Here is a 230,686-nt window from a genome sequence, read left to right as displayed (position 1 = left end):
TGGCATGGATATCGTGCATGAGTTCGCCGATATCGGTGGGTGCTGGCCGGATGAAGTCCGTGGTGTTGGACTGCGCCAGGGTCACCAGGTCATTGACCAGTAGTGACATGCGTTGCAGCTCGTCGAGTCCGATATCGCGGGTCTGTGCGACGTCTTCTGGATCGTTGCTATCCATGAGTTCCAAATGGCCGCGGATAATGGTGATCGGGGTGCGCAGCTCATGCCCGACATCGTCGAGCAGCTGGCTTTGCTGCTCCAGCGCCAGTTGTAGCCGGTCCAGCATGTTGTTGATGGTCTCGGTGAGTTCGGCGAATTCGTCGTGACCGCGCACTTGGATGCGGGAATCGAGTTCTTCTTCTGAAATCCGTTGGGCGGTGGCCTGCAGGTCCCGAACGGGTTGGAGCATGCGCCCCACCAACAACCAGGCTGTAATGCCGCCGATCAGCAGGGCTCCGGCCCCGGCGCCAATGAAGATGGCCAACGACATGTGCACCTCACGAAGCTCGGCCTCTAGGTCGGCGGCTTCGATATAGATACCGGGTTCGGAGTCTTCGGCGAGGTGTACGGGGACCACGGCGGCACGGTAGGTGGAACGGTCGGTTTCCACCGTGGTGATGTAAGCCGATTCTGGTTCGACCGTTGCGGCCCAGTCAACGAAGTCGGCATCTTCTTCCAGGCGCAGCGAGACGTTTTCGGGGGCGCTCCAGATGATCTCGCCGTCCTGCATACCGATCACGCTCTGTGTTTCGGACAGCTGGTTGTACTGCATGGCCGTGTACATCAGGTCGGCCGCCCGGGTGAAATGTTCTTGGGTTTCAGGGTCGATACCGGTATCAGCTAGGACGCGGAAATCTTCGACGTCACGGGCCAGCGATTCGTCCATCTGGGTCTCGAGGCGCTGGCGCTCGATTACATAGTTCACAGCGCCGGCGATCAGTAGGGTCGCTCCGGTGAGGAGCAGTATGCCGATCAATAACCGGGCCCGGATCGATAACCTGGTGCCGGAGGCTCTGCCCCGTGCATTAGTCGTCGTCATCGTCGTCCCAGTCATCGTCGTCCCAGTCGTCATCATCCCAGTCGTCATCGTCGTCGTCCCAGTCATCGTCCTCCCAATCGTCGTCGTCATCGTCCCAGTCATCGTCATCCCAATCGTCGTCGTATTCGACATCGACCGGGGGAGCGGGGGCGACCGGATGACTCGGCGGGGCAGGCTCAGGTTCCGGCTCCGCAGTGGGTTCGGGCGTGGGCTCTGGCGAAGGGGTGGGTGTCTCGGAGGGCGTCGGCGATGGGGCCGGAGCAGGTTCGTGGGTGTTTTCTACGACCGGGCCGAGGTCGCGGTCGTCTGGACCGGCCACGACGTCTTGGACGAAGAGGCTCCCGGTGACGACTGCTGCAATGGCCGCCACCGTCCACGCGAGCCGGGACGAAATGATGCGAGACATGCGTCCATTATGACCCAGAGAAATGAGACGCAGATGAGAAGACGGGGTCTAGGAAGCGTTGGTGACCCACCGGTGTGCTTGCTGGGTCTCGGCGGTGTCGAAGACGCGCACATCGACGTTGGGCAGCAGCTTTTCGGCCACCTGGGCACCGCGTTCCAGCCACTGCTGCTCGGTGAGCACAGCGATCTTATCGAAATGATCCAGTGAGCCCAGGTTCTTGATGCCCAATTTGGTGTCTTCGTAGACCGCGCCGGCGGTAAAGCTGTCGAGGTGGGTCAGATCAGCCAACACGGAGACCCGTTCGTGGTGTTCCAGCGCCTCGTTGACCATATCGGTGACCTGTTGCCAATCATCGCGGTCTACGGTGCCGCTGACCTTGATGGTGATCAGGTTATCGTTGAGCTGCAGTGAGTCAATCATCGAGTCCTCCTGACGGAGATTGGGTGATAGATCGCTTCTGTCTGCACCCTAACAAATCCCGGCGTTCTGCCGAGCCGCTGTGCCACTGACAGGGATCGGCATAGCCCATAGACTCACACCATGAAGCATCTCGAATTTGGCAAAGACATCCCAGATCCCATGGAACCCTACCTTGCGGTCGATCGGTCTGGGCCCAGGCACGAATGCTGGGTCACCGGCCACATGGTTGCGGGCCTCGATGGCACCGCAGCAATCGATGGCAAAGTCGGGGCATTATCCACCGAAGTTGACCAAAAACTTTTCCGGCAAATGCGTCAGATTGCCGACGTCGTTCTCGTCGGCGCCGAAACGGTTCGCAAGGAAGGCTATGGCCTGGTGCGACTCTCCGATGAGGCCAAAGCCCAGCGCGAGGCCGAAGGAAAACCGCCAACGCCACCGGTCGCGGTGGTCACCGGTAGCCTGAATCTGAACTGGAATCTCAAACTGTTCAAAGCGGCACCCGAGCATGCGCCAACCATGATCATCACGAGTGCAGCTGCGGATCCCGACAAGCTTGCAGAAGCCAAAAAGCATGCGACCGTAGTCATTGCGGGTGAAGAACGTGTTGAACCTGCAGCGGCACTGCAGGCCCTGGCCGAACGCGGGCACGAGGTGGTGTTGTGTGAAGGTGGTCCAACCCTATTGGGCGAGTTCGTTGCCGCAGAACGCCTCGATGAACTGTGCTTATCGATTGCCCCGGTCATGGGCGGTGACAACCTCCCCGTTGGCATCATGCCCGACGGCGGGGGCGTCCATCATTTCGAGCTAAAATCCGTCAAAGGCGAGGAGCACACCCTCTTTCTGCGGTACGAAGTAGCGAAGGAGGGTTCCGGTCATGAGTAGTAAGGCATTTACCTCGTTGATGGGCTCGGTAAATTCTGCCGCAGTGGTGGTCACGACCGTTGCCGATGACATTCAGGCAGGCTGTTTGGTCGGTTACCACACACAGTCGAGTATTGCTCCGCAGCAGTACTGCTTCTGGCTGTCCAAAGCCAACCACACCTATCGAGCCGGGCTGTTGGCAACCCACTTCGCCGTGCACTTTTTGACCGCCGAAGACCTCCCGCTGGCCCAACATTTTGCGACCCGCTCGGGTGACGATACCGATAAATTCGCCGACCTGGACGTAGCAGCCGATGCGGAACACGGCGTGCCGTTGCTGCAGGATTGTCCCAACCGCATGGTGGTTGAGCGTCTGTCGATTGTCGACGATGGTGGAGATCACGTGTGTGTGACTGCGCGAGTGGTCGATGCCGAAAGTACCGGAAAATTCACGCCCCTGCGTATCGCCGATTTGGGCAAGATGGCACCGGCACACGGCAGCGACGAGCGGGCCGTCCACCCGTAAGCCACGTGCTCTTAGCCCGTTTGGCATGGACGAGTGCAACGTCCATGCAACATCTGTGTGATTAGGGTCATAATTACAAGCTTTTCACGTGCCGCAGCGGCTCATGAAGCTTGCAATTCATGACGACATAAGGAGGGTCGATCCCATGGTTATGAGAGCTGGAATCGTTAAGCAATTTGGCAAAACCATCGACATCGAAAACACCGATAAACCAAAGCCAGGTAAGCACCAGGCGTTGGTAAAACTCATCGCCACCGGTGTCTGCCACACCGATTTACACGCCTTGGAGGGCGATTGGCCGGTCAAGCCGTCGCCGCCGTTCATTCCCGGACACGAAGGTGTGGGCGAAGTCGTAGAGCTCGGAGAAGACGCCGTGAACTTTGAAATCGGCGATATCGCAGGCAATGCCTGGCTCTGGAGTGCTTGCGGCAATTGTGAGTACTGCCGGCGGGGTTGGGAAACCTTATGCCATGACCAGACCAACAGCGGATATTCGGTAGATGGCTCCTTTGGTGAGTACATGCTGATTGATACTCGCTATGCTCCAAAAATCCCGGAAGGGTCCGACATATATGAAGTGGGGCCGATCCTGTGCGCGGGAGTGACGGTATATAAAGGGCTCAAAGTATCGGAAGCGAAGCCGGGCGACTGGGTCGTGATCTCCGGTATCGGTGGCCTCGGGCACCTGGCGGTGCAATATGGGGTGGCGATGGGGCTGCGCGTGATCGCCGTCGATATTGCCGATGACAAGCTGGAACTAGCAAAGAAACATGGTGCCGAAATTATCATCAACGCCGCCGATGCGGACCCGGCGACAGCAGTTCAAGAACAGGTTGGCGGAGCTCACGCAGTATTGGTGACGGCTGTGCATGAGCAAGCTTTTGGGCAAGCAATCGGCATGTCACGTCGGGGCGGGACCATCGTCTTCAACGGTCTACCACCAGGAAAATTCGATGTTTCCGTGTTTGATGTCGTACTCAACGGCCTAACGGTGCGAGGCTCGATCGTTGGGACGAGACAAGACATGATCGAGGCATTGGAATTCCACGCGGCCGGCAAGGTTGAGCCCACCTACCACCGTCGTCCACTCGAAGATCTTAACGAAGTATTCGAAGAGATGCGAGGCGGAAAAATCGACGGACGAGTCGTTGTCGAATACTAACAAGATTGTTCAGACACGCTTCGTCAGGAGGTCGAGCACCTGACGAAACGTGGCAGAGGTCGTCCCCGAAACATCCACCCCGATCGCCTGTGCCTGCAGGCGCTGTTGATGCAGGGTGGCGTGACCAATCAGCAACGCCATGACGGCATCGGTGGTGGTGTCATTCGGGGAGACTTCGGCAAGCGCTCGGCGCATCGCCTCGCCGCCAGTACCCAGCGCGAGTGCGGAAGCGGCCAGTTCTGCGGCATCTCGGGTAGTGAGCAGTGTTTCGTAGAGCTGTTCGGCCCGGGCCGTGAGGTCGGTCCGCCAAGCACCGCTTGGTGGGCCGAAATCTACCGATGCCAACAGACGGTCAACCACGGCCCCCAGCAGCGATTGCTTATCTTTGACGTGCCAGTACAGTGCAGAAACCGCGACATCGAGCTCTTTGGCGACGCGACGCATCGACACATCGGCCAGGCCGTGGGTGTTCAACAACTGTAACCCCACGCGGCTGAGTTCATCACGGCTCATGGTAGACATCGCCACTCATCTTAGCGCTTGGCGTTCAGCGGCCGCTGGGCTATCCTGAACACTGTTCACTGAACAGTGTTCACCTGGACTCGAAAGGCGGCCCGATGACGGCCAGAGATTTAGCGCACATCGCAGTATTTGCGGCGTTGACCGCAGGCTTGGGCCTGTTAGGCTCTTTCACCGTGGCCGGCGTCGTGCCGATTACGTTGCAAACCCTCGGCGTCATGCTCGCCGGAGCCGTTCTTGGCCCGTGGCGTGGTTCGGCAGCCATGGCACTGCTCATTCTCGGCGTTGCCTTAGGCTTGCCCTTATTGGCCGGTGGTCGCGGGGGACTCGGCGTGTTCGTCACCCCCACGGCAGGTTATCTTGTGGCATGGCTCGTTGCGCCCCTCATCATCGGGTTGATTGTTGGCAAGCGTCCGGTGTGGTGGCGCGTAGCGCTGGGCTCCGTGGTCGGCGGAATTTTCGTGGTCTACCTTTTCGGGATACCGATACAAGCCTGGTTTACCCAGCTGACCATCGGTGAAACCATCCTGACCTCCCTGGTGTTTTTGCCCGGCGACATCCTTAAGGTCGTCGTCGCCACGCTGGTGACCATGGGACTCTATCGCGCCTATCCAAAAGCCTTCGACACCTCTGTCGGTACAACGAGACCCCGTGCAGCTCAAAATCATTGATCACCCCGATGCGGCCGAGGCGCTGACTGCGGCACTGGCCGTTCACAATGCCGGCGCTGTGCCGTTGATTGTCGACTGGCGAGCACCGATCGCTGATGACCTGCAGAACTGCAGACTTCCCGAGGCTACGGCGTGGGCGGCCCTGACCTCGGGCACCACGGGCGCCCCGAAGATCGTCGTGCGAACGGCTGCCAGTTGGCAGGTAGCCTTTCAACCTCTAAACGTCGAACTGGGCTTACGCGCAGGTGAGGGCCTCTGGATGCCGGTCCATCAGGTGTCATCGATGGCGCTATTCTCCGCGGCGTGGGCGCAGGATTCCGGATTCGAACTCGTCATTCCCACGCCTACCGAAGCGGGCCTCGCCCGTGCCACCGCGGCTCATGTGACCCCGGCCTGGTTGGAACGCTTGCTGACGATGCTCGAAGCTGGCCACTCTTCGACACTTGATACTGTTCTGGTTGGTGGGGATCACCTGCCACCAGAACTCCTGCACCGAGCAGAAGCCGTTGGTCTGCGCGTCGTCACCTATGCCGGTGCGGCAGAACTGAGTTTTGTCGCCTGGGACCGCGGTGACGGACTACAGCCATTCGAGGGTGTGGCCACGCGCATTGCAGATGGCCAGCTTTGGGTCTCGAGTCCACAGATCGCGCTGGACGTGCTCGGTGGGACGCTACGCCGCGACGTTATTGACGGCATCGAATGGGCGACCGTTGGAGACCGGGTGACAGAAGACCACGGGGTCCTGGAATTCTTGGGGCGGGGAGACGGCGCAATTCTTACCGCGGGAGCAACGGTTGTTCCAGCCGAGGTAGAGGCCGTATTACACAGCCATCCCGATGTCACCGGCAGTCTGGTCATGGGGCAACCCGATACTGTGCTTGGCCAACGGGTCGTCGCCTGGGTCGAAGGACCTGCCGATGTCGGGCAGTTACGTGATTGGGTGCGGTCACGGTTGCCAAAAGCGGCCCGGCCGGTGCAATGGCATGCCGTCGAACACCTGGCACGGACCGCGTCCGGTAAGATTCGGCGAGTACTCCCGGAGGAAGCATGAGACGAATCGTCGTAACCGGCGGTGCCCGCACCGCGATCACCGGCTGGCACCGTGCCCAGGAAGAACTGTCTGATGATCAGCTTGCTGCCACCGTCTTAGCAGCCATGCCAACCCGGCCCGACCTGGTGATGCTCGGTAATACCGTTGGCCCGGGAGGAAATATCGCCCGCATCGCGAACTTAGCGGCCGGCTGGCAAACAGCCGGAGCGGTGACCCTGGACGCCCAATGCGGCTCCTCCTTGGTAGCCATCGGACAAGCCGCCGCACATGCGCGCATGACCGGCCAAACCGTGGTGGCCGGCGGTACCGAATCGCCTTCAACCGCCTGGCCCGACGGCGAGCGAACCCAGGCTGCATTTACCCCGGCCGGCTTTCCAGATCCCGATATGACCGAAGCCGCAGACCAGTTGGCGGCAACTTATGGGATCACCCGCGAACAACAAGAAGCCTATGCCGTACAGAGCCACCAACGAGCGCTCGAACACCCTTCCCAGTATCTTGTAGGTGAGTACCGTGACGACGGCCCGCGTGACGCGCAGAAACTGGTGAACCGACTGGGCACCATCACGTCACATCCGGCCGCATCAGTCACTGGTCTTTCGGCTGCTCGCATTGCGGACGCGGCTGCGGCGGTGCAACTCGCTCCGGAACGCGACACCCCACACGAAGGCGTAGAAGTTCTCGACTACCGACTGGTCGGTGCCGACCCACAACTCCCAGGCTTCGGGGCCGCTCCCGCCATCGCGGCACTCCTTGCCGCACGCGCTCTCACGGTTGCAGATATCGAGGTCCTCGACATCGTGGAAGCTTATGCCGCCCAAGTGCTGGCGACCTGTCAGCATCTCGACCTGAACCCCGCATCCGTGAACCGGCACGGTGGGGCCCTGGCACACGGCCATCCGTGGGCAGCCTCCGGAGCCATCGCCTTCTTGACCACCCTCGAGCAACTGTCCAATATGCCAGCCGGCACGCTCGGTGTCACCGCGGCAGCGGTCGCCGGAGGCATGGGAACCGCGGTACTGGTGAGGAAACTATGATCACACTGGAAAACGTGACCGTAACCGTCAAACCCGATGCCGTACTGCTCGACGACATCTCTGCCACCCTGAGGGCTCCGACGACCGCGATCATCGGTGAAAACGGGTCCGGAAAGTCCACGCTCGCTAAGGTCCTAGCGGGACTGATCGACTACACCGGCTCCGCCACCATCCACGAGATCGAAATCGCCACCGGAGGCAAGAAACTTGCAGGCCGAGTCGGCATGATCATCGCTAATGCCGCAGCCCAGGTCATTATGCCCACCGTGGCAGAAGACATCGGACTCTCCCTGCGACACCTGCCCAAAGACCAGCGTGACGCCGCACTTGAACAGGTGCTGGAAGAACACGACCTCACCGAACTGGCTGACCGGCCAGCACTGTCTTTATCTTCCGGCCAACTCCAACGTCTGGCGCTCGCAGCCGTGGTGGCCACGAACCCCGATGTTCTCATCGCCGATGAGCCAACCACGATGCTTGACGCCCGGTATGCCAAACTCGTCTCCAATCAGTTATTTGCCTCAGCCGAACGACAACTTGTACTGATCACCCATGACCTCGACCTCGCGGCCCGCTGCGATGACATCATCTGGGTGCACGACGCGAAAATCGCCCACCGGGGACCGGATGCAATCCAGCACTATCTGGAGCACATCGGCTAATGCTGTCCCTCTACTATCCAACCGGGTCGTTCCTGCACCGCATGCCGACATGGCTCAAACTGGTGGTGTTGGGCGTGGGCTCAACGGCTTTGATCTGGCTACCCGATTCGTATTGGGCGCTCCTGATCATCCTCGCACCGCTGCTGGGATATGTCCTGGCGCGGCTGCCATGGCGTGTACTCGGCACCGATCTGTTTCGCCTGTCGTGGCTCATCGTGTTCCTGATGATCACACAGCTGATCTTCAACGAACCAGTCCAAGCCGCCACGGTGATCGCTCGACTGACCACGATCATTTTGGCAGCGCAATTATTCACCCGCGCCACCAAGATCCAACACCTCATCAACACGGTCGAACAGCTTGCGAAACCCCTGAAACCCCTGGGGGCTAACCCCTATAAAATTGCCCTGGCCGTTGCGTTGATGTTGTCGTCCATCGGACAAATTGTCGGATTCATTCGCCAAGTAAGAGACGCCCAACGAGCCCGCGGCGTGCGGCTTGCCGCATGGTCGTGGGTGGTTCCCGTCTTGGTCTTGTCGTTAAAGCATGCCGATGATGTCGCTGACGCACTGGTGGTCCGAGGGCTGGACTAAAAATCAACTTCGGCACGCAAGATACCGAATTATGGGGGATTGCGGGTGATCGCCAGTACACTTGACTCTTGAAACAACCGAATGGGGACACTCATGGTAAACGTAAAAATTTTGCCCGATAAAGCACACGCTTCCGAAGAAGTCGCACAAATGCTGTACGACTTGATCGTTGAAAAACCTGACGCCGTGATTGGCGTCGCGACCGGCTCTACACCTGAAGGTGCCTACGAGCGACTGGCGGAAAAGATCTCTGAACACCGCACTGATGTGTCCCAACTCCGGTTCTTCGCACTGGATGAGTACATCGGTTTGCCCTGGGAACACCCTGAGTCATATCACTCGGTCATTCATCGTTGCGTCACCGTGCCGCTGGGAGTTGATCCGGCACAAGTTCATGTCCCTGAAGCGCCGGACGATTCCACGGTCGGCCCGGTTGAGGAATACGACCAGAAAATCGCCGCAGCTGGCGGCATTGATCTCCAGTTGCTGGGTATCGGACGCAACGGTCACATCGGGTTCAACGAACCAGGCACACCGTTTAACGCCCCCACTCACGTTGGTGAACTTACCGAGTTGACGCGCGAAGACAACTCGCGATTCTTTGAAGGCGGCGTCGATGAAGTTCCACCGTTGGCCGTTACCCAGGGCATTGGCACGATCTTGAAAGCTCGCAAAATTGTGTTGATGGCATTCGGCGAAGCAAAAGTCGATGCGATCCATGATTCGCTTGAGATCCCACCGGCGGAAGAACGCCCCGGGTCCTCGTTGCAGCTGCATGACGACTGCACGTTCTACCTGGATGAAGCTGCTGCTGCCAAAGTAAACCACTCATAAAACTCATCACTGCATCTCGAAGGAAAAACATATGCGTTTAACAAAGCCGTGGTCCGTGACCACCCTGGCAGTTGTTGGTCTCTTTGCTTTGGCCGGTTGTGGTGGAGACAATGCTTCGGAAGCTAACCCGAGTTTTGAAGCAGTCGAGGAGTCTTCGTCGCCGATGTCGGCGGATCCGCAGCCTGAAACTGAAGCCCCGGAAACCGAGGCAGCAACCGAAGGTTTCGGAACCGAGGAGTCCGATACCAGCGGTGATGACTCGCTGCTGGCCACCTGCCAAGATTACGCGGCCTTTGATCGCGGATTAGTCGCAGACGTTGAAAACATCATGACCCTTGCGGCTGATCCCGAGGCTTCTGAAGAAGAAATGGCTGAAGCCCACGGGCAGATGGAAGACTTCCGCAGCGAGTTCGAAGGTATTATCGCTGAAGCCGAAAACCAAGAGTTCATAGACAACGCAGAGAAGACACTCGAGTCGCTCAAAATTTTTGAACAGATGACCGAACCGGGTGCTTCGATGTCTGAGAAAGACGCGTTGTCGTCTGACCCCGCCATGCAAGAAGGTGTGGCAGCAGAAGAACAACTTGTCCAGCTGTGTAACACCGAACTGGGCTTCTAACCTACCGCTATGCGTCTGCAGAAAAACCTCGCCCTGCTCGGTTTTGGAACCTCGGCTATATTTGGTCTGACCGGTTGTGGCAGTTCCCTGGCTGACAGCTGTGAAGACTTCCATGCCTTCGACCAAGAATATGTCGCTGAGATCGATCGTGCCATGTCCACGGCAACACGACCAGAAGCCAGTGAAGACGATAAAGCAGCAGCGCAAGAGCTGGTACAAGAAGCACGGTTGGATTTTGAAGAGATCGTTGCCGATGCGCAGGACGAAGAGTTCCTCGCCTCGGCGGACGAGATCCCGCCAACCTATGCCCTGTACGAGCAGTTTATTGAACCGGATATGACACAGGACGACCAGATGGAAATACTGCAATCCGGTGACATGCAGGACGGCCTGGAAGCACAAGCTGAGCTCACCAAACTCTGCGACGCTGAAATCAACTGACGATCTAGGTCGTGAAGAAGAACCGCACCAGGTGGAAGAACACCGGCGCGGAGAAACTCAACGAGTCCAGCCGATCCATGATGCCGCCGTGCCCGGCAATGGTTGCCCCAAAGTCTTTGACGCCGCGGTCGCGTTTGATCGACGACATCACCAGTCCGCCGAAGAAACCCATCAGGCACGACACCAAGGCGAGCAGGGCGGCCTGCCACCAGGTGAACGGCGTAATCCACCACAGTCCGGCGCCGATGGCTGTTGCCGTCAGCACCCCGCCGATCAAACCCTCCCAGGTTTTATTTGGCGACACCGAAGGTGCCACGGGATGTTTGCCCAGGGTTTTGCCCCACACATACTGGAAAACATCTGACAGTTGGACAACAACCACCAGGAAGAGCATGAGCAGGGCGCCTTCGGCACCACCACTACTCAGCGCAGAACCTTCAGCAGCTTCGCGACCGTTATGTATCATGACGGGTAACTGCATGATGGCCGGAATATAACTGATCGCATACACGCAGACCATCAGTGCCCACTGGATCATCGCGGCACGCTGCAGGAAGTTCTCCGTATCGCCGGCTAACGCATTGCGGATCGGCAAGAATAAGAACGCATACACGGGGATCAAGACAGCAAACGCGCCGTACCAGTGTTCCCACAGGAACCAATAGTTGATCACCGGGATGATATACACCAACCACACCAGGGTTTTGTGGTCTGAACGGTGCGTTGGCGCGATGGTGAGGAACTCACGCAGCGCTAAGAAGGATAACCCGAGGAACAGGACGATGACTGCAGTTTCGCCGATCAACAGGGTGACGGCCAGGCCAAGGGCCATGACCCACCAAGCGGCGATGCGTTGGTTGAGATTTTTGAGTGTGGAGTTGTCTTGGCCACGTTTCGCGAACCAAAGAATTGCGGCGACGATGGTCGCCAGGACCAGGATGCCACCGATGCCGATGAACAGCTTGAGCATCGTGGAATCAATGAGGCCGATCATGCGGTCTCTCCTTGCGCATCAGTTGCCAGCTCATCAGCGAGCACACCGCGTGCCCGGGACAGGAAATGCTCTTGCGACTCATCGTCGTCAACAAACAGTGGCTGGTGCACGATGACCTGCGAGAGGCGGGGGACCGGGATGGTTTCTCCCTTGGGTAGTATCCGGCTCAGGTTCTTTAGGGTCACCGGGACCACGGGCACCTCGGGTGCATGTTGGGCTAGTCGATACAGGCCGGCCTGGAAGGTTGCCACTTGATCACCGGGGCCACGGGTGCCTTCGGGGAAAATGATGAGCGAATCGCCGGCGTCCAGAATATCGGTCATGCCGGTGAGCTGACTGGTTTTCGGCGAGCTGCCCGAATCCGTCTGCCGCGTGGGACGAGCATCTGCCGGGGTATGGGCTCGATCTTTATAACGGTGGACCAGATGAGCGTTGAAGATCCCCTCTGCCACCGACTGCTTGAGGCCGGAACCCCAATAGTCGGCCGCGGCGATGGGCCGAACTTTCGGTTGTAGTTCGGCAGGCATGATGGCCCACAGGGTCACAAAATCCAGGTGGGATGAGTGGTTTGCAAAATAGATTGCCTGGGGCGGGAAGTCGGGCGCTTCGCCGTCGGTACCTTCGGCACGAACGCGGGCACCAGATGCCGTGGTGATCAAACCCGATAGTCCGCGTTTGAGCAGTTGCTTCACGTTCATGGTGTCTCACCCTTCTGTGCGTGCAGGGCCTGTGAGATACGGTTCAACCGCATGATCACGGTGATGATCGAGCCGATCAAAATGAGTGCCACGGCGATCGCCAGGAACAGGCCGCGAGCATCGAAGAGTGGCTCGAACAGCGAGGCAAGACTGGCCAGCACTAGTACCCACATCCGGGCGGGTTTGGCCATGGGTCCGGCAAAGAAATTGCCGACCCCGTTGGCGGCACCCAGCGTTCGCACATACGCAGTGAGGATCGCGGCCGCAGCGGCCGACCAACCCAGCACAACACCCCAGTCGACCGCGCCAGCTACCCAGATACCGGCGGTGGCATAACCGGCAGCAGCAACGAGCACCAGATCGGCGATGCGATCGGGTACCTCGTTGAAGAGGTCCCCGGTGGGGGTATGCAGACCTTTTTCGACCGCGAGCATGCCGTCGAGCATATTCAGCAGCAGTCGCAACGGAATGCACACGACCGTGACCACCAACCAGGCGGCCCGCACGCCGTCTGAGGTGACCAAAGCTGAGGCGATGAGCGCGGCTGCACCCAGCGCAGCAAATATCACTGAGCCAACCGAGACCTTATTGGGTGTGAGTTTGGCGGCGTACATGGCATCAGCAAGCTTGGCGGCCCAGCCGGTTGAACGCTGCGGGATAGCCCGTCGGTCGGTGCCCTGGGGGCTATTGGTTTCTGACATAGTTCCTCATTGGTGGTGCCACTTGAAGTCGTGATCTAGTGTAGGCGCTGCGCTAGGCTGAAACCTAGACATTCTCGACCACCATGATCCGGGAGATGGTGCCACATGTTGCCAAAACGCATAGATCACACAGTCGCTGCTGCGTGGGGAACAGCCGAAGCCACGGTGTTTTTTATTGTGCCGGATGTCTGGACCAGTTGGCGCGCCCTCCATAACCCGCGACGGGGCATGGCGACTACGGTCTCAGCGCTGGCAGGTGCCCTGGTCGGGGGAGCGACCACGTATAAAACAGCCCAGCAGATGTCACCGGAAGACACCGAACAGGTTCTGACCTCAATTCCGGGCATCTCGGCAGCGATGGTGGCCGACGTGGAGCGGCAGCTGGATGAGCAGGGTTGGTCGGCACTGGTGCTTGGTCCCACCCGCGGGGTCCCGTATAAGATTTATGCCCGCACCCTAGCCCACGGTAATGAATCCTTTGGCCGGTTTATGGCATTGTCAGTGCCGGCACGGATGGTCCGGTTTCTCGCAGTAACAGGAGGCGTTGCCGGACTCGGAAAACTAGCAGACCGCATGGGTGTGGGCAGCAAAGGCAAAGCAGCGCTCTTCTTGGGAGGGTGGGCCGGTTTCTACACCTGGTACTTCACCCTTGGTCCCGGACGCCGCAGCGCCTCCGATACAGTTTCGTCAGATGAACCAGGCACTCTAGGCTAGAACCTATGACAGAATTTGCTTTCCCCACCTGGTCCGGCCGCACCGATGGTCCTGGACCAGAACACGCCCGCTGGCACTGCCGAGTCAAACCCGTCGACAACACCGAACAGGGTTTCGCGCTGTTGGGTTTTGTCTCCGACGAAGGGGTCATCCGGAATCAGGGCCGTGCCGGTGCAGCCGAGGGGCCGGCCGCAATTCGCGGGGCACTGGGATCAATGGCCGTGCACCACGAGATCGCGCTGTTTGATGGTGGCGACGCCGTGGTGTCAGACGGCGACTTGGAAAGTGCGCAACAACGCTACGGGCAGGCTCTAAGCCAGCTGCTGCAACAGCAGAAATTGACCGTGGGACTCGGTGGCGGCCACGAAATCACCTGGGCCTCCTACCAGGGTGTTCGGGCGGCGTTTCCGAATGCGAAGCTTGGCATCATCAACTTGGATGCGCACTTCGACAACCGGCCAGACGAACAGGCCACCTCGGGCACCGGCTTCGCCCAGATCATGGCGGCGGAACAGCACGCAGGCCAGCAACCGGTCGTGTTAACGCTGGGGGTTGCTGAAGCCTCGAATACGCCTGATGTATTCAACCGGGCCCGTGACACGGGTATCGGTTGGGTCACTGATGACCGTTGGGTCACGTACCCCTGCGAGGCCGGCGGTGCGGTGGCGCAGTTGTTGGAACAGGTCGATGTTGTGTACCTGACCATTGATCTCGACGTACTGCCCGCGGCAACGGCTCCGGGCGTAAGTGCTCCGGCGTCTTATGGTGTGCCACTGCCGTTGGTTTCTGCGGTGATCGATCATGTGGCGGCTTCAGGCAAGCTGGTACACGCCGATATTGCCGAGCTGAATCCACATTTGGACCAGGAAAACAGAACTGCGATGGTGGCGGCCCGTTTCGTGGACCGTCTCACCACCGCCGAACGGGGTCAAAACTTTACTGCTGACCAGCCAGCGCAGTCGGCGTACTTAGCGCCCGAAGCGGGTCAGCCGCAGGGAATTGAGTACAACCAGTACCGATGAGGCAGCCATCGCGGCACCAGCGAACATCGGGTTGAGCAGTCCAAACGCTGCAATCGGAATACCTGCCGTGTTGTAGGCAAATGCCCAGAACAGGTTCGTCCGAATAATCCCCAGGGTTTTGCGTGACAGCTGCAGGGACTGCGACACCTGGGTCAGCGATGAACCCATCACCGTAATATCGGCGGCTTCACGCGCAACATCGGTGCCTGAAGCCATCGCAATTCCAAGATCAGCTTGCGCCAGAGCCGGGGCATCATTAACACCGTCACCGGCCATCGCCACGGTCTTGCTGGCGGCTTGCAGTTCTTTGACCTTCTCGACCTTGTCTTCTGGTCGAACACCGGCGAAGACATCATCCGGATTAATACCGACCTCGGCAGCAACCTGGCGGGCCACCGACTCGTTATCGCCCGTGAGCAACATGGGGGTAATGCCCATGTCTTTCAGGTCGGCAATAGCCTGCGCGGAAGTGTCCTTGATCTGATCTTGCAGTGCGACGATACCGGCCAGTTGACCCTCAATAGCTACCCAGACGGCGGTCGCTCCGGCAGCCTCAGCATCGGCGAGCGCCTGCTCGTTTTCTGGGGTGAGCGCACCGGTGTGCTCGACAATAAATGTTGACCGACCGGCGGCAACGCGCTGCTGGGCTCCGTCCATATCGACGGTGCCGATGACGCCACCACCCGCGGTGGACATGAATTCGGTGACTTCGGGAAGTTCGGTCAGTTCTGAGCCAGCCTCCACGATTGCGGTCGCGATGGGGTGTTCGGATCCCAGTTCTACGGCTGCGGCTGCGATGAGTACGTCGTGTGCTGATCGGTTGTCGAATGCAGTGACATCGGAGACGGCCATCTGGCCTTCGGTCACGGTGCCGGTTTTGTCGAGGACCACGGTGTCAACGCCGCGGGAATCTTCCAGTACCTGTGGGCCACTGATCAAAATACCCAGCTGGGAGGCGCGCCCGGTTCCGGCCAACAGGCCGATCGGAGTCGCCAACCCTAGTGCACATGGGCACGCAATAATCAACACGGTGACGGCTGCACGGAACGCCATGGCGGGATCCCCGAGGAGTAGCCAGGTCGCTAGCGTGATCAGCGCGATGACCAACACAATTGGCACAAAGACCGCTGAGATGCGGTCGGCCAGGCGTGCAATCGGGGCCTTTTCGGCTTGAGCACGGGAGACCAGTTGGCCCATCTGGGCCAACGTGGTGTCTGAGCCGGTGCGGGTGGTCCGCACAACGAGTCGGCCAGAAGTGTTGATGGTCGCACCGGTGACGGTGTCGTGCTTTGAAACCTCCATCGGCACGGATTCCCCGGTAATCAGCGAGGTATCAATGGCCGAGTGCCCGGAGACAACGAAACCATCGGCCGCGATCTTTTCACCGGGACGCACCACAAATTCGTCACCCACCACCAGCTGCGAAGCGTTTATGGTGACTTCTTGACCATCGCGCAGTACCGCCGCTTTATCTGCGGCCAGGTTCAAGAGTGAGCGTAGAGCTTCGCCGGCACGGTTCTTCGCGCGGGCTTCAAGGTAACGCCCCAGCAGTAAGAAGGTGGTCACCACACCTGCGGTTTCGTAGTACAGCGTGTGGTCGTGGCTGCCGGCAGCCAACGTCATGGTTGGGTCCAGCACCAATTCCACGGTCGAATACACCCAGGCAGCCGTCACACCGATCGACACCAGCGTATCCATGGTCGAAGCGCCGTGACGGGCTGCTTTGACGGCCCCGCGATGGAATGGCCATCCGCCCCAAAACGTAATCGGCAAGGACAATGCCATGGCTACCCAGCCCCAGTGGGGGAACTGGAAAACCGTGAACATCGAAATAAAGAACAACGGGATGGTCAGGATGGCCGACCAAATCAACCGCGGCTTGAGCTCGGCCACGCCAGGAGCGTCGTCGACCTTGGGCTCTTCAACCTCATCATCGGCGTCAGTGGTATCCGACTCGTCTGGCGCATCACCGTGCAGGGTAGCGTCGTAGCCGGCCTTCGATACGGCATCGATCAGGATTTGATCTTCGAGTCCGGCCGGTACTTTCAGATACGCCTGGTTCAATGGCAGGTTGACCGAAGCTTCTACGCCATCGAGTTTTTCGAGTTGGCGTTCTACTCGGCCCACGCAGGAAGCACAAGACATCCCGGAGATGTCCAGTTCCACATCGCGGGTATCGGTCGTTTCTGATGACATGACAGTCCTTTGAAAAGTTGCGGGGATTATTCGACGACGGTGTAGCCGGCTTCGGCCACGGTGTTGGAGAATTGCTGTGCTGAAGGGGTGGGATTGGAGGTCACGGTAGCCGTGGAGACGCCACCGTTGACCAGGTCAATATCGACGTTGGTGACACCGGGTAGCGATTCGAGTTCGGTGGTGACCGAGCCGACGCAGCCCTGGCATGTGAGACCTTCGAGTTTTAGGGTGGTTTGTGCCATGCGTATCATTCCTTCTTAGCGGAGGAGTCGGCCGATGGTGGTCGACACTTCTTCAACTTTTTCCGTGATCACGTCTTCGTCACCAGAGGCAACCGCCTCAAGGACGCAGTGATTCATGTGGTCGGTCACTAGGCCAAGACTCAAGGAGTGCATGGCTTTATTGACCGCCGAAATCTGGGTGAGCAGGTCGATGCAGTAGGTGTCTTCTTCGACCATGCGTTTGATGCCGCGCACCTGACCCTCGATGCGGGCGAGACGTTTCACGTAGTCCTCTTTGGTCGCGGAGTAGCCGTGCGGGCCGGGATGTTCTTGCATTGCGGTCATAGTTGCCACCTAGTTCTCATGGGTTCGACTACTCCCAGTTTTATACCCCTAGGGGGTATCTGTCAAACAAGAATTGCCCTCAACGAATATACCCGCCAGGGGTATGTGTTTTCTGGTCGTGTATCAGTGAGCTAGGGGAGGGGCGCGGTGTGGTCGTCTGGGGATGTTCCGTCTTCGACCGGGTCACGACGCAGGAAGAAAGCACCGATTGAGCCGGCGAGGGTAGCGAAAACCACCACCGAGAAAACCGCGAGGACGACATGCAGACTGCGCGCGAAGACCGTGTCTGCGCTGAATCCGGCCCCGGTGATGGTTGCCAAGGCCGCCTCGTAGAGGGCATCAAAATAGCTGGGGTACTCTGCGAAGAGATATAGCAGTTGACTCGCGGCCAGAATGACAATCGCGGTCACAGCCAACAGCCAAGCGATCCGGCTCGAGAGTAATTTCCCGGCGGACCGTGAGCCGCGCACTCCCGCTGAGAGTACGGTCCCAAATCGGGCGACGCGCCACACTCGCAGGGCCTGGAGGGCGCGGAAGAATCGCAAAAACGGTACCAGCAGGAAAATCACTTGCCACCAGTTTTTGCGCCAAAAGTGGGCCTGGAAACGTGCAATATAGGCGCGCAACAGGAATTCTGCGACGAAGATGCCCCAGAAGACCCAACCGACGACTGCGAGAACAGCTTGGCCGGTCGGGTCTGTGACAAGGAGCTGTGCAAGGACGACCAGCAGGAATATGATGCCCAGAACACCCATCGGGCGATCGAGGCGTTGCGCGACGGATTCGGCAGCGATGACTTGCTGCTGATTTTTCGTCACCAATCATCCCTCTCGCCGAAGCGCTGCGTCGAAAAGCCCACGGTAATTAACCTTCTGGTTGAGTGGGTTTCATTTCTTCGCGGGGTTCCGGGGTGTCTTTCGAGGAACCGGTGCCCTGCGCGGCGCGCTGTGGAATGCGCCCGCCGGCCAAGACCATTTCAACCTGACGGTCAGATAGCCGGTGACGCAGTTCCAATGGCTCGTTATCCAGCTGCGCGGTGACGGTATTGCCTTGCTCGAGCGCCTCCCACAGTCCGGAAAACTCCAGCACATCATCGCGTCCGATGCGGCCGTAGTCTTCGGGGTTCGTGAATTCCAATGGAAGCACGCCGAAGTTCGCGAGGTTCTGCCAGTGAATTCGGGCAAAGGATTTGGCAATCACGATGCGCAAGCCCAGGTGCCGCGGGGCAATGACCGCGTGTTCGCGCGATGAGCCCTGACCGTAGTTCTCGCCGCCGACGATCGCATGCCCGCCCGGGAAGTCTCCGGCTCGGGTCGCATAGGTGTCATCGACTTGGATGTAGGTGAACTCGGCGATCTTGGGGATATTACTGCGATACGGCAGCACACGAGAACCGGCCGGCATAATCTCGTCGGTCGAAATATCATCGCCGACTCGTAATAGCACGGGCAGATCGATGTCATCGGGGAGACTGTCGAATTCGGGTAGCGATTTGATGTTCGTCCCCTTGACGAGTTCCACTTCTTGGGCTTCGTCTTTCGGCAGTGGCGGTAGCAACATATCCGTGTTCACGGTATACGTTTCTGGTAGTTGAACCTTCGGATAGTCCATCTCCAGATCTCGAGGATCAGTGATCTTGCCGGTGAGTGCGGCGGCCGCTGCAGTTTCGGGTGAGCACAACCACACCGCATCTTCGTCGGTACCTGAGCGGCCCGGGAAGTTGCGCGGCATGGTGCGCAAACTATTACGCCCTACCGCTGGTGCCTGGCCCATACCGATACAACCCATGCAACCGGATTGGTGAATGCGTGCGCCGGAACCGATCAGCTCGAATGTCCACCCGCCTTTGGTCAGATCCATCAGAATCTCACGCGACGACGGGTTGATATCCAGCGATACTTGCTCGTGTGACTGCTGACCTTTGAGGATCTCTGCGACGACGGCGAAATCGCGTAGTCCAGGGTTTGCCGAAGATCCGACGACCACCTGGAAGACTTCTTCGCCGGCTGCTTCGCGCACTGGAACAACATTTCCTGGTGACGACGGCATGGCGATCAATGGTTCAAGTGTGGAGAGGTCGATGTGTTCTTCCACGTCATAGGTTGCGCCCTCATCTGCCAACAGTTCCGTGAAATCATCTGGGCGACCAACCGCGGTGAAGAACGCTTGTACCGCATCATCGGCCGGGAACACACTGGTGGTCGCACCGAGTTCGGCGCCCATATTGGCGATCACGTGTCGATCCATCGCCGTCAGGTGTTTAAGACCTTCACCGTGGTATTCAATGATGCGTCCGGCGCCGCCTTTGACTCCGTGACGGCGCAGCATCTCCAGAATGACATCTTTGGCCGAAACCCAATCGGGCAGTTCGCCGGTTAGTTCCACGCCCCAAATTTCGGGCATCTGCACGTACAGCGGATCACCGGCCATAGCCATCGCGATTTCCAGGCCCCCGACTCCGATCGCCAACATGCCGATCGCACCGGCAGCACACGTGTGCGAGTCCGAGCCGATCATCGTGGTTCCGGGTCGCCCGAAGCGAGCCTGGTGTACCGGGTGCGATACACCGTTCCCCGGTTTGGAAAACCAGAGCCCGTAGCGTTGGGCAGCAGATTGGAGAAAGTGGTGGTCTTCGGGGTTCTTCTCGTCGGTTTGCAGGAGGTTGTGGTCAACGTATTGGACCGAGAGGTCAGTCTTGACCCGATCTAAACCAAGCGCTTCCAATTCCAGCATCACCATGGTGCCGGTGGCATCCTGGGTGAGTGTCTGGTCGATCGACAGGCCGATCTCGTGGCCTGGTTCAGCGGTCCCGCTCACCAAATGGGAGTTTATGAGTTTTTGTGCAACGTTTTGTGCCATGATAAGTCTCACTCCTTATCGTACTTCCGCGGCTGCGGGTTCAGACCTAGTGCCTCTAGGCTAGTTGGCTTCGTAGGGGAGTTGCTAGGACCGGAACGAGGATAACTAGGTTAGGTTCGCAGGCTGGGGGATCGTCCCTTTGCTCCGAAGATCTTCTGATGCCACATATTCTGGGGCATCGGCGGGTTCGTGAAATTCGAGAAGCTGTGCGTCATAGTCCCCGTGGAGTTGGACTAATGCGTCTTTAACCTCTGACGGTGTGGCGTAGAAATATTCTCGTCGGAGATTGATGAGATTCACGCGAGCCGAAGCGAAATGGCGGTGTAAAGCGCGTTCAAGACCGACCGCATCTTTTGCGAAGATTGTAGTGTGACTGTCAAAGTAAAAGGGCACCGACGCGTCACCGAGTTCGCGAACACGTTCGGCTGGGTTGAGCCTTCGTGTCATACCGATCTTGATAATATCTGGGCCAAAGGCACCCCGGTTAGAAATCACATAGACATAGCCCGCCCGTGTATTCGCCATCGTTGATTCAACATCTGACAACTTATCTTCAGCTGCCTCAAGGTCTGCTGAGGCATTGGCGATGGCTTGTGCATCGTCTGAATCTTGGAGAGTTTTCAGCAGAGTTCGATAGTGTTCGACTTCTTTGACTTGTTTGGCCTTTGCCGCGGCTAGTTCTTTCTGGGCTCGACGTTCCTCTCGCTCTCGTGCTCTTTCTTCCCGTTCCAATTCCTTTGCGGCCCTTTTGGCTTCGAGATGTGCGTGGGTAATGCGAAGCTCTTCTTCGCGTAGCCAGACGTAGTTTGGATGGATTCTCAGATCCATCATTTTGCCCATGCGGGCGACAGCTTCAGAGGATTTATGTAGACGTTTAATCGCTGTCGATAAATGACCTGCGCGAACGGTCTTAACTGAGTTTTCTGCTTCAGCGTTGAAGGCGCGAAGGAGGAGTCTGCTCATATCGTTCACCATTTTTCGTCCTTTCGCCACTGAGTTGTCAACAGTCCAAGTGGTAGATGCGCTCGTCGCAGTCTTGTCCTTGACCATCCCTTTGATTCTTGTTTTTACCCGTTTCAGTTCGTCGCCATAGTGGACGGAATCAGCTGCGGGGTTCTCGAAATTGTAAAGCCCGTAATCATTGAGATTTACCATTTCTTCAAGATCCACGACGTTTTCCTTGAGTTCATCACGTTTCTGGCGCTCCGACGCGATGTCGTCGACAACAGCCTGTTTGCGAGCCTCAAAAGCAGCTAAATCGGCTTCTTTCTGCTCTGATAGCTCATTGATTGCTGTCTCTCGTTCTGCAATTTCGCCATCGAGTCGTTGGGCTTCTTCGTGACGTTGTAATAGGTTCATGTCGTCGATTTGTATGAATCTATTGCGCAGATCGTCATGTTCTTTCGCCACGTGATCGAAATTGATTTTCGACTCATGAAGGTCCGCTTGTAGTTGCCCAATACGGTTGTTGGCCTGGTGATATTGCCACGTGACTGCTTGAAGACGCTCACGGTCCGCTGCATGGTGCTTACGTAGGTTTACTACATATATGAAACCGGGAATCGTTAACGGGAGGGTTACTATCGCAATACTCATCGCGGCCAAGGCAATGAGAGTAACGATGAACATGGTTGTGCTAATGGAGGCTGGTTGTTTATGCGGCTGCTGTGGTGTTTGCATCTTCAATCTATTCTCGGTGTGAATCAGGGCCAGGAACGCTGATCTTGTAACAAGCTATATCCACTATTGCTTCAAATGTGAAGTACTGCGACTTTGTGACGGCTACGGACTTATGAAGACGTGAGAATCTTCTGGAAAATGGCACTTCTCGGCCTTGACGGAGACTGGAATTCGTGCAATGGGTGGTGCACAGTGACGGGGTGCACTAAAATTCGGCTCACGCAGTGCTGAACCTTAGAGGAGTGCGAGCATGGCGAAGTTAATTGTCTGGAACATTGTCTCTGTTGATGGCTACTTTCAGGGTGTAGAACCGTGGGACCTGCGGCTCCATGAATACATCTGGGGTCAAGACCTGCAGGATCTCAGCATGCAATTCGGCCGTGAACTCGGATTACTCGTGTTCGGTCGAGTCACCTACGAAGGCATGGCGGAACACTGGACAACTACCACGGACGAGGGCGAGATCGCCGAGTATATGAATGCCGCACCCAAGTTGGTGGCTTCCGAAACGCTCACGACGGCTCACTGGAACAATACCCAAGTCACAGACGATATTGTGGGCGAGCTGACACGTCGTAAGGCAGCCGACGACCGCCCGATCTATGTGTTTGGTAGTGCACGACTGGCGGATACGTTGCTGCAAGCAGATCTCGTGGATGAGCTCCTCATCGGCGTTGCACCGGTGCTGCTGGGAGAAGGAGAGCCCTTGTTCAAACCTGCCCCAGTGCCGCGGCCGTTGACGTTGCTCGAAACACGACCGACCGACACCGGCGGTGTACTGATGCGATACGCAGTACAACCTCCCCAAACTAATGGTTGACTGATCCACGGGGCAGGATGAGCAACTCACGCGGACCTTCCAGGCGTGCGAGTGATATCTTGACCTCAGTCAATTGAGCGTCTGTGCGTCGTATCATCCATGCGAAACCAGCAAAAAGCCCACCGCCGAGCGTGACCAGCAAACCGGCGGCGGAAAAGATAATCGCAAGCAGCTCTGCCGACATATACATAGCTCCATTCTGCCCCATCGGTCACCGTCTAATCCAGCAAACGCTCCACGAAATGGGCAGCCGCTAGTACACGATCGTCGGCGTGACGCGGTCCTATAATCTGCAATCCGACCGGTAACCCCTCGGTCGTTGTCCCGACTGGGATGCTGATGGCAGGCTGTTGGCTGAGGTTGAAGGGATAGCTGAATGTCGACCATTGCGGCCAGCGCTCCAGATCACTTCCGGGTGGCACATCATGGCCGGCTTCAAAGGCAGCAATACCCACGGCGGGTGTCAGCAGGAGATCGTAACGTTCGTGGAAGGCGCCCATGGTGATCCCAACCTGGGCTGCAACATCGCGTGCCTGCAGATATTCGACGGCGGTGTGCTGCATGCCCTTGTCCCATACCCGTGCCAGTCCGGGATCAACGGTGTCGCGGGCGCCAGGCATTTTCTCCAAGAGTGTTGCAGCCCCACTGGACCACAGGATCTCGAAGGCCTCGAGTGGATCCCAGAGCCCGGGATCTTCGACCGTGACGCTGAGCCTGGCGTCCCTGATCCGTGCGATGGCATCTTCAATGACCTGAGCGATCTCCGGATCCACGGACGCGAAGCCGAGATCGCGAGAGTAGGCGAGGCGCATACCAGTGACATCGCGGTCCAGTGCGCTGCGGAAGCTGGTGCGTGCGGGGGCCTGGGATGTGGGATCCCGGTAGTCCGGCACGCCAAGGATATCCATCAGCAGTGCAGCATCTTCAACCGTTCGGGTCATTGGACCGGCGTGGGCCAACGGTCCAAATGGACTGGCCGGGAACATCGGAACGCGGCCGTGGGTTGGTTTAAACCCGACGATGCCGCAGAACGCGGCCGGAATGCGAATGCTCCCACCACCGTCGGTACCAACGGCGCACGGGCCCATCCCGGCCGCTACAGCTGCCGACGCACCGCCGGATGAACCACCTGCGGTCAGGCGTGGATCGATGGGGTTTCGGGTTACACCGGTCAGCGGGCTATCGGTGACCGCCTTCCAAGCTAATTCTGGGGTGGTGGTTTTGCCGGCAAAGACCATCCCGTCGGCGCGCAACCGTGCGGCAACCGGGGAATCCTCGGTCCAGGGCTGGTCGGGATCCACTGCTCGTGAACCACGCAGTGTTGGCCATCCGTCGGTGAGAAAAATGTCTTTGATTGAAACCGGAACACCGTCGAGCAGTCCCTGTGGCTGGCCGGTGTGCCACCGGGATTCGGAAGCACGGGCTTGCTCAAGTGAGGTCTCGCGATCCAAGAAGCAGTACGCGCCAAGCGACTCGTCGATCGCTTCGATGCGGTCGAGTACCGCTGTTGTCACGTCGACGGGCGACAGCTCTCGGCGGGTATAGGCCTCGACTAACTGTGCGGCGGTCATGTTAGTGGGGTTCATAGCGGCTCCCGGGGCGTGGTGTACAGGTGCCCAACCTGTGGCCCAGCAGCATCCGGCTGACAGGGCTTGAAGACAACCTAGGATCGAAGCACGGTGATGTCAATGCATCTTCGTCGACTAGGGGACCAGCATGTGGGTGTTGGCCAGTGCGCGATGGTTCGTGTCGGCAAAGCTCAGTGCACTCCGGCGCGGCAGTACGGCCGATTCGCTCCACTCAGCGAGCATGAATGCGACCTTTGCCTGCATTTGGTCGCTGAGCATTTGGAATGAATCCTCCGGATCGGTTCCCACCAGCCCCCGCAACAGCCACCAGGTCCAGGCGGCCGCTCCGGCATTGGCGACGAAGTCGGGGATCACCGGCACGCCACGCACTGCCAGTAGCTCTTCGGCTTCGGGTGTGGTGGCAGAATTCGCCGCTTCCACGACGGCTCGGGCCTGAACCTGCGGCACCGCGTCAGCCATCACAGCGTAGGACAGCGCTGCGGGGATGAGAATATCTGTCGGCAGCGACAGTACTGCTTCACGGGGGAGCCGTTGCACGTGGTCCGGCACCCCTGCACGGTCAATTTCGCCGTAGGAGTCCCGCAGCGCCAACAGTGCTGGAACATCGAGCCCGTGCGGATCATACAGCGTCCCGGCCGCATCAGCGATGGCAACCACTTCTGCCCCGGCGTCGTGCAAGAACCACCCGGCGCCGCCGCCCATGGTGCCAATACCCTGGATCGCGACGGTGGTATCGGACAGGTTCCAGTCCAACGCCCGTGCTGTCCCGATGCACGCTTGGGCGACGCCGTATCCGCCGATCACATCGCGCAATGGCAGCCCGCCCGGAGCCTGGGTTGCCATCCCGTCGAGAACCCGCTGCAGGGTCTGGTCGGGATTGGGTGAGCGTTGAATGGCCGCGTGGTAGGACGTGCTGAGTCCAAGGGGCTGCAGCACGTCGTCGAGATCACTCTGGCTGATGCCCATATCCTCGGCCGTCACCCAGTGTTGGTCAAGCCACGGCAGCATGGCTATGTAGAAGCGCTGCAAGATCTGAAGGGCCTGGGGGTGATGCGGATCCAGATCCAGACCGGCTTTCGCACCGCCCACGGGTAAGCCAAAGGCTGCAGTCTTCAGGGTCATACGACGAGCCAAATCCGTCACCTCGGCCAGCGTGCAGCCAGGCCGCATGCGCGTGCCCCCGGTGGCGAGTCCGCCGACCAGACTGTGGATGACCAGAAAACCGCGAGTGCCCGTCACGGGATCCACCCACGGTTGCTCGTGTACCGGTGGCCCGTCGATCATCGCGGGCGTATCGGGGTGACGCATTCCAGGCGTCAATTGGGATGCGTCTTGCCTGGAAGAATGTGGAATTGTTGTCAAGGTTCTCACCTCCAGCGTTGGCCGAATAACCGGCCTGTTGAGCTGTCAAGCAGCCTGTAGCCCCAGTGTGAATCACGGTGCGCGCAAGCGTCTAGTTGCAGTTTCTGCACGATGACTTTCACGGTTTCTGAATGGTTGAAATGCACGCCCAGTAGAATGGGGCCATGGACCTGTCATTGCGTCGTTTGCGGATGCTGCGTGAGCTGCACCGGAGGGGTACTGTGACCGCAGTGGCAGCGGCCCTGCACTATAGTCCCTCCGGCATATCTCAACAGTTGGCCCAGTTGGAACGCGATGTCGGCGCGGTACTTGTTGAACGCATCGGACGTCGTATCCGGCTGACTGAGCTGGGCTTACTCCTTGCAGAACACGCGGAGGACATTCTGTCGGCGGTAGATCGTGCTTCGATGGCGCTCGAACAGGCACAGGACGGGGTGTCAGCGCGACTGACCGCTGGCGTGTGGGCTTCCGTGGCATCGGGACTGGTCACCCCGGCTTTGGGAGCGCTGGCCAAGGAGTATCCCGGCCTTCAGGTGCGCACCGTAGAGTTGGCTCCCGAATCGACGGCTGAAGCCGTGATGGACGGTTCCTTAGATTTCTCGTTCGTCATCGACTACATGAATTATCCACTGGCCTGGGACCCGGCGCTGATCCGCGAGGAGATCGCGGTGGAACGGCTGTATGCTGCGGTGCCTGCGGGCAGTATTCCGGGGCCGACCGTGGCGTTGTTGGACCTGAGCGAACAGCCCTGGATTCTGGCGGGTTCGCGCTCGCATTTGGGCAAAGCGGTTTTGCTCGCCTGCCGAGAACAGGGTTTCGATCCGCAGATCATGCACACGGTTGAAGAACAGCCGACGGCGTTGGCTATGGTCGCCGGTGGGCTGGGCGTCTCGCTGGTTTCCGACCTCGCCCTGGACTCGGTTCCCGAAGGCGTCAGTATTGTGTCGTTGGATCAGCCGGTCATGCGCACCGTTTCCATTGCCCGGCGCCGTGCGGCAGGCCCACGGTCTGCTCTGGACCTGGTGATTGACGCGGTCCGCACGGCAGCCGCAGGAAAAGGTATTGCCAGCGGGACTTAGACGGCTTGAATGTCCCGTGCGTCAACGATGACGCCGTCTTCATCGGCGTAGACCATGGCTCCGGGCACAAATTCGACGTTGTGCAGGGTCACCGAGACATCGCGGATCCCAATCTTCTGCTTGGCGGATTTACGCGGATTAGAACCTAGCGCTTTGACGCCCAGCGGGAGTTCTTCAATCTCATGACGATCGCGGACGGCTCCGTGGATAATGACCCCGGCCCAACCGTTCTCGGCAAAAGCCTTGGCCACGTTGCCACCCATCAGTGCGGTGTGCAGGCTACCGCCGCCGTCAACCACGAGCACCTGCCCGTTGCCCGGCTCCTCGGCGATGGCCTTGACCAGCCCATTATCGTGCAGGCACTTCACGGTGCGAATGCGGCCGTGGAATTGGCGATGCTGCCCTAAACTTTGCAGCTGCAGGTCCAGGGAGGCCACCTCGTCTTCGAAGTCATCGTAGATATCGGAGGTGTAGAAGATTTCACGGTTGGTCATGATGGTCTTTCTGGTTGGAAGTGCGTTTTGCTTCCTCGTGCTCACCTCGGCAACTCTAGCTTCTGAGCAGCAATCACGACTAGAGTCGTGGACCCGAGCGAAAGGAGTAGACATGGTTGCCGAATCCAAGAAACCAAACCTCGAAGTACCCGAAGAGGACCTTATCGACGAACAGACGGATGACGAGTCCCGTCCTACCCCGCTTGATACCCGTGAAACGTTGGTGAATGAAGCCGACTGGGCGGACCAACAGATCGATGCCTCGTTTGATGAGGACGACGAACCTGACGTTTAACCCCATGCAACGGCAACTCCAGAGAACCGGTCGGGGTCCCGCATCAACTCTTCGCCAGTAAAGTGTGCTGTTGTTGTGCACAGTAGGTACCAAATCGTGCAGCCCGGCGAAAATATCACGACGAAAGCTTGGAGTCGCTTGGTTGCGGCTGCCCCCGCTACGGCCAAATTCCTTGCGGAGGGAGCTCAGATGAGCAGCGTAGCTGCCGGCAGCCGCTTATCGTGTCCTACCCCCTGACTAGCATTGGGGGTATGGAATTACAGCATGTGGCAACAGGGAATCCGGCACAGGACGCGATGACCGTCCTGGCCGGTCTGCCGGATGCTGCTGATCAGGGACAGGCGGTTGATCGGCTCCAGCAGTTAGAACAGGCCAAGCGCATGCTGGCTGCAGCTCAGGCCGAGGCTACCCACACCTTTCTCGCGTTCCGCGAAGCCGAGGAGCGCGATCTACGGATCCCGCAGTCCCAGCATCTGCAAGGTCTTGAAGCCGAGGTGGGGTTGGCTCGTGGGGAGTCACCGTATGTGGGTGGGGCGTTGACGCTGCTGGCCCGGGCTCTGCACACAGTTTTACCGAATACCCGGGCTGCGTTGCGGTCTGGGCGGGTCAGTGAGTATCACGCCCGCCTGGTGGCCGAACACACCAATCATTTGCGTGACGCGCATCGACGGGAGATTGATGCCGCCATTGCCCGCCGCCTGGGCACAGCGTCGAGTTCCCAGCTGCGCAAGCTTATCGAGGGCCACGCCTACCGGTTGGACCGCCAGGCCGCGGAGGACCGGGCCAACCAGAATACGGCCCGGCGACGGGTATGCTTAGCTCCGGCCAGTGACAACCAGGTGTATGTTACCGCAGAACTGCCCACTCCAGAAGGCCTTGCCGTTATGGAATCGCTGGAAACCAGAGCTCGGCAGCGTCAAGCCGCCCACCGCGCCTTCAATCCGGATGGTGAGTCGTTGGGTCGGGAACAGGTCATGACGGATTTGTTCGTCGAACTGCTCACCGGACAAACCACCGCCCGCGGGGTCACCGCGGAGATCGTGGTGGTCATGCAGGACTCCACGGTGTTTGGGGATGATGATCTGCCGGCCTGGATCATGGGCCATGGGCCAATTCCCGCCGGCACCGCCAAAGATTGGCTGGCTGACCCAGAGGCCAGAAAGTTTTTACGCCGCATGTACACCCGCCCCACCGACGGCCAGTTAGTGGCCTTAGAGTCTTCCCGGCGGTGCTTCCCCGACGGATTAGCCAAGATGTTGCGACTGCGGGATGATACGTGTCGCACTCCGTGGTGTAACAGCTCGGTTCAGGACGCGGATCACCGCACCCCCTGGGCTGCTGGTGGCGCCACCAGTTGGCAGAACGCCACCGGACTGTGCAAACGGTGCAACCAGCGTAAAGAACACCGCGGCTGGACCTATTCTGGCAGCCCGGATGAGCTGACCGTGACTACCCCGACCGGACATGCTTACACGGTACCCACCAGACCACCGTTATCCGAGATCGCCTCCTGGAACAGCGACCCACCACCACTGAACACCACCATTGATATCGGTTTACCGGCTGCGAGCGTCATTTGGGCCGAGGCAGCATAACACTCGACCATGCTGCACGTTCAGGTGATAGTTGGGGTGTCAGAGCCAAGGAGCGCAAGATGGCCGCCGATCACTGGATCGGCGGCCATTCGATAGGAGAAGTGGTTTAGAAGAAGCCCTGCGGCTGTTCGGTGTAGGACACCAGCAGATTCTTGGTCTGCTGGTAGGCCTCGAGCAGCATCAGGTGTGTTTCACGACCAAACCCGGACATCTTGTACCCGCCGAAGGCGGCGTGGGCCGGGTAGGAGTGGTAGTTATTCACCCACACGCGGCCGGCCTGGATGTCGCGGCCCGCACGATAGGCGATATTGCCGTTGCGTGACCACACCCCGGCGCCGAGTCCGAACATGGTGTCATTGGCGATGGATAGCGCGTCGTCGTAATCCTTGAACGTCGTGGTGGCGACGACGGGCCCGAAGATCTCTTCCTGGAAGACCCGCATGTCATTGGTACCGCGCAGCACGGTGGGCTGGACGTAGTAGCCACCGGAGAGCTCACCGCCAAGATCCAAGGAATCGCCACCGATCAGCACTTCGGCGCCACCTTGTTTGCCGATATCCATGTACGACATGATCTTTTCGAACTGGTCGTTGGAGGCCTGGGCGCCCATCATGGTGTCGGTGTCCAGCGGGTTGCCTTGTTTAATCTGCTTGACCCGTTCGATCGCCAGGTCATAGAAGTCATCGGCCATGCTCTCTTGGATCAGTGCACGGGATGGGCACGTGCAGACTTCGCCCTGGTTGAGCGCAAAGAATGCGAAACCTTCCAGCGATTTCTGCAGGAAGCCGTCGTCGGCATCCATGACGTCACTGAAGAAGATGTTCGGGGATTTACCGCCCAGTTCGAGTGAGACCGGGATGATGTTTTCGGTGGCGTACTGCATGATCATGCGCCCTGTGGTGGTCTCACCGGTGAACGCGATCTTGCCAATCCGCGGGGAGCACGCCAGCGGTTTACCGGCTTCCAAACCAAAACCGTTGACGACGTTGAGCACACCGGGTGGAATGAGATCGCCGATCAGGTCCATGAGCAACATGATCGAGGCTGGCGTCTGTTCGGCTGGTTTCAGCACGATACAGTTACCACCGGCTAGCGCAGGAGCAATCTTCCAGGTTGCCATGAGGATCGGGAAGTTCCACGGGATGATCTGCCCGACCACGCCCAATGGTTCGTGATAGTGGTAGGCCACGGTGTCGTCATCGATCTGCGACAGGCTACCTTCCTGTGCACGGATGGCACCGGCGAAATAGCGCAGGTGGTCAATGGCCAGTGGAATGTCGGCGTTGAGGGTCTCGCGAACCGCTTTACCGTTATCCCAGGATTCGGCCACCGCAATTTTTTCGAGGTTTTCTTCCATGCGATCGGCCATGGCCAACAGCACGGCGCCACGTTCGGTCGCCGAGGACTTATTCCAGGTCTTGGCTGCGGTATGCGCAGCATCGAGAGCAGCGTCAATATCTTCGGCGGTACCGCGGCCCACTTCACAGAAGGCTTGGCCGGTAATTGGAGTGGGGTTTTCAAAGTACTGGCCCTTGGCCGGGGCCACCCATTTGCCACCAATATAGTGGTCATAGCGCGAACGGAAGTCAACGATGGCGCCTTCGGTATTGGGGTTTGCGTAGACGGTCATGGTGCAGCCTTTCCCTAAAACGTAGAACTTGAGGTGATGCGGATCACTCTAGGTTCGATGGGGTTGCACCAACGTTGCAACGTGGTGCGCCTAGTGCATGAGCCGTTGCAGGGTGGCGGTAGCGACTGCCCGACGCGGACTGTTTGGCGGCAGTATTTTCAGCGCTAGCATCCACGCTTCGACATCGTTGGCGGCCTGACTGCGCCCCAGGTATGTCCAGAGTTGTTCGGCGGTTGCATCGGCCAGCACCGCTTCCCGCAGGGTCATGGCCAACTGCTGTCGAATCTCTGCGATACCTGGCGCCTCGGAGTTCGGCAAGACATCTGCTGGCGCGCACTGCAGGGCGGCGGTGATATCACCTTGATGTAGTGCGTTCATGGCGGCTGTCGCATCGGTAGTTAGCGGAGTTTCAAGCCGGTAGGGCTGCGAGTGCAGCGCGATCGGGTAGTGACTGGTATCGCGCAGCTTGCGCAACCGGGAAATTTCAGCTCGCACCGTGGTGAGTCGCGCTCGCAGCTGGTCCGGGGCCAGTTCTCCGAAGAGTTCATAAGCAAGCTGAGTGGCGTTAAGGCCGGCGCGGTGCCAGTCCAATAGCGTGAGAATCTCGGCGTGCCGGTTCGACAGTCGGGTATTGCCCAGCCGCGCGGTGGATCCGCTGGCGACCGTGAGTGGTGGGGTGGTGTGCAGTGGCGGTGCCGCATCACCCGCTGAGGGGAAGATATGTGTGGCCCAGAATTGCTCGATGGCTTGGGCGGTATTGCGCAGCATCGCCAAAGCCAGGGGAGTCACGGCGGTATCTGAGCCAGTAATGTCGAGCATGCCTAAAATGCCACCCGACGGATGGTGTAGCGGAATGGCGCTGCAGTAAAAATCATGCACGTTCTGGCTGAAGTGCTCTGCGCCACCAACCTGGGCTGGTGCGCCGGTTGATAGTGCGGCACCCGGGGCGGAAGTGCCCATCGAGGCCTCGGACCAATCGGTGCCCGGGGCGAAGCCAATGTCTTCGGCGCGGGTTCGCGTAGTGCTGGCGCCATCTACCCACAGTAGGTGGCCTGCGGTATTTGAGATCGCGGTGATGAGTCCCACGTCGTGCGCCGGGGCCAGTAAGGTGCGGAGCATAGGTAGGACGGCGGCAATCGGGTGACTTTTGCGATGATCAGCCAGGGTATCGGAGGTAATGCTGGCCGGAGCGGTCACCCTCTGCGGGGTCGTGTGGAGTTCGAGACTTCGACGCCAGGATTCAGTCACAGTTGAGCGCACGCCCGTGGGATCTACGACGGCGTCTTGGAGTTTCTGGTGGGCTGCGGCAACCGCACGTTGGTAGCTGTCATCGGCGGGGTTCTGGCGTGGATACTGCCTAACAACCGTCATGACGGCAGCAGGGTGGAGCGCATGATGAAGCGCTTTCCTTCGGGGGTTTCTACCGAGAATCCGGCGCCGCGACCATCCACAACTTCCAGGGTGATGTGCGAGCCACGAATGTAGCTGAAGTGCGGTTTGCCCACCCAGAACCCAATCTCGGCTGTTGGGAGGGCGTCGGTTGCGGGCAGTTCAAAGGTCCCCAATAGGACGTCTTGTGCGCCGGTGCGGAAGTCTCCCGCCGGGTAGCACATGGGCATCGAGCCGTCACAGCAGCCACCTGAGAGGTGGAACATCAGATCTCCGTGGATGCCGCGCAGTTTTTGTAAGAGCTCGAGTGTTTCGTCGGTCATGGCTACCCGGGAGAAGTCTTCACCGGGAATTTCTGGACGTGAAGCAAGGATGGTAGTCATGACAGCAGCCTAACGTTAAACGTGATAAACGTCACTGGGGCTGATGGTCTGTCAGTGTGGATTTTCTTGCCATCCGCGATTGGGGGAGCAGGTGTTAGGTGCCTGCCGGCGTGAAGTCCGTGCTGGCGATGAATTCCGGCCGGCGCTTTGGTGCCGCGTATGGCTCGACTGCGGAGTTCTCTACCGAGTTGTAGACGAGGAATACATTCGAACGAGCAAATGGGGTGACATTGCTGTTCGAGGCGTGCATGCAGTTGGAGTCGAACATGATGGCATCGCCGGCCTTGCCTTCGAGTACATCAATTCCGTAGCTGTCTGCGAATTCGGTCAGCGTCTCTTCGCTTGGAGTGCCGGCGCCCTGCATGACCAGTGACTGCTGGTAGTTGTTCTCTGGTGTGACGCCAGGGACGGAAATGTACCGCTTGTGCGAGCCGGGCATGATCATGAGCGGACCGTTGAAGGAGAAGTTGTCGGTCAGCAGGATCGAAATGCTCAGAGCTCGCGGCCGTGGCATGCCGTCCTCCGCGTGCCAGCTCTCGAAATCCGAGTGCCAGGAGAATTCCTTGCCTGCAAAGCCGGGTTTGTAGTTGATTCGGCTCTGGTGGATATATACCTGGGTGCCAAGAATTTGTTCGGCGCGGCGCACGAGACGGGGATCGTTGGCGATCTTTTTGATGATCTCGTTGGTCCGATGCACCTCAAAGATTGAGCGCACTTCCTTGGATTTGGGTTCCACTACGGTGCGCTCATCGGCCTTGACCTCAGTATTGGTGGCCAGGCGTTCCAATTCAGCACGCAGCTCAGCAAGTTCATCCTGTGTGATGACCTGGTCGATGACCAAGTAGCCCTTGTCGTCGAATAGTTTGAGGAGCTCAGTGTCCATGGGGCCATCCTCAGCGCTGCCGTAGACGACGGGGTCCTTCCGGTCGAACACTTCGGTATGGTCTACGGTTCGCGTCGGATAAAGATCTTGGGTGGTAGCTTCTTGAATACTTGTCAACGTTTCTCCCTTCGTACACAAAACGTGTTGAGAACCTCTCGGGGTCCGTTGAAAAAGATCGCTGCTGGAGCAAAATCAGCCGGCGGCACCGAGTGTACCGAGCAACTTTTCTATCTGCAACCGTTCATTGTCGCCAATTCAGTGGCCGAGCATTCCGGCGCTATCGCGGCCAGAGAATTAAAATTGGCGCGTTCTCGTATGTTGAACTGGTGTGAGACAATGTGACAAATGGCTGATAAGTATACTCCTCGTGAACCCGGCACCCGACCAATGAAGCGTCAGACCGACCGTGCAGGTCGTCTGAAGCTGAATCCACCGCGCAAACAATTCTTGGATCCCGAGGTCGAGCAACTGACCGAGGAGCGCGCCCGGCTCGCTAATCACGGCGTTCGTCCCCGCATGGAGCGGCCCCAGGTTCGCCCGCGAACCGAAGGCTGGACCCAGCGCACCGATGCTGAGGGCCGCCCGAAACTCGAGTTCAAACAGCCACGCGTCACCCAGCCTGCCCAGCATCTGGCCGATATGACCATGTCGGAGCGCGAGGACAAGGTCAAAGAACTCGGTCTACCGGCTTTCCGTGCACGTCAGCTCTCCACCCACTACTTCAGCCACTACACCACGGATCCAGCCGATATGACGGATCTGCCCGCAGGCAAGCGCGACGAACTGGCCGAGACGTTCTTCCCGGATCTGCTGACGGAAGTTCGCCGCATCGAAACCGAAGACCGCCAGACCATCAAATTCTTGTGGAAACTCTTCGATGGCGTACTGGTCGAGTCCGTGCTGATGCGCTATCAAAACCGCATTACCCTGTGTGTTTCCTCCCAGGCCGGTTGCGGCATGAACTGCCCGTTCTGTGCCACCGGACAAGCGGGATTGACCCGTAACCTCTCGACTGCCGAAATTGTCGACCAAATTGTGGCAGCCAACCGGGTGATCGCCGACGGCCAACTCGGCAAACCAGAAGGCACCCGCGACATTGATCGCGTCTCCAACGTCGTGTTCATGGGCATGGGCGAACCACTGGCGAATTACCGCCGCGTCATGAACGCCATTCACCGCATGGTCGATGAGACCCCCGACGGCCTGGGCATGTCAGCTCGAAACATCACGGTCTCAACCGTTGGCCTTGTGCCGGCCATCAATAAACTTGCCGCTGAAGGCATTCCGGTGACCTTCGCGCTCTCCCTGCACGCACCGGATAACGAACTGCGCGACGAGATGATCCCCGTGAACTCCCGCTGGGATGCCGATGAAGCGCTGGACGCCGCCTACAACTATTTCGTTGAAACCGGTCGCCGCGTCTCCATCGAATACGCGCTGATCAAAGACATGAATGACCACCCATGGCGCGCAGATTTACTGGCCAAAAAGATCAAAGCTCGTGGCCGCGGTTGGGCACACATCAACCCCATCCCGCTGAACCCCACCCCGGGCTCGGTCTGGACGGCGTCTGAGCCCGACGTCACCCAGGAATTTATCGACCGACTCAACGACGCCGGCGTACCAACCACCCTGCGCGATACCCGAGGAAAAGAAATCGACGGCGCATGCGGGCAGCTGGCAGCCGAAGATGAGTAATGCATAAACACGCACCCGGCATCAAAGTCCTATGGGTTTTTACCCTCATTGTTGGACTCTTGCTTGCCGGGTCCGCAGCCGTCACCATCATCGCTGAAGACGGCGTTATCACCACTCAGCACTGGATGCTCATTGGCCTCGGCTCGGTCAAAATCATCGGTGCATGCATTGGTCTCTGGATGTTCCATCGCTCCGACTAGCACCGTATGCGCTCCGAAAACCAACAAAACTCTAGACATCAGGAGTAGTCATGTCTGAACAGGCACGCCTCAACGCGATGTATGCCGAATACGACTCTGCCAAGAAATCTCCGGTCGTCGCCTGGGTCCTCTGGATCTTTCTGGGCGGCGTCGGCGGGCACCGGTACTACCTGGGCAATATCGGCTACGCGATCGCCATGACACTGTTGGCCTGGGCGACCTTTGGTATCTGGTGGATTGTTGACGCTTTTTTCATCAATCGACGCATCCGAAACAAGAACCGCGAGATCTACCACGAGATCGCCCACCGGTACAACATCATGCTGGACTCCCAGCTTCGCTAAACGACTGCAGACAAAAAATACCCGGTACCGAGGGTTCATGAAATGTTCTTGGCGAAAAAATCCCGCTAGATTGAGATGTGCGCCTCAATGTCCGTCTCTTTGAAAGAGGTCATATGACCACGTCATTCCCCGGGAACCAACAGCCTGAATACCAGCTCACCGATGCGCTCGACATCGACTACTACGAAGTCTTTGCAGACATTGGTGACGCTGAACGCGCCATCTGGCAGCGCACCCGCGAATTCGGTGAAGCCCACGTCGACACAATGCGTCAGGCATGGAATGACCACCACTATCCAGTAGAAGTAGGCCACGCCATGGGCGAGGCCGGACTCATCAACGACGGCGTTGACCACCCAGATATTGAAAAGATTTCACCGCTAGCAGCCGGTCTGGTCAACATGGAACTGTCCCGCATCGACGGTTCGCTGGGCACCATCCTTGCCGTCCAGGGCGGTTTGGCACTGCGCTCCATCACCATGTTTGGTACCGAAGAGCAAAAAGCCAAGTATGCCAAAGCGATTGCCGACTTCGACTTCCCGGCAGCCTTCGCACTGACCGAACCAGATCACGGCTCCGACTCGACCGGCTTGTCCACGACCGCAACCCGTCAGGACGACGGCTCATTTGTCATCCGTGGTTCAAAACGCTGGATTGGTAATGGCGCAGCCGGCGGCGTCACCGTCACCTTTGCTCGCGTCATTGATGAAGGCGCAGCGGACCACGGCAAAGTACGCGGCTTCATCGTGCCACAGGACGCCGAAGGCTACACCGGCACACCGATCCGCCACAAAGGATCACTGCGCGCCATCGACCAGGCCGATATTTTCTATGATGACGTCACAGTCGGCGCCGAAGCACTCATCGAAGGCATCAAGTCCTTCCGTGAGGTCTCCCAGGTGCTCTACGCAACCCGCATCGGGGTTGCCTGGTCGGCACTCGGCCACGCGACCGCTGCATTCGAATCAGCCCTGGCGTACTCGACCCAGCGAAAACAATTCGGCAAATACCTGGCCGAACATCAGATGATTCAAGAACGCCTCACCCGGATGCTGTCTGACCTGGTGTCGATGCAGCTGTACATGCGCCGCATCGCTGAACTCGAGACAGCCGGCAAGCTGAAAGGCACCCAGGCGGCCCTGGCCAAGTACAACAACACCCGTACCGCCCGTCGGATCGCTTCGGAAGCTCGCGACATGCTCGGCGGCAACGGGATCCTGGTAGAAAACGGGGTCATCCAGCACCTCGCAGACATTGAGGGCATTCACACGTACGAAGGTACGGAGTCAGTCCAGGCGCTGCTCGTTGGTCGTGACCTCACCGGCCACGGAGCATTCGCCTAGTCAAAACTTTCACACAGCGCAAAGGCCACGGAATATTCTCCGTGGCCTTTGGCTTCCCAACGACGTATCGTCAGGCATCTACTTTCAGGTAAGCTTTCGCGGCGTCAGCCTCTGCCGGCTCGTGCTACATTGCGTACGATCCACATGATGATTGATATGACCGCAACAATTACGCCCAGCCAGATCAAGATCTCTCCGATGCCGGAGAATACACCTAGCAGGACCATTGCCAGTCCAACCAATATAAGAATGAGCCACATGTCATGCTCCTTTCAGTAGGGCGTTGGTTGTACGCCTAATTTCCAGCCTAGAACATTGAGAATTTATTGAACAAGGTGTGCCGCCTCCGAAGTGCGCATCTTTTTCTGACCTTTAGTACGCCAAAGCATGCTGGTTCTGTGCGTCGCAGGCTGTTCAACGAGCTATCTTCGCCTCGCTGTGTGGTATCTACTAGCGAGTTCCGTTGAGCTATTATTCGAGCTTCGAACAGCATTAGCGGGAGGAACGAAGGTCCCTCCCGCTAACAGGCTCGGCTAGGCCGGATTCATCAATTTAGCTTATTCAGCTATTGCGACCGCCTTTAGCCTTATCTTCTTTGGACTGTGCCTGGGCGCCTTTTTCACCGGCTTTTTCCGGATCTGCGCCTTCCTCGGCACCGAACTGGCCTGGGCTTTCTTCGCCACCTTTACGGGCCTGTTCTTCCGTGTCGTTACGGTTACCAAATTCCCCGGGATTGTTTTTATCTGCCATTTCAGCCTCCTATTGTGACCGAATGTGCGTGAAACACTGTGGAATGATCTGCTTCCACCGGCGGGAAGAGTTCTGCTTACCCGCCCTCATTTATAAGATATGGAAAGTAAGGAACGGACTCATGCTATGAGTTCCGTCCACCTTTCTCTCCGGCTTTCGAAGGGGCTGCGCCCTCTGAGGCGCCGAACTGGCCGGGGCTTTCTTCGCCACCTTTTTTACCAGCGCGTGATGGGTCGGCACCTTCTGATTTATCAAAACGTCCGGGGCTCTGGTCCCCGCCCCTACGTGCTTGTTCTTCCGTGTCGTTACGGTTCCCAAATTGTCCTGGGTTTTTGTTGTCAGCCATTTCAGTCTCCTTTCGAGTAGACCGAATGTGCCGAAGCACATCGAAGCGTTTTTGCCTCGGGTTACCCAGGCTAGACGCCTAAGAAACTGAAACTCAAGAGCTAGTAGGAAATGATTGCTCAAAAGCATGCCGCCACGGAAAGCTGAGCCCCACGAGTTCTTGGGCTCGCATACCCATGCCTTTCCTAGACAATTTCGCAGCAATTTTCCAGCTACAAAATGTTGTTCAACTGTTTTTTCGTCAGCATGTTCGAGACGACTCATAGCCGGCAGGGGCACGGGTCAGCAATCGAAGTGCGGTCCTTTTTGTTCCGACGTCACACTGTTAGCGTGAGGGGTATTCGGTCGCCCAGCGAAAGGAGTTGGCCACGATGCCAAAGACAAGTAAATCAGGCGATGCCAAGAAGTCAGAACTACCGGAGACTCTCCAAAAATCGAACGAGAAAGCACAGCGAACCTTCGCCAAGGCTTACGACTCTGCGATGGAAGAGTACAACGATGAGGAACGTGCACACCGCACTGCCTATGATGCGCTGAAACACACGCACGAAAAAGTAGGCGACCGCTGGGAACCGAAGTCCGGGGGCTCCGGGCCGTCAGACGATCAGAGCGCCGGTGGACAAGACACCAACCGTGAAACAGCGGGTGGTGTTGACGCCAACGCTACGAAAGAACACTTGTATGACCAGGCGCAAGAACTCGATATTTCGGGCCGGTCGAAAATGGATAAAGACGAATTAGTCGAAGCGCTCGAAAAAGAAAGCAAACGCCGGACTTCTAAAAACTCATAGTCGTCTCTGCGACCTCAGGCCTATACGAGCCATTATGGAGGCTGTTTTATGACACAACACGACCAGCTAACGTTTCAAAACCCGGTCGACCGCTACGAACAAATTTCCCCACCAAAACAAGACCAACCCGAACCAGGGTTTGACGAGGATATTGTTCCAAAAGCCGACCACGGTGAAGAGTCTTATCGCGGTACCGGCCGTCTCGAAGGGCGCAAAGCTCTGATTACCGGCGCTGACTCAGGTATCGGTGCGGCCGTCGCTATCGCGTTTGCTCGTGAAGGTGCCGATGTTGCACTGAACTATCTTCCCGTAGAGGAAGAAGACGCTCAGCACATTATTGAAGTGATCCGTGAAACCGGCCGCAAAGCGGTCGCGCTACCGGGCGATGTTCGAGATAAAGATTTCTGCGAGCGACTCGTTGAGGACGCCGCTCGTGAACTGGGTGGCCTTGATGCCCTGGTAAATAATGCGGGGAAACAAGAGATTGCAGAAGATCTCGAGGATCTCACCGATGAGCAGATGCGGTCCACATATGAAACCAACGTGTATGCGATGTTCCGCATTACTAGGGCAGCGCTGAAGCACATGCCCGCAGGGTCGACCATCGTCAATTCATCATCCATTCAGGCGTATAACCCGAATCCGATGTTGATTGATTATGCCTCGACAAAATCTGCGATGAATAACTTCAGCAAGGGGATGGGCCAACAACTAGCGCCGAAAGGTATCCGCGTTAACGCGGTAGCCCCCGGACCTATTTGGACTCCGATCCAACCGTCGGACGGCCAGCCAAAAGAGAAACTGCCGCACTTTGGTCAGAATACGCCGCTGGGTCGTGCAGGCCAGCCCGCTGAGTTGGCGCCAGCTTACGTTTTTCTGACTTCATCCGAATCCAGCTACGTTGTGGGCGAGACCCTACACGTCAACGGGGGTACACCAACCCCATAGCTGAGTCTGCGACTGCTGGAGGCTGTCCGACGTGCAGGTCGCAAAACAGTCTCCAGCAGCCAAACCATTCGTGGCCTGACGATGCGTCAGGCCACGAGTCGTTTAGAAGTATCCGTTGTCATTAATTGGCGGATAAATTAGCTTGGGAATATCTTGCACAACGTCCCAGTGTTCGACGATTTTGCCGTCGTCGTTGACGCGGAATACATCCATGATGTTCCGGCCCGATTCGCCTGGGACCCACGGGTTGTGTTGAATGTAAACGTCGCCGATGTATGACATCGCGGCCTCCACATCACGCTGGTTATAGGCCTCGTAGAAAGCCAGGACAATTTCTTTTGAGCGTTCAGTGGTGGTCGTCATTGAGATATTCTCCAATTTCTGTCGGTCGTGCGTGGATGGGCACCGGGGCTGTCTACGATAATTATTCTTTTGCATGGTCGGGGAGTGTCAGCAGCGCCTCATGCAGGGCTCGAACCTTGGACGTTTGTCGCCCTGGCGGAAGTGTCAGCATCAGTGAATTGCGTGGTAAATCATCCGAGAGTGGTCGACCGGTCAGTGGGTTACCTTCAGGCGAATATCTGGGACAGTGCATTAACAGCCCGTAGGCCAGGCCGCGCCCAATAATGTTCTGGGCAGTTTGCACGCTGCGTGTCCGCAACAAAATATTTGGCTCCAAGGACCGACTGTGGAACTCATTGAGGGTTCGTTCAAGCGCCGGGGCCTCATCGAGTAGTACCGCAGGATGCGGTGATAAGTCGCGAAGTGAAACCTGTTCTTGTGTGGCCAGAGCGTGGTCGAGCGGTAAGATCACTTGACGGCGCTGCTCTTGGATGAGCACCGGTTGGCTGTTGGGCAGCAGTTGCGCCTCGTAGATTACGCATGCCGCGAGCTGACCGTTTTGCATCCGCTCCTGGATTTCTTGGCCATTGCCCTCGTGTACTGTGAGCGCGACGTGCGGATGATGCTCTGCAAACCACTGGACCAGATGAGGTACAACGTGCATCGACAGCGTGCGGAAACAGCCGATGTCCATCTGCCCTGACAAGACGTTTCGGGCCTGTGAAGCGTGCTCGGTTAATTCTCTTGCGTGGTCAAGTATGACGCGAGCGTCGGCCAGAATGGCTCGACCCTCGGCGGTCAGCGAGACCCCTTTGGCCCGCCGCCGTATCGTCAGGGTCACGCCCAGACTTTTCTCTAGATCCGTTATCCCAAGACTGACAGCAGCCTGACTGACGTGGCTTCGCTCAGCGGCTTTCGTAATGGATTGAGTCTCGGCGACAGCGACAAAATACTGCAGTTGGCGCAAGGTCACATCATTCATAAGCACAGCTTAGATTGCAGATAACAAAATATCGATATTCAAAGATTGGTCTCTTGTGTAGCGTATGGATTCGACGGTGACGCAGGTCACGAAAGGAAGATATGGGTTACATATACACCGACGCCAGTTCAGCAACGGCACCATACGTTGTGACACTGGGAACGGCTGGGGGTCCGCGTTGGTGGACCGATAATCAAGGCAAGCCACGTCAAGGCATCGCAACGGCAGTGGTCGTCGAAGATGGCTGGTACCTGGTGGACTGCGGGTCCGGGGTAGGTCGCCAGATAAGATCGGCAGGTTTGTCGATGGCCGATCTCAAAGGGATCTTCATTACGCACATGCATTCCGACCACATCGTGGATCTTGCGTCGCTCATGCTTTTCGCACCGTTTGAAATCAAAGACGCACAAAAGTCTGCGATTCCGATCTTTGGCCCGGGTAGCCGTGGACGAATCACGCCGATGTCACCGCGTGCCGAAAGTGCACCTGAGCCGGTGAACCCAAGCGATCCAGGCGCCGGTATTGAATCCACCTTCGCCGGTCTGGTCTCAGCGTTCTCTGCTGACTTTAACGACCGCATGCGGGATTCGCTGACCCCCGGACCGTATGACCATTTCACACCACATGACATCGAGCTCCCTGAGTCCGTGAACTTTGATCCGGATGAAAATGTTGCTCCGGATATGGATCCACTCGTGGTGTTCCAAGATGAGAGTGTGCAAGTACGGGCCACCCTGGTGTCGCACCATCCAACGGCCCCGGCCTTTGGGTTCCGTTTCGATACGCCAACCGGTTCAGTAACCATTTCCGGGGATACTGCACCGTGCCAAAACCTCATCGCATTGGCCCAAGATACCGATCTCTTACTGCACGAGGTCATCAGCCTCGAAACCATGGCGGCTCTCTATACAGATGCGGCCATGTTGCAGGCCACCATGGATCATCATCGGCGTGCCCACACGACCGCCGAAGATGCAGGCCGTGTAGCCAGCCAAGCCAACGCCAAAGCTCTGGCGCTACACCACCTCGTGCCCAGTCACGCGCCGGCAGAAGTATGGCAAAAAGCTGGGGACGCGTTTGACGGGACCTTGCTGATCCCACAAGACCTCGACATAATTTCATTTGAACGGAGTGAACAAGATGACACAGTCGACCACAGCGTTGCATGAGCCCAACGGCGCAGGGGACAGCTCGTCGGCGGGAAAGTCGTATCACGCTTCGCCCAAAGATCTGCGTCGCATCCAGTTCTCCAGTTTCTTGGGGACCGCAATTGAATACTACGATTTCATTCTGTATGCGACAGCAGCCGCAATCGTTTTCAACCGAGTCTTCTTCGTAGGACTCGACGAGAGTGTTGCGTTGATCCTGTCGTTTTCAACGTTGGCAGCCGGCTACGTTGCTCGTCCACTGGGTGGACTCATCTTCGGACACCTCGGCGACAAGCTTGGTCGAAAGACCATTCTGGTCGTGACCGTGCTGATTATGGGGATCGCCTCCACGCTGATTGGTCTGTTGCCAACGGCGTACGCGATCGGTGCGTGGGCGCCAATCCTGTTGGTCACCCTGCGCGTGATTCAGGGTATTGCCGTCGGTGGTGAATGGGGCGGAGCGATGCTGCTCGCCTTCGAATCAGCCCCGAAGAAAAGTCGTGGTTTTGCCGCAGCATTTGCCTACATGGGCGCTCCTGCAGGAACCATCGTCGGAACGCTTGCCCTTTCCGCTTTCTCGCTCTTGCCCGAGGAACAATTCCTCAGCTGGGGCTGGCGCGTACCGTTCATTTTCTCAGCGGTACTGATGCTGCTCGGCATCTTTATCCGCATGAAAGTCTCCGAGTCTGAGGTATTCCAAGAGCTGGCGAAAAAGCCCGCGCCGAAAAAGGTGCCGGTCGCCGAACTCGTGATCAACCATCCAACGAAACTGCTGCGCGCAATCGGTGGCGGACTCTCCGGCCAAATGGCACAGGGACTCATGGGCGCTTGGGCCATCTCCTACGCCGTACAGCAGGCTGTCCTACAGCAGTCCGACGTGCTCAACATGAAAGCCCTCGGCGGTGTGTTCACCATTCTCTTCATCGTGATGGCCTCGCGGATGTCTGACCGACTGGGTCGCCGCCGCGTGCTCATCTGGGGAAATATCGTCGGAATCCTCCTGGCGTTCCCAGTGATGTGGCTGCTGGAAATGGGCTCAGCGATGGCCTTCATGGTTGCCATTATTCTGGGGCTCTCACTCGTACAGGGCTTCACCGCGGGACCATACGGTGCCTACGCCGGCGAACTGTTCCCAACACATGTTCGCTACTCTGGTGCATCGATTGGCTACCAACTGGCAGCCGTACTGGGTGCCGGCTTCACTCCGATGATGGCGACCGCTTTGGCAGCTGCCGGAGGCGGATCCCTCCACCTTGTTGCTATCTTGTGGATCAGCTTCACAGCGATCAGTCTGATCTCACTGGTGTTGTCGCAAGACGCTTCCAAACGCGAGATTCATGAGCTGAACTAGTCAGGCCAAACCTGGCTGAGCACGCCAGCGAGCGCGTGCGCCGAGAGCAGATGAGCATTGAGCTGGTCGTTCCGGTGCACGCGCTTGGTCGTTAATAATCCGAAGGCCATGCGGTACGCGGGTCAACGACCGGCATCGGTGCTGGTTTGAAGGACTTCAAGAGCAACAGAACGAGCAAGACGATACCGGCCACGATCCACGCGGTGGTCCCCGTGATCCCAACATGGGCGGTATCAAAGGTCGTGTCTTCAGAGAAGATCAGCGGTAGCCCACCGATGGCGTTGATGGTGGAATGCCCAAGAGCGGCTGGCCATACCGAACGCGTGCGAATGCTCAACCAGGCCAAGATGCCACCGAGGAGCGTGCAGAATACGACCATGAAGCACACGGCTTGCCAACCCGGTAGGTGCGGATAATTATGGCCCAAGAGAATCAGCGGTGTGTGCCAGAGTCCCCAGATCACCCCGGTGATAGCAATGGTCGGTACTGCGCCGAGTGGGAGGAGCTGGGGAGTGAGCCAGCCGCGCCATCCGATTTCCTCACCGAGGGCCGGCAAAAGATTCAGTACCCAGGCGGCGATAACCACGTTGATGATCTGACTCAGCAGCATCATTTCCACCGGAATGCCTCCGGCACCAGCTTCGTCAAAGATCTGTTGGAGTCCTGAAAAATTCTCAAGATCAGCACTATAGAGGCCAAGCGCCGAGGCGATCGGCAGGCTCAGCAGAATAATACCGAGGGGCATGACGAAGGCCAGTCCGAGGTACCCGAGAAATTTGCCAACGGGTCGGGGTCGACTGAATCCGAGTGCCGCAGCGCGCTGCCCTTTCGGCTGTGTTCTGCGCACAATACCCCATGAGACGAGCGCGGGGATGCCCATCATAAGCACAGCAATGGGCAGGTAAAGTGTCTGGAAAAGTTGCTCGTCATCGACGAAATACAGCGGTAGAGCGACCACCCAGGTCAGCGCGAAGGTGATGACGACAAACCAGATGACCTGGCGCCATGCAATTGTGGCGCGCGATGGCGGAGTCTGTGGAGCGTGGTCGACCGGTGATGAGGACATGCTGCTCAGTGTAGTTTGTCAGACCAGTTGGGCGACGATAATTCCGGCGCCGATCAGGATGGCCAACCATGCAGTGAAATTGGAGCCGGCTGACGCCATCGTTTCGCGGGTTTTTGATAATAAGAGGTCAGTCTGCTCAGGATATTTAGTGCGCGCCCACGTGAGGATGACCGCGGGGAGCACCATGATTACGTTGTACAGCACCAGCCAGAAGATGTCCAAAGGCAGGCCGGGCCCATTGGCCGCGATGAGGCTAATACCCACGAGATAGGGCCACATGGTGACAGCCTCAACCACAATGGCCGACAGGGCCAGCGTTGCCACCGAGGTATTCGATCCCAGGGCACGGTCGCGCAGCCGGGTCATCGCTGACGGTCCGGGCTGAGCTTCGCGTCGACTCCGCAACAGGCCGATGATGCCCATGAGGATGACGACGGCGCCGAGCCCTATCGCAATTCGACTGGCAAGCGGACCTTGTAAGGTTGCCAGGTATGTATTAATGAGTTGGTTCGCCAAGACGAGTACTAGGAAGCCGAGCAGAAAATATGTGCCAGCAGTGACCGTCAGATAGGTCACGAGCCGACGGGGCTCAAAAATTCCGGGACGGGCTAATAGCCATAATGGGATCAGCAGTGTCGAAAGTGTGGAAGCATCAAGAAATGCGAGGCCGACCAGTGCTGCAATGATTACGAAGCTCATGGCACCTTTCCACAGTGATCGGCAGAATAACTATAGTTGATGGTAGTATCGCACCGATTGATTTTTCCAAGGATTTGATACAACAATGTCAGGTTTAAGCCACGACATAGCTGCTATGGTGGCGAATCACGCTGCAGGCGATGAAGACGGATTTTATGCGGTCGCACTCGACGTCGCACACCGCGAGCTTACAGAAGGTCGGCGCAACGCTGCATCGGAAATTCGCGAGGCGATCGAACATGCTCGAGGCGAGGCTGTCGAGCTCCAGACAGTCGAAGACGACGACCTCGGAGTCGATATCGATTCCGACCTTGCTGAGTTCATTCAGGTCTCACGCCCTGACGCAAAATTTGACGAGCTGACGATCTCCTTCGAGCTCATTGAACGGGTTCGTCACGTGCTCGATGAACACGAGAACGCCGCACTGTTACGTGACTTCGGTTTCACCCCCGCTCACCGTCTCTTGATGGAGGGACCGGCCGGGACCGGTAAGACTGCTACTGCCGAGGTGATTGCCGCAGAGATGGGGCTCCCGCTGGTGACGGTCTACCTGGACAATATGCTCAATGTGTATTCGGCCGAAGAAGATGTTCCGTCGATGCGCGAGGTATTCGACCGTCTTGCCCGTCGTCGTGCCGTCTACCTCTTCGACGTCTTCGATACCGTTGGCGACGACACCTCATCGGGTTTGATCCGCCGGGTTTTCAAAGCCTTCCTGCTGTTTGTTGAGGTGCTCGGTAAAGGGTCATTGGCTATTGCTGCAACCAACCGCCGCGGTGTGCTCGACCGTTCAATGTTCCGGCACTTCGATACCGTGCTGAACTTCTCGCTGCCAACACAGTCGGAAGCGATGCGCATCATCCGCAGTGAACTCGGCGATCGTGCGCCAGCTCCGGTGATGAATGAAGTCGATATTTACGAGCAGTACTTCGGGGGACTTTCGCAGGCTGAGCTCACCATCGCGGCGCGTTCTGCGGCCAAGGCCGCCGTGATGCGTAACGAAGCGATTGTCACTCAGGACGACATCATCTACGCGCTGACGAACCGCGGAGCATTCCTCCTCGACGACGAATAATTCGGTGTTGGACTACTCGATAATGCGCTCGAGCAACGGCTTGGTGCGATAGGACAAGAACTCACGCAGCACGACCGAGGTTGAGGTCCGCACGATGCCAGGAATATCCAGGATGAGTCGGTTGACCCGATAGAGGTCATCCGTTGAGCGTGCCGTGACGGTCAGGCGCAGATCAGCGTCACCGGTCGTCGCGAAAATTTGCAATACCTCGGGAATTTCGGCCAATGCTTTCATCGTCTCTCGGTCATAGCCCTGCCGAATCGACGCATTCATGAACGCTTCGACGTCGTAGCCCATCGTGCGGGGCGAGACGCGACGTTGAAACGATTCCAACGTGCCCTGGCCCAGCTTTTGCAGCCGCGCCTGGACGGTATTGCGAGAAACCGAAAGCCGCTGTGCCAGCGCAACGGTGGTCGCATCGGGTTGTTCGATGAGTTCGAGCAACAGTTTGGCATCCAGGCCATCCAGTTCGCGCTTCTGATCCGAGGTTGACATTATGCACCTTCTAAAAATGTGAATGAAGCATTATGTTCAAATAATTTTTCAGTGGTTGAACTTTATGCTGTCTTACGTGAGTCTGTTCACAGTATAACTCGTCGGAAGGAAAAACATGGTGCAGTCGCCGGTTCAGCACAAAACTGTGGCAGATGTGCTCGCAAGCGTGATCACGCAGCGGGTTGATAGAGTCTTCGGTTTGATAGGCAACGGCAACGTTGACCTCATCTCCACGCTGACGGCTGCACGTTTCCCGTTCACGACCGTGCGGCACGAGGTCGCGGCCGTCACGGCGGCTGATGCCTATTATCGTGCATCCGGCAAACTGGCTGTGGCGACCGCAACCTACGGCGCTGGTTTTACCAACATGGCAACCGGTCTGGCCGAGGCACAGCTGGCTCGCATTCCCATGGTCGTGATCGTCGGTGATGCGCCAACTACTGGGCGTCGGCCATTCGACATCGACCAGCAAACGGTCACCGCCGGGTTGAACATCCCGATGCTGACGATCGCTGAAGACAATGCCGCCGAGATCACCAACCGAGCATTTGAGATGGCGACCGATGGGCAAGAACCTGTCGTCGTGATGGTTCCGCATGATCTCACCGCAGCCACGGTCACGACTGAACCAGCCGCTCAACCGTATGAACCCATCGAACGGCCAACCGTGGAGGATGCACAAATCGAAGCGGTTGCCAGCGCACTCGTGGCAGCAGAGCGCCCCCTGGTCTTGACTGGCGGGGGAGTCGTTCGCACACAAACCGGTCCGATGGCACGAGCCATTGGTGACGCCGTTGGTGCTGTCTTTATGCACTCGTTGACCGCATCGAACGTCACTGAATCTGAGCATACGCTCGGGACCGCAGGCGGCTTCACTCCCGAATACAAGCTGCCAGCCGTTCGCGCAGCAGACATGGTGCTGATCCTGGGGGCCACCAGCAACAACTTCCAAACCCGCAAGGGCCAGCTCTTTGGCACCGATAACATCCACCGGATCGATCTGAATGATCGTTGGAACCTGTCCCTGCCACAGGCCAACACGGTCTTTGGGGACCTCACCGACGTCCTGCCGCGGCTATTAGCTGCGGTCGAAGCGCTCGACCCGAAGCAGTCGATATACCGCGAGCAATTGGCCGGCCTGATCGCAGAAGACACGATTGCCCAGGAGCCTGTTTATGGCACCGACGGGCGGCTCAACCCGCGTCATGTCGCAGCTCAGCTGGATACGGTCCTGCCGGAAAACCGCCAGATCGTAGTGGACGGCGGGCACTTCATGTCCTGGATCGCCGAACGCGTCAACATGCCTGATCCAGCCGCGTTTATCGGGGTCGGTACCGCGTTCCAGTCGATCGGTTTGGGCTTCGGTTCAGCCGTAGGAGCAGCGGTTGGTAGCCCGGATAAGTTCACGGTCTGCGTTTCAGGCGACGGCGGCGGACAAATGGCCCTGGCCGACCTCGCCACCTTCATCGAGACCACCGAGCACGGGGCCGTCGTCATTATCAACGACGCCGCCTACGGAGCCGAGATCCACCAGTACGCGGTCCTTGGGGCTGACCCGACCGCCATGTATCTACCGCAACTGGACTTTGCTGCCATCGGCGAGGCCATGGGAGCCGCAGGCATCACGGTGAACACCATGGAGGACCTCGAAGACTTCAGTCAGTGGATCGCCGGTGGCACCGGGGTCGCGATGGTCAATATCAACGTGTCTACCGAATTCGCCCACTCAGCGTTGAGCCCGGGTGCTACCGGCTAAGCCGGTTTCCAAAACCTTGCCTGTGAAGGCACTTCCCACTCACACCAAAAAAACTCCGGGACGTCCACTGGGCGTCCCGGAGTTTTTTGTGGTTCTCGAGCTGTCTTAGGAGTCGAGGTGTTCCCGAGCCAGATCTGATGACAGACCGGTATAGGTCTGTGGTGTCAGATCCTTGAGACGCTGTGCGGCGGCATCGGAGAGACCGAGTTCGCTGACGAACTCGCGCATGCGCTGGGCATCGACCCGGTTGCCGCGCGTCAGGTCCTTGAGGCGCTCATACGGGTTATCCATGCCTTCGGTACCGGCGATGGATTCAGCACGCATCACGGTCTGAATGGCTTCACCGAGGACTTCCCAGTTGGTATCCAAATCGGCGGCCAGGGCGTCTTCGGCAACATCGAGCTGACCCATGCCGCGGGTGACGTTGTTCATGGCCAGAACTGAGTGGCCAAAGGCCACACCAATATTGCGCTGCGATGTGGAGTCGGTCAGGTCGCGCTGCCAGCGTGACTCGATGAGCGTTGCACCCAGTGAGTTCAACAGGGCGTTTGAGAGCTCCAAGTTGGCTTCGGCGTTTTCGAAGCGGATCGGGTTGACCTTATGGGGCATCGTCGAGGACCCGGTGGCACCTTCAACCGGGATCTGGGCGAAGTAGCCGATGGAAATGTAGCTCCATACGTCGACACAGAAGCCGTGCAGAATTTGGTTGAAGCGCGCGACGTCGTCATAGAGTTCTGACATCCAGTCGTGGTTTTCAATCTGCGTAGTCAACGGGTTAAACGTCAGGCCCAGGCCTTCGACAAAGTCTTGGGCGATGACCGGCCAGTTGGCGTGGGGCACGGCTGCCACGTGGGCCGCGTAGGTACCGGTGGCACCGTTGATTTTGCCCAGGTACTGCTGGTTGGCGATGCGGTGCAGCTGGCGGTTCAGGCGATGTACGAAGACGGCGAGTTCTTTGCCCAACGTGGTCGGGGTGGCCGGCTGGCCGTGGGTGCGGGACAGCATTGGGGTCTCGACGGCGGTGTTGGCGGTCTTGGCGATGGCGTCGACCATTTTCTGTGCGGCGGGCAGCCAGACGTCGGTGATCGCATCGCGCACCCCCAGCGCATAGGACAGGTTATTGATGTCCTCGGATGTGCATGCGAAGTGCACCAGGGAGCCGAGGTGGCCCAGGCCCAGGGCGTCGAGGCGGTTGGCGATGAAGTACTCCACGGCTTTGACGTCGTGGACGGTGACGGCTTCGGTTTCGGCCAGTTCCGAGATCGAGGCTTCATCAAATTCGGTGACGATGGCGCGCAGCCCGTCGCGCTGTGCGTCAGTCAGGCGCTGCAGACCGGGCACGACCTGGCCGTCTGCTAGATGAATGAACCACTCCACTTCAACGTGGACGCGGTTGCGGTTGAGTGCCGCCTCGGAGAGGTGGTCCACCAAATCCGCAACGTACCCGCGGTAGCGACCATCGAGGGGTCCTAGAGGAATGTCAGTATCGGCCAATCGAACACGCAAATTTTCAGTCATAGTCTCATTCTGCCACCGGAAACACTTTCGACAGAATAATGTCACAGCCGTGACGGGCTGGGGCTTGAGTATCCACAGTGCTGAGCGTTCGGTTCGGTTCTCCACAAAGCCTGCTGCTCGACAGAAGCGCGACGGCAGGTGATTCTACTGTTTGTCCCAATGTGGACGTGAGCAGAACAGGAGAATGCGATGACGTCGGTGGTTATCCCCAGTCCGGCTGAGATCGGTGCCGGTATCAGCCTGGTGTCGGGTGGTGCATGCGATATGGCTTCAAATGCGGTGCAGCAATTTGTGTCGAGCCCATCGATGGCTGAAACCGGTCTCAATATGTTGGCCTCGCAAATCGAAGTTTTGGAACAGCTGGTTGCAAAACTGCGCGAGGTCAGTGCCGGTATCGAGCAGGTGCATGACACGTTGGCCGCCACCACACAGCTGGAATGGCATTCACCGGCCGGTCAGGTGTTTCGCGAAGCCGTGGGCCAGCGACAAGAACACGCACTGACGCTGCGGGAAACCTCCAGCCAGACCGCCACGTTGGCCAGCCAGGGGATCGATGAACTGCGCGTGATGATTGCCAGTCTGCAAACCCTGCTGGCCGCGGCGCGGAGCACGTTGGGCATGGCCGCGGGGACTACGGTCGCCAGGATGTGTGCATGAGTGCCAAGGTGACCGGCGGCCCGACGCACTGGCGGGCGAATCTGGATGAGTTAGCGCTGGGTGTGGGCCAGCTGCAAGATGCGACGGAACACTCGATGCGGTTGGCCGGCGAAGCGACGGTGGCCGGTGGGCTGCTGGCAGGGATTACGATCATGACGCCCCAGGGTCCGTTGATCGGGGCCAATACGGCGGCCATCTCGGCGGGGTTGCTGGCGATGCGGGCCGAGGTCGAAGCACTGCGAACCGGTGTCGACTTTGCGGTGAATTCTTATCTGGAAGCAGAGCAACAGATCACCAGGGTCGTGGATGCGGCCTTTACCCCGTTGGCTTTGGCAATGAGCATTGTGGGAGTCACCACCGACGTCAACATCCCTAATGACGTGTACGAGATCGCGATTCGTGGGACAACTGGTGCAGCGTGGGCGCCGGTGGAGTCGGCGTTTACCTCGCTGAACGGGGTGCTGCCCGGGTCGAAATATGTGGCCGGCAATACGATCGGCTGGATGGCTGGGTTTGACGACAACCTCTGGGACGTTCCGCCGACACAACGCACCATTGGAACCTTGGCCCACGCCCTGGGCTATTTGGGACTGTCCCAGATGGCGCCCTATGACACCACCAATATCACGCAGCATCCCGGTGCGGATGGGTGGCAAAGACGAGATGCGATCAGTCGTGACGGGTCGTTGAAGTCGATGAGTCTGCTGCAGGACTATGCCTACGACCACGACACCGTGACGGTCGCGAAGCTCGAACAGCCAGATGGCAGTGATGCCTATGCCGTGATCTATCCGGGCACCACACCTGTGGGTGATGACAGTGAAGGACTGCTCGGCGCGCTCGGAGAGCACACCGCCTTTGGGGTCCCGGGTTTCGTGGAATCAGCAGCTGCCGACTCACCGTATGTCGAAGCCACGACGCTGAAGATCCTGGAGCAAGCGGGTGTACCAGCCGGGGCGACCGTCATCCCGATGGGCTACAGCCAAGGCGGTGCCCACGCCATGAATGTGGGACTCGGACAACAGATGAAGGCCAAGTACAACGTCTCGGATGTCCTGACCGTTGCGGCCTACACGGGGCATCGCCGCAGCGATGACCTGGAGACCAACCTTGTGCATGTGGAACACGAACACGATAAAGTCTCGGCGTTAACCGGGGCAAGCAATGAGGGGCGGCTGAACCGCACGACCATTGAAGTGCAGGGTTATCCGGATGAAGAAATTGAGGCCGGGATTTTTGGTGCCGAACACAATCTCGGGCTGATCGACGGGCAGTTGTCGAAGGCCTTGGATGATCCTGCGGTGCAACATGCCACCGAGATTCCGTTGGGCAAGATTGAACAAAAAATGGGCGGGCCCGTGGCGGTCCAGCAATTTCATCTGGATCGTCAACAGGCTCCGCCCACTCGACATCCGACTGATCCGGCTCAAACAGGTGAGCCTGGCCGGTCGGGGCCGCAGCAGATCATCGGGGTCAGACCGCTGGATCAGTGGTTGACCGCAACGATGCCGCGGCGCTAAAGACGTTAATGTGTTGGTGCCACGGTGGAGATCAACCGGTTCACGATCGTTGAGACCACCGCGATGATCAGGGCCGCCAGGATGGTGGTCCAGAAGAAACTATCGATGATGACGTGGACGGGCAAGAACGAGGTGGCCCAGACGGTCAGTGACAGCATCGCAGCGTTGATGATGAGGGTGAACAGCCCCAGTGTCAAACAGGTGATCGGTAGCGATAGGAAGCTGACGATTGGTCGTACGACACCGTTGATGAGGCCAAAAACCACGGAGACGATAAGCAGGGCGACAATGGATTCGCCGGTATCTGGTGTCCCGGTATCCGAGGTCAGCTCCATGCCGGGCAGGATCCAGAGGGCAACCCAGAAGGATGCCGCGGTCACGATGGTTCGAAGGATAAAACTCATGGCACAATCTTGCCACGAAAAACCGGCGGCACCCAAAAGGGTACCGCCGGTTTTCAGTCAGTTCAGAACTAGTTCTGTGGAGTGAAGACTCCGTCGAAGAATTCTGCAATCGCATCGGTGGCGTCCAGTGGCTGGACGGTTGAGATGTAACCGTCAGGACGAACCACAACGACGGCACCTTCCGATGAGATCTCGAAGGTTTTGTAGATGTTGTCATCGGTGAGCACACCGAACACGTTGTTCAGGTCGGTGAGCTGCAGCGGGCCAACAGTTGGGCGGAAGATGGCTGGAGTTTCGAGCAACTCAATGTCTTCCTTTGGCTGCTGGTAGATGAGCTTGGCATCAAAGACACTGTTGAGGTCTTCGCCTTCACGAGTGTATTTGATCACCGGTGAGTTGGCGTTGGTGCCGAGCCATTCACCAAAGGCGTTGGCCTTGTTCGCAGCGTCTGTCGGTGCTTTGTCGTCACCGAAGACGTAGATGCGCCAGCGACCGTCAGCCTCGTGGAGGTGGCCTAGATGCAACGGGTTGGTATCCGAAACGCGGGAGACCTTGGCCGACTTGAAACGCTTGCCGATTTCGTAGCCCTTGGCCAGATCCTGGTGGGTGGTCTCTGTGGTCAGCGACGATGGCTTGTATTCGGTCATGAAGCCAGCTGGGAATTCGAAGGTCTTCTGGTAGAACTCAGCGACATAGTTCTTTGATGGCAGGTCTTCTGGCTTGGCAGCCATCAGTGAGGACCATTTCTTATCGAAGTCGATGAGGTTCTGGGCGACTTCCTGGCGTTCACCCGAGTAGGTGTGCAACAGGGAAGGATCGGAGTAACCGGAGACGACCTGGCCGATCTTCCAACCGAGGTTGAAACCGTCCTGGATCGAAACGTTCATACCCTGGCCTGCTTTGGCCGAGTGGGTGTGGCAGGCATCGCCAGTGACGAAGATGCGTGGGTTCTTTTCGTCTTCCTGGCCATCGTCGACGTCGTCGAATTTGTCAGTCACCCGGTGACCAACTTCGTAGACGGACCACCAGGCAACGTCTTTGACCTCAACGGTGTAGGGCGCCAGGATGTTGTTGGCGCGACGGATGATTTCTTCCAGTGGAGTCTTGCGAACCTGGCCGCCATCGTTCGGGTCAACGTTGCCGAGGTCCACGTAGAAGCGCACCAGGTAGCCACCTTCACGAGGAATGAGCAGGATGGAGCCACCGTCGTTGGACTGGATGGCGCATTTGGTGCGGATATCTGGGAAGTCTGTTTCAACCAGGACGTCCATAACACCCCAGGCGTGGTCGGACTTGTCGCCGATGGGGGTGCGGCCGATGGACTTGCGAACAGGGGAGTGTGCACCTTCGGAGCCGACGAGGTATTTGGTGCGAACCGTACGGGTTTCGCCTTCCTGCGGACCAGCGGTGACCTTCAGGGTGACCTCGATGGGGTATTCGTGGTCGTTGTCGACGGTCTGGGAGACGAATTCGTACCCGTAGTCTGGCGTCAAGCGTGACGGTGAACGCTCAGCGAATTCAGCAAAGTAGTCCAGAACGCGAGCCTGGTTCACAATGAGGTGTTTGAACTCGGAGATGCCGGTTGGGTCATCCAGGGTGCGTGAGGTGCGCACAATGTTCTCTGGGTTTTCCTCATCCGGGTTCCAGAAGTTCATTTCGGTCAGCCAGTAGGCTTCGTTGGTGATTTCGTCAGCGAAACCGAAATAGTCGAAAGTCTCGACCGAGCGAGCCTGAATACCATCGGCCTGACCGAGCACCAGACGACCTTCGCGACGCTCAACGAGGCGAGTGTGCACATCCGGGTAGGACGACAGGGTGGCGGCCGTGGTCATGCCGGCCGGGCCGGAACCAACGATCATAACGTCCATGGTGTCTGGAAGTTCATCCGGGCGATCCAAACCGATGCCCGCTGCGGGTTTAACGCGCGGTTGGGTGGAGACATATCCGTGATGGTGAAATTGCATGACTTAACTCCTGTACGGCTCGCAACGTTCGAAAAACCTGAAGTTGCTCTATATTCGAACATAGTGTTCAATTAGTGAACTGTTAGGTGTGAGCCTACACACCGTAAGACGAGTATGCCAAATCGGATTGCTGAGGAGACACGATGTCTGATAGTGCAGGTGGCAGTCTGTCATTGACGTTATCGCGTGGAATTGAACTGTTGGAGCGAGTGTGTGCGGCGGATGCCGCACCGTCCATCGGACAGGTGGCTCAGCAGCTCGGAATACACCGTTCCGCTGCATATCGGCTCCTACGAACGTTGGAGGCGCATTATCTAGTGCGTCGGGACGAGGCCGGGAAAATTCACCCGGCAGCTGGCTTAACCAACTTAGCGCGGGGAGTGGAAAATTCGCTGCAAACCGTGGGCCTGCCGATCATGACGAAGATCGCCGATGACCTGGGGATGTCATGCTTTATTGCCGTTGCCCAGGGAGCTGATTGTTTTACCCTGGTGACCGTTGAGGCCACGACATCGCACGCACTCACACAACACCCGGGCACCCGTCATCACCTCGACCGGGGTGCTCCGGGCATCGCCCTCCTGTCCGGCCTGACGCCCCAGCAGCGAGCCGATATTGAAGACTTGGAATTGTCGAACAAAGCGCAGGCTGATCTGCACCGGGCGCTGCGCGATGGGTATGCCTCATCGTTTGACGAAGTGATCCCCGGCGTCGGTTCGGTTGCCGTACCGCTGATGGCCGCCGGCCAGCTGCCCGCAACACTTGCGGTGGTCTACCCGCGGCAACAGCTCGACGAGGCCCATATCGCAGCCACCCTGCATCGCGGTGTAGAAGCCATCGTCACCCGGTTGGGCAGAGCGTAACGTTCGGCAAGGATCCAGCGGGCCAAGCGCGATCGCTAGACTGGTCGTCATGGATTCTTCTGCTGTGTACCCACGTTCCGTGCTCAATAAACTGCCCGAGTATCAATCAGGCAAGCCACCCGCAGCGATCGCTGGCCTCACCCCGTATAAGCTCGCGTCCAATGAGAACCCGTATGCGCCGATCAAAGCCGCTACGGATGCCATTGTCGCAGCCGCTACTTCGGAGCGTGTGCAGCGGTACCCAGAAACCACATATACCAAACTGCGCACGCTGATTGGCGAGACCTACGATGTGCCGATTGAAGATGTCGTGGTGGGGGCAGGGTCGCTGGGTGTGTTCACCGCTCTAGTGCAAACCTATGCGGGTACCGGTGAAGACGGTGTCTTAGATGAGGTTATTATTCCTTGGCGTTCGTTTGAGGCCTATCCCATTGTGATTCGTTCCGCTGGTGCCCACGATGTGCGGGTGCCGGTTCGGGATAACGGTGAGCACGATCTTGAAGCCATGCTGGAAGCTATTACTGATCGCACACGAATGATTGTGCTGTGCACACCGAATAACCCCACTGGCCCCGTGCTGACAGAGCAGGCCGTGCGGGAATTTGTTGAGCGGGTGCCAGAGCATATTCTGGTGGTGATCGATGGTGCCTACATTGAATTTGTGCGGCAAGACGGTGTGGAGAACTACTTACAGTTCTACCGAGATTTTCCCAATGTCGCGGTGTTGCGGACGTTTTCAAAAGCTCACGGGTTAGCCAATCTCCGGGTGGGTTACGCGGTGGCGCCTGAACAAATTTGTGCACCGGTGCGCATCGTCATGTCGGCGTTTCCAACGTCAACTGTCGGTGTGGAGGCAGCGTATGCTTCGTTGGCCAATATGGACGAAGTCCTGGCCAATACCGAAAAAGTGGTCACTGAACGACGCCGCGTGTGGGAAGCCCTGGATGCACTGGGATATAACCCGCCGGCGACCGAAGCGAATTTTGTGTGGCTACCACTAGGTGAAAAAGCCCAGGCCTTCGCAGATGCTTGCGAGGCCCGGGCGTTATCGGTGCGCGCGTTTGCACCGGAGGGTGTTCGCGTCTCCATCGGCGAAGTCGAAGCCAATGATCGCTTGATCCAGGTGGCTACGGACTTCGCCGAGTAGTTGCGAGCGCTGAGTTACAGTGCGAACGGTTTCATGTCGACCTCTGCGCCGGAGACGACACCGGGGCGGCCTTCGACCATCGACACCACAACTTCGGCGGTGACCGGTCCCAGTGAGAGGCCGTGCATGTTGTGGCCGGTTGCCACAATGACGTTCGGGTGCTGCTTCATTGGGGAAATGATCGGCAGGCCGTTCGGGGTCATCGGGCGTGGGCCGGTCCATTCGTCAAAGCGTGGCTTATCGCCGATGCCCTTGATGAATGCCGAGGCCTGGGACGCCAAGTGCTGCACGCGCTGGGATGAGAATTCTTGAATCTCAGACGAGAAGTCCATCAGACCCACAACGCGTAGCTCGCCGGACATCGGGACACCGATGGTCTTGCGATCAATCGAGGCCAGCAGGTAGCCGGGCAGACGATCAGGTTTCACATGGTAGGAATAGCCGGTGCCCGAGGTAACAAACGCTGAGCGAGTGCCGGAAAGTCCGTCGATCGATGGTGTGGTCCAGGCGCCGGTGGCCACGATGGCTTTGTCGAAGCCGCGAGTGATTTCGCCCTCAACGCCGCGCATTCTGGCAGTGTTGTTATTCAGGCCCACCAGCTCGGTGTGCTCTAAAATCTCGACATCGAGTTCGAGAAGCTTCTCATGCAGCTCGTCGACGAACAGACGTGGGTCAATGTAGCGCTCGGTGTTGGCGACGTAGCCTGCCCGGACATGTTCATCCAGGACGGGTTCGAAGTCGTGGAGGTCGCCGTCGAGCATGATTTGCCCCGGACGTTCGATGCCGAAGACGTCAGCGCGGGCCACCTGGTTGTCGCGGAATTTCTGCAGCGCATCAACGGAAGTGTGGCTGTTGAGGAACCCGTAGCCGCCACCGTCGAGCGAAATGCCATCCTCGTGGTAGGAGTCGAAGGCAGCAAATGCGCCGCGGACCAGCTGGTCAAGGTTGCGGGTGTTTTCGCGAACTTTCGACGGCATCGTGTTGTAAATAAAGCCGGCGCCAAACGCTGACAGCAGCGGCATGGCAACCGGTGCGATGTTGAGGTAGTGGCGACGGGTCGTCACGCCTTTGAAGATTTCGGTCAGCTGCTCTGGTTCGGGCATGGGGGTGGCTTGAATTCGCGTGATCTCACCGGCATTTCCGCGTGCTGCGCCCGAGCCGACCTCATCTTTTTCGACCAGGGTGACGCGGTGACCAGCACGGGCCAGAGAATATGCGGTGCAGAGGCCAATCAGCCCGGCACCGGCAACGAGAACATTTTGTGAAGCAGTCATTCTGTCTTCCTTTCGCCTAAACCAGCTGTATGGTCCGAGTCTACAAACTTGCGTGCGGCAATGGCGAAAAACCGGCGCTGCCAGCGAAACGCCCGTTCAAAACACGTTCTTGCCGTGAGTTCAATCACACTTCGCGCTAGGAGCGAGTGGGCTCATATCTTGGAAAAATTCCATAAATTTGGCGAGTCGAAATTAACTCATCAAGGGTGCATCGGCGCTATTGCCGAAGAGTGCTCAGTTTCGCAGCAATCTGCCGCAGATACACAGCTGCACAGCGGACATTCGACGTGTACAGCAAGCTGTTCACATGTGCAGTGCAAGCGTGTAGAATACCTGTGATTCGCCTCACTTTCACCCGCCACCATTGGGTAAGATGAGGGGAAATCACAGAAAATTCGTTGCTGTTCATAACCCGAAGACAACGATCATCTCTGACCAGGAGAGTTGCATATGTCTACCATCTCGTCACCCACCGGGCATCAGCTGCCCGAAGAAGCCATCGGCGTCTTATCGACCGATGGATTTATTGATCCCACCGAAAGCGCCAAGGCGTTTGTTGATGACGCTACGGCCATTGATCACGAACGCGTGGCCGAGATGTACCGCCTCATGGCTAACACTCGCCGTATCGATCAAGAAGGTGTGAACCTCCAGCGCCAAGGTCAACTCGTCCTCTGGACACCATCGGTAGGCCAAGAAGCAGCTCAGGCCGGGGCCGTCACCGCACTGGAAGACCGCGACTGGATCTTCCCGACCTACCGTGAGCACGTCATGGCCCGCGGACGTGGCATCCCCGACGAAAACGTCTTCGACTTCTTCCGCGGTGCCGTCCACGCTGGGTGGATGCCCAACGATTACAACATGCAGCCCTACACCGTAGTGCTTGCCGCCCAGGTTCCCCACGCCGTCGGATACGGCTGGGGCATTGCTCAACAACAGCGCGGGTGGACCGACGCTCGCCGGGCAAAAGAAGGCCGCGTTGCCATAGCCTGCTTCGGTGACGGCGCCTCGACCGAAGGCGACATCCATGAAGCCATGGTCTTTGCCGCCTCGTTCGATACCCCGGTCGTGTTCTTTATTCAGAACAACTACTGGGCCATCTCCACACCCTTCGAAGTCCAGTCCAAGGTGCCACTGTTCAAGCGCGCCCAAGGGTATGGTTTTGACGGCTTTGCGGTCGATGGCAACGATCCGATCGCAACTGCTGCGGTCATGGATCGGGCGGTCGATCACGCACGTCGCGGTGGGGGACCAGTGTTGGTTGAAGCACACACCTATCGCATGGGTGCCCACACCACCGCGGATGATCCCACCAAATACCGCACCAGCGAAGAAGAAGCCCAGTACGCCCAGGCCGATCCGATGGTGCGCACCGAACAGTATCTGCGCCGTCGTTTCGACTACACCGATGCATTCTTTGACGAAGTCACTGGCGAAGGCGAGCAGCTGGCCGCCAATCTGCGCGAGAAAATCGTCGATGCACCCGACACCATCTCACTGCGCGAAAAATTCGACCTTGTCTACGCCGAAGAACACTCCCTGGTCGAAGCTCAGGCCGCGGCATTTGACCGTTGGATGGAAGCCGAGGACGCCTGATGACCACCGTATTTGATGAGGTCACGACCGGGACCAAGAAACTCACCATCGGTCAGGCCGTCAATCGAGCACTGCACGATGCCCTGGCTACCGATGAGCGGGTGCTACTGCAAGGTGAAGACATCGGCGCCCTGGGTGGCGTCTACCGTGTCACCGAAGGCCTGGCCGCACGGTTCGGCTCCGACCGGGTGGTCGATGCACCACTGGGTGAAGCCGGGATCGTCGGTACCTCTATCGGGCTGGCGCAAGCAGGATTCGTGCCCGTTGCCGAAATTCAGTTCGACGGTTTCGTCTACCCGGCGTTTGACCAGATCGTCTCCCAGCTGGCCAAAATGCACTCCCGTTTTCAGGGGTCTCAGCAATTCCCGGTGACCATCCGCCTGCCCTACGGTGGCGGGATCGGCTCGGTCGAGCACCACTCCGAATCACCGGAGGCCTATTTTGCACACACCGCCGGGTTGAAAGTGGTCACCTATTCAAACGCCCACGACGCCTACTGGGTGACCCGTGCGGCAATCGCCTCGGCCGACCCCGTGTTGCTGTTGGAGCCGAAGAAGCACTACTTCGTACGTGGCGAAGTGGATTTCGATGCCCCAACCGAGAATCCGTTTGCCACCGTTGAAGCACGCCCCGGAACCGACGGCACGCTGCTGGCTTGGGGCCCGCAGGTGTCAACGGCACTGGCGGCAGCAGAAGCCGGTGTTGAAGACGGCTACGATCTCCAAGTGCTCGATATCCGTGGCCTCTCGCCGTTGGATATGACCACGATCGCCAATGCGGTGAAAGCGACCGGTCGTGCTGTGATCGTGCACGAATCCTCAACGTTTGCCGGTTTTGGTGCAGAAATCTCCGCCGGGCTCATGGAACAGGCTTTCCTTAGCCTGGAGGCGCCGGTGCAGCGGGTGGGCGGCTACCACATGCCGTATCCACCATCGCGGTTAGAACAGGATTACCTCCCCTCGGTGGATCGGATCCTGGACGCCGTTGATGAGACATTCACCTATTAGGCCGCCGCGCAAGGAGACTATATGAAGATCTTTACCCTGCCCGATGTGGGCGAAGGGCTGACCGAAGCTGACGTGGCCAACTGGATGGTCAAAGCCGGCGATACCGTGGCCGTCAACCAGGTCATTGCTGAAATTGAAACCGCCAAATCGCTGGTCGAAATTCCCAGCCCCTGGGCCGGTGTCGTCCAAGAGCTCTACGCTGAAGTGGGCGACACCGTCAACGTTGGCGATAATTTCATTGCCATCAACGTCACTGCGACCGGCGACGACGAAGAAGCACCACAAGCGCCACTGGTTGGCACCGGACCCAAGGCTGATACACCGGGACGACGACGCCGCAGAGGCCGACCCAAGGCTGCAGCCGAGGTCGAGACACCGGTTGAACGAGAACCGGAGCCAGAACCTGAACCTGTTGCCGAGCCGGTTAAGAGCGATTTGTTTGCCAAAGTGCTGGCCAAACCACCGGTTCGCAAACTAGCCAAAGACCACGGCCTGGATCTGACCACCATTACCCCGACGGGGCAGCACGGTGAAGTCACACGATCCGACGTCAACGCCGTACTGAAAGCGGACACGCCGGCAACCACCTCGGCCGCACCGGTTGCAGCAGGGGAGTCGGAGACCATCAAGGTCAGCGGTGTTCGCAAGGCCACGGCCAAAGCGGTCACCGAATCGTATACCTCGGCCCCGCATATTTCAGTGTTTCGGCAGGTGGATGCCACCCGCACCATGGAATACCTCGAAACACTGAAGAAGCATCCGCGCTTCGAAAACGTGCGAGTCTCGCCGTTGCTGGTGCTCGCGATGGCGGTCTCCCAGGCGGCGCTGAACACCCCACAGGCCAATGCCACCTGGCACGAAGACACCTATTCACTGCACCACTATGTGAATCTCGGCCTGGCAGCCGCGACCAAACGCGGGTTGATTGTGCCGAATATCAAGAACGCACACGAGATGAATCAGCTTCAGATGGCCCAAGCCATCCAAGAGCTGACCTCCCGGGCGCGTGACGGCAAGACCCAGCCGGCAGAGCTGACCGGGGGCACCATTACGATCACCAACATCGGTGTGCTTGGACTCGACGCTGGTACACCGATCTTGAATCCGGGCGAATCCGGAATCATTGCCTTCGGTGCGATCCGTCAGCAACCGTGGGTCGTCAACGGACAGTTGGAACCACGCTGGATTACCACCCTGGGTGGCTCATTCGACCATCGAATCGTAGATGGTGTGGAAGCGGGTGCCTTCTTAGCCGATGTGGCAGCTATCCTGGAGGAACCAGCCTTATTGATCAGCTAACAGTGGAGTGATTCAACGTGGCCAACCCGCACATTGCAGTGATCCGTTTGACCGAATCCGGGTCCTTTGATCCAGACGTCCGGGACACCCTCATCGTCGGCCCCGGCATGGGAACTTCCGTCAACGGGCTCTTCACCGAAATGGCCCAGCACCTGACCCACCGGTTCCAGGTCATCGGCATCGATCTGCCGGGCCACGGACAATCACCCGCACATCATGAAGACGTGACCATCCCGGAACTCGCCGGGGCCGTGGCACAGCTGGTCAAAAACCTGCGCCAGACCGGCACCATTCGTGGTGAATCCAAGGTCTATTTCGCTGGCCTGTCAGTATCGGGCCAGGTCGCACTCGAACTCGCGCTAGAACACGCCGAACTCTTCGACGGTATCGCCGTGATGGCGTCAGCTGCGAAAATCGGGACGGCCGAAGCCTGGAATGAACGCTCCGAGATGGTGCTATTTTCTGGAACCGAAGTCATGGTCGACATGTCCGCCCAACTGTGGGTTTCAGACAGCTTCCACGACGTCAGCAAACTCGATATCCAAAAACAGGCACTGGCTAACGCTGATGACCAGTCCTATGCTGCCCTGTGCCAGGCGCTGGCTATCTACAATGCCACCGATCGGTTGGGCGAAATCTCGCTACCGCTCTTTACGATTGCGGGCGATAAGGATCAGATGTGCACCGTCGCCGATGCCCAACAAATTTCGGCAACCGTGCAAAATGGTGCAACCGCCGTCATCAAAGAGGCAGCACACCTGTTGCCGCTGGAAGCACCACAACAGTTGGCCGAGCTACTCGACAGCCACCTGGCCTAAAGTTCGCTTAACACAACAATCGGGTGGAGGCGACGTGCCCCCACCCGATTGTATTGTGCGGATGAGTTATGAGACGCGGTCAGTCGCATCGGTCTGACCGGCCCTGCGTGCACAATTTGCGCAGCAGTAAATTTGGTCGGCGTCTTCGACACCGTGGCCAATAATTCTGGTGCCACAGTGCGCGCATTGCGGGGCCATCCCGGCAATCGCGCATTCAAAACTGTCGAACACCCCGGTCTGATCTTGATGGGTAATCTTGAAAACTTTGTCGTATTCGTTGCCGCATGTATCACATGTTGCCATGACGACACCTCCAGTGAGGGGTTGCTAGTTCGAAATCAGTTCGACGAGGTCACCGACCTTGTCATCGGAAATATGGCGGGCGATATCGGCTTGTGCAATCATTCCGACGAGGTCATGGCCGTCGATAACGGGTAGACGACGGACCTTGTGTTCCTTCATGGTCGCAATTGCTTCGTCAATGGAATCATCGGCGCCAATGGTGACGGGTTTTTCGTTACCGAATGTACCGGCATTGACTGCTTCAGGGTTGCCGCCTTCAGCAATGACCAGGACTACAATATCGCGGTCGGTTAACATGCCTTTGAGTCGGTTATCTTCACCGCAAATGGGCAGTCCACCAACGTCGAGATCGCGCATCATTTGCGCGGCTTGTTTCAAGGAATCGTTCTCACGAATGCATTGGGCACTCGGAGTCATAATGTCACGGGCGGTCAGCATAGTTTCCTCCTCAAAAATTTGGGGAACTCTGACACCCCTCTAGCCTTGCAACGCAGTGATTATGAGTCAACAGTAGACGGACATCTTAAAACGAGAATCGGCGAATGCGAGAGACACATATCACAAGGAGCGCTTCTTGAGCATACAACGTTGCCAGACCGTTGTTTTTCACGGCAGCGATCTTCTATCGTCAGGGGACAGAAGTGAAGCATTCCGTTAGGTTTTTACGAAAGGGAGCGTATGCAACGCAACAACTTAGTGCACAGCATGGTGCGGTCCATAGTGCTGTGCGGCGTTGTGTTTGGCCTAGTCGGTTGTGGGAACCACTACCCGGCCGACCCCGAAGGAACACTAGATAGAGTCACCGGCGGTACGATTCGTGCCGGCATCTCACATGAACCACCGTGGACCGATATCACCACCGGTGGCAATACCGAAGAAGATCCAGGTGGCATCGAAGTAGAACTCATTGAAGACTATGCCGATAGCATCGGCGCCGAAGTTGAATGGCAGGCCGGCGGCGAAGAAGAACTCATCGGCCTGCTGGGCGAACGAGAACTCGACCTGGTCGTGGGCGGTCTGACAGACCAATCACCGTGGTCCTCAGACGTGGCCATGTCAGCGCCGTATGCCGAATCCAGCGGCATCGCCGGGAGCACAGACAAGAACGTGGTCGCCATCCAGATGGGTGAAAACGCATTTATGACCAGCGTCGAAGAGTTCCTGTTGAACGAAAATGTTGACCAACAACTGCCAGAGGAGATGCGCCCATGAATTCCCTTCCAGAACATAAAACGCAGTACTTTGGTCTCCACGATCTCCCGCAAGAGCAGCAGGACGCTTTCGCCAAAGCAAAACGGTTAGAGCGGATCAGTATTCTGGTCCGTGTCTTTACCGTGCCAATCATTTTCGCGCTGGCCGGCAGCTCGCAGGCGATGAAAGCCTCCTGGATCGAAGACTCCCTGGGCTTCATCGCACCGATTGCTTTCCTCATCGCAGCGCGACTCGTTTACCGTCAACCAACCCCGAGACACCCCTACGGCTATCACCGTGCGTTTGGTGTCGGCCACCTCGTGGCAGCGGTCGCCCTGCTGACCTTCGGTGGGTACTTGCTGGTGGACTCCGCCATGGGACTGCTGACCGGTGAACATCCGCCGATCGGCATGATGGAACTCTTCGGCATCTCATTCTGGTCCGGCTGGCTCATGGCCGCCGCGTCGATCATCGTGGTCATCCCGCTGGTGATCCTGGGACGTATGAAGATCAAGCTAGCACCCCTATTGCACAACAAAATGTTACAGGCTGATGCCGCCATGGATAAGGCCGACTGGATGACGGGTATCGCTACCGGTGTGGGTATTCTCCTCGTCGGTGCAGGGATCTGGTGGGCTGACGTTGCCGCAGCCATCATCATTTCCTTCGACATTCTGCGCGACGGGTTCAACAACCTGCGGTCCAGTCTCTCGGACCTCATTGATACACGTATCACCACGACCGATTCCATTGAACCACACGAGTTGCTTGCCGAGGTGCGTGAACGGACCGAAGCCCTCGACTGGGTCAAAGAAGCGGAAGTTCGGGCGCGAGACCAAGGTCAGGTGTTCCACACCGAAGTCTTTGCTGTGCCACACGAAGGGAAGATGCCGTCAGTCAAAGAGCTTGAGGATGATCGAGAATACCTCAGTGATCTCGACTGGAAACTCCACGATCTTGTGATCATTCCGGTGGCGGAATTACCCGAAGAATTCTTGCCGCAGGTCAAAGAACGCCAGAAAGACGGTTAGTCTGTCGATGATGAGATTGAGGCAATGATGGCGTCCATGGCTTCCATGAACACATTGGCGTCATCGGTGGTCAGAAAGAACCCGATCGGCCGGTAGTTCTCCGGATCCCGGGTATCAACCAGTGCCACACTCTTCTCATCGGAAGCAGGCAACAACCACGTGATGGCCCGCGGGGTCTCGGTATCCGGGGTGGGCTCACCGTCGACGACTTTCAGGTCGTAGCCCACCCAGCGGATACCCTGTTTGAACTTGCCCTTGCGGAACACCACAAACGGGCCACCCATGCGAGCAGTTGCGGGGGAATCCAGGGTGTCGTTGATAATTTTGACGGCCGCCTCGGCATCCTCGCGATCCCGGAATGCGGCCGAACCGACGTTGCCGTCCGCAGCGGTCACGAGATTGAATCGTTCACCAGATTCATCCGAGCCAATGACCATGCCAACAGTCGGGTTATCGTGGACACCCCACTGGTCTATCGGCCGGGCAATGAGGCGATGTGGTTGATCGGCAGCAGAATTCGACATGCCCCAAGCCTAGTGCAACGGCATGTGGGTGAACCTTAGGCCGTTAATGCGGAGGAAGAATCAGCCGGGTGTGGGGACCTTCTAGACGCGCTACCGAGACTTTGACGTCGTTCAGGTCCGCGCGTAACTCGTTGAGCTGGGTGTCCACGTTCTTGAAGTGTTGGTCCACCTTCTCAAATCGCTGGTCTATCTTGTCGAATCGTTGGTCCACTTTGTCGAATTGCTGGTCGACTTTCTCAAATCGTTGGTCCACTTTGTCGAATTGTTCATCTACCTTGTTGAATCGTGATGTGGCGTGAGCGTCGCTTTGCGCGAACCGTTCATCTATCTTGTTGAATCGTGATGTGGCGTGAGCGTCGCTTTGCGCGAACCGTTCATCTATCTTGTTGAATCGCGATGCGACATGAGCCTCACTTTGCGCAAACCGATCATCCATACGTTTGAGGATCCAGGCGGAACTGGCCAACGTTGCACTGCCCAGTGTGATCACTAGGCCAGCAGCGGTCAGGATGACCATGATGAGTTCTGCCGACATGTACATGCCTCCATTGTGCACCAGGGGTGGCCGGATTTGCTAGACACTCTAGAAGGCCCCGACCCGTGCTGCAGCGATACGATTCCAAGCTGTGGATAATCCCGTGCGTCGTCGTAGGTTCTAAAATACTGCCAACAAGACCCGACATGCTCACGACGTTCAATGCAACGATTCGTTGAACGCGGCATTAAAGAACTATTCTTGAGACTATGTCTAAGGTTTTGTCTTCCCTACCCGTCGGCGAGCGCGTTGGTATCGCCTTTTCGGGAGGTCTCGATACGTCAGTTGCCGTTGCGTGGATGCGCGAGAACGGCTCCATCCCCTGCACCTACACCGCAGATATTGGCCAGTACGATGAGCCAGATATCGACGGCGTAGTTGACCGTGCCAAAGAGTACGGCGCAGAAATCGCCCGGTTCATCGACGCGAAGAAGCCCCTGGTTGAAGAAGGCTTCGTAGCCTTGCAGACCGGTGCCTTCAACGTGCGATCAGCCGGCAAAACATACTTCAACACCACGCCACTTGGCCGTGCAGTCACCGGCACCCTGCTGGTTCGCGCCATGAAAGACGACGGCGTGAACATCTGGGGCGACGGCTCCACCTATAAGGGCAACGATATCGAGCGGTTCTACCGCTACGGTCTGATGGCCAACCCGAACCTGCAGATTTACAAGCCGTGGCTAGACTCGGTGTTCGTCGAAGAACTCGGCGGCCGCCAAGAAATGTCCGAATGGCTGGTCGAGCGCGGCTACCCATACCGTGACTCCACCGAAAAAGCGTACTCCACTGACGCCAATATCTGGGGTGCCACCCACGAAGCCAAATCACTGGAATACCTCAACGTCGGCCTAGACCTGGTTGAACCCATCATGGGTGTCGCAGCCTGGCGCGATGACGTCGAAGTCAAAACTGAAGAAGTCTCTGTTCGCTTCCACGAAGGTCGCCCCGTGGCCATCAACGGCACCGAATACACCGACCCGGTCGCACTGGTGCTGGAAGCCAACACTATCGGCGGCCGCCACGGACTGGGTGTTTCCGACCAGATCGAAAACCGCATTATCGAAGCCAAATCCCGCGGCATCTACGAGGCCCCAGGTATGGCCCTGCTGCACATCGCCTACGAGCGCCTGCTCAACGCGATCCACAACGAAGACACCATCGAAAACTACTACGTCAACGGCTACCGCCTGGGTCGCCTGATGTACGAAGGCCGCTGGTTTGATCCACAGTCGCTGATGATCCGCGAATCCATCCAGCGCTGGGTTGGTTCAGCCATCACCGGTGAAGTCACCCTGCGCCTGCGCCGCGGTGACGACTACACCATCCTGGACACCACCGGTGACAACCTGTCCTACACCCCAGAAAAACTGTCGATGGAGCGCGTCAGCGACGCAGCATTTGGTCCAGACGATCGTATTGGTCAGCTGACCATGCGCAACTTAGACATCGCCGACTCCCGTGCCCGCCTGGAGCAGTACGCCACGCGCGGCACCCTGGCCGGCCCAACCGCGGACCTGATGGGCGAACTCGAAGTGGGTGGCGCCGAGAAGATCGCTGCCTCCGACGTCGACGTCGATGCCAATCAGGATGCTGCCGGACTGCACGCAGCCTTCGATGCGGGTACCGACTAGGACCACAAAACCTTAGAACTGCGGCTCTTGTAGCCGACAAAATGGCGTTGCGCCCAGGTGGTGCAACGCCATTTTGCCTTCCTGCGGCACCGCAAATACGCACGTCGCACCGAACATGAGACCAGTAACACCTTCAGAAAATTTAGTACTGGCGCTAGACGGTAGTACAGTTGAACGTTCGAGCTTCATCAAAGCTCACATCAAGCCAGCATCAGAGCACGTCAAGAAAGTCCGAAGTCCTGCCTCGTCGATCTATGCCACTCAGTAGACCACTCGTCACGGTGTATCTGTGGAGTAGCTGCGAAACGGACACAGTGCCAACCCGCTAACATCCCGATTGATGGCTAGTCACACGCGCGCATGCTGGAAGCGCGCTCTAACACCCAAAGCACTCTTGCGTTTCAAGCGCGCCCACAGATCTCGAGGAGAGACGTATGAACACCGATGAGCCTGATAGTCCAAAGGAAGTATCCTCGCAGGATCCTTCCTTTGTGCAAGACCTCCGCTCCGACCGCAAAACCCTAGCACTTGGCCTCTACCCAGGCGACATCCACCCGGGGCTGTTGTCCGGGGTAGGGATTGACGACAAACAACGCAATTTCGGCATCGATAAAACGATCTTCGCCATTACCGGTTCGGTTATCGTCGCATTCGTGCTGTGGGGGCTGATCAGCCCGGAATCTGTCGCATCCGTGTCCAGCGCAGCGTTTGCCTGGTCCATGGAAAACATGGGCTGGTTGCTCAACCTCACCATGGGTGTGGGCCTGTTCGTCATGCTGTATGTGGCCTTTGGTAAATACGGCAAAATCAAACTCGGCAAAGACGATGAGAAACCAGAGTTCTCACGGTTCTCATGGGTCGCCATGATGTTTGGTGCCGGCCTGGGCGTTGGCCTGTTCTTCTACGGTCCATCCGAACCACTGGCCTACTTCGTGGACCCACCGCCGCACACTCCGGCCGCTCAGCAAGAAACGATTAATGGCTTGCAGGAATCCGCCGGCGGTGACGCGGAAATCAACCGTGAAGCCATTCACCAGGGTGTCTCGCAGGCAAGCTACCACTGGGGTCTGCACATCTGGAGCATGTACGCACTCGTCGGCGGCGCACTAGCCTATGCAACCTTCCGCCGCGGTCGTCCAACCCTGATTTCCTCGATCTTCCAAACCCTGTTCGGTAAATCCAAAACCGACGGCTTCGCTGGAAAACTCATCGACATCTTCGCCATTATTGCGACTCTCTTCGGAACAGCAACCACGCTTGGTCTGTCCGCCATTCAGATCGGTCAGGGTGTCACTCTCGTCAGCGGGATCGGTGAAATCGGCAATAACGTGCTGATCGTGATCATCGGTGTGCTCGGTGCAGGCTTCGTCATTAGTGCCGTCTCCGGGGTCTCCCGCGGCGTGCGGTACTTATCGAATATCAACATCTCCCTGACCCTTGGTCTGGTGCTGTTCGTGTTCTTCGCGGGTCCAACGCTCTACCTGTTGAACTTGGTGCCATCCGGGCTGCTGCACTACATCGACAACTATTTGCCGATGATGGCCAAATCCCTATCCTGGGGTCCCGAAACCGTTGAATTCCAGACCTGGTGGACCGCGTTCTACTGGGCCTGGTGGATCGCCTGGACACCATTCGTTGGTACTTTCATCGCGCGTATCTCCCGTGGCCGCACGCTCAAGGAGTTCGCGCTGGTCACCATGGGTATCCCAACCCTGATCCTGATCCTGGCATTCACCGTCTTTGGTGGTGCATCCATCATCAACTCGATCAACGGGGTCGAAGGATTCGAAGGCGACGCCTCACCAGAAGCTGTGCTGTTCAACCTGTTCGATACGCTACCGTTCAGTGGCATCATGCCGTTCATCCTGATCGGTGTGCTGGCCATCTTCTTCATCACGGCCGCTGACTCAGCGTCTGTTGTGATGGGTATGATGACGTCCCGCGGTAACCCGGCTCCAAAGAAGAGCATCGTGGTGTTCTGGGGCCTGTGCATGCTGGGCATCGCGATCGTCATGCTGCTCTCCGGCGGTGAAGATGCACTTTCTGGATTGCAGAGCCTGATCTATCTGATCGCCCTGCCATTTAGCCTGGTGCTCATCCTCATGGTGGTCGCCTTCCTGAAGGACCTGTCGACCGACCCCGCAAGAATTCGTCACGACTACGCCCAGAAGGCGATGTCTGACGCGGTGATTCGAGGCATTGAGGACCACGGTGAAGAATTCGAGATATCGGTTCAGCACTCACCGGATGGTCGCGGTGCCGGATCAGATGTCGATGCATCGGATCCGAAATACACGGACTGGTATAAGGAAGAAGCCGAGCACAACTCGATGAAGCTTGTGACCGGTGGGGAATCCGATCCAACCAATGCGGACGCGACAGAATCTGATGAACGGTCCAAAGAATAATCTCGACTCAGTGAGATGACCTCTCGGTCTGAGACCGGTCAGCAGATAAATGGCGTTGCACCACATGGTGCAGCGCCATTTACGTCTGTACAGGAAGTAATATTGCTGGTGGGGGCGGATATGCGGCAGTCAACTTGGGACAAGATTTCCCCGGTTCCCTGGTGTTCGCTATCAATCCGCGCTTAGATATCGGTGCACAGCCAACCGCCCCAGTAGGCGAATTCCTTGAAGACGATTTTCGCCCAAAGGTAGAACTGCTTTTCGTCGAATATTGGACACTTATGTTCTCAAAATCTCGCTGGACAGTACACGACAGGCATACCGTTTGACCTTGCTATTTTTCAGACACTTCGGAAACCGACAATACTACGAATGGCAACACCAGCCATTTGCCGAGCTCCTCAAACATGAACCACGATTGTGGTCTCGACTGGACAACATCGGCTCCGGTCATAGTCCTATACCGGGGGCATATGCTTAAAGAAATTATGGGGATTTTCGTAGAGCCCACACGAAATAACAGTAGTGCGTTAGAACATGCAGGTTTTACTAGAACTACGTATGCTCGTTTTTCAGCACACGTATTTGCAAGTGCATAACTTGCTGTGCGGTTTATGCGGTGACGGACCACGCCCCGTGATCGCGTTGTTTAACGTGCTGAATTCAACCCGTCCTTCACGGCGTGCCTTATCTTCCCTGAACCTGTTATCTGTGTGTAGTAAGAACGCGGTGAACAAGGCCAAGAATGCAATAGCTCCTGCACTGAGCTCGGCGGATACCTCCGGCACTTTTTCATAAGGAAGAGGTGCCCATATTTGGGCTATCTGTGGGCACATGTCTATGACTGACATAGGAATCGCTACCAGGCCGAGTATGGCCGTTACGATAGCCCATACGCGAGTCCCAGTCGACGCCGTTTTCCAAGACTCCATGACGCGTTGGTACCCTTCAACAATTCGTGTGTAAATATTTTCACAGTATCTGACACCTCAACACGCGTGAGGGGTTCATTCGCACTCTCACTAGGGAGCCGACCATGAATCAAGTATCACCATGGTACAAGAACAATCTAAACGACGAAGGAACCCCTAATGTTCACTCCACCCTCTTGAGGCAGCAGCTTAGAGCGGTTGGAGTCCTTGGGAGTCAAAGAACTTCCCGGCTTTATACAAGATCGGGTTGTTGTCTACGGCCTCGGCATGCCGGACTCGTCCGATAAAAATCGTGTGGGTGAGTGCCTGGAAACGCTCCTTGATCTCCACCTCGATCGACGCCGAGGAGTCGTAGAGCAGGGGAGTGCCGTTCGGGCCTTTATGCCAGGGAACATTGGCAAATTTATCTTGGGACTTTGAAGCGAATACTTGAAGAGTCTCGTGCTGCTCGGTCGACAGGATGTTGATACCGATGTGCCCTGATCGGAAGAGCGATGGATACGTCGATGAGGTTTTCTGTACGCATACCAGGATCAACGGTGGGTCCAAGGACACCGAACAGTAGGCGTTCGCCGCCAACCCTCGCGGCATACCGTCATCATCGTGGGCGGTGATGACGGTGACCCCGGTGACGAACTGCTTGTTGAAGTCTTTGAGCCGTTCGCGGGTTTCGTCGTTGTCGGGTGCTTCCGGGTCCGTGGTTTCGAAAGCGGAAGCTAAGGATGGGAGTCCAAGGTCAGCAAGGAGGGCGGTCATATTCCAGGTTGCTTGTTCATGGGCAATTTTGCCGTCTTTGATGGTCGCAAGTGTTGCACCCGAGGTGGTTACTCTTCGACCCGTCGGTGGGACATTGCCCAGTGGGCGCGTAAAGGTGCCTTCGGTGGTCCAGAAAAATCCGATGTCCTCGCCAGAGGGCAGTACTTTCTGGAGGGTAGTAGTCATGTCGGGAAAAGCGCTTCGCATTTCATCGATCTGCCGGATAAATCCGTCGGCGTTGACTGACGACTCCGTCCCCTTGCTTACTCGTTCAAAGTCGTCAGACAAAAGGCTTCGAAATGGGGCGTAGTCACCGTTATTCCATGCGCCTTCCCAGGCTTTCGCAATTTCTTTACCAAGTGCCTGTTGCATACAACAGATGCTAGCCCTGCGGCAATTCATGTGTCAACGGTCACATAGAAATATGCTATCCAAGGGTCATTGACAGAAAAGAGTGATCTATCTTACAGTCTGTTGTATGCAACAAAAGTTGAAAGAGGCCGCGCAATCACGGCAACCCGAAAAGAGTCGATCCCTGCTGAGCCAGCTGAGGGAACAAGTGCTTAATGGAAGCTATAACCCCAAAGAGGTTATTCCAGAACAAGCACTTGCCGAGACCTTTGGGGTGAGTCGCACCCCGGTTCGCGAAGCTCTTAAGCAACTTGAAAATGAAGGGCTCGTCGAGATCCGACCCCGGGTCGGAACCTTTGTTCGGTATCCAACCCGGCGCGAGATCGTCGAATTATTCCAGGTCAAAGAATCCCTGGAAGGTTTAGCCGCCTCGCTCGTTGCACAACGCACACCAAGCCCGGAGCTGGAACAGCTCAAACAAAACTTGGTGGATGCTTCTGAGGCCATCGGATCAGAGGACGCAGAAACCTACGCACGCCTGGTCCATGACTTCCACTGGACGTTGGTGCTGGGCTCCCAGAATCAAAAACTCATAGAACACTACGACCGATTGATGAATCAGCTGACCTATCACCGACTGGTACTGGAAACCATTGCGGTACCGGGCCGTATTCGTCAGTCGATAACCGAACACGAAGCCGTGGTTGAGGCCATCGAAGCCAGGGATCCGATGGGGGCCGAGCTGGCGATGCGAAATCACGTGCATTCTTCCAGCCGGGTCGTGCTGGCCGAACCTCGACACTATGACGATCAAACAGACGGTGATTGACATGCCTGCCATTGCGAGAACACTGAGTGACATACACGTCAGAGCCGTGCGTACCGTCGTTGAAGAGGTGCACGCGGAGGGCGGTTCGGCGACCTCAACACCGTGGAAGATCGCGGCCAGCTACGCGGTGCTACCAAACCCGTGGTTGGGGCAGGGCACAGCTTCGAACCTCACTGACTATGCAGCCTATGCTGCACCCATTCTCGCGAAAGAACTTGGCGGCCGACTTATCGACCACCTGGACGGCGCACAGAACATTGAAGCGTTTGGTAAAGCAGCCGTGGTTGGTCTGGAAGGCGAAATCGAACACGGCGGCGCTTTCATTCACACCCCGTATTTTGGGAATCTCTTCCGTGAACTCCTCGAAGGAAGTTCCATTATCTGCTTTTCCGAAAGCAGAGCAGAACCAAGCCAGAGTCTTCGTGTTCCGCTGTGGCATAAAACCGCAGCGGCCACACGGGATTACTACCAGAGCATGGAAGTCCACCTACCCGATGCCCCGCACGCCGACGAGATCGTGGTGATGGCAGTGGCCGCAGACGGGCCGCGCCCACACCCGCGCATTGGCGACCGGAACACCGATCCAGCCGTCACACTAGCAATTTTTGAGGAAGGCTCCTGATGAAACTTCGCAAAATTACCACCATCGTCGACGAGGTTCTCACCGAGGGTGGGGCAACCGTGGACCCCGTGGCACGCACGGCCGTGGTCGCAGCAGTCATCGAAAACCCCTGGAAGGGCCAAGGATTCGTGCAGCAGCTCAATACCGGTATCGACGACATCGCACCGCAGCTCGGAAAACTCCTGGCCCCTCGAGTTATGGAGGCACTAGGTTCACCGCTGGAAGCCTATGGCAAAGCTGCCATCGTGGGACTCAACGGTGAAATCGAGCATGGCTCAGGGCTGATCCACACCCTGAAATTTGGCAACTTCTTCCGGGATGCCGCTTCCGCATCAACACTGTTACCTGCCGTCGAGAAACGCGGTCCGGCCGGCATCGTGTTCGATATTCCGCTGAAGCACTTCACCGATGCGACGATTCGATCACACCACCAATCGTTGGAAGTCAGAATCCCGGATGCCCCGCATGCCGATGAGATTCTGGTGGCGCTGGCCGGAGCGAGTCAAGGCCGACCAAAGCAGCGTCTAGCGGATCTGTCGACGGAGCAGTGAGTGCGATGAGGCCGACAACCAAGCATGAAACACCAACCATGGTGTTCCTTCATGGAGTGGGCCTTGATCACACAATGTGGGCCCCGGTCCAAGCGATGCTGCCAGATAACGCAGTGTACTTGGACCTCCCCGGCCACGGGACCCAGCCCGCCCTGCACGAAACGACCTCGCTGCAGGCACTGGCCGATGACATTGCGGCCCGCCTGCCAGACGGTTTGATCCAACTCGTCGGGTTCTCGCTCGGTGGGCTGATTGCCCAACGGCTCGCCATCGATCTACCCGACAAGATTCTTTCGGTCGTTGCCGCCAGTACGGTATGCCAACGAACTGAAAAAGAGCGATCATCTGTTCAAGAGCGGTTGGCGACAGCACAGCGCGATTTTGCACTGTCCATACAACGTTCACTAGAGCGGTGGTATCCAGCAACCGCCAACGTGCCAACCGAACATATCGAGCACACCCGCGCGGTCCTTGAGAGCAACGATGTTGAGTCGTTCCTCTACGCCTATGAGGTCTTTGCTACCGCCGACCAAGAACTTGCCTCAGAGCTGGGCGAATTACACCAACCTTTGCTGGCGATCACCGGCGAATTGGACCCGGGATCAACTCCTGAGATGAGTCATCGACTCGTCAACGCCGTACCGAATGGAACCCTGCAGATCGTTGCCACTGCCCGGCACATGCTGCCGCATGAATTTCCGCAAAAATTTGTGGAACACCTGAAAGCTCACTTTGCCATCGAGGAGGTTGCAAACTCATGAGCCAAAAATACTCCCACTTCATCAATGGCACCTGGAGCGAACCGGCCTCCGGCGAATACTTTGCCAGTACTAACCCCGCAAACCTAGAACACCTCTACGATGTGGCACGGGGCGGCGAACGAGACGTCCACAAAGCAGTCACCGCGGCTCGCGAAGCGTTCCGTTCGAATGCTTGGGCCAACATGAGCCAGACGAAACGCGGCAAACTCCTGCGCAAACTCGGCGACCTCATCACAGAAAATGCTGAAGAACTCGCCCGGTCCGAAAGCCTCGACAACGGCAAACTGCTGCGTGAAATGCGCGGACAGTTGGCGAGTCTGCCGGACTACCTGTACTACTACGCCGGGCTAGCCGATAAAATCCAGGGCTCGCAGATTCCAACCAACGATCTTGCGATACTGAACTACACGCAACGCGAACCACTGGGTGTCGTTGCCGCGATCACGCCGTGGAACTCGCCGCTGACCCTGACCACATCCAAGCTGGCGCCCGCTTTAGCCGCGGGCAACACCGTGGTCATCAAGCCCAGCGAGTACACCTCACGCACAATTCTCCGATTCGCCGAACTGGCATCGGAAGCAGGCTTCCCTGACGGCGTGGTCAACGTTGTGACCGGTTACGGACACGAGGCGGGTAACGCGCTGACCGAGCATCGAGACATCGCCAAAATCTCGTTCACCGGCTCGACCACCACCGGTGCGATGATCGCCCAGAAAGCCAGCGCGCGATTCATCGGGACCACACTCGAACTCGGTGGCAAGAGCCCGAACATTATTTTTGACGATGCTAACGTCTCCAACGCAGCCATGGGGGTGATCGCCGGGATCTTCGCGGCCGCCGGCCAGACCTGTATTGCCGGCAGTCGGGTCTTTGCCCACCGCTCGATCTACGACGAACTTTTGGAACGCGTGTCCGAACGGGCCCAAAGCATCAAAATGGGCGACCCCATGGATGACGCCACCGAGCTTGGTCCGCTGGCCTTCGATAAGCAGCTGGAAAAAGTCCAGCACTACGTCAAACTTGGTGTTTCCGAAGGGGCCACCATCTATTCCGGCGGCGACGACGCTGACGTCGACCTGCCCGGGTATTTCTACTCACCGACGGTGCTGACCGATGTGAACAATGACATGAGCGTGGTCCGCGAAGAGATTTTTGGACCGGTCGCAGCCGTGATGCCGTTCGATACCGAAGACGAAGTCGTAGGCCTCGCCAACGACACCGAATACGGGCTGGCAGCAGGCGTCTGGACCCAGAACCTGGCGCGAGCCCACCGGATGAGTCGTCGGCTGGAAGCCGGCACCATCTGGGTCAACACCTACCGTGCCATGTCACCGATGTCGCCGCGACAGGGATTCAAAAACTCCGGCGTCGGTATTGAACACGGCCTGGAATCCATCAACGAATACACCAAGCTGAAATCGGTGTGGATCAATACCAGTGAAGCTGAAGTTGGCGATCCATTCGTCATGCGGGGATAGTCATGCCACTCATCGATATTTCTATAGCCAAAGGCCGAAGCCCCGAACAGCTTCGAGCCTTCATCGACCAAGTCCACAACGCAGCCGAAAACACCGTTGACGCTGCCCCAGAAAACATCACGGTGATCGTCCGCGAAGTCGACACCCACCTCTGGGCACGAACGAATACCACCATCGAGGAAAGACAACACTCTCAATAATTCAGATACACCTTCCAGATAGGACGAGGACAATGCGTTTCTCACTTTTTGCACATATGGAACGTTGGGACGAATCTGTTAGCCATCAGGAATCGTTCCAGAATCTGACCTCACTCATACAACAAGCAGAAGCAGGCGGCTTTTCGACCGTTTGGATCGGGGAGCACCACTCCACTGAATTCACTGCTTCACCCAACCCACTCACACAGCTTGCCTACCTGGCCGGCAAAACCACCACCATCCGACTCGGTGCCGGCACACTGATCGCACCGTTCTGGGATCCGATCCGTGCCGCCGGAGAATGTGCGCTGCTCGATGTCATCTCAGACGGGCGCATGGAAGTTGGCCTGGCACGTGGTGCCTACCAATTCGAATTCGATCGACTAACGCCGGGACTCTCGGCAGCAGATGGCGGCACCTATCTGCGTGAACTGGTACCCGCCGTGAAACGGCTGTGGGAAGGCGATTACGCACATGAGGGGGAACACTGGAACTTTCCTACCGCAACGTCCGTACCAAAACCGCTGCAGCAGCCGGGCCCACCGGTCTGGATTGCGGCACGTGACCCGAATACCCATGACTTCGCCATCGCCAACGGCTGTAACATCATGGTCACGCCGTTGATGAAGGGCGATGAAGAAGTCGAGGATCTAAAAGCCAAATTCGATGGCGCAGTGACCAATAACCCACAGGCCACCCATGATGCCGAAATCATGGTGCTTCGACATACCTACGTGCATGACGAAGCAGAGCCGGAAGGCTGGCGCAAAGGTGCCGAAGCCGTCAATAAATACTTCCGCACTTTCGATGCATGGGCCGGCAATAAGACCACACCGACAGACGGTTTCCTGGACCCAAGTCCGGTAGAGAAATTCGACGATCGTCCGGAAATGCAGCCAGCGTCGCTGCGTAACGCGGCCATGATCGGCACACCGGAAGAAGTGGTCGCCCGGCTGAAAACCTATGAAGCCATGGGTATCAACGAATTTTCCTACTGGATGGACAGCAGCCTGAGCCATGCAGAAAAAGAAGCGTCACTGCGGCTCTTTATTGAACATGTCGTACCCGCTTTTCAGTAATTCTCGCAACGAATCTCTCATCACACCCGTCATTCGGTGACGGTCTGCCAGACCCGTTTTATAGGGAACCGTCAGTCCGGCAGGATTCGTGTTCTGCGTAATAGCAATTCCCTACACCTCTCGTGTTGGATACACGAGGCATCTCTAGGAGATCACGATGAACACCAACGACTCTGGCACAGGTCAACCCCCTCACGACAAGCCGAGTATTGGAGAGAAGCTCCGCTCACCCAGAAAAACCTTGGCCGTCGGTTTATACCCACAAGACATCCACCCGGGACTCCTCTCCGGGGTCGGTATTGACGACAAAGACCGAAAATTCACCATCGATAAAACCATTTTTGGCATTACGGCAACGCTGATTGTCGGCTTCGTTCTCTGGGGTGTTATTAGCCCAGAGTCGGTCGCCTCCGTATCCGGTGTGGCGTTTGCCTGGTCGATGGAAAACATGGGCTGGCTGCTCAACACCGCCATGGGCGTGGGGCTATTCGTCATGCTCTACGTTGCCTTCAGTAAATACGGCAAGATCAAGCTCGGTAAGGACCATGAGAAACCGGAATTCTCGCGTTTCTCATGGATCGCCATGATGTTCGGTGCCGGTCTCGGTGTGGGACTCTTCTTCTATGGTCCTTCTGAACCACTTGCGTATTTTGTTGATCCGCCGCCGCATACACCGGCAGCACAGCAAGAAACGATCAATAGCCTGCAAGAAGCCGCCGGCGGCGACTCTGAAATCAACCGCGAAGCCATTCACCAGGGTGTCTCACAGGCCAGCTATCACTGGGGCCTGCACATCTGGAGCATGTATGCGCTGGTTGGTGGCGCGCTGGGCTACGCCACCTTCCGCCGGGGTCGCCCGACGTTGATTTCGTCAATTTTCGAAACACTGTTTGGCAAATCCCAAACCAAAGGGTTTGCTGGAAAATTGATCGACATCTTCGCGATCATTGCAACCCTGTTCGGTACGGCAACCACGCTCGGGCTGTCTGCCATTCAGATTGGACAGGGTGTCACCATTGTTAGTGGCATTGGTCCACTAGGAAATAACGTCCTGATCAGCATTATCGGCGTACTCGCCATTGGTTTTGTGATCAGTGCGGTCTCTGGTGTCGCACGCGGTATTCGGTATCTGTCGAATATCAATATCTCATTTACACTCGGTGCGGTGCTCTTTGCGTTCTTTGCCGGGCCGACGTTGTATTTGCTTAACCTCATACCCTCCGGGATCATGCACTACATCGACAACTACCTGTTGATGATGAGTAAGTCTCTGTCCTGGGGTCCGGAAACCGTGGAATTTCAGACCTGGTGGACCGCGTTCTACTGGGCCTGGTGGATTGCCTGGACGCCATTTGTCGGCACCTTCATCGCCCGTATTTCCCGTGGGCGCACGCTGCGCGAATTCGCACTGGTGACCATGGGTGTGCCGAGTTTCATTCTGATCCTGGCCTTTACCGTATTCGGCGGTTCATCGATCCTGCACTCGATCAACGGGGTCGAAGGCTTCGAAGGAGACGCCTCACCTGAGGCCGTGCTGTTCAACCTGTTTGATACCTTGCCGTTCAATACCATCACACCGCTGCTGTTGATCGGTGTCCTCGCCGTCTTCTTCATCACCGCGGCCGACTCAGCATCCGTGGTCATGGGCATGATGAGCTCGCGCGGCAACCCAGCGCCGAAGAAGGGCCTGGTGGTATTCTGGGGCTTCTGCATGATGGGCATTGCCATTGTCATGCTGCTGGCCGGTGGCGAAGAAACGCTGTCCGGACTCCAGAGCCTGATCTACCTGATCGCCCTACCGTTTAGTCTGGTGCTGATTTTGATGGTCTTCGCGTTCTTGAAAGACCTGGCCACCGACCCTGCTCGTATTCGTTATGACTACGCTCAGAAGGCGATGTCGGATGCCGTGATCCGCGGTATCGAGGATCACGGTGAAGAATTTGAAATCGTGGTCAAACACTCGCCCGACGGACGTGGCGCTGGCAGCTCGGTTGATGCATCCGATGCGAAGTACACCGAGTGGTATAAGGACGAAGCTGAAACTGGTGCCATCCGACTCGTGACCGGCGAGGAGGTTGACGCACACGCTCGAGAATCGGAAGATTCCGACGAGCGGCCCTCCCAGTAATCAATTCATAGCACGGGCCTAGACCGGTAGAAATACAGAACGTTCCCGCCTTGGAGAAGACGGGAACGTTCTGCTTTTGGTCTGGAAGTCAGTGCTTAGGCACGGGTGACGGTGGTCTTGACCGGGGTGGGGTTTTGGAAAATATCCAGTACCGGGCAGTGGGCATCGACGGTCTGGCGTAGCTCGTCGTAGCGTTCATCTGACTCGGGACCGGTGAGCTCGATATCGAGTCGCACCTCGGAGAACCCGGCGCGCACGGACTCATCGGCTCCGAATAGTCCCGCAGCATCCAGATCTGCCTCAGCCTTGATGACGATCTCATCGAAGACAATGCCCAGCTGCTGCGCGTAGAGACGGTAGACGACAACCTGACAGCCGACCAAGGCACCCAGAGCATACTCGACCGGGCTGGTCCCGATGTTGTCACCGGCCAGCGCTGATGGTTCGTCGACGATGAAGGAGTGCTTACCGGCGCGGATAGTCGTGGCAACGGAACCAACTCCGGCGCCTTTGACTGCGTAGGACAGCTGCGAGCTGGTGCGATCGGCTTCGATGCGTTCGGCCCACGCGGTGCCGGCTTTCGTGATGCGAGCGGCGCGATCTTCGGCGGTGATCTCGGGGACGGTGGACTGTGCGTTTGTTGTAGTAGTCATGACGTCGAGGCTAAACGTCCCGGCTGTGGGCACACTGAGGCTACGTCATTTCGCGTCATAGAATCCGGGGCGCGTCGGCTAGGTACCTTCGGTGTGAGATAGGGCAGTATATTCTGTGTGGTACCGCCTCAACTTCAGGAGAGATAGGGCGATGGACGCAAGTCATGATGAGGGCTCCGATTTTTGGGGCCAGAAGAAGTCGAAAATCCAACCCGGTGATGGGCACCAGTTGAAGCCGTTTCGGTGGTGGCAGATGCTGGAGCGTACCTTGTTCTATGCACCCATGAACACGCAAGATGGCTATCCACGAACCTATGCGGTGAGTGTGAACTTTTTCGACTGGGACGACAACGCCGATGTGTACCTCAACGGCAAGCATCATGCACGTGCCAAACTGCCGGCATCGATCCCTGTTGAAGGCGGTGAGATCGAGGTGGCTACGACGTTCTACGGACTGAAGCGCATGCATTTTGTGGCGCCAACGGGCGAAGAGCAGGTGCTGAAACCAGATGGTGCCAGTGCCGAGGGACTCCGGGCCAAATTTGCCCAGCGCAGGCCCGTATTGAGCCGTGTAATAGGCATCCTTGCCGCGCTGATCTTGCTGATTTTGTTGCCCATCGGTGTGCTGCAGATCATCGAAGTGGTGTCTCAAACAGGCCTCGCGGCAAACTTCATGGATCCGTTCACCTCACCGATAAACCTGCCAGAATGGACCAGTACGCCATTGTTGCTCCTGAGTATTCTTGCCGGGATCGAGCGCGCACTGACCCTGAGGAACCATTGGCTGATCGACATGGACACCGGTTCAGAATGGTTCGGTTAAGCGAGGAAAGTTTATGTACGACGGAAATTTGAAAACGATGTCGGGTCGTCCGGCCCTGCAATTCGAGCAGAGCCTGGCGCATCCGCTGTCTCGGGTCTGGCAAGCGGTCAGCACACCCAGTGAACTCGAACAGTGGTTTCCTGCAGCCCTCTCGTGGGAACCAGCCACGGGCGAGCTACTCGAGGCCTTTGGTATGCAGGGCAAAATCTTAGAAGTCGAGGAACCGACCCGGTTGGCGTGGGAGTTCAACGGTGATTTCTACAGCTTTGATCTGACCGAGCAGGCTGCCGGTACCACCCTGACGTTCACCTATGTTTTTGATGCAGATGCACCGGTTGCTCAGACCGCAGCGGGGTGGGATACGTATCTGCAGAAGCTGGAAGCGCTGTTAGCGGGTCAGCCTTTGTCAGACAAAGTGGCGTTCGCCAATTGGGATAGGCCGCATGAGCACTATGCGGCGAAATTCAATGTTGATCCAACGCCAGGGCGTCAGTTCTGGGAGCAGCTCAAAGAGTCCCTAGACCTAAAACAGGAGTAGCGCAGCCGTCAGCCTACAGGTGGCCCCAGGATCAGCAGGGTCACGTACAGAGCCACGACGAGGGCCAGAATAATCACAATGCTGAGCAACGGGTGGTGAATGATCCAGCGCAGCAGACGGTCATGCCAGGTGTGGTCGCGTGGATCCTCGGTTGGGGTGCGACGCCAGTCGCCGTCGAGTCGACCGGTGCGGTGGAGCCAGATATCAACGGGAATCGTCGCGTAGGGGATCGCCGCGGTGATGATCGATACCGCTGCCACACCGGGTGACCAGCGCTGGTTTTTGCTCATCAGCACAGCTGTTGCACCGTAGGAGAGGAACACGAAACCGTGCACGCCACCACCGATGGTCACGGCCAGATCCCAGCCTTGGGTGGCCCGCAGGATGAGCCCTCCAATCAGTAGGGTCCACGAAAACACTTCTGCAATGGCAAAGAAGCGGAAAAACTGACGGGGCGTAGAAAGCATTGAGGTCCTTGATGCTGCGGGGCGAGCTGTATTTACCACTCAAGCAGTCTAATCGGGACTCGGCCCTTTCGGAAAAAAGTCATGACTACCACAATGGGATATGAGGCGCTGTTTGAGCTGAACGGCCAAAGACCGCAGACCTCACGGCGCTGGTCAGTTACACGAAACCCCCGTGGAAGGAGTGTTGACATGACCACGAACACTACCGATATTTCATTGCAACTCGCACAAACCGTCGTAGACGCCTGCATGCGTCGCGCAGAAGAACTCGATCTCAAAATGAATGCCGCCGTCGTTGACGTCGGCGCAAATCTCAAAGCATTCAACCGCATGGACGGTGCCTGGTTGGGCAGCATCGATATCTCGATGAAGAAAGCTCGCACCGCACGCTACTTTGACATGGAAACCGGCGACATGACCCCGATGGTTCAACCAGGGGAACAGCTGTACCACGTGGAATTCTCCAATGGAGGACTCATCACGTTCCCGGGTGGTATCCCGCTGAAACTTGATGACGGCACCGTGGTCGGTGCCGTTGGCGTCAGTGGCTCAACGGTCGATAACGACCAGAAGGTAGCCGAAGCCGGCGCTCAGGCCTTCGAATCCGCCGCGAAATAACATCTGCCTGACCAACGCCGCGCACGAGTTTTCCTCGAAGAAGGAGTGAACAAGAGCTCATGAAAGCTGTTGTATATAAAGGACCCTACGAAGTATCTGTCGAAGAAGTGGATGATCCAAAAATTCAGGATCCCACCGACGTGATTGTTCGAATCACTTCCACCGCTATTTGCGGCTCGGATCTGCACATGTACGAAGGTCGAACCGATGCCGAACCAGGCATTACCTTCGGGCACGAAAACATGGGCATTGTCGAAGAAGTTGGCTCCGGTGTCACCACCGTGAAAGAGGGCGACCGCGTGGTCATGCCCTTCAACGTGGCCTGCGGCTTCTGTGACAACTGCCGTGCCGGCAAAACCGGCTTCTGTCTAACCGTCAATGAACCAGGCACCGCAGGTGGCGCCTACGGTTACGTTGGTATGGGCCCCTATCCGGGTGGCCAGGCAGAAAAACTGCGTGTGCCATTCGCGGACTATAACTGCGTGCAACTCCCCAAGGGCGAGGAGCACGAAAAAGACTTCGCCATGCTCGCAGACATTTTCCCCACCGGCTACCACGCCACCGAACTCGCTGGCGTACGCCCCGGTGAAACCGTGGCCGTCTACGGTGCCGGTCCGGTCGGTCAAATGGCCGCCTACTCAGCACAGCTGAAAGGCGCCAGCCGTGTATTTGTGGTCGACAACGTCAAGAGTCGACTCGACATCGCCAAAGACCTCGGTGCCGAGCCAATCAACTTCGAAGACGGCGACCCAGCCCAGCAAATTCACGATGCCGTTCAGGCCTATGGTGTGGATCGCGGCATTGATGCCGTCGGGTATCAGGCCACGGCACCTTCGGGTGAAGAGCAGCCTGCCGTGGTGCTCAACCAGCTGGTCGATACTGTCCGCCATACCGGTGGTCTGGGCATTGTGGGACTCTACGTTCCATCGGATCCCGGCGCACCAGATGAGCACTCAGCCAAAGGCGAGCTGCTGTTCCGTATTGGCCGCTTCTTCGAAAAGGGCCAGTCCATGGCAACCGGACAGGCCGATGTGAAGATGTACGCACATAAACTCCGTGATCTGATCATCGCTGGGCGCGCCAAACCAAGCTTCGTGGTCTCACAAGAACTGTCACTTGATGACGCACCAGATGCGTACGAGAAGTTCGATAACCGCGAGCCCGGTTACTCCAAGGTGCTCTTGCATCCAGGACGCTAAACCAACATCCAATACAGCTGGCCCGGTCGAAACCGGCCGGGCCACAGTTGTGTCTGAAAGCAGAGCACCTGACTACATTGTGGAGTTCGGGTGCGCTAAGTCTGAACGAAATCGAGAAACCGCGAAGAATCCAATAGCTAGGACGACGACGTGTAAGACGAGTGAGAGTCCCATGGCCGCGGAGAAGCCGGTGAACTGCAAATTGATCTGCATCATCGCACCAACGGAGGCAGCACCGACGACCGCACCAACCTGGCGTGCGGTGTTGTAGACACCGGAACCAGCACCGACCAGGTGACTGGGAAGCTGACGCATGGAAATAGCGGAGTTGGCAGACCAGCTCAGCGCATTGGCAGCACCTTGGAACACCAATGGCACAACCAACCAGCCGACGGAGACTTCCAGCGTGATCAAGATGGCGAACAGGGCCATCGACGTGATCATGGCGCTGAAACCGATCTTGGAAATCCGACCCGGTGGTAGGCGATCGGTCAGTCGGCCCATAAAGGGAGCCAAACACACCGACACGGAGGCCATCGGCAGCATGAGTAAGCCCGCACTTTGTGCATTGATGCCTGCGCCCAACTGTAAGTAGAGCATGATCGGCAGATTCACCGAATAAACGGCAAAGCCGAGTGTAGAGACGGAAACGGCACCCCAACGGAAGTTGCGGAAGCTAAAGAGCTCGAGCGGCATCAGAGCGTCGCGGCCCAGGCGCTGAGCGCGGCGCTGCAACCAAATAAAGATCACCAGGGCCGTAATGCCAATGGCTAGGACGCCGAAGAGCCAGGCGGGCCAGCCGAGCTCGGGGCCTTGCTGCAGGGTGAAGACGATCCCCAAGATAGCAAGCAGTGAAAACGCTGCGCTGAGCAGATCAATACGGCCGACACCGGTCGGGAGTTTTGGCACCCAGAGGGCGACCAAGATGAGGGCGAGCAACCCAAAGGGAATGTAGAGGACAAACACCCAGCGCCAGCCCAAGCCACCCACCAGCAGTCCGCCGACCACCGGGCCAAAGAGTCCTGATGAGGCGGCTACCGCAGACCACACACCCATGGCAGCACCGCGCTTGGTGACCGGGAAGATCCGGTTGATCACGCTCAACGGTTGCGGATTCAACAAGGATGCGCCGAAGCCTTGCACAGCGCGAGCGACAATGAGTAATTCGATAGTCGGGGCGAATGCACAGGTTGCAGCAGCGGTGGTGAAGATGGCCATGCCAACCACATACACATTGCGTTGCCCAAAGCGATCGCCAAGGCGCCCTGTGACGAGCAACGGCACCGCAAAGGTGAGCAGATAAATGGCGGATACCCAGACGGCCTGGTTGACGCTGGCACCCAAATCTTCGGTGATGCGTGGCAGCGCCACAGCGACCAAGGACTGGTCGATCAGGGTAATAAACAGGCCAACACACAGGGCACCAAGAGCTTTCCACACGCAGGTAATGCTAGAGCGTCCCCAGACAGAGTCAAAAGCGGGTGCTCATGCGAGGTCATGTTTGCTAGGGTCAGAGCCAAGAAACTTCATGGAAAACCGGCGGAATTCCAGCACGTTAGGTACAGACAATGAGTTGGTGGCAACGCTTCAGCGCAGGCCTGAAAGAATACTACGTGGGGCCCTACCGTAAGACCTTTGCTCGTGCCCAGCGTGATGAAGAAGATCTGTTCATGATGCTGGTGATGTCCGAAGCCCTGGGTGTCCCGAATCCTGCCTCCGGTGTCACGCTGGAATTGTTGCCAGAGATGTTAGACCGTATGCACGAATGGCACGTCCGCCAGGGACTGGAGCGGTCTCCTTTTGACGGCATGAACTGCTGCTGAAAGGCCTACCCGGGATGCTGCTCGAACTCGCAAGTCAACGCAAAGTCCTCTTCCTTGGAGGCAAAGGTGGCGTCGGAAAAACCGTCACCGCTTCGGCCGTTGCACTGCACCAAGCCATGAGTGGCAGACGTGTCCTGCTGGTCTCAACCGACCCGGCACACAACCTCGGCCACCTCTGGGAACAGCCGGTCGGTGATACAGCAGTTGAACTGTTCCGAGCCGAAGATGGCACCGGGGGAGTGGACGGTGTAGAGATTGATCCGCAAGCCACCATCAAGGATTATCTGGCTGAAGTCGGCGAGACCCTGCGTGACTTCATGCCCCAGCACTTACACCCGCAGGTGACACAACACCTGAACCTGGCAGCCCAAACTCCCGGGACACATGAGTCAGCGATGTTGGAACGCATCGCGATGACCATCGAATACGGGCTGGACGATCACGACCTGATTATTTTCGATACCGCGCCCTCGGGGCATACGGCACGACTGATGGCGCTGCCGGAAATCATGACCTTCTGGACCGAAGGATTATTGAACCGGCGGACTAAGGCAGAGAAGTTTGGGGCAGCGATCAGAGCCATCGACGGCGACGATGATCCACAATCGACAACCGGAGAAAATCGAGACCGTCGCATCCGGCGGATGCTGCTGCGACGCAAGAACCGCTTTGAGATGATGCGCAATGTGCTCACCGATGCCAAGACCACCAGCTTTGTCATTGTGTTGATCGGTGAACGCGTGCCGGTACTGGAATCTGTGGAGTTGTATAACCAGCTCCGGGATACCGGTGTGGATGTCGGTGGGTTCGTGGTGAACCGACTGTCACCCACCGATGCCGGAGAATTCTTAGCGTCCCGCCGAGTCCAAGAAGACCAGTACGTGGCCTTCCTGCAAGAACAACTGCCCAGGGTGCCCATGGATACGGTGCCACTGCTGGCCGGAGATCTCGTCGGCCGTGAAGCACTGGACCAGTTAGCCCAGCAGCTCAGCTAAGGTGAGCCCTGCTTGTCATCCGATGACGTATCTTTGTGTTTGGAAGACGTGTCCTCGCCTCGACCATGGAATAAACGCGGTGCTTCAGGAGCGTTTGCTGCCAAGCGGTCCAGGCGGCCCGAACGTGCCAGCCACACCTCACGAGCCAAGCGAATACTGGGCTTCGCTGCGAAGAACAACGAGCCAACCAAAAAGCCTACGGTGCCTGCTGTTTGGAGCTCTTTGAAAAAGAAGAGCACGCTGCCGACAACAAACAGGAACGCAGCAAGAAAATCGACTGTTGTGTGGAGTGCTTCAAACATCGCGTAACGACGAGCTTGATGTTCAGTCAGCTGGCGATTCCGGGGATCAAATAGTCGCGTCATGACGCTTCACCCTACCGACCGCGCATCATCAGGTACATGGCCGAGAGGTTGGAAGCAAGGGGTCACGGCGTTAGCTCACCGAGATCGTATTGGTCGATAAGGTTTGCTGATTCAGCTGCTCAATGGCCTCGTGGTATTCGGACTCGAAGCGTTCGACCAAGCCACTGACGGTGGTTGTTTCCTTCAAGGCACCAATGCCTTGGCCAGAACCCCAAACGTCTTTCCAGGCCTTCGAACCGGCTGCCCTAGCGGAGGCAGGGGAGGCCCCTTCTTCTGGTGTCGGCAGAGCGTCCGCATCATAGCCTGCTGCAGTAATGCTGCCACGAAGGTAGTTGCCGTGGATGCCAGTGAAATAGTTGCTGTACACCACGTCGGAAGCGCTGCTGTCCAGAACCATCTGCCGGTATTCGGGCACGATATTGGCTTCCTGCGTGGACAGGAACGCACTACCGACATACGCCATGTCTGCGCCGGCGGCCTGGGCGGCGAGAATAGACCGACCGTGGGCGATAGCGCCGGAGAGCATGAGTGGGCCATCGAACCATACGCGAATTTCCTGAACGAGTGCAAACGGTGATTGCGTTCCAGCGTGCCCACCGGCACCGGCAGCCACTGCAATGAGGCCATCAGCGCCCTTTTCGACGGCCTTCTGAGCAAAGCGATTGTGGATGACATCGTGCAGCACAATACCGCCGTAGGAGTGCACGGCTTCGTTGACCTCTGGACGAGCACCCAGAGAGGTAATCACGATCGGCACTTTGTGTTTAACGATGACTTCCATGTCTTGCTCAAGCCGAGTGTTGGTGCGGTGCACAATCTGGTTCACTGCAAACGGTGCCACCGTGGCATCCGGGTTCCGGCGAGCAAAAGCTGCATTGTCCTCGGCGATCTCCGACAGCCAGTCGTCGAGCAATGAAGTAGGGCGAGCATTCAACGCGGGGAATGAGCCAATAATGCCTGCCTGACATTGAGCTTTTACAAGCTCCGGACCCGAAGCAAGAAACATCGGCGCAGACATGACAGGTAGGCGAAAGGAGCCTTGTAGGACAGCCGGCAAGGACACAGATTCCTCCAGTGTGGTTCGGTGGCGTACCTGCTCAACATTACTGTGAGCTGGCATACGCCAGCCCGACGTGTCGCTGGTCGAGCTCATTTCATGTGTGCCATTGACGATAGTGTGTCAGACACAGTATCGTGTTGCGTATGGTCGAAGAAGTTGAGCCCCATCTACAAGAGCTGCGCCGCGGCACCGTGGTGTTGGCATGCTTGCAATTACTGTGCACCCCCGGCTATGGATACGGGCTGCTGGAAGATCTGCAGAGCGCGGGTTTTGCCACCGAAGCCAATACGCTCTATCCACTCTTGCGGCGCCTAGAAAAGCAAGGGCATCTGACGAGCCACTGGGACACCGGCGAATCTCGACCACGAAAGTTTTACCAAACCTCAAAGCAAGGCATTTACCTGGCTCAGGCTATGCACAGCGAATGGCAGACACTGTCTGAAGCCATCGATTCGTTGGGCGACGATCCCCTCACCAATGAGGAGAAATAAGATGACTACTCCACTACCCGAACGATATATCGCAGCGACAGTCAAACACCTTCCCGCTGACCTGCAAGCAGATGTTCACGCTGAATTAGCAGCCTCGATTGACGATGCCGTTGAAGCACACATCGATCAAGGCGAAGAGCGCGAAACAGCAGAACGAGTGGTGCTCACGGAGCTCGGTGATCCGGCTGTGCTGGCGGCGAGCTATGTTGATCGACCGCTACAGCTTATCGGTCCGCGGTACTACCTGGCATGGTGGCGCGTTCTGAAGCTCTTGCTCATCATTGTGCCCACTGTGTTCTTCGTCCTGGTGGCGGGCGGGCACTTCCTGGCAGGCTCGCCGCTGGGCGAGATCATTGGAGAGTCACTAGCGACCGGCCTCAGTGCGTTCGTCCACGTCGGCTTCTGGGTCACTCTAGTCTTTGCCACCATGGACCGGACCGGGTTCGAAACCGGTGAAACCTGGGATATCGACCAATTGCCAGAACCACGCAAAGAGCATCCCGGAAGCCAAGAACTCGTCCCCTCCCTCGTCTTCTTGGGGCTGATGCTTGTGGCCTTAGCCTGGGATCAGCTCCGTGGCTTTGTGCAGCATAACCAAGAAGCAATCCCGGTCCTCAACCCAGAGCTCTGGCCTTGGGCCATGCTCGGGCTGTTGGCAATCATCGCCCTAGAAATCGGATTCGCAATCCTCTTGTTCGTGCGAGGTCGCTGGAGCACCCCGCTAGCCATGACAAATACCATCCTGGCCGTACTCTTCTTCAGCTGGGCTATCACTCTGCTGGCTCGGGGAGAACTCTTTAGTGCAGAGATCATCGAGCTAGCGCTATCGAACGGGGCAACCCCCGATGCGCTCTACATCATGGGTGTGATCCTCGGCCTAGGTGTCGGCATTATCTGTGCCTGGGACAGTGCCGACGGCTGGGTAAAATCTTGCCGAGCAGGTTCATCAAAGGTTACCGAGCAGCAACCAGCCACCACCCAGTAGGCAAGCGACACTCATAAGCCAAAAGACCCCAATCCACAGACCTGCTGGCATGCGAGTGAGTCCGGCTAATTGATCGGCGTCACTGCCGCTACGGCTTCTACTGCGACGGTGGCGACTACGCTGGAGTTCCACCACAGCGCGTGGAGCAACCAGCAGCAACGACCACACCATCAGATATGCTGCGATGGATAAGACTTCATGTGTAGCCGTCCATGAAAGCACCGCGACCCCGACACCAGTAACTAGCACAACCCACAGTCCATAGAGGTTGCGAATCAACAGCAACATCAGAGTACACAGCAGGACTAGTGCCCACATGGAACCGGCGGCATAGCCATTGCTGACGAGCCAAGCGCCACCCAGCCCAACGATCGCGGGGGCAGGATATCCTGCCAGCAAGGTTGCGACCATGCCTGGTCCGGTTGGTCGGCCGCGGGAAACTGTTAGTCCAGAAGTATCTGAGTGCAGCCGAATGCCACTGAGTCGGCGCCCGACGAGGACTGCGATGAATGCGTGGCCGGCTTCGTGGAGCAGCGTTGCCAAGTGCCGCACCAGTCGATAACCCAGTGGCGACCACGTGAATAGCAGCGCGGCAACTCCGATGATGCCTACCCAGAGTTCTGTCAGCGGTGGTTGGACGCTGGTGGCGCGTTCCCAAAGTTCTTCAAACACCTGCCCACTTATAGCAGACGAGGCTGTGAAGTGGTTGTCGTTAGAACTAATGAGTGTGACAAATTTGTCTAGACAATACGGCTTGATAACTGGCATCGCTAACTTGAACCGGCCTCAACGCGCCTGCATTGTTGGCTTCCGGGGCCGAGCGCCCAAAACACCCTCCAGTTGTGGCGCGCGTCACTTTCGTGATAGCTGTAATCGGACTGAATCCTCGGAATGTCTGCAGAGCAAGCGCTGACGGTTTAGACCATGACGATTATGGCTTCGCCATGAGTCGATACAGCTCGCAGCTAGGGTGACCGCCAGGGTGACGGATGGGGTTATTTTGAGCTGCTGATTTGCTCATATGGCCCACCCTCGGCGTGGTGGTACTCAAAATATCCTATCTGACATGCGTTTTTGCAATCTTTTGAAGGGTGAAATGCGGCTGTAAAAGGCGCAGTGCGGACCTGTTTCGTAATGACAAGGGTGATGCGCGGGTTGATTTCCTCCAGTGCCGTATTGAGTAAACCTTTCTCTAGTTAGAGTCTTTCTCAGAAGACATGACTCACACCACATAACGTGACAAGACCTCACAGTTATAGGCACTCTGAGTCATCGAATGGGCTTATACACCAACCCTCAGCAATATGGCCTAAACGCTCGGGGAATAGCCCTGTACCGGTAGTTCGTGCAGTCTGCCGACTGCTCACGCTCACTCACACTATTGTCAGTATTCTTGCTGAACCGGAGGGTTTAGGTCATGATGCAACGCATCATTCAAACGCCAATACAAGGCCCCCTTATTGCGGCTCTTGCGGGTGCAAAAACGCCGATTGCCAGGGTGAATACACGTGGCGGTGAGAAGCGATGACGTCGATAAGCGCTCCACGTCATGCGAATAGAACCACTCACACCTCATCTGCTGCTACTCACGCTCACACTTCAAAACCCTGGCATCGCGAACTGCACTGCTATTTGGATATTGCCTGCTGGGCGGTGGCGATATTCGGTGCGTCGTTGATCTACTACGACTTCGTTGTGACACCGTTTGAAGCACTTGTCTTAGTGCTGCTCGCTCTTGTAGCTAGCGCAGCTCAGTTGCTATTCGGATGGGGCTTTTTCCTTTACCGTAAGCGTTTCAGCGTCGGGAGTTTCGACGAAGTTCGTGCACTTTTGAAAGCTGGCACCGCAACAGGGCTGACGTTATTTGCGACGGGCCTTATCACCGGGTACTCACTTGATCATCCGGTCGCTGTCGGGCTGATTGTCGCTCCGGTCGCGGTGGTCTTGATGTTTGGTCTTCGTTTCGCTGAACGGTTGCGGGCCTTGTCCCGGTCAGTCCCAGATAAACAGGTTGTTCGCACGCTGGTTATTGGGGCTGGCGAAGCAGGTACAAACCTGATTCGTCAGATGGTCACCACCCCGGGGACGAAATACTGGCCGGTGGGCTTGGTCGATGATGCACCAGAAAAATCTAATGTGCAGGTATACCACGCCAAAGTCATGGGGAAGTTGACGCAGTTACCACAGCTCATTAACCAGACCGGTGTTGAAGTGCTCGTCGTTGCGGTGGCCTCCCCGTCGAAGGAGATGCTGGGCGAAGTACAACGTATTGCCGATGAATTCGACCTGCAGTTGAAAATCATCCCCCCGTTGGACGAGCTCCTTGAACGGGGCATCCGGTCGGCTGATTTACGTGATCTGTCCATCTATGACCTCTTGGGCCGCGCGCCAGTGGAGACCAACGTCGAAGAAATTGCCGGATACCTTACGGGTGCACGCGTATTGGTCACCGGTGCGGGCGGTTCCATTGGTTCGGTACTGTGCCAGCAGATTAGTCGTTTTCACCCCGCTGAGCTCATCATGCTCGACCGGGACGAAACCGGACTGCAGCATGCACAGCTGACGGTCAACGGGAATGGGCTGTTGAGTACCAAAGAAACGGTCTTAGCGGATATCCGTGATGCCCAAGCTCTTCGCGAGGTTTTTGAGGCCTACCGTCCAGAAGTCGTGTTCCACGCCGCGGCTCTCAAACATTTGCCAATGCTTGAGCGCTACCCCGAAGAAGGGTGGAAAACGAATGTGTTGGGAACGCTCAACGTCCTGGAAGCATCTGAATCTGTACAGGTTGAACGGTTCGTCAATATCTCGACGGACAAGGCCGCCAACCCAACCAGCCAGTTGGGGTATTCGAAACAGGCAGCGGAGCAACTGACGTCCTGGATGGACCAGCAATCGGATGGACGGTATTTATCTGTCCGGTTCGGCAATGTCATCGGTAGTCGTGGCTCGATGCTTCCGACGTTCACCAACCTGATTGAGCAGGGCGGGCCGTTGACTGTCACACACCCCAACGTCACCCGCTATTTCATGACCATCCCCGAAGCCTGCCAGCTTGTGCTGCAGGCGGGTGGCATTGGCAACCCTGGCGAAGTGCTCATTCTGGACATGGGAGAACCGGTGCGCATCTTAGACGTCGCCAAACGCATGATCTCCCTGTCCGGAAAAGACATCGACATCGTCTTTACCGGACTCCGTCAGGGAGAAAAGCTCCACGAAGAACTCACGTCCGATCACGAGAACGCGATGCCTTCAGCGCATCCGTTGATCAGCCGCACTGAGGTGGCGCCTTTGTCGATTACAGAAATTGGTTACCTTACGGATTCTTCGACGATTGTGCGGAGCACCATGACCACCGAAAGGAGCGGTTGAGATGCGGATCATCATTAGTTCGGCCGGTCGAAGAGTCTACCTGGTGCAATGGTTCAAAGAAGCACTCCAACAAGCAGACATTCCCGGCGAAGTGTATGTCCTGGACAATGATCCAGGTGCTGCTGCAGCCGCGGCAGCTGACCGACATTTTCACATCCCGGCTTTCACCGATGCGGCTTACCAGGGTCGTCTCTTGGAGTTGATTGACGAGCTACAACCGGATCTGTTCATTTCGCTGAATGATCATGAAATCACGGTGCTGTCGCAATCAATTGGTGACGAACTTCGTTCCCGAGGCATCGTCGTTCCAATTTTGGATGCCAGTGCCCAGATTGTCGTGGCCGACAAATTGGCTACGTATCGTGCCCTGCGCAGCGTAGGGGTGCCCACCCCCAAGACTGTGCCACTTTCGGATGCAGTTGGTGCTCTCGAACTCATCGAGAGTTCCTCGGATTTGATCATCAAAGATCGGTTGGGCAGTGGTTCATCAGGTCTACTGCGTTTCGGCCAAGAACAGGCGCATCAGTGGCTCAATACTCGAGGTGTCGAGTTGATTGAACAAGACCCTGCACGGCTCGACGGACTGGTGCTCCAACAGGACCTAGGTGGTATCGAGTACGGCCTTGATATTGTCACGCCGGTCCGAGGCGGTTCAGTTGAAGGCATCCTCGGACGTCGCAAAATGCGGATGCGCCACGGCGAAACATCTGCGGCTATTACCGTCCCTACGGATCAATTTCGAGGTGTTGCCAAAGCGCTCAACGCAGCACTGGGCATTCGCGGAACTATTGACGTTGACGTGATCGTCACTGAAGACGGCACCCCTCACGTGATCGATATCAACCCGCGCTTTGGCGGCGGATATCCGTTCTGCCACATCGCCGGAGCCGACATCCCGCATTTCATGGTCGCTTCAACCCTGGGCATCGAACCTCGCACAGGCTGGAACACCTATCAGCATGACTTCTTAGGTGCCAAGCACGAAGGCATTATCGGCTTTGAACCCGCGAACACTACCAAGACCCCGGTCCCTGCTCGCCAGCAACCGTTGCTGTGGCACACGATCTAAGCATCACTATTTTGGAGAAGAATACTTGTGAACACGGCTACTGAGACGCACCTGAGAAGAGACCGCTTCTTCGAATACAGGCGGATACTTGCCAAGCACTGGCTCATCGTTGTTGCTGCCCCAGTGCTCGGTCTACTCGTCGCGCTCACCGTGTCAGCTCAAAAAACTCCAGTGTATGAAACGACCACCACGCTGTACATTTCGGTTCGTAGTGCCAATACCGGTGCCACAGGTGATCTCTTGCAGGGGGCAAACTTCGCGCAGTCTGCGATGACGAGTTATACGGATATCGTCACGACGTCCTTGGTACTGGACGAGGTGATCGACGAGTTACAACTGAATATGAGTACTGATGAACTCCGCAGGATTCTTGAGGTCTCTTCGCCTACAGACTCGGTCCTGCTAAACATCACCGCTACCCACGTGCGTGCCGATGTCGCTGCCAATATTGCGAAAACGACGGGCCGTGTGTTCGCCGAGGTGGTAGAGGGCGACCTAGAGACCAACAGTGAAAGCTCTAATAGCCCGGTACTCGTTCGCACCGTGGATGCAGCCCCCACGCCAGAACAACATAACGGCTCGTATTTCGTCAGAAACGGCATACTCGGAGTGTTTATCGGGTTCCTCGCCGGCATCGGTTTAGCTATCCTTCGGGATGTCTTAGATACTCGCATTCACTCAGCCCGAGACCTTGAAGCCTTTTCTGATCTGCCAGTACTCGGGCGCATTCCTGAAGAGCAGCAGATAGAGGCGCAACCACTTGTGGTCCACGAGGATCGGCGTTCGCAGCGTGCAGAGGCGTTCCGAATTCTCCGGACGAATTTGAAGTTTTTGAGTCCAGGGGAACGCTGTGGAACGTTCATGGTCTCCAGCGCACTGCCGGGCGAAGGAAAAAGCCATACCGTGGCCAATCTTGCGGTGGTGCTCGCCGAATCAGGAGCACGGGTGACACTGATCGATGCTGATTTGCGTAAACCTCGCATCGCGCAGGTCATGGGGATCGAGGGCTCTGCGGGACTCAGTGACGTGCTCATTGACCACATCAAACTTGAGGACGTACTCCAACCATGGGGGCTGCACAACCTCAAGGTCTTACCTGCAGGGCAAATCCCACCAAACCCCAGCGAACTCCTGGGATCCGAAGCTATGGGGAACGTGGTGCGCCGGCTCGAGGAAACTTCAGATTATGTGCTGATCGATACCTCACCAATTTTGCCGGTAACTGATGCTGCGGTGGTTTCAACGCTCACCCTGGGGACGCTCCTGGTGGTTTGCGTTGGTCGCACAAAATGGCGTCAAGTAGAAGATGCCTTGGAAGCCCTGCGTTCTGTTGAGAGTCGACTGCTCGGCTACATCGCCAACAGAGAAGTACAAGCGTCTTCGGCGATCTACGGTGCATCTGTTGCAGCTCCCGAACGTACTCCCTACCGTGCTCGCGCTCGCAGCTTGAGGTCCCAATCATGATTTGTATCCTCACGCTCTGCACCGGAAACGTTTGCCGATCTCCGCTCGTTGCCCAACTGTTAGCGGAGCGACTGGATCCTGCGATTTTTCGAGTTCACAGCGCCGGTACTTCGCCCTTAGTCGGCGATCGTATACCGGAAGAGACCCAACGGATCGCCACCCGCATGGGTTTCCACGATGCCCACGACTATCGGGCACGCACGCTAACCGAAGACATGGTGGCGGCAAGCGACCTCATCCTCGGGATGTCACGGCAACATCGTGGAGCCGCGGTCAAGCTTTACCCACCAGCTGTGCGACGCGCATTTACCCTGCACGAACTCGCACACATCGTGTCACACATCAGCGAACCAGAACTCACCCGGTGCATGCAGCATCAGCCAGGTATTGAAGCCGCGTTTATGCATCTGGTGACGCGCATGCGCGGTGTCGTACCCCGCCTCTACCCGGAGGATCTCTACGACGCTGAGGATCCCTATGGCAGATCGAATCGCGCGTATGAACGTTCGGCGAAAGTGCTTACAGATGCAGTGGATCAGGTCGTGCACTTCGTGGATCGCATTACCAAGGTCACTACGGTTTCCCAGATTGAAAGGGCGCAACAGTAATGAAACACAAGCGGCAGAAAAAGCAAGTTGTGGTGCTCTCACAGTTCTACACCCCCGAGCCTCAACGCATTGCCTCCACGATCGCGCGCGAACTGGACGGGCGTGGGTATAGCGTGCGCGTTGTGACAGGGTACCCAAACCGGCCCGAAGGGAAACTGTACTCGGGATATAAACAACGCTTCCGGTTCACCGAAGAAATCGACGGAATAACCGTGCACCGAGTGCCCTTGATAACCAATTACTCACGCAAAGCACTCGAACGCATTGCGAACTTTCTAACGTTTAGTTTGAGCGCTCTGACGGTCACCTCGAAGATCAAAGACGCTGACGTTGTGTATGTATATGGCACTCCCGCCACGGCAGCAATCCCCGCACAAATATGGCAGAAACTGCTAGGCATCCCGTATATCGTGCACGTGCAAGATCTCTGGCCGGAGTCAGTCACAGACTCCGGCATGGTCAACGGTGGTCTCGTCAAACGTATCGATGCACTGCTGAAGCCGTGGCTGAAACGCTTATACGGCAACGCTGCCGGGAATATCGCCATCTCACCGGGTATGAAAAACGTGCTGGTCGACCGCGGCAATGATCCAGATCGATGCTCGGTGGTGTATAACTGGGCGGTCGAATCCTCGATCCGGGTAAAAGACAGTGCCGCATTTTCTGATGGTGGCTTGAACCTACTGTATGCCGGCAACCTGGGCGCCTTCCAAGACCTTGAAACCGTTATCGCTGCCGCCCGCAGGTTTCAAGAGGATCAGGATTTCAGCTTGGAACTTGCCGGCGGTGGCAACCAGGAACAAAGCCTCCGCGAGGCTGCCCACGGTGCATCAAATATTCGATTCCTGGGCAGACTGTCCAAAACCGAGGTCGCGGACAAGTATCTCAAAGCAGATTTCCAACTGGTCACGCTCAAAGACCTTCCCATTTTCCGGGCGACGATTCCCTCGAAACTGCAAGCCAGCCTGGCTGCCGGAGTGCCAGTCATTACGACGGTGCAAGGCGATGTGGCGCAGCTTATCACTGATCATCAGGCCGGGATTGTGGCAGAACCCGAAAATGTTGAGTCGATATTTAGGGCCTTCAAGAAGGCGCAGGCTATGACACGAGCCGAGCGAGCACAGATGGGTGCCAACGCCCGCAAGTTGTATCTCGAACACATGTCGCAAGCCTCTGCAATGAACCAAATCGAATCGATTTTGCAACAGACAACACATGGTGCACTCACACCTACACCTTTGAAGGAGTCGTCATGACCTCGCACAGTACTGTACTCATCACCGGTGGGACAGGCTCATTTGGAAATACCGTAGCCAGTGCCTTACTTGAGCGTGGAGATATACAAGAAATTCGGATCTTGAGCCGTGATGAAGCAAAACAGGACCAGATGCGGCACGACCTCAATGATGACCGTTTGAGATTTTACCTCGGCGATGTCCGGGAATACACCAGCGTCGAGCGCGCCATGAAATCTGTGGACTACGTCTTTCACGCAGCCGCACTCAAACAAGTGCCATCATGTGAATTCTTCCCGCTGGAAGCGGTACGAACCAATGTCCTTGGTTCCGAAAACGTACTCAGGGCCGCCGACTATGCAGACGTCTCATCCGTTGTCTGTCTCTCAACCGATAAAGCGGTCTATCCTGTGAATGCCATGGGCATGAGTAAAGCCATGATGGAAAAACTCGCAGTGGCTTTTGGCCTCAATAACCGAACCTCCGAGACGGTCGTGTCGTGCGTCCGGTACGGCAACGTTATGTACTCGCGCGGCTCAGTCATCCCGTTGTTTATTCAACAGCTCAAAGCAAGCAAAAACCTGACGGTCACGAACCCGGACATGACTCGATTCATGATGTCACTTGATGATTCCGTTTCGTTGGTCGAATATGCATTCCATAACGCTCAACAGGGCGATCTTTTCATCCGCAAAGCAAAAGCCTGCACCATCGGCGATCTCGCACAAGCACTCATCAACCTCTTCGCCTCAAGAGCCAGTGTCGACGTCATTGGTACCCGGCACGCAGAGAAAGTGTCTGAAGCCTTGGCCAGCAGAGAAGAACTAGCTAGAGCCCAAGACCACGGTGAATACTTCCGTATCCCCGCTGATAATCGAGAACTCAACTACGAGCTGTATTTCGAAGAAGGCGACCGAACACAACATTTCTTCCAAGACTATGACTCGCACACGGTAGAACGCATGAGCGTGGCAGAGACAGAAGACCTCCTCCTCACGCTCCCAGGAGTCCGCGCAGAACTACAAGCAGCGGGCCTGGCCCCACTAGAACGGAAAGCCTCATGACAACCATCGCCATGACCGGAGCAGGCGGCTTTCTCGGATTCCACCTCCGTGCAGCAGCCCTGGACTACGGAATCCAAACCGTGAGCATCCCACTGGGCAACGCATTCGATCTGGACCAGGCTCAAGCCGCCATGGAAGCAACCGATGCGGTCATCCACCTGGCGGCCGTCAATCGGGGAACCGATGAGGAAGTCACAGCCGGAAATATACTGTTCGCCAACCAGCTAGCCGCCACTCTTGAGGGACTCCAACAGCCGCCGACAAGAATCGTGTATGCCAATAGCATTCAGATCATCACGGGCACCAACTACGGAGCAGCAAAATACCAGGCCGCTGAAATACTTGCAGCCACCGCGCAAACACTGGGGCTGAGGTTTGAAAACATCGTATTGCCAAACCTCTTTGGCGAATATGGACGTCCGTTTTACAACTCCGTGGTGGCCACCTTTAGTCATCTCATTGCCACTGGCCAACCAGCCGAAATCCAACAGGACCGTGAGTTACAACTGCTCCATGCACAACATGCTGCAGACGTCCTACTGGGCTACACACCGGTAGACAAAATGGTTGCCTTATCGCAGTGGGAATCGGTCTCAGGCATCAAAGATCTGCTCGAAGAGTTCGCTGAAGTCTACGCACACGGAGAAATCCCCGACCTGGCGACAGCATTTCGCCGAGACCTCTTCAACACTTACCGGTCGTATACCTTTCCGGCACACACCCCGATCGCTATTCAACGTCACGCAGATCATCGCGGAGACTTCTTCGAAATCCTTCGCTCACACGGAGGCACCGGCCAAACCTCGTTCTCGACAACTGCGCCGGGCATTACTCGGGGAGACCACTACCACCGGCGCAAAGTAGAGCGCTTTACCGTCCTAGCAGGTGAAGCAGAGATCAAACTTCGAAGACTCTTCGACGATCAAGTCTTCACCTACCGAGTATCGGGCAACGAACCGTTGAGCGTTGATATGCCAACGCTATATACGCACAGTATTTCGAATGTCGGCACCGGGATGCTCTATACCGCCTTTTGGACAAACGACATTTTTGACCCGGAACAACCAGATACGATTACGGAGCCTGTCACATGCACAAGCAGCTTAAAGTTATGACGGTTGTCGGAACCAGGCCAGAAATCATTCGACTGGCCTGTGTTATCCGACGCCTTGAAACTGCGACAGACCACGTGCTGGTGCATACCGGTCAAAACTACGATTACACCCTGAACCAAGTCTTTTTTGAAGATCTTGGGCTTCCTGCACCAGATCATTTTTTGGAGGTAGAGACCACTTCACTGGGGTCCGTCTTGGGGGATGTCCTTCGGGGTACCGAGCGAGTCATCCTGCAAGAGCAGCCCGATGCCATGGTGGTCCTGGGGGACACCAATAGTTGTATCTCCGCCATTATGGCGAAACGACTCAAGATACCGGTTTTCCACCTGGAGGCCGGCAACCGCTCGTTCGATCCAAACGTTCCAGAAGAAATCAATCGCCACCTGGTCGATCACGTCAGCGATTACAATCTGGCGTACACCGAGCATTCGCGCCGAAACCTCTTGGCCGAGGGAATCGCACCGCAGGATGTGATGGTGATGGGGTCACCCATCACAGAAGTGCTGAACACCTATCGTGAACAGATTGATTCCTCAGATGTCCTGGCCAGACTTGGTCTCGAAGAAGGCAAGTATCTTCTGGCCAGTGTGCATCGCGAAGAAAATGTTGATCTCAAAGAACGGCTGGAACAAGTCGTTGCATCACTGCAGGAGGTGGCACTGGACCAAGACTTGCCACTGCTGGTCTCCACGCATCCGAGGACTCGGAAACGTCTTGAAGACTTTGAAATGGTGGTCAACGGAGATATTCGACTTCACGACCCATTAGGTTTTCACGATTACAACAAGCTGCAGCTCAATGCGCGCTGTGTGATTTCAGACTCTGGAACCATCGCAGAAGAATCCTCGCTGCTAGGTTTCCCAGCGGTGACGCTACGTGATGCGATCGAGCGGCCAGAAGCTGTTGATACAGGAGCTATTCTCATTACCGGTCTGGACCGAGACGATGTGGTCGATGCGGTTCGCATGGCGATTGAACAGTTCCACACAAATGGGCCCGCTACTGTGCCCGATGATTACCGCATTACTGATTCTTCACGCCGAGTCGTGAACTACATACGTTCCCATGCCTCGACCCACCATTTGCGGAAAGGGATCCGACGAAGACGAGATGCTGAAGACAAAACCGTCAGCCGTGGGGAAGCTCTTGTAGGGGAAAGAGGGTAGAGAACTCATGAATTCGCGCAAGAAAAATTATGCCTCCACCAAGCGCATCATAGACATCGTTGGTGCAGGACTTGGGCTGGTCGTCTTGTCGCCAGTTATTGCGGGCGTAAGCCTCGCGGTAAAGGCCAAGTTGGGTTCACCCGTGATCTTTAAACAGGAGCGCCCTGGAAAAGACGAGAAAATTTTCACGCTGTATAAATTCCGCAGCATGCGAGACATCGATGAAGCAGCGGGCTTGGTCTCAAATGAGGATCGCATAACACCCTTTGGGAAGAAACTGCGGGCAACAAGCTTGGACGAGTTGCCCTCACTCTGGAATGTCCTGAGGGGAGAGATGAGCCTTGTTGGACCCAGGCCCCTGCACGTTCGTTACTTAGAACGCTACGACGACCGTCAACGGAGACGACACGAGGTGCGGCCTGGCATTACCGGTCTTGCACAAGTTGGTGGGAGGAACCTTCTCCAGTGGTCGGATCGGTTTGAACGTGACATCGAGTATGTAGAGACCCAGAGCTTTGCGCTGGACGCTCGAGTCCTGTTCCTGACGGTCAAAGAGGTATTTCAGAAGTCCGGCATCACGGCAGAAGGCAGCGTTGCCTCATCTGAATTTAATGGGAACCTGACACCCAGTCAGGGCACGGGTGGTGCTGAGTAATGTTTATGAATCAAACAAAGACAGACCCGCACATCATGTTGGTCGGACCGGTAGCGCCGCCCATCGGTGGGGTGACGCAGTGGACGGCGCTGGTTACCCAAGAACTTCAGGTCCAGGGCATTGACTACGGGATCGTCAATACCAGTCCCAAACGCCGACGTCTGGATGGACAATCAAAGCTGGAAAGAGTGACCGGGGGATTCCGTAGCCTTGTGACCACGGTCAAGCGGCTCGTGCAAGACAGCCGTGTACGCAAACCATCAGCACTCCATATTGCGACCAGTGGCAACATATCGCTCATACGAGATACTGCAGTCGCTCTGGTAGGCAAAACCCTACGAGCAAACATTGTCTTGCATTTGCACCATGGAAGACTCCCCAAAATATTGCGTAGGCGTAGCTTTGAACGCACGCTGATGGATCTTCTGGCACGACTGATAGATACCTTAATTGTCCTAGACGAACGAAGTGCCGAAGAAGCCGGTAAACGTTGGCCACATATATCGGCTCAGGTCATTGCCAATCCGGTGGCTAGTCCGGCAGCAGGCATCGACAGCGAACCATCTGATGAGCGCACCATTTTGTATCTGGGCTGGGTCGTGCCAAATAAGGGTGTAGAAGATCTCTTAGAAGCATGGGAACGCTTAGCCCCGATGTTTCCAGGATGGTCGCTGAAGCTTGTCGGTGGGGTAGCAGAAGACTATCGCGAAGAATTGACCACAAGGTTCGCTTCGGAACGCTGGAAGATCACCGGAGAAGTCACACACGATCAAGCGATGGCCACGTTGGGCGACTCGGACATGTTGGTGTTACCTAGTTACTCTGAGGGATTCCCCAATGTGATTTTGGAAGCGATGTCGTTGAGTAAACCGGTTGTCGCGACCACCGTGGGTGGGATTCCCGAAATGTTATCCCAGGGTGCGGGAGTGCTGGTCGAACCGGGAGCTGTAGCCCAGTTACAAGATGCTTTATGCACGCTTATGACTGACGACGACTATCGCACAGCGGTGGGCCAAAAAGGGTATGAACAAGTCCAGCGTGAGTACGACGTCTCGATAGTCGTGAACGCCTACCGGCGTGTATGGGAAGGGGCAACCGTTGAAAACTAGAAAAGCCATAAAGCTCAACCAGACTGATGGTGTGAAAGAGCCCATCAGCGTGGTGTTGGCGACGCCTACACTGCTCACCGGAGGCGCTGAAAAGTTTGTTGCCGAGCTCGCGGTACGTTTTGACCCAGCGAAGTTTCGTATTACCGTATTGGTCACGCGTGGGCAGGTGCAGCAATCCCAGCTAGAAGAACTACACAACGCTGGGATTGAAGTGAAAACCATTGGCGGCCGTTCACGAACCCAGTCCATTCTGCAAAGCGCACTAGAACTGGTCCGTCTCAAACCGAAAGTCGTGCACACGAACATTGGTTCTCTGCTGCATGTCTCGCTTGGAGTCCTCTTCTTACCGAAGAGCACAGTTCGGCTGCATACCCTTCACAGTATGGCCGGGCATGCAGAACCCGGTGTACGACTTGGCGCCAGTAAGCGGCTCATGCGGCTGTTGAAGTTCACGCCAGTTTCGATATCACGGGCAGTTCGTGAGTCGGCTTCTTCAGCATTTGAGATACCCGAGTCAAATATTCCGTTGGTCCCCAATGGGGTGGACTTTGGACGTTTTGCCCAAGCACCAGAAGGTCAGCAGCGAGCTTCGGACACGACGCGTTTTGTCGCGGTTGGTTCACTGCTGCCGGTGAAGCAGCATGGGGATCTCATCACTGCTTTTTCGAAGATGCAGCCTGATCTCCATGCTAAGAGCCGACTCACCATAGTCGGGGGCGGACCGCTCCATGAGCAACTCGAGCAGCAGATAGATGACCTCGGGTTATCTAAGTATGTGACCCTTCTCGGCAATCGGGCAGATGTTCCAGACATTCTCAAAACACAGCATGTCTTTGTCTCCGCATCACGGACCGAAGGCTTCCCACTTTCCCTGCTCGAAGGTTTGGCAGCTGGCCTCCCCGCTGCCGTGACAGCAGTCGACGGCGTCAACGACATCGTGCGTGATGGTGTTGAAGGAATCCTGGTGCCACCCGGTGACATTAAGGTCATGACCGAAGCCATGGAGCGAATGGCAGTGGACCACTCCTTGCAAGAGCGGTTGAGCGAACAAGCGTCGCAGCGTGCGGCTGCCTTTTCATGGGAACGATGCATTGAATCGTATAGTGCCCTCTATACAGGCTCCGGCTGTGAGAGATAACCATTGAGGCAGCCGTGCACCAAAGACTAGACATAAGGGCCGTCCCCTCCGCTGACCAGCGCATCAGTATGTCTGGCGTGATGATTGCGTTTTTTATTCTGTCCTTGCCAATGACGATGTTTCAGTTGGGGGCTTTTGGGTCTGCTCAACGGCTCATCACCTTTGTGATTTGTGCTGTTGCCTTGTTTTTGTTGTATCAAACTCGAGCCGTGCTCAACCTATCGGGGGGTGCAGTTTTTTGGGTAGCTTACGCTGCTTGGATTTTTCTGTCGGTCATATGGACTGCACGAATAGGTTCGCAACTGACCGTAGCCTTGGGGATGGTGCTCTTGATTGGAGCGTTGGTTCTGATGGCCATGCTCCCGGTTACTGAGAGTGACCTACGTATTATCCGCTTTTCATGGATGCTCTTAGCAGTATTCGCAGCGGTGCTCTTTTTGGTGTTTGGTGAGCAAGCAGAATTCGGCAACCGGACGCATCTTGTCCTGCCTTCGGGCGGATCCGATCCCAACGAATTTTCCGCGTACTTTCTGATGCCACTTGCATACTTTGTTGAGGCCGCCTTAGAGAAGTCAGGACCTATTCGTATAGCCGCGCTGGCCGCCACCTTGGGAGCCTTTTATATTGTGCTCATGACCGGATCCAGGGCCGGAGCGATCGCTAGTTTTGTGGTGATCTGTGCGGTAGCACTCCGATTCGCAGGGCAAGGATTCGGAAAATTTTTATTGGTCACTATTCTCGGTTTTATCGGAATCTTTGCTGCAGGAAGGCTTCTACTACCTCTCGTTCCCGAGGAAGTCCGTGAGCGGTTATCCATTGATGCGCTCCTGGAAGATAGCGGAAGTGCTCGCGATGAGATCTGGCGAACCGGCATCGAACTTATGGAACAATCAGATTGGCGCCTGTTGCTCGGATACGGCCCAAATGGTGCGCCATTTGATTCCAGGATCATGCATAATCATTTTGTCCAAGCCCTCGTCGACGGTGGCTTGATTGGACTCGCGCTCTTTTTGCTCGTCATTATTAGTGCCTTAATCGTTTCATTCCGGAATAAAGCAGTCTTTGCCGCAACGTTGGGTGTAGCCGTCATGTTCCTGACGCTGACCGCATACTCCAATTTCCGGCCCGCCTGGGCTGTTCTGTTCATGGCGCTGCTAGTCGCGCGGCGTGCCAAATCACGAGATGATGCAAAGCATCCTGCGGGCGAGTTATGGCGGAATCATCATGCGAAGAGAGCAGTTTGATATGGAGTCTCGTAATGCGCAAAAGTCTTGGAGTCTTCGTCGTGTTAGCCCTTCGCAACGACAGGGAGAAGCATTGAAACGTTTTCCTACAATGCTGCGGTCAATGGCACTCCTCGCGACCGGTACAGCTGCAGGCCAAGTCATTTCCTTTGCCCTCATGCCAGTGATAACCCGGCTCTATTCATCCGCTGATTATGGGGTCTTTGGAGTATTTACCGCGCTTGTCACAATACTAGGCAGTGTTGTCGGCCTGAAATTTGAAGCAGCTATTCTCCTACCACCGCGAACCCGCAGGGGTGCGAAGACAGTTTATGGTCTGTTCCGACTATCCATAGTGTGTTCGACCGTCGTTTCGTCTGCGTTGTTTGTCGTGGCGCTGATCCTGCATTTCTTTTTCGGAGGAGCCTTCTTCGCTACGTTGGGTGGCTGGTTGCTACTGGTGCCTGTGAGCGCGCTGATTTCTGGTATTTCACTGACTCTCAGTGCAGTAGCTACACGAGACGGTTCGTACCGGCAGCTGAGTAGGGTACCCGTATCGCAAAAGTTGTCGTCAGGTGGGCTACAGATACTCGGAGGCTTGGCAGGCGCAGGGGTCCTGGGCTTGATCATGGGGGCGGTAACACAATCACTCGTCGCGATAGGGATTCTCCTCCGAGGCAGAGGGCAATTTGTAAAAGACGCCCTCGACAGATTCCAACCGAAAGATAAACTCACCAAGCTTGTGTCAGAGTATCGAGATTTTCCCTTGGTAGGTGCGCCGAACTCATTGTTGGAGACCATGGCTTGGAACAGTCAGGTCGTCATCTTGGCGTGGTTTTACGCAGCGAATGACCTGGGGCTGTTTTCCTTTGCGCTCGCAGCCGTAGGCCTGCCGCTAAATGTCATCCTCTCCGGTGTCTCGCGTGTGTATCTCCGCGAGAGTGCAGCGAGGAAAGAGAACCCTGCGGAGGCACGGAAGTTATTCTTCAGGTTGCTCATAGGGCTATCGTTGGCTTCGGTCCCAGTATTCATCGTCCTGTACTTGGCAAGCCGGTATTTATTTGGACCGATCTTTGGCGAAAACTGGGCTGTGGCAGGTTTGATTGCCCAAAGTCTGCTCCCATTATTATGGGCACGCTTCATGAGCACTACGGTCGCGACTACATTCACTGTCTACAGGACCCAAACGTGGCTACTATGGTGGCAACTTCTAGCCCTGCTGGTCGTCTCAGCGGGCTATATTATTGGCGGTACGATTGGCTTTTCAATCGAGCACACTGTGGCGCTTGCCAGTTGGATGACCGTTCCGCTCTACTTGTTATTAATCCCGCTGGCGTACTACGTACTACGCCGGGGTGGGCGGGAACCCTACGTTGCGGTCCCGGAGTCCTAAGATAGAAAATTTGAAAGCAGTGCTTAGTGACTAGCAGCTAGCGCGAAGGGCCATATCCATCTGGGTTCTGCACTTGCCACTTCCACGCATCTCGGCAAGCATCCTCAAAAGTTCGAGAAGTCTGCCAGCCCAGCTTTTCCCCGGCACGATGTGAATCCGCGATCACGGTTGCTAAGTCACCTTCACGCCGGGCCTTGACCTCGTAGGGGATCTGTTTTCCAGAAACATGTTCGAAAGTCTGAACCGCTTCCAACACACTGGTGCCAGTACCGGTACCTAGGTTATACGTCTCCACACCGGGTGTCGTTTTCGCCAACGCGGCGACGTGCCCTTCGGCTAAATCCATGACATGGATATAGTCGCGCACTCCGGTCCCGTCCCGGGTATCGTAGTCCTGCCCAAAGACAGCTAATTGAAGTCGTTTTCCAACAGCAACCTGCGAGATGAAAGGCATCAGGTTGTTCGGGATGCCAGAGGGGTCTTCACCGATACGGCCAGAAGAGTGTGCACCTACCGGGTTGAAATACCGAAGGTTCACCACCGAAAGTTCAGGCCATGCACGAGCGGTATCTCGAATGATCTGTTCATTCATAAGTTTGGACCACCCGTATGGGTTCTGAATTCCAGCTCCTACAGGATGCTCCTCCGAGATAAGAGGACTCTGCGGGTCGCCATAGACCGTGGCGGACGAGCTGAAGACAAGTCGCTGAACATCACTTTTACGCATGGCATCTAGCAGCGTCAAAGTCGTGGACAGGTTGGTCTGGTAATAACGCGTGGGCTGTTCCACTGACTCGCCCACAGCCTTGAGCCCAGCAAGATGGATGACAGCGTCAAAATTGTTCTCATCAAAATAGCGCTGAACGAGTTGCGCATCAGCGAGGTCACCTTCAAGAAAATCGATTGACTTGCCGGTAAGCTGCTCGACTCGATTCAGTGCTTCAACATGACTATTGGACAAGTCATCGAGCACTGCAACGTCATGTCCCTCTTCGAGAAGGACCACCGCAGTATGGCTACCTATATATCCGGCGCCGCCGGTCAGAAGTACACGCACACTATTACTGTACCCAGGTTTTGACCTCGGGGTAAGGCATAATTTTGTCAAAGGTTACTTGTAGTTTTTTCTAAATAGCAGGCATCCCATGGAGGCGTGGGATTGGTGTATAACTGACATTACGTAAGATAGTTGCAGGCGGATTCCGCCTGAGATCGACGGTAGAGAATTGAGCGACAATGCCGGCAAAACTGCGCAGAAATACATCATCGCGGCGGCCATTGCGCCGTGCTCTGAAGATATTTGCTGGCGTTGCCATTATTGGGGCCATCGGATGGTTCGCGTATGCCTCTGTGAACATCGTTTTGCCTTCTCAGGGTGCTCTCGACGACAAGGCCGATGTAGTCGTGAGCTTGGCCCCTCAACAGAACCGGTTGCCGATGGCAAAACAACTCATTTCCGATGATGTGGCTGAAACATTACTGATCTCCTACTTCGATCACGATCCCATGAACCATCAGATGACGGCCAAGGACGGTGTACCGCTGTCTCGTTATTGCGAAGACGAGAGTGAAAATGGGGTGATGTGCTTTACCCCGGCAGAAGATGCCACAATTGGTGAGGTACACGCGATTAGCGACCTCGCCCAAGAGCATGCGTGGGGCAAGGTAACGGTGGTAACGGATTCGTTCCATGCATTCAGGACACGATTCATATTTGAACAATGTATGGACGCTGAGGTTGATGTGAACGTGGTCTTTTCCGAGCAAGATCTCACCGCATCGCAATGGTCATGGCATATCGTGTATGAGAACGCTGCGTTTCTGAAGGCAGCGTGGCAAACAACAGCGCGGTGTTAGACCACTGTAAATCGTGCGCCAAAGAAATATTATGACGCAGGCTCTTGCTAAATAAACCTTAGGATAACCTGAGTGACGTGCTTTAGCCTTCTTGAGCCGGGTAGCACCACAGGTTCGCAGAGTGTTGCTGGAGCACGAAAAGTTTCTGAGTGGCTCCGGCTTGAGCCGTATAAGAGTTGGTAAAGGGGATATTCATGACTGACTTAAGCACAGCCCGAATTGCAGTTCTAGGATTAGGATACGTCGGACTACCGTTAGCCGTAGAGTTCGCGAAACACTTCGACGTTCTTGGCTTTGATATCAACGAACAGCGTGTTGGGCAGCTCAATCAGGGGCACGACCGCACACTTGAAGTATCTGACGAAGCTTTGAAGGCAGCCATCCAATCAAACTTGGAAGTTTCTGCGAATGCAGACGATCTAAAAGCAGCCAACGTTTATGTCGTTACAGCGCCTACACCAATCGATGAGAATAAGGAACCGGACCTCGGTCCTATCCTCGCGGCCTCGAGATCGATCGGTGCTGCGCTCAAGCCTGGCGACACGGTTATTTTCGAGTCCACTGTCTTCCCCGGCGCTACAGAAGAACGGTGTGTTCCAGTGCTTGAAGAAACTTCAGGCCTTGCTTTCAATGAAGACTTCGTTGTTGGGTACAGCCCCGAACGTATCAACCCCGGCGACAAGAAAAACACGCTACCAAACATCATCAAAGTGACTTCGGGCTCGACCCCTGAGGCTGCCGAATTCATCGACAGTCTCTACCGCCAGATCATCACCGCTGGCACCCATAAAGCTCCATCTATCCGAGTAGCTGAGGCAGCAAAAGTCATTGAGAATACTCAACGTGACGTCAACATCGCACTGATCAATGAACTCGCGGTGCTCTTTAACCGGTTAGAAATCGATACCCGTGATGTGCTGAAAGCTGCTGGTACGAAGTGGAACTTCCTGAATTTTTCTCCGGGGCTCGTGGGCGGCCACTGCATTGGTGTGGACCCGTATTATCTCACGCACAAGGCTAAAGCTGTTGGGTACCATCCAGAGATCATTCTCGCTGGCCGTCGCCTCAATGATGGTATGGGTTCGTATGTAGCTTCAGAGATGGTCAAACTCATGGCGAACCGCGGTCTGCCGATCAATGGTGGGAGAATCCTGATGCTCGGACTCACGTTCAAAGAAAATACGCCAGATCTCAGAAATACCAGGGTCATCGATATCATCGCCGAACTTGAAGACTACGGTATAGACGTCAACGTATACGATCCTTGGGCAGACCCCGCTGAAGCTCGCGAACACTTAGGTGTTGAGCTGCTGGAGAAGCCGAGTGTCGGTTCATACGATGGTGTCATCCTCGCGGTTGCACACGAGGACTTCAAAAACAGCATAGATATGCAAGAGCTACAGAAGGACGAGAAATCGGTTCTATACGACATTAAGGGCGTTCTGCCCGCTGAAAATGTAGACCTTCGATTGTAGATCTCAAGATCATAATTGAACTTTGAAACATTTTATGTTTTAGTGGCCTGTCACGCATTTTCAGGTTACTCTAAGGTCATTGTCAGGTACTTTTAAGGGCCCGTGGCCTATGAAAACCATAGACCGAACCTCATATTTCAGTGGAGGCATCTTGAGTAGACGGTTTCGCACACGTCTCATACGTTTGGTTTTCCTCACGGTAGACATGATTGTCTGGTTGGCAGCCATTGTTGTCGCCGGTTGGTTGCGATACGAATTTGACCTGAGTCAATTGACTTGGAGCGGCCTGCTACTGTTTGGCTTTGGCGCCGCTCTACTTCAGGCTGGGATTGGCTTCGTCATGGGGATATACCGTGGGCGGCATTCTTACGGTTCCTTCGAGGAAGTCAAGACCATTGCCTATCTCGTGGTGCTGGTAGGTGCTTTAGCTACCATCTTGATTCTTATTTTCGGAGCAGGCTGGGATATCCCACGAAGCACCGCGATGATTGCTACTCCCATCACCCTGGTGCTCATGTTGGGCGTTCGCTACATGGTTAGACTCTTGCGAGAACGCCGAAGCGCCCCTGGAGATAATGCAGCACGGACTATAGTTTATGGGGCTGGATATCTAGGTGAGACCATCATCCGGCGGATGCAGACCGACATAGATTCCCCGTATCGGCCAGTCGCATTGCTTGACGATGACCCAGAAATTTCGAATCTTGAGATCCGAGGTGTTCACGTCAAGGGCGGCTTCGAAGACATTGCCAGGGTTGCCGAAGACACACGAGCCACTGAACTCATCATTGCTATCGGACGGGCAGACTCCGATCTGGTGCGGCGAATTTCAGATGCATCAGCCGAAGCTGGCTTATCAGTAAAAGTCCTCCCATTGCTGGACCAACTTCTAGAAGGTAATACACAGCTTTCTGATCTACGCGATATTTCGATCGAGGACCTGATCGGGCGGCAACCAGTCGATACCGAGGTGGAGTCGATTGCCGGTTACGTCGCAGGAAAACGTGTACTTGTAACCGGCGCGGGTGGCTCCATCGGATCCGAACTGTCTCACCAGCTCCTCAAATATGCACCCGCTGAGCTGATCATGGTGGACCGTGATGAAACAGGACTCCAGCTGGCACAAATTGAAGCAGTCGGCCACGGCCTACTGCATACTAAAGATGTAGTGCTTGCTGATATTCGGGAACCGGATGCATTAGAAAAAGTCTTTCAGGACCGTAAACCCCAAGTTGTCTACCACGCGGCAGCGCTCAAACACGTACCTATGCTTGAGCAGTACCCTGAAGAGGCTTGGAAAACTAATGTGCTGGGGACTTTGAACGTGCTCAACGCGTCGAAAAATGTGAATGTCGAAACGTTCATCAATATCAGTACGGATAAGGCAGCAAATCCAACGAGCGTGCTCGGACATTCAAAACGCGTCGCTGAGAAGCTCACGGCCTGGATGGGGCAAGAGACAGGGCGGCCTTATCTTTCTGTTCGGTTCGGAAATGTCATTGGGAGTCGCGGGTCGATGCTTCCTACGTTTAGGACCCTTATCGAACGCGGTGGGCCGGTAACAGTGACTCATCCGGACGTTACGAGATACTTTATGACGATCCCGGAGGCATGTCAGCTGGTCATTCAAGCTGGAGCGGTCGGTAGTACGGGAGAGGTCCTTATTCTAGATATGGGCGAACCGGTAAAGATCATGGATATTGCCACACGCATGATTGCAATGTCTGGCAAGGACGTTGAAATCAAGTTCACTGGTTTACGCGAAGGCGAGAAGCTCCACGAGGAGCTGTTCGGACTTGGAGAAGACGACCATCGGCCATTTCACTCGAAAATCACTCATGCAAATGTAAAAACTTTGTCGCCTCAAACCATGGATAAGAATGTCTGGTTGGATAGGTGCGGGAAACTTGAGCACGAAACTGGAGGAAAGCTTGTCGACTGAACGTATCTATATGTCGAAACCGGACGTGGGGGAGCTTGAGGAACAATATGTTCTTGAAGCGATGCGTTCAGGGTGGATAGCACCGCTGGGGCCGGATGTTGATGCGTTCGAAGCAGAGATGAAAGCCAGGGTGGGCGTTGACCACGCAGTTGCTCTGGCTTCAGGAACTGCTGCTATCCACCTCGGTCTTTTGGCAATGGGTATAAAAGCCGACGATATTGTCGTCACGTCGACAATGACCTTTGCCGCCACAGCGAATGCCATCACTTACACTGGCGCTACTCCGTACTTCGTGGACTCCGATGCGATCACCGGCAATATCGATCCCGAACTTCTTCAACGTGCTCTTCAGGAGCTAGTAGAAAAAGGGACGCCTGCGGCAGCGGTCGTCCCAGTGGATCTCTTGGGTAAGGCCGCAGATTACACTGCGATTGAAGCCGTCTGTCGTGAATTCGGCGTGCCTGTTTTGGCGGATGCTGCAGAATCACTCGGCGCTACTCACGCTGGCAAACAGGCAGGGTCTTTTGGAAGAGCAGCCGTGCTCTCGTTCAACGGCAACAAGATTATGACCACCTCAGGCGGCGGTATGCTGTTGACCGACGATGAAGATCTTGCTGCGCAAGTACGTTACCTCTCGACGCAGGCCCGGCAGCCGGTAGTTCATTATGAACATACTGATATCGGTTATAACTACCGCATGAGTAACCTATTGGCGGCACTGGGCCGAGCGCAGTTGAGTCGGTTGGATGATATGATCGAACGCCGTGAAATGTGGCGCAATAAATATCGAGAGTTTTTTGCAACGGTTCCTGGGATCGAGATTTTCGGTGGAAATGATGCGGAAGACAATTATTGGCTGACATCTATTATCGTAGATCCAGCAGTCACTCCGGTCTCTTCTGATGAATTGAGAGCGATTCTAGACCAGGCCAATATAGAATCTCGCCCGTTGTGGAAACCGATGCACATGCAGCCTGTTTTTATGGGAAGCGCGGGTACCATAACTGGTGTTTCACAAGGACTGTACGAACGGGGGCTTACGCTGCCGAGCGGTTCTCAGATGCCTGAGGACCAGTTGGTCCGTGTGCTAAAAGTCTTGGCGGATACACTGAGGAGAGAACCACAATGACCCATGGCGAAGCGTATGATCGTGTGAAGCGGGGATTGGACGTTGTTGGTGCCGGTATAGGTCTAGTCTTGTTATCTCCTGTGATTGGAGCAGTTGCAGTTGCTGTTAGGACGAAGCTTGGGCGTCCCGTGATTTTTCGGCAACACCGACCAGGGAAAAATGGAGAGTTGTTTACGCTCTATAAGTTTCGAAGCATGCTTTTTTCGGAAGAATCTGATGACGTCACTACTGATGAAGTTCGTATGACGAACTTTGGTAGAAAACTGCGCTCAACGAGTCTCGACGAGTTGCCCTCCTTAGTGAATGTTCTAAAGGGCGAAATGAGCTTCGTCGGTCCGCGACCGCTGCTCATAGACTACGTATCCCTCTACACTCACGAACAGTGGCGCCGCCACGAAGTGCTACCAGGCATCACAGGTCTGGCGCAAGTAAATGGCCGCAACGATATCTCGTGGGAGGAGAAATTCCATAACGACATTGAGTACGTTGATCACAAGTCACTCAAGCTGGACCTCTCCATATTATACCGAACGTTGATTACCGTCATACTGCGAAGAGGCGTAAGCAGAGATGGGCATGCTACAACCGTTCCTTTCGCAGGGAAGTAACAATGTCATTTGATGTTATAGTTTTCGGCGCGGGCGGGTTCGGGCGCGAAACCCTTGATGTAATTGAAGCGTCGAATAGATCAGCTACAGGACATTCGGGAAAAATTCGGGTCATTGGCGTTGCTGATGATTCGCCAACACCAGAATCTTTCGAACATATGATCGCCCGAGGATATCGATATTTAGGTACGACGTCTGATATATTAGATCGCCTGGAACCTCACAGTTATGTAATTGGTATTGGAGACCCAGGCATCAAATCGTTGATCGACCAAAGACTGACGAAACGTGGCTGGAGGGCGGTGACCTTGATTCATCCATCAGCTTCAGTCGGTTCAGTGAACGAAATTGGTGACGGTAGCATCATTTGCGGCGGTGTCCAGCTCTCAACGAATACCGTTCTAGGAAAGCATGTGCATTTAAACCCGAATGCGACTATCGGTCATGATGCTCTCATCAAAGACTATGTTTCCGTCAATCCAGGAGCGGTAGTTTCTGGTGAGGTTGTCGTTGAACCCCGCGCACTTTTGGGAGCAGGATCTGTGGTGCTGCAAGGACTGAGTATTGGAAGAAATGTAACAGTGGGCGCGGGTGCCTGCGTTGTGAGCAACGTTGGAGCGGAACTGACTGTAGTTGGCATACCGGCACGAGAGCTACAGTCATCGGAGCCAGATAACCGCAAGATTGAGAAGTGTTGAGGATGGACCAAGACAAACTGAATAGTGCCGAATACCAGGGAAAGGGGCCCCTCGTATTCGGCACTACCGTGGGATTTAGTGCAGATCTTCTCCTTAAGGGCCAGCTTTCGTGGTTTAGACGGCAGGGTTGGCAAGTCGTGCTCATCACGTCACCCGATAAAGACGCAGAGCGTGCAGTCGAACGGGAGGGCAGTGCGCTCCATGGCATCGACATGAAGCGAGAAATTAGTCTACTGCATGATATTCGCGCACTTTGGAAATGGACTAATTCTCTTAGAAAAATTCGACCTACTGCGATTAATCTAGCGAGTCCGAAAGCCAGTTTGCTTGGCGGCATTGCGGCATGGCTTGCTCATGTACCTAAACGGGTCTACGTTGTTTGGGGCCTTCGTTTGGAAGGTACGCAGGGACCAATTGGGTTCGTGTTACGAATGATGGAACGTTTAACTATAGCGCTAGCCACGGATGTAGTAGTGGTGAGCGAATCACTGGGGCGACAGTTACACGAAAGGCGTTTAACCGGTTCCAAGCCCTTGTGGTTGGTCCACGAGGGAAGTAGCAACGGTGTGGATGCTCGCGAGATCCTCGAGCAGACTATAGATATTCAAGGCGAAGAACTTCGTAGAAGCATAGGACTCAAACCGGATCCTTTCACTATCGGTTATGTGGGGCGCATTAACCATGACAAAGGCTTCAACACTTTGATCCAGGCGTTTCAAAACGAAAGCCTGGATCCAAGTATTCAGCTTGTGATTATAGGAACTGTTGAGGACCAGGAATTAGAAACAGCAATCGAATCTGTGGGCAGTAAGGCACGCATCATTCCTTGGACCGCTGACGTCTGGAGATACTATGCAGCGATGGACGCCTTATGTCTCCCTACTAAGCGCGAGGGTTTCCCCAATGTGGTCTTAGAAGCTGCTTCAGCCGGAGTGCCCGCTGTGACAACTACAGCCACTGGTGCTGTTGACTCGGTTATAGACGGTGTCACGGGCTTGATATTCGAAACCGGCGATACAGGAATGTTAATCCAACATCTGAATCTTCTCGCGTCTAATCGTGAGTATGCGCAAAAATTGGGAGCGGCCGCGCGAAGTCGAGCACAAGCACGGTTCCAACCACCGTTAATTTGGGCAGGGATTGAAAGTATCCTTGAGGGCAAATACGACTACCACGGACTTCGAAAAATAGATTTGCCTAGGGACTTAGGTAGTGAGTGAAATTGTAAAAGCCTACTGAGTGATAAAAATAGGTACAAACGAGTAGTCTATGCGTTGTACATACCAGGCAGTAGACGAATCACTCAGTACGTTGTGTCCTCAAAACTAAGCGCGGGATAAATCACTTCGTTTGTTTTTTCCTAGACAAGATGTCCAAAGAAAAGGGTTTAAAATATGAAGGTCTTAATTACTGGTGGAGCTGGGTTCATTGGCGCTAACCTTGTGAAAAGCTTAGCAACCTCCATGGAAATCAGCGAAATACGTGTGCTAGATGACCTGAGCAGCGGCTCAATGGCGAACCTCGAATCTCAGTCGGTGTCTTTTATCGAAGGAACTATCCTTGATGAAGACATTCTACGGACAGCTGTACGAGGCGTTGACTCTATTGTCCACCTAGGGGCGATTCCCAGTGTACCTCGTTCAATTGCTAATCCTGTTGCTTCGCATCACGCCAATACAAGTGGCACACTTCTAGTGCTTGAAGCAGCACGCTCTGCTGGCGTGGACCATGTTGTGGTGGCTTCGTCGAGTTCGGTATATGGTGCCAATCCAAAATTACCGAAACATGAATTAGATTGGACAAGGCCGATGAGTCCCTATGCAGTAAGTAAACAAGCGACTGAAGGCTACGCGCTGGCTTATCAGTTTTCTTACGGAATGAAGACGCTTGCCTTTCGATTTTTTAATGTTTATGGACCCATGCAGGCAGCGGACCACGCCTATGCTGCGGTTATTCCAAAGTTTCTGGATGCCGCATTGAAGGGTCGTCCAGTTGAAATCCATGGCGATGGGAACCAATCACGAGATTTTACTTACGTCGAAACTGTGTGTGCTGTGATTCGCAAAGCAGTTATCGAACGCATTTCCTCGCCCGAAGCTGTCAATCTTGCCTATGGTACTAATACACCGCTGTTGTCATTGCTCGACGAAATCGAATCTCAAATTGATCGCGAAGTCGAGAGGGTGCATACTGAGTCCCGTATCGGGGATGTACAGCAGTCTCAGGCAGATAATTCTCGAGTACGCGAGCTATTCCCTGAAGTTGAGCCCACACAACTTTCTTACGGACTAGCGGAAACAATTGCTTGGTTTCAAAATAGAAACAAAGCCGATCATTCATAAAGCTAATCGTTCTTGACGCCGACCTTGCGCGATTAACTGTGGCTACCTGAAGTTGCTATGGGACCGTAGACCGGTGTGTTATGGGTCCACCGCATCAGTCGATGAGCGTTTATTGCCGACAGGATTGCTCGAGAAAAGGGATTCCGATAATGAAAACGAGACGAATGACTAAAACGGTTATCTTGCCAACATGTGATGATGGGAACAGAGGTGATCAAGCCTTAGTTTGGCAGACAAAAAATTTGGCTTGGAGAGCTGGTTTAGCTGATAAATGCGCGATGCTAACTGAGGACACAGATGGTGCTGAGCAGTCAAAACGAGAAGGAATAGGACTATTGCAACCTATTCTTCGTCATCCAAGTACCAAGTTCCTGGGTGTAAGTAACCTCAGCTACGGGAAATTTTTGCTGGTGGTGTGGGGCATAATTTCTGTGTTGGACGGTTTTCGTGCATTACTGTTGCTATCGCGAATAGGGCGTATATTGCTGCGCTGGACCCTTTCTGAAAAACAACGTTCTACTTTGCGATCTATCGAGAGCGCAGATGCGTGTTTCGTGAAAGGCGGTGGCTTTATACACACAACAGACAGTGTCACAGACCCGTATCGTGCCTATTTTTTCCTTTATCATTTGTTCTTGGCACAGTCTTTTGACACGCCCGTCTTTGTCATGCCAAACTCATTTGGCCCACTCAATGGCAGGTTCTTTACTTGGTTAGTTCGTAAAGCGCTATCGCAGTGTTCATTAGTGACTGTGAGAGAAGGACTTTCTCAACAAGCTTTGGCGTCTATAGGCGTTGAGTCGGAGCTTTTTCCGGACCTTGCGTTTGGTTTAGAGAGTACGGAGTCCGTGACGGATCTTATCACTGAGATTCGTAAAGAGCACCCAGGCCGTGACCTGGTTGGTATTACCGTGAGGCCGTATAGATTTCCTGGAAACCAGAATCCGCAAAGAGCATACGAGAAATATATTGCGCAAATGGCTAAGTTTGGTGACTGGCTTAGCTTGAATGGCTTTTTCCCCTTGTTTATAGAACATGTCGTATCAAGTGGCGAACACGAAAGTGATATCTCGGCTATCGCACGTGTTGAAGAGTTACTAGAGACTGACACATATGCAGTTTTCCGGGATAGCGAATTTACCAGCAGGGACATGAAAGGCTTATACAAAAAGTGTGACTACGTCGTAGGAACACGATTCCACTCTGTTATTTTTTCGCTAGCGGAAGGAACGCCAGCGTTAGCCATTGCCTACGGTGGGAACAAAGGCGAAGGTATAATGAGGGATCTGGGTTTACCTCAATACGTTATTCCTATTGAAGAATTTGAATTTGATCGAGCTGCATCAAGTTTCATCGACCTTGTCAATGACGGTGATGTAACCACCAAACTGAACGATTTGAGCCTTCAAATCACGGCCGAGTACAGAAGATTGATAGACCGAATACATGACGCCCAAACATTGCAACTGGGTGACTGATGGTTTGATTTCGATATTTGTTAGGCGAAGCAGTTTGCAAAAGATTTTAAAGTTTTCATTTTTTCACGATTCCAGATTTAAACAAGCAATTGATGGGGAACATTACAGTACAGGGACTCTTACTCGTCGTCTGTTCGAAACGCGTTACCTCAGATTTGCAGAGTCCCTCACAGTTGTCTCTCGCGTCGAACAAGCAAGAGCGGGGGAGACTGAATCTCTGGCTGTTGCCGAGCACCCTGCAGTTCGCTTCATACCCGTGAATTTCAATAATCCACTGTCGTTATTTCTGGGAAGGCACCGCAAAACGATAACGGAAGCTGTCGCTGACTCCGATTTTATTGTCATAAGATTACCAAGTCTTATTGGCCTTAGTGCCGCATTGGAAGCAAAGAAGCAAAATAAACCTTACATGATTGAGTTGGTAGGATGTGTCTTCGATTCCATGTGGAATTATGGCTCGAAGACCTACCGGATTGCTGCGGGGGGCCTCTATGCGGCAACAAGGAGAGCAGTGCTCAATGCTCCGCACGTTATATACGTCACAGAGTTTTTCTTGCAAAGCAGGTATCCGACGCGTGGAGAGGAGATTTCGTGTTCCAATGTTAGCTTGCAAGAAATTTCGAAGGATGCTCTACAGCGTAGGGAATCTAAAATTCTCCAAGGTTCGAGCGAAGATGACTTGATTCTAGGTTCAATTGGCAACGTCGGGCTGGCTTATAAGGGTCATGAATATGTTATAAGAAGCCTGCCGAGGCTAGTGAGCCGGGGCCTTCGCGTGAAGTACCAAATAGTTGGTGGAGGGGACCAGGCACGTCTCCGTCAAATCGCTGACGAGCTAGGCGTCCAAAATAATGTAGAATTCCTCGGAACTTTAGATCATGCGTCCGTTTTTGAATGGCTGGACTCTGTGGACGTCTATGCTCAGCCTAGTCTCACAGAAGGTCTGCCAAGAGCACTCGTTGAAGCTATGAGTAGGGGCTGTGCTTGCATTGGCACACAGACAGGTGGCATTCCGGAACTTCTGGAAGCCGATGACATTGTTACTACGAAAGCTATCGGTGAGCTTAGCGCAAGAGTGGTCGAGTATGTCGAAGACCGCGATTTGCGACTTAGGGCAGCTGAACGGAACATGCAGAAATCTCGAGCGTACCTTGAGGAAACTTTAGAACTTCGGAGAAACCAGTTTATAGCTTCAGCGTTGAGTAGCTATAGACATCTCACAGATCCATGAATCTGCGCTCAAACTGTCAGAACTGATTTGTTGTCCCCGCAGCACTAATCTGCCGGGTCAAGAGTTGTCAGATTCAAGTGAAGTAGCTTTTGAGGAGCAAATCTCACGTTCTGAATGGCAGACCCACCGGGAGATCTTATTCTGTGCAAGGTAAGGTCGGGATTACGGTTGACGACAGCAAACGAGGAGCAAAGACGGTGGAACGAGGCAGCAAAACTCAGCGAATTGTGCACATTATTGGTCAGCTCATTCCTGGTGGGGTTGAAATGAGGACGCTTGAGCTTATACAGGCTTCGGACCATACTGAGTTTCAGCACTACATCTTCGTAACCTCCGGTTTGCGAGGCACTCTAGACGAAGATTTTCGACAGGCTGGGGCTGTAGTTGTTTATTGCGATATTAAAACGGTTAAGTTTACCGTTGTATTTTTCAATTTTCTTCGCCGCTGGTCAATTGATGTTGTTCACTCATATCTCATGCATAGTTCAGGATATATCCTGTTAATAGCTAAGATGGCCAAGGTTAGTAAGAGAATTGCGCATTTCCGGTCAGATGGTTTACCAACCAATAAACTGAGTGCTTTACAACGCACGAAACGGCGAGGGCTGACCCGTCTCATCGATAATGCGGCCTCTGATATCGTCGGGCTTACGCCAGCCAATCTTGATACAGCATGGAACACTTCGTGGCGTGAAGATAGTCGCTGCCGAGTGATCACTAACGGTATCGTTGTAGCCGACTTTAGCCGTACAGAAAAACCAGAGGTGTTGAAAGCTGATGAAGACAGCATAGTGATTGTCCACGTTGGTCGCGGAGACTTAGTGACAAAAAATCGTGAGAAAGCTATTACTATTATAGCCGCTCTCAAAAAGAAGTGTAAGTCTCGTATACAGTTGATTTTTGTCGGACGGGACGGTCGTGACGCTACCAGCGCGGAAGAAAACAGAGTCAGGTGGCGAGAACTTGCCGCCAAGTACTCAGTCGCGGAAAACATAAAATATATGGGTGAAAGGAATGATGTAGCTGCCTTTCTGCAGTTTTCTGACCTATTTCTTTTTACCTCCACCCTGGAGGGGTTACCAGGTGTCGTTCTTGAAGCCCGTGCTTCCGGAATCCCAATCGTAACGTCAGATCTCCCGGGCGTAAAATTCGTCGCGCAAACATTTTCAGATCTTCGGATGCTTTCTCCTCAAGCGCCTGACGAAGATTGGGCAGATGCTATGGTTTCTGCATTGCGGGTTGCACCCAGCGCAAGATACGAGAAGCAGCAGGAATTCCTCGGTAGTCGATATAACTTCGAGACGGCATTTGAAGAGTTTAAGATCCTCTGGAGTAAGTGAATTTCCATACTGTTGGACACCGACATCTAGGAACGGCAGCAGTATTATGCCATGACCCCAGACAATCTTTGGCTGGAACGTAGCCTCTGATGGTACTCCCAGTCCACGGACTTGGTGTGTAATCTCGCAACATCGTAGACACTGAATCTCATGGCTTCGTAGACAATCGATCTCACGACTTCGTACACAACTACCACCAGCCATCTAGCCGATGACTGGTGGCATGTGAAAAATGGGCTCATTCTTGAAGAAAGAGCTCAGGCATCTGCTGTTGTCGCAGTTCGTATTCTTTTCGGTAACGCTCAGCCTTGCGTTCCCAATTGACTGTGGCATTGACCATGTAAATACCTCGGATAGAATACGAAGCAATCAGCTTGCCGCTCTTGTACAAAGCAGTCAGCGGCAATGGGAACGACATCACTACCTCACCGGTGTCAGGATCAAACAACACGAATTCATCCTCGGTGACGATCCGCGCATATTGACGGTCCGCTAACGACGACGGGACTGAAATATGTTGGCCCTGGTAAAAGACTTTCCGTTGGTCCTTCTTGATTTCGATCAGGATCTGGTCAGCTGCCACAACGGTTGCTGGCTCGGCAAAGAGACCTGCCTCGATCACCTTGCCTGTCTTTGAGACCACCATGGGTGCTGTGCCCACCGCAAGATGCTTGAGTCTGCGATGTTGTACATATTGAGCTGCTTTGGCCTCCAACACGGATAGGTGGATCGGCTCGGTAGCTGGTGTGTGCTCCAGGGTTTGCCAGGCGATTTCTGGTGTGGCTTGGTTCAATGCCTGATGTGGCCTGCGCCGGTTATAGTGGCCCCGATACCGTTGGATGAGCTTGCGTAGCTCGGACAGATTCTGCGGCTTGTTGGCTTTCAAGAAACGTTGCAGCGTTTGATGGGAGCGTTCATTTTTGCCTTGTGTTGTTGGCCGTCCAGGTATCCCTGTGATCGGCATCGTGCCCTTTGAGGCCAGGTAGATTTCTACTGCACCAATCGTGCCAGTGCGCAGCTGGTTGAAGGCTTTGGAGTTGTCACTGAGTAGTTCTCGTGGTGGCCCATGCTGCTCGATCGCCCGTGTCAGGACATCGTGTGCGTCATGGCTGTTTTCGTGGTGTTGGTAAGCCCAGGAACCGACATCGTAGCGGGTGGCATCATCGAGGAGTTGATAGACGGTGCGGACTTTGCCATCACCGGTCCGGAATTCGAAGGCGTCTAACTGCCATAGTGCCATGGCGGTGGATCGAGCAAAGGGTAGGTACGAGGATTTTGGGCGCTTGCGAGGGTTGCGGTCAACCTGGCCAACAGCTGCTAACAGCCGACCGATCGTGGCTACCGACGGCACCTGGCCACCAGGGAACGCATCTAGGATAGTGGCCTCGTAGTGAATCGTCTTTGGCCCGTAATCCCAACCATCATGCTTGAGCTGTTTACGGATCCGAACCAGCTCATTGACAACATCAGGCCCGTACTGCCGAGTGGGATTCCGTGGCGCGCGAGAACGCGGATGCAACGCTGAAGCAGCCTCCGATTCGGCACGAGAACGGATCCGATAGAAAATACTGCGAGAGATTTTCTGGGCCTTACAAAATTCACTGATTGTCAAGGCATCGGGTTGAGTCGGATCGTAATTGATAATCATGGCGCGAAGACGCGGCGGCAACGGTGTAGACATGCTGAACCTGCCAGAATACCGCGCACAAAATTATCCACGAAGCACTGAGACATAGTGTCCACGATGTCATGAGATCGTGTGTCCACGAAGTGACGAGACAGGACATACGAAGTCGTGAGATCGATTGTCTACGAAGCCATGAGATTCAGTGTCTACGATGTTGCGAGATTACACACCAACTACGTGGACCGGAAGTACCATCAGAGGCTACGCGCCATTTGGCGCCAGATATTTGTATAGCGAGTTAGGAATCGGGTCGAAGATTGTGGTGGTGTGTGAGTGGTGAATCATGAGAGCACCCGGACGTTGGAAAGCTCTAGGACGATGTAGGGAAGAATCAAACCAGCAAGAACTATATACTAAGAATGTTTGCTAACCTTACAGGCATCCGTCCTCCGAACGCCGCGGCACCTGGAATTATGTGTCTTAGGATTCTATGACAACACGCATTGAGGGTTTAATGTTGTCCGTCCACTCGTTCCCAGAGTGTCTGGGGACGAAGTACATTTGTTGAGGCGCTTAGATGGTCCCATCGTGGAAGGGGCCGGTGGTACATCATTCAGCCCGTATGGCGTAGTGCCTGGGCAGGAAGTCGTCCGAGAATTTCGTAGGTTCCGTGAGACAGCCGCACATACTCCTCAGCTCTGTACTATTACTATCTAATAACGAGTATGAATGAACGAGGTCTTATGAAGTTGCCTTTCACCGCCCGGTTTAAGGCCAACTCAACACGCGAAGTTTTCGGTGCCGTGAGTTGGAATTTCCTTGGAATGTTTTTTAGTTTAGTGACTGGCATACTGACGGCGCGCATACTGGACCCTGAGAATCGGGGCCTTTTAGCTTTAGCTTTGACTATTTCGTCTCTTAGTTATTTATGCAGTTCAGTTGGCACAAATAGTGCGGTAAGAACCTTGCAGCCGAGGTATTCTTGGGCAAGTTTCCGTACATATTTTCTGGTCAGTGTTTTTCTTTTGGCTGTCAACGCTGTATTTGTACTAGCTATCTTATTCTTTTTTGTCGAATTGGGCTTTGTTGAGTTTTCGGATCATGTAATTGCCGTCGCCTTACTGGGTACTTTAACTTTCGTCTCGAACCAGCTTCTCGACATGTTTAATGCCGCAGGTCGCGCTAGTCAGTCTGCCAGAGCCAACACGGTTGGACATTTTGCGACCATGATCTCCCTGCTAATCGTATTCTTATGGGGCACGTTTGCGAATCTCCAGGGTGTGCTGGTTAGCTATTCACTGAGCTTCGCTGTTCGAATACTTGTGATGTTTGTTCTAGCGCGGAATGCAGATTTTGAATTCGGGGGAAGTAGTAGAGCCGGGAGAAAGAAGTTTTTGGGTGCTAGCACAAAATTTTGGGGCATCAATTTAAGCCAGACGTTGACTCTTCGCTCCGATCAGTTTCTTCTTGGTGTGCTATCTAACGCCTATCACGTTGGTGTTTATGCAGTTGCTGTAACACCCGCCACTCTAATGCAAGTTGCAGCAAACTCTATAGGGCAGGTAGCGTACAGGGAAGCAGCTACGGGTAGTATGACACTACGCCGACTTATAAAGTTCTTGACGGCTACATTCGTTCTGTCGTTTTGTTACGGTGTGCTTCTCTGGCTATTAGCTCCGATCCTGATTCCACTGGTTTACGGTCAGGACTACGATGAGTCTGTCCCAATCGTTCGTGTACTCGTAATTTCAGGTCTGTTATTGTCCCCGTACAGTGTTTTATTGAGGGTTCTAGCTGGATTGAACTACCCTTACGTTTCAACCTTTGCGGGTGTAGTGGGCGTAATAACTTTGGCTATATCTTCTCTTATATTGGTCCCTTCTCATGGAGCATTAGGCGCGGCAACGAGTACTATATTTGCGTATTCCGTCATGTTAATAGTTGCTGGCTTAGGTATTTTTTACCATTATCGAAATAAATCAAGTTGAGGGAATTTGGGTTTGGTGGCGTCAACTTGCTCCACACCTGCATTGCCAACGTGGGGCAAGTTGAAATTTGTTACGTGCTTTGGTGGTGACTGGGAATACTGACAATGGGTCAACTAAATTACCGAGTAGGTCATAGGTCGAATATGTGAAAGCCATGGAGCTGAGCAGCCAATGTTATGTGCATTGAAGTTTGCTCAAGGTAGAGCAGACAAGGACCGCATCAGCTTCGATTTGGTTACGTAATCATTCAACGATATTCGAGTTGAAAGTCAACTCACAGCTACAGTCTTGATAGAAAGATGAATGCGTATCCTGGAATCGAGGAGCACGTTGTAGCAGGATTTCACCGATCCGAGATATTGGAACTGTTCCTTGAAGGGCTGATTTGACCATCTCCATGAAGAGTAAAATTTACGATAACGACCATCGTAGGTTAGCCAGATCACAGAGTCAGAGACGCAGCGTATCTTTCGAAGCCTCGAACAGATTCCGTAGGTCCATTCACCTCATCTTTTGGTTCCTCATAGCAATCTTAGCTCTGCTTGCAAGTTTCTATGCACAACTACCATCGCGGTCGGCGATGTCGTGGGTCGCTCTTAGTGTATTTGCTTTGGCTGTTTTTTCGCTTTCGCGTTGTACGCATAGTGGGTTTTGGTCGCCTGTCACGCTTTTCCTTATCGTTCTGGGCGTATTTCACCTGGGCCTGCTCGCAAACATACTAACTGGAATTGATCCGGAGTTCCCAAGGTCGTCTGATTATATTTGGTACGACGGACCGATAGGCGTTTACGCTATTTTCCTAACGACAATTGCGATCGTTGTCTATGTGCTTTTCTCCTTATCTGCATTAACATTAATGGGAATTACAAAGAACGTGCCCCAAGAAGACCGTGATCTGGCATATTATCTGTCAAACATTGGGGCCTGGCTATTACTCGCTTCAACAGTCGCTTGGTTCCTTATCGCGATTATAAGCGTTGGGATAGGCGGGTTGCTGGGCTCCTATCAGAATTTTCTCGTAGCTACGCAGGCAACGCCGATAAACCTGACTTATATCACTACTGGCGTTGGCCTGGGAATGACTGTATTGGCTCCGGCAAGGCGCGTGGCTGTAGCTGCGCTGATTGTATTTGCGCTCTTTGCATGCCTCGGTTTCTTTTTGGGTCTGCGAGGAGAAGTCTTATTTCCTCTGGCGGTTGCAGTTTCAGTTTTAGCGCAGAGGCGTTCGATGCCAAACGTTCTGGGAGCGGTAATTGGCTTAGTAAGTTTGTTAGCGATGATCTCTCTTGCAAGAGAGGTCAGGGTTTCAGGTTTGTCCGATTCCGAATTTAACTTAACTGAAGGTTCCCCCGTTGAGGCGCTGACCGAGCTGGGTTCCACACTCAGAGTCGTAGCCACCGTAGTTCATTGGCATGAGGCTGGGGATCCTTTCCGGTTAGGGGATACGTACACCGTTACGTTGGCACGTACGCTAGAACAGGTAACGCAGGGGTCGCAGCGTATTCCAGCCCATGATGACATGCGACTCTTTAACGTTGAAATCCTAAACAGAGCAGGCGGTGTTGGTGGATCACTTATCGGAGAGGCCTATCATAATTTCGCAGTAATCGGTGTTATCGGTGTTATGGCGATCGTCGCAGTGCTGTTGTCGTATTTTTCTCGAGGACATGCGACAACAACGAGTATGGCAGTCTATGTCATTATTGCCGTCCCCTTATTCACGCATATTAGGAACTCTTTTGTTCCTGTTATTCCTGCTGTTGTCGTGGGCTTGATTTTCTTGGGGATCGCTCTGAAGATCGGACGAAATCGGATGGCTCGGAAGACAAAGGACGCGGCTCAAGAGAGACTGGCTCGGTGACTCGCTATGCATCGAATAGTGAGTTTAAACGGTTCGCATCGGACCAAGTATTTTGCGAGGGGGATACGTGGTATCTAATGTAAGTATCCACGAAATAAAGGAAAGTAAAAAACGCGTACTTTGGCTTGATTTCGCCAAAGCCTTTGCAATAATCGCGGTTGTTGTTACTCACGTGATTACAAAATTTTTGATACCTTTAGACTTTAGAAGCTCTGAGATCCTAGTTGCCTTCATTGTAGCGTTTCAACCATTGCGAATGCCCGTCTTTTTCTTGGTTTCGGGGCTACTGGGTGCTTCCGCTCTGATTAAGCCCTGGAGGGTTGTGCTTACCAGGAAAACCGCGTCATATTACTACATTTATGTAATATGGCTTGTCCTGCAAACCGTTTCCTTTTCCTTATTTCCCAACCATATTGTCATCCCAACGGTCGTCGCCAACGATCTTGTTTCCATTTTTGCGCAGTTAACTTATGATCCGAGTAATCTCTGGTATCTGTGGGCGTTGGCTCTTTTCTTCCCAATAGCCAAGATGGGGCTTAGACTGCCGCGAGCTGCTATCGTCGCATCCCTATTGCTCGCTACCCTCGCTGCTATGGGACTCTTTTCCGAACTAGGTTTAGCCAGTGCAGCGCTACTTAATTTGCCGTGGTTCTTGCTGGGTTCATACTTCTCTAGTAGCCTCATGAGCTTCGTCGACTCCCGGCAGAGCAGACGAATTTGGCTTTCAATATTTTGTTTTGCTTTTCTGCTCGCAGGTTATCTCGGTATACGTGTTGCTTTCGGATCTTTGTTTTCAGGTCTTATCTACAACATTGTGGCCTTTGCGGGACTCATAATGATTGTCTATCTGTTCCCACGTTTAGCTACTATTTTGAGGCGATGTAAGCTCCTGAGTTCGCTGGTTGTCTATATTGGCAGGAATACAGTTCAGATTTATGTTTTGCACGTCCCAATTATTACCTTAGTAGGGTATTTTGCTGGCTCTCTGACAGGTTCTCTGATCATGGCGTTACTTATGGCTATCATCACGTCAATTATTGTTATTGCTGCATCTTTAGTTGCAGGTAGCGTCCTGCAGAGATTAATTCCATTTATTTTTAGTCCACCTAAGTGGATAAGTGGAGTCAGCTAATGTCGGGAAGTGCCGCTTGTGCAATACTTATGTATTTATGCCTCTGGATTGGCAGTCTCTCCGTAAGGTTTGGTTAACATCATTGTTTCCTGGTTCTTCGCGCGTATTGTTTACGTAATGATTTTGTTCCGAGCGTGTATTTAGCAACGGGGTGTCGGAGGATCTGTGGATGCTCAGAGACCCGTTACCGGAAAAACGTTCGTAACAGATTTAATGCTCCTTTCTTCTTTTTTACGCCTCTGAGTATTCTGGAATCTTTGCTACGCTCAATTGATTTCTTTTTCGGCGAGAGGAGCCTCGTGACAGAACTGAGTGTGAGCGATTTTGTGGTTTGCTGTCAGTTCCCGGAGCCATATTCAGTGGTTCATATTGCAATCAAAAAAAATAAAAGTAAGTAGGCTATCTTGAGGTAAACTGCAGTCGATCAAATAAGGACGCTCACGTCATGAGCTCCTTTGCCCGACTGGAACTTATTTTCAAAGATTTGATGAAGCACCCAGGGAAGGGGCCATTGCGTGGAATTGCGCGATTACCTGCGAATAGTCCGTCGAAGCTGGCTTCTGATCATGGTCGCGGCCCTGATTGGATTAGGCGCCGGCATAGGGGCTTCGTTCCTCATGTCGGCTAAGTATGAATCAACTGCGCAGTTGTATGTTTCTGTACGTAGTGATGAAACCGGTGTGGGTGATCTAGTGCAGGGGTCGAATTTCGCCCGGCAAGCCGTTGCGAGTTATGTGGAAGTGGCAACGAGCGCGATTGTTCTTGAACAGGTGAAAGAAGAACTCTCTCTCGCCGAAAGTGTTCGCAGCTTAGCCTCCCGGATGAGAGTGTCGACGCCAGCGGATACTGTTTTGATGGATATCACTGTTACTGATGAGGATCCTCGCCAGGCTGCTGAAATTGCGAACACTGCCGGAGAAGCTCTGACTGAGGTTGTGGAGAACGAGATCGAGGCTTCAGATGGGCAGGGGAGTGGAGCAGTTCAGGTCTCGATCGTTCAGCCAGGGACTGTCCCTGACTCGCCGGTTTCTCCTCGGCCGCTTTTGAACGGCGTCGTTGGTCTCATACTCGGTACTGTTCTTAGCTTAATAGCAGCAATTTTGCGCGCTCTCTTAGATACTCGCCTGCGCACTGTTGATGAGGTAGAGGCCGCTGCCAATGCGCCCGTCTTAGCAGGTATCGCTTATGATCGTGATATTGATAAGCGTCCGCTCGTGGTTCATTCCGCACGGCTCAATCCTCGTGCGGAGTCTTTCCGTAGTCTTCGAACCAACCTCCAATTCGTGGCTACAGAAGATGGAGCAAGAGTCTTTGCAATTTCAAGTTCGGTTCCTGATGAAGGCAAGACCACTACGGCTGCAAACTTGGCTATAGCATTGGCAGAGACTGGTGCCAGTGTAGTACTGGTTGATGCGGATCTTCGTAAGCCAAGTATTGCAAGTATTATGGGTCTCGAGGGTGGTGCTGGGCTAACGGACGTACTTATTGGCCGAGCCGAGCTACGCGATGTCCTTCAACCCTGGGGGCGCGCCGAGCTTGCAGTGCTTCCATCAGGGCAGATTCCTCCGAATCCTAGCGAGTTGTTGGGTTCGGCAGCGATGCAGCGGGTGGTGAATGCTCTTGGGGAAACTGTAGATTACGTTGTTATCGATACCCCGCCGATTCTACCGGTCACTGATGCTGCTGTGGTTTCTCGTTTCGCCACTGGAACGATGCTTGTGGCTGCTGCCGGTTCTACTAAGCAGCTTGAAGTCGAAGCTGCCGTCGAAAAACTTGCGGTAAGTGGCGTACGTTTGCTTGGTGTTGTGGTCACTAAACTACCTACTAAAGGACCAGACAGCTATAGCTACGGAACCTACACGTATGGTGGTAGTTACAGGTATGATGAATCTGTGCCTGAGACTGCGAGTCAGCTTCCGCCTAAGCGGGCCAGGGCCACTGATCGGAGGCGTTCTTGACTTTCCGTATTCTCGCAGTGTGCACGGGAAACATCTGTAGATCGCCTCTTGCTGCTCAGCTGCTTGAAGCTGACCTGGAACGCGATGCGTTCGAAATTGATAGCGCAGGAGTGGGGGCCCTCGAGGGGGCACCGATGCCTGACCCTGCTAAGGATATAGCGGCCGGACTGGGCCTTACCGCATACCGAGAGCACCAGGGCAAACAGTTGGTGGCAGGTGAAGTCGCCAGGGCCGATCTCGTCATGGCTATGGAGCGTGACCACCGGAGAGCTATCGTTGAGCTCCATCCGGGAGCAGTGCGCTACACGTTTACCCTGACGGAGTTTGCACACATTGCGTCGAATATCCCGAAAACTGACCTTGTAGAAATGGTGCATCGAGCGGGAGACCCTGAACGTGGAGCTCTTGACGCGGTGACACGACTGCGCGGAGTGATCCCGCCGCTCGAGAACCCTGCCGATATGGACATTGAGGATCCTTACCGCCGTTCTATTGAAGTATACGAGCGATCTTCGTTGGTTATTGTTGATGCTATCAATACCATTGTCGAGTACTTTACCTATGCGGCTAGCCTGCGCTCTTCCTAACTGTTCGATGACGAGAACTACTAAGCGTTAACCAATGCGACCCTGTGCGTGCGGGGGCGCACTTGAGATTTTGTAGTAACTTCGGGGACTGGCATCGCAAAGTATCGGAGGGTCTGGCTGAAACAATAGAGTGGAAGAGTTATATATCTGTGGGGGAAGACTTCTGTTGATGGTTAGGGACCTCAAGGAGCGACCCGGATATTGCCTCTCCTGGCTGTCATCATGTGGTCCGATTGGTCGTGTCAGACGACATTAGTTCACCCTATATCCCTTAGAGCTTCATTCCCGTTAATTGACCTGTGCCACGAGTGGTATTCGTCGGCGATGATTGGTACTTGGAGACGAGATATGGTTCCGCGTGGTTGTGCTGACTGTCACGGCGGTATCACTTCCAATCTATGCCTGCCAACGCAAGTGCTGCAGTCGGGGAGAGTATTCGTAGTGCTAGCAGGGATTGTAGTGATCGACCGGTGTGCTAGTCTCCAATACGAATCCCACCTCTGCTGCGTTCGTGTCGTAGTCTGCTACGTTGGAGTGGTTGCAGAACTCTTGAGGGGTAACCCATAGGGAGTCGTGTTTCCCGAGTGTTGGGGGCCGATGCCGGGCTGCGCTGTATATTTGCTGCGGTCCCGAGTAAGCCCCGGTAGCCTGGCCAGAAACTAATTTAGGTTTGGATGTACGGAGAAAGTGAGACTGGTGCACGGCCACGCGTGACCGATGAGCTGATCATCGGGTAGAAATCCGTCATGTCTCGCAAGACACTTCCGCCCCGTATTCATCGACAGAATGGACTCGAAGAAGTTTGTTATGAAGTGCTAGATTCGCCGTTCTGAACTCATTGTTCAATCTACATATTGAATACTACTTCGAAGCAGTAAACTGAGAGACATCAATAAGGCAGTAGTACTCATCACTGCTTCGGACGACTGGGGATCTCGTGGAATTGCGTGACTACCTACATATATTACGTGCACAGTGGGTGCTCATCGCACTGGTCACACTCATTGGCACCGGTACAGGTCTGGCAGTGACGTTGCTGACGACCCCTCAGTATGAGGCGCAAGCCAAGCTGTACGTTTCTGTCCGATCTGACTCGCAAGCTTCGGGAGATTTACTCCAGGGATCCAACTTCGCCCGTCAAAATATGGTGACGTTTGTTGAGCTGGCTACGACTACGAGGGTTCTGGAGCCAGTTGCCGATCAACTCGCACTCGGGATATCAACCACGCAACTGGCTGAGAAAATTGATGTGTCAGCCCCCGATGATTCGACGATGATGCACGTTGCCGTCATTGATGAAAACCCGGTTCAGGCTGCTGAGATTGCGAACGAAGTTGGCGCACAAACTCGGAACCTCGTTGAAGAGGATCTTGAGCCTGCCCAGGATAGTGCCTCGAGTCCGGTGAGTATCCGCATGGTTGAACCGGCGGAGGTACCTTCGGTTCCGGTCAGCCCGCGTCCCCAGCTGAATTTGATTATGGGCGTGCTCCTTGGACTCGCTTTGGGTGTCGGTCTCGCTATACTTCGAACCTTCCTAGACACACGGATACGCTCAACAGAAGATATTGCACGAATCACCGAGGCACCGGTGCTCGGGCGCATCGCCCACGATCCAAAAGCTCATCGCAAACCATTAATCGTGCACCTGGATCCACGGAGTCCCAGAGCCGAAGCTTTCCGGACGTTGCGCACGAACATCAAGTTCTTAGCGGTGGGTGAGGGGCCGAAAACGTTTGTTGTATCAAGCGCAGGGCCTGCCGAAGGTAAAACGACCACCTCGATTAACTTGGCGCTTGCTTTGGCAGAGACGGGGCTCAGAGTTGCTCTGGTCGATTGTGATCTACGCAGACCCCAAGTTGCGGACTACATGGGTATCGAAGGTTCGGTTGGGGTCACGGATATTTTGATCGGTCACGCGGAACTTTCTGATGTGCTGCAACGCTGGGGGCGTACCAAGCTAGATGTGTTGCCGTCAGGCCAGCTTCCGCCAAACCCTTCGGAGCTTCTCGGTTCGGAAGCTATGGATCAAATACTCACTCAACTTGAACAATCTACTGATGTGATCATTCTCGACGCGCCGCCCGTGCTCCTTGTTACCGATGCCGTTGTTATTGGCGCCAAAACGCAAGGTGTTATTTTTGTTGCCGCCGCTGGAACCACCAAGAAGCCGGCACTCGAGGCTGCCATTGATTCCTTAGATGTGGCAGGAGTGCCATTACGCGGGCTCGTCGCTACTATGCTTCCGACAAAAGGTGCTGAGGCTCATCGGTATGGAACGTATGCCTATTCTTCTAGTGATACCGCCACAGAAAGGAGCAGTTGGTTTGGAAACTTGAGGAGAATTCGTCGTCGCAGCCGCGGAGCACGCTCCAAAGACTGAGGCGATCCTCTTGCTGAGTTTTTGTTGCGCGAGGCGGCCCAGTTTAACCGTGCGGAATCGTGGGTGTTCGACCGCAGTATGAGGGTGACTCGGGCGTATACGCGTAGTGACGTTGACCACAGAACTAAAGTAAGCTAGTGGTATTCAACGCCGCGATCGCGGCGGGTCCTGGACTGTCTCTGGGCAATAACTTCTGGCCGCACTCAAAGTGCAGAAGTAGGAATTATCATGGATCGCTCACACCAGCTAGATAATCTGCAGCCTGCAACGCCTGCTTTCGTTATCGATGTCCCGCTATTGGAGAAGTTTACCGATCGTTTTTTCCAAGCGATGAAGACATATTGGCCAAATTCCATTCTTGGCTACTCGTTTAAAACGAACTCCTTACCTTGGCTGGTCGCCTTCATGCGTGACAGAGGCGCATGGGCCGAGGTGGTATCTGATGCCGAATATGAGTTGGCGTTGGCCCTGGGATACACCCCCGATCGAGTCGTGCTCAATGGGCCGTATAAGACTCGCGACCGCCTCCGTTCAGCGTTGCTCGGTGGTTCGATTATCAACCTCGACGCAAAACGCGACCTGGAATGGACGATAGAACTTGCGCGCGAAATGCCTGACCGAGAATTCGGTGTGGGGCTCCGGGTGAACTGGGATCTAGAAATCCGTTGCCCTGGTGAGAGTACCTTCGGCGAACAAAATAGTCGTTTCGGCTTCAGTCCTGAAAACGGGGAACTCGACCAAGCGATTACCGATTTAGAAGCAGCAGGTGTTCGAATCGCCGGGCTGCATGTCCACCGAAACTCCCGTACGCAAAGTCTGAACGTCTATCAAGCCGCCGCAACAGTGGCCGCCGAAATTATCACGTCGCGTGACCTCGACCTCGACTGGATTGACATCGGCGGCGGATTCTTCGGCAGTGAAGACGGCAATCCAACGTTCGAAGACTACATGCGCGTTATCAGTGAAACCCTAGAACCAGTCGTGGACATTGAACGGACCTGTCTCATCACTGAGCCAGGCGGAGCGCTCGTCGCGGTTCCATTCGAATTCCATGCCAGTGTTGTAGACGTCAAAAAAATCGAGGGCGAAACCCTCGTACTGACCAACGCCAGCCGAACCAATATTGATCCGCTCTTCCGTAAGGACGGGTCATATGACCTCACGATCGATGCGCAAAGCACCGATCTGGTGTCCAAACAGGTCCTCACCGGATTTACGTTGGTCGAAGGTGACCGTCTCGTGACGCTGAAGGATCAGCCAGTACTACAGGTTGATGATCGGGTCGTCTTTTATAAAGTGGGCGCCTATACCCTGGCCTTGCAGCCCCTGTTCATCGAGTACTTGCCAGCAGTCTATGCCCGCACCGAAGACGAATTGACCTTGGTGCGTCGTCAATGGGGTGCCGCAGAGTATCTCCAAGGCAGTCAATGGGCGAAAGCCGAAGGCACAGTTCAAACCGACGCGAGGCTCCGACGTCCAGTCAATGGTCCTCGACAAGCCATGGCAACGCCCACTCCATAACGAACAGTGTCGATCGGTTCCGGTCCGTTTAGGGCTGTTCAATCCGCAGGAGACGATCGTCCCCTTCGGAAGCTTCGCCTACACCATCGGTGTTGTTGGTTAGGATCCACAGTGAACCATCAGGTGCGGTTGCCACCTCGCGTAGCCGACCGAACTCATTGACCAGGTACTCTGTGGAAGTTTCGGTATTGTCGAGTGGAATTTCCCAGAGTCGTTGGCCTCGCAGCGCCGTCATGTATAGCATGTCGTTGTGGATCTCAATGGCACTCGGACTGGCTTCAGCCGGCGTCCACTGTTGGATCGGGTCAATGTAGTCTTCACCGCCGCCGGTGCCTTCGTACTCGGGCCACCCGTAGTTGCCACCTGCTTCGATAATGTTGAGTTCGTCCCAGGTGTCTTCGCCAAACTCGCTGGAATACATGGTCTCGTCTTCAGTCCAGGCGAGGCCTTGCGGGTTGCGGTGGCCATAGCTATACACAGGTGAGCCTTCAAACGGGTTATCGTCTGGAATATCGCCATCCTGAGTGATCCGCAGAATCTTTCCAGCCAATGAGTCGAGATCTTGGGCCCTGCTGGGCTCAAGGGCGTCTCCGGTGGTGATGTAGAGCATGTCATCGGGGCCAAACGCAATACGGCCACCATTGTGATAACCCGCAGCAGGTATTCCCACGAAGACAATTTCTGGTGCGCCCAGCTCCAGGGCTCCGGGTTCCCCGATGAGGTCGTAGCGCAAGACGCGGTTATCACCGCCCGTTGTTTGATAGACGTATAACTGGTTTCGGTGCACGACGATACCTAACAGTCCGCCCTCACCGGGGGATGACGACGTTTGATCGACGACGGCTACCTCTCGAGCATTGCCGTGCTCATCCAACTCCAAGATCCGGGAGGTATCACGCTCGCTAATCAGTGGCGTTTCCCCGACAAAAGCAATGGACCACGGCGCATCGAGGTTCTCCGCCAGAATTTCAACGTCTCCCAAATCAGTATCGACCACAGGATGTTCGACTGCTGGCATGTCAGCGGTGTCAGAGAGGGTGGGTTCGGATTCGGCTTCCGGGTCCGAGGCGCATCCACTCAATATCAGTGTGCCAGCTACAAGGAGGACGTTGATTTTGAATTTTTGTCGCATTGGCGTCCCTCTCGCTGGGATGCTTGTCTAATCACAGGTACACCACTCATAACCGCGGAGGTGTCCCTTAAGTATGTCACTTGCCCCTAACCCTGAACAGTATGAGGCCGTTCGCTAGAACCTTCGGGGCAGTGTGGGTCTGCTCGATATTCACACTGGGGAGCTGTCTCTAGAAATGGCCGACATCAAAGTCGGCGTTCCGGATAAGTGAAATGGTGTTCCCTTATAATGACTTTAAGTGGCCGGGCGATGGTTTTCGCGGAGTGTGCTCGTAGGCAGGGTGTTGAGTGTTTCGGCCATGGCAACAGGGTGGACTATAGAAATGTCGCGCGTGCAGACAGCTTTTGAGGTAGTCAGGGACCATATAGGACGGCCCGGATTGTTTCTCATGATCGCTCTGATCTTATGGTGTGGCTGGATCGTCATCGCGAGTCTTTTGTCGCAGTATCCTTTCGACGTTCGTTCCCCTTACCTGGTCAGCACCGTCGGACTGTTCGTTGGGGGTGTAGTCGGTTCATTCCTCCGAACCCGGTGGCTACGTGGAGGAGGGATCTCGTTCCTCGTGGTGTTGCTAGGCGTGACCGCAGTGTCGTTGCCGATCTACGCCAATGCTAGCGCTGCGGTCGGCGGACTTTTCGTTGCGCTGGCAGGTCTGGCCACGCATGACGTGAGGACCAAGTGGCAGGAGACGCCCCCGAACTCATCTGGCACCACCAATGCGAAATACCGTGCGCGGTGGCAAGCGATCGTCGTCGCACTGACGTTGTTGATTGGTGTGCACTTGGCACTTGGTTCTCAGGCGGCCATTGTGCTGACGTTCCCTGTTCTGGTCACTGCCGTGTTGGCGGTGTGGGAACAGACTGGGCTGTCTAAACGGTCATTGATTATTGCCTGCGTCCTGTTAGTCGTTGTAGCCGCTTGCGTAGTCGTGTTCTTGGGAAGCCGGAACACCTGGCCCGGTTGGTTGGCGGACAGTGGCAGTCTCAGCGGTGCCCGCCATACGCTCTGGTCGGATGCGCTGAGTCTCTGGGCGACTCAGCCGTTGATCGGCGCCGGGCCAGGTGCGTTCACGCCGTCGTCAGAACTCGCCTCTGAAGTCCCAAGCTTGGCGTCTGTACACTCCCTGCCGCTGCAAGTTGGCTCCGAACTCGGATTGGTCGGAATCGTCCTGCTGGGTGCCTTGCTTGTGGGAGGCTTGTTGTTTGCAGCTCGGGGGAGTAGGCCTGTGGCATTGATAGCGACGGCAGCTTGGACGGCTCTGGCTGTGCATTCAACTATCGACCATCTCGAGGACTTTCCAGTTGTCGCTCTGATGGGCGGGGTGATCCTCGGATGGAGCGGGTTCAGAACCCGCACCTCAAGGGCGTTTCGTGTTCTGTGACAGCGCCCGTTGAGACTATTCAGAGCTTTATCTATGCGGTAGGGATAGTACGCGACTGGGAATATCACCCAGAACCACACCATCACTCATTTAGAGGTTTACCCATGAACAATATTTCCCGAATCGCTGCGCTGACCATTTCTGGCGTAGCGCTGGCGGGTTGTAGCTTGCAGCAGTCGGGGAGCAGTGAGGAGATCTCCCAGGAGCCGGAGGATTCTCTCGAAGAGCCTGTAGCGGCGACCCCGGATTCAACAGTCGAGGCCCCAGAACCTCCAGCGACCACGCCAGGTCCTACTGTCACCGATCCCGAGGAGGCTGCCCAGGAGTGGGCGGACGGAAAATACGACCAGTGGCTCCAGGGTATGCACTACGTCTACCGCCTGATGTGTGGCGATATCGACACCATCGAGAACTACCGTGCTTGCGTACCAGATGACCCTCACGGCTACATCACTGAGTTTACGGCCGAGGAGATCGGAGATCTGCACATCACCATCGGGCCAGGACCGTGGGAGGGAGGTACATACGACACTGAGAGGATGCTTGGTGCCAGGTTTGTTGGCGGGAAATGAGACAGGGGTACCGAAGACAGCTGGGTTATAGCCTCAGCAACGTGAGAAGAACACGAGGGCAACTGTGTTTGCCTTTGCACGTCAAAATTCTGATGTGGCGTGGTCGGAACCCAAGTGTGAGGACGACGTTCGGGCTTCAAGAAGACCCTCTCATTTCGGGCGAGGACAGGGGGCTTCTGAAGCGACCTCTGGAACCGCGGCGGTGTCTCAATTTCAGAATTGCCAGAGCAAAGAAGGCGGTTGCAGCCTTGCGCAGGTCTGCCCAACCCGTTGAACAGAACAGTACTGACAGTGGTCTGGGGACATAGCCTTACACAAGTAGAGAAAACTTGGGTCCTTGGCCTACGAAAGTTCAAATTCTCATGAAGGAGTCATTCAAACACATTGCCGGACGAAGCCCAGCTGAGACGAGTTTTCGCAGTGGAGGATAGAATGCGGATCTGGACGCAGTCGTTTGCCGGGACCTCACCAGCCTTGGAGATTCCTGCACAACAGGACCATTGTTTTCTGCGCGTTGTGGCAAGTAGGTGACAACGCAGCGCTTAAGTAATCCGGTGATACCAGCGTTCCGGTCAGTCTTGTCGCAAGACTGCCTACGGATTTACCCATCATGTTCTGGTTGTTTGTCGCTTTTAAGCGTTCATTGGTTTAGTGTAAAGGAACATCATGAAGTTATGTCTTAGAGATGTCACTGAAGACAAAATAAATAATCGTGATCTACTTGACGAATATCAATTTGACAGTCATTGGCTCTCGCCTTCGGTAGGTGCTTGCTATCGGCAACTCGTGGTAGAGAACGAAAGGTCTGTCGAGGTAGCACGAGTAGAACTGGATCAGTGTGCTTCCCGGGCGGATTTTAGGTCGAGTACCTATCTAATCGAAAGCACCGGGAAACCACTCATTGAGATTCAGTTCATCGATGTGCGCATGGGGTATCGGCTTACAGGAATCGGAACATGGATTGTTCGTGAATTAGAGCGCACGCATTTTGATACGCAGTTGGTTGCGCTTGCGGAAAACTCAGAGCCTTTTTGGGAGTCTTTGGGATGGACAAGCATTCTGCCTAATGATTCGCTACGTCGAGAATTATTCGTCTCACAGTAGTGTGCGCAGTTGTTAGGTTTTCGTATTTCATCCCGAGTGCATCAATGTCGTTTTTAGAAACCGAGATCACAAGAAGTTGATGTTGATTAATAGGGGCAAGTTGAATCCCCTCATATTGAAATTGAAGGGGCGCTCTCTATATGAGCAAGACGAGAGTGTTAATTCTTGTAAAGAAATACCATCCTCTGTGAAGGTCGACAGATGGCACCAATAAATGACGGTAAGAATCAATCGACTCTGGCTATACAGAAGCTCGAGTCTCTTACTCCCCCGGTTTTCGAAAAGCAAGTTCATACCTGGCCAGGGACTGGACAATTATGTGCTGCTGAGGCTAGCTAGCATTCAGCCAGTTCATGTTAGTGGCCTGGGGGAAGTTTTACAGCGCTGAGTACACGATGAGATTCGTCGGCTTGGCTGGCGAATCAAAGTCAGTGGCGCTGTAGATAAACCGATAATCTTGTTCTGGAACTAGTTGCGGCCGTAGTCATGATGCGATTATCCTCTAGCTGTCTTCGTCCAGGGAACGGAGTGGCCAACAACAACTTTATAAAAGATTTTCTAGAGTCACAGTGCTGCCGGTGCGCCGTCGATGTTTCCTTGCGCTGCTCGTCGAATCACACTATCCCAATCAGTGGGGCGGATTCCTAATGCTTGTGTTGTTTCCGATGAGTCGATGACCCAGGGTCCTTTGAACTGGTACGCGATCGAAGATATTTCTCGAATCAATGGGCTGACGATGCCCATAACTTTCATGAGTCCTAGCGGGAGTTTTGAAATGGTCGGTTCCGGTGCTTCTAAGACCGCGGCGATTTGGTTCGCGAGTTCTCGCTGGGTGACGGGTGCATTTGTTGGAGCGAACCATACGCGTCCGTGGGTTTCGGGTGATGTTGCGACCGTGGCTAAGGTAGCGGCGACGTCGTCGATATCTGTCCACGAATGTGGCTGATCCGCGCTGCCCAGAATATAGGCTCGTCGTTCTTGGGCTATTGCCGGGATGTTGCGCGTTCCGTGCCCGTTGTCGCCGATTTCGGGGCCTAGAAAATCTGAGGCACGAACGGTGACCGCACGTAGTGTGCCATCCCGATGTGCCTGCAGAGTTTCACGATCCATTCGTGAACGGATGCGGCCCTTTTCATCTTGGGGATTCTCGGGTGTTGCCGGGGTCATCGGTGTGGCATCCCGTTGCGGACCATACATATACAGGTTCGATAGTGTGACGAGTACTGCGCCGGTCACTTGCGCGGTATGCATCAGCGCTGCGTGGATTGGTGGCCATTCGGCATCCCAACGCGCATACGAGGTGGGGTTCATACAGTTATACATGGCATCTGCGCCGTTAACGACTCGAACGAGTGCTGGAGCATCGGTGGCATCGACTGCGATGCGTTCAACGCCGCGGATGGTTGGGTCTTTGCCGGAACGGCTGGCAAGGATGACGGAATGATTCTGCAGGCTGAGATATCTGGCAGTGGCGCGACCTGCTGGGCCGGCACCTATAACCACATGTTTTTGTGTGCTGTGTTGGATTTGTTCAGTCATAGGGACTCCTGGAGCAATCCGGGATACGAGAGCAGAGGTCTCGTATTCAGTATGACACGAAGACAGATCGATTGGTGGTCTGGCCCGAAGAACACAAACAGAATTACCACCTTGATTCATCGTGAATCAGGGGGGTATTATAGGCTCACCATTGAAGGAGGGGGCACATGTCTACTCTGTCTCCAGAAATGCAGGAACTTCAGCATGAGGCCCTGCAACGACAGGCTCGTCAACGCTTGGATGAAGTGGCTGATATGCGTGCTGCGGTGCGCGCAAAATGCCGCGGATTGAGCCAGCGTGCTGTTGCTGAAGTGCTCGTGACCAGCCAGGCGCGAGTTCATCGGCTTTTGAAGGCCGCTGAGCGCCGGAAGGATGTTAACGAACGGCTGCCTGAAGAACTGATCCTAGAAGCATTTGTCTATGATACTTCTAGACCAGCGTTGGTAGCTGAACTCAAGCGATATCCATACACATTCGGTGAAGATGCTCCGTACCCCCATGAAGGCAGAACCTCAGGTACTTGGGATCAGGTTGTTAGCGCCTTCATGCAAGATCTCCTGACTGAGGAAGAATTTTCTGAGGTGCGCGGGGCCATTGGAGGATAAGCAAAAACGCGAGCTCGTATATGAAGAGCTGACTGCTTTATATGCGAAGGGTGGCGCTCTTGCTGAAGCGCCACCCTCACTAATGGACTACTTTGACGAAGTGGAATTAGTGAAAGTCGCGAGAGAGCTTATGCGACATGAGACGCCAGCTGAACGAGGAAAAGCAATAATAGTTACTGCTGGGGCTCCCGGAGCAGGGAAAAGCCGTGTGTTGGATGACTTTGACCTGAGCGGATATCGTCGAATTGATCCCGATGCAATAAAAGATACTCTACTCGAAGCCGCTGAAAAACAAGGCCTGCTCCAATATAGGAATGGTTTGCAGTTGCCAGATGGTGCCGGAGTGCATCTGCGGGAGCTAGGAAGTCATGTGCACCGGTTTTCTACCATCGTATCTGACCTGATGCGTGCGGCGTCTCTGGACCGTGGTGAGAACATTGTCGTTGATGGGTCGCTTGCTTGGGAACCGTTGGCTCAGCGGTATGTCGATGAGTTACTAGACGCAGGCTACGAAGCAGCTGATGTTGTTTCTGTTGAGGTAACCGAGGAAATGGCGCTCGAGCGTGCGCAGGCAAGATGGTGGAGTGGACGCTTGCAAGGAGAACCCGGCGGACGTTTTGTCCCAGCCGCGGTTGTTCAGGCGTGCTTTGATGAGGGGCATTCAAAATGTGCACTCAATGCCGAAGCTCTTGCGACTCAAGTTCAGGACGAGCTTGGTGCCGGTACACTCGTTCGATACGGTGTGCACCCGCGGACCGGCGTCCCCGCGCAGATCAATTATTAGGTATTCGGAACAGTCGTGAATGCGTAATCCTGACATTTACAAGACATATTCTTGTAGAACGCCTCCTAAGGTAGTTGGTGGTTGCGTATGCTCAGAAGTGGTTTCGGGACAACGCTCCCGGCATGACTGGAATTGAGGAATGTGTGACCACAAGGATGCTGAACTGGGTGGAACAGGATGTCAGCCTGGGTGTTGCTGAGGATCTGGCGTATTCGACGGACTTGCTGCGAGCTGTTCAACACGGCACCATCACCGGGCCGATCGTGCGTACCTATCGTCCAAAGCCCACGGTGTCGTTCGGTCAACAAGATACCCGCATGGACGGCTACGAACGGGCACGTGAGTTGAGCGAGCAGCGCGGATTTGCTCCAGTGGTTCGCCGGGTTGGTGGTCGTGCTGCCGCGTATCATCCTGGCTCATTGATCATTGATCGCATCCAGCCCGAAGATGATGCGATGTTCGGATTCCGCAATCGGTTTACCTACTTTGGTGACCTGCTGACTGCCACACTAAAGCAGCTTGGTGCGAATGCAGCGGTAGGGGAGATCCCGGGAGAATACTGTGCGGGGGAGTACTCTGTGCATGCTGTTTTAGATTCTGGTCAGCGAATTAAACTCGCTGGAACCGCACAACGTGTGGTCAAAGGTGCTTGGTTGTTTTCGACCAGTCTCGTTGTTGAAGATGGACGATCTGTTCGCGAAGTACTCACCGATGTTTATGATGCTTTGGGTCTCGAGTTTGATCCGGCCACAGCTGGTGCGGTAGCCGATGCTGTACCCGGGCTGACTGTCGAAGATGTTACCGATGAATTATTGGCTCAGTACGAGCAGCGTTTTTTGCAGGGCGGTATTGCAGGTCAAGAGACCTATGAGCTCGCGACCATGGAGTGGTCCGAGCTTCTGGCAAAGGTACCACCAGTCTAAAACCCGTGCGCTTGATCGGCAGCAGTGGAATACTGGAGCAAAATGAATTTTATCGAATCACTCCAAGACTTTGTCCTCGGCCTTCCTGAAACCATACAATTCCTCGGTGTCGCGCTCGCAGCCATGGTGCCGTTTGTCGAAAACTACGGCGCCGTAGTCATCGGTTCCCTTGCAGGGATACCTATCTGGGCCACCGTCGCGATGGCCATTGTCGGCAATGTAGCCGTCATTGCGCTGATTACCATGCTGACCGGACGTACTCGTGATGCTGTACTGGCACGCAGAGATCCACATGATACTGCTGCACCTGTAGGTGCAGGCAAGAATCAACGAGTGCGCGCACTATTTGACCGCTATGGCATTCCAGGTGTGACCTTGCTGGGCATGCTGCTAGTGCCCACGCATTTCATTGCGGTGACACTGGTGTCGTTTGGTTGTTCTCGTACCGGCGTGATCCTCTGGTACGCTATCGCCATCACCATTTATGCGGTGTTGACCGGTGCGTTGATGTCCGGTGTTATGAGCCTCACTGGGTCCTAGTGCAAGGGGACACTGGTCGCTGCCACTTCGTGTGCCTTAGCATGGCATCATGTTGATTCCCGTGCTGACCATGCTGTTGGGCTTGGTCGTGATCCTCGTGATCATCGCTGCGAACGGTTACTTCGTGGCCCAAGAGTTTGCCTACATGTCGGTGGACCGCAACCGGCTGGCAGCGCAAGCCGAAGAAGGGGACGAAGCCGCCCAACGAGCGTTGAAAGTCACCCGCAGAACGTCCTTTATGCTCTCGGGTGCCCAGTTGGGTATTACTGTGACCGGTCTGATGGTCGGTTATGTCGCAGAACCCCTCGTAGGTAACAGCCTCGGAACCTTGCTCGGCGGCGTAGGAGTTCCTGCTGGTGTGAGTATTTCCATTGGAACCATTTTGGCGTTGGGTATCTCCACACTGGTTCAGATGGTGTTCGGCGAACTGTATCCAAAGAACCTGGCCATCGCGAACCCTGGACCGCTGGCACGGGGATTGGCTCGTTCTACGAATATTTATATGGCCGTCTTTGGCTGGCTCATTACCATCTTCGATCACGCAGCCAATGCTCTGCTGCGTTTGGTTGGTATCCAGCCGGTCGAAGATCTCGATAGCAGTGCTACTGCTAAGGATCTGCGGTACATCGTTGCTGATTCACGACAGAGCGGGCACCTTGATGATGATCTCTCCATCATGCTGGATCGCATCCTCGATTTCCCACAGCGCGGTATCGAACATGCAATGGTGCCACGTTCTAGAACCGATGTGGTGTACAGCAATGCGACCATCAGCGAAGTTCGTACGAAGATGGCTAGCGCACACTCACGCTATCCGGTGCTCGATGAAGATAACACTCCGGTCGGGGTAGTGAACATCATGGATGTGCTCGGTGCTTTACCAACATCCGACGAACCGGTGAGCACGATCATGGGAGATCCAGTACCGATGCCCACCGTGCTGACCCTGCCCCAAGCGTTGGCGCGAATGTTCGAAGCCGATGCAGAATTTGCTTGCGTCATCGATGAGTACGGTGGTCTGGCAGGCATTGTGACAAGGGAAGATCTGGCAGAAGAAATCTCCGGTGACTCAACCGATGAACACGATGCCGGTTCACCAGAAACGGTAACGGCTCATGACACGGGGGTGTGGCGGATCGCCGGCCATCTGCCACTGGATGAAGCAGAACGTAAGATCGGACAGCAGCTACCACGCGGTGATTACGAAACTATCTCCGGCATGGTCATCGCATACCTACGTGACTTACCCACCGTCGGTACGTCAGTGCAGATACCACTGCCACAAACCGCCGAAGATTTGATCGGTGAAGAACCCATCATTCGCTATCTCGATGCAAAAGTAGTGGAGCTGGGCAGACATGTGCCAGAGCTCGTTGAACTGTCGGTGAACACTTCCACCGAAGAAGCGACAGGTACGAAGGAGGACGCATAATGGATAACCCTTGGGTCGTTGTACTTGTCACCGTCGGGATCATCGTCCTCAGCGCATTCTTTGTCATTATGGAATTCGCGCTGCTTGGCGCACGCCGCCACCGTCTCGAAGATGCTGCCCTCACCAGCCGTTCAGCACGGGCTGCCCTCTGGGGCATCGATCAGCTGACCGTCATGATGGCCGCAGCCCAGTTGGGTATTACCGCGTGTACCTTCGCCCTTGGCGCGATCACGAAGCCTGCAGTCGATGCTTGGTTGTCACCACTGCTTTCCGGCATCGGTTTGCCAGGGTGGCTGGCTGGTAGTGGGTCATTTATCTTGTCCCTACTCATCGTCACGTTCCTGCATCTGGTGATCGGTGAAATGGCCCCGAAATCCTGGGCCATCGCTCACCCTGAACGTGCAGCTATGCTCACCGGGCTGCCTGCAAAAGGTTTCGCCTGGCTACTGGGGCCGCTACTGCGTTGGATCAACGAGATCGCTAACAAGCTGGTCGCTGCCTCTGGTGTTGAACCCGTCGATCGAGCCGCTGTTGGTGGTTACGATGCAACAACTATTAGGAATCTCATCGACCACTCGGCAGAAGTCGGCTCTTTAGAGGGAACCATCCAAACACCACTGGCAGGGGCTATTGAGTTGGAGACCATGCAGGTCGAAGACTTGATCTCCGGGACCGATCGGGCCGTAGAAATCTCGGCTGAAGATACCGTGGCTGACCTACAGAAGATCGCATTGGAGACCGGTCACAAACGTATTCTCATCCGTGGTGGCGAAGGCCCAAGAATCCTTCATGTGCGAGACACCCTGTTGGAACACCCAGAGCGCAGCGTAGGTGAGTTGGCCCGGCCAGCGTTTACCCTTGCTGCCGGCACCACGGTCGATGATGCCCTGACAGAAATGCGTCAGGCCAGTGAACAACTGGCCGTGGTCATGGATGGCCAAGAGGTCCTCGGTGTGGTGACCTTCTACGATGCGATGAAGCAATTACTCCCAAACTCGTAGCAACTACGTGAGCCAAGCGACCCGTTCTGTGTGACGAAATGTTCCGCACACTAGCGGAGCTCGGCGTATGAGCGTTCACCTTTCAGCTCAAGCCTGAGGGGAATACACGAGATAAAACCGCGTCATGGTGCGGTGGTGGCAGTTCAGCAAGCGCTGTGGGCTTGCTGAAGTAGCGAGGATCACCTCTATCGAGCTTGTCGAAATTTCACTTGCCGTGTCAAGCTATCGGTCATGACTACATTTCTAAACCCTGTACGAAAATTCCCTGTGCTCGATGACATCGTGCTGCTCTTGGCACGAATTGGTCTGGGCATTATCTTGATCGCCCACGGCTGGCAGAAGTTCAACGAATGGACCCTGGCCGGCACTGCAGTATCCTTCGAAGAAATGGGGGTCCCTGCACCGGACGTCACCTCGCTCTTCGCTGCCTACGCTGAACTCGTCGGTGGTGTACTGCTGCTGGCCGGACTCTTCACCCCGTTGGTCGCAGTCTTGAACCTCGTGGTCCAACTCGGTGCGTTCTTCCTTGTCCACCTCGAAGCAGGCGTCTTCGTCGGCGATGGTGGCTACGAACTCGTACTGGCCCTTGCCGTTGGCCTGCTCTTGGTTGCTGCACGTGGTGCCGGTGCAATCAGCATCGATGCTTTGCTGCCAGGATCCCCTCGGAAGGCTCAAATGGACAGCAACACCGCAGAACCAGTCGGAGCTGCTCACTAACTTCTTCTAGCCCATAAAAGTGGCGGGACACACGGTATCGCTTAGATACCATGTGCCCCGCCATTGTTTTAGCCGGGAGTTATTTGAAGTTTGCAGGCTGATCTGTCAGAGCAGTGGCGTCGTCTACCGTTTGGCTGGGTGCCAGTATGCCGCGAACAGCGGTGATGGCCAGCAGTACCAGGGCGATGAAGAGGATGGCTTCAACGCCGATGTAGTAGTAATGCGTCGGCGAACCACCTTCAGAGGTTCCAGCCAACACGGCGTCGGTTTCTACCGCTAATAGTGGTCGGATGATTGCTGTTTTCAACACCAGCATCCCCACGGCGATAAAGGTGTAGAGCCGCATTGCACGGAAGTTCGTGATGGCCTGGCGTTTGTTGCTGCGCCACATCGAGACCAAGGCGATCAGCAGCACGATCGCCACGATCACTTCAACAATGTTCATGGCCAGAAAGACGCGACGGCCAATACCTAAGCCCAGTGGAATGGTGATACCTGGAGCAGTGAATTTCAGTGGGGCTTCGATGAATGAGATACCGATGATCAAACCGATCCAGATCGCCGGCAGGATAAGCATCATGGCTCGGGCCCAGCGTGGTGCGTGTGTGGCGGCGGTGATCATGAACGGTTCTCCTTCTTGACGGTGCGACGGTAGAGCACAACGGTGACAACCCCGCACAATAGATATGACACGCCAACGAAGAGCCAGCCGGTGGCAAATGTTTGCGTAAGGTCGTGCAGCAGCCCCATGATGAGCGGTCCGACCGCGAAGCCGGTGTACATGCCCATCGAGTTCAACCCGGAAGCGGCACCAATCTTATGTGATGGCACGACTCGCAGGAGCCCGGCATTGATGACGACATTGGCGCCAAAGACCGTGACCCCGTGCAGTGCTGCTCCGACCCAGACCAGTGTGGGCAGCTGCCACAGAGATGCACTCACGAAGGCCACGACGCCCAGTAGGGCTCCAGCGCTGATGATCATCAACAGCCGGGATGGTTCAGCGCCGGCTTGCATGCGTCGGCTCCAGGCGATGCGCGAGACCACGCCGATAATGCCGGATACCGCGGTGGCGACGCCTCCGAGTACCAGAGAGAAGTTGAGCTCCTCAACAGCAAAGAGGGGCAGGTAGACGTTGGTTGCCTGCATGCCCATGCCCGAGAGCATGGCGATCGCTGCGAAGAAATAGACAACGGTGGGCAGCTTGTCTTTGGTGTCGACCGTGGAGATTCTGCCGGTGTCGACGGTGACCTCTGGTGGTTCGACTTCTGTTTCAGCGTTTTTGCGTTGTGCGAGTTGGGCAGGGGAGGGCACGTATTTGAGCGAGACCAGCCAGAGCAGTACGCAGACGACTGCGCCACCGAGGGCCGCGCCGGTCCAGCCGAGTGCTAGGGCTACTGCTGGGAAGAAGAGTCCGGAGAACAGCTGCGAAGCCTGCACACCGGATTGTTTGACCCCGATCCAGCCGGTGCGTTTTACCGGAGGTACGGCTCGGATGATGACTCGGTTGGTCGTTGGATTTGAGATCGCCTGCGCTGGCCCTGCCAGAACTGCTGCCACCAGCAGGAGCCAATAACTTGGGGCAAATGCCGCTACCACCAGGGCGATGGCTGTGCCAACAAAGATGAGCAGCATTTGGGCGCGTACGCTAATTTTGTCTGCGAGATTGCCCAACCAGATACTGGAGACAGCAGCCGCAGCGAAGACCACGGTGACAATGAAGCCGATCTGCCCCGCTGTGATGCCGAGATCGTCGATAATCAACGCCGACGAAACCGAGATTCCATAGTTAAAGAGCGGCCCGGCACCCATCGCGCATAACAATATAATGAGCAGGCCGGTTGAAGCTGAAGCAGCAGGAATCTTCGGTGTGGTCACATGTTCCAGGGTAGTCCTTTTCGCCTGGGTGTGATGCTCATGGTCTTGACACAGCCCACTTGATCTAGGTTTCGCCCGTCCGTGCCATTTTTTGTAGGCGGTACGAACTACCTTCGCGAATTCTGGACAGCCGGCCCGGCGAAGGGCTACATCGAATTGTTGATACTCAGGCTTTCTGGACCAGTAAGCTATTTGGTCTTTGATGATGAGAGACAACACTCTAGGAGATGCTGACTTTGCAACCAGCACGAAAAAATCGTCTGGACTGATAATTTCGTAGTGCACATTGTCACTTGTGGTGATATCACTGGGGATGTTGATTGTGAGTGTGAGATCTGCCTGGCAGTGTTGGCCTGACCCCATTTTTTTAGGTCCAATCGGTATGTGAGTCCATAAACCCCGTATTTTCGGGGAGAATGGACCATACGATGAGTACTCAACGAAAGCGCCACACTCCGGAACAGGTAGTTCGGAAACTTGGCCAAGCAGACCGCCTTCTTAGTGAAGGCAAAACCGTGGCTGACGTGTGCCGCGAACTTGAGGTCGCCGAGCAAACCTATTATCGGTGGCGCAACCAATACGGTGGGATGAAAGCCGACGACGCCAAGCGACTCAAAGAGCTGGAAAAGCAAAACACCACGCTGAAACGGCTCCTGGCCGAAGCAGAGTTAGAGAAAGCCGCGTTGAAAGAACTTGCAGAGGGAAACTTCTAGGCCCAGGGCCACGCCGTGCCGCGATTGCTCACTTGCTACGGTCGTTTGCGATCAGTGAGCGTATGGCATGCCGTCTGGCTGGGCTCTCCCGCTCTGCCTGGCGCAGACCCCTAAACCAGGACACCGTGGCTGACCCTGACCAGCCGCTGCGTTCCTGGTTACGTCAATACGCCAAAGACCACCCACGCTGGGGATACCGCCGCGCTTACCATGATGCCCGGGGCCAAGGCTGGCACGTCAACCACAAGAAGATCCAGCGCCTGTGGAGTGACCGAAGGACTTCGAGTGCCCCAGCGACGCCGACGCAAACGAGTGGGCACCTCCTCAACCAACACTGCGACCGCGGATGCACCCAACGTGGTGTGGGCCGTGGATTTCCAGTTCGATGTCTGTGAGCAGGGCAAAGCATTCAAGATCTGCTCGATCGTAGATGAACACACCCGCGAATGCATCGGCGGACTGGTCGAGCGCTCGATTACGGCAGACCGATTCATCGACCATCTGGAAGCACTGATCGCCCAGCGGGGCGCTCCTGCGGTGTTGCGCAGTGACAACGGACCCGAGTTCATCTCTGACGCGGTGCTGACCTGGGCAGCCGACCGGACAGCATTATCCTATATCCCGCCAGGCCAGCCATGGCATAACGGCTACGTTGAATCGTTCAACGCCAGATTGCGTGATGAGTGTTTGAATATCAATAGTTGCTACTCACTGCTGCATGCGCAAGTCCTCATCGGTGACTGGAAATACCAATACAATCATGACAGGCGGCATTCATCGCTGGGATACCTTGCCCCAGTCGACTACGCTCAAACCTGCACCCATACAATAACGACAAATTGACTCACATACCGCCTGGACCTAAACACGGGGGGCGGCTCAGTGTGTTGCGGCTGCGTGGATGTGATACTCACCCTCATCGGTGCCAGTAAAGAGTAGGTCTCCTGGAAAGGTATCCAGCACTTCGCCAACGCTTTGCCTCGAAATCTCGTCAAGTTCAGTGTCCAACGCACCCAGCTCAGCAAATGCATCTTGCCGAGCTCGAGCGCGCTGTTTCTTCAGGGCAAGGACATCTTCACGTCTGCAGCGGGGATGTGATCTGATTTTGCGCGAGTCAATTTTTCTTTCTTGGACTCGTTTCATGAGGGGCGGCCGGGAAACTACTTATTGCCCCAACAACAGTTTCCGGAGGTGCTTTACTGCGTCAAAGACTCAACTCCATCCGAAGGTATTCATGTGAGGCAACGAAGGCGTGTTCCCGGAGGTATTGCAATGAGGCAACAGGGCCGTAGATAGCGTGGCTGCTGCAGGTCCTGCCAAGTGTCAATGCGGGTATACCCTGTCCGAATGTGGTCGGCGGACTCAAGGTGTGGGGTTAGAGGTAGCTGCAAATCTGGTTGGGGTCACAGTCTTGGGGGTGGCCAGTGGTGGCGATCTGGTGGGCGTGGGCGACGGTGGCGCGAAGTTCAGTTAAGGCCGCAATCTGGGCGTCGAGCGCTGTCAGTTGGTCGTCGAGGATGTCGCTGAGGTGGCTGCAGGGGGCTTGGCCGGTGTCGCGAAGGTCCAGCAGGACGCGCAGGTTTGCCAGACTGAGCCCCGCCTTCCGGCCTCGGGTGATGAATTCCACGCGGGTGCGGGTGTCGGGGGAGTAGTTGCGATATCCGTTGGCTTGTCGTGCTGGGGGCGGCAGCAGGCCAATGTCTTCGTAGTATCGTAGGGTTTTTGTCGTCACACCGGTTGCTGTGGCAACCTCACCGATCCGCATACTTCGCTCCTTCTGTGGCCACTGATGTTGATCTGAGTTTGACCTTCCAGTATAGGGGAAGGTTTAGGCTGAAAAGACGCACCCGTGACGGCCAGCAGCCGGTCCTGGGGAGCGGTTTTGCAGGAGGAGGACCACGCATGAGAACACATCAGCCCACCCAGATGGTGGATTTTGCGATTATTGGATCGGGGGGTGCCGCTTTTGCTGCGGCAATCCGGGCTAGCACCTTGGGCAAAAGTGTGGTGATGATCGAGCGTGGCACGGTGGGTGGCACCTGTGTCAACACCGGGTGTGTGCCGTCGAAAGCACTCTTGGCTGCTGCCGAGGCACGTCATGGGGCCACGGACGCGGCCCGGTATCCCGGGATTACCGCTACCGCGGGGCCGGTGGATATGCCAGCAGTTATCGCTGGAAAAGACGCCCTGGTCGAGCAGATGCGATCTGACAAATATCTGGATTTGATCACCGCTTATGGTTGGCAGCTGATCCTGGGAGAAGCTACTTTTACCGGGTCTCCGGATGACCCGGTGTTGGAGGTGACCTGTACGGACGGGACCATCGAAACAGTCCAGGCCCAGCATTACCTGCTGGCTACTGGGTCCACCCCAACGATTCCCGACATTGCCGGACTGGAAGACATCGAGTATTTGACCTCTACCACGGCCATGGACCTGTCCGAGGTGCCGGAGTCGCTGATCATTCTCGGGGCAGGCTATGTTGCCCTCGAACAAGCCCAGTGGTTTTCCCGACTGGGCTCCAAGGTGACCGTACTGGCCCGGTCCCGGTTGTTATCAAGGGAGGAACCAGAAGTCGCCGACACGCTCAGGGAGGTATTCGCCGATGAAGGGATTCAGGCGATCCATCAGGCGGCAGTGACGGCAGTGGCCACCGAGGCGACTACCGGAGGCGTGCTCGTGACGGCCACCATCCAAGGCCAGACCCGTCACTTGCATGCCACGCACCTGTTGGTGGCGACCGGCCGGACCCCGGTCACCGCAGGTTTGAACCTTGCCAGTGTGGGGGTGGACACCGGGCCAGGCGGCGAAGTGGTCGTCGATGCGCACCTAGCCTCCTCGAACCCGCGGATTTGGGCAGCCGGTGATGTCACCGGCCACCCCCAATTTGTCTACGTGGCCTCTTCCCATGGGGGACAAGTCGTCGACAATGCCTTCACCAACGCCAACCACGCCGTGGACTACACCCACCTGCCACGTGTCACGTTCACCGCACCGGCCGTGGGTGCGGTGGGGATGACCGATCACCAAGCCCAAGCCGCCGGAATCCGGTGCACCTGTCGAGTCCTGCCGCTGGACTACGTGCCGCGTGCTCAAGTCAATCGCGATACGCGCGGGTTTATCAAAATCGTTGCCGATGCCGACACCAACCAGATTGTGGGGATCACCGCCGTGGCCACCGACGCTGGAGACTTGGCCGCTGCGGGGGGCTATATCCTGGCAGCTAATATGACCGTGACCCAACTGGCCACCCAGTGGAGTCCCTATCTGACCATGGCCGAGGGCCTGAAAATCGCGGCGCAATCCTTTACCACCGACGTCAGCATGCTCTCCTGTTGTGCCACCTAACGCCGCAGCCGCAGCACGCCGGAGACTGTTAAAGCGGGTATACCCGCCTATACGCGTTCGTCTAGGTGGACTCTCTTACTCAGCTCTGAATGGTAGGCGCTCTTGTATCCGCTAACTGTTAAGTGGGCATACGCACGGTATGAAAGTGTCCGAAATCCATAGAGCCCGCTGCTGAACATCGACGCTGATGGCATCAGTCGGTGATTAGCCCTTCGCCTTTGGCTTGGAGGAGTTGTTCCATCTCTTGCATTTCGGCTGTCTGGACGTCGACCATTTGTTGGGCCAGCTCGACTAACGGTTGATAACCGCCATGATCGATTTGATCTTCGGTCATGGCAATAGCGCCTTCGTGGTGAAAGTGCATGAGCTGCAAAAACAGCGTGTCAGCTTCATCCCCGTCTAATGAGTCCAGTTGTTCCATTTGCTCAGGATCCAGCATGCCATTGGCAACGTGTGGAGCGTGATGTGCCATCAGCTCATCTTGTTCCCATGCATCAGCCCATTCGACCATGGTATCGATTTCTTGTTGCTGACCGATTTTGATTCTGTCCGCTAAGTCATTCGTTGCTTCGCTGCTCTCATCGGCCGCTAAGATGATGTCACTCATCTCGACGGCTTGCTGATGATGGGGCGTCATCATCGCCACGAAGTGGAGATCAACGCCGTTGACCTCTTCGGGTTGATTCGGACCTGCTGTCACCTGAACGCCATCTGCATCCGTGAGAGCCTGGTCCGTAGCCTCTTGGTCCTGGGCTGCACATGACACCATACCCAGAGATAATGTTGAGGCGGCCAGTAGTCCAGTGATTTTGCGCGGCAGTGTTGTATTTGTCATGGGAGCGACCTTCTCAACGAATTAGTCTGTCAAGCTTTTGGCGATGCTCATCAGGCAAGTCACGCGATGAGCGCACACAAAGATAGGGATACCCCCTAAGGGTATATCCAAGGGTTCCTTACTTGTGCATGTTTTGCTGAAGATGTCGTGAACCAATGCAATCAGAGCTTGAACAAACTATGCGAATTGGTCGATCCGGTTGCTGCGGGTGCCAACCATGGAATATGCCACCTGCATTACGGATCTAGGTTAGAGACGCAGCGAGCGTGTCTTAGCGGCGTAGGTCGGTGCGCTGAGTGGCGTGACTCGCTGCGTCTTGCTAGGACCGGACTAGACGGGCGATGGCATCTGAGGCTTCGGTAATTTTCGCCTCGGCTTCAGCCCCACCGGTTTTGGCTGCTCCGACAACGCAGTGTCGCAGGTGGTCATCGAGTAAACTCAGCGCGACGTTATTGAGCGCTGAGTTGAGCGCGCTGATTTGGGTGAGAATATCAATGCAGTAGGTATTCTCATCGATCATCCGGTGGATGCCACGGGCTTGGCCTTCAATGCGTTTGACGCGTGCCAGGTAGCGGTCTTTGTCACTGATGTAGCCGTGGTCAGCTACGGGATCATGAGTTTCGTGTGTCATTGTTTTACTTTCGTGTTCGAATCTATTTGTGCCGGTAGCAGGGCCATATTTTAGGCAGGCACTGCTTCGGGGGATCGGTCTAAGGACTTGGCGGTGCTTGCTGCCGGGGTCAGATCCAGTCGCCGCAGCAACTGAGCGTTGAGTGCAACAATAATCGTGGATAGTGACATCAGGATTGCCCCGACGCTCATCGGGAGAATGAAACCGATGGGAGCTAACACACCGGCGGCAAGAGGGACGGCAGCGATGTTGTAGCCGGCAGCCCACCAGAGGTTTTGTTTCATCTTCCGGTAGCTGGCTCGGGATAGCTCGAACACTGACAGGACCGAGCGCGGATCGGACGACGCTAAAATGACCCCGGCGGAGCCAATGGCCACGTCGGTGCCAGCACCGATGGCGATACCGACATCAGCTTGGGCCAAGGCCGGGGCGTCATTGACGCCATCGCCAACCATCGCAACCTTTTTGCCCTCATCCTGGAGTTCAGCGACTTTTGCGGCCTTGTCCTCGGGTCGGACTCCTGCAAAGACCCGGTCAATGCCCAGGTCGGTGGCAACTGTATTGGCCACCGCTTCAGCATCGCCGGTAATCATCACGACCTGGACACCGTTGGCATGCAGTGCCTCCACGGCGTCTCGTGACTCAGGTCGGATCTCATCGGCCAGCCGCAATGCTCCAATGACGTGCCCATCGGCGAGCACGTGCAAAATGATCGCGCCTTCTTTACGCCACTGATCGGCGATTGCTAATTCATCTTGGTGATGCTGTTCCAAGAGGTAGGGTCCACCCACTTCGATCACTGTGCCCTCAACGGTGGCTTTGACCCCCACGGCGGGGGAGGACGAGAAGTCGGTGGCCTTCGGCACGCTCACATCACGTACGCGAGCGGCCCCAACAATGGCACTGGCTAATGGATGCTCACTGTCGGCTTCAGCAGCAGCGGCCAGCGCCAGGACGTCCTGTTCATCCCGGTCGCCGACCGGGTCTATGCCGGTGACGGTTGGTTCGCCCTTAGTCAGCGTGCCGGTCTTATCAAAGAGCACCGAATCCACGGTTCGCATTGATTCCAACGCCAGCCGGTCTTTAATTAACACCCCACCACGTGCAGCACGCTCCGTGGCAATGGACACAACCAGCGGGATGGCCAACCCCAGGGCATGTGGACAGGCGATGACCAGAACGGTAATCGTGCGGACCACTGCGGCATCCGGTGCACCCAACAGCGACCAGACGATAGCTGTGACCAGCGCTGCCCCCAAGGCAAACCAGAATAACCAGCCCGCAGCGGTATCAGCGAGCCGCTGGGCACGCGAAGAGGAAGCTTGCGCATCGGCGACCAGCTTTTGAATACCGGCCAAGGCCGTGTCATCACCAATAGCAGTGACCTCCACCCGCACGCCGGAGTCGGTGGCTACCGTTCCAGCCACCACGTGCTCGCCGACCTCACGCCGGACTGCCTTGGATTCTCCGGTGACCATGGATTCATCCATGGAGGCACTGCCATCCACGATCTGGCCATCAGCCGGTACCGCAGCACCAGGACGAACAATCACCACATCCCCAACGACCAGCTCAGCGGGGGCTACCTTGACCACATCGTCGCCGTGAACTTTCTCGGCCTCATCAGGCAGTAGTGCGGCCAGCGAGTCCAGCGCGGTAGTGGTCTGGGCCAGAGATCGCATTTCGATCCAATGGCCCAACAACATGATGACCACTAGCAGGGCCAGTTCCCACCAAAAGTTCAGTTCGTGATCCACGATGCCAAGTGTGGCACCCCAGGACGCGATAAATGCCACCGTAATGGCCAACCCGATCAGCAACATCATCCCGGGCTGGCGACCACGGATCTCCGAGATCGCACCCGTTAGGAACGGCTGACCGCCCCAGAAGTACATGACCGTGCCAAGGATGGGCGACACCCACCACACCCATGCCGCATCAGGCAGCTGATACCCCAAGAGTTCGGCAAACATGGGGTTGAACGCGACCACGGGGATCCCCATGACCAGCATGATCCAAAACAACCGCCGAAACTGGCCAACATGATCACCGTGATCATGTCCAGCGTGACCACCGTGGTCTTCATGACCCGCATGGTGCTGACCTTCGTGCCCATGCCCATCCGGTTCATGTCCGTGGTCGTTTCCGCGACCGTGGTGATCATGGTCGGCGTGCGTGACTGCTGTTTCTGTGTGCCCAGACTGATGATGATCAGGGGGGTCTTGGTGGTGGCTGTGATGGTCGCGTTCAACCATGACACGTTCCTTTCCGAACGATGAATGAGTGGATGAATGACAAGTGGTCCCTGCGCACGGTGCTGTCGGTCGACGCTGTGCATAAGGGGCTTCGTTGGGACGAGTCCAGAATGTCAGACAGGATGTTCCTTTAGGCCGGGGACGCTTGATACCCAGCCGCTTCAACCGCACCAATCACTGCACGATCATCAACCTGACCCTCCGCAGTCACCACAAGGCGACCACGATCGGCGCTCACATCGACACCGTCGATACCCGAAATCTGCGATACCGCTTCGTGAACCGAGGACTCACAACCACCGCAACTCATACCCGTTACCTGATACTCACGTGTGTGCATCTCTGTACTTCCTTACTTGGATCTTGCTCCGATACTCTATACCCCTATAGGGTATATTTCAATGCATGGTTTTGAGAGATTCATGGAATTCTGTGAGCCATGAGAACGGCGGGGATAGCCGATCATGCGCCTTGTACAAGGCCTCACCAGAACCGTCCAGGAAAGCCCCTCAAGAAGGAGAGATTATGAAAACCGTTACCCGAATGACTCGACTCACCCTCAGCGCAGCTGCGGGAGTCCTATTCTTGACAGCCTGTGGTGGCACTGGCGATGAAGAAACAGAACCTCAGCCTGAACCCACTGAAACCGCTACAGAAACCGATGATGCAAACCAGGATGCCGGCGCTCATGATCACAATCCTGACGGTGGCCCACCACCGGAAGGAATACAGGAAGCCACTGACCCCACCTATGAAGTCGGGCAAAATGTCATCCTGGAAGCCGATCACATGCCAGGCATGGAGGGTACCGAGGCCACGATCTCAGGAGCATTCGACACCATCACGTACTCGGTCAGCTATACCCCGACCGATGGCGGCGACCCGGTAGAAGATCACAAATGGGTGGTTCACGAGGAACTCGAAGACCCTGGCGACGCCCCTCTTGACCCAGGAAGCACTGCCACCTTGAACGCCACGCACATGGCAGGCATGGAGGGTGCCGAGGCTACTATCGATAGCTCAACCGATGAAACCGTGTACATGGTCGACTTTGAGATGGATGGTATGGAAATGACCAACCACAAATGGGTCGTGGAAAGCGAAGTTCAACCCGTCGACTAATACAGGATGCGACATATCCCGTCCGCTAGATGACTGCCGTGCTCGCCGACACCAGTGGGTGCGGCAGTCACGATCGCGGTGAATGTTCTGTCATTTAATACGCCCAGCCGAAGTGGGCCTCGGCTGGGCGTGGTTGTCAAGACTTATGGCGGCGCTATTAACCGATCGCGGATAACAGGTCGGCACAAGCCTGTTCACATCTGCGGCAGGCCTCAGCGCAAACTCGACAGTGCTCGTGATGATCTGCATGTTTTTCGCATTCGACAGCACACTCTGCGCAGGCAACCCGGCATGCTTCCAGGGCTGCTTGGACGGTGGCCAGGTTGCTACCGGTACGACGGCTGAGCAAGTGACCTGTGGCGGTGCACAAATCGGCACAGTCAAGATTCAGCCGGAGGCAGTTCCGCAAGTCAGTTACCGCGTCTTCAGCCAAACAAGCATCCGCACACGCAGTGCACGTCTGGGCGCATTCGAAACACGCTGCAATGCAGTCGGCCAGCTTCTGCACGTCCAGGTCGGTTGTGATATTCGGATGGGTTTCGATCATGGATGTTATATGACTCATGAGTATCCTCCGTCTATACAGATACACGATGCCCAACATGGCGCTCGTGCCAAATCTCACACTACCGATCCAGTGAGTCGATGACATCCCGAGACGGCAATCTTATGTCTACTAATTTTCTCCTGGTCGATGAAGACTAGGGCTTGACCGGCCTCGGCCTTTGGGAAACTCGGACCCAGTTGGAAGTGGATCAGCCGCCAAACGAGACTACAAAAAGCAGCTACCTGAAACTAACAGTCACAAGCGCTCCCCAAGCTGATGCGTAAAATCGGGTATACCTGCCTTACACACTTAGCAGCGAAGTTATTCACTATAATTATTAACTTCGTTTGGCGGTACTTCGCAACTTCCGGTGGCGGCTCAGATGCTGCTGTTCAAGCTCGAGATTGTGGTTGTAGCATTGAACGACGCATGGCAGGCGTTGCTTTTATCACTGTGTCGGATCATGAGCGATGGCCAGTCGGCCTGCTGTATCCAGATGGTCAGAACGTAGGCAACAACCCACGAACCGTCGTAGCCGTGGACCAGTCTCGATCGCACGGTCGCGTAGTCTCTGCAGAACGCATGGCACCTGAGCCTATCTAGAACGCTGGTTCTGACGCTGGCGGTCAGGCTCTTTCAAATACAAAAGAAGCGGTACCCATCGATCGGGTACCGCGTCTCTAGCGTGCAACGTCATAGTGCTGTGCGTTTATGTGTGTTGATGTTCGTGGGGATTGGTCGCTGACCTACCTGCTCGGTTTCGATGTTCAGCAGTCAAGGCCAGAACAATCAGTGCCGCTCCGATCACCCAGGAATTCAATATCGCGGTACGTTCCTCTACATGTGCGCCAAACAGGCCCGAGAGAATGACCGCTGCGCCGAGCACCATTTTCACGAACTCAGCCAAAGTAGAGGATGCTGTGCTTCCTGCCCACACGGCTGCAACGATCACCAAGACGCCTAGCGTTACGAATATACCGACGGGCGCGCCCTCGATCCACAATGGGGCCAATGCAAAGTAGATACCGAGTGCAACGCTGAGCCAATCCTGCCACGATCCCCAGCGCCGTCTGTTTCCAATAGTCGCCTCGTGCACTAGGGGATGGTTGATGGTGCTCGGGGAGTCTGTTTTCACTACCGTGTAAGTGGTTTTCGATTTTATGGGTGAGTTAGCAGATTTTGCCATCATCTTCGCCTCCAAAATCCACGTAGCACGTGTTGTGCAGTCGGCTTGTCAGTCAATGGCGTTACTTCAATTGTAGCCCAGCTGGTTAAGCGTCACCAGGCAGGGAGTATCCCAGATTTTATGTCGGTGAATCCTCCATAGATATGACACAACCTGGATAGTTCAACACCATCCAAATGAAGAAAACTACCTCAACGTTCATCGTCAGGTCACCACAGGCGCGCGTCTGACCGCTGAATCGTCAGGGTAGGCCTGCGCGGGTGAACTCTTTCTGTAGCCGGGGACGACGTCGATGGGTTTCTCGTAGATCGCTGACGAAGGTATCCACCTCAGCGAGCGCCTTCGTGCCGGCGCTGAGGCGGCGCATGGTCTGCAGGTGTCGCGCAGCGTTCTTATAATGCACTGCTCCCGTCTGCAGTAGCTCGACGTCGACGAGCTCGCGCAGAATCGGCAAGACGGCCACTGGATCAATGGACTGGTATTGCGCCACGAGCCGTTCCCACACATCCCGGTCGCTCATGTTGACAGTGTGAGCTGTCTCCCAGGCCGCGACGGGATCCTTGAGCGTGTTCAAACGAAATAAGACTGCTTCGCGTGGGTCGGCTGATAGTCGTTCCAGTACCGCCTCCTGGTATGCCGGCCAGCTGGTGCCGGCGTCGTCATACAATCGAGCCGCAGTGGTCCCATTGGGCCAACGGTCGAACACCCACCAGCGAGCGTCCATGAGCTCATCTGGCCGGTGGCGGGCCAGTAACCCGCACCAGTATTCCGCGGCCTGGACGGACTGGTGGCCCTGATCGAACGCAGCAGCTCGCTGCGCCCACTCAACCGCGAGATCGACTTGACCGATCTCCTCAAGAGCCTCCGCAGTGTTCTGAAACCACGCGGCAACACGTTTGTCCCGGGCATGAGTGCGGATGATCATCTCCACATCCTGGTCCAAGACTGCCAGCCGTTGCGCTTGCCACTGGAGTACGAAATGCTCATGCCAATTCGGATGACTAAAGTCCCGTTCGGCCAGCGGATCAATGCCGAGTCGTTCTGCGCGCTCGGCCAGCTTCGCCCGGTAAGACTCCACACCGTGCGCGCCCAAGGCAGATGCATAGGGGACAGGATCGATCATAAAAAAGTCGACGTCACCCTCAAACTGGAACTTCAGCATCCAAGCAACCAGCTTGGATGGCGCGATCTGTGCTGCAGCCGCGGTGCGCGGATGTAAATCAAGAAGGCGACGACACGCGTCGCCGATAATGCCAGAGGAATCATCCGCCCGTGCGATGACCTTCATCGACGATGCCACGGCTTTCTGGGTGACCCGATGCACCTCCACCGGGTCGTTATTCTCGACGTGAGCTTGTTCGAGGATATCGACCGCTTCATGCATCTGCGTCCCGTGCGCATTCGCGGCTCGGTAGAATAGCTCTGCACGGGTGCGGATCAACGGTAAAACATCATCGGATAATGTCGGCATGGTCTCCATTCTTCCCTGTGCGAAGGCCTGGTGGCCAGGAGTGCTGGGGTTCGGCTGCAGACTCGATGGCCGGCTTCACCACGTGCTTGAGGCCCGAATCGATTGGTCGCTCGGTTGCAGGGCCTTGTAAAACCCGCAATGCCCGCGATATTATTAAGTATCAGGAAACGGAGGTTATGCCATGTCTGTCCACATGCCTGACCGCGCAAAGCAGGAGGTTGAGGATCTCACCTTCATGCGCAAGGCAGTATCTGCTCTTGGAGATGCCATCGTCTCCCTCGAGCAGCCGGTCTCGCCCCAGATGGCAGCGGGGGTCGCTGCCTCGTTGCGAGCTCGTCGGGCTATCGGTGAGGAGTTCGGCTGGCTGAAGGCTGCCGAAGCCTCTCAGCTACTTGGTTCCATCCAGCCTGGAGGTGCCTACGCCAACGACCTGCGGAAGGAGCGTCGGGCTTTGGGTGTCCCGGTCCGCAACACGTATGTGTACCCCGGATTCCAATTCACCGATTCCGGTAAGGTCCACGTCACAGTTACCGAGGTCCTGCGCCTCGCTGACGATCTGAAAGTCGACGCCGACACGGTCGCCCAATGGTTCTGTCTGCCCAGCCCCGGGCTCTCCGGCGCCCGACCGGTGGACATCATGGATGAGCGTCAGGCGATCCTGGACGACTTCATCGGACGCTTTGGAGCCCAGTGGTAAACGAGGTCGAATGGCCGAGTGGCAAGACGGCTGTCGCCCACGAACAGCCCCTCGACCCAGGCACCCTCCTTTACCGGGTCTTGGACGGCAGCTCGGGTCGCTCGGTCACCGACTTCAACCCCGGGCTCGGCGCTCCGACGAGGTTCGCGTTCTTCACTGCAAAGGACGGTTCCAAGGTGCCCGTCCTCTACGCCGCACTCACCGCCGAGGCCGCACTGGCCGAGTCCATCTTGCGATACGTCCCGGTCGAGGGCGGAGAACTGCTCCGCCGGGACTACGAGCCGATGATCCTGGGCGGGCTCCGGCCTCTGCGGAGCCTCCGGCTGGCATCTTTCAAGGGGCTTGGCTTACGAGCCCTCGGCACCGACCAGTCAGATGTGTCAGAGACCGGCCCAGACCGCTACGAGGAGACGGTCCTGTGGGCCCAGGCGGCTCATCTGGCCGGTTTCGAGGGGGTTGCGTGGATGAGCCATCGGTGCAACTCCGATATCGCCGTCATGCTCTTCGGCGATCGCGTCCAGAAAGGTGACCTGCAGGCAGACAGCGGGGTGGCCAGAATCTTCCGGCGGCCAATCGACCGCGAGTGGTTGACCGACCTGTGCGTCGGTATGCACATCACCGTCCGCTGGTAACCCCTCCCGGCCAAAAACCCGCGGACGCGTGGCTTGTCCGCCGCGCTATGTTGTTGCACACTTCTGGGGACGGGTAGACCTGCCTTGGCGCCTCTCATCGTTAGCTCAAGTGGTGCGTTAGCTGTCAAAATCAGGGGCGGTGCATTCGGGTAGCAACACGAGAAATAACCGGCAGACCGCCACTCGAAGCTGCGAAAAACCGCCAAACGAAGTTAGCAGTCACACTCGGCAGATGATGCGCCAAGTATCCCTCGGAATATGCGCTGACGTCGCCTATGTTGGGAACCAGTGAATAGGAGGCGACCGCGCAGATGAATGACACCAAGTACAGTACGGCGGCGTACCGGACGGCCGTCGTCGTCATTGGAACATTATTGTTCGTGGGCTGTGGCTCAGATGAGGCCCAGGATGAGAACGACCCACCAGCCGCTCCGGAGAAGGTGGAAGCCGAACCCGCTGAAGAGCACGCGGGCTCAACCGACGATGCTCCCATTGCAGAACTCGCCGATGCCACCTGGGTTGAAGAAACCGCAGCCGAACATGCCATTCCACAACGTGCGATGGCAGCCTATGCCGGGGCCCAACTCCGGATCGCTGAAACCCGACCGGAATGTAATCTTGGTTGGAACACCCTGGCCGGTATTGGTTCGGTCGAAACCTCCCACGCCAGCATTGATGACTCTGGACTCACGGCCGAGGGCGTTGCTGAACCTGCGATCACCGGTCCGGTCTTAGACGGCAGCGAAGGTGTCATGGAAGTCGAAGACACCGATGAAGGTAAATACGACGACGATGAGCAGTGGGATCTAGCCGTAGGTCCCATGCAGTTCTTGCCTGAGACCTGGGAGCAGCATGCCTCGGACGGCAATATGGATGGCGAGACCGATCCGCAACAGATCGATGATGCAGTTCTGACCGCCGGTGTCTATCTATGTGAAACCAGCGAGGACCTCACCGATGATGACGAATGGGTCAGTACGGTAACCACTTATAACCAGTCGATGGAATACGCCCGCGACGTGGCCGGTATTGCTGAGTCCTACGCTGGCAATGACTAACCGTCATCGCAGCAGTTATGCCTGGCCTGTCTCGCCATGAATATTTATCGCGCACGACCAGACGCGAATCCCTGCGAAAGTATGGATCATCTTCCATAAGCTATGCTGCGTTCGGGCTACAGTAGGAGGCGGCCCGTAGTGGTTACCAGCCGTGGAAGTGAGGAAACGATGCCCGAGGACAAGCCGCGCGAAGTACGCGTTGCCGGTGCCGAAGCAGACCCCCTCACACCGCCTGCACCCGCTCGCAAATACCTGACCCGCTGGGCGATCTTCTTGCTCGGTGTCTATGTGATGTCCGTGGGTATTGCGTTGAGTGTGCACGGACAACTGGGGACCGCACCCATCTCCACATTCCCCGCGGTTATTGATGCTGCCTCGACGTGGACGGTTGGGATGGTCTCAGCCGTCATGAACGTTGCCTTCGTGCTCATCCAGATGCTGATCCTGCGGCGTCGCTTCCAACTCTTTCAACTCGTGCAACTGCCGATCGCGCTGGTGTTTGGTGCACTCATTGATTTCTCGTTATTTTTGACGAGCTGGGCGCAAACAGGCCACTACGTGCTGCAGTGGGTCGTCACCATATTCGGTGCACTCATTCTGGGGCTCGGAGTCTATATTCAAATCCAACCCAAGCTGCTCTACCTGCCTGGGGAAGGGCTGGTCATGGCACTCACCCAAGTGAGCACGGTGCGGTTTGGCACCATGAAACAGCTGGTCGATTGGTCACTCGTACTGATCTCTGCTGTGCTGTCGCTGATCTTGATGCAGCGGCTCGCAGGCGTCCGCGAAGGCACGGTCTTTGCGGCGTTTGCGGTTGGGGCAGTCGTCAAAACCATTGATTCGATGACGCAACGCCGCCACAAGTCCACCGCATCTAACAGGTAATATCGGGACCATGTCGCCGACGATGAACTTTGCTTTGCAATCACTGCACCAATCAGGCCGTGTTGTCCTGCAAGGTAAACCAGCCGTGTACTCCGATACCACCCGCGGCTGTATGATCGGCGCGCTCATTTTCGTGAGTCTCATACCTCTGGGCATGATGCTGGTCGGACTTCTATTGGCGCTCGCGACGGATTCCTGGCTCGCCGGTCTTCTGGCCGTTGGCTTCCTCGTACTGATGCCGTTGCTATTTGCAGTCCTGGTCTGGTGGCGCTATTTCAGGTGGCGTAAAAAGTACGCCGAGCTTCCCGAAGAAGTCCCCGTCACTATGGACCCCAACGGTCTGACCATGCGCGGCGTAGGGCCCATCCCATGGTCTGATTTCGGTCCGGCAATGCATAAGTTGCTCCCAGCAGAGTTTGGTCGTGGTTCATCAGCCACTGCCGTGCTCCCGCTGACCGAACGGGGCATCGTGATGATGAACCAGTACATGCCACCACACTTGACCCAGCGTGTAACACCGATCCGTGTTGCGGGTAGACGCTATCGGTATTTGGACGTACCGGGGATTCACGGGCTGAGTCAGCGCGAAGTGATGGACTTGATCAATGCGGCCCATCGGATGTTCGTTTATTCTTAGTTTATGTCTCCTACACTGCAGCAAGCCATGCACACACTGCACTACACCGGCCGGCTTCGGTTGGAAGGTGAACCGGCCCTGTGGTCGAAAAGTACGATGGTGCTCTCGAGGCTCCTCATGGGGCTCATCACCCTGGTCGCTGTGGGTGCATTCATAGCTGTCGTCGCTGTCGGGATTTTTGTGGAGAATCCTCCGTGGGGTGGCATGGTTTTTGGTTTCATCGGATGCCTCGGCATGATGACAATCCTGTTTTTGTGGATTCGCCATACCGTGCGGCGACGGAGCCAGTATCAAGACACAGAGCGACAGCCTGTCGTGTTCGAACCTCAAGGTCTCACGATGCGTGGGGTTGGCCCGATCCCGTGGGTAGACTTTGGTCCTGCCGAACGAAGGATGGTGCCGGCGGAACACGATGACGGTTTCACCCTGCGTGCTGTCATGGAGCTGACACCTTCGGGCATGTTTAACGTCAACGAACGAACACCGCCTGAAATGCGCGAACTTATCTCGCCGGCGATGGGACCCATCTGGAACCGCCACCACCGCTACATTTATGTACCTGGTGTCGATGGGTTCAGGCAGGCTGAAGTGATCGAGCTGATCAACATGGCGCACCGCATGTTCTGGCATGCCAACGCTACACCGCCGTATCCGCCCCAATAACAACGTTTGATGATGGCATCGCAACTCAAGCACAGAGGTTGGTCTCGCAGACTGCTGGTAACCGTCGGGGTGCTGGTTGCGGTCATAGTAATGGTGGGAGTATTCATGTGGTCTCTGCAGCGTTCGATGATTTATTTTCCTGACACCGCAGCGGTGCCTGCCGCAGCCGATGTGCTCGAGGGTGGGCAGGACCTGACCCTGCACACTTCTGATGGCCTGGAGCTCGAGGCGTGGTTTGCTCCACCGGCCGAAGATGCTGTTGATCGGGACATGGCGGTTTTGATGGCCCCGGGTAATGGCGGGAATCGCGAAGGACGGGCTGGCCTAGCCCAGCACCTCCAAGATCGCGGCTTCGCCGTACTGCTCATGGAGTACCGCGGCTACAGCACGAATCCGGGACGCCCGAGCCAAGACGGCTTGATTCGCGATGGTCTAGCCGCCGTCGATGCGTTGGAAGCACAAGGTTTTGCGCCAGAACAAACAATTTACTTCGGCGAATCGGTCGGTGGGGGAGTTGTCGCTGCCCTGATGAGCGAGCGTCCTCCTGCTGCAGCAGTGTTCCGTTCACCCTTTACCGACCTTGCCGAGGTAGGCCGCCACCACTACCGGTGGTTGCCGGTCGGACTCTTGCTCCGGGATCGGTTCCCGGTGACCGAACATGTCCGTGGCACACAGGTGCCCATCTCCGTCATTCGTGCTCGCCACGATACAGTCGTGCCAGCTGAACTGAGTGCACAAGTGGCCGATGCCGCACCGAATCTCGTGGAAGAACACAGCATCGAAGATGCGGACCATAATGACCCGGTTATGTTTGGTCCCGAAATCGCAGATGCTGTTGCACGAATAGCTGAGGAAGTGTCATAGGTCACGTAGCCTAGAGGCAGCTTACTCTCACCTCACAAGTAAAGGCCCACGTCATGGCAGCAAAATCACTGCGCCCAGTGCGCAAGCGCCGTCGCCTGCGCAAGCTCATCCTCGGTACCATTTCGACACTCGCCGTGCTCGCATTAGCTCTTGGCGGCTTTGTCACTTGGTCGGTCTTCCGGGCCTTTCCCGACACCGACGGCACGCTGGATGTCGCCGGGCTGGAACACGAAGTGAGCGTACAGCGGGATGCTCACGGAATTCCAACGATCACCGCCGAAACGTCGCATGATTTGTTCTTCGCGCAGGGGCTGGTGCACGCCCAGGATCGTTTTTGGGAAATGGACTTCCGCCGCCACATGACCGCCGGCCGACTCTCCGAACTCTTCGGCGCATCCCAACTGGATGCCGATAAATTCCTACGCACATTGGACTGGCACGGGATTGCCGAGCAAGAGATCGAAGCACTGCCTGAACGGGAGCGCGCATACTATGAGGCCTACGCGGACGGGGTGAACGCATATCTCGCCGAACGTGATGACGGTGAACTGGCCCTGGAATACACGGTCCTGGGTCTACAAAACAGCCAGTATGAACCTGAACCATGGACTCCCGTGGATTCAGCAGCCTGGCTCAAGGCTATGGCGTGGGATCTGCGCACCAATATTGAGGATGAAACAACCCGCGCACTCCTCACACAACGCCTCGATGATGACGCCATTGCCGACCTGTATCCGGAATACCCCTTCGATGAACACCCGGTGATTCTGGCGGAAGATCCAGATGGCTCAGGCATTGCTGAGGCCGACATCCCTGAGCCGTCCGGCGACGCAGCCGAGGAGACCGGAGAGGAAGAGGCTGCAGCAGAACCGGTCGAGGCCGAGCCTGTTACACAAATCGCGTGGGACGAAGAGTCGGTCCAAGCCGTCGAGCTACTCGATGTACTCGCTGAAGTTGATACATGGATGCCCAACGTCGGAGAAGGAATCGGTTCCAACTCCTGGGTGGTGTCGGGTGAACATACCGAGTCGGGGAAGCCACTGCTAGCAAACGACCCACACCTGGGTGCTTCGCTGCCTTCGGTATGGCATCAGATGCAGCTGCGGTGTGCCGAAGTCACCGCGGAGTGTCCCTATGATGTCGGCGGATTCGGATTCTCTGGTCTGCCCGGCATTGTGATCGGCCACAACCAAGACATCGCCTGGGGTTTCACCAACCTGACCACCGACGTTGCCGACCTCTATGCGGAACGCGTTGAGGAAGATGAGTACTGGCACGATGGTGAGAAACTTCCCGTCGAAACACGACAAGAAACCCTCAAAGTCGCCGGCGGCAACGATGTCACCCTGGATGTCCGAGCAACCCACCACGGTCCCATCTTGTCTGACCTCCAGCGTGACTTCACCATGATCACCATCAGTCCGCCGACCGATGCCGTCGAAGATGAGGAGATTCCACCCGGTGAATTTGAGCTGAGCCTGCGCTGGACCGCACTGGATGTCACCACGACCGCACAAGCGATCTTCACGCTCAATCGGGCAGAGAACTTCGGCGATCTACGACAAGCAGCCGCTGAATTCGAGGTACCCGGACAAAACCTGATCTACGCCGACCGGCAAGGCAATATCGGGTACCAAGCGCCGGGCACACTGCCCATCCGTGGTGCCGGCGACGGCTACCTGCCACAACCCGGCTGGGACAGTGCCTACGACTGGCAGGGGACCATCCCGTTCGAGGACCAGCCGGTGAGCTACAACCCGGACTCCGGCTACATCGTCACCGCCAATAACGCGATCATCAACGACGACTACGAGTATTTCTTGAGCCGCGACTGGGACTACGGCCACCGAGTAGCTCGCATCGACGAAGTGCTCCAGCCGATGCTAGAAGCTGGCTCAGTCACCGTCGACGATATGGCCGAACTCCAGATGGATAACGAATTTCCAGCACCCGATTCATTGCAGGAAGCCTACGCATCAATCGATGTCGATGATGAGGATGTTCAAGAAGTACTCAAACTCTTAGCCGACTGGGATGGCCAAAACGATCCGGATTCTGCCGGTGCGGCATTCGCCAACGTGTTGTGGAATCACGTCACCCACGCGATGGTGCGGACCCAAGAAACTGACATTCCACGCGATGATCAATCACGCTACGCTGTCTTTTTCCAAGCCCAACTCGAGGACCCGGACAGCGAATGGTGGGGCGACTCTCAAGAACAGTTACTCAAGGCTGCCGCAGTCTCTGCCCATGGAGAACTGGTCGATGAACAAGGTTCGAATAGCCAAGACTGGAACTGGGGCGATCTACACGCCCTGACCCTGACGCACGAATCCTTTGGGACCAGCGGGATTGCCCCGATTGAAGCGCTGTTCAACCGCGGGCCATATCCCGTCGGCGGTGGTTCCGGTGTCGTCAACGCCACCGGCTGGGATCTGGACGAAGGGTATGCCACCAGTACTGTGCCGTCCATGCGCATGGTGATCGACGTTGATGACTGGGACCAATCGGTATGGCACAATCTCACCGGCACCAGCGGGCATGCATTCCACCCCAACTACACGGATCAAGCAGGTGACTGGGCTGAAGGAACACAGTACCCGTGGAACTATTCCGCGGATGCGGTGAACAATGCCACCCAAGACACCCTGGTGTTACAACCCTCCGCGGACTAGGTGCGCTGGCACAGTGCACTGCAGTAACCGAAGCAGACTTGTTGGTTGCCCTTGACTGGCCGCTAGCACAGGTCTACGTTCACGGTACAGGCCGATACGAGCGGGGTGCGCCATGGAAGATACCGTCACCACGAACCTGGGCGACACGATCTCCTTCGACATCGAAGGCTCAGGACCACCGCTCATCTTCCTTGCAGGAGCTGGCCCATTTCGCGAAATCGACCCGGCCACCACTCAGACCGCACAGCGGGCCGCCGACTTTGGGCTAACAACTGTTGTCTATGATCGCATCGGTCGCGGCAAAAGCTTTGGTTCAGAACCGATCACCTTGGACAGAGAAGTTGCTGCGCTTGCCAGGCTGGTGGATTTTGTTGGCGGAACAGCAGCGGTATGTGGCCACTCGTCGGGTAGCGCCATTGCTCTCTGCGCTGCCGTAAGCGGAGTAGCCATCAATCGTTTAGCGCTATGGGAAGTCCCCTTCTTCGGCACACCAGAGCACACGAGACGGTGGGCTGATGACTCCATCAGCATGCTGGAAACTGGCGACAACGTGCACGCCGTCGAGCTGTTCACCAGAGATATGCCAGAAGATTTCCGAGATGGACTGAGAGATTCGCCGATATGGGAGGAACTCATTACCCACGCCCAGAGTCTCAGGCCTGATGCTGAAGCACTGGCCTGGTTTGATGCCGAACCACTGACTCAACGCCTCGGCGACCTCACGATACCCATCCACGCGATGGTCGGTGGCTCCACATTTGATGAAATGCATATGGCCGCCGACGCCATTGAAATTGCCGTTGATAGCGCGACCAAAGAAGTCATGCCCGGTGCCGACCATAATTGGGAAGTCGAGCCGATGGCCAGAACACTGGCCAGATGGGTTGCCAACGGCTAATCGCGAGCGCTCATGGACTGGCCATAGTATGGGCCTATGACTGAAGACGTTTCATATGGTTGGCTCGGCGACATCCTCATGGCCGTCATGGAAGCCCTAGGTCCCATTGGGTTGGGCATCGCGGTGTTCGTGGAAAACGTGTTCCCACCCATCCCGTCTGAAATCTTCCTCGCGCTCGCGGGCTTTACCGCAGCAGAAGGGACATTCACTCCGGCAGCAGGCATCCTCTGGGCAACGATCGGCTCGGTGACCGGAGCGTTGGTGCTCTATGGCCTCGGCGCGTTGCTCGGCCGCCGCAGACTATATAAAGCCGCCTATGCCATGCCGCTAGTCGACATTGACGATGTCGAACGCACCGAACGCTGGTTTATTCGATATGGCTACTGGACCGTCTTCCTGGGCCGGATGGTGCCAATCTTCCGCTCATTGATCTCTATCCCTGCTGGCATTGAGCGTATGAACCTGTGGCTGTTCACTCTTTTCACAGCGGTCGGATCGCTGATCTGGAACTCACTGTTCATCATGGGCGGTTATCTGCTGGGCTCAAATTTCCATCTGCTCTCCGACTATGCCGACGTCTTCTCCAACCTTGTACTGGCTACCGTGATCGTGGTGTTGGCCATTTGGGCCGTGGCCCGCGTGATTCGAAATCGCCGTCGAGCCCGCGACCCAAATTATCGGCCCGAAACACCAGAGGAAGCTGCCGCTCGCATCGAAGCACTGGTTAGTCAGCACCCAGCACGCGGTACTTCAGATGCGTGACACCGTTGCCTTTGATCACTCGGGCTTGTTCGAGGTTGACCAGTTGATCCGATACCTCGTCGAAGAGTCGGCGCCCTTGTCTCAATAGTACGGGCACGACATGGAGTTGTAGTTCATCGAGTACACCGTGAGTGATCGCTTGCTGGATTGCTCCACCGCCGTGGAACGCTACGTCAGTACCTGACACGGCATCATGAGCCCGTTGAAGTGCAGCACTAAACCCTTCGGTGACGAAGTGAAATGTTGAACCCTCGCGCACATCGTCAGGCCGGGACCGATGCGTCAGCACGAAAACCGGCACTTCAAAAGGTGGCCGTGGGCCCCACGCTGCTTGGGCGTGCTCATAACTGTCACGACCCATGATCATTGCTCCGAGCCGTTCGAAGTCTTCTCGCAGTATGTCATCCGCGGACAGTTGCTGTCGATCAGCACGGTCGTGGGCGAACCAATTGTGCAGTGCAAAACCGGTGTCGCCCATCGGCTGGTGCGGACTCGGATTCGGTCCCACATAGTAGCCGTCTAGCGATGTGCTGATGCTTGCGTAAGTCGCCATGATCCAACCTTTCTCACCGTAGAAGTGTGATGATCGTTTAGATGTTCTCGACGGTCTCCTTGCCATCGCTCACGGTTGGTTGCTGCGTGATGTTTAGCTGCTCTGGAACCATTTCGACATCGAAGACCCCATTTTCCGTCACGACACCATGCTGCACGTTCATTTTGTATGACGGGCCGGTGCCGTCAAAGAGTCCAGCTCCTGGACCAACGGTCACAGGTAAAACGAGGAACCGGTAGAGATTCACGAGCCCAGCCTCATGGAGCGTTCGTGCCAGCTGAATACTGCCGTGGACCTGGAGTTCTTTGTCCCCGCCGGAAGCCTTAAGTTCAGCAATCTTCTCAAGGAACGCGCCACCCAGTGCTGAGGTGGTATCTGCCCACGGTCCGTCGACCGGTGATGAGGTCACAACGTATTTCTGGGCAGTGTTGAGGAAAGTTGCCACGTCATGGTCTGGGTCAGTGACCTGGGGCCAGTATCCTGCGAATATATCGTAGGTCGCCCGCCCCAACAGCAATGCATCGCCTTGACTGAACCAACGATCCACCGCCTGTCCGCAACCGTTGTCCCAGACGGTGAAGATCCACCCACCGTCGGTGAAGCCACTGCGGGTGTCCTCCTCGGGCCCGCCAGGAGCTTGACTGACACCGTTGAGGGTTGTGAAGAGATTAATGCTGAGTTTCATGATGATCATCCTTCGATGCGATAGGAGCTGTCGTTGTTGAGTTCCGGATTCTCCAAGGGAACGTGAAATACGCGACAAAATGTCGCTATTGAGTCCGGTGGTCCCTCGACTTCTATGGCGCCCGACTCCAGTGCTTCAGCGGCCGTGAGGGTCCCGGCTAATAACAGTCGGATTTCAGGCCCAGCGTGAATCGTGGCGCCGGGGGCGGGGCCTGGCCTCTGCGTCCCAACCTCGATGCTCGAGTTGTCGGCCTGAACCCACGCGGTCGCTGGTCCCGCGTGCACCAGGTACGTCACTTGGTCATCAAGTGCGCCGGGCTGGTAAGCGCTGCGAAGGGCTGCGGCTAATGACGCGCTGGTGACCACATCATTTGGAGCAGGTGAGCTCATGCGCTGAGCACCCCATAAACCCAGGGCATCGACAATAGGTTGCAGCTGGTGACCGTACTCAGTGAGTTGATAGACCACTCCACGTTGTGGTGTCTCTACAACCTGACGCTCGGCCACACCAGCTGTTTCTAATTCCCGTAACCGTGTCGTGAGTACGTTCGTGGGAATGCCCGGCAAGCCTTCATGGAGGTCTTTGAACCGTCGTGGAGCGATACTGAGATCTCGAACGAGGAGCAGGGCCCACCGTTCTCCGAGCACCCAGGCTGCCTTGGCTAAACCACAGAACTGGCCGTAATCCTTACTCATGACTTCATTTTATGAAGTGGACTTCGTAATAACAACGGAGACTCTGCATGTGAGCGTTCTTCTCAGTTTTGGCTGTGCGTTACTGTTGGACGCTTCATCAAGTGGGATTCACGGGTGACCAGGAGCTTTCTAATGAGTTTCGCGTCTTCCTTGTGATCACGGAATCTCCGCCGATACGCTGAAAATCATGGGACGGATTGTTTACGAAACGGCGACAAGCTTCGACGGCTACATCGCAGACGAGCACCATTCATTGTCTTGGCTCTTCGCGGTACCCGGTGGAGGCGACCCTGCGTTGGCTCCACCACAGGCAGCCGTGCAGGTTATGGGTTCAACCACCTACGAGTGGGTATTGGCTGAACTGAATGCTCTGAAACATCCAGATGAGTGGGCTAACGCCTTTGGGAGCACTCACGTCGTGGTCTTCACGAGAAAACAGCGCTCCGTCCCAGAAGGCGCTGACGTTCGCTTCTATGCCGGACCGGTTGCTGATGCCCTCCCGACGCTCCGAAAAGCAGCCGGTGACGGTGATATCTGGGTAGTCGGCGGCGGACATCTGGCCACCCAATTTCTTGATGCAGCAGCACTTGATGAAATGGTCTTGACCGTGGCGCCGGTAGCGTTAGGCCAGGGCGCACCATTACTGCCCACCCGCATCGAGTCAGACCGACTCACCTTAGCCTCGGCACAACAAGTCGGGCAGTTTGCTCGGCTCACCTATACGGTTTCTCATCCCGTATAGGACCGCACCACCCGGTGCTTTGAATGGTTGCTTTCGCTTCTAGTGCGGGGAGACAATAGCCTGATGAACGTGTTGCGTCAGCATGCAGAGATCTTCAAAAAGCGCGCCTGTCTTCTGACCGTAGGTGCACGATGAATGGCGCCCCAACCCCGTTACTGGTCCTCGATTTACTCGGCACCTTCGCTTTCGCACTGAACGGCGGACTGACTGCGGTCCGTGTAGCTCGCGTAGATATCGTTGGCGTCCTCACGCTCGGGATGATCACGGCCATGGGTGGCGGCATCATCCGCGATATTCTCTTGGGCGATGTCCCTCCGGCATCGTTCCGAGATTGGCGATACCTCGCGGTAGCAGCTGGCGGCGCCCTCATTGCTTTCGCCTTCTCATGGCTCCTCCACAGACTCACGATGCCCATTGAAATTCTCGACGCCGTCGGGCTGAGCGTCTTCGCCGTCACCGGAGCGAGCAAGGCTATGGAATTTGGGCTGGGGCCAGCCCAAGCCATTATTCTGGGCACCATAACCGCGGTCGGAGGCGGGACCATCCGAGATGCGTTGATCCTAAAAATCCCCTCGGTCATGAGCGAAGGGCTCTATGCGATCCCTGCGTTGGTCGCTGCGACGATCACGGTGGTCGCCACGTTGGCCGACGTCTATGGGGTCACCGCTGCCATCATCGCCGCAGTGGTGTGCTGGTTGATCCGCATTGTTGGGGTACATTACAAACTCAATGCACCGCAGCCTCCCAGAACGCGCAACACTGACGGCACTGGAACCGAAGAAACTGGAGCGTGAACGCATGCGTCTGAAATTGGATCTCCATGAGATCTACAACAAGAGCAAGGATTTAGACAAAGCCCTGCACGACCTCATTGATGAGGCCGAGGAAACTGGTGCGAAGAAAGTCGAAATCATCCCCGGCAAGGGGAGCGGCGCACTCAAGAAACGAGTCCTACGCTTTCTTGATCGGAAGGATATTAAAGCCCGGTACCACCGGATGGAAAAGGACAGTAAAAACTCCGGGCGCCTGTTCGTACACTTCAAGCACTGAGTTGCTGCTAGTGGGCCGGTGCAAAGACTCCGACGAAAGTCATCGGTTCCGTAGGACAGACCACGCTCCAGGAACATCGGATTGATGTTGACAGTGGCTGCGTAGAGCCTGAAGGTCGCGATCGACCCACGCGAGGACGATCAGTTCAGGGTCAGATCGCATTGCGGAGCTGGCCAGGTATGCAGCTGGCTCATCTTGCCTTAGCAGCACGTTGACGATGCCTGTGTGGACCGGCCTACCGAAACCAGCTGAGGTTCTGCCGGCGCGTCGCAGGATCCACCGAGGTCGGTGCTGCACACACCGGTCTCAGGTAGGTCGAGATGCACGGCGTCGGCAGCAGCACGGTCTCCTGCCAACGCCGCAGCGATGGAGCGGACCTGCTCATAACCGGTGGCCATAAGGAACGTGGGTGCCCGGCCGTAGCTCTTCATCCCCACGATGTAGAAGCCCGGTTCGGGGTGGGACAGGACCTGCTCACCATGTGGTTCGACGCTGCCGCAGGAATGGAACTCCGGGTCGATGAGCGGCCCGAGCTGTCGCGGCGCCTCGACTGCGGGATCCAGTTCGAGGCGCAGCTCGCTCAGTATCGACAGGTCAGGACGGAAGCCGGTGGCGGGCACGAGCACGTCTACCGTTAGATCTTTGGCTTCTGTCGTGAGGACACGGAGCCGGTCACCGGAGAATTCAAAGCCTGAGATCACGAATGAAGTGTGGACGTCGATGACGCCGGATTCAACGAGCGCTCGGAGTCGCGACCCGAGAGCACCGCGTGCTGCGAGCTCGTCATCGCTCTCCCCGCCGTACGCGCTGGATACATCAGCAGAACGCACTGCCCAGCTGATCCGTGTCTCGGGGACCTCCTCAGCTAGTTCAGCCAGGTCTAGCAGTGTGTTCGCCGCCGAATGGCCAGCACCAACCACCAGGACGTGACGCCCCGCGAATCGCTCGCGCTCGGCACCTGTGACAGCAGGCAGAGACTGAGTGATCAGACCGCTGGCTGCGGCCCGGGTTTCTCCTGGTGCAGGCAGACCTGACCGACCCAGCGGATTGGGCCTCGACCAGGTGCCGGAGGCATCGATCACGCTGCGGGCGTGCACGTCGTCGTATGATCCGTCTGCAAGAGCGACGCGAACGAGGAGCGGGGTGCTGTCACGGTTGGCGCTGCGGGTTTTGTCGATATCCTCGCGGGAGACGGCGACAACGCGTGAGCCGGTGCGGATGACGTCTTTCAGTGCCGCTGCCAGCGGGGTGAGGTAGTCATCGACCAGTTCGTGGCCGGTGGGCAGTGCCTCCAGGTCCGGTTCCTGCCAGCCATCGGCCTCCAGCAGTCGCCTGGCGGCCTCGTCGATGTTGTAGCGCCACGGCGAGAACAGCCGCGTGTTTCCCCAGCCGCGGATCGCGGCTGCTACGGAGGCTCCGGCTTCCAACACGAGTGGGCGGAGGCCGCGTGCGTGAAGATGCGCGGCAGCCGCCAGCCCAACAGGGCCCGCTCCAATGATGATCACCGGTAGCTCAGTGGTGTTGTTCTGCATGGTGGGCTCCTAAACAATCAAGGGGATTGCGTAAAAATATTGGGGACGCGTGAGCGCCGTCGTGATTCGGTTCAGCGTTGCTGTTGGTGATCGGGCGATTCCAGTAGCTCGGGAATCAAGCTCTGGATTCGGGCTTTGATGTCGTCGCGGATGGCCCGGACCGCATCGATCCCCTGACCCGCCGGGTCCGGCAGTTCCCAGTCTTCGTAGCGTTTGCCCGGAAAGATTGGGCAAGCATCTCCGCAGCCCATGGTGATGACCACATCGGAAGCCTTCACCGCTTCGGTGGTAAGGATGTTTGGGACAGCTACGGTGATATCAATGCCTTCTTCAGCCATAGCCTGTACTGCCACGGGATTGAGCTGATCGGCTGGTTCAGACCCTGCAGAACGGACCTCGATACGTCCCTGACTCAGCTCCCGTAAGTAGCCCGCGGCCATCTGGGAACGCCCGGCATTGTGGACGCAGACGAACATCACCGACGGGAGATCATTGTTCGGGGATGCAAGGGGTGTATCGGTGAATTCGGCAAGCAGGGTGCGCACTCGGGCGTCGATATCATCGCGCACCAGGCGCATCCGTTCTGCTCCTTCAATCCCACGCGCAGATGGCTCATCAGTGTGCCACGTGTGAATGGTGCCAGTCATGCCCTTCATCGGTTCCACGTGTGCTTCGTTGCCGAGCACAACGACGCGATCCACAGCCTGAACAAGGTCTGGGTCGATGAGCCGGGGTGTTTCGCCCGTCATATCGGCTCCGAGTTCGGCAATGACTTCTGCAGAGAGTTGGTTCGTGAAGTGCCCGGGCTCCGTGCCCGCCGAATGTACATCGATCACTGCCCCAGTTTGTGCAGCGTGATGGCGCATGAGAGCAGCTGCCATCTGAGATTTGCCGCTGTTCTTCACACAGACGAACAGCACACTGGGAGTATTTTCTGGTGTGCTCACGATTCAGACTCCTGTGGTGGTTGTGGCCGTGATCGATGATGTCTTCCGGATACGAGGCCGGGGAACCGTGGGATCGTTGGGGAAGAGTTTGCGTCCCAGCCATACCGCAACATAGACCAAACCCACCAGCACTGGGACCTCGATCAGTGGTCCCACAACTCCGGCCAGGGCTTGGCCAGAGGTCACCCCGAAGGTGCCGATCGCCACGGCAATAGCCAACTCGAAATTATTACCCGAAGCCGTGAAAGCTACCGACGTCGACTTGGCGTAATTCAGGCCGACTGCTTTTGAAGTAAAGAAGCTTGCCAGGAACATCAGCACAAAGTACAGCAGCAGCGGTACCGCCATGCGGGCGACATCCCACGGCTGGGAGGTGATGGCTTCTCCTTGGAAAGCGAAGAGCAGCACGATGGTGAACAGCAGCCCATACAGTGACCAGGGTCCAATTTTTGGTAGGAACGTATTTTCATACCAATCGCGACCTTTTGCCTTTTCTCCGAAGGTTCGCGTCAGGAAGCCGGCCAGCAGCGGGATGCCAAGAAAGACCAGCACCGATGCAACGATCGCCCACACAGAGAACTGCGCGGAAGTGGTCTCCAAGCCCAGCCATGACGGCAACAACTGAAGATAGAACCAGCCCAACGCGCCGTAGGCCACCACCTGGAATACCGAATTGATTGCCACCAGTACCGCTGCAGCCTCGCGGTCGCCACATGCCATGTCATTCCAGATGAACACCATGGCGATGCATCGGGCAAGCCCCACAATGATCAGCCCCGTGCGGTATTCGGGCAGGTCTGCCAGAAACACCCAGGCCAATATGAACATAAACAACGGCCCCAGTACCCAGTTGAGCACCAGAGACAAGATGATCAGTTTCCGGTCGCCCGTGACCCTGTGTGTTTCGCTATATCGGACTTTTGCCAACACCGGATACATCATCACCAACAGGCCGATAGCAATCGGTATGGAGATCCCGCCGACGGTCATAGAATCTAAGACGGTGTTCAGGCCGGGAACGAATCGCCCCAATGCCAGACCCAACCCCATAGCCAGCACAATCCACAACGCCAACCAGCGGTCCAGAAAAGACATTTCTTGCATAACCGGCGACTCTGTGGTTGCAGCAGTGCTTACTGCTTTGCTCATTTATTTCTCCGTGTTCTCACATTGATAACCATCAATACATGACTGCGAGCGTATCCTGCCAGATAGATGCCTGTCAATGTATGATGGGGGTATGAGTACTACAGTCGAAGAATCAGCTCTATCCGCCACAACCGATCAGCAGTGCTGTTCGCTGGCAGACAGCCCGATGGGTGTAGCTCAGGCCGAGCGCTTCGCCGGAATACTGAAAGCGCTGGCTGATCCCACCCGACTACGCCTCCTATCACATGTGGCCGCTCAGGGTTGCCAGGATGTGTGCGCCTGCGATCTTACCGAGGAGCTCGACATTACCCAGCCGACCGTAAGCCACCACATGAAGAAGCTTGTGGAGGCCGGCCTGGTGATCCGCGAACAGCGCGGAAAATGGGCCCACTATAGTGTCATTCCGGAAGCCTTCAGCCAGCTACGTGAACTCATTGACCTCTCCTGAAGTGCAGCGGCCACGCCCTGGCTATAGCGCTCCACCTGAGTCTTCCCAGCCATAAAATCGCAGAGGCTTCCGCGAAGCTTAGGTTAAGCATATTTCTCTCGATGCTATAACTGAACGGATCTAGAACAGGGCGGATCTAGCACTTACCCAATAGGTCATTGAATACTGTATGGTTCAGTGGATGATGACTATAGACGCACAGATCGATGTGATGAATCGGCTTGGCCGGGCGATGGCTGACCCCACGCGTTCAAAAATTTTGTTTTCACTGTTACAAGCTCCGGGCTATCCGGCTCAACTCGCCCAGGATTTGGGTTTGACGCGTACGAATGTTTCCAATCACCTGACTTGTTTACGTGGTTGCGGAATCGTCGTGGCCGAACTTGAAGGGCGAAAAACGCGATACGAGATCGCTGACCCGCATCTGACGGTGGCGTTAACAGCGTTAGTCGAGGTGACGCTGGCGGTGGACGAGCAGGTGCCATGTATTGACTCGACCTGCACCGTTGCAGGCTGCTGTGAGCCTTCGGCCACGGAGCAGGTCTTATGAGTTCAGTATGCTGCGACTTACAAACGACCACCGACACCCAAGCGGCCGAACCGGAGCAACCGTGGTGGCGCGACCTGGCAGTCCTTATCCCCATAGCCTCAGCTGTCTTCTTTCTCGCTGGCCTGATCACCGAGTGGAGCACCGCCGACAACGCGGGCGGGGATACCATTGCCCAAGTATTGTTCTGGACTGGTCTGCTCTTCGGGGCTTCCACATTCGTGCCCGGAGCACTGCGCGGGCTGTTTACACGGGGCAAGCTAGGCATTGGCTTACTCATGACGATCAGCGCTACAGGTGCAGTCGTCCTGGGATACGTCGAAGAAGCCGCAGCGCTAGCGTTCTTATATTCCATCGCGGAAGCGCTTGAAGATAAGGCCATGGATCGGGCGCGCACCGGCCTGCGCGCTTTGCTCAAACTTGTGCCCGAAACAGCGACAGTGCTTCGCAATAACTCTGCCGTTGATATACCGGCCAGCGAAATCCGCATCAGTGATGTGTTGCGGGTACGTCCCGGCGAGCGAATCGCTACCGACGGCATCGTTTCTGCTGGCAGCAGTAATCTCGACACGTCAGCCATCACCGGAGAATCAATCCCCGTTGAGGTCACTGTCGGAGACAGTGTCGCGGCAGGAGCCATTAACAGCTCGGGTGCGCTAGAAATTACCGCATCGGCAGCCGGTACTGATAACTCATTGACGGCGCTAGTCAGCTTGGTAGAACAGGCTCAAAATGACCGAGGTCAGCGTGCTCGGCTTGCTGACCGCATCGCGCAGCCATTAGTACCCGGTGTCTTGGTACTTGCGGTGCTGGTTGGGATCTTTGGATCCATCTTTGGTGATCCTGAAACGTGGCTCACACGAGCCCTCGTCGTCCTTGTGGCCGCTTCCCCGTGTGCTCTAGCTATCGCCGTGCCAGTCACGGTGGTTTCAGCAATCGGTGCGGCCAGTAAATTCGGGGTCATCATCAAAAGTGGTGCAGCTTTTGAACAATTGGGAACCTTGAGCAGTCTTGCAGTAGACAAAACCGGAACACTCACTCGCAATGAACCATCCGTGACCGCAGTCCACACGATAGCGGGCGAGGACCGTGACGAAGTGCTGGGTCTTGCTGCGGCCTTGGAACAGCACAGTACCCACCCGCTAGCGTTGGCGATCACCACCGCCGCAACAACGATACCTGCAGCGATCAGCGTGTCCGAAGCACCAGGCCACGGGATTATCGGCCAGGTAGCGGGAGACGAAATATCGGTTGGAAGTCCTCGATGGCTGGCTGGTGGTGTACTCACTGACACGGTGGAAGCGATGGAAACCAACGGGCAGACCTGCGTCATCGTCACTCGTAATGCGGAAGTCATCGGAGCGATCGGTGTACGAGATGAACTGCGCCCAGAAGCCACCGGCGCTGTAACGCAACTGCAGGCTCAAGGCATTGAAGTCGTGATGCTGACCGGTGATAACGCTCGCACGGCTCATGCTTTAGCATCTGCGGCCGGGATAGACGATTTTCGAGCTGAACTGCGTCCCGAAGATAAAGCTGCCGAGATCTCCAAATCCGTGAAACAGCAACCTACTGGCATGATCGGTGACGGAATCAACGATGCTCCGGCGCTAGCAACAGCCACGGTGGGCATCGCAATGGGCACAACCGGATCTGATGCCGCTATCGAATCCGCTGATGTAGCCTTCACCGGCCAAGACTTGCGCCTCATCCCGCAAGCTCTAGCGCATGCACGTCGGGGACGGTTCATCATGAATCAAAACATTGTGCTTTCACTGGCGATCATCGCTGTTCTCCTGCCACTTGCCATCACCGGAACGCTCGGGCTGGCAGCGGTAGTACTCGTTCATGAAGTCGCCGAGGTGATCGTGATTGGCAACGGCTTACGCGCTGCCCGCACGCAGAAACAGCGAGTCACTCAACATGAGACGCAAGCCGTCTAACAACGCATCGTTATCAAACATAAGCTAGCGCAACTAACAGTCGCGGAGAAGTTTGACTGTATCCACTGCCGTGCCATCGAATTCAACTGTGGTTGCGGTGAGAGAGCACTGGTCGACTGCAATACCGGTGATGTTTGGCTCATATTGTTGATCACGAAAACGTGGTTCAAAACCGTCCCGGTACGAATCGGCATCAACCAATTCGTAGTACTTCGATCCGCTCGATGAATTGGCCGTGATGAACAGGGTTTCGTCTGCTTTTGGGGTGACGCTGACGCTTCCGTGATCAGCTTGTTCTTCCGAAGTTTTCGGATGTACTTGCTGGCCATCGGAGTCGATGAGAAAGCTGCGCGCGTAGGAATGATCGTGACCGTTGAGAACCAGGTCGATGTCGAGATCGATGATCACTGGCCCGAGTCCATCACGGAGAGCATCCGTTGTACTCGAATCGACTGCATGGTTGGCGGCACCGTGGAGTGCACGATGGAAGGTAAGGATCGTCCACTGTGTCTCGTCGCTGTGTTCGGCAATGGTGGATTCGAGGAATTCTCGATGCTCATCCCAGTTTTCGTATTCACTGCTGATATTGAGATGCAGGACGTCGTTGTAGACAAACCAGTAGGTACCCCGCGTTGCGTCGTAGTCAGCAAGGTTGGGTTGATTGTAGTGCTGATGGTAGAGCCGTTGTGGCGTGAACAGGTTGTAGTCATGATTGCCCAGGGTTTGGGCTGATGCTTGCGTGCGCATCTGCGGCGGCGCGATATAGGCCTGGTACTCGGCAATGTTGCCCGTGTAGTCAGCCTCCACCTGATCCCCGGCAGACAGCACAAACTGTGAGTCCGGGAAGAGCTCATCGTTTGCCTGCAGTGCACGCTGCCATCCTGCGGCATCATCTGCTCGGTTGCCCGATGCTCCTATTTGGGCGTCCGAGATAAAGGTGAACTCGTGGTCAACGTTCTGGTGGTAAATCTCAAACTGTTCGATCTTCGACCAGCCAGCGCGTTCGGAGCCGACGCGGTAGCTATAAGTTCCCGGCGACAAGTTCGTCAGGGTTGCGTGGACATAGTCATGGCCGGGACGGGCACTCTGAGCCTGCTCCTCAGCTGCGACGGTGACCGCGAGTGCTGGCATGGTCTCGTGTGAGCCCTCTGCTACCTGGACGGTCTCGTGCACGCCGGTATCGGTGAACCAGGAGAGCCGACGCTCAGATGGCTCGGCGCCGATGCCCAGCAAGATGGACGTTGGTCCGGTGGCGTAGCGGTTCCGGTGCTCGTCCAATGTAGGAAAACGGAGCTCGTCGGTAGTTCCAGACCTATCCGGCGTGGAGTACAGAGGTGCCGTCAAAAGCGTGCCGATGGCCACGAGGCTCAGCGCTATGAGCGTTGCTGGCAGCCATTGTGGAATGCGTCCCACCAAGAAGCCTCCTAACTTGCTCGTACCCATCTTCGAAGCCTAAGCCCTAGTCCGACACTCGGACAGCATTATTGGGAAAGCATCTGGCGGTGCACCTCGTCACCGAGATACACCGCCAGATCAGTATTGAGTTATGTCGTAGCGTGCTTCCTACATCTGTTGGCGACGCTTGGCAATGAGCATGGCCATACCCGCGGCAATCGCGAGACCACCAAGTGCTGCTATCCACCCGATGCTGGCGCCAGTACTGGCCAACCATCCGGAGGAATCGTTAGTGTCAGCGACCCGCTCTGTATCAGCAGTGCTACTACCGCTATCTGTTCCAGGGCCGGTACCGGCTGCGGTGGTGTCCGAGGTCTGGTCGTTTTGAGCGCTCTCAGTGGGTTCCTCTTCCGAATCCGTAGCCTCGGTGACGGCCACGGTGCGTTCGAAGGTCGTTTCGTTGCCAGCATCGTCAGCAACACGGTAAGTCAGTGCGTAGTCACCAAGGGCTGCGGTATCGACTTCGCCTTCGACCTCGAGGTCATCGGTGGTCAGGGTCGCACAGTCATCGGTGATGTCGATGCCAGTCAGTGGATCGAACTCAGCACCAAGCTCGATAGCGTTGTTGGTTGCGGTGATTTCTGGATCCGTGCGGTCGCGGAGTAGCTCGATGGTATCGACCACGGTGCCGTCGAGTTCCACGGTCTTTGCGGTGACCGTACACTGATCGACTTCCACACCGGTGATGTTCTGCTCGTACTGCTGGTCACGGAAACGTGCTTGGAAACCGTCCCGGTATTCGCTGACATCTCGCAGGCCATAGTACTTGGAACCGCTCGCGGAGTTCGCGGTGACGAACAGGGTTTCGCCTTCTTCGGGGGTGACTCGAACGTGCATGCCCTCATCCAACCGTGGGCTGGATTCTGTGCCTTCATAGGTCAGAGGAGGGGTATCGGTTTCCTGAGCTGGCACAGCAGCAGCCTCAGGTTCAACGACATCACCGTTTGCATCGACGATCGTCTCAGACGCAGCAGGATCAACCTGGTTGCCTTCTGCATCGATCAGGAAGCTCCGGGAGTAGGAGTGGTCGTGGCCGGTCAACACAACATCGATGTCGAGGTTGTTGATGATCGGGCCGAGGCCATCACGAATGTCGTTCGTGGTGCCCGACGTCGAGTGGTTGGCCACACTGTAGAGCGGGCGGTGGAAGGTCAACATGGTCCAGTGAGCGTCATCGCCCTGTTCTGCGATCGTGGTCTCGAGAAACTCACGGTGATCATCCCAGTCTCGGTATTCAGTACTGATATTCAGGTGCAGCACACCGTTGTGTTTGAACCAGTAGGTGCCTTCGGACGTATCGTAGTCCGCCAGGTTGGGCTGGTTGTAGTGCTGGTGGTAGAGCCGCTGTGGGAACCCACTCATGGAGTCGTGGTTGCCAAGCGTCTGGGCGAACGCGTTGGTTCTCATCTGCTCTGGGGCCAGGTAGGCGTTGTACTCGTTGACGTTGCCGCTGTAGTCGTTGATCTGGTCGCCGGCAGAAAGCAGGAATTGCGACTCAGGGAAGAGCTGATCATTGGCATCGAGGGCGTTCTGCCAGCCCGCTGCGTCACCTGCGACGTTGCCTGATGCGCCAATTTGTGGGTCACCGAAGAACGTGAAGGTGTGTTCCAGATCCTGTTCGAAGACCTCGAACTGTGCGATGTCTGACCAGCCGCCCTCGTCTGAACCGACGCGGTAGCTGTACGTACCCGGTGTCAGATCAGACAGGGTGGCGTGGGCATAGTCGCGACCGAAATCAGCGCTGGAGTCTTGTTCGGTTGTCTCGACGGTGATTGCAGCAGCTGGCATGGTGTCGTGTGCGCCCTCGGCCAGTTGAACAGACTCAGCTACACCGGAGTCAGTGAACCAGGAGAGACGACGCTCGGTTGAATCAGCGCCCATACCCAACAGGATGGAAGTCTGCCCATCGTTGGTGGCTTCGATCTGGTCGAAATCCAAGTTCTCGAGTCCGAAGTAGATGTCGGAACTGGAATCGCGACCCTGATGGAGCTGGACGGCGATGGTGTTCTCGCCGGCTTCCAGATGCTCGTTGGGCACAATGAACTCCCCACGGTTGGGGGCGCTACTGTTGGAACCGCCGTACACCATGTTTCGGCCTTCGCCCTCGTCGGCGAAGTCGAGACCACCGTCGTGGAATCCTTCGATGCGTTCCCCGTTGACGTGGACAATGGCTGCGTCATCGTAGCGCAGCGAACCGCGCAAGACGGTGTCGTCGGTCAGATCTGCTGCATCGATTGTGACGTCAGTGCGGAAGAAGAAGGCTTCCTTATTCAATCCGTCGGAGTCTGGGTAGTACTGATCCAGCAGGTTGTCTGGATAGTAGCCACCGTTGAGCTCTTCTTGCTCGCCGCGCAGTGCGCCGAAGCTGCCGCCGGTACTGGACGACCAGTCAGCGTCATCAAATTCCGGTGCGGTCCAGTCGGTGCGGTTTTCGAGACCATCGGATGGGTCGGTGCCGTTATCCAAATAGCTCCACGCCTGCGTGCTGTCCGCCAGGGGTGGCTCTTCGAAGTCCAGGGACTCCATATCGAAGTAAATGTCTGAGCTACCGTCGCGGCCCTGGTGCAGCTGAACGGCGATGGTGTTTTCGCCTTCGACCAACAGATCGGTCGGTACCGTGAACTGTTCCAGAATTGGAGCGGAGCTGTTGGACCCACCGAAGACCATATTGCGGTCTTCGCCATCTTCGGCAAATTCCAGATCGCCGTCGTGGAAACCAGCCACGCGCTCGCCGTTGACAAAAATCGTCACCGCATCGTCGTAGCGGATAGAGCCGTTCAGGATCAGCTCGTCTTCAAGATCAGCGGCTTCAACGCTGAAATCGGAGCGGAAAAAGAACGCTTCTTTATTGTCGGACGTATCCTCGTGGTACTGATCCAACAGATTATCTGGCAGGTGGCCGCCGCTGAGTTCTGCGTGTTCGCCGCGGAGGGCGCCGAAGCTCCCGGGTGCAGTGTCCCAGTCCGCATCATTGAACTCGGGGGCCGTCCAGTCGGTTCGATCCTCCAGGCCATTGGCCGGATCGGTTCCGTCATCCAGATAGCTCCATTCCTGCCCGTCAATCAGCGCCATCGGTTGGCTCGCTGCGGCTTCTGGGGAGGCTTCAGCTGCTTCAGGTGCTGGCGAGTCGGATGCTTCGTCCGCTGGTGCGACTGCATCAGTGTCGGCCTCAGTATCGGGACTGGTTTCAGTCTCGGAGCCGGTGAGCTTCAGTGACTCGAACTGGAAGTAGACGTCCGAGCTTTCCTCGTTGGCCTGATGCAGTTGTACCGCGATAGTGTTCTCGCCGGCGTTCACCACATCAGTGGGGATAGTGAACTGCTCTTGAACTGGAGCGTCCCGGTCAGGGCCGCCATAGACCATATTGCGATCATCGCCGTCGTCAGACAGGGCCAGCTGATCGTCGCCAAAACCAGTCACGCGTTCACCGTTGATATACACAACAGCGGCGTCATCAAAGAGCAGCGAACCGGTGAGTGCTGAGTTGTTTTCCAGCGCTGCGGCGTCGACGGTGAAGTTCGCGCGGAAGAAGAATGCTTCGGTATTCGCGCCCTCGTCGTCGTATTGGTCCAACAGGTTCGCTGGTGTGTGGCCGCCTTCCAGAGCGGTGGCTTCACCGTCGTTTGCGCCAAAGCTTCCGTGGCCGGTATTCCAAGCTGAATCATCAAAGTCAGCTGCGGTCCAGGCGGTGCGAGTGGATTCTCCATTGGACGGATCGTTGCCGTCGTCCAGATAGGACCATTGGCTGGTTTCGTTCAGGAGCTCGGTATCGGGCTCGGGGTCTACTTGCTGCGCATGCGTGGGAGCGATGAAGACGAGGCCGGAGGCAGCGAGTCCAAAGGCCAGGGTTGTTGCCGGTAGCCATCGAGATATGCGAGTCAAGGAGTGGTCACCTCCAGGTGAAATGCGTGAGTCATGAGTGGTTGACTCAGTGATCATGTCGCGTTGATCTAAACGATAAGGCCCGGTGAAGCGAAGTCCTGACCCATGAAAAGTAAAGCTGAAGTGAACTCGGCCGGATGCATCAAGCGCCCAAATTCCGGCCGGATAGAACGTGTCGTGCGCCACAACAAGTGGAAGTCTTGGCGGTTGGTTCGACCGCCGAGGTTACGGGACGATAACAAGATTGTAACGAAATGATAACGGGCGAACGGGGGTTTCCGGGGTGCAGGTAAGGTCGTTGAAAGCCGCAGCATCTTGCGACAGGATGGCGGTATGAGCGGCCTCGAACACGGCCTGTTTGGCTAGATCTGGGCTCATTTTCAGGTTGCTATATGCGCTCAGTTCGCTAATCTGAAACCCATGCCTCATTCCGAAACTGAAAACGAACATTCTCGTTTCACTATAGATCTGCGTGCGCCGCAGATGTCCGACGGGGCCGCCATGTGGCAGCTGACCCGAGACACCGGCGTACTGGATCTGAACTCTTCGTATCAGTATCTCTTGTGGTGCCGGGACTTCTCGGCAACCAGCGTGGTCGCTGTCTCTGACCACGACGAGCAGCTGCTGGGCTACATCACCGGCTTCATGCGTCCCGACGATCCGGCCACCTTGCTGATCTGGCAGGTCGCCGTCGATGACGCAGCACGTGGCCACGGTTTGGCCAGCCGCATGCTCGACTACCTGGTAGACGCCACCTCGGCGCAGCGCCTCGAGACCACCGTGACCGACGACAACGTCGCGTCCAACCGGCTGTTTGCCTCACTGGCCGATCGCCACGGCGCAACCCACAACATCACACCGCTATTCACCCCGGATCTCTACCCGGACAACCACGACACCGAATATCTACACAGTATTGGTCCACTGACACCCACGTCAGCGACGAACACAACCCAGAAGACGACCCTGGAGGGGAACACCATGGACACCAGTATTTTTGAAACGACAGAATCCGAAGTACGCAGCTACAGCCGCGGCTGGCCAACCGTCTTTACCAAAGCATCCGGATCGATCATGACCGATGAGCAGGGTAAAGACTACATCGACTTCTTCTCCGGCGCCGGCGCACTGAACTACGGTCACAACAATCCTGAACTGCGCTCCGAGCTGGTCGAATACATGACCTCCGATGCTCTGGTGCACTCACTGGATATGATGACCCCGGCCAAGCGCGACTTCCTGCAGACGTTCAAAGAACTGATCCTTGCCCCTCGCGACCTCGACTACAAGGTCATGTTCCCAGGACCAACGGGTACCAACACCGTTGAGGCCGCGCTGAAACTGGCCCGTAAGGTCACCGGCCGTCAGCACATCCTGTCGTTCACCAACGCATTCCACGGCATGACCCTTGGTTCACTGTCGGTTACCGGGAACTCCATGAAGCGCAAGGGCGCAGGCATGGCCCTGACCAACAGCTCGAAGATTCCATACGACGACTACTTCGATGGTGAAACCCCAGACTTCCTGTGGCTCGAGCGCGTACTGGAAGACTCCGGCTCCGGCGTCGACAAGCCAGCCGCGATCATCGTCGAAACCGTCCAGGGCGAAGGTGGCCTCAACGCTGCACGCACCGCATGGTTGCAAGAACTCCGCGAACTGACCGCTCGTCACGACATCCTGCTGATCGTTGACGACGTGCAGGCCGGTTGTGGACGTACCGGCACATTCTTCAGCTTCGAAGAAGCCGGCATTACCCCAGACATCGTCTGTGTCTCCAAATCCATCTCCGGTTACGGCCTGCCAATGGCCCTGACTCTGTTCAAGCCTGAACTCGACGTCTGGGCTCCAGGCGAGCACAACGGCACCTTCCGCGGTAACAACCCAGCATTTGTCACCGCCACTGCTGCCCTGCGCCGCTACTGGGCTGACGACTCCTTCGAAAAAGGTCACCTCGCCAACGTCATCGACACCATCCAGGATGCGCTGACCAAGATCGCCATCGAAGTTGAAGGTACGTCCGTCAAAGGCCGTGGCCTGTTGACCGGTCTGTCCTTTGACGACGCCGAGATCGCCGGCAAGGTTGCTGCAGCCGGCTTCGAAAAAGGCCTGCTGATGGAAACTTCCGGTCCAAAGGACGAAGTGCTCAAGCTCATGCCAGCTCTGACCATCGAGCTTGATGTGCTGGAACGCGGACTGAGCATCCTGGCCGAAGTGATCAGCGAAGTCACCGGTCAGGACATCACCCTTGTCCTGAACGAAACAGCGAAGGTCTAAGACCTCTTCGCGTTTCCACGACCACACACTTTTTCACAAAGGAAGACTTGCAATGATCGTTACCCAGTTAGAAGACCTCAACGATACAGAGCGCGACGTTACCTCCGAAACCTGGCGCTCACGCCGCATCGTGTTGGCCCGCGAAGGCGTTGGCTTTTCGATGCATGACACCGTGATCTACGCCGGAACCACTTCGACGTTCCACTACGAGAATCACATCGAAGCCGTCTACTGCGTCCAGGGCGAAGGCACCCTCACCAACGAAGAAACCGGCGAAGTCCACGACCTGCGCGACGGTACTTTGTACCTGCTGGATGGCCACGAGAAGCACACCGTGCGCGCCACCACTGAGCTGCGTATGGCCTGCGTGTTCAACCCACCGGTCACCGGGCGTGAAACTCACGACGAATCCGGTGTCTACCCGTTGGTGACCGAGGCAGAAGCTGACCGCAAGGTGCCAACTGGTCCTCGCGTTGGCGAAGAAACCAAGATCGCTAGCCAGGCTGACGCCTCTATGAACTCCTAGTCACCAGCAAGTAACGGCAGAACGGCGGGTGTCGCACCATAGGTGCGGCACCCGCCGTCATTGTGACACGTATGATGCCCAGGTCATCTGCACGTGTGTAGCGATGACATCGGCTGAAAAGTCTTTAATGATGCGTGTAACTTTCCTGCTGTATCGAACGACTCACAGGCACCACAGCTATATCAATCGCGGAGACTAACCATTGGGGGAGACAAATGACCACCAGTAAACCCACCAGCTTGTACAGAACCCTGGGCCTGGCACTGCTGAGTTCCTTCGCGCTGAGCTCGTGTGCCCCGGAAGAAAGAGCAGGCTTCCGTGACGAAGAAGCCGCCTCGCAGGAAACCGAAGCGGTCGATCAGGATGATGAAGACACCTATTCTGGCGACTCCCTGGTCGCCGAAGTTGATGACCCCGTCGAATTTCAACAATGTCTCGACGCCGAAAATATCGACGGCGCCACCGTTGAATGGCTAGACGACGTCGTCATCCCTGAAGAGGAGCTGGAAGGGCTCTCAGCCGACACGGTTGAAGTCGCCGGCCAAACAGTAGAAGTGCCTGGTGCTCCAGCTATCGTCATACCAGAGCGAGTCGGCCAAGGTGGATGTCTGATTGAATACCCTGCACCCGGCGGTTGCCTACCGGCAGTGGAAATCTCGGGTTCGTTCATCCCCGGATACCGCATCCCCGAACGCACGGTGCCGGCCGTTGAACTCCCCGATGGGACAGTATTGCATGAGCTCGTCCAAGAGGAAATCATCTCGCCAGCTGTCGAACAAGAGGGTGAATACCAGGAACAGGTCTGCCAAACTGAACCCGATGACGCGGAAGAAGGCGACCACATTGCGCACGTGTATCGTCCACATATTCACCGGCCCCACATCTACGCTTCCCGTAGCCACAACAGCCGCGAGAATCGTCTCGGAGTGACCACGGAAAGCGGTGACCGCGTCCCATCAACGCGGCTACCCAGCTACCGAGTCGACAGTATGCGAGTGGATTCAGCCCGCGTCGATAGCGACCGCTTGGATTCATATCGTGTGGAAGGAACGGAGCACACGGAATACTCCGAACACGATGAGACCACCTCGTACACCACTGAAGGTGACGTGCTCTTCGATAGTGATCAGCACGCGCTCCGCTCTGAGGCCGAGACCGAACTCCAGGCTATTGCCGACGACATTGGAGAACGCGACGAGAGCTACACTATCCGGGTAGAAGGCCACACGGATGATCTGCCGTCCCAAGAATATGCCGACAACGCGGAGCTATCCGAACAGCGCGCAGAAGCTGTCGTCGAATGGTTGCGAGACAACAGCACCGTGTCATCCGGGGACGTAACAGCGGAAGGCATGGGTGAGGACCATCCCCGGGCGGATAACAACTCCAAGGAGGGTCGTCAACAAAACCGTCGGGTCGTCATCACCGTTATCCCGAAGGATTACGAACCCGAAATTGACTACGAAGTCGATGGTTCAGATGCCGATGCCCAGTAGGTGTCCCTTGGGTTTCCGCCGATACCGCAGCTCGTTACCTGCTTGAGCTTATATTTTGGACTACGTCAGCTTGTGGTTGATTACTGTGTCCAGTCGTGGCTCTTCATGCCATGCTGTCCTGCGTAGGCCGCACGCTCAGGTGGGATCCACCCCTCGAGGAGATCGTTATGGAGGGAAAAGACCTCGACGCCCAGTGGATTGCATACGCTGAGCGCATCGCCGGCATCTGGGCCGAACATCGGCACCGAGAGATCGCCACCCGGACAGGTGGAGAGTGCGACGAGTAGATCAAACTCGGCAAAGAATTCAAAGTAGTCTCCGCGTTGCGCCGGGGAGGTCTTCATAAAGTACTCGTCGGCCGCATTCAGGCCAGTGCACTGGAAAACATTCAACACATCGTGCACGTCGAATTCCGTGAGATGGAACGGCGCTATGGCCCGTGTCAGGTTCGAATGGCAATGGTAATCAAAGTCTTCACCTTCAAGCATGCGGCTGACATACGGGTCGCAGCGGGTGCCCAGCAGATCGTGCACTCTGCCGCCCTCGGTGTCCTGACCGTAGTCGCGCAGTGAGTCACCGATGATGGTCACCATCGGCCGCAGAAACGGCAGAGTTGACCAGAGACGGTCGAATTCCGTTACGTGAGCAGCCTGCAGCTGCCGGGTCCTGGCAGCCCACATTCGTTCTCGCGGGTCGGCCAGATTCCAGAAATTCATATCGGCCACCTGCGCACCCTCGATGGTCGTTACACGGCACACATGTCCGGCAGGCACAACCCAGGCCCGACCCGAGCGGATGGGAACCGTGAGTTCTGTAACCAGTTGCTGCTGTTGACCGGTGCGATCCCGGATTGCCGCATAGAACGTTTCATCGACATCTAGCGGTCCACCGGGTGCAGCTTGATAAGCGGCTTTGGTCAGATCCATCGTTCCTGCCACCTCCACTTAGGCGTTGGCGAGCACATCCTCAACGGGTGTGAAGTCGTGTGCCTGGTTCAGCGATAGCTGGTCTGCCATAGCATCGAAGACACCGCGGTGTACCAGCTGACCGTTATGTGCATTGAGACCAGCGGCCAAGCCAGCATCATGAGACAGTGCCCCGGCCCAACCCTGGGAAGCAACACGTTGGATGTAGGGCAGCGTGGCATTGGTCAACGCCGCAGTGGAAGTCTGCGGGACACCACCAGGCATATTGGAAACACAATAGTAAATCTTGTCGCCCACCAAATAGGTGGGATCTTGGTGCGTGGTTGGACGCGAATTTTCAAAACAACCGCCCTGGTCAATAGCAATATCAACCAATACAGAACCAGGCCGCATGGTTTCTACCATTTCGGCGGTCACAAGTTTTGGCGCCGCAGCACCCGGGATAAGCACCGAACCGATGACCAGGTCTGCATCTGCCACGGCTTCGGCGATGTTCATGGCGTTGGAGGCCAACGTATCGAGACGGCCTTGGTGGGTTTTTTCAAGTTCGGCCAAGCGTTCCAGGTTCAGATCAATGACCTTCACATTGGCACCCATACCCGCAGCAATCACGCCAGCTGCTTCACCGGCGACACCACCACCAATGACGACGACGTTGGCACGGCGGGTCCCGGGAACACCACCCATCAGTACACCCGAGCCACCCTGGGACTGGGTGAGATGGTAAGCACCAGCAACGGGGGCGAGCCGACCGGCCACCTGGCTCATCGGAGCCAACAGTGGCAGTGCGCGACCACGAGTCACGGTTTCGTAGGCGAGCGCGGTGACCTTGGAATCCAAGATGGCCTTGGTGCATTCGGCAGAGGCCGCCAGGTGCAGGTAGGCGAACAGAATTTGACCTTCGCGCATTTGCGTGAGTTCCTCACCCACCGGTTCTTTGACCTTCAGGATCATCTCCGCGCGTTCCCATACCTGGGCTGCATCGTCAACGATTTCGGCACCGACGCTGCGGTAATCCTCATCCGCAATACCCGAGCCAATTCCGGCTCCGGCCTGCACCAAGAGGGTGTGGCCGGCTTCGACGAGCTCGTGCACACCACCCTGGGTCAGGGCAACGCGGTTTTCGTTATTCATAATTTCTGTGGGTACACCAATCAACATGGTTTCAGAATACTCCTTTTCTCAGCGCCGGGGTGAGATGCGCGGCACAATGGCGCGCAGCATTGCGACAAAGGTGATGCTCCAGGCGGTCACAGCCACCCACATCCACGCCGTCCCCACGGCTTCCACAATCGGTAAGTCATTGACCCTGCCAAGATATATTCCGGCCACCGAGTACATGCCCAGCGGGAACACAATGCTCCACAAACCGGGTGCATAGACCAGCGGGACACTGCGTATTCCATGGCGCCAGATGCCGATGCCAAACAGTGCCGGGATCATCCAGGTCGCAAAGCACCACAACAACACGGCCATACCGGCCACGAGCCCACGCGTGGCATCAACCATCGGCGAGGACGCCATTTCAGCGATCCGGGTTGCGGCCACCACGGTGATAGCAAGGGCTCCCATAGACACCCAGTAGGGTGGGTTGAATTCGCGTGGATCTAGTGGATAGCTCATCATGCGAAGGGCTACGAATACCGCGACGGCAACATAGAGCACCAAGCCAATCGACCACGCGAAGACTGCCGTGATCGCGAGGATGTCACGGATGCCGCCGGCCAGCACCGGTTCCAGGGTGGCAGCCAGTACGGCCACTGATTGCGCGCCCACGACCCAGACAAACCAGGAACCGTTGGCGCCTTTGATGATTGGACGTTCAGCTTTGCCCAGTACTGCGACGACCGGGACCAGGTACCCCAGTGCAAGCCAGGAGCTGGCTGCGATCACCAGTAGGACGGCGGCGGTCGTCCACCAGCCGGACAGTGCCAGCCGCGAGCCCAGCACACAGGTGCCCGCCACGAACGTGAAGAAGCCGAAGGACTGGCGGATATCATAAAAGTCCTCGGCCATAGCGGACCGGTGGGCGATGAGCCGCCACAGGTTCAGCCCCACCAAAGCCACATAGGCCACCGCCGCGATGAGCAGTAGCACTATGGACGCGATGAAGTAGCTGCGCAGGTGAAGACCGATTGAGACGATGCTGCTGCCCATCACCAGGGCAAAGTAACCGGGAGTCAGATCGCGCGGACTCCACCACGGTGTGGTCGTTGGCGTAGTGCCATGCGTATGGGACTGTTGCTGATATTGGATGGGTTGCACGGTGCTTCTTTCGCGGCTTTGCTGATGCTATCTCAACACCATAAACCTATCGCCCGCCACAATGGGCGGGCGATGTCTCAAGATTGCAGGTTGGTGCCGTGCGTTAGTCGCGCCAGTAGTTGGCGGCCGCTACAGTCGCGAATTCAACGGCGACGACGTGGGCGGCCATGGTCAGCGAATCGGCGTTGGTGGCATAACCGGGACGCAGCATCTGGCGAGTATCGCCATCTGGCTGGATGGCGCCGGTAGTTTTGCGTGACAACATGATCGCCAGTGGCCTGACCCCATTTTTTAGGTCCAATCGTTATGTGAGTCCATAACCCTGAGGTTTTCGGGGAGAATGGATCATACGATGAGTAATCAACGAAAGCGCCACACTCCGGAACAGATAGTTCGGAAGCTTGGCCAAGCAGATCGCCTTCTCGGTGAAGACAAGACCGTGGCTGACGTGTGCCGCGAATTGGAAGTCGCTGAGCAAACCTATTATCGGTGGCGCAACCAATACGGTGGCATGAAAGCCAACGACGCAAAACGCCTGAAGGAACTCGAGAAACAAAACGCCACACTGAAACGGCTGCTGGCTGAGGCTGAGCTGGAGAAAGCCGCGTTGAAAGAACTTGCAGAGGGAAACTTCTAGGCCCAGGCAGACGCCGTGCTGCCATTGCTCACTTGCTCCGGTCGTTTGCGATCAGTGAGCGTATGGCATGCCGTTTGGCTGGGCTGTCCCGCTCTGCCTGGCGCAGACCGCTGAACCAGGACACCGTGGTGGACCCTGATCAGCCGTTACGTGCCTGGTTGTGCCAATACGCCAAGGAGCATCCGCGATGGGGATATCGCCGTGCCTATCATGATGCCCGGGGGCCAAGGATGGCACGTCAATCACAAGAAAATTCAGTGTCTGTGGCGGGAGGGGGGTGCTTCTATAGTTTTCGTCAAGCTGCTGTTGCAAGTTGAGTAGGCCGGGATTCGTAGAAGGTGCCGTCTCTGAGCATCGCGAAGAGCACGTCTGATCTGCGTCGAGCGAGGGCGATGATGGCTTGATTGTGGCGCTTTCCTTCGGCTCGTTTTCTATCGTAGTAGGCACGGGACACGGGATCGCCTTTGATCGAGGCGAAGGCTGACAAGAACAGGACGCGTTTGAGGACTTTGTTGCCGCGTCGGGACGGACTCTCACCACGGATTGAGGTGCCAGACTGCCGAGTGACCGGTGCGATGCCAGCATAAGATGCTAGATGAGCTGCGGATTTGAAGTCTTTACCGACCACTTCGGTGAGAATGCGTGCGGCAGTCCTGACTCCAACACCGGGCATGGAAGTCAGGACTTCGGTAAGAGGGTGCGCATCAACCACCAACAAAATTTCAGCTTCAACATCACTGCGTTGCTGCGTGAGTTGCTGTAGTTGGGCAGCTAAGCGACCAATAATATGCTCAGCAGCATGAGTGCCGGTCACGATAGTCGTTTGCTCGGCTAATGCCCTAAAGATCTCATCGGTCAACCGTGCTGCCATGCGCGGCGCAAGCTTTTTGAGCCGAGCTCGAACGTGGCCTCGACCGGCGCGTTTCAACCCCGCAGGAGTTGGATACCTGCCGAGTAAATCAACGACTGCTGGGTGTGCCAACCGTGGCCCCAGCACGCGCTCTAATGCTGGATGGATCTGCGTCAGCAGCCCTCTGAGCCGATTGCGGACTTGAGTCAGCTGGGCTGCCAGGTCATCATCAAAACCACACAGCATTGACAACTCCGCGATCTGTTCTTCAGCCACGGTGATACCCCGCAGCGTGTGTGGCATGGTGCGGGCAGTTTCGGCAATGATGTAAGCATCTCGGGCATCCGTCTTCGCCTGACCCGGATGCAGATCAGCGACTCGACGCATCGTCAGTCCTGGCAACTACGCCACCTGAGCATCCATCTGCTGAGCTACAGCGACAACCAGCGCACCGATAGTTTTCGGCTGGTCTACTACGACCAGCAACTCGCCGTGTTTGGCGACAAGATCTGTCAGGAGTTCCTGAATCTTGGGCTCGGATTGTGGCAGCGGTTTGTCATGCACCACCCCGCCCTCCTGATTGACTGCGGTGGCGTGATGCTGAGACTTTCCGACGTCGATACCAACGAATACTTGGGGTTCCATATCGATCACCTTCTTGGGTGCGTTCCAATAAAAACAAGGTGACCGGTGGTTCGTGCGTTCACATCCACGTTACGAAGACCCACAAAATTTTGGAGCGTGCTTCTATTAGCGATCCGAACGAACCAGACTGGTTCCGGTGACTACACCCCCCTGATCATCAACGACTGGGGGCAACCATCATGCCGGAACCAGCTGGTTACCTACACTGCATATCCTGCCGGAAAACAGTGCTACCTAAAAGGTAACGGGGGACTTCGGGTACCGCAACGACGCCGACGCAAACGGGTAGGCGCCTCCACGATCGACGCGCCGGTAGCAGATGCCCCCAATGTGGTGTGGGCAGTCGATTTTCAGTTCGATGTCTGTGAACAAGGCAAAGCGCTCAAGATCTGCTCGATCGTGGATGAACATACTCGTGAATGTATCGGCGGTCTGGTCGAACGATCCATCACCGCAGACCGATTCATCGACCACCTGGAAGAACTCATCATCCAGCGCGGCGCTCCGGCAGTGCTGCGCAGTGACAACGGGCCTGAATTCATCTCCAAAGCGGTGATGACCTGGGCGTCCACCCGGACGGCGTTGTCATACATCCCGCCAGGCCAGCCATGGCATAACGGCTACGTGGAATCGTTCAACGCCAGGTTGCGTGATGAGTGTCTGAATATCAATAGTTTCTACTCGATGTTGCATGCACAAGTCATCATCGGCGACTGGAAATATGAATATAACCATGACCGGAGGCATTCATCGCTGGGATACATTGCCCCAGTCGACTACGCTCAAACCTGCACCCATACAATGCGACAAATTGACTCACATACCGCCTGGATCTAAACACGGGGCGGCTCACTAGGCCAATTCGTACTTGCGTCCAGGACCACAGCTCATTGCTGGATTGCCCGTCGTAGAAGCTCACCGACTGCATTCCTAACGGGCTGGTTGCCAGCCCGTGAACGGTGGGTTCGGTCATGAGCCGAGCGAGTTTACCGTTGAACCAGATTGGTCTGCGATCCCGGAACTCACCATCAGAGCCACCACTGGTGGCTCGTAGCGCTCGCGGGGCGATATCTTTCAGACTGTCCGGCAATATGTAGCGTGTGCGTCGCAGTTCTATCCGAGCTTGGTGTGTATCCGCATTTGGGTCTGTATTTTTCTTGGCGTCGTCCCACAGGGCCCGGTCCACGGCGGCATCTCGCCAAATCCGTTCGACCGTTGTGCCGTCACCAGATCCCACGAGATCAACGAAACCGTCATTGTCGTCATCGGGTTCGACACTGTTTTGCCATTGCACCCCGGAGAAGTACTTTTCAGAATCTCGGATGCCACCGAAACGCAGGACAGCGCCTGCCCAAGGGTGATAGAGGTTGAGCGAGTCATAGAGCAGCAGCACACTAGTAATCAGCGCACCGGCGCTGCCAGCGGCGAGGACAACATCGCGAGAGATTTCACGTTCTAGCGTACTGATGACTACTGCCAAGAGGCTGCTGAAGAGTCCCACCGCGTAGGGCCATTCGCTACCGTAGACGAAGCGCAGGTAATCGATGAGTGCGCGGAATCTACTTCTCACGGCGGTAAGCCTCCGGTTTCTCGTGCCTTGTCGTACCTCCATAGATTAACAGCTGAAGCTTGAGCCTTTGCGCATAAACTACTTCTTGCCATCCGGTCATCTTTCTGCTGTCCTGTGTCGTTGAACATAGATTGGGCTGGAGACGTGTAAATCGCGAAGTTAAAGGGTAAAGATGGCCAGGTATTCTCCGATGGATCGTAGTGGTAGTGATCGCGTGGTGGACCGGTGGCGAGAGCACTCCTTGCTGGGCGATGCTTCGCTGCTCTATCCAGATGATTTTCCTCATGCGTGGGCCTATGAGAATGTGCAAGACCTCTATGTGCGTTTCGTTGAGAACCCTATCGAAGGCGAAGGAAGATTTGACGCCAAATGGGAAGAACAGCTGTCCGGCGCTAGCCAAGATGTTCGTTTAGTTGCAGCCGAAATTCTGGCGGTGTATTACCTGTTTACAAATACCGTTGGATATAACCGGAAACTCGAGATGGTCAACGCCACCATTGGCGATGCAGGACCGGACGTAACTGATGAAGATGTGCAGCATGCGTTCCGCAATTGGATCGGCGCACCCGGCATGGGGTACAACACCTCGCAGTACTTACCGGTGCGCTACCTCATCGATTTTGCGAAGCGGATCAAAAGGCTAGCAACCACAGAGCGCAGGGAGTTGTTAGAAGACAACCCTTGGGGTTTCATGGATTTCGCTGATGATACTGAACAAAAGCCGCACGTGATGCGCAATATCCTGTGTCATTTGGTGTATCCCGAATATTTTGAGCGCATCGCTGCAACCGGGAACAAGCAAGACGTGCACACGGCCTTTGCCGGACTCTACGATGCCGCAGAGGACGAAAACTTGGATCAGAGACTCTACGGGATCCGAAAGGTTCTCGAGCAAAGCGTCCCGGGTGAGGAAGAACAGCTTGACTTCTTTTCCGATGAACTCGAATCCATATGGCGGACAGCACCACGCGAAGATACCAAGGTGTCCCCGCTGTCAGCGTTGTTGCGTAAGAAGCAGATCGTGTTTCACGGCCCACCGGGAACCGGGAAAACCTTTACCGCCAATGAGCTAGCCGAGAGTCTCATCCGCTCCAGTGCTATCCAACGGTGGGGCGTCGAGGATTATTACGCGAATAGACAGCGTATTGAGCAACTGCTCGAGACTCATGTGACGCGCCTGCAGTTGCATCCGGGGTTCGGTTACTCAGAATTCATAGCGGGTTTGCAGCTTGGTGAGGGTAATAGGACGGAGTATCAGGAGGGCAAACTCCTTCAAATCATTCGGCAGATGCACGACATGGATTCCGGTGAGCTTGCTCCGCTGCCCCATGTTTTGCTTCTGGATGAAATTAACCGGACCGACCTTTCGGCAATGTTGGGTGAAGCATTTAGTGCCATCGAAGCTGATAAACGCGGCACCCCGGTCACGTTGCCTGCCACGGACCAGGAGGGTAATAACTTCACCCTGGTGATTCCAGAAGACTTGTACATTATCGGCACGATGAATGAGATCGACCACTCCGTTGAGTCACTCGACTTTGCGCTACGTCGTCGTTTTCTCTGGTTCAATGCCTCTTTCGATGCCGAAGGGCTGCGCGCTATCTGGCAGGACGAATGGGAGCGGGTCCGCCCACGAGTTTCCCATGACGATGCTGAGCCTCAGCTTGAGCACTTGATTGACAACATTGAAACGCTCAACGCCGAGATTGCAAGCACCCCGGACCTAGGGCGTGCTTACCAAGTCGGCCACGCCTTTTTCAGTGAATTAGCATTTCTGGTGGACGAAGCATTTCCTGGCCGACGGCCGGACCTTAACGGAATTTTGTGGACGCGCGCAGGCAATCCCACACGAGCGTTGATTAGTATGTGGGAATTCTCCATCCGGCCGCTACTTGAGCAATATTTAGCAGGTTCTGATATTCAGGACGACTTGCTCACCGGTTTCGAAAAAACTTTTATGGCTCCTCCTGGAGCGCCCCATGCGTAAACGTTCCAAAAACGCGTGCATGACCATCAAAGATCTCACGCCCCAGTCCGAGTGGGAAGTAGAGCTGAGCGGAGAGGATCATGCATGGCTGGAATCCATTGCACGTCTCGAGCCGGAACAATTCTTGCTCACTGACCAACCTCCGCACCGACAGTCCAAGAACAAGCCCATGTTCGAGCCGATTTTGGATCGAGACCTGCACGGTTGGCGGACTGGTCGCTATATTGGCGAGATCCATCATCAGGGGCGAACGCTTCACATCAAGCCACGATTGGAAATTGACACCATCGCTGACTGGTTGAGTGCCATTCATAACGTACAGATCGTCCCAGAAGCTGCCGATCGCTCCCACGGTAATCAATCCTTGATCATCCAACTTGCGGCAGCTCTGTGGCGCGCCGTCATCGCACAAGCCGGCAGTCATAGCCTCGCCAAACAAAAGATCAGGCGTAGCACAACCGGACTGCAAATCAAAGGTAACCTCGACGGCGCTGCCACTAGCCGACTCCGCGCTACCGGGTACCCAGGGGTCGTTTCGACGATGAAACAAAACACGCTGGTCTCCCCAACAAATGCTGCTATCGTCGCTGCCGACCGAGTACTTAACAGCAAAATGGGAAATCCAATGTGGCGTGGCCAGCGCATCAGCGACCAACTCGGCCACCTACGCAAGGCAGTGGGTGCAAATCCCAAGCTTCCATCTCGAGCCCGACTCAGTCGGGTACGGTATACGCCTATCACCATGAAATGGCGCGAAGCTGCTGAACTATCTCATCGTATTGCGTCGAATCGGCTGCTGAAACACACTGCGAAAAGTTCAGCGACCTACGGCCTGTTGATTGATGTGGCCGAGCTATGGGAACGGTTCGTGCTGCACTGCGCTGCCGAAGCAACTGCCGAAAACGTGGTGCACGGGACTGCTGACAGCCTCCGCCAGCACTTACTCCATTCCGAGGTCGTACCCGTCAAGGGGATGGGGCGACTCTATCCTGACGTCCTTATCGGACCGTCCCCGGACCATGCGTCAGCTCGTGCTGTTATTGACGCTAAATATAAGCCCCTGGTTGACCCAAGGGGAGTAGACCGTGAAGATCTCTACCAGCTCCACGCATATAGCCAAAGTTTCAGGTCCACCAAAGCGCTTCTTGCATACCCGATGATTGAGGCATCACCGTCCTCACCAGAGCTCAACGGGCCATGGAGCTCTCCTGGCGGGGCACAACTGGAATTTTTGCGCCTTCCAATCAGAAGAGAAGAGTGCATAACATTCTTGCGAAGCTGGTTTAGAAGCGACGAAGACTAGTCGGAGCGCTCGCAGGTGTTGTTGGTGCCGATGAACAGGTGAGTAGTTACCAGTATTTGCTGGGCTTGCTTCTCAGTTTTCGTCATCCTCGGTATCCGTCTGATCGTCGTGTTTCGGGCGCCGCCAGGTATCTATTTTGTTAGCCACTGTCGAGCGTGCGTTTTTGAGAGTGGGTGCCACTGCTTGGGTAAGTCGCTTCGCCGAGAAACGAGTACGAGGCCGGATGTCATCGACAGTGTCAGATTGCTCCTGCTTTGACGCAGAAGCGTTCTCGGAACCTCGAACAGCCGCAAGGTATTCAGCGGCATCAACGTTTGGCGGTGGGAGCTCGCGGAGGTGTTGCATGAGACGTTTCGATTGGGCATTGAACGTGACATACGTGAAGCCTCCTGATACCGCGCCTCCAACTATGGGAACGACTTTGGTGACCGTTCGGGCAAAGCTCTGTTTCGTGACGTGCACGCCGATTACTCGCAGCGTCTGTTTCATGGGTCCGTACCAAACCGTTTTACTCAGCGCGACTTTCGCAATGTTCTTTTCAAGAGCGGGGCGTGCGAATTTGTGCGCGAAATGCCGGAGGGAACTGGCAGCCCCAGCGACACCCATCATGGTTCCGAGGAACCCGCTGAGCATTCCCAGCGTTTCGTCATCGATCTTTTCCGCGTCATCGAGAAATGATTGCCAACCGTAGACATAAGCGAGTTTTTGCATGATCCGGAAAACATGAACATAAAACTGCGTAACATCTCCCGGCACTGTTGCGAACATAGCCAGTCCACCGGGAACACCGGCAGCGAAAGAAATGCCGGAAGTTTTATTTCTTTCGAAGTCAATCGAGGCTTGAGCGATCTCATCTAGTAAGGCTGGATAGATACCAACGAAAGCGGGGGAGTCTTCGATCGCTCTAGCGATTTCGTCTTGTCCGACCCCGCGCTTGTGCAGCTCGGACTTGAGGAAATGTTCGCGTTCTATCCGCACGCCGCGGAGTCGCAAAGTGGCTGTGATGAACTTCTTGGCAAAGTCCTCAGCCTCTTTGTCTTGTTCGTCCAACATATCCTGGATACTATTCGAAGCGTCGGACTCGACCGAAGGTACGTGTTCATCCGGGGCCAAGGGCTCAATAAGTTCAGAGCTCACAAGGTCCCCAGCCGTAGATTCGTCGTACTCGTCACTCACTATGCGTGCCAATCACTCAGATGTTACCCAGGTTGCGTACAGGCTCAGTATAGCCACAGCGAGAAGACCCCGTCGATGCATTGAACTGCCCACGGAAGTTGGACTTATACGTTGGTGCCTGTGGGCGGTCGTTTCTGGCGTCACCTCGAAGTACGTTCTCGACCTGACTTCTCCCTACCTGGTAGCACCTGCTGTGCTTGTCCTGGGTATCGTGGCGGGCGGCTTGCTCCGTCGACAGTGGCGTCGCGGAAAAGCCAGGTACTTTGCCATTGTGGGGTTGGTCGTAACCGCTATTTCTCTGCCCCTGTGCGCCAATGCGAGTGCAGCAGTAGGAGGCCTTTTTATTGCGCTAATTGGGCTGGGGATGTTTGATCTCCGAGAAGCGATGCAACCCAATCAGTCGTTGGCGGGATCTCGCTGGGCTCCCGCAGCTGAAGACCGCGCGTTGCGCCAAGCGCTTGTTCTCGCACTCATGCTCTGTGCGGGTGTGCTGCTGGTCCTCGACTCTCAAGCAGCCATTGCTCTGACCCTTCCTATTGCGCTCGTCATTGCGTTGACGGTGTGGAGACAAAGTGGCTCACCGCAGTGGATAGCAGTGCTGCTTGGGTGCCTGGTGGCTGCCGGGGCAGGAATTGCGGTTATTTTGCTCGGAAGTCGAGAGTCTTGGCCAGCTTGGTTGTCAGCAAGCGAGAGCTTGAGTAGTGCTCGGCATACCCCGTGGTCTGATGCCCTGAGTCTTTGGGCGTCGGCACCTATCCTCGGTTCTGGGCCTGGATCATTCACTCCGTCCTCCGAGCTTGCCTCGAATACGCCAAGCCTTGCCGCGGTGCACTCTCTGCCATTGCAAGTAGGCGCCGAGCTGGGAGCAGTAGGCGTCGTCCTGCTGGCGCTCCTATTTGTTGGTGGTCTCTTATTCGTGGCTCGGGGGAGCCGGCCGGTAGCTCTCATTGCAATGGCAGCCTGGACGGCTCTCGCTGTGCATTCGAGCATGGACCATCTAGAAGACTTCCCTATAGTCGGCTTCATGGGTGGGGTAATTCTTGGGTGGAGTGGGCTCGGTGCGCACTCATCAGAGGGTTACAGACGCAATGCGGATTTCGTTGGCCAAGGGTAAGCCATTTTCATCATCGTCATTGGTTAGAAACTGTCGAGGATGGCAGGCGACAGTTTTGCTACGCCTGTCGAATGAGCCCCCGACATCGCGCGTTTCTGTACCGAACACGAGCGGTTGAGCAGCGTTGAAGCCAACTCAGAGGTGACTATATTCTGAACTTTCTTGGAGGATGCCTTTCGGCGGTAATTGGAGCCTACCTATGAGTCGCTGAAGAAGGCGGACTCGTTCGTCGACAATATTTCTGATGTGCAAATCAAGCACGTCATCGATAGCGGCAACTATCGTGCTAGTTCCGATTACAGTGATGCGGCTGGTTTTGATTTCGCGATCATTACGGTGCCAACGCCGCTCGAGGAATCGATGCCTGATCTCGGGTTCATCGAAGCGGCTGGGGCAGATCTTGCTCCACACATTTCGCCGGGAGCCACCGTCGTCCTTGAATCGACGACATACCCGGGCACCACTGAGGAAAACTGTTAGTTCCAATTTTGGAGCGGGGTAGTGGGCTGAAAGCTGGCGAGGATTTTTACGTTGGCTATTCACCAGAACGGATTGATCCGGGTAATAAGACCTGGACTTTCGTGAACACACCCAAAGTCATCTCAGGTGTTAACGAAGCCTCGCTTGAGAAAGTCCGCGAAATTTACGAGCAACTCGTGGAGAAGACAGTTGCAGTTTCGACACCGAAAGAAGCCGAACTGACAAAACTGCTCGAGAACACTTTCCGCCATGTGAACATTGCGTTGGTGAATGAGCTTGCAGTGTTCGCACATCAGCTTGGTGTGAATAGATGGGAGTCCATCGAGGCAGCAAACTCGAAGCCCTTCGGATATATGAAGTTTACTCCTGGTCCCGGGGTCGGCGGTCACTGTCTCCCGGTGGACCCAAGCTATCTCTCTTGGCAGGTACGCCGGAAACTCGGCGCGAATTTCAGATTTGTTGAACTCGTGAACGACGTCAACGATCACATGCCAGATTATGTTGTGCAGCGCTTACTGACACTCCTGAACCGTACAAAGAAAGCACTGAATGGTTCAACCGTGCTCGTCGTCGGTGTGGCGTATAAGCCAGATACGGGTGACCAGCGAGAATCGCCGTCATTGAAGATCATTGAACTGCTCCAAGAGTACGGGGCGACCGTTATTGCGGCTGATAGCCATGTCCCTGCATTCCAATGGAACAAAGACATTGAACGCCTTGAACTCAACGAAGAGACACTTGAAAGAGCAGACGCTGCAGTCGTTGTGACACCACACTCTGACCTTGACCTTTCGCTGTTGGAAGGTCTACCTGTATTGGATACGCGTAACGTCATGGAGGGGTCTTCGGCTGAGCGACTGTAGTAAGTTCGCTTCCTTGAGCGCAACGGTTATGACCTATCGACACTGGTGTGAGGCCGTATGACTCCGTGGGCTGACTTTCCAGCACGGCCTCGGATGGTCTTGGCTGTATCCTCAGATCATCGATAGCTCGGGCAGCTAGGCGATTACGATATTTCCGTTTTCCAGAAGAACCTGGTTGTTAGGCCAGAAGCTATAGTTGATCTTGCGGGGTACGGGCAGCGGGATGTGGAGGAATCTGTGATGACAGTGCGCCACCACATTGGGAGATCGGGTATTTTCTGCATCACCGGTTTTGTAGCCTGGATGGTGTGGGTGCTTATCACAAGCTCTACCTCACAGTTTCCTCTAGGATTTAGCTCCCCGTACATCGTCACACCGGTCGTACTGGTTTTGGGCGCCCTTTGCGGGGCGTATCTACGACGATCTTGGCGGCGCGGCGGACTCCTTCTGCCCCTTGTCGTCGTATCCGTTGTGACCGCAATATCCATACCGATTTACGCTAACGCAAGCGCGGCAGTTGGCGGACTCTTCGTTGCGCTAGCTGGGCTTGCCATGCTGGACCTTCAAGATGCGATGAAAGCCAGGCAACGCTTGGGGGAACACAATCAAGATTCAGCCGATCCATACAGTGTCTTACCGCCCGCTATGGTTCTAGCGTTAACAGTTCTAGCGGGGATTTATCTGGTGATCGGCTCTCAGGCTGCAATCGCCCTGACTCTTCCGGTGGCAGTAATCATTGTGTTGACTATTTGGAAACGACATGGCCCGCCTCAGTGGGTATCAGTTGTTCTCGGCTTCTGCGTAGCTGCGATGGCAGGGTTCGCAGTTATTCTTTTGGGGAGCCGTGATACGTGGCCATCCTGGTTGTCTGCGGGCGAGAGTTTGAGCAGTGCTCGACATACATTGTGGTCTGACGCTCTCCGTCTGTGGGCGACAGAACCGTTGTTCGGGTCTGGACCTGGATCATTTACGCCCTCATCCGAGCTTGCTTCGGGTACGCCAAGCCTTGTTGCAGTTCATTCATTGATACTCCAAGTAGGTGCCGAGCTGGGAGCCCTGGGAGTTGTGCTGCTGGCGACCTTGTTCCTTGGCGGTCTCTTGTTCGCGGCTCGGGGGAGTCGAACGGTAGCTCTGATTGCAATAACGGCCTGGACGGCTCTTGCTGTCCATTCGAGCATTGATCACCTCGAAGACTTCCCCATAGTCGGTTTCATGGGCGGGGTCATCCTTGGGTGGAGTGGATTCAATACGCATTCATCAGAGGATAAGGAACGCAACGACGATTTCTTCAGTCAAAAGTAGGTTCACCTTCGGTGACTCTCACGCGCCATGATCTAAGACGGTGCGAGGACGCGCAGGCCCTGGCTCGTGGCTATGCTGTTGTATGGCTTCGCCACGCCATTGCCTGAGCTGAAGCAAAGCGATGACAGCAGCGCAAACGATCAACATTGAAATGAGAGCGGATGACAGCTAGCTCCACGAGGACGCGCCCACAGACTCAACATACTCGAGAAAGTCTGAAAATTGTCGGCGGTCTGATCGTTGCCCTGTTGGCTGCCTGGGTCCTCTTCGCCTCGGTAAATATTGTGTCTCCATCGCAAGGAGAGCTGCAAACCCGTAGCGACGCGGTTGCGAGTTTGGCTCCGCAAGCTCATCGCTTACCGCTGGCAGAACAACTTGTCGAAGAGGAAGTCGCAGACACGCTGGTGATCTCATACTTTCCCGATGACGTGAGCCGTGGCGGTTCTGGTGCTGCTGACGATCCCGTTCCTGTGTCGAACTACTGTGAGTCCGGTGGGGGAGAAGGTATCAAGTGTTTTACGCCTGAGGAAGCCGCCACGATTGGTGAAGCCTACTCGATCAGTGAAATGGCAGCCGAGCGGTCGTGGGATTCCCTGACCGTGGTCACCGATGAATATCATGCGTTCCGGACTCGATTTATTTTCGATCAGTGCCTGGGTGACGAGGTTGATGTGAACGTCGTGTTTTCCGATCGAGACCTCAATGTCGCTCAATGGGGTTATCACCTTGTGTATGAGAACGCGGCGTTCTTGAAGGCTGTTTGGCAGACAAGCATTCGGTGCTGACTGCTGATGTCTTATCGCCGTCAGACACATAGACTGCAGGACCGGCGCTGACAGCCGCAACGCCACCGGGGGTGACGCCCGTCTGCCGATCTAGTTGGAGACCCGTCGTCAGACCTCCTGCACCACTGCTCAGGTGCTCGTGACCACCCGACCGATTAGGTCATCGGAGAAGCCACCGCGAAATCCGGCTGGCCGGCGGGAGCCAGCAGATGGGTCTCTTCGCACCTAGCGGGGGGGGGGCAGTTCGGGGAGAATGCGAACATCTCAGGTTTGAAAAATTGTGCGGAGTGTGGTTGACATTACACTTATCGATACGATACGTTCAGTACATAATCGCTGACCTACGATTAGGAAAAGGACACAGCTATGAGCAAGCTACTCGCGCACGTTGCGCACATTGAAATCTACGCAACCGATATGGATGAATCGGTCAAATACTATGAGGAAGAGGTAGGCCTGCGCGTCACTCGTCGTGAGAACGACAGAGTTTACCTGCGCTGCTGGAGCGACTACTACGAGTTCAGCGTCATCCTCAAACCAGGGGAACAGCCTGGAATGTCCTTCATGGCGTGGAGAACAAGTTCCCAGGAGGCACTTGAGGAAGCTGCTCGGCGAATCGACGCGACCGAATATAAGGGTGAATGGCACGAGCCAGAGGCCGGGATCGGTCGCTCTTACATCTTCACCGGACCGCATGGGCATGTCATGCGCCTCTTCTGGGAAGTCGAGCGCTACAAAGCCGACGGAGAGTTCAAGTCTAATTCGATCGAACGGCCACAACGCCGCACTTTCCATGGCCTTGCTCCGCGCCAGCTCGACCACATCACCATCGCATCGCGCGATCCGCGGGAGCTAGGTGAGTGGTACCGTGATCATCTCGGCTTCCGCATTATGGCTATGGTCGGCATTGATGACGGCAACGTTACCTTCATGTGTCAAATCACCACGAACGAGAAGTCCCACGACCTGGGAATCATACTGGACGCTTCCGACGTTCCCGGCCGCATCCATCATTATGCGTATTGGCTTGATACTCCCGACGAGTTGCGACGCGCCGCAGATCTGTTGATGGAGAACGGCACAGGCGTCGAGTTTGGTCCTGGAATGCATGGCATGGGTGAGCAAGACTTCCTGTACTTCCGGGATCCAAGCGGTCTTCGCACGGAAGTGAATACAGGTGGCTATCGCAACTATGTTCCCGATTGGGAACCCCCGTACTTTCTGCCTGAGGACGGGCCAAACGACTACTACCGCAATCAGGAACTACCGCAGTCGATGCTCGAGGCGTTTCCGCCAGCCCCGCAACCGACTGCGACCGAAGAAGGTCTCGTGCCGGGCACTGAGGACGAACTGATACGCATGGGCGCTACACACCGACCTAACCAGTAACATTCCCGCGGTCTCGTCGAGAGGCTTGGGCTTCTCGACGAGGCCGGATCATTGTTGATCTAGTCCGTCCTGGGTGCCGGCATCAAGGTACAAGGCCTCCTGGTCAGACGATTGGTTCCACTAATTCGGTGAACAGCCCAAGCCTTTACAGCAGGTTCGACTGGGCAGCAAATAGGAATAGGAATAGGAATTATGGCTGAGACGCTTAGGCAAACATATTTCGTGCCCCCAGTTCCGGTGGTTGTAGCGAAGCATCTTGATGTTTTCGAGAAAATCGGGCTCAATGTGGACTCAAAGGTCACTCGATCTAGCAATGAGCAGCGGGACGATCTCCTCAACGGAGAGTGCGATGTTGCCATAACTGCCATCGACAACATGCTGGTGTGGAATCAGCACGTTGATGATTTTCGGTTGGTAGGACAAATTGAGCGCACGACTCCTCTTGGCCTTTATGCACGACCGGGCTTATCTGATTTCTCAGATCTTTCCGGACTCCGTTTCGCAGTTGATGCAGCCTCCAATGGGTTCGCTATCGTCGCGAAATACTTACTTACTGTAGGAAAAATCTCAGATGTCGAATTCGTCGAAATCGGCGGTGTGAGCCAACGTTTGACTGCACTTTTAGAAGAGCGGGTGGACGCAACGTTGCTTGGTCCACCTTTTGATGAAATGGCCGAGCAAGAAGGTCTTACTCAGTTGGCAACGGTCAATGATTTGGCTAGAGACTATCCCGGCCAGGGCATCGTGGTATGCGAGTCTCGACTCGACGAGATTCAGCCGCGATTGCACTTGTATTTGAAACTACTACATGAAGCAGTTACTTGGACCGCTAGCGTACGCCGGCAAGAAGGTCTCGAGTTGCTGGCACAAGCAGGTTTCGGTCCACGGGCTCGAGAATCGGGATGGGATGCCAGGCCGGCTACCCTTGTCCCTTCGGCTGCTGGCCTTGAATTGCTTGTCCATATGCGTGATGAGCTGGGTATGCTGCCGTCCGCATTTCAAGATATTCATTCACTGTGGAGGTCTGACGTACTTGAGGCAGCCTTGGGGAGTTCGTAACGCCAGGACTGAGCCAAACACATCGGTCTACATCGTTGATCCTCAACTTTTTCGTGGCGGTAAAAACCACGAAACCTTTACACAACATTCACTATCGGACGCCTGAGAGTCGTGTTCGAATGCTGCGGTAAACGCGGCCAATGATGGAAGGAATACTATGGGAGTTCAGTTTTCAATAGGCACATTTAGTGCAGGGGGGAAATATTTCCCGGGCATGGTGATCGCAGACCGGGTATACAGTATTTCTAGCGTGATCCCTGAGGTCACCAGTACAACAGTTCTGCTTTCTGACTGGAAAAGTAACTTCGAGCGCTTGAATGAGTTTGCTCAAGATGAGCAAAAGCGCGCAGCTTTCGACTCCACTCCGGTCGTAGATCTTCAGACCTTGCCGCCGGTGACTCCAACAGGTCAGCTGATAGCTGCTGGAGCTAACTATCGCCAACATGTCATCGAAATAACGGTAGCGCATCAGCTGGGTGACCCTGACGCTTCTGCCGAAGCTCTGCGTGAGCAAGCAGCACAGGAAGTAGACGAGCGAGCACAAAATGGAGAACCTTATGTGTGGATCGGATCTGCTTCGGGAATGTCTGGCGCATATGACGACGTGCTCCTTCCGGAGGTCGGTAACGATCATGACTGGGAGCTCGAACTCGGAGTAGTCATTGGGCGGGACGCTTACCGCGTTTCTGAACAAGACGCCATGGATTATGTGGCCGGGTACACGATTTGCAACGATATCACCACTCGCAGCCTTGTGCCTCGAAAAGATATTCCAATGATGGGAACCGATTGGATGCGCTCGAAGAACCATCCGACATTCTTCCCCACGGGCCCATATATTGTGCCAGCCGCATTCGTCGAAGATCCTCACGACCTCGAGATCCGTTTGTCACTGAACGGAACTCCAATGCAGCAGGGGAACACCAGTGACATGGTTTTTAATATTCCGAAACTGATCTCGTATATATCGTCGTTTATGTCATTGCATCCCGGTGACATGGTGATCACTGGATCGCCACAAGGTAACGGTTCGCACTGGGGGAGGTTCCTTCAAGCTGGTGACGTCATTGAAGGCAATATCACTGGCCTAGGAACGCAGCGCAATCTCGTTCGCGACCCATCCGCAGGTAACAGGGCGTAGTTGACTTCTTGGAGGGGCCACTTCAAGAGCATTGCATTAAAGTGTGACATGAATTACATTGAATACGAAACGGTTCGAACTTAAGGGAGTTGAAATGGTTGAGGTTCATGACGCAGATGTCATCGTGGTCGGTGGAGGCCCGGTCGGAGTAACTGCGCTAGCGATGTTGGGTCAACTCGGCCTGACTGCTATTGGCATTGAGAAAGACCCTGAAGCGTGGCCCACCGCGCGTGCTGTACATTTCGACGGGGAGATTTTTCGGGTACTACAAACCTTGGGCGTAACAGAAGAGCTCGCTGCAGCTACCCTGCCAATGTCCTCAACTCATTTTCAAAATGAAACTGGGCAGGTTTTAATTTCGGTGCCCACCGGAGAATTCGGTCCGCAAGCATGGCCCAATAACATCACCTTCCACCAGCCCGAAGTCGAACGTCTAATACGACAGCGGATCTCTGAACTGCCCAACATTGAACTGCGCCGGGGTGTGACTGCAGGTGAAGTCAGAAATATCTCGGGAGGGGTCGAAGTCAATATTGTCGACTCCAACGGCCAAGAAGCAGTACTTCGTGCAAAATGGCTCATTGCGGCTGACGGTGCGCGCTCGCCGATACGCCGAGCTTTGGAAATTGAAAGTGAAAAATTCGGCGAGGATGCCGAATGGGTCGTCGTAGACGGCCATTTAGTCGACAGCCCCGGCTATGAAGACGACATGGTTTTCCTTTGTCACCACACTCGACCAGCCTTATGGATCCGCTTACCAGGGACTCGTGTTCGGATGGAATTCATGGTTATGGAAGGAGACGATCTCGACGAGATTGTCACCCCGGCGGCAATTGAACGCATCAGTCGAGGAATACTTCCAGCGGCGCAATTCCATCCAGACCGTCAGGCAGTCTATACATTTAGAGGACGAATTTCTCAACGATGGAGAGAAGGCAGAGTATTCCTCGCCGGAGACTCCGCTCATCAAGCCCCTCCGTGTTTTGGGCAAGGGCTTTGTGCAGGGATCAGAGATGTTGCGAACCTAACATGGAAGTTAGCACTCATCAAACGAGGGGTCGCGGATGAAAGCCTTCTGGATACCTATGAGGCAGAACGCAAACCGCATGCCCAGTTCTGGGTGGAGCAAGCGACCAACGCCGCGATGTTTCTTCAGACAACGGACGCAGAAGCGGCACGTAAGCGAGACGAATATCTGTGGGCCAATCCAATGGATGCAGCTCCTGTCTCTCCGCCCATTGGCCCAGGATTACATGACTCAACCGAAGGTGACATTTCAGGCTACTTGAGCATGCAGCCCATGCTGGCGGACGGTACGCGCCTGGACGACCTGGTGGGAATGCGGTTTTTGATCGCCGCGAATGCAGAGCTGTACTACCAACTGGGTTCGGACGTGCGCCAGCAGATTGAATCCAGCGACCACATCGTCGTCATGAATGAACCAGAGAAAACCAATCAGCTTCTGGAATTTAGTGGTTCTTCGGCGATCATCGTCCGTCCGGATCGTTACATACTCGGTGTGGGGGATTCTGTAATTGATCTTGAACGTCTGGTGCAGCTTCTGCCTGGAATATCAGTTCAGGCACAGCAGAGCGTTTGAGTCCTAGCCCCTAGCAATAGGAGGTCTCACTGAGGTCGGCCGCGAAGTGCTAACGACTGACACGAGCTCTGACTATAAGCGTCCTTCACGTTCAGAGTCGATCTTTCCTAGGTCGTGCCTTGGAAGGTTGTGAACACTTGCGGTAGGAAGAAGCCTTCCGGCAAAGATGGGTTTACCACAACACTCATCAAACCGGAGGGCTTCATGGCCACCTGAAATGCACCCTTGACTCCTGAAGGACGTCGTCGCCTGGCCGTGCTGATTGTGGAAGACGACTGGACGATCTGTCGAACTGGCCAACGATTCCAAGCCTCACCCGCCATCGCCTCGAAACGGGCGATCCGGTAATCAGGCCGAGGACCTGCTGATGGGTCGGTCCTGGCGGCAGCATATCTCACCTAACCGGCTGTTCGCCAGCGGTAGCGACGCATTCTTTCGTTGCGGTTTAGACGTCAGGGGAATTGGCATCGGATCAGTTACCATTTCGGGTCTCCGGTCCTCGGTGCACCGGTCGTTGTGTCGGTATCAGAGGCCACGCTTGGCGCGGTTGGATCGGGCGCCCGGACTACCGGTGCGCACACTGACCTCCATCCACTATGATAAGTCGGCGCCCGGTAAGTTGGTGCATGTGAGATTCAAGACATTCGGCCGGATTCTCGATGGTAGCCACCGAAAACTCGCGGTGCCCGGGCGCAAAAACAACGGGTACGGTAACAGGGGCCGCGGTTAGACTGGTCGGCATTATGCGGTAGATGACCACTCCCGGCGTGCCTACTCCGAGATCCTGGCCGATCAACGTCAAGAAACCGCTGCCGGATTAGGGCGACGCGCGCAAGATTTCTTCGCTGATGCCGGGAGCACCGTGATGACTGATAACGGCTGCTTTTATCGCTCACACCTATTCGAAGCCACCCTCGGTGAGACCAATAAGCATCGTTTCATCAAACCCTACCGACCTCAAGCCAGTGGCTAGTCCGAACGCTTCAACCGAACGCTGACCCAGGAATAGGCCTATGTTGACACGTAGTACAGCGACTAAGCCCACGGCGCCATCTACAGCGACGGGCTGCACTATGATAATCTTCACCGACTCCACACCGGCCTTGGCGGCTCTTAGGGGTGACGATTAATTGTGGCCTGCTGTTTGACCATGACTCTTAGGTTGTTGGTGCATTTTGTCGTAAATCGGTGTATCTATTGCGATTCATAATCTCAATCTGCTCCGCGATGTCATGCTAAAAAGAGCGTCTCGGTATTAAAGCTCTTGTCGGTATTGATCGAGTACGAGTCTATTATTCGCCCTCTCGCGATGTTAGAACCACGAGAAGGCGAATAACTCCTTCGTCAAGACTTAGTTGGTGAATAACTCATCGAGGTGTTCTTCCGGGAAGAATGCTTCCGGTTCACCGTCAAAGAGGCTTTGGTCAGTAATCTCCCAAGAAACATCGCCAAGTTCCACGATATTCTCGGAGTCGAGAATCTGAGCTGCAGTGATCATCTGGTTAACCTTTGGGCCGTCGCCATTGAGCATCCGGATGCCTACATTTGCGTATACATCGCCCATTCTGCTGGCAGGGCTTACCGAACCGGTGTAGGGATATTCAGGATTTTGGATTGCCCAGCTGACGAAACCCTGGGTGGCACCAATATCAGCGATCGGGACAGGGTCACGTCCTGAGTCTAAGAAGGCCTGCAGGACCCCAACGCCCATCGTTCCAGATTGAACCACGCCGGTGACAGGCGTCGGGTTGCTAGATAGGAAGTTCAAGGTCTCGGCCTGTGCTGTTCCCGGTTCGAACGTGCCAGTGACCTCACCGGCGACGGTGATGTCAGGGCACTGTTCCAGTGCTGCGTCATAGCCCATAGTGGCAAAGGTGTCAGTGGAGTTCCCAGGAACACCTAGCACCCGCAGGATGGACCCTTCTCCACCCATTGATTCAAACACCGATGCACCAGTTTCAGCCGCCTGAAGCACAGGGTTTAACGAGACACTCACAGCGTGTTCAGAATCTACCGGGACCTGAATAATGACGACGGGGATACCTGCATCAGCCGCACTGGCGAGAGCGTCGAGAGTGGAATCGGGCGCTAGGGGCAAGAAGAAAATGATATCTGGATCTTGGGAGATAGCCTCTTCAAACTGTTGCAACTGCTGTGGTACATCCGCATGCGAAGCTGGCGCGTACTCGGCGATCAGCTCGACATCATTTTCTGCAAGGGTGTTCCGCATCGATTCATAGAGCGCCACCTGAAATGGGTTGGTAGGGGGATCCGTGACCATAGCGGCCGTATATGGTCCGTCATGGTCTGGCTTCCAATCCTCCCACTGCGATTTCTTGACCTCATATGGGTAGCCCTGATAGGCGGCTTGAACTTCTTCGCTCATTTCTCCGAGCAGGGCGCTGGGGTCGTTTGGCGTCATCTCGGGGATTGAACCGCACGCGCCGGCCTGAACAGCAGAGTCGTCTGCTACGGCAGCTGCATCATTCTCTTCGGAGCCATTTCCAGTGCAGCCGCTCAGCAGCAAGGTGGTCGTAGCAACGCCGCTTAAAAGAATAGGTAATCGGGGGCGTGATGAATTGCGTTTAGTCACGTTTTCTCCTTGGTGTACAGAACGTGTTTTTTGCATCGAGGGTGTGTGCGCGAAAAGAATCGACGCGGTTCGATACGTACAGTATGGTATACATGTGATGCAAAGCACAACACCACGCTGAGAGGTTCCATGGAAAAACGAGGACAGCCGTTGTTGCAGATGGCGAAGATTGAAAAAAACTTTGGCGCCACAAGGGCGTTAGTAGAAGCCAATATCGAACTATTCCCCGGAGACGTTCACACACTCCTGGGGGAGAACGGCTCTGGAAAAAGCACGCTAGTAAAAATTCTTGGAGGTGTCCACCAGCCAGACAGTGGCAAGATACTTCTTGACGGTGCGGATCTAACGCTGCGTAGCCCCCGCGGAGCTAGTCACTATGGCATCGAGACGGTCTTCCAAGAAGTACTCACTGCAAGCCACCAATCCGTCTTGCAGAATATCTGGCTCGGCTCAGACGGGATATTTCGGAGACGATTTAAGACGGCGACCCAACGACAGCAGGCAACCGAAGTATTGGAGCGGCTTCTGGGCGACGCCCAATTGGATGTCCCTGCAGCTGAGCTTTCTTTGTCAGCACGACAGGCCGTGAGTATTGCTCGCTCGTTAGTTCGTCGACCTCGCGTCCTGATTCTGGATGAAGCAACCGCTGCACTCGATGTACAAACCAGAGACCGGCTTTTTAACGAGATCCGTAGGCTAACCGCGCAGGGTTCGGCAGTGCTATTTATCTCTCACCGCATGGACGAAGTAGCCGAAATCTCAGATCGAGTTACCGTATTGCGCTCCGGGCAGACTATCTCCACGGTTACAAGGGAAACAATGACCATAAGCGGATTGATACAAGATATGACCGGTTCAAAAGTTAGTCCAGAGGAGAGTTTCAAGCCCCCTCGAGAACCTGGCAAGGTAGTTCTGCAAGCTAGAGATATCCAATTGGCCGAACAGGCTACGAAAATCAACGTGGACATTCGAGCCGGTGAAATCATCGGACTCTGCGGACTCGAAGGACATGGGCAGGACCTCTTCATTCGTCGCCTCAGCGGTTTCGCAGGGGGACCGGGCAGTGTATCGCGGCTCGAAGTAGAGCAAAATAATTCAGCTACTCCTGTGGGACGGCGCAATGCAGCAGGTTTGGGGGTTGCTTATCTGCCCAGAGAGCGTCGCGGTGAATCGTTATTTGAACAGATGTCCATCCAGGAGAATTTTGTGCTGCCGACGATGCGTCAAGACAAGATTGGACCATTCCTGAGCAGGAAACGCATGGCTGCGCGCTTTCGAGAGTATATCCAAAGTCTCAGTATCAAGTTAGGGAGTCCCGACGATTCCATCACCACGCTCTCCGGCGGGAACCAACAAAAAGTGCTGCTTGCACGGTGGTTGGCGACGGAACCTTCGGTTCTGTTGCTCAATGATCCCACTCGTGGAGTCGATATCTCAACCAAGCTTGAGATATACCGCACGCTTCAGGACCTTGCATTACAAGGAACTGCGATTGTGGTGCTTTCAAGCGAAGTCGACGAAATCGTCCAACTGACGGACAGAGCGCTGGTCTTTCGGGACAAGACCGTTTTTGCCGAGCTTGCCGGCAAGGATCTTCACCAGCAGTCTATTGTGACCGCATACTTTGGCCAAGAAATGGAAGTGCAGTATGAATAGGATATTTGCTTTTCTCCAACAACGTCCTTATGCCTTTGCACTGCTGTTATGCATCGTGTTGCTGGCTCTCAATATTATCGTCTCGCCGAGCTTTGCGAATCCCACTCGTTGGCCGGCCATCTTGGGCACCTTCGCACCGTTTGCGCTGGTGGGCTTCGCCTCAACACCGTCAGTCCTCTCCGGTGGGATGGACATTTCAGTGGGACCTCTGACTACCTTCATTAGTGTCATCTTCATCGCTGTGCTGATGCCCGCGGGGCTTGGCTCTTGGTACTTTTCGGTACCGATTCTGTTGATTCTGGCCACAATTGTCGGCATGATCAACGGAATCCTTGTTGCGGTGGTCAGATTGCACCCGGTCGTTGCGACAGTAGGAATGCTCTTCATACTTATTGGTTTATCACAAACCATCGCACCAAACCCGGTTCAAGCTGCCGATCGGTGGAGTGCTGGATTGGCACGAACCCTTGGCTTCATTCCTGGTGCACTGTTGACCATTGGCGCTGCAGCGCTCATTTGGTTTTTGCTTAGGCGCACCGCATTTGTCAGTAACCTGTTGGCAACAGGGGATAGCGATCAGTCAGCTTTCGGCTCCGGCGTCAACGTGACGGCGGTCCGGATTTTGGCCTACGGTCTCGGCGGACTCTTTGCTGGTATTGGTGGCATCGCACTGGCGGCGCTGCTGCAATCTTCAGAGTCAGCGTTGGCTACCACCTACGCGCTCTTGGGCCTCGCAGCGGTCGTCCTGGGTGGCACCAGTCTTCTTGGAGGCCGCGGGAGTATGTTAGGAACCCTCTTTGGAGCCTTTGCCATCTATCTCATCCAGCAGCTGCTGACTGCAGGTGGCGTGCAGTCAAATCTTATCCAGTTTGCTTACGGCATCGTTCTTGTCGTTGGCGTACTCGTCAGTGCGACCCTGTTGTCAGCGCGGCAGAGAGGAAAAGTCCAGTGACCACCACCAGTACCGTTGTCAACGCGCGTCTTGATGCGCCCGTAGTTCCGTCCAGATGGACAAAGTTTCGCTTCTTCGTCTTGAGACTTCCGATTTTGCAGTTGTCGGTTCTGTTGGCGCTGATTCTGTGGCTTGTCATCAGCATTCCGGCATTCGTTAATCGGCTGTCTATCGTATCTGTGCTCATTCTTGCGGCGCTGCTCGCGCTTGCAGCACTGGGTCAAACTTTCGTGGTCCTCATTGGGGGTCTGGATCTAGCGATACCCGGATATATTATCGTGGGTGCTTTTATCTCCTCGAATCTCGCAGGGGGAGCTGGATGGCCGATACCTCTGGCGCTGCTGATGACAGTCGTCATATGTGGTCTCGTGGGCGCCTTCGTTGGATTTGTTAGTCATCGATACAATGTTCAACCCCTCGTGCTGACGCTGGGGATAAATGCCGCACTGGTCGGCGGCACCCTGTTTGTGGCTAAAGCGAATTTCACATCCGCTCCGCCGGATGCTCTTCGAGCGCTGACCGCCATTAACGGGACGACCTTCGGGCTTCCCATCCCGCCGATCCTGTTGATTGTGCTCGCTGCGGTCGTGCTGGTGTGGTTGTTTTTGACCCGGACTGCCAGTGGCCGTCGCCTGTATGCCACCGGAACGAATGCCCGAGCCGCCGAGTTGACGCGGGTCCACACCGGCAAAGTCTGGACTTTGACGTTTGCCACGTCGGGGATAACCGCAGGGATCGCAGGGATGTTTATTGCAAGCTTTAGTGCCGGATGGTCCGCCAATATCGGCGAACCGTACTTCTTTACTGGTCTGGCCGCGGTGCTGCTGGGCGGTACGACTTTCGGTTCGATCCATGGCAGCTATACCCGGACAGTGTTAGGTGCACTGATCCTGACTTTGTTGTCCACGATTGTGTTGAGTGTCGGAATGAGCGAGTCCGAAAGTCGCATCATTTACGGTTTCGTCGTCATTGCAGCAGCATTTCTTTATGGCCGCGAAAGGCACGTCCGCAACCGCTTCTAATGTCGAACAGTTGACGGCTCACACGTCTAACGACCGTTGCACCTACCTGTTGAGGGGTGCAACGGTCGTTAGACGTTTTCGGCGTGCTCAGTCTGGTCACCTCTGGGTTGGCATTGATGTGTCGCTGTTACGAAGACCACACAAATCCCGTCGCATACGTCTCGGGGTGACGGATCGGACCCACCCATATCGGGCGGAAAAGGTTGGATAACAAAATGCCGGTTCTTGCAGCTGATATAAGCTGCAGGAACCGGCATTTGCATGTCAGATTTAGGCTCCGACGGACACTCTAGGTGCGCGAGCTGGAATGCGCCCCTGCATGAATTCCTCATCAGGAGAGTCGGTCACATAGAGTCCCGAAGCTTCCAGGCTTGCACGAAGCTGCTTCATGAAGCGATCGGGAAGTTTGGTGGCTGGAGGACGAAGTGCCCCGCCGTTATACCCAGATAGCCACTCTTGGTATTTCCACTGGGTACGGCTGATCATGTTCGTTCCAGGAGTGGATGTTGCTGATACTGCATCGTTTGCGGCCCGTGCCGGAGTAACCTGCCAGTAGAGCTTCATAGCCTCTTCCCATTGGCCCTTACGTGCCATATCGAATACCCGAGGGTAGTAGTCGCCCATCCAGTTCGTGTTGGCGGTCGCTGAGTATTGAAGCTTCAGCTGTGACATCAACGGAATGGTGCTGGCTTCGATGGGGGAGGAAATCACGACCTCATCGCGGAAGTGGTGATACATCTCCATGAGCCCCGGAATCCCCGGGTAACCTTGTTCTGCTTTGATCGCCACGATGTTTGGTAACTCATCGATAATGCGACGCACGAAATCGACGGGCATGCCTGCCGGGTGGATGCGTTCGAACCCCCAAGCTGGGAGTGGGAACAGCATAGTGGCCAGTTGGGTTTCTTCGGTAAAGCGTTTGGTGTAGTCAAATACTTCGTCCAATGACGTGGGCCAGAATGAGGCTGGATACGCCAATAGGGCGCGATCCACACCGGATTTGGTAGCTAATTTTGCTGCCTCGATGTTTTGTTCCAGGGTGCCGTAAATAGCGTGGAAAAACAGTCCGAAGTCAGGGCCAGCGGCTTCGCGGGCGATCGCTGCCATACGGGCGTTTTCTTCAGGGGTGATATTTACTTCGGCAACCAGAAGGGTGCCGGTGTATCCCATTTCTTTGAGGCGTACGACATCGTGTTGGATTGCATCCTCGTTCAGTTGCGAGAAATCCGCAGTAAACGATGGATGGGTGACGGCAGCTGCCCCCACAAATTCTTCACGCGCCCATGCGCGTGCTTCTGTTACTGAGTAGTTCAACATTTTGCTCCTTAGTTATTTAGCGCTTGTAACGATGGTTACGGGGAGTTCGGTGCCCATACCCAGGGCGCGGGCACGGTTGTATAGCATCTCAGCGACAACGATGTCCTGGAGGCCAGAGCCCGTGGATTTATAGATTCGAATTCCATTCGAGGTGTCGATGGAAGACTCAGAACTCAGTGCGGTGTTCAAACTGAGTACTTTGCCGTTGAGGTTGATCCCTTCGGCTTGTGCGGCCAACATATCGCCGCTGTCGTGGACTACTTCGTCATACGTGTCCACCACAATTGTGGAGGCCCGATCGATCAATTCGACGGGGACTTCGCGCTGACCACGCGTCGTCGAGCCAATGGATATGACCGTGGCATCGCGGGCCACTGTTTCGGCCCGAATGATAGGTGTTTCGTCACGCGAACGAGCCGCGCACAAGATCAAGTCAGCGCCCTCTACCGCCTCATCGGCACTCGAAACTGGGATAGCGTGTGAGCCATCTTTGGTGCTGAAATCGGCCGCGAAAGCTTCTCGATTGGCAATTGTCGGACTGAAGACTCGGATGGACGAAAACTCGGCTACAGTGCCCAGCGCCTGCAGGTGCGAGCGTGCTTCGAAGCCAGAGCCGATCACCCCAACGGACACCGGTTTGTTCGGCAAGATGGTAGCGGCTCCCACCGCAGTGGTCGAAGCTGTTCGCAGCCCCGTGACACGATTGCCGTCGATCAACGCGACCAGTTCGGCGGTCTCTTTATCAAACAGATTGATCATGTAGCTGACCTGCAGACCGTCGGCGAAACTTCCCACGATGGATTTCGCGCCGAAGAGCTTACCCGAAGCAGGAATTGAAGGCATGATGCGCATCCATTCACGCTGGGAGTCTGCAAAAATGCGTCCGGGTGTTCGTTGCTCATCTTCAGCAGCTGAATAAGCTGCCCGAATCGCCGCAATCGCATCTTCAAAATTCGCCAGCGTTGCAACATCTTGGTCTGTCAGGAATAACGGTCGCCGAATGTCGGGGTTATTCTCAATGCTCATTTCACTCCTTGCTTCGAGTCTTTCTGAAACCTCTTGAGCGAGTTTTCAAACAATGCTGTACGAAACGCATCGTATCTTATATAGTGTAGGTGATCCAAGTCTCAGAAGAAAGGGGCGACCATGTCGCTTGTAACTGTGAACCCAGCAAATGAATCCACTGAAATGGTCATTGACCGACATACTCCCGAAGAAGTGGAGCAACGAATCGCTCAGACGGCTCAAGCTGCCCTTGAGTTGAGAGATACTACATTTGCCCAGCGGGCCGCCTGGATGCATGCGGCGGCCGACTTCTTAGAGCAGCAGGCCGAAGAGCTCGGCAACCTCATTACCATTGAGATGGGCAAGCCTATCCACCAGTCGGTAGCAGAAGTTCATAAGTCTGCCAACGCTATGCGCTTCTATGCCGATCATGCTGAGGAGTTTTTGGCGGGGGAGCAGCTGGAGGATCCGTCAAAGGTGAACGCCTCGAGTGCCTGGACGTTTTATGAGCCGCTGGGTGTCGTGCTTGCCGTGATGCCTTGGAACTACCCAATCTGGCAGGTTGTGCGTTTTGCCGCACCTGCGCTGATGGCCGGAAATGCCGGACTGCTAAAGCATGCCTCGAATGTTCCTCAAGCAGCACTATTTCTCGATACCTTATTCGAGCACGGAGGGTTTCCGGCAGGTGCCTTCCGTGCGTTACTGATTGGTGGCGGCGACGTGGCGCAGGTCATTGCTGATCCGCGAGTAAAAGCCGTCACGCTGACCGGGTCAGAACCTGCGGGACGCTCGGTCGCCTCGATAGCTGGCGACCACATTAAGAAATCTGTGTTGGAGTTGGGCGGCTCAGATCCGTTTATTGTCATGCCGTCCACCGATGTCCAAGCGGCCGCCTCCACCGCCGTATTGGCGCGCACCAATAATAATGGTCAGTCGTGTATCGCCGGCAAACGATTCATTGTTCACGCTGACATTTACGACGAATTCACCGCAGCGTTCGCCGAGCACATGGCCAACCTCAAGGTCGGCGATCCGTTGGATCCAGAAACGCAGATTGGTCCACTGGCTACTCGAGACGGTCGAGATGACCTCGCGGAGCTCGTGGACGATGCGGTGCACAAGGGGGCCGAGGTCCTCACCGGTGGTTACATCCCTAAAGGTGCCGGGTATTTCTACGCACCGACCGTGCTTGCTGGACTGACCGAGGACATGCGTCTGGTGCAAGAAGAAGCATTTGGACCTGTCGCCACCGTGTACAAGGTGGACTCTGCCGAAGAGGCGCTCGAGATCGCCAACCAGACCGACTTTGGGCTCTCCAGTGCCGTGTGGACGACCAACATCGAAGAGCAAGAGTGGTTCCTGCGCAATGTAGAAGCAGGTGCTGTCTTCATCAATGGCATGACTGTGTCCTACCAAGAGCTACCGTTTGGCGGAATTAAAAACTCCGGCTACGGACGCGAGTTGGCTGCCGAGGGCATTCGCGAATTCTGCAATTTGAAGACCGTCTGGCGGGCCTAGTTGGTCTTCGAGCTGAAGTTTTGCGACACACATTGCACAAGTTTGTGATATGAATTACACTCGATACGAAACGCACCGAATCGGAAGGTCGGGGAATGTCTCAAGAATTTGACGCAGACGTCATCGTCGTTGGCGGCGGCCCAGTCGGAGTAGGAGCCCTAGCGCTCTTGGGGCGACTTGGCCTCACTGCGATCGGCTTTGAAAAAGAAACAGAAATGTGGCCTACCGCACGGGCCGTGCACTTCGATGGTGAAGTCATGCGAGTGCTGCAAACCTTGGGGATTGCTGAGGAACTCGCTAAGGTCACCAAGCCCATGATGACCATGCATATGCAAAACGAAGACCGCGAACAGCTGGTGTCGGTGCCGACAGGGCAGCTCGGCTCTCAAGGTTGGCATAATGACGTGACGTTCCACCAGCCCGACGTGGAACGTCTGCTGCGCGGAGTCGTAGAGGAAACCGCGGACGTAGAGTTGCGGTGTGGTGTGGAAGTCATACACTTTCAAAACCTCGACGAAGGGGTACGAGTCACGGTTCGCGAAACCGATGGCTCGCAGGGCGTGTACACGGCACGCTGGCTCATCGGTGCCGACGGCGCCAAGTCATTTGTGCGCCGCTCACTCGAGATCGGTGCCGACAAGTATGGTGAAGATGCCCGCTGGGTCGTGGTCGATGGCCACCTGCACGACAGTCCCGGTTACGAAGACGACATGATTTTCTTGCTGCATCACACGCGCCCGGCCATGTGGATTCGACTCCCTGAAACTCGCGTGCGGATGGAGTTCATGGTGATGGACGATGATCATCCAGACGAAATCATCACGCCTGAGGCCATCGAACGCATTAGTTATGGCGTTCTGCCGGCTTCAAAATTCGACCCAGAGCGCCAAGCAATTTATATGTTCCGTGGTCGGATCGCGAAGTCCTGGCGCCAAGGCAATGTCTTCCTCGCCGGCGACGCCGCACACCTGGCCCCACCGTGCTTCGGTCAAGGATTGTGCGCCGGTCTACGCGATATTGCCAACCTGGCGTGGAAGTTGGACTTGGTCAAACGCGGCCAAGCTGATGCCTCCATTTTGGATACCTACGAGTCAGAACGAAAGCCTCACGCCAAATTTTGGGTCGAACAAGCGGTCACTGCCGCCGGTTTCTTACAGACCACCGATGCTGAAGCAGCGGATCGACGTGATGCTAATATCCGTGCCAACCCCATGGCTGCGGCACCGGTTTCACCGCCGTTGGGTGCAGGCCTGCATCGAGGGGCACTCGATGAGCAGGCTGGCAGACTGAGCGTTCAACCGATCCTGACAGATGACATCCGACTGGATGACACGCTTGACGTGCGTTTTGTGCTCGCTGCACAACCCGAGATGTATGAACAGCTGGATGAGGCACTTCGTGCTCGCATCGAAGACAGCCGGGACATCGTTGTGCTGCTGGATCCGACAAAAAATGCTCAAGTGCTCGAAGCGTCGAATGCATTAGCGGCCGTTGTACGACCAGACCGCTATATCTTCGGTACCGCCTCCGACAAGGCGCAGCTACAAGACCTCATCGAGGCACTACCCCTGGCAGACATTCAACAAAAATCAGCCAGCGTCTTTACCTGACGTTCGCGCGAACCCCTGCAATCGTGGGGTATCGCCAATCAGGTGGATTTCATCACCCAAGAGATGTGCAACGACCCGGATACGGGCCTGTCGAAGGCTCAAGCGGTCGAAACACGCTTCTTGATCCCAAAACCCACTAACCAAACAGAAAAAGTAGACCCTAAGGAGTCGTCTTATGAAGCTTGGAAGAATTGCCGTGTCCACCCCGGACGGAGAACAGCTACGCACCGTAGCTGTCGAACCAGAACATGACCGAGTCATCGACCTTGCCCGAGCGTATGCGTTGACGCTGCAGCGCCGCGGTGCCACCCCGGAACGAGCCCGCGAGCTTGCCCTGAGTATCTTTCCTGCCAGCCTGTCCAATGCGATCGCCATTGGCGACGCGTTTTTGGATATCGCCCATGACGCGTTGGCAGCCGCCGATGACGCGTCGACTGCGATTGCTGACGTACAGTGGCGCGCCGCCATCGATCCGCCAGTAATTCGAGACGGCCTGACCTTTGGAACGCACATTGAAAACTATTTCAAAAACGTTGCGAAAACTAAGCCGGTTCGTGCCGTCTACGAGCGCCCCGGCTACTTCAAGGGCACGACGTCCACCGTGTTTGGTCATGACCAAGTCATTCCGTACCCAAATATCTCCGAGAAACTCGACTACGAGTTAGAAATCGGATACATCATGGGCAAACCTGGTCGTAATCTGACACCAGATGACGCCATGGACCACATCTTTGGGATCACGATCTTCAACGACTGGAGCCTGCGAGACGTACAAGCGTTGGAAGGCCCCATTGGAATGGGGGCCCAACACAGTAAGGACTTCGCCTACGGTATCGGCCCCTGGATCACCACGATGGATGAGATCGACTCCATTGAAGGACTCAAGGGCCAGGTTCGTGTAAACGGAGAAGTCCGTTCGGACACCCGCGTTGAAAACTTCGTCTACACACCGGAAGAACTGGTCGCCTACATCTCGATCTTCAACGGTCTACAACCCGGAGATCTCATCGGTTCCGGAACCATGGGCTTCGGCGGCGGCGTCGAAATTGGTCGCTTCGTTGAGCCCGGTGACGTCGTCGAGCTAGAACTCGAAGGTGTCGGAACCCTACGTAACCAGATTGCGGCAACCAAAGAAGTCCCACCGTGGTGGCCAGAACCACGCCCATACCCATTTGAAAACGAGGAGAATTAAGCATGGCAAGAGCAGCTGTACGACGCGTCGTCACCGGACATGATGATGAAGGCAAAGCCATCATCCTCTATGACGGAGCGGCGCCAAATAGTTTCGAATCACCAAATATCCCCGGTTTCGGAGCGACCGTACCGTGGTGGACCCAGGCGAAGGGCATCGACCACGTCTCCGACGAAGATCTAGCCACCGCCGACAGTGAGATCCCCTCATTCCCCGCCGAAGGTGAAACGATCCTGCGTATCGCAGATTTCCCACCGGATGCGGTATACCCAGACGACGCCGAGTCGTTGATTTTCACGGAACTCGATGGGCAGGAAGAAGCCCAAGCCGGCAACGAGCACAATAATAGTGATCATTTCTGGTTTCACCGGACCGACTCATTAGATTATGCGGTGGTCCTCGAAGGCGAGATCACGTTGTTAGTTGATGAGGGTGAAACCACTCTCACCGCTGGTGATGTCGTCGTGCAACGTGCGACCAGCCACGCCTGGTCAAATCGGACTGACAAGACTGCGCGGATGTTGTTCGTGCTGATCGGAACCCCACCGCAATCCGCCGAAGACATCGCCGCCCAGCGCAAAGCCTATGGAAAAGCAGCAGTGTCATGATTATCGACCAGCAAGCCGAATTCGGAGAAATGATGTGGCGGGCAGATCCAGAGACTGTTCGGACTGCGCAGCTGACGGAGTTTCGGCAGTACGTGCAAGGACAGGGCGTCGAGATTGGTGATGCCTATGAAGAGCTCTGGCAATGGTCGGTCGATGAACCAGCAGCCTTTTGGCAGGCCTTCGCTGAGTTCGCCGGCGTTTACATGGAGCCCGCGCCCCGGCCGATCCGTACGACCGACCCGATGCCAAACACCAAATGGTTCCCCGGTCGACGTCTGAATTTTGCCCGTCAACTACTGGAAGGTCACGAAGGTACCGCCCTTCTGGCCGTGGCAGAAGACGGCCAACAAACCGAGGTCTCATGGCAACAATTGCGACATGATGTTGCCGCACTGGCGCAGCACCTTCGGGACTTGGGTGTGGAACAGGGCGACCGAGTCGCCGCTGTCTTGCCAAATATCGCCGAAGCGGTGACTGCGTTTTTAGCAACCGCGTCCCTCGGTGCGGTGTGGTCAATTTGTTCACCCGAATTTGGTCCCGGTGCGATCGCTTCGCGCTTTACGCAGTTAGAGCCGAAGGTCCTCATCACCTCACCGGGCCACACCCTGGGTGGCAAGGACCGCGATAACACCGCGACGCTACAGGCGGTGCTTGACGAAGTATCCTCGATCGAACACGTGGTATGGGTGGCCGGAGATACTGTCATCACTGAACCTGCTCTTGGAGTGCCAGCCGCGCGTTGGGAGGAGATTATCCTCCAGGACGCCCCACTGGAATTTACTGATGTGGAGTTCAGTTCACCACTGTGGGTGCTGTTTTCTTCAGGCACCACAGGCAAGCCGAAAGGGATTGTCCATAGCCACGGCGGGGCGTTACTTGAGGAACTGAAAATGCTCATGTTCCACACCGAGCTGCGCCCTGGCGATCGATACCTGAATGTCGCTTCGACGAGTTGGGTATTGTGGAACGCTTTGGTCAGTGCACTGGGTGTCGGAGCGACCGCCGTCTTGGTCGATGGCAACCCCACCTACCCATCGCACAGCCGGGTCTGGGAAGTCGCCGCAGCCACTAAGACCACTGCCCTTGGGGTCAGCGCAGGCCTGATCCACGCGTGTGAGAAAACTGGATTGGCAGCATCGGAGAGTTACGATCTGTCACACTTGAGATGCCTCCAGGTAACCGGCTCGCCACTGTCGTTGGACGGCTACCGTTGGGTCTACGCCAATGTCGGGGACGTGTGGCTGTCTTCCATGAGTGGTGGAACCGACATCGGCTCCATCTTCGTGGGTGGCGTGGTTACTGAACCGGTTTACGCGGGACATATTCAAGTCCCTGCTCTGGGAGTGCGAGTTGAGTCCTGGGACAACGCCGGAAAGCCGACCACCGGAAAAGGTGAGCTGGTCGTAACTGACCCGATGCCGTCCATGCCACTGTTTTTCTGGGGCGATGCAGACGGTAGTCGATACCGGGATAGCTATTTCACGATGTATCCGGGAGTCTGGCGCCACGGAGACTTTATCGAGTTCAATGACTCGGGGATTCTGATCCACGGGCGATCAGACTCGACATTGAATCGTCATGGATTGCGACTCGGTTCCGCTGAGATTTATGCAGTGGTCGAGGCGATTCCACAAGTGGCCGAAGCCATGGTGATCGGCGCGGAGATTAACGCTGAGGATTACTACATGCCGCTGTTCATTCAACCGGCCGCCGGTTTCGATGCAGAACAGACTCGCGCCGACATTGTAACTGCAATTCGCAAACACCTCTCACCCAGGTACTTGCCCGATGACATCATTGAAATGCGCGCCATTCCGCATACCAAGACCGGCAAGAAACTCGAGGTACCGGTGAAACGCTTATTGCAGGGCGAAGCGGCCAGCGACGTCGTAGATCTCGGTGCGATTGATGATGCCGAGCTCTTTGCCCAGTACGCTGCATTCGCCCGGAACTACCTCGAACAACGCACGCGCGCGGCAGTCTAACAATATAGCCCCCTCAACACGACAAGACGAAAACTGGAACGGCCAACTCCACAACACGATCCGAATCATAGCTGAGTTGTGTCGCCATCCTTCGGAGACTACATGAGGAGCTTCAAATGTCTCAAACAACCAATACCGTCACCCAAGTGCTTGGTAGCTCGTGGAATATCGACGGCTTGACCATCAAAAACCGATTCGTGCTCAGCCCGATGGCCGTGCTGCGACCCACCAAAGACGGCCATCCAAGTGAGCAGTCCATCGCGTTTCTTACACGTAGGGCTCAAGGCGGGGCAGGACTGCTGATTATCGGCGGTGGATCCGCGACCGTGCGGGGCAACGATGAGGCGCCGTTTAGTCCCTCGATGCGCTTTGACCACGACCGCTACATCCCCGAGCTGAAGCGGATGGTTGAAGCCGTTCATGCGCACGGGACACCGATTTTTGCGCAGATCTTCCCAAGTTTTGGTGCCATGGGCGTGCCAGCAGAAGGTCGACCAACCCGAGCTGCAAGCCCGAAACCAGTGCGTATGGCTGCACCACGGTTACCAAACGGACTGTTCATTCCGGGTGGCCGAACAATGCCGGTGCCTCAAGAAATTACCAAAGCAGAAATTCTTGAAGTTCAAGAAGAAACCGTGGCCTCGGTGCTCCGAGCGAAAAAAGCCGGATTTGACGGTATCGAAATCGGCGCACACATGCGTTACCTGTATTCCTCGTTCCTGTCCCCACGGACGAACTGGCGAGACGATGAATACGGCGGCTCAGCAGAAAACCGAGCGCGTATCCTCACCGATACAGTACGGGCTATTCGCGCCGAAGTCGGACCAGATTATCCTGTTGGCCTGCGCATGAGCGTCAATGACCATCTACCGGATGGCCAGGGCCCGCAAGGATTCGCCGAAGTTGCGGCTCACATTGCGAACGAGGGTCTGGGGTATATCGCACTGACCGACGGGAACTACGAGTCTATGGACCAGAACCTGCCACAAACCTCCGGCCCGATGCTGGCCCACAGCGAGCCGCAGATCTTCCGAGAGGCACTACCCGATACACCCTTACTGCTCAGCAACACCTATGAGCCGGAACAGGCCGCTCGGGCAATCGAAGAAGGCCACGCCGATGCCATCATGCTTGGTCGCCAGATGCTCGCCGATCCGGATTTCCCAAATAAAGTGCTACAGAACCGCACGGATGCGATCACCTGGTGTGACCATAACAACTCGTGCATCCGCCGCTTGATGACGAATATCCCGGTTCGGTGTTCGTTGAACCCCGAAATGGGACGGGAAGCCGAATTAACCGGAACACCCGAACCGATTGTCAACAGAATAAAGCGACCCGTGGATAAGGCGTTTGTCGCAGCGGCCGGTTCGCCATTGCTGATGAGCATCGCCGATCGTCTGGCAAAAGCCAAGGCGTCCTCCGAGAAGAAATAACCGCTAGGACATATTTCGAATGAAACTCAAACCTGACGACGCTGTCATTGTCGCTGTCAAACGCACACCTATCGGTCGCGCATTCAAAGGCTCGCTGGCACAGGAACGGCCAGAAGATTTATCCCTCACGGCGGTTTCTGCCGCGCTGGCCTCTCTACCATCCTTGCAGCCCGCAGAACTGGACGATTTCTATCTTGGCTGTGCGGTCCCCGAAGGATTCCAAGGGGACAATATTGCACGGCGAGTGGCGGTGTTGGCAGGATACGATAAGTTGCCTGCTACCACGGTGAATCGATTTTGTGCTTCCTCTTTGCAGGCAGCGGCGATGGCCTCGCAGGCTATCAAAGCAGGCGACGCTCAAGCAATTCTCATTGGGGGAGTGGAGTCAGTTTCGACTCAACGTCCCCTCGATGTCCAACCCCATCCGGCGTTTCTTGACGCCGCAGATCGCGCCGATAAAGCCTTTGAGGCCGGAGCGGATTGGACCGATCCCAGGAGAACCGGTGGGATCCCGAATGTTTATATCAGCATGGGTAAGACAGCCGAGTTCGTCGCTCGAACCACCGGGACCACGCGGCATGCCCAAGACGATTGGGCGCTCGAATCGCAGATGCGCGCCACCACCGCCCTGGAGGCTAACTATTTTGCTTCGGAGATTGCGGCGCATACGAGCTGTGATGGGACTGTAGTCGACAAGGACGACGGGCCACGCCCCACGACAACAGCAGAGGGGTTGGCGGGACTCAACCCAGCATTTCATCCCAACGGGACCGTAACCGCTGGCAATGCGAGTCCACTCAATGATGGCGCGTCAGCCATGGTCATCATGCGTGCTGCGCGGGCTCAAGAGCTCGGTATCACGCCGCTTGCGCGGATTCTAGGGTCAGCGGCCAGTGCGCTATCACCCGAGATCATGGGGCTCGGCCCCGTGGAAGCGACCAACAAACTCCTGGCACGACTGGGTTTGACCATCAATGACATCGACATTGTCGAACTCAACGAAGCCTTCGCTGCGCAGGTCGTACCAGTTGTCGATCAACTCGGTGCCGACCCCTCCAAAGTGAACCCACACGGAGGTGCCATCGCGTTAGGCCACCCCTTCGGTGCAACCGGCATTCGTTTGTTGGGCACGCTTCTCAACGGTTTGACGGTTCAAGACCGCAGCATGGGGCTTGCAACCCTGTGTGTTGGTGGCGGCCAAGGTATGGCCATGGTTATCGAGAGGATCTGAACATGAGTGCAGTACAACAAATGCTTCGAGCAGACCAGAGCTTGTCCTTGCTGGGGATCAACGTGGTGAACGAAACATCCGGATCTGGGGTCGCTACGATGTTGGTCACTGAAGAGATGGCCAACGGGCACCAAATTTGTCACGGCGGCCTAGTATTTTCCCTAGCAGATACCGTCTTTGCGATTGCCGCCAATGCGGTCAACGCGGGAACGGTCACCTCGGAAAGCTCGATTAGCTACCTGGCTCCCGCCCGGGTAGGAGACCTCTTGGTCGCAGATGCCAACGTGACATATGAGACCGATCGTCGGGTCATTGTGGACGTCACGGTGCGCATCGGAGAAGCCACCGTTGCTTTATATCGAGGTTTCGGACGCACTATCAAACCCCAACGCGCATAGCGCTTGCTTCCGACGGCAACGGTGCAAGAAGTAAAAAACGACTGGAACTTATGCTCTAGAGCGGTGGATGAAAGAGGACAGCATGATTGAAACAACAACGCATTTTTCACAGGAAACCATGGGACGACGTTTAGAAGGCAAACGGATACTCATCACCGGCACGGGCGGCGGCCAAGGAGCTGCAGCCCAGCGACTCTTTTGTACGCATGGTGCCCACGTCATCGGCTGTGACGTCACTCCAGGAGCGGCCGCTGCAACCGCAGCTGAATTGAGCGAACAAGGTTTTCATGCCGAAGGACACGATGTCGACCTTGCTGACCCACAGGCCGCCAAAACCTGGGTAGAGACTTCCATTGAGACTCTGGGTGGAATCGATGTGCTCTACAATAATGCCTCGGCTCCGGCCATCGCGCCGTTTCACGAAATGACTCTCGACCAGTGGCGTTTCACCATGGTCAATGAGTTGGAGATCCTCTTTACCGTGACATCGGCTGCATGGCCCCAGCTCATGAAAACCGGAGGTAGCGTTCTTAATGCTTCCTCTGGCAATGCCAGTATGGGTGTGGCGCCCATGGGCTTTGCTGCTCATGCGGCCGCTAAAGCAGGAGTCCTTGGGTTAACCCGACAGTTAGCTGCCGAAGGGGCACAATACGGCATTCGGGTCAATGCTGTGACACCCGGGTTTGTTGAAAGTCCGGGTACGAGCGGTATGCCTCAAGAGATCAAAGACTACTTTAGTCAGCGCATCAACTTGCTGCCCGGGGCGATCCAGCCCGTAGATATTGCCTATTGCGCTCTGTTCTTGGCGTCTGATGAAAGCCGCATGGTCTCCGGCAGCGAATACATTGTCGACTCTGGTACCAACGGAGCCCGACCTGCATAATCGCTAGGGCCATTGCGGCCAACGGCACCAACCGCAAACACAAAAGCTCGTAGTCACTTCACTGAAGTGACTACGAGCTTTTGTGTTTTGTGCCGGCTGTGGAGAGCTCATTGCCTGTGAGCATTTCGGGACAACAGATTAGGCAACCCGATTGAGGCTGCGTTCCATATACTCTTTTCGAACCGTACTGGGGGTCTTGCCGAAGTGTTGACGAAAACTTCGGCTGAAACTTGACGGGTCAGTAAAGCCGCAGCTGATCGCAACGGCCGCAATAGGTGTGGTCGCAAGCGCCGGATCCTGTAAAGCCTTCATGACCTTTTCGAGACGTTGGGTCCGAATCCATTCAGCAACACCGGTCCCGGACGCTGCAAAAAGGCGATGCACGTAGCGTACAGAAATATAGTGGGCTTGCGCCAGGCGTTCAGGACCCAGATCAGGCTCATGTAAATGCTCCAACGCATAAGCGCGTAGCTGCGACAGCATGGTCTTGCGTTGCGAGTG

The 230,686-nt window shown here is 55.9% G+C and carries 217 protein-coding genes and 8 pseudogenes (2 of these 225 cut by a window edge); 147 read left to right on the top strand and 78 right to left on the bottom strand.

The window, feature by feature from the left end:
• The 3 genes in view from G583_RS14100 to G583_RS0103595 are tightly spaced (at most 48 nt apart) and all read right to left on the bottom strand, a layout consistent with a single transcriptional unit that may run on beyond the window.
• On the bottom strand, positions 1–1,036 hold the 5' portion of the coding sequence (locus G583_RS14100) for a sensor histidine kinase (RefSeq protein WP_022869834.1). Its footprint begins 482 nt before the window's first position; the window shows 1,036 of its 1,518 coding nt (coding positions 1–1,036); its start codon is at positions 1,034–1,036; its stop codon lies off the left edge, out of view.
• Positions 1,023–1,442, bottom strand: coding sequence for a hypothetical protein (locus G583_RS16195; RefSeq protein ID WP_022869833.1), 420 nt, complete (start codon positions 1,440–1,442; stop codon positions 1,023–1,025). The genes G583_RS14100 and G583_RS16195 overlap by 14 nt, the downstream gene beginning before the upstream one ends.
• Before the next feature lie 48 nt (positions 1,443–1,490).
• Positions 1,491–1,862: a SpoIIAA family protein gene (locus G583_RS0103595; protein WP_022869832.1), complete on the bottom strand. Its 372-nt coding sequence runs from the start codon at positions 1,860–1,862 to the stop codon at positions 1,491–1,493.
• A gap of 120 nt (positions 1,863–1,982) precedes the next feature.
• Here G583_RS0103595 and G583_RS0103590 point away from each other — a divergent pair, with 120 nt between their 5' ends.
• The 3 genes from G583_RS0103590 (at position 1,983) to adhP (ending at position 4,411) form a co-directional block, all read left to right on the top strand.
• Positions 1,983–2,744 (top strand): pyrimidine reductase family protein, encoded by a 762-nt coding sequence (locus G583_RS0103590; RefSeq protein ID WP_022869831.1) that lies wholly within the window; start codon positions 1,983–1,985, stop codon positions 2,742–2,744.
• Positions 2,737–3,249: a flavin reductase family protein gene (locus G583_RS0103585; RefSeq protein WP_022869830.1), complete on the top strand. Its 513-nt coding sequence runs from the start codon at positions 2,737–2,739 to the stop codon at positions 3,247–3,249. The genes G583_RS0103590 and G583_RS0103585 overlap by 8 nt, the downstream gene beginning before the upstream one ends.
• Before the next feature lie 151 nt (positions 3,250–3,400).
• Positions 3,401–4,411, top strand: coding sequence for an alcohol dehydrogenase AdhP (gene adhP / locus G583_RS0103580; protein WP_029629233.1), 1,011 nt, complete (start codon positions 3,401–3,403; stop codon positions 4,409–4,411).
• A gap of 9 nt (positions 4,412–4,420) precedes the next feature.
• Here the strand turns inward: adhP and G583_RS14090 are convergent, their stop codons facing one another.
• Complete coding sequence (locus G583_RS14090; protein ID WP_022869828.1) at positions 4,421–4,933, bottom strand: TetR/AcrR family transcriptional regulator; 513 nt, start codon at positions 4,931–4,933, stop codon at positions 4,421–4,423.
• 95 nt (positions 4,934–5,028) lie between these two features.
• On the opposite strand from G583_RS14090, the gene G583_RS0103570 reads away from it, so the two are divergent.
• From G583_RS0103570 to G583_RS0103535, 8 genes are all read left to right on the top strand, one after another.
• Positions 5,029–5,601, top strand: a complete 573-nt coding sequence (locus G583_RS0103570) for a biotin transporter BioY (RefSeq protein WP_022869827.1) — start codon at positions 5,029–5,031, stop codon at positions 5,599–5,601.
• Entirely contained in the window at positions 5,582–6,652 is a 1,071-nt protein-coding gene (locus G583_RS14085; RefSeq protein ID WP_022869826.1) for an AMP-binding enzyme, read from the top strand. The genes G583_RS0103570 and G583_RS14085 overlap by 20 nt, the downstream gene beginning before the upstream one ends.
• Positions 6,649–7,689: a thiolase family protein gene (locus G583_RS14080; RefSeq protein ID WP_022869825.1), complete on the top strand. Its 1,041-nt coding sequence runs from the start codon at positions 6,649–6,651 to the stop codon at positions 7,687–7,689. Before G583_RS14085 ends, G583_RS14080 begins: the two co-directional genes overlap by 4 nt.
• On the top strand, positions 7,686–8,351 hold the full coding sequence (locus G583_RS0103555) for an energy-coupling factor ABC transporter ATP-binding protein (protein WP_022869824.1): 666 nt from the start codon (positions 7,686–7,688) through the stop codon (positions 8,349–8,351). Before G583_RS14080 ends, G583_RS0103555 begins: the two co-directional genes overlap by 4 nt.
• Positions 8,351–8,944: an energy-coupling factor transporter transmembrane component T family protein gene (locus G583_RS0103550; RefSeq protein ID WP_022869823.1), complete on the top strand. Its 594-nt coding sequence runs from the start codon at positions 8,351–8,353 to the stop codon at positions 8,942–8,944. Before G583_RS0103555 ends, G583_RS0103550 begins: the two co-directional genes overlap by 1 nt.
• 93 nt (positions 8,945–9,037) lie before the next feature.
• Complete coding sequence (locus G583_RS14075; RefSeq protein WP_040894965.1) at positions 9,038–9,778, top strand: glucosamine-6-phosphate deaminase; 741 nt, start codon at positions 9,038–9,040, stop codon at positions 9,776–9,778.
• Between the two features lie 31 nt (positions 9,779–9,809).
• Positions 9,810–10,397 (top strand): hypothetical protein, encoded by a 588-nt coding sequence (locus G583_RS0103540; RefSeq protein WP_029629231.1) that lies wholly within the window; start codon positions 9,810–9,812, stop codon positions 10,395–10,397.
• A 9-nt stretch (positions 10,398–10,406) separates the two neighbouring features.
• Positions 10,407–10,838 (top strand): hypothetical protein, encoded by a 432-nt coding sequence (locus tag G583_RS0103535; protein ID WP_022869821.1) that lies wholly within the window; start codon positions 10,407–10,409, stop codon positions 10,836–10,838.
• A gap of 4 nt (positions 10,839–10,842) precedes the next feature.
• On the opposite strand, the gene G583_RS0103530 is transcribed toward G583_RS0103535, so the two are convergent.
• Genes G583_RS0103530 through G583_RS0103520 form a run of 3 tightly spaced genes read right to left on the bottom strand, consistent with a single transcriptional unit; the run spans position 10,843 to position 13,231 of the window.
• Positions 10,843–11,832, bottom strand: a complete 990-nt coding sequence (locus tag G583_RS0103530) for a phosphatidate cytidylyltransferase (protein ID WP_022869820.1) — start codon at positions 11,830–11,832, stop codon at positions 10,843–10,845.
• On the bottom strand, positions 11,829–12,530 hold the full coding sequence (locus G583_RS14070; RefSeq protein ID WP_022869819.1) for a lysophospholipid acyltransferase family protein: 702 nt from the start codon (positions 12,528–12,530) through the stop codon (positions 11,829–11,831). The genes G583_RS0103530 and G583_RS14070 overlap by 4 nt, the downstream gene beginning before the upstream one ends.
• The gene (locus G583_RS0103520) at positions 12,527–13,231 is read right to left on the bottom strand and encodes a CDP-alcohol phosphatidyltransferase family protein (protein WP_022869818.1); all 705 of its coding nucleotides are present in this window, start codon (positions 13,229–13,231) and stop codon (positions 12,527–12,529) included. Before G583_RS0103520 ends, G583_RS14070 begins: the two co-directional genes overlap by 4 nt.
• A 105-nt stretch (positions 13,232–13,336) precedes the next feature.
• Between G583_RS0103520 and G583_RS14065 the strand changes: the two genes are divergently transcribed.
• Together G583_RS14065 and hutG are read left to right on the top strand one after the other, a co-directional pair.
• Positions 13,337–13,945, top strand: coding sequence for a hypothetical protein (locus G583_RS14065; RefSeq protein WP_022869817.1), 609 nt, complete (start codon positions 13,337–13,339; stop codon positions 13,943–13,945).
• A 5-nt stretch (positions 13,946–13,950) separates the two neighbouring features.
• Positions 13,951–14,967, top strand: coding sequence for a formimidoylglutamase (gene hutG / locus G583_RS14060; RefSeq protein ID WP_022869816.1), 1,017 nt, complete (start codon positions 13,951–13,953; stop codon positions 14,965–14,967).
• On the opposite strand, the gene G583_RS0103505 is transcribed toward hutG, so the two are convergent.
• The 6 genes from G583_RS0103505 to G583_RS14050 all read right to left on the bottom strand — a co-directional run bounded on the left by G583_RS0103505 (position 14,914) and on the right by G583_RS14050 (position 22,268).
• On the bottom strand, positions 14,914–17,163 hold the full coding sequence (locus G583_RS0103505; protein ID WP_022869815.1) for a heavy metal translocating P-type ATPase: 2,250 nt from the start codon (positions 17,161–17,163) through the stop codon (positions 14,914–14,916). The genes hutG and G583_RS0103505 overlap by 54 nt on opposite strands.
• Positions 17,164–17,189: 26 nt before the next feature.
• Positions 17,190–17,405 carry a heavy-metal-associated domain-containing protein gene (locus G583_RS0103500; protein WP_022869814.1) on the bottom strand — a complete coding sequence of 72 codons (216 nt, stop codon included), beginning with the start codon at positions 17,403–17,405 and terminating at the stop codon, positions 17,190–17,192.
• A 15-nt stretch (positions 17,406–17,420) separates the two neighbouring features.
• Complete coding sequence (locus G583_RS0103495) at positions 17,421–17,729, bottom strand: metal-sensitive transcriptional regulator (protein WP_022869813.1); 309 nt, start codon at positions 17,727–17,729, stop codon at positions 17,421–17,423.
• Positions 17,730–17,860: 131 nt separating this feature from the next.
• Positions 17,861–18,547: an ion transporter gene (locus G583_RS14055; protein WP_022869812.1), complete on the bottom strand. Its 687-nt coding sequence runs from the start codon at positions 18,545–18,547 to the stop codon at positions 17,861–17,863.
• Positions 18,548–18,593: 46 nt separating this feature from the next.
• The gene (locus tag G583_RS0103485; RefSeq protein ID WP_022869811.1) at positions 18,594–20,588 is read right to left on the bottom strand and encodes an aconitate hydratase; all 1,995 of its coding nucleotides are present in this window, start codon (positions 20,586–20,588) and stop codon (positions 18,594–18,596) included.
• A gap of 105 nt (positions 20,589–20,693) precedes the next feature.
• The gene (locus tag G583_RS14050) at positions 20,694–22,268 is read right to left on the bottom strand and encodes a DUF4041 domain-containing protein (protein WP_022869810.1); all 1,575 of its coding nucleotides are present in this window, start codon (positions 22,266–22,268) and stop codon (positions 20,694–20,696) included.
• A gap of 250 nt (positions 22,269–22,518) precedes the next feature.
• On the opposite strand from G583_RS14050, the gene G583_RS0103475 reads away from it, so the two are divergent.
• Positions 22,519–23,088, top strand: a complete 570-nt coding sequence (locus G583_RS0103475) for a dihydrofolate reductase family protein (protein ID WP_022869809.1) — start codon at positions 22,519–22,521, stop codon at positions 23,086–23,088.
• Here the strand turns inward: G583_RS0103475 and G583_RS0103470 are convergent.
• The 3 genes from G583_RS0103470 to G583_RS14045 all read right to left on the bottom strand — a co-directional run bounded on the left by G583_RS0103470 (position 23,078) and on the right by G583_RS14045 (position 26,039).
• A complete protein-coding gene (locus tag G583_RS0103470; protein ID WP_245540567.1) occupies positions 23,078–23,296 on the bottom strand; it encodes a hypothetical protein in 219 nt (72 codons plus the stop codon). The genes G583_RS0103475 and G583_RS0103470 overlap by 11 nt on opposite strands.
• A 10-nt stretch (positions 23,297–23,306) precedes the next feature.
• Positions 23,307–24,674 (bottom strand): amidase, encoded by a 1,368-nt coding sequence (locus G583_RS0103465; protein ID WP_022869807.1) that lies wholly within the window; start codon positions 24,672–24,674, stop codon positions 23,307–23,309.
• 117 nt (positions 24,675–24,791) lie between these two features.
• Positions 24,792–26,039, bottom strand: coding sequence for a Glu/Leu/Phe/Val dehydrogenase dimerization domain-containing protein (locus tag G583_RS14045; protein WP_245540566.1), 1,248 nt, complete (start codon positions 26,037–26,039; stop codon positions 24,792–24,794).
• A 164-nt stretch (positions 26,040–26,203) separates the two neighbouring features.
• Between G583_RS14045 and G583_RS0103455 the strand changes: the two genes are divergently transcribed.
• Positions 26,204–27,118, top strand: a complete 915-nt coding sequence (locus G583_RS0103455; RefSeq protein WP_022869805.1) for a LysR family transcriptional regulator — start codon at positions 26,204–26,206, stop codon at positions 27,116–27,118.
• On the opposite strand, the gene rraA is transcribed toward G583_RS0103455, so the two are convergent.
• Positions 27,115–27,612 carry a ribonuclease E activity regulator RraA gene (rraA, locus tag G583_RS0103450; RefSeq protein WP_022869804.1) on the bottom strand — a complete coding sequence of 166 codons (498 nt, stop codon included), beginning with the start codon at positions 27,610–27,612 and terminating at the stop codon, positions 27,115–27,117. The genes G583_RS0103455 and rraA overlap by 4 nt on opposite strands.
• A gap of 112 nt (positions 27,613–27,724) precedes the next feature.
• On the opposite strand from rraA, the gene G583_RS0103445 reads away from it, so the two are divergent.
• Positions 27,725–27,907 (top strand): hypothetical protein, encoded by a 183-nt coding sequence (locus G583_RS0103445; RefSeq protein WP_022869803.1) that lies wholly within the window; start codon positions 27,725–27,727, stop codon positions 27,905–27,907.
• 251 nt (positions 27,908–28,158) lie between these two features.
• Positions 28,159–29,502: an HNH endonuclease gene (locus tag G583_RS14040; protein WP_084677227.1), complete on the top strand. Its 1,344-nt coding sequence runs from the start codon at positions 28,159–28,161 to the stop codon at positions 29,500–29,502.
• Positions 29,503–29,608: 106 nt separating this feature from the next.
• On the opposite strand, the gene exaC is transcribed toward G583_RS14040, so the two are convergent.
• The 4 genes from exaC to thpD form a co-directional block, all read right to left on the bottom strand.
• On the bottom strand, positions 29,609–31,132 hold the full coding sequence (exaC, locus tag G583_RS0103435; RefSeq protein ID WP_022869801.1) for an acetaldehyde dehydrogenase ExaC: 1,524 nt from the start codon (positions 31,130–31,132) through the stop codon (positions 29,609–29,611).
• A 90-nt stretch (positions 31,133–31,222) separates the two neighbouring features.
• Positions 31,223–32,503, bottom strand: coding sequence for a GAF domain-containing protein (locus G583_RS14035; RefSeq protein ID WP_022869800.1), 1,281 nt, complete (start codon positions 32,501–32,503; stop codon positions 31,223–31,225).
• Positions 32,500–32,904: a DUF779 domain-containing protein gene (locus G583_RS0103425; RefSeq protein WP_022869799.1), complete on the bottom strand. Its 405-nt coding sequence runs from the start codon at positions 32,902–32,904 to the stop codon at positions 32,500–32,502. Before G583_RS0103425 ends, G583_RS14035 begins: the two co-directional genes overlap by 4 nt.
• Before the next feature lie 94 nt (positions 32,905–32,998).
• Positions 32,999–33,904, bottom strand: coding sequence for an ectoine hydroxylase (gene thpD / locus G583_RS0103420; protein WP_022869798.1), 906 nt, complete (start codon positions 33,902–33,904; stop codon positions 32,999–33,001).
• Between the two features lie 228 nt (positions 33,905–34,132).
• On the opposite strand from thpD, the gene rlmN reads away from it, so the two are divergent.
• The 4 genes from rlmN (at position 34,133) to G583_RS0103400 (ending at position 37,372) form a co-directional block, all read left to right on the top strand.
• Positions 34,133–35,485 carry a 23S rRNA (adenine(2503)-C(2))-methyltransferase RlmN gene (gene rlmN, locus G583_RS0103415; protein WP_022869797.1) on the top strand — a complete coding sequence of 451 codons (1,353 nt, stop codon included), beginning with the start codon at positions 34,133–34,135 and terminating at the stop codon, positions 35,483–35,485.
• Complete coding sequence (locus G583_RS0103410) at positions 35,485–35,685, top strand: hypothetical protein (RefSeq protein ID WP_022869796.1); 201 nt, start codon at positions 35,485–35,487, stop codon at positions 35,683–35,685. The genes rlmN and G583_RS0103410 overlap by 1 nt, the downstream gene beginning before the upstream one ends.
• Before the next feature lie 50 nt (positions 35,686–35,735).
• Positions 35,736–36,029, top strand: coding sequence for a TM2 domain-containing protein (locus G583_RS0103405; RefSeq protein WP_022869795.1), 294 nt, complete (start codon positions 35,736–35,738; stop codon positions 36,027–36,029).
• A 113-nt stretch (positions 36,030–36,142) separates the two neighbouring features.
• Positions 36,143–37,372, top strand: coding sequence for an acyl-CoA dehydrogenase family protein (locus G583_RS0103400; protein ID WP_022869794.1), 1,230 nt, complete (start codon positions 36,143–36,145; stop codon positions 37,370–37,372).
• Between the two features lie 104 nt (positions 37,373–37,476).
• Here G583_RS0103400 and G583_RS16775 read toward each other — a convergent pair whose 3' ends face one another.
• From G583_RS16775 to G583_RS14030, 3 genes are all read right to left on the bottom strand, one after another.
• On the bottom strand, positions 37,477–37,632 hold the full coding sequence (locus G583_RS16775) for a hypothetical protein (RefSeq protein ID WP_022869793.1): 156 nt from the start codon (positions 37,630–37,632) through the stop codon (positions 37,477–37,479).
• Between the two features lie 301 nt (positions 37,633–37,933).
• The gene (locus tag G583_RS0103390; protein WP_029629229.1) at positions 37,934–38,122 is read right to left on the bottom strand and encodes a hypothetical protein; all 189 of its coding nucleotides are present in this window, start codon (positions 38,120–38,122) and stop codon (positions 37,934–37,936) included.
• Positions 38,123–38,246: 124 nt separating this feature from the next.
• On the bottom strand, positions 38,247–38,468 hold the full coding sequence (locus G583_RS14030) for a hypothetical protein (protein ID WP_040894631.1): 222 nt from the start codon (positions 38,466–38,468) through the stop codon (positions 38,247–38,249).
• Between the two features lie 370 nt (positions 38,469–38,838).
• On the opposite strand from G583_RS14030, the gene G583_RS0103380 reads away from it, so the two are divergent.
• Complete coding sequence (locus G583_RS0103380) at positions 38,839–39,258, top strand: ChaB family protein (RefSeq protein WP_022869792.1); 420 nt, start codon at positions 38,839–38,841, stop codon at positions 39,256–39,258.
• A gap of 48 nt (positions 39,259–39,306) precedes the next feature.
• Positions 39,307–40,206 carry an SDR family oxidoreductase gene (locus G583_RS0103375; protein ID WP_022869791.1) on the top strand — a complete coding sequence of 300 codons (900 nt, stop codon included), beginning with the start codon at positions 39,307–39,309 and terminating at the stop codon, positions 40,204–40,206.
• A 102-nt stretch (positions 40,207–40,308) separates the two neighbouring features.
• Here the strand turns inward: G583_RS0103375 and G583_RS0103370 are convergent, their stop codons facing one another.
• Both G583_RS0103370 and G583_RS14025 read right to left on the bottom strand, forming a co-directional pair.
• On the bottom strand, positions 40,309–40,569 hold the full coding sequence (locus G583_RS0103370) for a nuclear transport factor 2 family protein (protein ID WP_022869790.1): 261 nt from the start codon (positions 40,567–40,569) through the stop codon (positions 40,309–40,311).
• Positions 40,570–40,630: 61 nt separating this feature from the next.
• Positions 40,631–41,530, bottom strand: coding sequence for a LysR family transcriptional regulator (locus G583_RS14025; RefSeq protein WP_022869789.1), 900 nt, complete (start codon positions 41,528–41,530; stop codon positions 40,631–40,633).
• A 101-nt stretch (positions 41,531–41,631) separates the two neighbouring features.
• Here G583_RS14025 and G583_RS14020 point away from each other — a divergent pair, with 101 nt between their 5' ends.
• Complete coding sequence (locus tag G583_RS14020) at positions 41,632–42,699, top strand: MBL fold metallo-hydrolase (protein ID WP_022869788.1); 1,068 nt, start codon at positions 41,632–41,634, stop codon at positions 42,697–42,699.
• On the top strand, positions 42,671–44,029 hold the full coding sequence (locus G583_RS14015; RefSeq protein WP_022869787.1) for an MFS transporter: 1,359 nt from the start codon (positions 42,671–42,673) through the stop codon (positions 44,027–44,029). The genes G583_RS14020 and G583_RS14015 overlap by 29 nt, the downstream gene beginning before the upstream one ends.
• A 91-nt stretch (positions 44,030–44,120) precedes the next feature.
• On the opposite strand, the gene G583_RS14010 is transcribed toward G583_RS14015, so the two are convergent.
• Together G583_RS14010 and G583_RS0103345 are read right to left on the bottom strand one after the other, a co-directional pair.
• The gene (locus tag G583_RS14010) at positions 44,121–45,095 is read right to left on the bottom strand and encodes a CPBP family intramembrane glutamic endopeptidase (RefSeq protein ID WP_022869786.1); all 975 of its coding nucleotides are present in this window, start codon (positions 45,093–45,095) and stop codon (positions 44,121–44,123) included.
• An 18-nt stretch (positions 45,096–45,113) separates the two neighbouring features.
• On the bottom strand, positions 45,114–45,794 hold the full coding sequence (locus G583_RS0103345) for a GAP family protein (protein ID WP_022869785.1): 681 nt from the start codon (positions 45,792–45,794) through the stop codon (positions 45,114–45,116).
• An 85-nt stretch (positions 45,795–45,879) separates the two neighbouring features.
• Between G583_RS0103345 and G583_RS0103340 the strand changes: the two genes are divergently transcribed.
• A complete protein-coding gene (locus G583_RS0103340; RefSeq protein WP_022869784.1) occupies positions 45,880–46,869 on the top strand; it encodes an ATP-binding protein in 990 nt (329 codons plus the stop codon).
• A gap of 12 nt (positions 46,870–46,881) precedes the next feature.
• On the opposite strand, the gene G583_RS0103335 is transcribed toward G583_RS0103340, so the two are convergent.
• On the bottom strand, positions 46,882–47,364 hold the full coding sequence (locus G583_RS0103335) for an Lrp/AsnC family transcriptional regulator (RefSeq protein WP_022869783.1): 483 nt from the start codon (positions 47,362–47,364) through the stop codon (positions 46,882–46,884).
• A gap of 115 nt (positions 47,365–47,479) precedes the next feature.
• On the opposite strand from G583_RS0103335, the gene G583_RS0103330 reads away from it, so the two are divergent.
• Complete coding sequence (locus tag G583_RS0103330; protein ID WP_022869782.1) at positions 47,480–49,120, top strand: thiamine pyrophosphate-binding protein; 1,641 nt, start codon at positions 47,480–47,482, stop codon at positions 49,118–49,120.
• Between the two features lie 105 nt (positions 49,121–49,225).
• Here the strand turns inward: G583_RS0103330 and purB are convergent, their stop codons facing one another.
• The gene (gene purB, locus G583_RS0103325) at positions 49,226–50,638 is read right to left on the bottom strand and encodes an adenylosuccinate lyase (RefSeq protein ID WP_022869781.1); all 1,413 of its coding nucleotides are present in this window, start codon (positions 50,636–50,638) and stop codon (positions 49,226–49,228) included.
• 189 nt (positions 50,639–50,827) lie between these two features.
• Here purB and G583_RS0103320 point away from each other — a divergent pair, with 189 nt between their 5' ends.
• On the top strand, positions 50,828–51,295 hold the full coding sequence (locus G583_RS0103320) for a hypothetical protein (protein WP_022869780.1): 468 nt from the start codon (positions 50,828–50,830) through the stop codon (positions 51,293–51,295).
• Positions 51,292–52,815 carry a hypothetical protein gene (locus G583_RS0103315; protein WP_022869779.1) on the top strand — a complete coding sequence of 508 codons (1,524 nt, stop codon included), beginning with the start codon at positions 51,292–51,294 and terminating at the stop codon, positions 52,813–52,815. Before G583_RS0103320 ends, G583_RS0103315 begins: the two co-directional genes overlap by 4 nt.
• A gap of 5 nt (positions 52,816–52,820) precedes the next feature.
• Here the strand turns inward: G583_RS0103315 and G583_RS0103310 are convergent, their stop codons facing one another.
• Both G583_RS0103310 and G583_RS0103305 read right to left on the bottom strand, forming a co-directional pair.
• Positions 52,821–53,219, bottom strand: coding sequence for a phage holin family protein (locus G583_RS0103310; RefSeq protein ID WP_022869778.1), 399 nt, complete (start codon positions 53,217–53,219; stop codon positions 52,821–52,823).
• Positions 53,220–53,287: 68 nt separating this feature from the next.
• The gene (locus G583_RS0103305; protein ID WP_022869777.1) at positions 53,288–55,183 is read right to left on the bottom strand and encodes an FAD-dependent monooxygenase; all 1,896 of its coding nucleotides are present in this window, start codon (positions 55,181–55,183) and stop codon (positions 53,288–53,290) included.
• A 143-nt stretch (positions 55,184–55,326) separates the two neighbouring features.
• On the opposite strand from G583_RS0103305, the gene G583_RS14005 reads away from it, so the two are divergent.
• On the top strand, positions 55,327–56,046 hold the full coding sequence (locus G583_RS14005; protein WP_022869776.1) for an IclR family transcriptional regulator: 720 nt from the start codon (positions 55,327–55,329) through the stop codon (positions 56,044–56,046).
• 49 nt (positions 56,047–56,095) lie between these two features.
• Positions 56,096–57,193, top strand: coding sequence for a histidinol-phosphate transaminase (locus G583_RS0103295; protein ID WP_051129593.1), 1,098 nt, complete (start codon positions 56,096–56,098; stop codon positions 57,191–57,193).
• 14 nt (positions 57,194–57,207) lie between these two features.
• Here G583_RS0103295 and G583_RS0103290 read toward each other — a convergent pair whose 3' ends face one another.
• A complete protein-coding gene (locus G583_RS0103290; protein WP_022869774.1) occupies positions 57,208–58,467 on the bottom strand; it encodes an NAD(P)/FAD-dependent oxidoreductase in 1,260 nt (419 codons plus the stop codon).
• A 450-nt stretch (positions 58,468–58,917) separates the two neighbouring features.
• Here G583_RS0103290 and G583_RS0103285 point away from each other — a divergent pair, with 450 nt between their 5' ends.
• Genes G583_RS0103285 through G583_RS14000 form a run of 4 tightly spaced genes read left to right on the top strand, consistent with a single transcriptional unit; the run spans position 58,918 to position 63,187 of the window.
• Positions 58,918–60,063, top strand: a complete 1,146-nt coding sequence (locus G583_RS0103285) for a thiamine pyrophosphate-dependent enzyme (RefSeq protein ID WP_022869773.1) — start codon at positions 58,918–58,920, stop codon at positions 60,061–60,063.
• Complete coding sequence (locus tag G583_RS0103280; RefSeq protein WP_022869772.1) at positions 60,063–61,070, top strand: alpha-ketoacid dehydrogenase subunit beta; 1,008 nt, start codon at positions 60,063–60,065, stop codon at positions 61,068–61,070. Before G583_RS0103285 ends, G583_RS0103280 begins: the two co-directional genes overlap by 1 nt.
• Before the next feature lie 21 nt (positions 61,071–61,091).
• A complete protein-coding gene (locus tag G583_RS0103275) occupies positions 61,092–62,369 on the top strand; it encodes a dihydrolipoamide acetyltransferase family protein (protein ID WP_022869771.1) in 1,278 nt (425 codons plus the stop codon).
• A 17-nt stretch (positions 62,370–62,386) separates the two neighbouring features.
• Positions 62,387–63,187 carry an alpha/beta fold hydrolase gene (locus tag G583_RS14000; protein WP_022869770.1) on the top strand — a complete coding sequence of 267 codons (801 nt, stop codon included), beginning with the start codon at positions 62,387–62,389 and terminating at the stop codon, positions 63,185–63,187.
• A 66-nt stretch (positions 63,188–63,253) separates the two neighbouring features.
• Here the strand turns inward: G583_RS14000 and G583_RS0103265 are convergent, their stop codons facing one another.
• Entirely contained in the window at positions 63,254–63,490 is a 237-nt protein-coding gene (locus tag G583_RS0103265; protein ID WP_022869769.1) for a hypothetical protein, read from the bottom strand.
• A gap of 24 nt (positions 63,491–63,514) precedes the next feature.
• A complete protein-coding gene (locus tag G583_RS0103260; RefSeq protein ID WP_022869768.1) occupies positions 63,515–63,928 on the bottom strand; it encodes a CBS domain-containing protein in 414 nt (137 codons plus the stop codon).
• Between the two features lie 240 nt (positions 63,929–64,168).
• Between G583_RS0103260 and G583_RS0103255 the strand changes: the two genes are divergently transcribed.
• Together G583_RS0103255 and G583_RS0103250 are read left to right on the top strand one after the other, a co-directional pair.
• Complete coding sequence (locus tag G583_RS0103255) at positions 64,169–64,702, top strand: transporter substrate-binding domain-containing protein (RefSeq protein ID WP_022869767.1); 534 nt, start codon at positions 64,169–64,171, stop codon at positions 64,700–64,702.
• A complete protein-coding gene (locus G583_RS0103250; RefSeq protein WP_022869766.1) occupies positions 64,699–65,712 on the top strand; it encodes a cation diffusion facilitator family transporter in 1,014 nt (337 codons plus the stop codon). The genes G583_RS0103255 and G583_RS0103250 overlap by 4 nt, the downstream gene beginning before the upstream one ends.
• On the opposite strand, the gene G583_RS0103245 is transcribed toward G583_RS0103250, so the two are convergent.
• Both G583_RS0103245 and G583_RS13995 read right to left on the bottom strand, forming a co-directional pair.
• Positions 65,709–66,236, bottom strand: coding sequence for a hypothetical protein (locus G583_RS0103245; protein ID WP_022869765.1), 528 nt, complete (start codon positions 66,234–66,236; stop codon positions 65,709–65,711). The genes G583_RS0103250 and G583_RS0103245 overlap by 4 nt on opposite strands.
• A 43-nt stretch (positions 66,237–66,279) precedes the next feature.
• Positions 66,280–66,771, bottom strand: coding sequence for a hypothetical protein (locus G583_RS13995; protein ID WP_022869764.1), 492 nt, complete (start codon positions 66,769–66,771; stop codon positions 66,280–66,282).
• Between the two features lie 209 nt (positions 66,772–66,980).
• Between G583_RS13995 and argG the strand changes: the two genes are divergently transcribed.
• Positions 66,981–68,402 carry an argininosuccinate synthase gene (gene argG / locus G583_RS0103235; RefSeq protein WP_022869763.1) on the top strand — a complete coding sequence of 474 codons (1,422 nt, stop codon included), beginning with the start codon at positions 66,981–66,983 and terminating at the stop codon, positions 68,400–68,402.
• Positions 68,403–68,836: 434 nt separating this feature from the next.
• Positions 68,837–70,810: a BCCT family transporter gene (locus G583_RS13990; RefSeq protein ID WP_022869762.1), complete on the top strand. Its 1,974-nt coding sequence runs from the start codon at positions 68,837–68,839 to the stop codon at positions 70,808–70,810.
• A gap of 1,121 nt (positions 70,811–71,931) precedes the next feature.
• On the opposite strand, the gene G583_RS0103215 is transcribed toward G583_RS13990, so the two are convergent.
• On the bottom strand, positions 71,932–72,870 hold the full coding sequence (locus tag G583_RS0103215) for a flavin reductase (protein ID WP_022869759.1): 939 nt from the start codon (positions 72,868–72,870) through the stop codon (positions 71,932–71,934).
• Positions 72,871–72,976: 106 nt separating this feature from the next.
• Between G583_RS0103215 and G583_RS0103210 the strand changes: the two genes are divergently transcribed.
• The 8 genes from G583_RS0103210 (at position 72,977) to G583_RS13985 (ending at position 80,497) form a co-directional block, all read left to right on the top strand.
• Positions 72,977–73,678, top strand: coding sequence for a GntR family transcriptional regulator (locus tag G583_RS0103210; RefSeq protein ID WP_022869758.1), 702 nt, complete (start codon positions 72,977–72,979; stop codon positions 73,676–73,678).
• Complete coding sequence (locus tag G583_RS0103205; protein ID WP_245540565.1) at positions 73,653–74,300, top strand: amino acid synthesis family protein; 648 nt, start codon at positions 73,653–73,655, stop codon at positions 74,298–74,300. Before G583_RS0103210 ends, G583_RS0103205 begins: the two co-directional genes overlap by 26 nt.
• Complete coding sequence (locus G583_RS0103200; RefSeq protein ID WP_022869756.1) at positions 74,300–74,851, top strand: amino acid synthesis family protein; 552 nt, start codon at positions 74,300–74,302, stop codon at positions 74,849–74,851. The genes G583_RS0103205 and G583_RS0103200 overlap by 1 nt, the downstream gene beginning before the upstream one ends.
• Before the next feature lie 5 nt (positions 74,852–74,856).
• A complete protein-coding gene (locus G583_RS0103195; RefSeq protein ID WP_022869755.1) occupies positions 74,857–75,612 on the top strand; it encodes an alpha/beta fold hydrolase in 756 nt (251 codons plus the stop codon).
• On the top strand, positions 75,609–77,090 hold the full coding sequence (locus G583_RS0103190; protein ID WP_022869754.1) for an aldehyde dehydrogenase: 1,482 nt from the start codon (positions 75,609–75,611) through the stop codon (positions 77,088–77,090). The genes G583_RS0103195 and G583_RS0103190 overlap by 4 nt, the downstream gene beginning before the upstream one ends.
• A 2-nt stretch (positions 77,091–77,092) precedes the next feature.
• Positions 77,093–77,290: a tautomerase family protein gene (locus tag G583_RS0103185; RefSeq protein WP_022869753.1), complete on the top strand. Its 198-nt coding sequence runs from the start codon at positions 77,093–77,095 to the stop codon at positions 77,288–77,290.
• A 32-nt stretch (positions 77,291–77,322) separates the two neighbouring features.
• Complete coding sequence (locus tag G583_RS0103180; RefSeq protein WP_022869752.1) at positions 77,323–78,369, top strand: LLM class flavin-dependent oxidoreductase; 1,047 nt, start codon at positions 77,323–77,325, stop codon at positions 78,367–78,369.
• Positions 78,370–78,526: 157 nt separating this feature from the next.
• Positions 78,527–80,497, top strand: a complete 1,971-nt coding sequence (locus tag G583_RS13985) for a BCCT family transporter (protein WP_022869751.1) — start codon at positions 78,527–78,529, stop codon at positions 80,495–80,497.
• Between the two features lie 95 nt (positions 80,498–80,592).
• Here the strand turns inward: G583_RS13985 and G583_RS0103170 are convergent, their stop codons facing one another.
• Positions 80,593–81,150, bottom strand: coding sequence for an OsmC family protein (locus tag G583_RS0103170; protein ID WP_084677290.1), 558 nt, complete (start codon positions 81,148–81,150; stop codon positions 80,593–80,595).
• A 151-nt stretch (positions 81,151–81,301) separates the two neighbouring features.
• On the opposite strand from G583_RS0103170, the gene G583_RS0103165 reads away from it, so the two are divergent.
• Together G583_RS0103165 and G583_RS0103160 are read left to right on the top strand one after the other, a co-directional pair.
• Positions 81,302–81,973 (top strand): hypothetical protein, encoded by a 672-nt coding sequence (locus G583_RS0103165; RefSeq protein WP_022869749.1) that lies wholly within the window; start codon positions 81,302–81,304, stop codon positions 81,971–81,973.
• A 13-nt stretch (positions 81,974–81,986) separates the two neighbouring features.
• Complete coding sequence (locus G583_RS0103160; protein WP_022869748.1) at positions 81,987–82,511, top strand: SRPBCC domain-containing protein; 525 nt, start codon at positions 81,987–81,989, stop codon at positions 82,509–82,511.
• Between the two features lie 8 nt (positions 82,512–82,519).
• Here the strand turns inward: G583_RS0103160 and G583_RS0103155 are convergent, their stop codons facing one another.
• A complete protein-coding gene (locus G583_RS0103155; RefSeq protein ID WP_022869747.1) occupies positions 82,520–82,978 on the bottom strand; it encodes a DUF3817 domain-containing protein in 459 nt (152 codons plus the stop codon).
• A 189-nt stretch (positions 82,979–83,167) separates the two neighbouring features.
• On the opposite strand from G583_RS0103155, the gene G583_RS0103150 reads away from it, so the two are divergent.
• Complete coding sequence (locus tag G583_RS0103150; protein WP_022869746.1) at positions 83,168–83,596, top strand: GlcG/HbpS family heme-binding protein; 429 nt, start codon at positions 83,168–83,170, stop codon at positions 83,594–83,596.
• 59 nt (positions 83,597–83,655) lie between these two features.
• The gene (locus G583_RS0103145) at positions 83,656–84,795 is read left to right on the top strand and encodes a glutathione-independent formaldehyde dehydrogenase (RefSeq protein WP_022869745.1); all 1,140 of its coding nucleotides are present in this window, start codon (positions 83,656–83,658) and stop codon (positions 84,793–84,795) included.
• 72 nt (positions 84,796–84,867) lie between these two features.
• Here G583_RS0103145 and G583_RS0103140 read toward each other — a convergent pair whose 3' ends face one another.
• A complete protein-coding gene (locus tag G583_RS0103140; RefSeq protein WP_022869744.1) occupies positions 84,868–86,235 on the bottom strand; it encodes a DHA2 family efflux MFS transporter permease subunit in 1,368 nt (455 codons plus the stop codon).
• Between the two features lie 128 nt (positions 86,236–86,363).
• Here G583_RS0103140 and G583_RS0103135 point away from each other — a divergent pair, with 128 nt between their 5' ends.
• The gene (locus G583_RS0103135) at positions 86,364–86,618 is read left to right on the top strand and encodes a cory-CC-star protein (protein ID WP_022869743.1); all 255 of its coding nucleotides are present in this window, start codon (positions 86,364–86,366) and stop codon (positions 86,616–86,618) included.
• Between the two features lie 14 nt (positions 86,619–86,632).
• On the top strand, positions 86,633–87,613 hold the full coding sequence (locus tag G583_RS0103130; protein ID WP_022869742.1) for an ArsA family ATPase: 981 nt from the start codon (positions 86,633–86,635) through the stop codon (positions 87,611–87,613).
• Here G583_RS0103130 and G583_RS13980 read toward each other — a convergent pair.
• Together G583_RS13980 and G583_RS0103120 are read right to left on the bottom strand one after the other, a co-directional pair.
• Positions 87,610–87,978 (bottom strand): YrhK family protein, encoded by a 369-nt coding sequence (locus G583_RS13980; RefSeq protein WP_022869741.1) that lies wholly within the window; start codon positions 87,976–87,978, stop codon positions 87,610–87,612. The two genes, G583_RS0103130 and G583_RS13980, sit on opposite strands and share 4 nt — an antisense overlap.
• A 70-nt stretch (positions 87,979–88,048) precedes the next feature.
• On the bottom strand, positions 88,049–89,131 hold the full coding sequence (locus G583_RS0103120) for an NAD(P)H-dependent flavin oxidoreductase (protein WP_322785322.1): 1,083 nt from the start codon (positions 89,129–89,131) through the stop codon (positions 88,049–88,051).
• 50 nt (positions 89,132–89,181) lie between these two features.
• On the opposite strand from G583_RS0103120, the gene G583_RS0103115 reads away from it, so the two are divergent.
• Entirely contained in the window at positions 89,182–89,529 is a 348-nt protein-coding gene (locus tag G583_RS0103115) for a PadR family transcriptional regulator (RefSeq protein ID WP_022869739.1), read from the top strand.
• Position 89,530: 1 nt separating this feature from the next.
• Positions 89,531–90,514 (top strand): permease prefix domain 1-containing protein, encoded by a 984-nt coding sequence (locus G583_RS0103110; protein WP_022869738.1) that lies wholly within the window; start codon positions 89,531–89,533, stop codon positions 90,512–90,514.
• Here the strand turns inward: G583_RS0103110 and G583_RS0103105 are convergent.
• Entirely contained in the window at positions 90,476–91,186 is a 711-nt protein-coding gene (locus tag G583_RS0103105; RefSeq protein ID WP_022869737.1) for a M50 family metallopeptidase, read from the bottom strand. The genes G583_RS0103110 and G583_RS0103105 overlap by 39 nt on opposite strands.
• Positions 91,187–92,167: 981 nt before the next feature.
• On the opposite strand from G583_RS0103105, the gene G583_RS13975 reads away from it, so the two are divergent.
• The 13 genes from G583_RS13975 to G583_RS0103040 all read left to right on the top strand — a co-directional run bounded on the left by G583_RS13975 (position 92,168) and on the right by G583_RS0103040 (position 107,122).
• Positions 92,168–93,883 carry a polysaccharide biosynthesis protein gene (locus tag G583_RS13975; RefSeq protein WP_022869736.1) on the top strand — a complete coding sequence of 572 codons (1,716 nt, stop codon included), beginning with the start codon at positions 92,168–92,170 and terminating at the stop codon, positions 93,881–93,883.
• Position 93,884: 1 nt separating this feature from the next.
• Entirely contained in the window at positions 93,885–94,952 is a 1,068-nt protein-coding gene (locus G583_RS0103095) for an ATP-grasp domain-containing protein (RefSeq protein ID WP_022869735.1), read from the top strand.
• A gap of 27 nt (positions 94,953–94,979) precedes the next feature.
• The gene (locus G583_RS13970; RefSeq protein WP_022869734.1) at positions 94,980–96,416 is read left to right on the top strand and encodes a polysaccharide biosynthesis tyrosine autokinase; all 1,437 of its coding nucleotides are present in this window, start codon (positions 94,980–94,982) and stop codon (positions 96,414–96,416) included.
• Positions 96,413–97,024, top strand: a complete 612-nt coding sequence (locus G583_RS16190; protein ID WP_022869733.1) for an arsenate reductase/protein-tyrosine-phosphatase family protein — start codon at positions 96,413–96,415, stop codon at positions 97,022–97,024. The genes G583_RS13970 and G583_RS16190 overlap by 4 nt, the downstream gene beginning before the upstream one ends.
• Entirely contained in the window at positions 97,024–98,280 is a 1,257-nt protein-coding gene (locus G583_RS0103080; protein ID WP_022869732.1) for a glycosyltransferase family 4 protein, read from the top strand. The genes G583_RS16190 and G583_RS0103080 overlap by 1 nt, the downstream gene beginning before the upstream one ends.
• The gene (locus tag G583_RS0103075; protein ID WP_022869731.1) at positions 98,277–99,323 is read left to right on the top strand and encodes a polysaccharide biosynthesis protein; all 1,047 of its coding nucleotides are present in this window, start codon (positions 98,277–98,279) and stop codon (positions 99,321–99,323) included. The genes G583_RS0103080 and G583_RS0103075 overlap by 4 nt, the downstream gene beginning before the upstream one ends.
• On the top strand, positions 99,320–100,438 hold the full coding sequence (locus tag G583_RS0103070) for a polysaccharide biosynthesis C-terminal domain-containing protein (protein WP_022869730.1): 1,119 nt from the start codon (positions 99,320–99,322) through the stop codon (positions 100,436–100,438). The genes G583_RS0103075 and G583_RS0103070 overlap by 4 nt, the downstream gene beginning before the upstream one ends.
• Complete coding sequence (wecB, locus tag G583_RS13960) at positions 100,414–101,604, top strand: non-hydrolyzing UDP-N-acetylglucosamine 2-epimerase (RefSeq protein WP_051129592.1); 1,191 nt, start codon at positions 100,414–100,416, stop codon at positions 101,602–101,604. The genes G583_RS0103070 and wecB overlap by 25 nt, the downstream gene beginning before the upstream one ends.
• 7 nt (positions 101,605–101,611) lie before the next feature.
• Positions 101,612–102,259, top strand: a complete 648-nt coding sequence (locus G583_RS0103060) for a sugar transferase (RefSeq protein WP_022869728.1) — start codon at positions 101,612–101,614, stop codon at positions 102,257–102,259.
• A gap of 5 nt (positions 102,260–102,264) precedes the next feature.
• A complete protein-coding gene (locus tag G583_RS16185) occupies positions 102,265–103,368 on the top strand; it encodes a glycosyltransferase family 4 protein (protein WP_169558761.1) in 1,104 nt (367 codons plus the stop codon).
• Between the two features lie 31 nt (positions 103,369–103,399).
• The gene (locus tag G583_RS16180) at positions 103,400–104,506 is read left to right on the top strand and encodes a glycosyltransferase (protein WP_169558760.1); all 1,107 of its coding nucleotides are present in this window, start codon (positions 103,400–103,402) and stop codon (positions 104,504–104,506) included.
• A gap of 80 nt (positions 104,507–104,586) precedes the next feature.
• The gene (locus G583_RS0103045; protein WP_022869725.1) at positions 104,587–105,750 is read left to right on the top strand and encodes an O-antigen ligase family protein; all 1,164 of its coding nucleotides are present in this window, start codon (positions 104,587–104,589) and stop codon (positions 105,748–105,750) included.
• A 103-nt stretch (positions 105,751–105,853) separates the two neighbouring features.
• Entirely contained in the window at positions 105,854–107,122 is a 1,269-nt protein-coding gene (locus tag G583_RS0103040) for an oligosaccharide flippase family protein (protein WP_169558758.1), read from the top strand.
• A gap of 37 nt (positions 107,123–107,159) precedes the next feature.
• Here the strand turns inward: G583_RS0103040 and galE are convergent, their stop codons facing one another.
• Complete coding sequence (gene galE / locus G583_RS0103035; protein WP_022869723.1) at positions 107,160–108,179, bottom strand: UDP-glucose 4-epimerase GalE; 1,020 nt, start codon at positions 108,177–108,179, stop codon at positions 107,160–107,162.
• Positions 108,180–108,358: 179 nt separating this feature from the next.
• On the opposite strand from galE, the gene G583_RS16175 reads away from it, so the two are divergent.
• From G583_RS16175 to G583_RS0102980, 11 genes are all read left to right on the top strand, one after another.
• Positions 108,359–108,979 carry a YdcF family protein gene (locus G583_RS16175; RefSeq protein ID WP_022869722.1) on the top strand — a complete coding sequence of 207 codons (621 nt, stop codon included), beginning with the start codon at positions 108,359–108,361 and terminating at the stop codon, positions 108,977–108,979.
• 194 nt (positions 108,980–109,173) lie between these two features.
• Positions 109,174–110,454 (top strand): nucleotide sugar dehydrogenase, encoded by a 1,281-nt coding sequence (locus G583_RS0103025; RefSeq protein ID WP_022869721.1) that lies wholly within the window; start codon positions 109,174–109,176, stop codon positions 110,452–110,454.
• Positions 110,455–110,605: 151 nt separating this feature from the next.
• Entirely contained in the window at positions 110,606–112,396 is a 1,791-nt protein-coding gene (locus G583_RS0103020) for a polysaccharide biosynthesis protein (protein ID WP_245540564.1), read from the top strand.
• Complete coding sequence (locus tag G583_RS0103015; protein WP_245540563.1) at positions 112,362–113,525, top strand: DegT/DnrJ/EryC1/StrS family aminotransferase; 1,164 nt, start codon at positions 112,362–112,364, stop codon at positions 113,523–113,525. Before G583_RS0103020 ends, G583_RS0103015 begins: the two co-directional genes overlap by 35 nt.
• Positions 113,522–114,133 carry a sugar transferase gene (locus tag G583_RS0103010; protein WP_022869718.1) on the top strand — a complete coding sequence of 204 codons (612 nt, stop codon included), beginning with the start codon at positions 113,522–113,524 and terminating at the stop codon, positions 114,131–114,133. Before G583_RS0103015 ends, G583_RS0103010 begins: the two co-directional genes overlap by 4 nt.
• Positions 114,134–114,135: 2 nt before the next feature.
• Positions 114,136–114,831 carry an acetyltransferase gene (locus G583_RS13940; RefSeq protein WP_022869717.1) on the top strand — a complete coding sequence of 232 codons (696 nt, stop codon included), beginning with the start codon at positions 114,136–114,138 and terminating at the stop codon, positions 114,829–114,831.
• Positions 114,832–114,833: 2 nt separating this feature from the next.
• Positions 114,834–116,051, top strand: a complete 1,218-nt coding sequence (locus G583_RS13935) for a glycosyltransferase family 4 protein (RefSeq protein WP_051129591.1) — start codon at positions 114,834–114,836, stop codon at positions 116,049–116,051.
• Between the two features lie 174 nt (positions 116,052–116,225).
• Positions 116,226–117,173, top strand: coding sequence for an NAD-dependent epimerase/dehydratase family protein (locus tag G583_RS0102995; protein ID WP_022869715.1), 948 nt, complete (start codon positions 116,226–116,228; stop codon positions 117,171–117,173).
• A gap of 164 nt (positions 117,174–117,337) precedes the next feature.
• Positions 117,338–118,651: a polysaccharide pyruvyl transferase family protein gene (locus tag G583_RS0102990; RefSeq protein ID WP_022869714.1), complete on the top strand. Its 1,314-nt coding sequence runs from the start codon at positions 117,338–117,340 to the stop codon at positions 118,649–118,651.
• Entirely contained in the window at positions 118,620–119,882 is a 1,263-nt protein-coding gene (locus G583_RS13930) for a glycosyltransferase family 4 protein (protein ID WP_022869713.1), read from the top strand. Before G583_RS0102990 ends, G583_RS13930 begins: the two co-directional genes overlap by 32 nt.
• 143 nt (positions 119,883–120,025) lie before the next feature.
• A complete protein-coding gene (locus tag G583_RS0102980) occupies positions 120,026–121,222 on the top strand; it encodes a glycosyltransferase (RefSeq protein ID WP_022869712.1) in 1,197 nt (398 codons plus the stop codon).
• 621 nt (positions 121,223–121,843) lie between these two features.
• Here G583_RS0102980 and G583_RS0102975 read toward each other — a convergent pair.
• A pseudogene (locus tag G583_RS0102975) lies at positions 121,844–122,903 on the bottom strand (integrase core domain-containing protein); the annotation flags it as partial.
• 671 nt (positions 122,904–123,574) lie between these two features.
• On the opposite strand from G583_RS0102975, the gene G583_RS0102970 reads away from it, so the two are divergent.
• From G583_RS0102970 to G583_RS13915, 7 genes are all read left to right on the top strand, one after another.
• Positions 123,575–124,837 carry an oligosaccharide flippase family protein gene (locus tag G583_RS0102970; RefSeq protein ID WP_084677220.1) on the top strand — a complete coding sequence of 421 codons (1,263 nt, stop codon included), beginning with the start codon at positions 123,575–123,577 and terminating at the stop codon, positions 124,835–124,837.
• Positions 124,838–125,234: 397 nt separating this feature from the next.
• Entirely contained in the window at positions 125,235–126,698 is a 1,464-nt protein-coding gene (gene wzy / locus G583_RS0102965; protein ID WP_022869709.1) for an O-antigen polysaccharide polymerase Wzy, read from the top strand.
• Positions 126,699–126,765: 67 nt separating this feature from the next.
• Positions 126,766–127,830, top strand: coding sequence for an acyltransferase family protein (locus tag G583_RS0102960; RefSeq protein WP_022869708.1), 1,065 nt, complete (start codon positions 126,766–126,768; stop codon positions 127,828–127,830).
• A 515-nt stretch (positions 127,831–128,345) separates the two neighbouring features.
• The gene (locus G583_RS13925) at positions 128,346–129,788 is read left to right on the top strand and encodes a polysaccharide biosynthesis tyrosine autokinase (protein ID WP_022869707.1); all 1,443 of its coding nucleotides are present in this window, start codon (positions 128,346–128,348) and stop codon (positions 129,786–129,788) included.
• A 17-nt stretch (positions 129,789–129,805) separates the two neighbouring features.
• Positions 129,806–130,375 carry an arsenate reductase/protein-tyrosine-phosphatase family protein gene (locus G583_RS0102950; protein WP_245540592.1) on the top strand — a complete coding sequence of 190 codons (570 nt, stop codon included), beginning with the start codon at positions 129,806–129,808 and terminating at the stop codon, positions 130,373–130,375.
• 937 nt (positions 130,376–131,312) lie between these two features.
• The gene (locus tag G583_RS13920) at positions 131,313–132,755 is read left to right on the top strand and encodes a polysaccharide biosynthesis tyrosine autokinase (protein ID WP_022869705.1); all 1,443 of its coding nucleotides are present in this window, start codon (positions 131,313–131,315) and stop codon (positions 132,753–132,755) included.
• Positions 132,756–132,983: 228 nt separating this feature from the next.
• Positions 132,984–134,276: a type III PLP-dependent enzyme domain-containing protein gene (locus G583_RS13915; protein ID WP_022869704.1), complete on the top strand. Its 1,293-nt coding sequence runs from the start codon at positions 132,984–132,986 to the stop codon at positions 134,274–134,276.
• A gap of 28 nt (positions 134,277–134,304) precedes the next feature.
• Here G583_RS13915 and G583_RS13910 read toward each other — a convergent pair whose 3' ends face one another.
• Positions 134,305–135,408 (bottom strand): PQQ-dependent sugar dehydrogenase, encoded by a 1,104-nt coding sequence (locus G583_RS13910; protein WP_022869703.1) that lies wholly within the window; start codon positions 135,406–135,408, stop codon positions 134,305–134,307.
• A 388-nt stretch (positions 135,409–135,796) separates the two neighbouring features.
• On the opposite strand from G583_RS13910, the gene G583_RS16170 reads away from it, so the two are divergent.
• The 3 genes from G583_RS16170 (at position 135,797) to G583_RS13900 (ending at position 138,465) form a co-directional block, all read left to right on the top strand.
• Positions 135,797–136,789, top strand: a complete 993-nt coding sequence (locus tag G583_RS16170; RefSeq protein ID WP_169558757.1) for an O-antigen ligase family protein — start codon at positions 135,797–135,799, stop codon at positions 136,787–136,789.
• Positions 136,790–136,893: 104 nt separating this feature from the next.
• Entirely contained in the window at positions 136,894–137,361 is a 468-nt protein-coding gene (locus G583_RS0102925; RefSeq protein ID WP_022869701.1) for a hypothetical protein, read from the top strand.
• 666 nt (positions 137,362–138,027) lie between these two features.
• Complete coding sequence (locus tag G583_RS13900; protein WP_022869700.1) at positions 138,028–138,465, top strand: GNAT family acetyltransferase; 438 nt, start codon at positions 138,028–138,030, stop codon at positions 138,463–138,465.
• 564 nt (positions 138,466–139,029) lie between these two features.
• Here the strand turns inward: G583_RS13900 and G583_RS0102915 are convergent.
• A complete protein-coding gene (locus tag G583_RS0102915) occupies positions 139,030–140,004 on the bottom strand; it encodes an NAD-dependent epimerase/dehydratase family protein (RefSeq protein ID WP_022869699.1) in 975 nt (324 codons plus the stop codon).
• 167 nt (positions 140,005–140,171) lie between these two features.
• Here G583_RS0102915 and G583_RS0102910 point away from each other — a divergent pair, with 167 nt between their 5' ends.
• From G583_RS0102910 to G583_RS0102880, 7 genes are all read left to right on the top strand, one after another.
• Positions 140,172–140,609: a hypothetical protein gene (locus G583_RS0102910; protein ID WP_022869698.1), complete on the top strand. Its 438-nt coding sequence runs from the start codon at positions 140,172–140,174 to the stop codon at positions 140,607–140,609.
• Complete coding sequence (locus tag G583_RS13895) at positions 140,599–141,393, top strand: zeta toxin family protein (RefSeq protein WP_022869697.1); 795 nt, start codon at positions 140,599–140,601, stop codon at positions 141,391–141,393. The genes G583_RS0102910 and G583_RS13895 overlap by 11 nt, the downstream gene beginning before the upstream one ends.
• Before the next feature lie 122 nt (positions 141,394–141,515).
• On the top strand, positions 141,516–142,316 hold the full coding sequence (locus tag G583_RS13890; RefSeq protein ID WP_211210732.1) for a lipoate--protein ligase family protein: 801 nt from the start codon (positions 141,516–141,518) through the stop codon (positions 142,314–142,316).
• 42 nt (positions 142,317–142,358) lie between these two features.
• Positions 142,359–142,856 (top strand): hypothetical protein, encoded by a 498-nt coding sequence (locus G583_RS0102895; protein ID WP_022869695.1) that lies wholly within the window; start codon positions 142,359–142,361, stop codon positions 142,854–142,856.
• Positions 142,857–142,905: 49 nt separating this feature from the next.
• The gene (locus G583_RS13885; protein WP_022869694.1) at positions 142,906–144,288 is read left to right on the top strand and encodes a hemolysin family protein; all 1,383 of its coding nucleotides are present in this window, start codon (positions 142,906–142,908) and stop codon (positions 144,286–144,288) included.
• On the top strand, positions 144,288–145,289 hold the full coding sequence (locus G583_RS0102885; RefSeq protein ID WP_022869693.1) for a CNNM domain-containing protein: 1,002 nt from the start codon (positions 144,288–144,290) through the stop codon (positions 145,287–145,289). Before G583_RS13885 ends, G583_RS0102885 begins: the two co-directional genes overlap by 1 nt.
• Before the next feature lie 231 nt (positions 145,290–145,520).
• Positions 145,521–146,006, top strand: a complete 486-nt coding sequence (locus G583_RS0102880; RefSeq protein ID WP_022869692.1) for a DoxX family protein — start codon at positions 145,521–145,523, stop codon at positions 146,004–146,006.
• A gap of 79 nt (positions 146,007–146,085) precedes the next feature.
• Here G583_RS0102880 and G583_RS13880 read toward each other — a convergent pair whose 3' ends face one another.
• Positions 146,086–146,628 carry a hypothetical protein gene (locus G583_RS13880; protein WP_022869691.1) on the bottom strand — a complete coding sequence of 181 codons (543 nt, stop codon included), beginning with the start codon at positions 146,626–146,628 and terminating at the stop codon, positions 146,086–146,088.
• Positions 146,625–147,884: an MFS transporter gene (locus tag G583_RS0102870; protein WP_040894889.1), complete on the bottom strand. Its 1,260-nt coding sequence runs from the start codon at positions 147,882–147,884 to the stop codon at positions 146,625–146,627. The genes G583_RS13880 and G583_RS0102870 overlap by 4 nt, the downstream gene beginning before the upstream one ends.
• Positions 147,885–148,312: 428 nt before the next feature.
• Between G583_RS0102870 and G583_RS13875 the strand changes: the two are divergent.
• Positions 148,313–149,440, top strand: a pseudogene (locus tag G583_RS13875) (IS3 family transposase).
• Positions 149,441–149,476: 36 nt separating this feature from the next.
• Here the strand turns inward: G583_RS13875 and G583_RS0102855 are convergent.
• Both G583_RS0102855 and G583_RS0102850 read right to left on the bottom strand, forming a co-directional pair.
• Positions 149,477–149,740: a hypothetical protein gene (locus G583_RS0102855; protein WP_029629216.1), complete on the bottom strand. Its 264-nt coding sequence runs from the start codon at positions 149,738–149,740 to the stop codon at positions 149,477–149,479.
• 232 nt (positions 149,741–149,972) lie between these two features.
• Positions 149,973–150,362, bottom strand: a complete 390-nt coding sequence (locus G583_RS0102850) for a heavy metal-responsive transcriptional regulator (protein WP_022869688.1) — start codon at positions 150,360–150,362, stop codon at positions 149,973–149,975.
• Positions 150,363–150,499: 137 nt separating this feature from the next.
• Here G583_RS0102850 and merA point away from each other — a divergent pair, with 137 nt between their 5' ends.
• The gene (gene merA, locus G583_RS0102845) at positions 150,500–151,945 is read left to right on the top strand and encodes a mercury(II) reductase (protein ID WP_022869687.1); all 1,446 of its coding nucleotides are present in this window, start codon (positions 150,500–150,502) and stop codon (positions 151,943–151,945) included.
• Between the two features lie 193 nt (positions 151,946–152,138).
• Here merA and G583_RS0102840 read toward each other — a convergent pair whose 3' ends face one another.
• From G583_RS0102840 to G583_RS0102820, 4 genes are all read right to left on the bottom strand, one after another.
• The gene (locus G583_RS0102840) at positions 152,139–152,780 is read right to left on the bottom strand and encodes a DUF305 domain-containing protein (protein ID WP_022869686.1); all 642 of its coding nucleotides are present in this window, start codon (positions 152,778–152,780) and stop codon (positions 152,139–152,141) included.
• Positions 152,781–153,099: 319 nt separating this feature from the next.
• A complete protein-coding gene (locus G583_RS0102835; protein WP_022869685.1) occupies positions 153,100–153,411 on the bottom strand; it encodes a metal-sensitive transcriptional regulator in 312 nt (103 codons plus the stop codon).
• A 50-nt stretch (positions 153,412–153,461) separates the two neighbouring features.
• Positions 153,462–155,666, bottom strand: coding sequence for a heavy metal translocating P-type ATPase (locus G583_RS0102830; RefSeq protein ID WP_022869684.1), 2,205 nt, complete (start codon positions 155,664–155,666; stop codon positions 153,462–153,464).
• Between the two features lie 130 nt (positions 155,667–155,796).
• Positions 155,797–156,006: a heavy-metal-associated domain-containing protein gene (locus G583_RS0102820; protein WP_022869682.1), complete on the bottom strand. Its 210-nt coding sequence runs from the start codon at positions 156,004–156,006 to the stop codon at positions 155,797–155,799.
• A 185-nt stretch (positions 156,007–156,191) separates the two neighbouring features.
• On the opposite strand from G583_RS0102820, the gene G583_RS0102815 reads away from it, so the two are divergent.
• Positions 156,192–156,788, top strand: a complete 597-nt coding sequence (locus G583_RS0102815; protein WP_022869681.1) for a YdhK family protein — start codon at positions 156,192–156,194, stop codon at positions 156,786–156,788.
• Positions 156,789–156,945: 157 nt separating this feature from the next.
• On the opposite strand, the gene G583_RS16520 is transcribed toward G583_RS0102815, so the two are convergent.
• Positions 156,946–157,353, bottom strand: a complete 408-nt coding sequence (locus tag G583_RS16520) for a four-helix bundle copper-binding protein (protein WP_084677288.1) — start codon at positions 157,351–157,353, stop codon at positions 156,946–156,948.
• A gap of 411 nt (positions 157,354–157,764) precedes the next feature.
• Between G583_RS16520 and G583_RS16680 the strand changes: the two genes are divergently transcribed.
• A complete protein-coding gene (locus tag G583_RS16680) occupies positions 157,765–157,938 on the top strand; it encodes a hypothetical protein (RefSeq protein WP_022869679.1) in 174 nt (57 codons plus the stop codon).
• A gap of 106 nt (positions 157,939–158,044) precedes the next feature.
• Here the strand turns inward: G583_RS16680 and G583_RS0102800 are convergent, their stop codons facing one another.
• Both G583_RS0102800 and G583_RS0102795 read right to left on the bottom strand, forming a co-directional pair.
• Positions 158,045–158,431 (bottom strand): SPW repeat domain-containing protein, encoded by a 387-nt coding sequence (locus tag G583_RS0102800; protein ID WP_156832038.1) that lies wholly within the window; start codon positions 158,429–158,431, stop codon positions 158,045–158,047.
• 331 nt (positions 158,432–158,762) lie between these two features.
• The gene (locus G583_RS0102795) at positions 158,763–159,992 is read right to left on the bottom strand and encodes a DUF6880 family protein (RefSeq protein WP_022869677.1); all 1,230 of its coding nucleotides are present in this window, start codon (positions 159,990–159,992) and stop codon (positions 158,763–158,765) included.
• A gap of 181 nt (positions 159,993–160,173) precedes the next feature.
• On the opposite strand from G583_RS0102795, the gene G583_RS0102790 reads away from it, so the two are divergent.
• The 10 genes from G583_RS0102790 to G583_RS13860 all read left to right on the top strand — a co-directional run bounded on the left by G583_RS0102790 (position 160,174) and on the right by G583_RS13860 (position 169,763).
• Positions 160,174–160,689 (top strand): hypothetical protein, encoded by a 516-nt coding sequence (locus tag G583_RS0102790; protein ID WP_022869676.1) that lies wholly within the window; start codon positions 160,174–160,176, stop codon positions 160,687–160,689.
• A complete protein-coding gene (locus tag G583_RS13870; protein WP_022869675.1) occupies positions 160,683–161,321 on the top strand; it encodes an RES domain-containing protein in 639 nt (212 codons plus the stop codon). The genes G583_RS0102790 and G583_RS13870 overlap by 7 nt, the downstream gene beginning before the upstream one ends.
• A gap of 311 nt (positions 161,322–161,632) precedes the next feature.
• The gene (locus G583_RS13865; RefSeq protein WP_022869674.1) at positions 161,633–162,379 is read left to right on the top strand and encodes a lytic murein transglycosylase; all 747 of its coding nucleotides are present in this window, start codon (positions 161,633–161,635) and stop codon (positions 162,377–162,379) included.
• Positions 162,380–162,517: 138 nt separating this feature from the next.
• On the top strand, positions 162,518–163,264 hold the full coding sequence (locus tag G583_RS0102775; RefSeq protein WP_211210731.1) for a YczE/YyaS/YitT family protein: 747 nt from the start codon (positions 162,518–162,520) through the stop codon (positions 163,262–163,264).
• 10 nt (positions 163,265–163,274) lie between these two features.
• Positions 163,275–163,901: a hypothetical protein gene (locus G583_RS0102770; RefSeq protein ID WP_022869672.1), complete on the top strand. Its 627-nt coding sequence runs from the start codon at positions 163,275–163,277 to the stop codon at positions 163,899–163,901.
• A gap of 3 nt (positions 163,902–163,904) precedes the next feature.
• The gene (locus G583_RS0102765) at positions 163,905–164,564 is read left to right on the top strand and encodes a hypothetical protein (protein WP_022869671.1); all 660 of its coding nucleotides are present in this window, start codon (positions 163,905–163,907) and stop codon (positions 164,562–164,564) included.
• Positions 164,565–164,573: 9 nt separating this feature from the next.
• On the top strand, positions 164,574–165,428 hold the full coding sequence (locus tag G583_RS0102760; protein WP_245540562.1) for an alpha/beta hydrolase: 855 nt from the start codon (positions 164,574–164,576) through the stop codon (positions 165,426–165,428).
• Between the two features lie 53 nt (positions 165,429–165,481).
• Positions 165,482–168,103 (top strand): penicillin acylase family protein, encoded by a 2,622-nt coding sequence (locus G583_RS0102755; protein WP_022869669.1) that lies wholly within the window; start codon positions 165,482–165,484, stop codon positions 168,101–168,103.
• Positions 168,104–168,215: 112 nt separating this feature from the next.
• The gene (locus tag G583_RS0102750) at positions 168,216–169,001 is read left to right on the top strand and encodes an alpha/beta fold hydrolase (protein ID WP_022869668.1); all 786 of its coding nucleotides are present in this window, start codon (positions 168,216–168,218) and stop codon (positions 168,999–169,001) included.
• A 36-nt stretch (positions 169,002–169,037) separates the two neighbouring features.
• Positions 169,038–169,763 (top strand): DedA family protein, encoded by a 726-nt coding sequence (locus G583_RS13860; RefSeq protein WP_022869667.1) that lies wholly within the window; start codon positions 169,038–169,040, stop codon positions 169,761–169,763.
• Here the strand turns inward: G583_RS13860 and G583_RS0102740 are convergent.
• From G583_RS0102740 to G583_RS0102730, 3 genes are read right to left on the bottom strand one after another with little or no spacing between them, the layout of a single operon-like run.
• Positions 169,726–170,316, bottom strand: a complete 591-nt coding sequence (locus tag G583_RS0102740; protein WP_022869666.1) for a dihydrofolate reductase family protein — start codon at positions 170,314–170,316, stop codon at positions 169,726–169,728. The two genes, G583_RS13860 and G583_RS0102740, sit on opposite strands and share 38 nt — an antisense overlap.
• A gap of 37 nt (positions 170,317–170,353) precedes the next feature.
• Positions 170,354–171,001, bottom strand: coding sequence for a dihydrofolate reductase family protein (locus G583_RS13855; RefSeq protein WP_022869665.1), 648 nt, complete (start codon positions 170,999–171,001; stop codon positions 170,354–170,356).
• 5 nt (positions 171,002–171,006) lie between these two features.
• On the bottom strand, positions 171,007–171,696 hold the full coding sequence (locus tag G583_RS0102730; RefSeq protein ID WP_022869664.1) for a winged helix-turn-helix transcriptional regulator: 690 nt from the start codon (positions 171,694–171,696) through the stop codon (positions 171,007–171,009).
• A 187-nt stretch (positions 171,697–171,883) separates the two neighbouring features.
• Between G583_RS0102730 and G583_RS0102725 the strand changes: the two genes are divergently transcribed.
• The 3 genes from G583_RS0102725 (at position 171,884) to G583_RS0102715 (ending at position 173,488) form a co-directional block, all read left to right on the top strand.
• Positions 171,884–172,438 carry a dihydrofolate reductase family protein gene (locus G583_RS0102725; RefSeq protein WP_022869663.1) on the top strand — a complete coding sequence of 185 codons (555 nt, stop codon included), beginning with the start codon at positions 171,884–171,886 and terminating at the stop codon, positions 172,436–172,438.
• A gap of 131 nt (positions 172,439–172,569) precedes the next feature.
• Complete coding sequence (locus tag G583_RS0102720) at positions 172,570–173,232, top strand: trimeric intracellular cation channel family protein (RefSeq protein WP_022869662.1); 663 nt, start codon at positions 172,570–172,572, stop codon at positions 173,230–173,232.
• A gap of 4 nt (positions 173,233–173,236) precedes the next feature.
• Positions 173,237–173,488: a Smr/MutS family protein gene (locus G583_RS0102715; RefSeq protein ID WP_022869661.1), complete on the top strand. Its 252-nt coding sequence runs from the start codon at positions 173,237–173,239 to the stop codon at positions 173,486–173,488.
• Between the two features lie 200 nt (positions 173,489–173,688).
• Here the strand turns inward: G583_RS0102715 and G583_RS0102710 are convergent, their stop codons facing one another.
• The 4 genes and pseudogenes from G583_RS0102710 to arsB form a co-directional block, all read right to left on the bottom strand.
• Positions 173,689–175,020 (bottom strand): FAD-dependent oxidoreductase, encoded by a 1,332-nt coding sequence (locus G583_RS0102710; protein WP_022869660.1) that lies wholly within the window; start codon positions 175,018–175,020, stop codon positions 173,689–173,691.
• Between the two features lie 71 nt (positions 175,021–175,091).
• The gene (locus G583_RS16880; RefSeq protein WP_040894871.1) at positions 175,092–175,496 is read right to left on the bottom strand and encodes an arsenate reductase ArsC; all 405 of its coding nucleotides are present in this window, start codon (positions 175,494–175,496) and stop codon (positions 175,092–175,094) included.
• A 66-nt stretch (positions 175,497–175,562) separates the two neighbouring features.
• Positions 175,563–175,940, bottom strand: a pseudogene (locus tag G583_RS16875) (arsenate-mycothiol transferase ArsC); the annotation flags it as partial.
• 30 nt (positions 175,941–175,970) lie between these two features.
• Complete coding sequence (arsB, locus tag G583_RS13850; RefSeq protein WP_022869658.1) at positions 175,971–177,116, bottom strand: ACR3 family arsenite efflux transporter; 1,146 nt, start codon at positions 177,114–177,116, stop codon at positions 175,971–175,973.
• A gap of 91 nt (positions 177,117–177,207) precedes the next feature.
• Here arsB and G583_RS0102695 point away from each other — a divergent pair, with 91 nt between their 5' ends.
• The 3 genes from G583_RS0102695 to G583_RS0102685 all read left to right on the top strand — a co-directional run bounded on the left by G583_RS0102695 (position 177,208) and on the right by G583_RS0102685 (position 180,054).
• Positions 177,208–177,564: an ArsR/SmtB family transcription factor gene (locus G583_RS0102695; protein WP_029629208.1), complete on the top strand. Its 357-nt coding sequence runs from the start codon at positions 177,208–177,210 to the stop codon at positions 177,562–177,564.
• Between the two features lie 181 nt (positions 177,565–177,745).
• Positions 177,746–178,114 (top strand): Cd(II)/Pb(II)-sensing metalloregulatory transcriptional regulator CmtR, encoded by a 369-nt coding sequence (gene cmtR, locus G583_RS0102690; RefSeq protein ID WP_029629207.1) that lies wholly within the window; start codon positions 177,746–177,748, stop codon positions 178,112–178,114.
• On the top strand, positions 178,111–180,054 hold the full coding sequence (locus G583_RS0102685; RefSeq protein ID WP_022869655.1) for a heavy metal translocating P-type ATPase: 1,944 nt from the start codon (positions 178,111–178,113) through the stop codon (positions 180,052–180,054). The genes cmtR and G583_RS0102685 overlap by 4 nt, the downstream gene beginning before the upstream one ends.
• A gap of 33 nt (positions 180,055–180,087) precedes the next feature.
• Here G583_RS0102685 and G583_RS0102680 read toward each other — a convergent pair whose 3' ends face one another.
• Positions 180,088–181,497, bottom strand: coding sequence for an FN3 domain-containing metallophosphoesterase family protein (locus G583_RS0102680; RefSeq protein ID WP_084677217.1), 1,410 nt, complete (start codon positions 181,495–181,497; stop codon positions 180,088–180,090).
• Between the two features lie 120 nt (positions 181,498–181,617).
• Entirely contained in the window at positions 181,618–185,391 is a 3,774-nt protein-coding gene (locus G583_RS0102675) for an immunoglobulin-like domain-containing protein (protein WP_169558756.1), read from the bottom strand.
• Positions 185,392–185,811: 420 nt separating this feature from the next.
• Between G583_RS0102675 and ectA the strand changes: the two are divergent.
• The 4 genes and pseudogenes from ectA to G583_RS16165 form a co-directional block, all read left to right on the top strand.
• Positions 185,812–186,309: pseudogene (gene ectA / locus G583_RS16870) on the top strand (diaminobutyrate acetyltransferase); the annotation flags it as partial.
• Between the two features lie 63 nt (positions 186,310–186,372).
• Complete coding sequence (gene ectB / locus G583_RS13845) at positions 186,373–187,665, top strand: diaminobutyrate--2-oxoglutarate transaminase (protein ID WP_029629206.1); 1,293 nt, start codon at positions 186,373–186,375, stop codon at positions 187,663–187,665.
• A 52-nt stretch (positions 187,666–187,717) separates the two neighbouring features.
• Positions 187,718–188,191: an ectoine synthase gene (locus G583_RS13840; RefSeq protein ID WP_022869650.1), complete on the top strand. Its 474-nt coding sequence runs from the start codon at positions 187,718–187,720 to the stop codon at positions 188,189–188,191.
• Between the two features lie 215 nt (positions 188,192–188,406).
• A complete protein-coding gene (locus G583_RS16165; RefSeq protein WP_022869649.1) occupies positions 188,407–189,687 on the top strand; it encodes an OmpA family protein in 1,281 nt (426 codons plus the stop codon).
• An 80-nt stretch (positions 189,688–189,767) separates the two neighbouring features.
• On the opposite strand, the gene G583_RS0102650 is transcribed toward G583_RS16165, so the two are convergent.
• The 4 genes from G583_RS0102650 to G583_RS0102635 all read right to left on the bottom strand — a co-directional run bounded on the left by G583_RS0102650 (position 189,768) and on the right by G583_RS0102635 (position 193,179).
• Complete coding sequence (locus G583_RS0102650) at positions 189,768–190,613, bottom strand: urea carboxylase-associated family protein (RefSeq protein WP_022869648.1); 846 nt, start codon at positions 190,611–190,613, stop codon at positions 189,768–189,770.
• 18 nt (positions 190,614–190,631) lie between these two features.
• Positions 190,632–191,774 (bottom strand): alanine dehydrogenase, encoded by a 1,143-nt coding sequence (gene ald, locus G583_RS0102645; protein ID WP_022869647.1) that lies wholly within the window; start codon positions 191,772–191,774, stop codon positions 190,632–190,634.
• A 21-nt stretch (positions 191,775–191,795) separates the two neighbouring features.
• The gene (locus G583_RS13830) at positions 191,796–192,878 is read right to left on the bottom strand and encodes a tellurite resistance/C4-dicarboxylate transporter family protein (protein WP_022869646.1); all 1,083 of its coding nucleotides are present in this window, start codon (positions 192,876–192,878) and stop codon (positions 191,796–191,798) included.
• 103 nt (positions 192,879–192,981) lie between these two features.
• On the bottom strand, positions 192,982–193,179 hold the full coding sequence (locus G583_RS0102635) for a hexameric tyrosine-coordinated heme protein (protein WP_022869645.1): 198 nt from the start codon (positions 193,177–193,179) through the stop codon (positions 192,982–192,984).
• 51 nt (positions 193,180–193,230) lie between these two features.
• On the opposite strand from G583_RS0102635, the pseudogene G583_RS16510 reads away from it, so the two are divergent.
• Positions 193,231–193,803 (top strand): annotated as a pseudogene (locus G583_RS16510) (transposase); the annotation flags it as partial.
• Positions 193,804–193,810: 7 nt separating this feature from the next.
• Here the strand turns inward: G583_RS16510 and G583_RS13825 are convergent.
• A pseudogene (locus tag G583_RS13825) lies at positions 193,811–195,010 on the bottom strand (IS110 family RNA-guided transposase).
• A gap of 249 nt (positions 195,011–195,259) precedes the next feature.
• On the opposite strand from G583_RS13825, the pseudogene G583_RS13820 reads away from it, so the two are divergent.
• From G583_RS13820 to G583_RS13810, 4 genes and pseudogenes are all read left to right on the top strand, one after another.
• A pseudogene (locus tag G583_RS13820) lies at positions 195,260–195,847 on the top strand (integrase core domain-containing protein); the annotation flags it as partial.
• Between the two features lie 289 nt (positions 195,848–196,136).
• On the top strand, positions 196,137–196,469 hold the full coding sequence (locus G583_RS0102615) for a hypothetical protein (protein WP_022869642.1): 333 nt from the start codon (positions 196,137–196,139) through the stop codon (positions 196,467–196,469).
• Between the two features lie 301 nt (positions 196,470–196,770).
• On the top strand, positions 196,771–198,567 hold the full coding sequence (locus G583_RS13815; RefSeq protein WP_022869641.1) for an AAA family ATPase: 1,797 nt from the start codon (positions 196,771–196,773) through the stop codon (positions 198,565–198,567).
• Positions 198,560–199,870 (top strand): 5-methylcytosine restriction system specificity protein McrC, encoded by a 1,311-nt coding sequence (locus G583_RS13810; RefSeq protein WP_022869640.1) that lies wholly within the window; start codon positions 198,560–198,562, stop codon positions 199,868–199,870. The genes G583_RS13815 and G583_RS13810 overlap by 8 nt, the downstream gene beginning before the upstream one ends.
• Before the next feature lie 72 nt (positions 199,871–199,942).
• On the opposite strand, the gene G583_RS13805 is transcribed toward G583_RS13810, so the two are convergent.
• Positions 199,943–201,007, bottom strand: coding sequence for a hypothetical protein (locus tag G583_RS13805; RefSeq protein WP_169558755.1), 1,065 nt, complete (start codon positions 201,005–201,007; stop codon positions 199,943–199,945).
• A gap of 232 nt (positions 201,008–201,239) precedes the next feature.
• On the opposite strand from G583_RS13805, the gene G583_RS16160 reads away from it, so the two are divergent.
• The 10 genes and pseudogenes from G583_RS16160 to G583_RS16505 all read left to right on the top strand — a co-directional run bounded on the left by G583_RS16160 (position 201,240) and on the right by G583_RS16505 (position 211,896).
• On the top strand, positions 201,240–202,160 hold the full coding sequence (locus tag G583_RS16160; protein WP_022869638.1) for an O-antigen ligase family protein: 921 nt from the start codon (positions 201,240–201,242) through the stop codon (positions 202,158–202,160).
• A 246-nt stretch (positions 202,161–202,406) separates the two neighbouring features.
• A complete protein-coding gene (locus G583_RS17035) occupies positions 202,407–202,640 on the top strand; it encodes a hypothetical protein (protein WP_281162054.1) in 234 nt (77 codons plus the stop codon).
• 8 nt (positions 202,641–202,648) lie between these two features.
• Positions 202,649–203,503: a nucleotide sugar dehydrogenase gene (locus G583_RS13795; RefSeq protein WP_051129588.1), complete on the top strand. Its 855-nt coding sequence runs from the start codon at positions 202,649–202,651 to the stop codon at positions 203,501–203,503.
• Between the two features lie 240 nt (positions 203,504–203,743).
• Positions 203,744–204,805, top strand: coding sequence for an O-antigen ligase family protein (locus G583_RS0102585; RefSeq protein ID WP_022869637.1), 1,062 nt, complete (start codon positions 203,744–203,746; stop codon positions 204,803–204,805).
• A 161-nt stretch (positions 204,806–204,966) separates the two neighbouring features.
• A complete protein-coding gene (locus G583_RS16150) occupies positions 204,967–205,590 on the top strand; it encodes a YdcF family protein (protein WP_022869636.1) in 624 nt (207 codons plus the stop codon).
• Positions 205,591–205,956: 366 nt separating this feature from the next.
• Positions 205,957–206,979, top strand: a complete 1,023-nt coding sequence (locus G583_RS0102575) for a VOC family protein (protein ID WP_022869635.1) — start codon at positions 205,957–205,959, stop codon at positions 206,977–206,979.
• A gap of 192 nt (positions 206,980–207,171) precedes the next feature.
• On the top strand, positions 207,172–208,038 hold the full coding sequence (locus G583_RS0102570; RefSeq protein ID WP_022869634.1) for an ABC transporter substrate-binding protein: 867 nt from the start codon (positions 207,172–207,174) through the stop codon (positions 208,036–208,038).
• 157 nt (positions 208,039–208,195) lie between these two features.
• On the top strand, positions 208,196–209,179 hold the full coding sequence (locus G583_RS0102565; protein WP_022869633.1) for a fumarylacetoacetate hydrolase family protein: 984 nt from the start codon (positions 208,196–208,198) through the stop codon (positions 209,177–209,179).
• Between the two features lie 94 nt (positions 209,180–209,273).
• Positions 209,274–210,779 carry a bifunctional 3-(3-hydroxy-phenyl)propionate/3-hydroxycinnamic acid hydroxylase gene (locus G583_RS0102560; RefSeq protein ID WP_022869632.1) on the top strand — a complete coding sequence of 502 codons (1,506 nt, stop codon included), beginning with the start codon at positions 209,274–209,276 and terminating at the stop codon, positions 210,777–210,779.
• Positions 210,780–211,004: 225 nt separating this feature from the next.
• Positions 211,005–211,896 (top strand): annotated as a pseudogene (locus tag G583_RS16505) (IS481 family transposase).
• Positions 211,897–212,130: 234 nt separating this feature from the next.
• Here G583_RS16505 and G583_RS0102550 read toward each other — a convergent pair.
• Positions 212,131–213,372, bottom strand: coding sequence for a substrate-binding domain-containing protein (locus G583_RS0102550; RefSeq protein WP_022869630.1), 1,242 nt, complete (start codon positions 213,370–213,372; stop codon positions 212,131–212,133).
• Positions 213,373–213,531: 159 nt separating this feature from the next.
• Between G583_RS0102550 and G583_RS0102545 the strand changes: the two genes are divergently transcribed.
• From G583_RS0102545 to G583_RS0102535, 3 genes are read left to right on the top strand one after another with little or no spacing between them, the layout of a single operon-like run.
• Positions 213,532–215,028, top strand: coding sequence for a sugar ABC transporter ATP-binding protein (locus tag G583_RS0102545; RefSeq protein ID WP_169558754.1), 1,497 nt, complete (start codon positions 213,532–213,534; stop codon positions 215,026–215,028).
• Positions 215,021–215,980, top strand: a complete 960-nt coding sequence (locus tag G583_RS0102540; RefSeq protein ID WP_022869628.1) for an ABC transporter permease — start codon at positions 215,021–215,023, stop codon at positions 215,978–215,980. The genes G583_RS0102545 and G583_RS0102540 overlap by 8 nt, the downstream gene beginning before the upstream one ends.
• Positions 215,977–217,002 carry an ABC transporter permease gene (locus G583_RS0102535; RefSeq protein ID WP_022869627.1) on the top strand — a complete coding sequence of 342 codons (1,026 nt, stop codon included), beginning with the start codon at positions 215,977–215,979 and terminating at the stop codon, positions 217,000–217,002. The genes G583_RS0102540 and G583_RS0102535 overlap by 4 nt, the downstream gene beginning before the upstream one ends.
• A gap of 270 nt (positions 217,003–217,272) precedes the next feature.
• Here the strand turns inward: G583_RS0102535 and G583_RS0102530 are convergent, their stop codons facing one another.
• Both G583_RS0102530 and G583_RS0102525 read right to left on the bottom strand, forming a co-directional pair.
• Entirely contained in the window at positions 217,273–218,319 is a 1,047-nt protein-coding gene (locus tag G583_RS0102530; protein WP_022869626.1) for a dihydrodipicolinate synthase family protein, read from the bottom strand.
• Between the two features lie 12 nt (positions 218,320–218,331).
• A complete protein-coding gene (locus tag G583_RS0102525) occupies positions 218,332–219,345 on the bottom strand; it encodes an ornithine cyclodeaminase family protein (RefSeq protein WP_022869625.1) in 1,014 nt (337 codons plus the stop codon).
• Between the two features lie 120 nt (positions 219,346–219,465).
• On the opposite strand from G583_RS0102525, the gene G583_RS0102520 reads away from it, so the two are divergent.
• From G583_RS0102520 to G583_RS0102480, 9 genes are all read left to right on the top strand, one after another.
• The gene (locus tag G583_RS0102520) at positions 219,466–220,842 is read left to right on the top strand and encodes an aldehyde dehydrogenase family protein (RefSeq protein WP_022869624.1); all 1,377 of its coding nucleotides are present in this window, start codon (positions 219,466–219,468) and stop codon (positions 220,840–220,842) included.
• A gap of 95 nt (positions 220,843–220,937) precedes the next feature.
• Complete coding sequence (locus tag G583_RS0102515; RefSeq protein WP_022869623.1) at positions 220,938–222,452, top strand: bifunctional 3-(3-hydroxy-phenyl)propionate/3-hydroxycinnamic acid hydroxylase; 1,515 nt, start codon at positions 220,938–220,940, stop codon at positions 222,450–222,452.
• A gap of 175 nt (positions 222,453–222,627) precedes the next feature.
• Positions 222,628–223,644 (top strand): fumarylacetoacetate hydrolase family protein, encoded by a 1,017-nt coding sequence (locus G583_RS0102510; RefSeq protein ID WP_022869622.1) that lies wholly within the window; start codon positions 222,628–222,630, stop codon positions 223,642–223,644.
• A 2-nt stretch (positions 223,645–223,646) separates the two neighbouring features.
• Positions 223,647–224,252: a cupin domain-containing protein gene (locus tag G583_RS13785; RefSeq protein WP_022869621.1), complete on the top strand. Its 606-nt coding sequence runs from the start codon at positions 223,647–223,649 to the stop codon at positions 224,250–224,252.
• Positions 224,249–226,237, top strand: coding sequence for an acetoacetate--CoA ligase (locus G583_RS0102500; protein ID WP_022869620.1), 1,989 nt, complete (start codon positions 224,249–224,251; stop codon positions 226,235–226,237). The genes G583_RS13785 and G583_RS0102500 overlap by 4 nt, the downstream gene beginning before the upstream one ends.
• Before the next feature lie 116 nt (positions 226,238–226,353).
• Positions 226,354–227,673: an NADH:flavin oxidoreductase gene (locus G583_RS13780; RefSeq protein ID WP_022869619.1), complete on the top strand. Its 1,320-nt coding sequence runs from the start codon at positions 226,354–226,356 to the stop codon at positions 227,671–227,673.
• Between the two features lie 19 nt (positions 227,674–227,692).
• Positions 227,693–228,904 carry an acetyl-CoA C-acyltransferase gene (locus tag G583_RS0102490; RefSeq protein ID WP_022869618.1) on the top strand — a complete coding sequence of 404 codons (1,212 nt, stop codon included), beginning with the start codon at positions 227,693–227,695 and terminating at the stop codon, positions 228,902–228,904.
• A gap of 2 nt (positions 228,905–228,906) precedes the next feature.
• A complete protein-coding gene (locus G583_RS0102485) occupies positions 228,907–229,302 on the top strand; it encodes a hotdog fold thioesterase (protein WP_022869617.1) in 396 nt (131 codons plus the stop codon).
• 82 nt (positions 229,303–229,384) lie between these two features.
• Positions 229,385–230,185, top strand: coding sequence for an SDR family NAD(P)-dependent oxidoreductase (locus G583_RS0102480; protein WP_022869616.1), 801 nt, complete (start codon positions 229,385–229,387; stop codon positions 230,183–230,185).
• A gap of 138 nt (positions 230,186–230,323) precedes the next feature.
• Here G583_RS0102480 and G583_RS0102475 read toward each other — a convergent pair whose 3' ends face one another.
• Positions 230,324–230,686 carry the 3' end of a helix-turn-helix domain-containing protein gene (locus tag G583_RS0102475; protein ID WP_022869615.1) on the bottom strand. The gene runs 618 nt beyond the window's last position, so only the last 363 of its 981 coding nucleotides appear in the window; its start codon lies off the right edge, out of view — the gene reads right to left on this strand; it ends in the stop codon at positions 230,324–230,326.

This window comes from Yaniella halotolerans DSM 15476 (genome assembly GCF_000420805.1).
In the GTDB taxonomy this organism is placed as follows: domain Bacteria; phylum Actinomycetota; class Actinomycetes; order Actinomycetales; family Micrococcaceae; genus Yaniella; species Yaniella halotolerans.
The sequence above is the reverse complement of the archived record's forward strand: the minus strand, read 5'-3'. Positions and strand labels throughout refer to the sequence as shown.

Coding starts and splice junctions, on each gene's coding strand:
- G583_RS0102515 (WP_022869623.1), top strand. CDS start 220,938: ATGTCTCAAGAATTTGACGCAGACGTCATCGTCGTTGGCGGCGGCCCA.
- G583_RS16170 (WP_169558757.1), top strand. CDS start 135,797: ATGATCGCTCTGATCTTATGGTGTGGCTGGATCGTCATCGCGAGTCTT.
- G583_RS0102855 (WP_029629216.1), bottom strand. CDS start 149,740: ATGAAACGAGTCCAAGAAAGAAAAATTGACTCGCGCAAAATCAGATCA.
- G583_RS13885 (WP_022869694.1), top strand. CDS start 142,906: ATGTTGATTCCCGTGCTGACCATGCTGTTGGGCTTGGTCGTGATCCTC.
- G583_RS0103145 (WP_022869745.1), top strand. CDS start 83,656: ATGAAAGCTGTTGTATATAAAGGACCCTACGAAGTATCTGTCGAAGAA.
- G583_RS0103130 (WP_022869742.1), top strand. CDS start 86,633: ATGCTGCTCGAACTCGCAAGTCAACGCAAAGTCCTCTTCCTTGGAGGC.
- G583_RS0102820 (WP_022869682.1), bottom strand. CDS start 156,006: ATGCACACACGTGAGTATCAGGTAACGGGTATGAGTTGCGGTGGTTGT.
- G583_RS13990 (WP_022869762.1), top strand. CDS start 68,837: ATGAACACCGATGAGCCTGATAGTCCAAAGGAAGTATCCTCGCAGGAT.
- G583_RS16150 (WP_022869636.1), top strand. CDS start 204,967: ATGACAGCTAGCTCCACGAGGACGCGCCCACAGACTCAACATACTCGA.
- G583_RS0103110 (WP_022869738.1), top strand. CDS start 89,531: ATGACTACTCCACTACCCGAACGATATATCGCAGCGACAGTCAAACAC.
- G583_RS13995 (WP_022869764.1), bottom strand. CDS start 66,771: ATGTCGGCAGAACTCATCATGGTCATCCTGACCGCTGCTGGCCTAGTG.
- G583_RS0103190 (WP_022869754.1), top strand. CDS start 75,609: ATGAGCCAAAAATACTCCCACTTCATCAATGGCACCTGGAGCGAACCG.
- G583_RS0103185 (WP_022869753.1), top strand. CDS start 77,093: ATGCCACTCATCGATATTTCTATAGCCAAAGGCCGAAGCCCCGAACAG.
- G583_RS0103305 (WP_022869777.1), bottom strand. CDS start 55,183: ATGCAATTTCACCATCACGGATATGTCTCCACCCAACCGCGCGTTAAA.
- G583_RS0102730 (WP_022869664.1), bottom strand. CDS start 171,696: ATGAGTAAGGATTACGGCCAGTTCTGTGGTTTAGCCAAGGCAGCCTGG.
- rraA (WP_022869804.1), bottom strand. CDS start 27,612: ATGACCAACCGTGAAATCTTCTACACCTCCGATATCTACGATGACTTC.
- G583_RS0103590 (WP_022869831.1), top strand. CDS start 1,983: ATGAAGCATCTCGAATTTGGCAAAGACATCCCAGATCCCATGGAACCC.
- G583_RS13890 (WP_211210732.1), top strand. CDS start 141,516: ATGACTGGAATTGAGGAATGTGTGACCACAAGGATGCTGAACTGGGTG.
- G583_RS0103595 (WP_022869832.1), bottom strand. CDS start 1,862: ATGATTGACTCACTGCAGCTCAACGATAACCTGATCACCATCAAGGTC.
- ald (WP_022869647.1), bottom strand. CDS start 191,774: ATGTTGATTGGTGTACCCACAGAAATTATGAATAACGAAAACCGCGTT.
- G583_RS0103155 (WP_022869747.1), bottom strand. CDS start 82,978: ATGCTTTCTACGCCCCGTCAGTTTTTCCGCTTCTTTGCCATTGCAGAA.
- G583_RS0102990 (WP_022869714.1), top strand. CDS start 117,338: ATGACTAAAACGGTTATCTTGCCAACATGTGATGATGGGAACAGAGGT.
- G583_RS0103165 (WP_022869749.1), top strand. CDS start 81,302: ATGGACGCAAGTCATGATGAGGGCTCCGATTTTTGGGGCCAGAAGAAG.
- merA (WP_022869687.1), top strand. CDS start 150,500: ATGAGAACACATCAGCCCACCCAGATGGTGGATTTTGCGATTATTGGA.
- G583_RS0103345 (WP_022869785.1), bottom strand. CDS start 45,794: ATGAGCTTCGTAATCATTGCAGCACTGGTCGGCCTCGCATTTCTTGAT.
- G583_RS13930 (WP_022869713.1), top strand. CDS start 118,620: ATGACGCCCAAACATTGCAACTGGGTGACTGATGGTTTGATTTCGATA.
- G583_RS0102585 (WP_022869637.1), top strand. CDS start 203,744: ATGACAGTGCGCCACCACATTGGGAGATCGGGTATTTTCTGCATCACC.
- G583_RS0102925 (WP_022869701.1), top strand. CDS start 136,894: ATGAACAATATTTCCCGAATCGCTGCGCTGACCATTTCTGGCGTAGCG.
- G583_RS0103475 (WP_022869809.1), top strand. CDS start 22,519: ATGGCGAAGTTAATTGTCTGGAACATTGTCTCTGTTGATGGCTACTTT.
- G583_RS0103470 (WP_245540567.1), bottom strand. CDS start 23,296: ATGGGGCAGAATGGAGCTATGTATATGTCGGCAGAGCTGCTTGCGATT.
- G583_RS13940 (WP_022869717.1), top strand. CDS start 114,136: ATGTCATTTGATGTTATAGTTTTCGGCGCGGGCGGGTTCGGGCGCGAA.
- G583_RS0102770 (WP_022869672.1), top strand. CDS start 163,275: ATGTCGCCGACGATGAACTTTGCTTTGCAATCACTGCACCAATCAGGC.
- G583_RS0103010 (WP_022869718.1), top strand. CDS start 113,522: ATGACCCATGGCGAAGCGTATGATCGTGTGAAGCGGGGATTGGACGTT.
- G583_RS14035 (WP_022869800.1), bottom strand. CDS start 32,503: ATGACGGTTGTTAGGCAGTATCCACGCCAGAACCCCGCCGATGACAGC.
- G583_RS0103570 (WP_022869827.1), top strand. CDS start 5,029: ATGACGGCCAGAGATTTAGCGCACATCGCAGTATTTGCGGCGTTGACC.
- G583_RS0103535 (WP_022869821.1), top strand. CDS start 10,407: ATGCGTCTGCAGAAAAACCTCGCCCTGCTCGGTTTTGGAACCTCGGCT.
- G583_RS0103170 (WP_084677290.1), bottom strand. CDS start 81,150: ATGACTACTACAACAAACGCACAGTCCACCGTCCCCGAGATCACCGCC.
- G583_RS0103465 (WP_022869807.1), bottom strand. CDS start 24,674: ATGAACCCCACTAACATGACCGCCGCACAGTTAGTCGAGGCCTATACC.
- G583_RS0102650 (WP_022869648.1), bottom strand. CDS start 190,613: ATGGATCTGACCAAAGCCGCTTATCAAGCTGCACCCGGTGGACCGCTA.
- G583_RS0103485 (WP_022869811.1), bottom strand. CDS start 20,588: ATGGCACAAAACGTTGCACAAAAACTCATAAACTCCCATTTGGTGAGC.
- G583_RS0103285 (WP_022869773.1), top strand. CDS start 58,918: ATGTCTACCATCTCGTCACCCACCGGGCATCAGCTGCCCGAAGAAGCC.
- G583_RS0102485 (WP_022869617.1), top strand. CDS start 228,907: ATGAGTGCAGTACAACAAATGCTTCGAGCAGACCAGAGCTTGTCCTTG.
- G583_RS0103585 (WP_022869830.1), top strand. CDS start 2,737: ATGAGTAGTAAGGCATTTACCTCGTTGATGGGCTCGGTAAATTCTGCC.
- G583_RS0103215 (WP_022869759.1), bottom strand. CDS start 72,870: ATGCAACAGGCACTTGGTAAAGAAATTGCGAAAGCCTGGGAAGGCGCA.
- G583_RS0102830 (WP_022869684.1), bottom strand. CDS start 155,666: ATGGTTGAACGCGACCATCACAGCCACCACCAAGACCCCCCTGATCAT.
- G583_RS0103040 (WP_169558758.1), top strand. CDS start 105,854: ATGGCACTCCTCGCGACCGGTACAGCTGCAGGCCAAGTCATTTCCTTT.
- G583_RS0102725 (WP_022869663.1), top strand. CDS start 171,884: ATGGGACGGATTGTTTACGAAACGGCGACAAGCTTCGACGGCTACATC.
- G583_RS0102525 (WP_022869625.1), bottom strand. CDS start 219,345: ATGAGCATTGAGAATAACCCCGACATTCGGCGACCGTTATTCCTGACA.
- G583_RS0103075 (WP_022869731.1), top strand. CDS start 98,277: ATGACCTCGCACAGTACTGTACTCATCACCGGTGGGACAGGCTCATTT.
- G583_RS0102765 (WP_022869671.1), top strand. CDS start 163,905: ATGTCTCCTACACTGCAGCAAGCCATGCACACACTGCACTACACCGGC.
- adhP (WP_029629233.1), top strand. CDS start 3,401: ATGAGAGCTGGAATCGTTAAGCAATTTGGCAAAACCATCGACATCGAA.
- G583_RS16775 (WP_022869793.1), bottom strand. CDS start 37,632: ATGTGGCTCATTCTTATATTGGTTGGACTGGCAATGGTCCTGCTAGGT.
- G583_RS0102545 (WP_169558754.1), top strand. CDS start 213,532: ATGGCGAAGATTGAAAAAAACTTTGGCGCCACAAGGGCGTTAGTAGAA.
- exaC (WP_022869801.1), bottom strand. CDS start 31,132: ATGACCGTCTACGCAAACCCCAATACCGAAGGCGCCATCGTTGACTTC.
- G583_RS13915 (WP_022869704.1), top strand. CDS start 132,984: ATGGATCGCTCACACCAGCTAGATAATCTGCAGCCTGCAACGCCTGCT.
- G583_RS0102570 (WP_022869634.1), top strand. CDS start 207,172: ATGGCTGAGACGCTTAGGCAAACATATTTCGTGCCCCCAGTTCCGGTG.
- G583_RS13840 (WP_022869650.1), top strand. CDS start 187,718: ATGATCGTTACCCAGTTAGAAGACCTCAACGATACAGAGCGCGACGTT.
- G583_RS14005 (WP_022869776.1), top strand. CDS start 55,327: ATGTCTGATAGTGCAGGTGGCAGTCTGTCATTGACGTTATCGCGTGGA.
- G583_RS14010 (WP_022869786.1), bottom strand. CDS start 45,095: ATGTCCTCATCACCGGTCGACCACGCTCCACAGACTCCGCCATCGCGC.
- G583_RS0103120 (WP_322785322.1), bottom strand. CDS start 89,131: ATGAGCTCGACCAGCGACACGTCGGGCTGGCGTATGCCAGCTCACAGT.
- G583_RS0103310 (WP_022869778.1), bottom strand. CDS start 53,219: ATGAGTTTTATCCTTCGAACCATCGTGACCGCGGCATCCTTCTGGGTT.
- G583_RS16190 (WP_022869733.1), top strand. CDS start 96,413: ATGATTTGTATCCTCACGCTCTGCACCGGAAACGTTTGCCGATCTCCG.
- G583_RS0103150 (WP_022869746.1), top strand. CDS start 83,168: ATGACCACGAACACTACCGATATTTCATTGCAACTCGCACAAACCGTC.
- G583_RS0102680 (WP_084677217.1), bottom strand. CDS start 181,497: ATGGGTACGAGCAAGTTAGGAGGCTTCTTGGTGGGACGCATTCCACAA.
- G583_RS0102500 (WP_022869620.1), top strand. CDS start 224,249: ATGATTATCGACCAGCAAGCCGAATTCGGAGAAATGATGTGGCGGGCA.
- G583_RS0102910 (WP_022869698.1), top strand. CDS start 140,172: ATGTCTACTCTGTCTCCAGAAATGCAGGAACTTCAGCATGAGGCCCTG.
- G583_RS0103265 (WP_022869769.1), bottom strand. CDS start 63,490: ATGGCAACATGTGATACATGCGGCAACGAATACGACAAAGTTTTCAAG.
- G583_RS0102995 (WP_022869715.1), top strand. CDS start 116,226: ATGAAGGTCTTAATTACTGGTGGAGCTGGGTTCATTGGCGCTAACCTT.
- G583_RS14050 (WP_022869810.1), bottom strand. CDS start 22,268: ATGCAAACACCACAGCAGCCGCATAAACAACCAGCCTCCATTAGCACA.
- G583_RS13935 (WP_051129591.1), top strand. CDS start 114,834: ATGGACCAAGACAAACTGAATAGTGCCGAATACCAGGGAAAGGGGCCC.
- G583_RS0102560 (WP_022869632.1), top strand. CDS start 209,274: ATGGTTGAGGTTCATGACGCAGATGTCATCGTGGTCGGTGGAGGCCCG.
- G583_RS0102915 (WP_022869699.1), bottom strand. CDS start 140,004: ATGACTGAACAAATCCAACACAGCACACAAAAACATGTGGTTATAGGT.
- G583_RS0102530 (WP_022869626.1), bottom strand. CDS start 218,319: ATGTTGAACTACTCAGTAACAGAAGCACGCGCATGGGCGCGTGAAGAA.
- G583_RS0102695 (WP_029629208.1), top strand. CDS start 177,208: ATGAGTACTACAGTCGAAGAATCAGCTCTATCCGCCACAACCGATCAG.
- G583_RS0103455 (WP_022869805.1), top strand. CDS start 26,204: ATGGACCTGTCATTGCGTCGTTTGCGGATGCTGCGTGAGCTGCACCGG.
- G583_RS0102795 (WP_022869677.1), bottom strand. CDS start 159,992: ATGCCGACATTATCCGATGATGTTTTACCGTTGATCCGCACCCGTGCA.
- G583_RS0103550 (WP_022869823.1), top strand. CDS start 8,351: ATGCTGTCCCTCTACTATCCAACCGGGTCGTTCCTGCACCGCATGCCG.
- G583_RS0103275 (WP_022869771.1), top strand. CDS start 61,092: ATGAAGATCTTTACCCTGCCCGATGTGGGCGAAGGGCTGACCGAAGCT.
- G583_RS0103505 (WP_022869815.1), bottom strand. CDS start 17,163: ATGTCATCAGAAACGACCGATACCCGCGATGTGGAACTGGACATCTCC.
- G583_RS0102835 (WP_022869685.1), bottom strand. CDS start 153,411: ATGACACACGAAACTCATGATCCCGTAGCTGACCACGGCTACATCAGT.
- G583_RS0102480 (WP_022869616.1), top strand. CDS start 229,385: ATGATTGAAACAACAACGCATTTTTCACAGGAAACCATGGGACGACGT.
- G583_RS0102490 (WP_022869618.1), top strand. CDS start 227,693: ATGAAACTCAAACCTGACGACGCTGTCATTGTCGCTGTCAAACGCACA.
- G583_RS0102885 (WP_022869693.1), top strand. CDS start 144,288: ATGGATAACCCTTGGGTCGTTGTACTTGTCACCGTCGGGATCATCGTC.
- G583_RS13985 (WP_022869751.1), top strand. CDS start 78,527: ATGAACACCAACGACTCTGGCACAGGTCAACCCCCTCACGACAAGCCG.
- G583_RS0103375 (WP_022869791.1), top strand. CDS start 39,307: ATGACACAACACGACCAGCTAACGTTTCAAAACCCGGTCGACCGCTAC.
- G583_RS0103180 (WP_022869752.1), top strand. CDS start 77,323: ATGCGTTTCTCACTTTTTGCACATATGGAACGTTGGGACGAATCTGTT.
- G583_RS16880 (WP_040894871.1), bottom strand. CDS start 175,496: ATGTTCGTCTGCGTCCACAATGCCGGGCGTTCCCAGATGGCCGCGGGC.
- G583_RS0103205 (WP_245540565.1), top strand. CDS start 73,653: ATGACGATCAAACAGACGGTGATTGACATGCCTGCCATTGCGAGAACA.
- G583_RS13860 (WP_022869667.1), top strand. CDS start 169,038: ATGACTGAAGACGTTTCATATGGTTGGCTCGGCGACATCCTCATGGCC.
- G583_RS0103060 (WP_022869728.1), top strand. CDS start 101,612: ATGAATTCGCGCAAGAAAAATTATGCCTCCACCAAGCGCATCATAGAC.
- G583_RS14030 (WP_040894631.1), bottom strand. CDS start 38,468: ATGGCTGACAACAAAAACCCAGGACAATTTGGGAACCGTAACGACACG.
- G583_RS14025 (WP_022869789.1), bottom strand. CDS start 41,530: ATGAATGATGTGACCTTGCGCCAACTGCAGTATTTTGTCGCTGTCGCC.
- G583_RS0103530 (WP_022869820.1), bottom strand. CDS start 11,832: ATGATCGGCCTCATTGATTCCACGATGCTCAAGCTGTTCATCGGCATC.
- G583_RS16195 (WP_022869833.1), bottom strand. CDS start 1,442: ATGTCTCGCATCATTTCGTCCCGGCTCGCGTGGACGGTGGCGGCCATT.
- G583_RS0102575 (WP_022869635.1), top strand. CDS start 205,957: ATGAGCAAGCTACTCGCGCACGTTGCGCACATTGAAATCTACGCAACC.
- G583_RS0102970 (WP_084677220.1), top strand. CDS start 123,575: ATGAATGAACGAGGTCTTATGAAGTTGCCTTTCACCGCCCGGTTTAAG.
- G583_RS0103080 (WP_022869732.1), top strand. CDS start 97,024: ATGAAACACAAGCGGCAGAAAAAGCAAGTTGTGGTGCTCTCACAGTTC.
- G583_RS0102710 (WP_022869660.1), bottom strand. CDS start 175,020: ATGCAGAACAACACCACTGAGCTACCGGTGATCATCATTGGAGCGGGC.
- G583_RS16175 (WP_022869722.1), top strand. CDS start 108,359: ATGCCGGCAAAACTGCGCAGAAATACATCATCGCGGCGGCCATTGCGC.
- G583_RS13815 (WP_022869641.1), top strand. CDS start 196,771: ATGGATCGTAGTGGTAGTGATCGCGTGGTGGACCGGTGGCGAGAGCAC.
- G583_RS13900 (WP_022869700.1), top strand. CDS start 138,028: ATGAAGTTATGTCTTAGAGATGTCACTGAAGACAAAATAAATAATCGT.
- G583_RS13855 (WP_022869665.1), bottom strand. CDS start 171,001: ATGAAACTCAGCATTAATCTCTTCACAACCCTCAACGGTGTCAGTCAA.
- wecB (WP_051129592.1), top strand. CDS start 100,414: ATGCACAAGCAGCTTAAAGTTATGACGGTTGTCGGAACCAGGCCAGAA.
- G583_RS0102750 (WP_022869668.1), top strand. CDS start 168,216: ATGGAAGATACCGTCACCACGAACCTGGGCGACACGATCTCCTTCGAC.
- G583_RS0102760 (WP_245540562.1), top strand. CDS start 164,574: ATGATGGCATCGCAACTCAAGCACAGAGGTTGGTCTCGCAGACTGCTG.
- G583_RS13980 (WP_022869741.1), bottom strand. CDS start 87,978: ATGACGCGACTATTTGATCCCCGGAATCGCCAGCTGACTGAACATCAA.
- G583_RS0103340 (WP_022869784.1), top strand. CDS start 45,880: ATGTCAGGTTTAAGCCACGACATAGCTGCTATGGTGGCGAATCACGCT.
- G583_RS13910 (WP_022869703.1), bottom strand. CDS start 135,408: ATGCGACAAAAATTCAAAATCAACGTCCTCCTTGTAGCTGGCACACTG.
- G583_RS0102685 (WP_022869655.1), top strand. CDS start 178,111: ATGAGTTCAGTATGCTGCGACTTACAAACGACCACCGACACCCAAGCG.
- G583_RS0103045 (WP_022869725.1), top strand. CDS start 104,587: ATGATTGCGTTTTTTATTCTGTCCTTGCCAATGACGATGTTTCAGTTG.
- G583_RS0102715 (WP_022869661.1), top strand. CDS start 173,237: ATGCGTCTGAAATTGGATCTCCATGAGATCTACAACAAGAGCAAGGAT.
- G583_RS13780 (WP_022869619.1), top strand. CDS start 226,354: ATGTCTCAAACAACCAATACCGTCACCCAAGTGCTTGGTAGCTCGTGG.
- G583_RS0103160 (WP_022869748.1), top strand. CDS start 81,987: ATGTACGACGGAAATTTGAAAACGATGTCGGGTCGTCCGGCCCTGCAA.
- G583_RS0103520 (WP_022869818.1), bottom strand. CDS start 13,231: ATGTCAGAAACCAATAGCCCCCAGGGCACCGACCGACGGGCTATCCCG.
- G583_RS0103115 (WP_022869739.1), top strand. CDS start 89,182: ATGGTCGAAGAAGTTGAGCCCCATCTACAAGAGCTGCGCCGCGGCACC.
- hutG (WP_022869816.1), top strand. CDS start 13,951: ATGACAGAATTTGCTTTCCCCACCTGGTCCGGCCGCACCGATGGTCCT.
- arsB (WP_022869658.1), bottom strand. CDS start 177,116: ATGAGCAAAGCAGTAAGCACTGCTGCAACCACAGAGTCGCCGGTTATG.
- argG (WP_022869763.1), top strand. CDS start 66,981: ATGTCTAAGGTTTTGTCTTCCCTACCCGTCGGCGAGCGCGTTGGTATC.
- G583_RS14015 (WP_022869787.1), top strand. CDS start 42,671: ATGACACAGTCGACCACAGCGTTGCATGAGCCCAACGGCGCAGGGGAC.
- G583_RS14065 (WP_022869817.1), top strand. CDS start 13,337: ATGTTGCCAAAACGCATAGATCACACAGTCGCTGCTGCGTGGGGAACA.
- G583_RS0103255 (WP_022869767.1), top strand. CDS start 64,169: ATGCAACGCAACAACTTAGTGCACAGCATGGTGCGGTCCATAGTGCTG.
- G583_RS0102815 (WP_022869681.1), top strand. CDS start 156,192: ATGAAAACCGTTACCCGAATGACTCGACTCACCCTCAGCGCAGCTGCG.
- ectB (WP_029629206.1), top strand. CDS start 186,373: ATGGACACCAGTATTTTTGAAACGACAGAATCCGAAGTACGCAGCTAC.
- G583_RS14080 (WP_022869825.1), top strand. CDS start 6,649: ATGAGACGAATCGTCGTAACCGGCGGTGCCCGCACCGCGATCACCGGC.
- G583_RS0102565 (WP_022869633.1), top strand. CDS start 208,196: ATGGGAGTTCAGTTTTCAATAGGCACATTTAGTGCAGGGGGGAAATAT.
- G583_RS0102880 (WP_022869692.1), top strand. CDS start 145,521: ATGACTACATTTCTAAACCCTGTACGAAAATTCCCTGTGCTCGATGAC.
- G583_RS0102720 (WP_022869662.1), top strand. CDS start 172,570: ATGAATGGCGCCCCAACCCCGTTACTGGTCCTCGATTTACTCGGCACC.
- wzy (WP_022869709.1), top strand. CDS start 125,235: ATGAAGAGTAAAATTTACGATAACGACCATCGTAGGTTAGCCAGATCA.
- G583_RS13880 (WP_022869691.1), bottom strand. CDS start 146,628: ATGATCACCGCCGCCACACACGCACCACGCTGGGCCCGAGCCATGATG.
- G583_RS0103290 (WP_022869774.1), bottom strand. CDS start 58,467: ATGACTGCTTCACAAAATGTTCTCGTTGCCGGTGCCGGGCTGATTGGC.
- G583_RS14070 (WP_022869819.1), bottom strand. CDS start 12,530: ATGAACGTGAAGCAACTGCTCAAACGCGGACTATCGGGTTTGATCACC.
- G583_RS14090 (WP_022869828.1), bottom strand. CDS start 4,933: ATGTCTACCATGAGCCGTGATGAACTCAGCCGCGTGGGGTTACAGTTG.
- G583_RS0103025 (WP_022869721.1), top strand. CDS start 109,174: ATGACTGACTTAAGCACAGCCCGAATTGCAGTTCTAGGATTAGGATAC.
- G583_RS0103135 (WP_022869743.1), top strand. CDS start 86,364: ATGAGTTGGTGGCAACGCTTCAGCGCAGGCCTGAAAGAATACTACGTG.
- G583_RS0103540 (WP_029629231.1), top strand. CDS start 9,810: ATGCGTTTAACAAAGCCGTGGTCCGTGACCACCCTGGCAGTTGTTGGT.
- G583_RS16520 (WP_084677288.1), bottom strand. CDS start 157,353: ATGAGTCATATAACATCCATGATCGAAACCCATCCGAATATCACAACC.
- G583_RS0103400 (WP_022869794.1), top strand. CDS start 36,143: ATGACCACGTCATTCCCCGGGAACCAACAGCCTGAATACCAGCTCACC.
- G583_RS0103315 (WP_022869779.1), top strand. CDS start 51,292: ATGAGTGCCAAGGTGACCGGCGGCCCGACGCACTGGCGGGCGAATCTG.
- G583_RS0103335 (WP_022869783.1), bottom strand. CDS start 47,364: ATGTCAACCTCGGATCAGAAGCGCGAACTGGATGGCCTGGATGCCAAA.
- G583_RS0102520 (WP_022869624.1), top strand. CDS start 219,466: ATGTCGCTTGTAACTGTGAACCCAGCAAATGAATCCACTGAAATGGTC.
- G583_RS0103210 (WP_022869758.1), top strand. CDS start 72,977: ATGCAACAAAAGTTGAAAGAGGCCGCGCAATCACGGCAACCCGAAAAG.
- G583_RS0102850 (WP_022869688.1), bottom strand. CDS start 150,362: ATGCGGATCGGTGAGGTTGCCACAGCAACCGGTGTGACGACAAAAACC.
- G583_RS0103370 (WP_022869790.1), bottom strand. CDS start 40,569: ATGACGACCACCACTGAACGCTCAAAAGAAATTGTCCTGGCTTTCTAC.
- G583_RS13810 (WP_022869640.1), top strand. CDS start 198,560: ATGCGTAAACGTTCCAAAAACGCGTGCATGACCATCAAAGATCTCACG.
- G583_RS0102840 (WP_022869686.1), bottom strand. CDS start 152,780: ATGACAAATACAACACTGCCGCGCAAAATCACTGGACTACTGGCCGCC.
- G583_RS0103445 (WP_022869803.1), top strand. CDS start 27,725: ATGGTTGCCGAATCCAAGAAACCAAACCTCGAAGTACCCGAAGAGGAC.
- G583_RS0103260 (WP_022869768.1), bottom strand. CDS start 63,928: ATGCTGACCGCCCGTGACATTATGACTCCGAGTGCCCAATGCATTCGT.
- rlmN (WP_022869797.1), top strand. CDS start 34,133: ATGGCTGATAAGTATACTCCTCGTGAACCCGGCACCCGACCAATGAAG.
- G583_RS0102755 (WP_022869669.1), top strand. CDS start 165,482: ATGGCAGCAAAATCACTGCGCCCAGTGCGCAAGCGCCGTCGCCTGCGC.
- G583_RS0103200 (WP_022869756.1), top strand. CDS start 74,300: ATGAAACTTCGCAAAATTACCACCATCGTCGACGAGGTTCTCACCGAG.
- G583_RS0102740 (WP_022869666.1), bottom strand. CDS start 170,316: ATGGCGACTTACGCAAGCATCAGCACATCGCTAGACGGCTACTATGTG.
- G583_RS0102790 (WP_022869676.1), top strand. CDS start 160,174: ATGTCTGTCCACATGCCTGACCGCGCAAAGCAGGAGGTTGAGGATCTC.
- G583_RS0103410 (WP_022869796.1), top strand. CDS start 35,485: ATGCATAAACACGCACCCGGCATCAAAGTCCTATGGGTTTTTACCCTC.
- G583_RS0103380 (WP_022869792.1), top strand. CDS start 38,839: ATGCCAAAGACAAGTAAATCAGGCGATGCCAAGAAGTCAGAACTACCG.
- G583_RS0103555 (WP_022869824.1), top strand. CDS start 7,686: ATGATCACACTGGAAAACGTGACCGTAACCGTCAAACCCGATGCCGTA.
- G583_RS14020 (WP_022869788.1), top strand. CDS start 41,632: ATGGGTTACATATACACCGACGCCAGTTCAGCAACGGCACCATACGTT.
- G583_RS0102540 (WP_022869628.1), top strand. CDS start 215,021: ATGAATAGGATATTTGCTTTTCTCCAACAACGTCCTTATGCCTTTGCA.
- G583_RS0103425 (WP_022869799.1), bottom strand. CDS start 32,904: ATGACTACCATCCTTGCTTCACGTCCAGAAATTCCCGGTGAAGACTTC.
- G583_RS0103495 (WP_022869813.1), bottom strand. CDS start 17,729: ATGACCGCAATGCAAGAACATCCCGGCCCGCACGGCTACTCCGCGACC.
- cmtR (WP_029629207.1), top strand. CDS start 177,746: ATGATGACTATAGACGCACAGATCGATGTGATGAATCGGCTTGGCCGG.
- G583_RS13785 (WP_022869621.1), top strand. CDS start 223,647: ATGGCAAGAGCAGCTGTACGACGCGTCGTCACCGGACATGATGATGAA.
- purB (WP_022869781.1), bottom strand. CDS start 50,638: ATGACTGAAAATTTGCGTGTTCGATTGGCCGATACTGACATTCCTCTA.
- G583_RS0103330 (WP_022869782.1), top strand. CDS start 47,480: ATGGTGCAGTCGCCGGTTCAGCACAAAACTGTGGCAGATGTGCTCGCA.
- G583_RS0103405 (WP_022869795.1), top strand. CDS start 35,736: ATGTCTGAACAGGCACGCCTCAACGCGATGTATGCCGAATACGACTCT.
- G583_RS0102895 (WP_022869695.1), top strand. CDS start 142,359: ATGAATTTTATCGAATCACTCCAAGACTTTGTCCTCGGCCTTCCTGAA.
- G583_RS16680 (WP_022869679.1), top strand. CDS start 157,765: ATGGCAGGCGTTGCTTTTATCACTGTGTCGGATCATGAGCGATGGCCA.
- G583_RS0103320 (WP_022869780.1), top strand. CDS start 50,828: ATGACGTCGGTGGTTATCCCCAGTCCGGCTGAGATCGGTGCCGGTATC.
- G583_RS0103245 (WP_022869765.1), bottom strand. CDS start 66,236: ATGTCGAATTCTGCTGCCGATCAACCACATCGCCTCATTGCCCGGCCG.
- G583_RS0103390 (WP_029629229.1), bottom strand. CDS start 38,122: ATGGCAGATAAAAACAATCCCGGGGAATTTGGTAACCGTAACGACACG.
- G583_RS14040 (WP_084677227.1), top strand. CDS start 28,159: ATGGAATTACAGCATGTGGCAACAGGGAATCCGGCACAGGACGCGATG.
- G583_RS13865 (WP_022869674.1), top strand. CDS start 161,633: ATGAATGACACCAAGTACAGTACGGCGGCGTACCGGACGGCCGTCGTC.
- G583_RS0103250 (WP_022869766.1), top strand. CDS start 64,699: ATGAATTCCCTTCCAGAACATAAAACGCAGTACTTTGGTCTCCACGAT.
- G583_RS0102510 (WP_022869622.1), top strand. CDS start 222,628: ATGAAGCTTGGAAGAATTGCCGTGTCCACCCCGGACGGAGAACAGCTA.
- G583_RS0103070 (WP_022869730.1), top strand. CDS start 99,320: ATGACAACCATCGCCATGACCGGAGCAGGCGGCTTTCTCGGATTCCAC.
- G583_RS14075 (WP_040894965.1), top strand. CDS start 9,038: ATGGTAAACGTAAAAATTTTGCCCGATAAAGCACACGCTTCCGAAGAA.
- G583_RS0103095 (WP_022869735.1), top strand. CDS start 93,885: ATGCGGATCATCATTAGTTCGGCCGGTCGAAGAGTCTACCTGGTGCAA.
- G583_RS0103280 (WP_022869772.1), top strand. CDS start 60,063: ATGACCACCGTATTTGATGAGGTCACGACCGGGACCAAGAAACTCACC.
- G583_RS0103500 (WP_022869814.1), bottom strand. CDS start 17,405: ATGGCACAAACCACCCTAAAACTCGAAGGTCTCACATGCCAGGGCTGC.
- G583_RS0103295 (WP_051129593.1), top strand. CDS start 56,096: ATGGATTCTTCTGCTGTGTACCCACGTTCCGTGCTCAATAAACTGCCC.
- G583_RS16185 (WP_169558761.1), top strand. CDS start 102,265: ATGAATCAAACAAAGACAGACCCGCACATCATGTTGGTCGGACCGGTA.
- G583_RS16165 (WP_022869649.1), top strand. CDS start 188,407: ATGACCACCAGTAAACCCACCAGCTTGTACAGAACCCTGGGCCTGGCA.
- G583_RS0103195 (WP_022869755.1), top strand. CDS start 74,857: ATGAGGCCGACAACCAAGCATGAAACACCAACCATGGTGTTCCTTCAT.